The 230686-nt window shown below is 45.6% G+C and carries 180 protein-coding genes and 3 tRNA genes (2 of these 183 running past the window's edge); 85 read left to right on the top strand and 98 right to left on the bottom strand.

Translation table 11 applies throughout. From position 1 onward, the window contains the following. Positions 1-162: the 5' end (the start) of a hypothetical protein gene (locus tag BMZ72_RS04215; RefSeq protein WP_089805544.1), read on the bottom strand. 429 nt of this gene lie to the left of the window's left edge; only the first 162 of its 591 coding nucleotides appear in the window; its start codon is at positions 160-162; its stop codon lies beyond the left edge, outside the window. Positions 163-297: 135 nt separating this feature from the next. On the opposite strand from BMZ72_RS04215, the gene BMZ72_RS04210 reads away from it, so the two are divergent. The 3 genes from BMZ72_RS04210 (at position 298) to bla (ending at position 2558) form a co-directional block, all read left to right on the top strand. Continuing rightward, positions 298-618 (top strand): ArsR/SmtB family transcription factor, encoded by a 321-nt coding sequence (locus BMZ72_RS04210; RefSeq protein ID WP_012792180.1) that lies wholly within the window; start codon positions 298-300, stop codon positions 616-618. Further along, positions 615-1583: an SRPBCC domain-containing protein gene (locus tag BMZ72_RS04205; RefSeq protein ID WP_089805542.1), complete on the top strand. Its 969-nt coding sequence runs from the start codon at positions 615-617 to the stop codon at positions 1581-1583. Before BMZ72_RS04210 ends, BMZ72_RS04205 begins: the two co-directional genes overlap by 4 nt. 90 nt (positions 1584-1673) lie before the next feature. After that, on the top strand, positions 1674-2558 hold the full coding sequence (gene bla, locus BMZ72_RS04200) for a subclass B3 metallo-beta-lactamase (RefSeq protein ID WP_218155199.1): 885 nt from the start codon (positions 1674-1676) through the stop codon (positions 2556-2558). 44 nt (positions 2559-2602) lie between these two features. On the opposite strand, the gene BMZ72_RS04195 is transcribed toward bla, so the two are convergent. The 8 genes from BMZ72_RS04195 to BMZ72_RS04160 all read right to left on the bottom strand — a co-directional run bounded on the left by BMZ72_RS04195 (position 2603) and on the right by BMZ72_RS04160 (position 8422). Further along, on the bottom strand, positions 2603-3502 hold the full coding sequence (locus BMZ72_RS04195) for a DUF6892 domain-containing protein (protein ID WP_089805540.1): 900 nt from the start codon (positions 3500-3502) through the stop codon (positions 2603-2605). Between the two features lie 92 nt (positions 3503-3594). Further along, positions 3595-4437, bottom strand: a complete 843-nt coding sequence (locus tag BMZ72_RS04190; protein ID WP_089805538.1) for an SDR family NAD(P)-dependent oxidoreductase — start codon at positions 4435-4437, stop codon at positions 3595-3597. Positions 4438-4642: 205 nt separating this feature from the next. After that, positions 4643-5725 carry an NAD(P)H-dependent flavin oxidoreductase gene (locus BMZ72_RS04185; protein WP_089805536.1) on the bottom strand — a complete coding sequence of 361 codons (1083 nt, stop codon included), beginning with the start codon at positions 5723-5725 and terminating at the stop codon, positions 4643-4645. A gap of 12 nt (positions 5726-5737) precedes the next feature. Continuing rightward, a complete protein-coding gene (locus BMZ72_RS04180) occupies positions 5738-6190 on the bottom strand; it encodes a nuclear transport factor 2 family protein (RefSeq protein WP_089805534.1) in 453 nt (150 codons plus the stop codon). Between the two features lie 2 nt (positions 6191-6192). Next, entirely contained in the window at positions 6193-6927 is a 735-nt protein-coding gene (locus tag BMZ72_RS04175) for an SDR family NAD(P)-dependent oxidoreductase (protein WP_089805532.1), read from the bottom strand. Positions 6928-6964: 37 nt separating this feature from the next. After that, positions 6965-7183, bottom strand: coding sequence for a tautomerase family protein (locus BMZ72_RS04170; protein ID WP_012792187.1), 219 nt, complete (start codon positions 7181-7183; stop codon positions 6965-6967). A 26-nt stretch (positions 7184-7209) separates the two neighbouring features. After that, entirely contained in the window at positions 7210-7728 is a 519-nt protein-coding gene (locus tag BMZ72_RS04165; protein ID WP_089805530.1) for a YceI family protein, read from the bottom strand. A 106-nt stretch (positions 7729-7834) separates the two neighbouring features. Beyond that, positions 7835-8422 carry a Crp/Fnr family transcriptional regulator gene (locus BMZ72_RS04160; protein WP_089805528.1) on the bottom strand — a complete coding sequence of 196 codons (588 nt, stop codon included), beginning with the start codon at positions 8420-8422 and terminating at the stop codon, positions 7835-7837. 132 nt (positions 8423-8554) lie between these two features. Here BMZ72_RS04160 and BMZ72_RS04155 point away from each other — a divergent pair, with 132 nt between their 5' ends. Genes BMZ72_RS04155 through BMZ72_RS04145 form a run of 3 tightly spaced genes read left to right on the top strand, consistent with a single transcriptional unit; the run spans position 8555 to position 13492 of the window. Next, a complete protein-coding gene (locus BMZ72_RS04155) occupies positions 8555-12760 on the top strand; it encodes a DUF6531 domain-containing protein (protein ID WP_089805526.1) in 4206 nt (1401 codons plus the stop codon). Between the two features lies 1 nt (position 12761). Next, positions 12762-13151 (top strand): hypothetical protein, encoded by a 390-nt coding sequence (locus BMZ72_RS04150; protein ID WP_089805524.1) that lies wholly within the window; start codon positions 12762-12764, stop codon positions 13149-13151. A 26-nt stretch (positions 13152-13177) separates the two neighbouring features. Next, complete coding sequence (locus BMZ72_RS04145) at positions 13178-13492, top strand: MGMT family protein (protein WP_089805522.1); 315 nt, start codon at positions 13178-13180, stop codon at positions 13490-13492. An 81-nt stretch (positions 13493-13573) separates the two neighbouring features. Here BMZ72_RS04145 and BMZ72_RS04140 read toward each other — a convergent pair whose 3' ends face one another. Further along, the gene (locus BMZ72_RS04140) at positions 13574-14359 is read right to left on the bottom strand and encodes a M90 family metallopeptidase (RefSeq protein WP_255373100.1); all 786 of its coding nucleotides are present in this window, start codon (positions 14357-14359) and stop codon (positions 13574-13576) included. Between the two features lie 179 nt (positions 14360-14538). On the opposite strand from BMZ72_RS04140, the gene BMZ72_RS04135 reads away from it, so the two are divergent. Next, positions 14539-16161 (top strand): dihydroxyacetone kinase subunit DhaK, encoded by a 1623-nt coding sequence (locus BMZ72_RS04135; RefSeq protein ID WP_089805520.1) that lies wholly within the window; start codon positions 14539-14541, stop codon positions 16159-16161. A gap of 23 nt (positions 16162-16184) precedes the next feature. Continuing rightward, positions 16185-16505, top strand: coding sequence for an outer membrane protein assembly factor BamB family protein (locus tag BMZ72_RS04130; RefSeq protein WP_089805518.1), 321 nt, complete (start codon positions 16185-16187; stop codon positions 16503-16505). 55 nt (positions 16506-16560) lie between these two features. On the opposite strand, the gene BMZ72_RS04125 is transcribed toward BMZ72_RS04130, so the two are convergent. Beyond that, positions 16561-17271: a hypothetical protein gene (locus tag BMZ72_RS04125; protein ID WP_089805516.1), complete on the bottom strand. Its 711-nt coding sequence runs from the start codon at positions 17269-17271 to the stop codon at positions 16561-16563. A 57-nt stretch (positions 17272-17328) separates the two neighbouring features. Further along, positions 17329-18204 carry a helix-turn-helix domain-containing protein gene (locus BMZ72_RS04120; RefSeq protein ID WP_089805514.1) on the bottom strand — a complete coding sequence of 292 codons (876 nt, stop codon included), beginning with the start codon at positions 18202-18204 and terminating at the stop codon, positions 17329-17331. 276 nt (positions 18205-18480) lie between these two features. Between BMZ72_RS04120 and BMZ72_RS04115 the strand changes: the two genes are divergently transcribed. Further along, positions 18481-19524 (top strand): NAD(P)-dependent alcohol dehydrogenase, encoded by a 1044-nt coding sequence (locus BMZ72_RS04115; protein WP_089805512.1) that lies wholly within the window; start codon positions 18481-18483, stop codon positions 19522-19524. Between the two features lie 37 nt (positions 19525-19561). On the opposite strand, the gene rpiA is transcribed toward BMZ72_RS04115, so the two are convergent. Beyond that, positions 19562-20257 (bottom strand): ribose 5-phosphate isomerase A, encoded by a 696-nt coding sequence (gene rpiA / locus BMZ72_RS04110; RefSeq protein ID WP_143087592.1) that lies wholly within the window; start codon positions 20255-20257, stop codon positions 19562-19564. A gap of 182 nt (positions 20258-20439) precedes the next feature. Between rpiA and BMZ72_RS04105 the strand changes: the two genes are divergently transcribed. The 4 genes from BMZ72_RS04105 to BMZ72_RS04090 all read left to right on the top strand — a co-directional run bounded on the left by BMZ72_RS04105 (position 20440) and on the right by BMZ72_RS04090 (position 23409). Next, positions 20440-21921: an FAD-binding oxidoreductase gene (locus tag BMZ72_RS04105; protein WP_089805507.1), complete on the top strand. Its 1482-nt coding sequence runs from the start codon at positions 20440-20442 to the stop codon at positions 21919-21921. A gap of 15 nt (positions 21922-21936) precedes the next feature. Continuing rightward, on the top strand, positions 21937-22326 hold the full coding sequence (locus tag BMZ72_RS04100) for a DUF1801 domain-containing protein (protein ID WP_089805505.1): 390 nt from the start codon (positions 21937-21939) through the stop codon (positions 22324-22326). 112 nt (positions 22327-22438) lie between these two features. Further along, positions 22439-22942, top strand: a complete 504-nt coding sequence (locus BMZ72_RS04095) for a GNAT family N-acetyltransferase (RefSeq protein ID WP_089805503.1) — start codon at positions 22439-22441, stop codon at positions 22940-22942. Continuing rightward, entirely contained in the window at positions 22939-23409 is a 471-nt protein-coding gene (locus BMZ72_RS04090) for a MarR family winged helix-turn-helix transcriptional regulator (protein ID WP_089805501.1), read from the top strand. Before BMZ72_RS04095 ends, BMZ72_RS04090 begins: the two co-directional genes overlap by 4 nt. A gap of 23 nt (positions 23410-23432) precedes the next feature. Here BMZ72_RS04090 and BMZ72_RS04085 read toward each other — a convergent pair whose 3' ends face one another. Further along, complete coding sequence (locus tag BMZ72_RS04085) at positions 23433-23846, bottom strand: hypothetical protein (protein ID WP_089805500.1); 414 nt, start codon at positions 23844-23846, stop codon at positions 23433-23435. 148 nt (positions 23847-23994) lie between these two features. Between BMZ72_RS04085 and BMZ72_RS04080 the strand changes: the two genes are divergently transcribed. Then, positions 23995-26022: a serine hydrolase gene (locus BMZ72_RS04080; RefSeq protein ID WP_089805498.1), complete on the top strand. Its 2028-nt coding sequence runs from the start codon at positions 23995-23997 to the stop codon at positions 26020-26022. Positions 26023-26103: 81 nt separating this feature from the next. Continuing rightward, positions 26104-26778, top strand: a complete 675-nt coding sequence (locus BMZ72_RS04075; RefSeq protein WP_089805496.1) for a hypothetical protein — start codon at positions 26104-26106, stop codon at positions 26776-26778. On the opposite strand, the gene BMZ72_RS04070 is transcribed toward BMZ72_RS04075, so the two are convergent. The 3 genes from BMZ72_RS04070 to BMZ72_RS04060 form a co-directional block, all read right to left on the bottom strand. Next, positions 26741-26974 carry a GNAT family protein gene (locus BMZ72_RS04070; RefSeq protein ID WP_089805494.1) on the bottom strand — a complete coding sequence of 78 codons (234 nt, stop codon included), beginning with the start codon at positions 26972-26974 and terminating at the stop codon, positions 26741-26743. The two genes, BMZ72_RS04075 and BMZ72_RS04070, sit on opposite strands and share 38 nt — an antisense overlap. Before the next feature lie 10 nt (positions 26975-26984). After that, the gene (locus BMZ72_RS36920; RefSeq protein WP_255373098.1) at positions 26985-27119 is read right to left on the bottom strand and encodes a hypothetical protein; all 135 of its coding nucleotides are present in this window, start codon (positions 27117-27119) and stop codon (positions 26985-26987) included. A gap of 85 nt (positions 27120-27204) precedes the next feature. Beyond that, the gene (locus tag BMZ72_RS04060) at positions 27205-27546 is read right to left on the bottom strand and encodes a winged helix-turn-helix transcriptional regulator (RefSeq protein WP_089805490.1); all 342 of its coding nucleotides are present in this window, start codon (positions 27544-27546) and stop codon (positions 27205-27207) included. Between the two features lie 103 nt (positions 27547-27649). Here BMZ72_RS04060 and BMZ72_RS04055 point away from each other — a divergent pair, with 103 nt between their 5' ends. Both BMZ72_RS04055 and BMZ72_RS04050 read left to right on the top strand, forming a co-directional pair. Beyond that, on the top strand, positions 27650-28030 hold the full coding sequence (locus tag BMZ72_RS04055) for a DoxX family protein (protein ID WP_089805489.1): 381 nt from the start codon (positions 27650-27652) through the stop codon (positions 28028-28030). Positions 28031-28186: 156 nt separating this feature from the next. After that, a complete protein-coding gene (locus tag BMZ72_RS04050) occupies positions 28187-29398 on the top strand; it encodes a C45 family peptidase (RefSeq protein ID WP_143087591.1) in 1212 nt (403 codons plus the stop codon). A 25-nt stretch (positions 29399-29423) separates the two neighbouring features. On the opposite strand, the gene BMZ72_RS04045 is transcribed toward BMZ72_RS04050, so the two are convergent. Next, on the bottom strand, positions 29424-31676 hold the full coding sequence (locus BMZ72_RS04045; protein WP_089805485.1) for an ATP-binding cassette domain-containing protein: 2253 nt from the start codon (positions 31674-31676) through the stop codon (positions 29424-29426). Positions 31677-31865: 189 nt separating this feature from the next. Beyond that, positions 31866-33623 (bottom strand): sulfatase family protein, encoded by a 1758-nt coding sequence (locus BMZ72_RS04040; RefSeq protein ID WP_255373097.1) that lies wholly within the window; start codon positions 33621-33623, stop codon positions 31866-31868. 249 nt (positions 33624-33872) lie between these two features. On the opposite strand from BMZ72_RS04040, the gene BMZ72_RS04035 reads away from it, so the two are divergent. Further along, entirely contained in the window at positions 33873-34304 is a 432-nt protein-coding gene (locus tag BMZ72_RS04035; protein ID WP_089805481.1) for a VOC family protein, read from the top strand. Between the two features lie 26 nt (positions 34305-34330). Here BMZ72_RS04035 and BMZ72_RS04030 read toward each other — a convergent pair whose 3' ends face one another. Together BMZ72_RS04030 and BMZ72_RS04025 are read right to left on the bottom strand one after the other, a co-directional pair. Then, complete coding sequence (locus BMZ72_RS04030; protein ID WP_089805479.1) at positions 34331-34903, bottom strand: hypothetical protein; 573 nt, start codon at positions 34901-34903, stop codon at positions 34331-34333. 564 nt (positions 34904-35467) lie between these two features. Further along, entirely contained in the window at positions 35468-36307 is an 840-nt protein-coding gene (locus BMZ72_RS04025; protein WP_089805477.1) for an AraC family transcriptional regulator, read from the bottom strand. Positions 36308-36467: 160 nt separating this feature from the next. On the opposite strand from BMZ72_RS04025, the gene BMZ72_RS04020 reads away from it, so the two are divergent. Continuing rightward, positions 36468-37193, top strand: a complete 726-nt coding sequence (locus BMZ72_RS04020) for a metallophosphoesterase family protein (RefSeq protein WP_089805475.1) — start codon at positions 36468-36470, stop codon at positions 37191-37193. Positions 37194-37197: 4 nt separating this feature from the next. Here the strand turns inward: BMZ72_RS04020 and BMZ72_RS04015 are convergent, their stop codons facing one another. The 4 genes from BMZ72_RS04015 to BMZ72_RS04000 form a co-directional block, all read right to left on the bottom strand. Beyond that, entirely contained in the window at positions 37198-37524 is a 327-nt protein-coding gene (locus tag BMZ72_RS04015) for a helix-turn-helix domain-containing protein (protein WP_089805472.1), read from the bottom strand. 104 nt (positions 37525-37628) lie between these two features. Further along, complete coding sequence (locus tag BMZ72_RS04010) at positions 37629-38543, bottom strand: helix-turn-helix domain-containing protein (protein WP_089805470.1); 915 nt, start codon at positions 38541-38543, stop codon at positions 37629-37631. A gap of 19 nt (positions 38544-38562) precedes the next feature. Next, positions 38563-39378 carry an SDR family oxidoreductase gene (locus tag BMZ72_RS04005; protein ID WP_089805468.1) on the bottom strand — a complete coding sequence of 272 codons (816 nt, stop codon included), beginning with the start codon at positions 39376-39378 and terminating at the stop codon, positions 38563-38565. Positions 39379-39470: 92 nt separating this feature from the next. Continuing rightward, entirely contained in the window at positions 39471-41207 is a 1737-nt protein-coding gene (locus BMZ72_RS04000; RefSeq protein WP_089805466.1) for a tetratricopeptide repeat protein, read from the bottom strand. A gap of 223 nt (positions 41208-41430) precedes the next feature. On the opposite strand from BMZ72_RS04000, the gene BMZ72_RS03995 reads away from it, so the two are divergent. Next, positions 41431-41922, top strand: coding sequence for a hypothetical protein (locus tag BMZ72_RS03995; RefSeq protein ID WP_089805464.1), 492 nt, complete (start codon positions 41431-41433; stop codon positions 41920-41922). A gap of 9 nt (positions 41923-41931) precedes the next feature. Here BMZ72_RS03995 and BMZ72_RS03990 read toward each other — a convergent pair whose 3' ends face one another. The 3 genes from BMZ72_RS03990 to BMZ72_RS36780 form a co-directional block, all read right to left on the bottom strand. Further along, positions 41932-42516: a Crp/Fnr family transcriptional regulator gene (locus tag BMZ72_RS03990; protein WP_089805462.1), complete on the bottom strand. Its 585-nt coding sequence runs from the start codon at positions 42514-42516 to the stop codon at positions 41932-41934. Between the two features lie 149 nt (positions 42517-42665). Continuing rightward, on the bottom strand, positions 42666-43433 hold the full coding sequence (locus BMZ72_RS03985) for an SDR family NAD(P)-dependent oxidoreductase (protein WP_089805461.1): 768 nt from the start codon (positions 43431-43433) through the stop codon (positions 42666-42668). A gap of 84 nt (positions 43434-43517) precedes the next feature. Next, on the bottom strand, positions 43518-45509 hold the full coding sequence (locus BMZ72_RS36780; RefSeq protein WP_218155198.1) for a family 43 glycosylhydrolase: 1992 nt from the start codon (positions 45507-45509) through the stop codon (positions 43518-43520). A gap of 302 nt (positions 45510-45811) precedes the next feature. Here BMZ72_RS36780 and BMZ72_RS03970 point away from each other — a divergent pair, with 302 nt between their 5' ends. From BMZ72_RS03970 to BMZ72_RS03945, 6 genes are all read left to right on the top strand, one after another. Beyond that, complete coding sequence (locus BMZ72_RS03970) at positions 45812-46372, top strand: RNA polymerase sigma factor (RefSeq protein ID WP_089805459.1); 561 nt, start codon at positions 45812-45814, stop codon at positions 46370-46372. A gap of 113 nt (positions 46373-46485) precedes the next feature. Beyond that, positions 46486-47631 carry a FecR family protein gene (locus tag BMZ72_RS03965; protein ID WP_089805457.1) on the top strand — a complete coding sequence of 382 codons (1146 nt, stop codon included), beginning with the start codon at positions 46486-46488 and terminating at the stop codon, positions 47629-47631. 241 nt (positions 47632-47872) lie between these two features. Then, positions 47873-51142: a SusC/RagA family TonB-linked outer membrane protein gene (locus BMZ72_RS03960; RefSeq protein WP_177222670.1), complete on the top strand. Its 3270-nt coding sequence runs from the start codon at positions 47873-47875 to the stop codon at positions 51140-51142. 10 nt (positions 51143-51152) lie between these two features. Continuing rightward, on the top strand, positions 51153-52637 hold the full coding sequence (locus tag BMZ72_RS03955) for a RagB/SusD family nutrient uptake outer membrane protein (RefSeq protein WP_089805453.1): 1485 nt from the start codon (positions 51153-51155) through the stop codon (positions 52635-52637). A 68-nt stretch (positions 52638-52705) separates the two neighbouring features. After that, positions 52706-53626: a hypothetical protein gene (locus BMZ72_RS03950; RefSeq protein WP_089805451.1), complete on the top strand. Its 921-nt coding sequence runs from the start codon at positions 52706-52708 to the stop codon at positions 53624-53626. 82 nt (positions 53627-53708) lie between these two features. Then, positions 53709-56330 carry an alpha/beta hydrolase family protein gene (locus tag BMZ72_RS03945; protein WP_089805449.1) on the top strand — a complete coding sequence of 874 codons (2622 nt, stop codon included), beginning with the start codon at positions 53709-53711 and terminating at the stop codon, positions 56328-56330. A 42-nt stretch (positions 56331-56372) separates the two neighbouring features. Here the strand turns inward: BMZ72_RS03945 and BMZ72_RS03940 are convergent, their stop codons facing one another. The 3 genes from BMZ72_RS03940 to BMZ72_RS03930 all read right to left on the bottom strand — a co-directional run bounded on the left by BMZ72_RS03940 (position 56373) and on the right by BMZ72_RS03930 (position 58071). Further along, on the bottom strand, positions 56373-56612 hold the full coding sequence (locus tag BMZ72_RS03940; RefSeq protein WP_089805447.1) for a hypothetical protein: 240 nt from the start codon (positions 56610-56612) through the stop codon (positions 56373-56375). Positions 56613-56929: 317 nt separating this feature from the next. Next, a complete protein-coding gene (locus BMZ72_RS03935) occupies positions 56930-57307 on the bottom strand; it encodes a DoxX family protein (protein WP_089805445.1) in 378 nt (125 codons plus the stop codon). A gap of 20 nt (positions 57308-57327) precedes the next feature. Continuing rightward, positions 57328-58071 (bottom strand): SDR family oxidoreductase, encoded by a 744-nt coding sequence (locus BMZ72_RS03930; RefSeq protein ID WP_089805443.1) that lies wholly within the window; start codon positions 58069-58071, stop codon positions 57328-57330. A 96-nt stretch (positions 58072-58167) separates the two neighbouring features. Here BMZ72_RS03930 and BMZ72_RS03925 point away from each other — a divergent pair, with 96 nt between their 5' ends. From BMZ72_RS03925 to BMZ72_RS03910, 4 genes are all read left to right on the top strand, one after another. After that, entirely contained in the window at positions 58168-58512 is a 345-nt protein-coding gene (locus BMZ72_RS03925) for a winged helix-turn-helix transcriptional regulator (RefSeq protein WP_089805441.1), read from the top strand. Positions 58513-58849: 337 nt separating this feature from the next. Further along, positions 58850-66610 (top strand): SpvB/TcaC N-terminal domain-containing protein, encoded by a 7761-nt coding sequence (locus tag BMZ72_RS03920; RefSeq protein WP_089805439.1) that lies wholly within the window; start codon positions 58850-58852, stop codon positions 66608-66610. 29 nt (positions 66611-66639) lie between these two features. Then, positions 66640-75747, top strand: a complete 9108-nt coding sequence (locus tag BMZ72_RS03915; protein WP_089805438.1) for a Tc toxin subunit A-related protein — start codon at positions 66640-66642, stop codon at positions 75745-75747. 430 nt (positions 75748-76177) lie between these two features. Then, on the top strand, positions 76178-79246 hold the full coding sequence (locus BMZ72_RS03910) for a beta-L-arabinofuranosidase domain-containing protein (RefSeq protein ID WP_177222669.1): 3069 nt from the start codon (positions 76178-76180) through the stop codon (positions 79244-79246). A gap of 93 nt (positions 79247-79339) precedes the next feature. On the opposite strand, the gene BMZ72_RS03905 is transcribed toward BMZ72_RS03910, so the two are convergent. From BMZ72_RS03905 to bioB, 6 genes are all read right to left on the bottom strand, one after another. Further along, positions 79340-80077 (bottom strand): SDR family oxidoreductase, encoded by a 738-nt coding sequence (locus BMZ72_RS03905; protein WP_089805435.1) that lies wholly within the window; start codon positions 80075-80077, stop codon positions 79340-79342. Positions 80078-80143: 66 nt separating this feature from the next. Beyond that, positions 80144-81025, bottom strand: a complete 882-nt coding sequence (locus BMZ72_RS03900; RefSeq protein ID WP_089805434.1) for a helix-turn-helix domain-containing protein — start codon at positions 81023-81025, stop codon at positions 80144-80146. Positions 81026-81108: 83 nt separating this feature from the next. Then, entirely contained in the window at positions 81109-81990 is an 882-nt protein-coding gene (locus BMZ72_RS03895) for a helix-turn-helix domain-containing protein (protein ID WP_089805432.1), read from the bottom strand. A gap of 17 nt (positions 81991-82007) precedes the next feature. Next, positions 82008-82307, bottom strand: a complete 300-nt coding sequence (locus BMZ72_RS03890; RefSeq protein ID WP_089805430.1) for a 2Fe-2S iron-sulfur cluster-binding protein — start codon at positions 82305-82307, stop codon at positions 82008-82010. A 72-nt stretch (positions 82308-82379) separates the two neighbouring features. After that, on the bottom strand, positions 82380-83297 hold the full coding sequence (locus tag BMZ72_RS03885; protein WP_089805428.1) for a pyridoxamine 5'-phosphate oxidase family protein: 918 nt from the start codon (positions 83295-83297) through the stop codon (positions 82380-82382). Positions 83298-83569: 272 nt separating this feature from the next. Then, complete coding sequence (gene bioB, locus BMZ72_RS03880; protein ID WP_089805426.1) at positions 83570-84568, bottom strand: biotin synthase BioB; 999 nt, start codon at positions 84566-84568, stop codon at positions 83570-83572. A 95-nt stretch (positions 84569-84663) separates the two neighbouring features. On the opposite strand from bioB, the gene BMZ72_RS03875 reads away from it, so the two are divergent. Then, positions 84664-86133, top strand: coding sequence for a MocR-like pyridoxine biosynthesis transcription factor PdxR (locus tag BMZ72_RS03875; RefSeq protein WP_089805424.1), 1470 nt, complete (start codon positions 84664-84666; stop codon positions 86131-86133). A gap of 9 nt (positions 86134-86142) precedes the next feature. Here the strand turns inward: BMZ72_RS03875 and BMZ72_RS03870 are convergent, their stop codons facing one another. Then, the gene (locus BMZ72_RS03870; RefSeq protein WP_143087590.1) at positions 86143-86589 is read right to left on the bottom strand and encodes a hypothetical protein; all 447 of its coding nucleotides are present in this window, start codon (positions 86587-86589) and stop codon (positions 86143-86145) included. 4 nt (positions 86590-86593) lie between these two features. On the opposite strand from BMZ72_RS03870, the gene BMZ72_RS03865 reads away from it, so the two are divergent. Next, a complete protein-coding gene (locus tag BMZ72_RS03865) occupies positions 86594-86935 on the top strand; it encodes a hypothetical protein (protein ID WP_143087589.1) in 342 nt (113 codons plus the stop codon). Here the strand turns inward: BMZ72_RS03865 and BMZ72_RS03860 are convergent. The 3 genes from BMZ72_RS03860 to BMZ72_RS03850 form a co-directional block, all read right to left on the bottom strand. Next, a complete protein-coding gene (locus BMZ72_RS03860; protein ID WP_089805418.1) occupies positions 86921-88630 on the bottom strand; it encodes a leucine-rich repeat domain-containing protein in 1710 nt (569 codons plus the stop codon). The two genes, BMZ72_RS03865 and BMZ72_RS03860, sit on opposite strands and share 15 nt — an antisense overlap. Before the next feature lie 56 nt (positions 88631-88686). Beyond that, the gene (locus tag BMZ72_RS03855; RefSeq protein WP_089805416.1) at positions 88687-89034 is read right to left on the bottom strand and encodes a hypothetical protein; all 348 of its coding nucleotides are present in this window, start codon (positions 89032-89034) and stop codon (positions 88687-88689) included. A gap of 335 nt (positions 89035-89369) precedes the next feature. After that, positions 89370-89861 (bottom strand): SRPBCC family protein, encoded by a 492-nt coding sequence (locus BMZ72_RS03850; protein WP_218155197.1) that lies wholly within the window; start codon positions 89859-89861, stop codon positions 89370-89372. A gap of 226 nt (positions 89862-90087) precedes the next feature. On the opposite strand from BMZ72_RS03850, the gene BMZ72_RS03845 reads away from it, so the two are divergent. Further along, positions 90088-91911 carry a T9SS type A sorting domain-containing protein gene (locus tag BMZ72_RS03845; RefSeq protein ID WP_089805414.1) on the top strand — a complete coding sequence of 608 codons (1824 nt, stop codon included), beginning with the start codon at positions 90088-90090 and terminating at the stop codon, positions 91909-91911. A gap of 124 nt (positions 91912-92035) precedes the next feature. Here the strand turns inward: BMZ72_RS03845 and BMZ72_RS03840 are convergent, their stop codons facing one another. Then, positions 92036-92869: an alpha/beta hydrolase gene (locus tag BMZ72_RS03840; protein ID WP_177222668.1), complete on the bottom strand. Its 834-nt coding sequence runs from the start codon at positions 92867-92869 to the stop codon at positions 92036-92038. Positions 92870-92989: 120 nt separating this feature from the next. Between BMZ72_RS03840 and BMZ72_RS03835 the strand changes: the two genes are divergently transcribed. The 3 genes from BMZ72_RS03835 to BMZ72_RS03825 all read left to right on the top strand — a co-directional run bounded on the left by BMZ72_RS03835 (position 92990) and on the right by BMZ72_RS03825 (position 95214). Continuing rightward, a complete protein-coding gene (locus tag BMZ72_RS03835) occupies positions 92990-93589 on the top strand; it encodes a Crp/Fnr family transcriptional regulator (protein ID WP_089805410.1) in 600 nt (199 codons plus the stop codon). Between the two features lie 117 nt (positions 93590-93706). Further along, complete coding sequence (locus tag BMZ72_RS03830; protein WP_089805408.1) at positions 93707-94465, top strand: pirin family protein; 759 nt, start codon at positions 93707-93709, stop codon at positions 94463-94465. A gap of 137 nt (positions 94466-94602) precedes the next feature. Further along, positions 94603-95214: a Crp/Fnr family transcriptional regulator gene (locus BMZ72_RS03825; protein WP_089805406.1), complete on the top strand. Its 612-nt coding sequence runs from the start codon at positions 94603-94605 to the stop codon at positions 95212-95214. A 33-nt stretch (positions 95215-95247) separates the two neighbouring features. Here BMZ72_RS03825 and BMZ72_RS03820 read toward each other — a convergent pair whose 3' ends face one another. Continuing rightward, positions 95248-96324, bottom strand: coding sequence for a GlxA family transcriptional regulator (locus tag BMZ72_RS03820; protein ID WP_255373096.1), 1077 nt, complete (start codon positions 96322-96324; stop codon positions 95248-95250). Positions 96325-96813: 489 nt separating this feature from the next. Between BMZ72_RS03820 and BMZ72_RS03815 the strand changes: the two genes are divergently transcribed. The 11 genes from BMZ72_RS03815 to BMZ72_RS36265 all read left to right on the top strand — a co-directional run bounded on the left by BMZ72_RS03815 (position 96814) and on the right by BMZ72_RS36265 (position 116113). After that, on the top strand, positions 96814-97341 hold the full coding sequence (locus BMZ72_RS03815) for a DUF420 domain-containing protein (RefSeq protein ID WP_089805402.1): 528 nt from the start codon (positions 96814-96816) through the stop codon (positions 97339-97341). A 145-nt stretch (positions 97342-97486) separates the two neighbouring features. Then, positions 97487-98518 (top strand): efflux RND transporter periplasmic adaptor subunit, encoded by a 1032-nt coding sequence (locus BMZ72_RS03810; protein ID WP_255373095.1) that lies wholly within the window; start codon positions 97487-97489, stop codon positions 98516-98518. Positions 98519-98534: 16 nt separating this feature from the next. Continuing rightward, positions 98535-101711: an efflux RND transporter permease subunit gene (locus tag BMZ72_RS03805; RefSeq protein ID WP_089805398.1), complete on the top strand. Its 3177-nt coding sequence runs from the start codon at positions 98535-98537 to the stop codon at positions 101709-101711. An 18-nt stretch (positions 101712-101729) separates the two neighbouring features. Beyond that, positions 101730-103139 carry an efflux transporter outer membrane subunit gene (locus BMZ72_RS03800; RefSeq protein ID WP_089805396.1) on the top strand — a complete coding sequence of 470 codons (1410 nt, stop codon included), beginning with the start codon at positions 101730-101732 and terminating at the stop codon, positions 103137-103139. Between the two features lie 445 nt (positions 103140-103584). Further along, the gene (locus tag BMZ72_RS03790; RefSeq protein ID WP_255373094.1) at positions 103585-105024 is read left to right on the top strand and encodes a hypothetical protein; all 1440 of its coding nucleotides are present in this window, start codon (positions 103585-103587) and stop codon (positions 105022-105024) included. Positions 105025-105104: 80 nt separating this feature from the next. Beyond that, entirely contained in the window at positions 105105-106229 is a 1125-nt protein-coding gene (locus tag BMZ72_RS03785; RefSeq protein WP_143087588.1) for a hypothetical protein, read from the top strand. Between the two features lie 190 nt (positions 106230-106419). After that, a complete protein-coding gene (locus BMZ72_RS03780; RefSeq protein ID WP_255373093.1) occupies positions 106420-107364 on the top strand; it encodes a hypothetical protein in 945 nt (314 codons plus the stop codon). 99 nt (positions 107365-107463) lie between these two features. Then, positions 107464-110994, top strand: coding sequence for a hypothetical protein (locus BMZ72_RS03775; protein ID WP_143087587.1), 3531 nt, complete (start codon positions 107464-107466; stop codon positions 110992-110994). A 10-nt stretch (positions 110995-111004) separates the two neighbouring features. Then, positions 111005-115303, top strand: a complete 4299-nt coding sequence (locus BMZ72_RS03770; protein WP_255373092.1) for a DUF6443 domain-containing protein — start codon at positions 111005-111007, stop codon at positions 115301-115303. 1 nt (position 115304) lies between these two features. Then, positions 115305-115580, top strand: a complete 276-nt coding sequence (locus BMZ72_RS03765; RefSeq protein WP_089805384.1) for a DUF7710 domain-containing protein — start codon at positions 115305-115307, stop codon at positions 115578-115580. Positions 115581-115825: 245 nt separating this feature from the next. After that, on the top strand, positions 115826-116113 hold the full coding sequence (locus BMZ72_RS36265) for a hypothetical protein (protein WP_143087586.1): 288 nt from the start codon (positions 115826-115828) through the stop codon (positions 116111-116113). 791 nt (positions 116114-116904) lie between these two features. Here BMZ72_RS36265 and BMZ72_RS03760 read toward each other — a convergent pair. The 3 genes from BMZ72_RS03760 to BMZ72_RS03750 all read right to left on the bottom strand — a co-directional run bounded on the left by BMZ72_RS03760 (position 116905) and on the right by BMZ72_RS03750 (position 119382). Next, on the bottom strand, positions 116905-117963 hold the full coding sequence (locus BMZ72_RS03760) for a DUF262 domain-containing protein (RefSeq protein ID WP_089805382.1): 1059 nt from the start codon (positions 117961-117963) through the stop codon (positions 116905-116907). Between the two features lie 4 nt (positions 117964-117967). Further along, entirely contained in the window at positions 117968-118969 is a 1002-nt protein-coding gene (locus tag BMZ72_RS03755; protein WP_089805379.1) for a hypothetical protein, read from the bottom strand. Positions 118970-119309: 340 nt separating this feature from the next. Next, a tRNA-Lys gene (locus tag BMZ72_RS03750) sits at positions 119310-119382 on the bottom strand. Positions 119383-119541: 159 nt separating this feature from the next. Between BMZ72_RS03750 and BMZ72_RS03745 the strand changes: the two genes are divergently transcribed. The 3 genes from BMZ72_RS03745 to BMZ72_RS03735 all read left to right on the top strand — a co-directional run bounded on the left by BMZ72_RS03745 (position 119542) and on the right by BMZ72_RS03735 (position 124847). Next, positions 119542-120342, top strand: coding sequence for an SDR family oxidoreductase (locus BMZ72_RS03745; protein ID WP_089805377.1), 801 nt, complete (start codon positions 119542-119544; stop codon positions 120340-120342). A 266-nt stretch (positions 120343-120608) separates the two neighbouring features. Beyond that, positions 120609-121430, top strand: coding sequence for an SAM hydrolase/SAM-dependent halogenase family protein (locus BMZ72_RS03740; RefSeq protein ID WP_089807209.1), 822 nt, complete (start codon positions 120609-120611; stop codon positions 121428-121430). Positions 121431-121619: 189 nt separating this feature from the next. After that, on the top strand, positions 121620-124847 hold the full coding sequence (locus BMZ72_RS03735; protein ID WP_089805375.1) for a glycosyltransferase family 117 protein: 3228 nt from the start codon (positions 121620-121622) through the stop codon (positions 124845-124847). 215 nt (positions 124848-125062) lie between these two features. On the opposite strand, the gene BMZ72_RS03730 is transcribed toward BMZ72_RS03735, so the two are convergent. Then, a complete protein-coding gene (locus BMZ72_RS03730) occupies positions 125063-125812 on the bottom strand; it encodes a Zn-ribbon-containing protein (protein WP_089805373.1) in 750 nt (249 codons plus the stop codon). A 180-nt stretch (positions 125813-125992) separates the two neighbouring features. Then, positions 125993-126847, bottom strand: coding sequence for a sugar phosphate isomerase/epimerase family protein (locus tag BMZ72_RS03725; protein WP_089807207.1), 855 nt, complete (start codon positions 126845-126847; stop codon positions 125993-125995). 351 nt (positions 126848-127198) lie between these two features. Between BMZ72_RS03725 and BMZ72_RS03720 the strand changes: the two genes are divergently transcribed. The 3 genes from BMZ72_RS03720 to BMZ72_RS03710 all read left to right on the top strand — a co-directional run bounded on the left by BMZ72_RS03720 (position 127199) and on the right by BMZ72_RS03710 (position 131310). Next, positions 127199-128299 (top strand): vWA domain-containing protein, encoded by a 1101-nt coding sequence (locus BMZ72_RS03720; protein WP_012792275.1) that lies wholly within the window; start codon positions 127199-127201, stop codon positions 128297-128299. A 48-nt stretch (positions 128300-128347) separates the two neighbouring features. Then, positions 128348-129847 (top strand): MoxR family ATPase, encoded by a 1500-nt coding sequence (locus BMZ72_RS03715; protein WP_089805371.1) that lies wholly within the window; start codon positions 128348-128350, stop codon positions 129845-129847. A gap of 152 nt (positions 129848-129999) precedes the next feature. Then, complete coding sequence (locus tag BMZ72_RS03710; RefSeq protein ID WP_089805369.1) at positions 130000-131310, top strand: Gfo/Idh/MocA family protein; 1311 nt, start codon at positions 130000-130002, stop codon at positions 131308-131310. Positions 131311-131376: 66 nt separating this feature from the next. Here BMZ72_RS03710 and BMZ72_RS03705 read toward each other — a convergent pair whose 3' ends face one another. The 8 genes from BMZ72_RS03705 to BMZ72_RS03670 form a co-directional block, all read right to left on the bottom strand. Next, positions 131377-131865: an ankyrin repeat domain-containing protein gene (locus BMZ72_RS03705; protein WP_089805366.1), complete on the bottom strand. Its 489-nt coding sequence runs from the start codon at positions 131863-131865 to the stop codon at positions 131377-131379. A 401-nt stretch (positions 131866-132266) separates the two neighbouring features. Continuing rightward, complete coding sequence (locus BMZ72_RS03700; RefSeq protein ID WP_089805364.1) at positions 132267-133178, bottom strand: metallophosphoesterase family protein; 912 nt, start codon at positions 133176-133178, stop codon at positions 132267-132269. A 107-nt stretch (positions 133179-133285) separates the two neighbouring features. After that, positions 133286-133960, bottom strand: coding sequence for an ATP-binding cassette domain-containing protein (locus BMZ72_RS03695; RefSeq protein ID WP_089805362.1), 675 nt, complete (start codon positions 133958-133960; stop codon positions 133286-133288). After that, positions 133960-134295: a hypothetical protein gene (locus BMZ72_RS03690; RefSeq protein WP_089805360.1), complete on the bottom strand. Its 336-nt coding sequence runs from the start codon at positions 134293-134295 to the stop codon at positions 133960-133962. The genes BMZ72_RS03695 and BMZ72_RS03690 overlap by 1 nt, the downstream gene beginning before the upstream one ends. A 71-nt stretch (positions 134296-134366) precedes the next feature. Further along, the gene (locus tag BMZ72_RS03685; protein WP_089805357.1) at positions 134367-134873 is read right to left on the bottom strand and encodes a GNAT family N-acetyltransferase; all 507 of its coding nucleotides are present in this window, start codon (positions 134871-134873) and stop codon (positions 134367-134369) included. Positions 134874-135110: 237 nt separating this feature from the next. After that, positions 135111-135545, bottom strand: a complete 435-nt coding sequence (locus tag BMZ72_RS03680) for an ester cyclase (protein WP_255373091.1) — start codon at positions 135543-135545, stop codon at positions 135111-135113. A 69-nt stretch (positions 135546-135614) separates the two neighbouring features. Further along, complete coding sequence (locus tag BMZ72_RS03675; RefSeq protein ID WP_089805355.1) at positions 135615-136496, bottom strand: helix-turn-helix domain-containing protein; 882 nt, start codon at positions 136494-136496, stop codon at positions 135615-135617. 24 nt (positions 136497-136520) lie between these two features. Continuing rightward, entirely contained in the window at positions 136521-137579 is a 1059-nt protein-coding gene (locus BMZ72_RS03670) for an SDR family oxidoreductase (protein WP_089805354.1), read from the bottom strand. A gap of 85 nt (positions 137580-137664) precedes the next feature. On the opposite strand from BMZ72_RS03670, the gene BMZ72_RS03665 reads away from it, so the two are divergent. The 3 genes from BMZ72_RS03665 to BMZ72_RS03655 all read left to right on the top strand — a co-directional run bounded on the left by BMZ72_RS03665 (position 137665) and on the right by BMZ72_RS03655 (position 140039). Further along, positions 137665-138498 carry an AraC family transcriptional regulator gene (locus tag BMZ72_RS03665; protein ID WP_089805352.1) on the top strand — a complete coding sequence of 278 codons (834 nt, stop codon included), beginning with the start codon at positions 137665-137667 and terminating at the stop codon, positions 138496-138498. Positions 138499-138612: 114 nt separating this feature from the next. Next, on the top strand, positions 138613-139323 hold the full coding sequence (locus BMZ72_RS03660; RefSeq protein ID WP_089805350.1) for an enhanced serine sensitivity protein SseB C-terminal domain-containing protein: 711 nt from the start codon (positions 138613-138615) through the stop codon (positions 139321-139323). A gap of 110 nt (positions 139324-139433) precedes the next feature. Continuing rightward, entirely contained in the window at positions 139434-140039 is a 606-nt protein-coding gene (locus tag BMZ72_RS03655; RefSeq protein ID WP_089805348.1) for a DUF416 family protein, read from the top strand. 99 nt (positions 140040-140138) lie between these two features. Here the strand turns inward: BMZ72_RS03655 and BMZ72_RS03650 are convergent, their stop codons facing one another. Together BMZ72_RS03650 and BMZ72_RS03645 are read right to left on the bottom strand one after the other, a co-directional pair. Then, on the bottom strand, positions 140139-141014 hold the full coding sequence (locus tag BMZ72_RS03650; RefSeq protein ID WP_089805346.1) for an SDR family NAD(P)-dependent oxidoreductase: 876 nt from the start codon (positions 141012-141014) through the stop codon (positions 140139-140141). A gap of 86 nt (positions 141015-141100) precedes the next feature. Then, positions 141101-141715 carry a TetR/AcrR family transcriptional regulator gene (locus BMZ72_RS03645; protein WP_089805344.1) on the bottom strand — a complete coding sequence of 205 codons (615 nt, stop codon included), beginning with the start codon at positions 141713-141715 and terminating at the stop codon, positions 141101-141103. A 51-nt stretch (positions 141716-141766) separates the two neighbouring features. Between BMZ72_RS03645 and BMZ72_RS03640 the strand changes: the two genes are divergently transcribed. The 3 genes from BMZ72_RS03640 to BMZ72_RS03630 all read left to right on the top strand — a co-directional run bounded on the left by BMZ72_RS03640 (position 141767) and on the right by BMZ72_RS03630 (position 144500). Continuing rightward, the gene (locus BMZ72_RS03640) at positions 141767-142510 is read left to right on the top strand and encodes a DUF92 domain-containing protein (RefSeq protein ID WP_089805342.1); all 744 of its coding nucleotides are present in this window, start codon (positions 141767-141769) and stop codon (positions 142508-142510) included. 93 nt (positions 142511-142603) lie between these two features. Next, positions 142604-143179, top strand: coding sequence for a GNAT family N-acetyltransferase (locus tag BMZ72_RS03635; protein WP_089805340.1), 576 nt, complete (start codon positions 142604-142606; stop codon positions 143177-143179). A gap of 523 nt (positions 143180-143702) precedes the next feature. Further along, on the top strand, positions 143703-144500 hold the full coding sequence (locus tag BMZ72_RS03630; RefSeq protein ID WP_089805338.1) for a hypothetical protein: 798 nt from the start codon (positions 143703-143705) through the stop codon (positions 144498-144500). 84 nt (positions 144501-144584) lie between these two features. Here BMZ72_RS03630 and BMZ72_RS03625 read toward each other — a convergent pair whose 3' ends face one another. The 4 genes from BMZ72_RS03625 to BMZ72_RS03610 all read right to left on the bottom strand — a co-directional run bounded on the left by BMZ72_RS03625 (position 144585) and on the right by BMZ72_RS03610 (position 150044). Beyond that, entirely contained in the window at positions 144585-147152 is a 2568-nt protein-coding gene (locus BMZ72_RS03625) for a BamA/TamA family outer membrane protein (RefSeq protein ID WP_089805336.1), read from the bottom strand. 367 nt (positions 147153-147519) lie between these two features. Next, positions 147520-149070, bottom strand: coding sequence for an MFS transporter (locus tag BMZ72_RS03620; RefSeq protein WP_089805334.1), 1551 nt, complete (start codon positions 149068-149070; stop codon positions 147520-147522). A 201-nt stretch (positions 149071-149271) separates the two neighbouring features. Then, on the bottom strand, positions 149272-149586 hold the full coding sequence (locus BMZ72_RS03615) for a hypothetical protein (RefSeq protein ID WP_089805332.1): 315 nt from the start codon (positions 149584-149586) through the stop codon (positions 149272-149274). Further along, positions 149583-150044: a MauE/DoxX family redox-associated membrane protein gene (locus tag BMZ72_RS03610; protein ID WP_089805330.1), complete on the bottom strand. Its 462-nt coding sequence runs from the start codon at positions 150042-150044 to the stop codon at positions 149583-149585. The genes BMZ72_RS03615 and BMZ72_RS03610 overlap by 4 nt, the downstream gene beginning before the upstream one ends. Positions 150045-150079: 35 nt before the next feature. On the opposite strand from BMZ72_RS03610, the gene BMZ72_RS03605 reads away from it, so the two are divergent. After that, on the top strand, positions 150080-150706 hold the full coding sequence (locus BMZ72_RS03605; RefSeq protein WP_089805328.1) for a Crp/Fnr family transcriptional regulator: 627 nt from the start codon (positions 150080-150082) through the stop codon (positions 150704-150706). 245 nt (positions 150707-150951) lie between these two features. Here BMZ72_RS03605 and BMZ72_RS03600 read toward each other — a convergent pair. Together BMZ72_RS03600 and BMZ72_RS03595 are read right to left on the bottom strand one after the other, a co-directional pair. Then, positions 150952-151022, bottom strand: a tRNA-Cys gene (locus BMZ72_RS03600). Positions 151023-151266: 244 nt separating this feature from the next. Then, positions 151267-151337: transfer RNA gene (locus BMZ72_RS03595), tRNA-Cys, on the bottom strand. A gap of 88 nt (positions 151338-151425) precedes the next feature. Here BMZ72_RS03595 and BMZ72_RS03590 point away from each other — a divergent pair. The 4 genes from BMZ72_RS03590 to BMZ72_RS03575 all read left to right on the top strand — a co-directional run bounded on the left by BMZ72_RS03590 (position 151426) and on the right by BMZ72_RS03575 (position 154800). Next, positions 151426-152304, top strand: a complete 879-nt coding sequence (locus BMZ72_RS03590; protein WP_089805326.1) for a nucleoside phosphorylase — start codon at positions 151426-151428, stop codon at positions 152302-152304. Between the two features lie 272 nt (positions 152305-152576). Continuing rightward, complete coding sequence (gene dapF / locus BMZ72_RS03585) at positions 152577-153362, top strand: diaminopimelate epimerase (RefSeq protein WP_089805325.1); 786 nt, start codon at positions 152577-152579, stop codon at positions 153360-153362. 27 nt (positions 153363-153389) lie between these two features. Beyond that, a complete protein-coding gene (locus tag BMZ72_RS03580) occupies positions 153390-154328 on the top strand; it encodes a magnesium transporter CorA family protein (RefSeq protein ID WP_012792300.1) in 939 nt (312 codons plus the stop codon). Between the two features lie 22 nt (positions 154329-154350). Continuing rightward, positions 154351-154800: an NUDIX hydrolase gene (locus tag BMZ72_RS03575; RefSeq protein ID WP_089805323.1), complete on the top strand. Its 450-nt coding sequence runs from the start codon at positions 154351-154353 to the stop codon at positions 154798-154800. Here the strand turns inward: BMZ72_RS03575 and BMZ72_RS03570 are convergent, their stop codons facing one another. Next, entirely contained in the window at positions 154801-155598 is a 798-nt protein-coding gene (locus BMZ72_RS03570; RefSeq protein ID WP_089805321.1) for a queuosine precursor transporter, read from the bottom strand. A 356-nt stretch (positions 155599-155954) separates the two neighbouring features. On the opposite strand from BMZ72_RS03570, the gene BMZ72_RS03560 reads away from it, so the two are divergent. Continuing rightward, positions 155955-156881 (top strand): glycosyltransferase family 2 protein, encoded by a 927-nt coding sequence (locus BMZ72_RS03560; protein WP_089805317.1) that lies wholly within the window; start codon positions 155955-155957, stop codon positions 156879-156881. Positions 156882-157957: 1076 nt separating this feature from the next. On the opposite strand, the gene BMZ72_RS03555 is transcribed toward BMZ72_RS03560, so the two are convergent. The 4 genes from BMZ72_RS03555 to BMZ72_RS03540 all read right to left on the bottom strand — a co-directional run bounded on the left by BMZ72_RS03555 (position 157958) and on the right by BMZ72_RS03540 (position 161281). Then, on the bottom strand, positions 157958-158278 hold the full coding sequence (locus tag BMZ72_RS03555; RefSeq protein WP_089805314.1) for a hypothetical protein: 321 nt from the start codon (positions 158276-158278) through the stop codon (positions 157958-157960). 79 nt (positions 158279-158357) lie between these two features. Beyond that, on the bottom strand, positions 158358-159251 hold the full coding sequence (locus BMZ72_RS03550; RefSeq protein WP_089805313.1) for a helix-turn-helix domain-containing protein: 894 nt from the start codon (positions 159249-159251) through the stop codon (positions 158358-158360). Positions 159252-159338: 87 nt separating this feature from the next. Next, on the bottom strand, positions 159339-160157 hold the full coding sequence (locus tag BMZ72_RS03545) for an SDR family oxidoreductase (protein ID WP_089805311.1): 819 nt from the start codon (positions 160155-160157) through the stop codon (positions 159339-159341). Positions 160158-160276: 119 nt separating this feature from the next. Then, complete coding sequence (locus BMZ72_RS03540) at positions 160277-161281, bottom strand: glycosyltransferase family 2 protein (protein ID WP_089805310.1); 1005 nt, start codon at positions 161279-161281, stop codon at positions 160277-160279. Positions 161282-161400: 119 nt separating this feature from the next. Between BMZ72_RS03540 and BMZ72_RS03535 the strand changes: the two genes are divergently transcribed. Beyond that, positions 161401-162897, top strand: a complete 1497-nt coding sequence (locus tag BMZ72_RS03535) for a lipopolysaccharide biosynthesis protein (RefSeq protein WP_089805308.1) — start codon at positions 161401-161403, stop codon at positions 162895-162897. Between the two features lie 86 nt (positions 162898-162983). Here BMZ72_RS03535 and BMZ72_RS03530 read toward each other — a convergent pair whose 3' ends face one another. Genes BMZ72_RS03530 through BMZ72_RS03515 form a run of 4 tightly spaced genes read right to left on the bottom strand, consistent with a single transcriptional unit; the run spans position 162984 to position 166884 of the window. Continuing rightward, on the bottom strand, positions 162984-163919 hold the full coding sequence (locus BMZ72_RS03530) for a glycosyltransferase family 2 protein (RefSeq protein ID WP_177222667.1): 936 nt from the start codon (positions 163917-163919) through the stop codon (positions 162984-162986). 1 nt (position 163920) lies between these two features. Continuing rightward, positions 163921-165036 carry a non-hydrolyzing UDP-N-acetylglucosamine 2-epimerase gene (wecB, locus tag BMZ72_RS03525; RefSeq protein WP_089807203.1) on the bottom strand — a complete coding sequence of 372 codons (1116 nt, stop codon included), beginning with the start codon at positions 165034-165036 and terminating at the stop codon, positions 163921-163923. Positions 165037-165046: 10 nt separating this feature from the next. Next, complete coding sequence (locus BMZ72_RS03520; RefSeq protein ID WP_089805304.1) at positions 165047-166183, bottom strand: glycosyltransferase family 4 protein; 1137 nt, start codon at positions 166181-166183, stop codon at positions 165047-165049. 56 nt (positions 166184-166239) lie between these two features. Next, positions 166240-166884 carry a C40 family peptidase gene (locus tag BMZ72_RS03515; RefSeq protein WP_089805302.1) on the bottom strand — a complete coding sequence of 215 codons (645 nt, stop codon included), beginning with the start codon at positions 166882-166884 and terminating at the stop codon, positions 166240-166242. Positions 166885-167119: 235 nt separating this feature from the next. Here BMZ72_RS03515 and dnaE point away from each other — a divergent pair, with 235 nt between their 5' ends. Together dnaE and trxA are read left to right on the top strand one after the other, a co-directional pair. Beyond that, positions 167120-170764, top strand: coding sequence for a DNA polymerase III subunit alpha (gene dnaE, locus BMZ72_RS03510; RefSeq protein WP_089805300.1), 3645 nt, complete (start codon positions 167120-167122; stop codon positions 170762-170764). A gap of 170 nt (positions 170765-170934) precedes the next feature. Beyond that, positions 170935-171252, top strand: a complete 318-nt coding sequence (gene trxA / locus BMZ72_RS03505; RefSeq protein WP_012792315.1) for a thioredoxin — start codon at positions 170935-170937, stop codon at positions 171250-171252. 142 nt (positions 171253-171394) lie between these two features. Here the strand turns inward: trxA and BMZ72_RS03500 are convergent, their stop codons facing one another. Beyond that, positions 171395-174067: a T9SS type B sorting domain-containing protein gene (locus tag BMZ72_RS03500; protein ID WP_177222666.1), complete on the bottom strand. Its 2673-nt coding sequence runs from the start codon at positions 174065-174067 to the stop codon at positions 171395-171397. Positions 174068-174866: 799 nt separating this feature from the next. Here BMZ72_RS03500 and BMZ72_RS03490 point away from each other — a divergent pair. The 4 genes from BMZ72_RS03490 (at position 174867) to BMZ72_RS03475 (ending at position 180700) form a co-directional block, all read left to right on the top strand. Then, a complete protein-coding gene (locus BMZ72_RS03490; RefSeq protein WP_089805293.1) occupies positions 174867-177005 on the top strand; it encodes a M43 family zinc metalloprotease in 2139 nt (712 codons plus the stop codon). Positions 177006-177010: 5 nt separating this feature from the next. After that, positions 177011-178192, top strand: a complete 1182-nt coding sequence (gene mqnE / locus BMZ72_RS03485) for an aminofutalosine synthase MqnE (RefSeq protein WP_089805291.1) — start codon at positions 177011-177013, stop codon at positions 178190-178192. Between the two features lie 13 nt (positions 178193-178205). Further along, complete coding sequence (locus BMZ72_RS03480) at positions 178206-178742, top strand: DUF192 domain-containing protein (RefSeq protein ID WP_089805289.1); 537 nt, start codon at positions 178206-178208, stop codon at positions 178740-178742. Positions 178743-179299: 557 nt separating this feature from the next. Further along, entirely contained in the window at positions 179300-180700 is a 1401-nt protein-coding gene (locus tag BMZ72_RS03475) for a sigma-54-dependent transcriptional regulator (RefSeq protein WP_089805286.1), read from the top strand. A gap of 62 nt (positions 180701-180762) precedes the next feature. Here BMZ72_RS03475 and BMZ72_RS03470 read toward each other — a convergent pair whose 3' ends face one another. Further along, on the bottom strand, positions 180763-183042 hold the full coding sequence (locus tag BMZ72_RS03470) for a DUF7133 domain-containing protein (protein WP_089805284.1): 2280 nt from the start codon (positions 183040-183042) through the stop codon (positions 180763-180765). Positions 183043-183302: 260 nt separating this feature from the next. On the opposite strand from BMZ72_RS03470, the gene BMZ72_RS03465 reads away from it, so the two are divergent. Further along, positions 183303-184565, top strand: coding sequence for a NupC/NupG family nucleoside CNT transporter (locus BMZ72_RS03465; RefSeq protein ID WP_089805283.1), 1263 nt, complete (start codon positions 183303-183305; stop codon positions 184563-184565). Between the two features lie 260 nt (positions 184566-184825). Here BMZ72_RS03465 and BMZ72_RS03460 read toward each other — a convergent pair whose 3' ends face one another. After that, positions 184826-185224 (bottom strand): DUF4259 domain-containing protein, encoded by a 399-nt coding sequence (locus BMZ72_RS03460; RefSeq protein WP_089805281.1) that lies wholly within the window; start codon positions 185222-185224, stop codon positions 184826-184828. 35 nt (positions 185225-185259) lie between these two features. Further along, positions 185260-188790: a chromosome segregation protein SMC gene (gene smc, locus BMZ72_RS03455; protein WP_089805279.1), complete on the bottom strand. Its 3531-nt coding sequence runs from the start codon at positions 188788-188790 to the stop codon at positions 185260-185262. A 400-nt stretch (positions 188791-189190) separates the two neighbouring features. Between smc and BMZ72_RS03450 the strand changes: the two genes are divergently transcribed. Further along, entirely contained in the window at positions 189191-191431 is a 2241-nt protein-coding gene (locus tag BMZ72_RS03450; RefSeq protein WP_089805277.1) for an FUSC family protein, read from the top strand. Positions 191432-191668: 237 nt separating this feature from the next. Here BMZ72_RS03450 and bshC read toward each other — a convergent pair whose 3' ends face one another. From bshC to BMZ72_RS03435, 3 genes are all read right to left on the bottom strand, one after another. Beyond that, complete coding sequence (bshC, locus tag BMZ72_RS03445; RefSeq protein WP_089805275.1) at positions 191669-193264, bottom strand: bacillithiol biosynthesis cysteine-adding enzyme BshC; 1596 nt, start codon at positions 193262-193264, stop codon at positions 191669-191671. Positions 193265-193489: 225 nt separating this feature from the next. Continuing rightward, positions 193490-194761 (bottom strand): glucose-1-phosphate adenylyltransferase, encoded by a 1272-nt coding sequence (locus BMZ72_RS03440; protein WP_089805273.1) that lies wholly within the window; start codon positions 194759-194761, stop codon positions 193490-193492. Between the two features lie 31 nt (positions 194762-194792). Further along, complete coding sequence (locus tag BMZ72_RS03435) at positions 194793-196217, bottom strand: glycogen synthase (protein WP_089805270.1); 1425 nt, start codon at positions 196215-196217, stop codon at positions 194793-194795. Positions 196218-196526: 309 nt separating this feature from the next. Here BMZ72_RS03435 and BMZ72_RS03430 point away from each other — a divergent pair, with 309 nt between their 5' ends. Beyond that, positions 196527-197438 (top strand): DUF72 domain-containing protein, encoded by a 912-nt coding sequence (locus BMZ72_RS03430; protein ID WP_089805268.1) that lies wholly within the window; start codon positions 196527-196529, stop codon positions 197436-197438. Positions 197439-197877: 439 nt separating this feature from the next. Then, positions 197878-200808, top strand: coding sequence for an FAD-binding and (Fe-S)-binding domain-containing protein (locus BMZ72_RS03425; RefSeq protein ID WP_089805266.1), 2931 nt, complete (start codon positions 197878-197880; stop codon positions 200806-200808). Positions 200809-200889: 81 nt separating this feature from the next. Here BMZ72_RS03425 and BMZ72_RS03420 read toward each other — a convergent pair whose 3' ends face one another. After that, positions 200890-201774, bottom strand: coding sequence for an inositol oxygenase family protein (locus BMZ72_RS03420; RefSeq protein WP_089805264.1), 885 nt, complete (start codon positions 201772-201774; stop codon positions 200890-200892). A 188-nt stretch (positions 201775-201962) separates the two neighbouring features. On the opposite strand from BMZ72_RS03420, the gene BMZ72_RS03415 reads away from it, so the two are divergent. Together BMZ72_RS03415 and BMZ72_RS36915 are read left to right on the top strand one after the other, a co-directional pair. Then, positions 201963-202988: a S8 family peptidase gene (locus tag BMZ72_RS03415; protein ID WP_089805262.1), complete on the top strand. Its 1026-nt coding sequence runs from the start codon at positions 201963-201965 to the stop codon at positions 202986-202988. Then, the gene (locus BMZ72_RS36915; protein ID WP_255373090.1) at positions 202916-203110 is read left to right on the top strand and encodes a S8 family serine peptidase; all 195 of its coding nucleotides are present in this window, start codon (positions 202916-202918) and stop codon (positions 203108-203110) included. The genes BMZ72_RS03415 and BMZ72_RS36915 overlap by 73 nt, the downstream gene beginning before the upstream one ends. Before the next feature lie 165 nt (positions 203111-203275). On the opposite strand, the gene BMZ72_RS03410 is transcribed toward BMZ72_RS36915, so the two are convergent. Beyond that, positions 203276-204925: a sodium/sugar symporter gene (locus BMZ72_RS03410; protein WP_089805259.1), complete on the bottom strand. Its 1650-nt coding sequence runs from the start codon at positions 204923-204925 to the stop codon at positions 203276-203278. Positions 204926-205062: 137 nt separating this feature from the next. Here BMZ72_RS03410 and BMZ72_RS03405 point away from each other — a divergent pair, with 137 nt between their 5' ends. Beyond that, positions 205063-206103: a hypothetical protein gene (locus BMZ72_RS03405; protein ID WP_089805257.1), complete on the top strand. Its 1041-nt coding sequence runs from the start codon at positions 205063-205065 to the stop codon at positions 206101-206103. 246 nt (positions 206104-206349) lie between these two features. Here the strand turns inward: BMZ72_RS03405 and BMZ72_RS03400 are convergent, their stop codons facing one another. Both BMZ72_RS03400 and idi read right to left on the bottom strand, forming a co-directional pair. Continuing rightward, complete coding sequence (locus BMZ72_RS03400) at positions 206350-207315, bottom strand: (-)-gamma-cadinene synthase (RefSeq protein WP_089805255.1); 966 nt, start codon at positions 207313-207315, stop codon at positions 206350-206352. Positions 207316-207353: 38 nt separating this feature from the next. Further along, positions 207354-207869 carry an isopentenyl-diphosphate Delta-isomerase gene (gene idi, locus BMZ72_RS03395; protein WP_012792335.1) on the bottom strand — a complete coding sequence of 172 codons (516 nt, stop codon included), beginning with the start codon at positions 207867-207869 and terminating at the stop codon, positions 207354-207356. A gap of 309 nt (positions 207870-208178) precedes the next feature. Here idi and BMZ72_RS03390 point away from each other — a divergent pair, with 309 nt between their 5' ends. The 4 genes from BMZ72_RS03390 (at position 208179) to BMZ72_RS03375 (ending at position 212611) form a co-directional block, all read left to right on the top strand. After that, positions 208179-208658 (top strand): GAF domain-containing protein, encoded by a 480-nt coding sequence (locus BMZ72_RS03390; protein ID WP_012792336.1) that lies wholly within the window; start codon positions 208179-208181, stop codon positions 208656-208658. Positions 208659-208687: 29 nt separating this feature from the next. Then, positions 208688-209455 (top strand): tyrosine-protein phosphatase, encoded by a 768-nt coding sequence (locus BMZ72_RS03385; RefSeq protein WP_089805253.1) that lies wholly within the window; start codon positions 208688-208690, stop codon positions 209453-209455. Positions 209456-209465: 10 nt separating this feature from the next. Continuing rightward, positions 209466-210746 carry a nucleotide sugar dehydrogenase gene (locus BMZ72_RS03380; protein WP_089805251.1) on the top strand — a complete coding sequence of 427 codons (1281 nt, stop codon included), beginning with the start codon at positions 209466-209468 and terminating at the stop codon, positions 210744-210746. 1175 nt (positions 210747-211921) lie between these two features. Further along, positions 211922-212611, top strand: coding sequence for a response regulator transcription factor (locus tag BMZ72_RS03375; protein ID WP_089805249.1), 690 nt, complete (start codon positions 211922-211924; stop codon positions 212609-212611). A 384-nt stretch (positions 212612-212995) separates the two neighbouring features. Here the strand turns inward: BMZ72_RS03375 and BMZ72_RS03370 are convergent, their stop codons facing one another. Next, on the bottom strand, positions 212996-214543 hold the full coding sequence (locus BMZ72_RS03370) for a sigma-54-dependent Fis family transcriptional regulator (RefSeq protein ID WP_089805247.1): 1548 nt from the start codon (positions 214541-214543) through the stop codon (positions 212996-212998). 539 nt (positions 214544-215082) lie between these two features. On the opposite strand from BMZ72_RS03370, the gene BMZ72_RS03365 reads away from it, so the two are divergent. Beyond that, a complete protein-coding gene (locus tag BMZ72_RS03365; RefSeq protein ID WP_089805245.1) occupies positions 215083-216018 on the top strand; it encodes a hypothetical protein in 936 nt (311 codons plus the stop codon). A 501-nt stretch (positions 216019-216519) separates the two neighbouring features. On the opposite strand, the gene BMZ72_RS03360 is transcribed toward BMZ72_RS03365, so the two are convergent. Both BMZ72_RS03360 and BMZ72_RS03355 read right to left on the bottom strand, forming a co-directional pair. Beyond that, positions 216520-217287, bottom strand: a complete 768-nt coding sequence (locus BMZ72_RS03360) for a ThuA domain-containing protein (RefSeq protein ID WP_089805243.1) — start codon at positions 217285-217287, stop codon at positions 216520-216522. A 50-nt stretch (positions 217288-217337) separates the two neighbouring features. Continuing rightward, positions 217338-217856 (bottom strand): hypothetical protein, encoded by a 519-nt coding sequence (locus BMZ72_RS03355; protein ID WP_089805241.1) that lies wholly within the window; start codon positions 217854-217856, stop codon positions 217338-217340. Positions 217857-217999: 143 nt separating this feature from the next. On the opposite strand from BMZ72_RS03355, the gene BMZ72_RS03350 reads away from it, so the two are divergent. Further along, positions 218000-218320, top strand: coding sequence for an SWIB/MDM2 domain-containing protein (locus BMZ72_RS03350; protein ID WP_089805239.1), 321 nt, complete (start codon positions 218000-218002; stop codon positions 218318-218320). A gap of 68 nt (positions 218321-218388) precedes the next feature. Here the strand turns inward: BMZ72_RS03350 and BMZ72_RS03345 are convergent, their stop codons facing one another. The 11 genes from BMZ72_RS03345 to BMZ72_RS03290 form a co-directional block, all read right to left on the bottom strand. Next, a complete protein-coding gene (locus BMZ72_RS03345) occupies positions 218389-219837 on the bottom strand; it encodes a T9SS type B sorting domain-containing protein (protein ID WP_177222665.1) in 1449 nt (482 codons plus the stop codon). Positions 219838-220934: 1097 nt separating this feature from the next. Next, complete coding sequence (locus tag BMZ72_RS03335; RefSeq protein ID WP_089805234.1) at positions 220935-222131, bottom strand: acyltransferase family protein; 1197 nt, start codon at positions 222129-222131, stop codon at positions 220935-220937. A gap of 43 nt (positions 222132-222174) precedes the next feature. Continuing rightward, positions 222175-222720, bottom strand: coding sequence for an acetyltransferase (locus BMZ72_RS03330; protein WP_089805232.1), 546 nt, complete (start codon positions 222718-222720; stop codon positions 222175-222177). Further along, positions 222717-223682 carry an MraY family glycosyltransferase gene (locus BMZ72_RS03325; RefSeq protein WP_089805229.1) on the bottom strand — a complete coding sequence of 322 codons (966 nt, stop codon included), beginning with the start codon at positions 223680-223682 and terminating at the stop codon, positions 222717-222719. The genes BMZ72_RS03330 and BMZ72_RS03325 overlap by 4 nt, the downstream gene beginning before the upstream one ends. Next, positions 223679-224602: an NAD-dependent epimerase/dehydratase family protein gene (locus BMZ72_RS03320; protein WP_089805227.1), complete on the bottom strand. Its 924-nt coding sequence runs from the start codon at positions 224600-224602 to the stop codon at positions 223679-223681. Before BMZ72_RS03320 ends, BMZ72_RS03325 begins: the two co-directional genes overlap by 4 nt. Next, positions 224599-225822 carry a glycosyltransferase family 4 protein gene (locus BMZ72_RS03315; RefSeq protein ID WP_089805225.1) on the bottom strand — a complete coding sequence of 408 codons (1224 nt, stop codon included), beginning with the start codon at positions 225820-225822 and terminating at the stop codon, positions 224599-224601. Before BMZ72_RS03315 ends, BMZ72_RS03320 begins: the two co-directional genes overlap by 4 nt. A 1-nt stretch (position 225823) precedes the next feature. Beyond that, positions 225824-226975 carry a non-hydrolyzing UDP-N-acetylglucosamine 2-epimerase gene (gene wecB / locus BMZ72_RS03310; protein WP_255373089.1) on the bottom strand — a complete coding sequence of 384 codons (1152 nt, stop codon included), beginning with the start codon at positions 226973-226975 and terminating at the stop codon, positions 225824-225826. A gap of 23 nt (positions 226976-226998) precedes the next feature. After that, positions 226999-228117 carry a polysaccharide biosynthesis C-terminal domain-containing protein gene (locus BMZ72_RS03305; RefSeq protein WP_089805221.1) on the bottom strand — a complete coding sequence of 373 codons (1119 nt, stop codon included), beginning with the start codon at positions 228115-228117 and terminating at the stop codon, positions 226999-227001. Next, positions 228114-228572: a WxcM-like domain-containing protein gene (locus tag BMZ72_RS03300; RefSeq protein WP_089805218.1), complete on the bottom strand. Its 459-nt coding sequence runs from the start codon at positions 228570-228572 to the stop codon at positions 228114-228116. The genes BMZ72_RS03305 and BMZ72_RS03300 overlap by 4 nt, the downstream gene beginning before the upstream one ends. Continuing rightward, the gene (locus BMZ72_RS03295) at positions 228541-229578 is read right to left on the bottom strand and encodes a polysaccharide biosynthesis protein (protein ID WP_089805216.1); all 1038 of its coding nucleotides are present in this window, start codon (positions 229576-229578) and stop codon (positions 228541-228543) included. The genes BMZ72_RS03300 and BMZ72_RS03295 overlap by 32 nt, the downstream gene beginning before the upstream one ends. A gap of 6 nt (positions 229579-229584) precedes the next feature. Then, positions 229585-230686: the 3' portion of a glycosyltransferase gene (locus tag BMZ72_RS03290; RefSeq protein WP_089805214.1), read on the bottom strand. The gene runs 35 nt beyond the window's last position; 1102 of the gene's 1137 nt are visible here — the last part of the coding sequence; its start codon lies beyond the right edge, outside the window — the gene reads right to left on this strand; its stop codon occupies positions 229585-229587.

The raw sequence follows: 230686 nt of genomic DNA, 5'->3' as shown, positions 1-230686 counted from the left end.
CAGGAGCGCCCATAGTCCGTATTCACTCTTGAAAGCACTGATGCTTGCACGGGTGTAGTGCCGCATGAGCGCTGGTATCACAAACTGTGAAATCACCAGCAAAAAGCAGATGAATAATATGTTAAAACTGTGTTTCCTGAAAAAGAGGATGATTTTTCGCATGAGGCATAGTTTGGAGGATATCCGAAAATAGCAACTTCATCCATCACCAGGATAACTTTTAACAAAATATATTTGAGAAAACAGTTGGTTGCGCATATATTTGCAACCAACTGGTTTCTTAAAATCTAAGGTGAAATGAGACGCGATATATTCCAGGCCATTGCAGACCCGACGAGACGGGCCATTATAGCGCTACTGGCGTTGCAGGCCATGACGCCGAACGGCATTGCAGAACACTTTGATTCGACCCGGCAGGCCATATCAAAGCATCTGCGTATTCTGACAGAATGTGAACTTGTTAAACAGGAACACCAGGGTAGAGAGATTTACTATCACCTTGAAATTCAGAAGATGAAAGAGATAGACAAATGGCTCGAGCAATTCCGTAAGCTCTGGGAGATACGGTTTGACCAACTTGATAATGTATTATCCAACCTCAAAAAAAATAAGAAATGAGTAAAGCAATCCTTTTTGATTTTGTGGTAGACAAGCCAAACAACAGGATCAGAGTAGACCGGTCATTTGATGCCCCGCTGGACCTGGTGTGGACTGCCTGGACGGATGCTGAGATCCTTGACCAGTGGTGGGCGCCCAAACCCTACCGGGCTGAAACAAAATCGATGGATTTCCGGGAAGGTGGCAGATGGCATTATGCCATGGTAGGGCCAGAGGGAGATAAACAATGGTGTTTGTTCGACTACGAGACAATTCACCCCGAGCAAAGTTATGCCGGTATCGATGCCTTCTGCGACGAGAATGGCGTGCCCAATCCGGCGCAGCCCCGTATGCGCTGGAATAACAGCTTTAACGAAAGGCCGGATAATACAACCGTCGTGAATATCGAGATAAAGTTCAACCAGTTATCTGACCTGGAAAGCATCCTTCAGATGGGCTTTAAGGAAGGCTTCAGCATGGGACTCGAAAACCTGGATGCCTATATCAGTGCCCAGTTTTACCTGAGAAAACAAAAGAAACCAGGTAATAAAGCCAGGGTATCGTTCTACCTCAATTTCCCGGGTAATACAGAAGAAGCGCTTCATTTCTATAAATCCGTCTTCAAAACAGACTTTGTGAACGGCATACAGCGCTTTGACGATATACCGGCCGACGCAGGCAATCCGCCGATAGCAGAAGCAATAAAGAAAATGGTCTTACATGCGGAACTGCCTTTATTAGGCGGCGCTATTCTGATGGCAACGGATGCACCAAAAGAAATGGGCTTTACCCTCACACAGGGCAACAATATGCATATTAACCTGGAACCAGAAAGCAGAGAGGAAGCCACACGCATCTTTGATGCACTCTCCGCAGGTGGCGAAATCACCATGCCATTACAAGATATGTTCTGGGGTGCTTACTACGGTAGTTTTAAGGATAAATACGGCATCAACTGGATGGTAAACTATCAACCGGCCAACTAATTTATTCAACCATATATCACGCCATTCTAAAGCCACTGTTCTCAGTGGCTTTCTTTTTTGCTACATTCGCAGTCTTCAAACGCCAGACGCATGACATTGTATAAAAAATTGTTGCCCATCGCCTTCATAGCGGCCCTGATCGGAGGAATCTCCACTCGGAGCCACGCACAAAAACTGATAAAAGACCTGTATGTCGATAAAGAATGGTCGGCGGATTACCAGCCGTTCCGCATTGCAGGAAACCTCTACTATGTTGGTACCTATGATCTGGGGATGTTCCTGATCACAACGCCAAAGGGACATATCCTGATCAATACAGGGGTAGCCGGTTCCGATACGCTGATCAAAGCACATATGAAGACCCTGGGCTTCAATTTTAAAGATATCCGTATCCTGCTGACCACACACGCGCATTACGACCATGTAGGTGCAATGGCGGCCGTTAAACAGCAGACACATGCCAAAATGATGATCAATGAGAAAGATGCGGCTCTGCTGGCTGATGGTGGCAGCTCAGATTATGTCATGGGCGGCAAAGGCAGTATGTTCTTACCTGTAAAAGCAGACCGGATCCTGCATGATGGGGATAGCATACAACTGGGAGGAATGAATATCGTCATGCGGCATCATCCCGGCCATACCCCTGGTGCGAACAGCTTCCTGTTTGACGTAAAGGATTCCGCGCGTACCTACAAAGTATTGATCGCCAATATTCCTTCTATCCTGAACGATACAAAACTAAGTGGAATGCCGCTTTACCCGGAGGTAGGCAAAGACTATGCGTATACGCTGAAGGCTATGAAAGCACTGAAATTTGATCTGTGGCTGGCAGCTCATGCCGGTCAGTATGAACTGCATAAAAAGCATCAACCCGGCGATGCTTATAATCCGGCAGCTTTCAGCGACCGTGCCGGATATGACGAAGTGCTGGATGAATGGCAGGGGATATACGATAAAAGAATAAAGGGAGAATAGATATAAAAACGCCTGACAGGATTGCTGTCAGGCGTTTTACATTTTTATATAGGTTCAGCAGTGATATTTTTGGCAGCGAGTTCTTTCGTTATCTCTTCAAAATTGTCCGCATAAAACAGCTTCATTTTGCGCAGGTTTGGGAAATGCCTGGTATCCTCAAAACTTTTGATGTTAAAGGTATCATCTTCCCCATCCCAGAAACGTAACATACTTCCGTACACCTCATCTCCCCCATCCTGGGATATCTCAGTGATCTCAGCAGCATACTTACGATCTATTTCCAGCGCTTCAAAATAAGCAGTTACTTCAGGAATGAAGGCGTACCCTTCCTCTTCCACGTCAATCTCTCTTGCGGAGTGATCTCTAATGAATTCATACAGATCAAAAACAGGCGCTATAAACTTCTTTTCATACATCAGTTGCTGTATTACCGCCAGCTTGAAATTGAAGTCCGTAAACTGGATCTTCTCCCCGTCTACCTTACGATAACTATATTTATCGGAATGGACCTCCGGAGCCGGTGGCATGTATTGACTGATCGTGATAGCCTGTACGTTGTCCTCTTCTGCATCAAAATAAACGGTCATATCCCCTACTGTCAATGAACCACCATCATCCAATCTGGAGACCTTTTTCAGTCGTTTCCTTGTTTTCACGAACACTACCCTGCAGTCTTCTGCATTAATGTCAAATGGTGCCTTAAAAAGGTTTTTAGGCGAGAAGTCAAACTTATTACGGAACATTTCCAGATGAATAGCCTCTACCAGTTCTCCATTATTGGAGTAGGCCAGTATACCTTCTTCGTCCCAGGTGTAAATATGATTATACTGTTTTTTTACATGGCGGGCATTCCCCAATAAAGCCTGTAGTTCCCGGATATTTGCCGGAAATGAGATTTCCTTTTTGTTGATGATCAGTTTGTCGTTAACAATTGCTATCTGCATAGGACCTTTTTGGATGAATACATCTTTAAATGAAGGACCAAAGATATAGCCGTCGTCCGAAAAAAGCTAATCCCTGAGAAGCAGTCAAATGCCTATTTATCAAAATCCGCACTGATGGAAATATCTTTCTGCTGTTCCAGTTCTTCCTTCATCGTAGCCAGTTTTCTGGCCGCCCTGACATACGCATCCCTTCCCAGGAAAAGATGTACCGGCGGATCCGGCTGTTCTGCCAGTGCAATCAGTATCGCGGCAGCACGATCAGGATCACCGGCCTGTTGTCCATCCATGGACAGGTACTGCTGTTGTGTTCTTCTCACCAGTTCATACCCATCAATATCAGCAGTGCTCTTAGCAAGAGAAGCCGGTGTCAGGAAACCTGTACGGAAACCGGAAGGCTCCACTACTGTTACCTTAATTCCATATTCATTGACTTCTTTGGCCAGTACTTCAGAGAATGCGGCGATGGCTGCTTTCGTCGCGGAATAAACAGCCCATCCCGGAGCACCCACGAAACCTGCCACAGAACCAATATTAATGATATGTCCTGATTGCTGGCGGCGCATTACCGGCAGTATCCGTTTGACTACAGCGATACCTGCCAATACATTCACCGCAAAGAGCTGACTGATATCTTCGGCACTTGTTTCCTCCACTGTACCGGTCATACCGTAACCGGCGTTATTCACCAGCACATCGATCCTGCCAAAGGCCGCCAATGTCCGTTCTACTGAATCGTCTATACAATCTGCATTATTCAGATCGACCACCAGTGGCAGAAATCTTTCATTATCTATGAGGCCTACGGCCTTACTCATTTTATGTGCGTCGCGGGAGGTGGCTGCCACCCTGTAACCATTGGCAAGCAATGCTTTTACAAGGGTCAGTCCCAGTCCCTGGGAAGCTCCCGTCACGTACCATACTTTTGAATTGTTCATCTTATTATGTTTTACAATTACACTCAACAATTATCCGACAACAACCCATCCATGCAGTATCTCCTGTCCGGGCATGCAGTAACCTGTCCGGGTATTCCCGGCTATACCTACTTTTCGTAAATATGACAGATGATCGTTGCATACCCGGCTCCCCGCTGAGATCCGTTTCCCGGGGTGCTAAGACTGTTGCAGCACTCCGCGGCTTTTATTGTATACCTCCGAAATACGCTGTTGTTTCCTCAATCAGCGATTGCATTAATCCGGCGGCTTTTCTATGTTTTAATATCGGGGCGATCTGACCTCCCCAGAAGTAGATCATATCCCACTGTTCCTTTTCAAGCGCCGCCTTCCGCAAAGACGACATGAACGTCGTCTGCAGGGGAAAGGGCAGTATATCCTTTGTATCCGGAATCAATGCTGAAGTGATTCTGTTGGCAATTCCCCTGCCCAATCTGCCGGTAAAGGCGCGGGTCAGTGTGGTTTGTCTGGCTGCATCAGAAAACAACATTTCCCGGTGTAAAGGCGTGGCATTTGACTCATCACAGGCCAGGAAGGCAGTACCTATCTGCACCGCAGCTGCGCCCAGTGTCAGTGCCGCAGCGATTCCTCTCCCATTGGCGATACCTCCTGCCGCAATCACCGGCGTCTTTACTCTCTCCCTGATCAGTTGCACCAGTACGAAAGTACCGGTTGTAGATGTTTCTGCGGATTGAAGGAACGATGGCCGGTGTCCACCGGACTCAAACCCGGAAGCGACAATCAGGTCCACGCCTGCTGCTTCCAGCGCGATTGCCTCATCCAGTGTGGTAGCAGCCCCTATTGTTACAATACCAGACCGGCGACATTGTTCCAGTATATCTGCGGATGGGATACCAAACATAAAGCTGAATACCGGCGGTTTCCGGTCCAGGATCACGGCTACCTGGTCTTCAAACCTCGAGCGGAAAGTTCCTGGTTTTTCAGGCAGCGCAATACCCAGTTGATCGAAGTAAGGCCGGAAGAGCTCCTGTGTGTGTTTAAACTGTTCGTCTGAAACAGTACCGTCAACGGCGTCTGTATCATTCACCCACAGGTTGATATTATATGGCTTATTAGTGGCCTTTCTGATCTGTTCATCCACGGCTACGATCTCCTGCGGACTCATAGAATAGGCTCCAAAGCCGCCTAATCCGCCTGCATTTGATACGGTAGCCACCAACTCCACCGAGGACAGATTCCCCCCAAAAGGCCCCTGCAAAACAGGATATGCAATACCTAATAATTCCGATGCTTTTGTCTGATACCACATGATGTTTAACCTTTATTTACTGATGTCGCTGATCATCTTGTTAACGATCACCCAACGACCCTCAATTTTATGAAAAGAAAGGAATTCATCGTACAAAAAATCATACATTTTCACCATGACCCGGGCTACCGCGATCGAGTTGATAATATCGATAGATATGATCTTTCCTTCGAAAGGTTTACCGGAATCCTTTGGGCTCTGACGGTTCTGAACCCCAGCCAGATATTCTTCCCTGTTTTTGGCGTAAGGTTGTCCCTTTACGTCTCCGAAGAGCAGGGTGCCAGGATACAGTATGTTGCCCAGTCTGCCGGTATCACCTGCATAAATAGCTTTAAAATAATCATTCTCCAGTACCTCCGCAATAGCGAGGGAGTCCTGCTGCTTATTTTCCATCTTTCCAGATTTTTGTGCTTTCAGTGCGGGGATCAATCCGACCAGCAAAGCGGTCAATAGAAGCTTTTTCATGATCAGTTCAGATTATGACCAGCACCCATACCACCATCTACATTAATAATGGTACCGCTTATGAAATCATTTTTTGCTACTGCATATACCATCTGTGCCACATGTTCTACTTCTCCCACCCTGTTCAGCAGATGGATACCTGCGCTCTGGTCAGCATCTTCTCCATGCATGGGTGTGCGGATCACACCCGGAGCGATGGTATTAACACGGATGTTCTGTTTCCCAAATTCAGCGGCCAGTTGCAGCGTCAGTGAATGGATCGCTCCCTTGGAGGATATCGGTGCCGTGGATGGTGCGCCGCCCAATGCATGATATACCAGTGGTGTACCAATATTAATGATCGTACCGTCTTTTTGTTTAAGCATCTGCGGCAGGATCGCCTGGGTGGTAAAGAACGTGCCTTTCAGATTGGTATTCAGGAAGCGGTCAAGATAAGCTTCGTCTACTTCCAGGAAAGGTTTTGTTTCGTAAATACCGGCATTGTTTACCAGTACATCCACGCTGCCGAATCTTTCCAGTGCAACCGCCAGGAGACGTTCACCGGTACTTTTATCTTTTACGTTACCTGCTACCATTGCCAGGTTAGCACCTGCACCCAGTTCCTGATATACCTGTTCCAGCTTTTCGGCTGTTGCGGAGTTGATCACTACATTGTCGCCTTTATCTAAAAAGTAACGTGCCACTTCTTTACCTATACCTTGTGAAGCACCTGTTACTATAACTGTTTGCTTTTTCATCTGAATATTTTTTATAAATGATGTAATGTTTATCTGTCTACTTCTTATCTGCTGTAATTCCTTTTTCTCTCAGTACCGATACCTGTTCTCCGGCAAAACCCCAGTCATCCAGTTCTATTTCCTGGATCACCACATGTGTCAGCTGCGGATCTTTATTCAGGACATCAGTGATCAGGTCTGTCACCCCTTTGATCAGGGCCTGTTTCTGTTCTCTGGTAACACCTTCACGGGTTACTTCGATCTTTACGTAAGGCATGATGATAAGTTTTGAGCTAAAGCTGCTTAAGCAGCTTTAGCGGTTAAGGTGATGGATAATTCGAAGTCGTTGTAGATCAGGGTATCGCCCAGGTCTTTGAAGAAATTACCGGAACGGAAGCGCATCTCGTATTTGGTACGGTCGATCACGATCTTACCGCTGGCGGTCAGCTGTGCACCATTTACGGTTACATCCGCATCAAAGCTCACCGGGTGTGTGATACCTTTGATCGTGAGGTCTCCGTTAATATGTTTACCTGACACTGATCTGATCACCAGCGTAGCTTCCGGATACTGTTGTGTAGAGAAGAAGTCGTCAGATACCAGGTGGCCCAGAAACTGTGCGTTGGTGGCCAGATCTGCGATATCCAGTATTTTAATAGAGGTAGTGTCTACCACGAAGGTACCGCCGGTCAGCTGGTTACCGTTGACTGTCAACTGGCCTTCTTTAATGGCAATTGTACCATTGTGAGCGCCGGTTACTTTCTTACCAACCCAGTCAATATTGCTTTGAGCATTAACGATTTGAAATGTTTGATTTTCCATTTTATTGCGTGTTTTTGTGTTTGCGTTTTGATTACAACACAAATGTCCGTCGGAAAATCGGGGCCATCACGTGATCTACATCACATCTGGAATTAAGTGATCCAGATCACTTTTCAGGGGTATACAGGCGGCTGAGGGTTTCCCGGGATACACCCAGGTAGGCCGCAATAAGGTTTTTGGGAACAATGTTATACAACTCCGGATAAAGTGCTAACAGCTCCTCGTAGCGGTATTTAACATTGTTGTTCATAAAGGATAACAGCCTTTTCTGGCTGGCGACATAGCCCTTGTTGGTTCTCCAGCGAAAGAAGTATTCTACATTATGTATTTCCCGGCATATTTTCTCCCTGTCTTCATTACTGAGACAAAGCACTTCAGCGTCCGTGATACAGTCTACATTGATGGTCGCTTTGTGCTGGCTGTACAAAGCGTTATAGTCAGAAGTCCACCAGGTCGGCATCGCAAACTGGAGGATGAACATTTTCAGTTCGTCGTTGATAAAGAAAGACTTCAGGCAACCGGACAACACGAAGTATTCACAGTTTACCGGCCTGCCCTCCGTAACGATGGTTTGTCCCTTCTTATATTGCTGGTATTGGAAATGAGAGAAGATATAGTCAAATTGCTCATCTGTGAGTGTCGTTACCTTGCTGATGTGTGTCTTAAGGAGTGCTTTTGCATCTGTGGTATTCATATGCCGGCTGTCGCTTTACGAGGCTAAAGGTAGGAATTAAAAGCAAAAAACATTATCTTACAACCATTGATTAACTCATTCAGTCATTTAACCCGCTGAATACGCCATAGTGACCCAAAAATCAGTTCGTGTATGCTCGTCAGTAACAAACACTTTACGCCTGTTATAGGACTCGATATTCATATTGTAATACTGCTCGGTTTCCCCATTCCATTGCCACATCCTTATATTGGTCTGGTCATTGATCCCATGGATTATATCCCCTTTATCGGGGCTACAACAAAGGTGAATCATGTGCTCCGTGGCAAAAGCGATACCTCCGGTCTTATCATCATATTATTTCATATTCCAATGGGTGGTCCTTTTCTGCTGGCCCCTATGATCGGACATGATTCTGTCAACTTCTTCGGCAGCAAGACAGTGAAAGTAGAAGGTAATCTCATGAGTCCGTCCGGACACATGCTGATGACCTGTAATGATATCGGCATCCCGCTTTCCTTACAGCCCGGCAAGAAGCTGAAACCTATCCCAAGCATGTATCTGCCTACCTCCTTCTCTATTCCGCTGTCTTTTGGCAAGCCGGTGATGGTCGGAGGTCCATATATCCCTGACTGGGCAGGCGCATTGCTGAATCTGGTCATGTCTTTTGGTTTTGGCGCCCTGATGAAAGGTTTAGGAAAAGGCTTAAAGAAACTGGGGAAAGCAGCTAAAAAGGCGAAGAGAAAGATCACTGATTTCAATCTCGCCCGGCAGAAAAGTCTGGGCAGTAACAAACTCAGCGGAATGCTTTGTAAAATGGGTTTTGAACCGGTAGATCTTGTACAGGGCATCGTGGTATACGAGGGTACAGACTTTGAACTGCCCGGCCCTGTTCCCCTGAGCTGGGAGCGGTGCTGGAACAGCGACAGTACCTACGAAGGACCATTAGGTCATGGTACTCATTTAAGCTATGATATGCGGGTATTGGATTTTGCAGAAGAAGAAGCTACCTGCTTATTATTAGGGGATGGCCGACGCGTCATTTTCGACAGACTACCCTATCCCGGCGACAGTGAGTTTGACCGTTCAGAAAGGATGACCCTTACCCGGACTGATCTGGATGAATACCTGCTGTTCAATCACCAGGAACGCTTATTCTATCACTTCCGGTCGCTACAGTCAGGTGAGCATACATACCGGCTCTATTCCATCACGGATGAAGCAGGATTTATGATCAGCTTTCACTACAATAACAGGGGTCTGCTGATCCGCATCATTGATAGTGCAGGACGACACCTGCATATAGAAAATGACCACGAAGGACGTATTACCAGCGTCCGTGCACACCACCGTGGACAACAGCAACAACTGATCCGGTATGAATACAATACAGCAGGTGATATGACCGCCATCGTCGACGCACTGGAACAGGCTACCCGGATACAATATCATCAGCACCTGATGACGAAAAAAACAGACCGCAACGGACAAAGCTTTTATTGGGAATATGATAGTCAGGGACGTTGTGTGCATACCTGGGGAGACGAAGGCGTACTGGAAGGATGGATTGAATACAACCCCAAAGAAGGTTATAACCTGGTAACAAATGCCCTCGGACAAACCACTACTTACTACTATACACCAGACTATCTGGTGACACAGATAAAAGACCCGCTGGGTAACTCGCGGTTTACAGCATATACAGAAGACGCCGAGATCTATCGGGAGATAGATGAGGAGGCCAATGTAACCGGTTATGCCTATGACGAAAAAGGCAACCGCACCCGTATCATACACCCGGATGGCAGTACGGTGTCCTTCAACTATGATGAGGAAGACCGGCTCCTGCTCAGCGTAGATGCACAGGGTGGCAGCCGCTCCTATGTGTATTATGAGGAAGGTCCGTTAAAGGGACTCCTGCACAGTTTTACAGAAGCGGATGGCAGAATGAGTATCTTCAGTTACAATGCACAAAAGCTGCTGGTGAAGGTAGAAGACAGACAGCGCAACAGCACCCTGCTGGAATATGACGAAGACCACAACATTACGGCGCTCGTCCTGCAGAATGGAGGACGCTCCACCTGGCAATACGATGCCTGGGGACAATGTATCCATGCCGTCAATCCCCTGCAACAGGAGCAGCACTTCCGTTATGATCTGCTGGGTCGTGCTACGGAGATCTTATACTCCGATGGAAACCAGTTGCAGCTGCAATACAATGCTTATAACGAAGTATTGGAAGCCAGAGACAGGAACCGGCACCTGCGCTTTGCATATACGCCGTTGGGCAGTGTAAGGATGCGGGAAGAGAATGGCGCTAAGATCCATTTCCTGTATAACAATGCAGAACAGCTGACCAGTCTGATCAACGAAAAAGGAGAAATATATCGTCTGGGACGAAACGGCCGTGGAGACATTATCCATGAAACCGGCTTCGATGGCATACAAAGGCATTACCACCGCGATGCAGCTGGCAAAGTGATCAGAACCGAACGTCCCAACCGGCGCTGGACAGAATATGAATACGATTTCAACGGCCGCGTCACCCGGGCAGAACATAGTGATGGCAGCTGGGCCACCTATAGCTACGACCGGAATGGTCAGCTGACAGAAGCGATGAATGAACATAGCACGGTCAGGTTGCAACGCGACGCGATGGGACGTATTGTACAGGAATACCAGAATGAGTTTACGGTCAGCAGTACCTATGACAAACACAATCGCCGTCAGCAGGTACAAAGCAGCCTGGGAGCCGATATTCTTATAGCACGTAATCCATTGGGAGAAGTCACCGGTATGCAGGCAAACGTGGAAGGATCGATTCATCCATGGCATACAACGATCCTGCGGAATATCCAGGGACTGGAAATCGAACGTATACTGCCCGGTGGATTAGAAAGTAAACGAACATACAACCATCTGGGACTGCCAGAAAGCCATGTTGCGACTGTTGGTGGCAACAGCACACGACGCAGACACTATAACTGGGATGCTGCTCAGCAGCTGAAACAGATCGTCAATGGCATCACCCATGGAGTCGTTAAATACAGCCATGACGATACAGGTAATCTCACCTGGGCTCAATACGAAGACGGTCAGTATGACTATCGTCTGCCTGATAAAACAGGGAATATTTATCGTACACAAGCCCGGAATGATCGTCAATACGGTCCTGGCGGTAAACTGGCAGAAAGCACAACTGCCCGTTTTATCTATGACGAGGAAGGCTTCCTGGTAAAAAAGATAGATCTGAACGCTACTAACGCTATATGGCAATACGAGTGGTATGGTAATGGCATGCTAAAGAAAGTAACCCGTCCGGACAACAAAGTCGTGGAGTTCCGTTATGATGCACTGGGACGACGCATAGAAAAGCAATATAAAGGCCAGATTACGCGCTTTGTATGGGATGGCAATGTCACACTCCATCAATGGCATTATCCTGCCAGCGAGCGGCCTGTGATTGAAATTGACGAACTGGGAGATGTACGGCAACAGCATCCCGAACCCGTACCTCCCGAAAATATGATTACCTGGATATTTGAAGAAGGTACGCTGATACCAGTCGCCCGGCTGACAAAAGACTCCCACTATTCCATTCTTTCCGATTACCTGGGTACACCTGCGGAAGCATACGATGCAGCTGGTGAAAAGGTATGGGAAGCTGAATTGGATATTTATGGAAAGGTACGTAAGTTAGCCGGCGCCAGTGACTTCATTCCATTCCGCCAGCAGGGACAGTATGAAGACGCCGAAACGGGTTTATACTATAACCGTTTCCGGTATTTTAGTCCGCTGGAAGGACTCTATATCAGTCAGGACCCGATCAGACTCGAAGGCGGCAGCCGCTTCTATGAATATTCCAGATGCCCGACCCTCATACTGGACCCATTTGGCCTGGTAGACTTCTATCACGCTACTTCCAGTCCGGGGGCAACAAAAGGAGTATTAGGCGGGGTTGATCCCTCAACAGGAAGACCTAACCTCGATTTCAACCCTTCTGGTCAGGGTGGTTTCTACGTCACCAATGACCTGGACCAGGCACGTAGCTGGGTAAGAAACGGTGGTTCTGTGATCCATTATGATATACCGGAAAGCGAACTGGCTAAGCTGAATATTAAAACGTTTGACAGTGCTTCAGATGAATGGGCCGACTATGTTAAACAGGGAAGAGCCGGTACACTGGCACATGACTTTGACGGTGTAGAAGGACCCATGATAGCCCTCAAGGCCAGTAAAAAAGCAGGTAAGTCGAAACCTGTAAAATTACAGCCGGACGGCAGACTCGGACATCAGCTGGCCATCTTCACAGACAAGGCGGCAAAACTCTTTGATCAATTCTTAAAAGGTTGCGTATAAAATGAGTAATATAACATACAGTAGTGAATCAGGTGATATCATCATCTTCGACCCGGAAACCTATCTGGTGATCCTGAAAGCATGTTTGCAGCAATTCTTCGGTAAGTCTGATACCGCTGCCAGTGATATCATTGGGAAAAGCGGGCATCTCAATATGGAAAATTTCCCGCCGAAAGACTTCAACCAAATGGCATTACTGGATCATCTGACCATCTTTGACTTTGCCTACAATATGCTGAGAGATCTGGAAGATCCTGCGCTGGGTAGCTATGAGATCCTTCCCATGGATACTTATCTTGACTGGGAAGATGATTTCATTCAAAAGCATGATTTAAACCCTGATTACATACTGTATGAAGGCGACGATGAAGATGAGGAAGAAGAAGATTAACTTTAGGGCCTTAAAACTGCCCGTTTATGACAGACCCGGACTTCAATAAGCTCGTCTACGAAATCGCCAGCCTGGTTCCCAAAGGACGTGTCACCTCTTATGGCGCCATCGCCAAAGCGTTAGGGATGGCCAACTACTCCCGCATGGTCGGTCATGCGATGGGCGTATGCGGTAAGAAAGTACCTGCACAACGGGTAGTGAACAGTCAGGGACAACTGACAGGAGAACCCGGCGGTATTGCAACCCGTAGAAAGCTACTGGAGAAAGAAGGCGTTGAGGTAAAAAATGATAAAGTAGTTAACTTCAGAAAGTTATTCTGGGATCCATCCAGTGAACTATAAACAGCCTTACTGCTGATCCTCCATATACAGCTACAAGACCTGGGAAAACAAACTTTCCCAGGTCTTTATTTTTGTGAAATATCAGTTGCCAGTTTCTGGTGGCGTCTGACCAAAGATCCGGCTCATCTGTGCATACATTTCGGGATGATGCTGCTTGAAGCGTTCTGGTTTCTGAAAGAAATATTCCGAAGCCACTGCCAGAAATTCCGCTTCATTTGTCAATGCATAAGGATTGATATCCGATCTTCCCTGTTCTATACGCCGCATTTCCTCATGCATCATTTTCAGCCAGGGAACAGTATATTCATGCCGCATCAGATTTTCAGGTATGCCATCCGTCGCACCATCTGACATATCCAGCAGATGTACAAATTCATGGATAGCCGTATGTTCTGTACCGGGTGAATCAGAAAACGCTTTTGTCAAAGCTGCTCTGGACAATAACATTTGTCCGTTCATATAACCGGAACCTACCATTCCCAATATATTCCGCTCATCTCCTTCAAACTGAAAATTGTGATCGAAAGTATCCGGGTAAAGGATCACGTTGGTGAGATTACGATATTTCCAGTCAGGAAAACCAAAGATGGGTACTACTGCACTCGCAGCGACATATACTTTATCCAGATCAGTGACTTCCGTACCTACTCCTTCAATACGCACGTATTGAAGGAACTCGTTGACCAGTGTTTCAAACCGTACCTTTTCCTTATCCTCCAGGAGCTGATAATAACGGATATGGTCATTCAGTAAAGTCCTGTAAATACCTGCCAGGGTCTGCTCTTTTGCCTGTTTTTCCTTCTTGCGGCGCATATAAAGAACAATGACCAGGCTGAATAGCATTAAACCGATTGTATAGAACATCATGGATTAAATGTAAGTAAAATACCCCATCAGCTACCACTCTTTCCAGCCGTCCGGAACAGGGTATGGCATATGTCAAAGAGAATCCATAATTATTACAATAGCTTAACTCATTGTTATCGGTAATTTTATTCTTATTTTAAGATAAGATTACAGGACATAACCCTCTGAAAAGAAAGATTATGAAGTTTTTTATAAATGAAGTTGACCAGATCGTAAATGAATCAATTGATGGCCTGTTAACCAATCCCAGGTTGGCCAAACTGGATAGTTTTCCGCAGGTACGCGTGGTCGTACGAAAAGACTGGGATAAGTCGAAAGTAGCCGTTATTTCAGGTGGTGGTTCCGGACATGAACCCGCGCATGCGGGGTTTGTGGGCAAGGGTATGCTGACTGCTGCTATCTGTGGCGATATCTTCGCTTCTCCTTCTGTGGATGCAGTGTTATCTGCGATTCTGGCGGTTACCGGACCAGCAGGATGTTTGCTTATTATAAAGAATTATACCGGCGACAGACTGAATTTCGGTCTGGCAGCAGAACAGGCCCGTGCCTTAGGCTATAATGTCGAAACACTGATCGTGGGAGATGACATTGCGCTTGGTAAAGAAGTACACAGAAGAGGACTGGCGGGAACACTGTTTGTTCATAAAATAGCCGGGCAACTGGCAGAAGAAGGCGGTTCACTGGAAGCAGTAACCCGTATTGCACATACCGTTGCCGGACAGATCGCTTCTATCGGTTTGTCATTGTCAGAATACAGGCAGTTGGGACAGGAATTCCATTCCCGTTTACAGGACGATCAGGTAGAACTGGGCTTAGGCATCCATGGTGAACCAGGTATCGATGTCATTCCATATGAGCAAGCGGATAAACTGATGGAGATCGTGGTGAAAAAGCTGCAGGAAAGTTTACCTGTACCCGACAGCCGTTATGCACTGCTCTTTAATAATATGGGCGGTGTCAGTCCGGTGGAAATGGGCCTGCTCGTCAATTCCTTCCGGAAGAGTACCTTTGCCTCCCAGGTGGATTATCTCATCGGTCCCTCCCCTATGATGTCTTCCATCAACATGAATGGTTTCTCCATATCGGTATTGCAGTTATCTGACGAACTGGAACGCCTGCTGGTATCTTATGCAGAACCATCAGCATGGCAGCTGCACCGCTTTAAAATAACACCACTGACGGTGGAAAGTCCGGCATTGCCGCCTACCATTCAATACCCTGTCTCCTCCAATGCAGCTGTGCGATCGCTGATACAGGGTATTGGCAGTCTGCTGGTGAGTATCGAAACAGAGATCAACACGCTGGATGCGAAAGTCGGAGACGGAGACGCCGGTTCTACCTTTGCACTGGCAGGGAAACTGATACTTACCCATCTTGACCAGCTACCGCTGAATGAAACGGATAAACTCCTCACAACTATCGGCCGGCTGATGGCAAGACAAGCCGGTGGTTCCAGTGGTGTACTATTATCCATTCTTTTCACAGCAGCAGGCAGTGCATATGCGGAAGAAGCAGATCTTGGGAAGGCATTATCCGCAGGACTACAAAGCGTAAAACATTTTGGTGGCGCGAAAGTCGGGGACAGAACAATGATAGATGCACTGGAACCTGCTTTTGCCGCTTTAGATATATCTGTAACACAAGCCGCTTTACAGGCACGTGAAGGGACTGAAAGCACCAAAAGAATCCTCAATACAAAATTCGGCCGTTCTTCTTATCTGGCGGAAAATACATTGAGAGATATCCCTGATCCGGGAGCTGAGGTGATTGCCAGGGTTTTCGAGTATGTTGCTGCACAATAACACTCATTTCCTAATTTATATCTATGCAACAAGACACACTGATCATCGGCTGCAACGGCTCCGTGGCAGCTATCCGGACCAATGACGGTCAGGAAGTATGGCGTACCAAATTACGTCAGGGAATACTTGGAGGTTCTTATGGTTCAGACGTAAGCGTACTGATCGAAGGAGATAAGATCTTCGCTGGTTGCTCCGGCCGCATTTATGCACTGGATGCTACTGATGGAAGGATTATCTGGTCTAATGACCTGAGTGGACTGGGCTTTAATGAGGTCGCACTGGCCAGACCCGGCACCAGCGTACAGTTTATTACAAGGGAAGAAACAAGGACACAAAACACATAGGCTTTTATAATAACCGGGGCTGTTTTTTCGTAAAACATCCCCGGTCTTATGATCTTTAGAAATGTACCTGTGTCAAGGCAAATATACCGTATATCAACAGCCCTACTGGCAGGGTAATGCCCATGGACAATAAAGGGAATATCGCAAATGCCAGGGCCGTTACCCCTGTGATCAATATATACTTTCCATGTTTACGCGCACCTTCCCCGAATGCATAAACCCTGGTACCATCGGGTAAGGTCTTTTGGGTACGTAACATAAATACGCCAATAAACATACCCAGCGCACCACCAAATGCGGCAGAAAAGTAACCTATAAAGATCCAGAACCGATTGCCTTCTTCTGGTTTTGACAATATTGAAACCCGGCGCTTGTCAATCTGTTGCAGATCGTTCTCCGTCAATACAACTCCTTTATCCTTCAGCAGGTGCAACGCCAGCGCATAATCGTAATTACCCCACTCATCCTTCTTCTCAACAACTTCCAGCAATTCCTCCCTGGTAAAAGAAAGCAGATAATAATCAGGTTCCACGCCCTCCAAATTGATAGCCACTGAATTACGTACCAATGCCTCTGCTTTGGTAAACATGTCTGCCGGTATCTTCACACGGTAAGGCGGGTCAAATTGCTGACCAATAAAGGTGGTATCCAGTAAGGCTTTGTTGATTTCCAGTTCACTGGGAATATCGTGCGCTGTCAGTAGCTGCCGGATAGCCTGGGCTTCTTCTTCGGACTCCAGTTTACGGAAAGTAAGGTATTGGGACATAGGGATAAATTATTAGCAAATTTAATATTTTATCCCTATTAAAGTGAGGTATATAGTCTATATCAACTGTTTACTCGCAGAAGGCGACTGACCAAAATGCGCCTTAAACAATCGGGAAAAGTGCGCGCTGCTCTCAAATCCAAGGGAATAACACACATCCTTCACACTCATACCCGTCGCCAGCATTTCCCTGGCTTTTGTGAGGCGTTTCTGACGGATCCAGGCTGCAGGTGTCGTATGGTAAATAGCATGAAAATCGCGCTTAAAACTACTCAGACTTCGGCCGCACAGGTAAGCCAGGTCATTAAGTGAGATCGGATTGGCATAATTCTCCTCCACCACAGTAGGAATATCTGCATAAACCTGCTGTTTCAGCTGTAACAATTGCTGCAACAGATTCCTGTCGGTACTGGTCAGGTCATATAACAGCTCCAGCATCTTCAGGCGGATCAATCCACCATCGATCTGTTCCTGATCATGAAAGTAAGGCTTTACTGACTCAAAGAATTTCAATAGGCGGTCATTCACAGGCTTCGGACAGATCCTGGCAGCTTCTGCGGTTTCCACAGACTCAATCCTGGCCATTTTTATAAAATCGATAATGAACTCTTCTTTCAGGAAAAACATCATACTTTCATACAGATAGCCCATCTCCGGATTACCGATCTTGTCGTAGTTGATCTGAGAGGCCTTCTTCATCAGGATCATCTCGTTCTTCTTTATCACATATTCCATCTTCCCGTGTGTGATCACGTTTGTCCCTTCCAATACCACCAGCAGCATCGCTTCTTCCAGGTACTGACTCCCCTTTTTACTGGTCGCATTGGTATGCGAGCAGGACTCTACGATAGACAATCCGTCCAGTTTCAATGCGTTATGATAATGCGGAGCAGAGATCAATCCAAACGGGATCTTCAATACCTTTGTGTTCAATCCTATAAAAATTTGATAGCAACGAAGTTACGATACAAGTAACTCATTTTATGACTAATTAGTCCATATTTATTTGCAAAAACGTCCAGACATCGCTTGTGGCCTTTTTTGTCAAGCCATTTGCCCCGCATAAAAAAGCTCATTGGACGTAAAAGTCAAAAAACATGGACCGTAAAGTGCTATGATAATTCTTTTAATAACTGAATTTTGCCTCCGTAAACAGAACACGTAAACATTTAATTGCCAGGTGCAGTTATACTAAAAAACATTACTACCATGATTCAAGCGAAAGCGTTTGCAGCACAGACCCCGGAGTCCGATTTAGCGCCCTGGAACTTCGAAAGAAGGGATGTTGGCAATCACGACGTACAATTTGATATACAATACTGCGGCGTTTGTCACTCTGACCTGCATCAGATAAGAAATGAATGGTTCCCCGGCATTTTCCCAATGGTGCCTGGCCACGAGATCGTGGGTAAGGTATCTAAAGTGGGCGCTCATGTTAAGAAATATAAAGTAGGTGACCTGGTAGGTGTAGGTTGCCTGGTAGACAGCTGCCGTACCTGCGACAACTGTAAAGACGGACTGGAACAATACTGTACCAATGGTCATTCACAGACCTACAACGGTACCGAACAGGACCACAAAACACCTACCTACGGTGGTTATTCAAATACCATTGTGGTACATGAAGATTTCGTACTCAAGATCAGCGAAAAACTCAACCTGGCAGCTGTAGCACCATTACTGTGTGCAGGTATCACTACCTACTCTCCGCTGAAATACTGGAAAGTTGGTAAAGGTCACAAACTGGCTGTAGTTGGTCTGGGTGGTCTGGGACACATGGCCGTTAAGTTCGGTGTTTCCTTCGGCGCTGAAGTAACCGTATTGAGTACTTCCGCATCTAAAGAAGCAGACGCTAAAGCACTGGGCGCGCATCACTTTGTGGTTACAAAAGATGAAGCACAGTTCAAGGCGCAGATGGGTACTTTTGATTTCATCCTGGATACCGTATCTGCCAAACACGACATCAATGACTACCTGGGTCTGCTGAAGACAAACGGTGTGATGATCTGTGTAGGTGTGCCTTCTGAACCATCTCCGATTGCTGCATTCAGCATCATCGGCGGACGTAAGAGCCTGGCGGGTTCCTCTATCGGCGGACTTCCGGAAACACAGGAAATGCTTGACTATTGTGCCGAACACAATATCGTGTCAGACATCGAGATCATCGATATGAAAGATATCATGCCTTCATATGAAAGAATGATAAAAGGCGATGTAAAATATCGTTTTGTGATCGATATGGCTACATTATAAGCTTTCAACCTACTTCTGTCCTGCTGTTGATCATTTTCTAATGGTTAACAGCAGGATATATATACTTCACGCCTGCTGAACCGGCTATCACGGCCTGCTGTGCCATCTGATAAAACAAGGAATGTCCCACTACTCCCGGCAGCATTTTCACCTGTATATCCAGCTGTTCCAGATCAGGGAATGCATCAAAATAAATATCCGCCAGCAGATTCCCGTTATCAGAGATCAAAGCCCCTATCTTACCCGTGCTCATACGTTGTACAAACCTTGTTTGCGGATACAGTGCCTTTATTTTCTGTTTTACAATCTCCAGTGCCTGTGGCAGCAACTCTATCACCAGCGGATATTTTGTATCCAGCACCTGCTGTGCCTTACTTTCATCACCCAGTAACACAAACTTATCTGCTGCTGAAGCCAGCAATTTCTCCATCACATGAATGCCTCCACCGCTCTTTAGTGCATGCAGATCTGCATCAAACACATCACAACCATCAAAGTAAAGATCCAGTCTGCCAATAAACGCAGGCGCTACCAGTTTAAATCCTTTTTCATGCAGTAATGTAGTCGTATCAAACGAGGAGGATGTAACAGTCAACGATGCCAGTAATGCCGGCTGAGCCGCCAGCTGCTCTACCAGATATGCAATTGTTTTACCACCTCCGAGACCGATCGTTTGTCCGGCGCTGATCATTAATGCAGCCGCTTTAGCTGCTTCCAGTTTATAGTCTGTCATCAGTACTGAATGTTTTAATAATATTAATGATTTTCCCGCAGGGCGTTTATCCTGTTCATTATTTTCAGATAAAACAGGTAACTTACTACCCACGAAACCTACGCTATGCTTACAAGATAAGATAGCTCCCTCACTTTATAGCATCAGAAAAAATAAATCATCATTTTATAAAAATTACGCCAGTGGAAAAGATCACGCCTGCCGATATACGCTATGCTGACCTTGTGGGAAAACGTTTCAACAAACGCTTTGAAGGAAAGCCGGAATATATCCGTATCCCCTCTTCTACAGAAGACGTGATTGCAGCAGTGCAGGATGCGGTTGACAGCAAACGCCGCGTTGTGGTACGGAGTGGCGGCCATTGTCTGGAAGGTTTTGTATCTGATCCAACGGCGCAGGTACTTGTTGATCTGTCACTGATGACCGGCGTAGCTTACGATGCAGATAAGGCAGCTTTTATTGTAGAATCGGGAGTAACGGTCGGGGAAATGTACCGCAGACTATTCCTTGGCTGGGGCCTTGTACTACCCGCGGGGGAGCATCCCGGTATCGGAACAGGCGGACACATACTGGGTGGCGCTTTCGGTTTTCTTTGCCGGGAATATGGCCTCGCGGCTGATTATCTGTATGGTGTGGAGCTGGTCACTGTCGATGCCGGTGGCATAGCGAAAAGTATCATTGCAACCAGAGAGACGGCCGATCCTCACCATGATCTCTGGTGGGCCCACACGGGCGCTGGCGGCGGTAACTTTGGTATTGTGACCCGTTACTGGTTACGTGCGCCGGAAGCGACTGGAAACGACCCTTTTACAGCATTGCCGAAAGCACCGGATAAGATCACTACTTTCCGGATATCATGGGACTGGCAGGCTTTTAATGAAACATCATTTGCGCATCTTGTACGTAATTTTGGTACCTGGTGTCAGCAGCATAGTCAGCCGGATACACCTGGCAGCCGTTTATTCAGCATCCTCTTCCTGAATCACCGGAACATCGGCAAACTGGAAATGAAAGGATTGGCGACCGGTCCGGGTGCCATGCTGCTCATCAATGAGCACCTGACTGCTATTGCGGGCCCGATAGGAATAGCCTATGAGCAACAGACAGAAGAAAGTTCCTGGTTGCGCTTTGCGCTCAATCCATTCCCGGAACTCTTTCAACCAGGTTTTGACAATGTACAGGCCAAAATAAAGGACGCTTTCTTCCGTCAGCCATTCACGGATAGACAGATCGCTACAGCTTACCAGTATCTGACTGTCCAGGCACCTATTGGCGGGATGCTGGGTATGGCAACTTACGGCGGTAAAGTCAACAGTATCTCCCCGGATGCCACGGCTTCGGCACAAAGGGACTGTATCATGGATGTGGCCTGTAATACAGGATGGATCACACCTGAAGGCGCTGCTCCCAGTCTGGAATGGGTACGTAATTTTTACAGGGACCTCTTTCCTGATACAGGCGGCGTTCCTGTGCCGAATGCACAAACAGACGGTGCCATGATCAACCATCCTGATACCGATCTTGCAAGCCCCGAATGGAACAGGTCCGGTATCCCCTGGCATACCCTTTATTACAAAGACAACTATCCACGTCTGCAAAAAATAAAAGCAAAGTGGGATCCATTAAATATCTTTCATCATGCCCTGTCCATCCAGGCAGGATGATATAAAACCATATATATGGACAACGAAATACAGGCATATAACGATTCAATGTCCCCGGCCGACAAAGCTATCTGTCAGCAGCTATACAAAGAGATCAATAAACACCTGAAGGGAGCAGAAAGTAAGATCTGGCACCGTCACCCCGTATGGTTCCTGGAAGGGAATCCCATAGTTGGTTATAGTAAACTAAAAGACAGCGTCCGTCTGCTGTTCTGGAGCGGACAGTCCTTCGACGAACCCGACCTCCTACCTGAAGGTACTTTTAAGGCTGCAGAAGCCCGTTATACAGATGTAAAACAGGTCGATACCACACTACTACAGTGTTGGCTGGATAAAGCCGCTAAAATTCAATGGGATTATAAGAACCTGGTCAAACGTAAGGGTGTGCTGGAACGTCTGCTATAACCTTCTAAAACCCTCATTTTCAGACACATTCTCACCTTCTCCGCTTCCTTTTTTAATTTTCAGTTGCTATATATGTAGAAAACTACGTAGTTTTGTACATATATTATGACTTATGACAACAGATACACTTTTTACCGTTGAATCCCTGTCTAACGGGCATTCTCAACAGATCATCGATCTCATCCTGCCGATACAGCAGATCGAATTTAACGTCCCTGTTACTCTGAAAGACCAGCCGGACCTGATGGACATCGAGGGATTTTACATCCGTCCGGGCGGCAACTTCTGGGGCGCCTTAAAGGATGAAGAACTGATCGGCACGATTGCCCTGATCGATACTGGCCATGCTGCCGCTGCCATCCGTAAGATGTTCGTGAAAAAGGAATACCGTGGGAAGGAATTTGGTATCGCACAACGTCTCCTGGAGACCCTTATCGCCTATTGCCGGGAAAAAGGGATAAAAGATGTTTATCTTGGTACTGTGAACGTATTAAAAGCAGCACAACGCTTTTATGAGCGGAACGGGTTTACGCAGATCGCCATGCATGATCTACCTGTCTATTTTCTCCGTATGGCCGCGGATGAAATCTTTTACCATCTAAGCATTCAGTCATGAATATTATCGACGAATCAGGGATACTGGCTATTTCTACCAGATTACAACGGTTAAGTGACCAGCTCCGTAAAGACGGTACACTAATCTATAAAGCCTTCAATATCGATTTTGAGCCGAAATGGTTCCCTGTCATCTATACATTACACCATAAGCCGGAGATCAGCGTTGTTGAACTGGCAGCAGAAATAGGCTATGCGCACCCCTCTACTATCAGTTTGCTAAAAGAGCTGGAAAAAGAGAAACTGATAGAGAGTAAAAAGGATGCAAATGATGAACGTAAACGCCTGTTAAAGTTAAGCAGTAAAGGCAGGGCGCTTGTTACACGTATGCAGCCTGTCTGGCTGGCCATGACCGATGCCCTGAAAGAGCTGACCGACACACAGAATAATCTCATGAAAGCCATTGACGAAGTGGAGGAGCAATTTGCTATGAAAGGCTTTTACGAGCGTGTAAAACGGAAGATCTGATCCCACTTGCGCTATCATGGACCTTACCTGTAATTTTCAAAATTCAGCATTATCGGTAAGTCCCAGCTTCCTCTGCAACTTCTGCCAGGTCCGGAACTGCTATCGAAATGAACAGTGCCAGTAGTGGTGTAAACATACCCTGCACTTTTGTTCCCTTTCATCCTGATATCAAGCATAACATGCTGTGGTTTTACCGTCAGACCGCCTACTTCCCTGGCTTGTTTTAAATATCCCTTTAAAACCACCAACTCCTTTTGAGTTAGTGTGTGCTTCCCTGCATAATTAGTCACCGTGATTGAAACAATATTATCCACCTGCAAAACTGAACCCAGCAATTTCGCATTGTCTTTTTTACTGCGCTCATAGCGGGAATTAACCTTTTGTGAAAATGCTGGCACAACATTCAGAAAGAGCAAAATGGCTAACAGATATTTCATTATCAGGGAGTTGTTATTTTATTGGTACCGGAATACAAAAAGCGAAGTTATATCAAATAAAAACCATGCATGCAACCTTTTTCTTCCTCATCCGTCTTTACACAAGACACCTGACGCTGCCCCGGATTAAACCAATAAATTATCAATCATGTTATTCACCTCTGTTAAAGCAAGGTTTATCTGCATGTTATGCCTGCTTTTCAACGTACAGCTGTACGCGCACAATGGTAGTATTGCATATGCCTATCCCCTTGGCAGGATCACAGTAGATGGCGACTTTTCCGACTGGCCGAAAAATATAGAAAAGTATCCTATCGCTATGCACCTCTCGGATACCAAACCAAAAGATGATGCCGATTTCTCCGGTTTCTTTCAGATCGGCTACAGCCTGGATAATCAATCGCTCTATCTCGCATTTACCATTACAGACGACGCCTTTATGGAAGACACCAGCGAAAATGTACGCTGGAATACACAGGACGGTCTGGAAGTCAGTATCGATGGCCGTCACCTCTTCTCCGGTTCGGGTGTAGCCTCCTTCATGTATAGCAGGAAACTGCGCAATACCAATAACGCCTTTTATGATCCTTTTGCCAGTGCGCTTAACTGGGATAAAGTGCAGGTGGCCATGGTCAGGAAAGGAAATATCCGTTACTACGAATGGCGTATCCAGTTGGGTAATGAACTGGCGGCAGATAAAACCGTAGGTTTTGATTTCCATGTATTCGACAGAGATCCGGATGGTACTTTTACCTGGTCTGCCTGGGGAAAGGGAGCCGCCAAATATATGGAACCTAACAGTCTGGGGGATATCGTCTTCCTGCCTGCAGGTGCAAAGCTATCAACGATTAACGGCAAAATCCAGTGGGATACGCCTGGTAAAGTAAAACTCCCTTCCGTCATCCGTCTGGAAGCTGCCAATGACCCTAAATTATGGGTAACAGCGGAGGTAGACAGTCTGGGGAATTATTCCGCCAGTGTCCCTCCGGGAAAATATAAAGTATTACTGGGAGACGACCACCTCCAGCAGGATGATAAATTGTATGTAGCAGCACAGAAAACACCTGTGAGCGTAACTACCCAGGCCGGCAATCATAAAAAAGCGCCGGACCTGACATTGTCCATCAAGCCGATGCCGGACATACTCCCCGAAAAAGGTGTTTTACTGGCTGATTTCACGCCCTCCACCGCCGCACAGATAGACCGGTTTATTGAGACCTATCAGGAATATTACCGCATTCCCGGTGTCTCCCTTGCCCTGATAAAAGATGGGAAAGTGGTCTATCACAAAACCTATGGCGTACGCAATGCAATGACAGGTGAGAAGGTCACTGACAGCACCTTATTTGAAGCCGCATCTGTCACCAAACCTGTTTTCGCTTTTGCGGTAGAACGGCTGGCAGAACGTGGTGTCATCGATCTTGACAAACCCCTGTATGAGTACCTGCCTTATCCGGATATCGCATATGATGACCGGTATAAGCTGATCACTGCCCGGCATGTACTCACACACCGGACAGGTTTTCCTAACTGGCGTTCTATGAACAGCGACGGTAAACTGGATATAAAATTCACGCCTGGTACCGCATTTGGTTATTCCGGAGAAGGGTTCGAATATCTTAAAATGGTGGTAGAAAAGATCACCGGGAAGAAAGTAGAACAGGTCTTACAGGAAGAGGTGATCACACCCATCGGATTATATCATACCTTTTTCTCTAAGAATGATTCATTGCAACGTGTAGTCGCCAATGGCCATTACAATCTGCGTCCAAGCAGTCCGGACCTGCCGGAGAGTCCGGGCATGGCCTATTCCATGCATACAGAAGCGCTGATCTTTACCCGCTTTATGCTGTACCTGATGGAACAGAAAGGATTAAAGCCGGAAACATACAACACCATCCTTTCCAAACACTCAGAATTTAACTTTGATGGTCCGAAAGATCAGCCCCGTTTCCCTACCTATATGGGCATGAGCCTGGCAATAAGAGAAACCCCCTGGGGCAGGTCTTTTGGCCATGGCGGTAATAACGGTGATTTTAAATGTCTGTTTGAAGTCTACAAAGACCTCAAAGCAGGCTATGTATTTTTCACTAATTCCAATACTTCTGATGCGCTGATCGATGATATGCGTAAGTTCCTGATAGAGGGTAAAGACCCTGAGACTCCTGCTAAATAAGCAGGAGCCTCAGGCTTATATGACATTTAAGAGGGCCGTTTGTGACTTCTGACGTATATTGCTACCTGTAAATACCCACTTATGCGTCCCCCTATCCCAACGATCTACGTCCTTTGTATTATAGTGTCCACCCTGGGTTTCTCCGCCTGTAATACCAAACCCGTTAAGAAAGAACAGGCTATTTTAAGCCCCTCTGGTGTCATTACAGATACGCTATATAAGCTGCTTGACAGCGCCCGTACAGAAGACACGCTTATGCAGGAACAAAGCATGCCCTTTCTGTTTTTCCAGTCCGGTCATTTATTCAATCATACTGAAAAGCATGCGGTGGCTGTTAGTTCGCCGACAGACAGCACCGCTCAGATAAAGCTTTATCATCTGCAGGACCATACCTGGCAACTCATGGACAGTCTGGACGGACTACCCGCCAACACCATTGCTTTCCATACCATTTACGCTGATTATAACTTCGATGCACAAACTGACATTTACATACAGCAATCCGCCTCCAATGGCTATGTCATGTCACGTGGCTATCTGCTTTTGATAAATCCGCTTACGGGGAGAATAAGTCTGCATATGGAAACGGAAGATTTGGCGAATATGCGCCCGGACGCAAAGACTTCGACGGTATTTTCTGAGGATTGGCAGGGCGCGGATGGTAACAAAAGCCCGGTTTGCACACTGCACAATAAATGGGTTAGTGGTGTATTAAAAACTATTGATGTTCCTGCTCATAAAGATAAAGTTCCCTGATCCCCCTGTCGGGAATATGTAAGCCCGGATTCACCAGCTGCATATTCAGTTTGCGCAGCACTGCCTTAGACGCAGTATTCTCCGGATGGACAGTCGCATATACCTGCGGATAATTACTGCGAATTGCAGCCTGAATCTGCCCTTCCTCTATCTCCTTCGCATAACGTTGGATAACTGTGTATGTGTCATATTGCAATGATAGTCTTTCAGGGTGCACCCACGATACAGCTGGCAGCGGCACTTTGTCCGGCGGATGTAAACTCCAGTAAAGCGGCTATTAAAAGCGCGGCAAGCAATACCACGACGATTGCTATTCTCCCGTATTCTTTTATCTTTTCCATACCCGCAATTTACCTTCTGAAAAAAGGAATAAGAATACCGGATCCGGGGAAGTGGACAGATATGGTGCTGAAGTAGTCATATCGCCTATTTACCAATCACTTCTTTGCGGTGTGACAGTCCCCAGTAATGTAGTTCATCCAGCACTTTTTCCAGGGATAAGCCATGAGGGGTAATTGTATATTCTACAGCAGGCGGAAAGGTATCATATACTTCTCTTTTGACCAGCTTATTCGCTTCCAGACTTTTTAACTCCTTAGAGAGGGTTTTATCGGTAATACCATGCACGATCCTGGCGATCTCTTTGAAGCGTTTGGGTCCGCCGTCAGATAAAGCAAACAGGATCAACAACTTCCATTTACCCTCCAATGCCTGCAGGGCATCGCTGATAGATAACATTGTCTTCGGACAACCACCTTTTGCTAACATAATCTTCGCTTTACTTTCCATTAGGATAGCGCTATCCAATAGGATAGTAATATCCGTTGGATAGTAAAGCTAGGGTAATTTCGTCATTCGTTATTAAAACAATATGACAAGCAAACAATCTCCATCGAAAACCCTGCACATCCTGTTATGGGTCGCACAGGGACTTCTATCCGCCACCCTGTTGTGGGCTTCGGTCACGAAATTATTAAAGCCTGCCGCAGAACTGGCAGCCATGTGGCCATGGACAGCTGAACACCGCGGACTGGTCTTCTTTACAGCGGTACTAGATCTGGCAGGCGCACTGGGCCTGATATTACCCGGTATACTGCGAATATGGCCCCAGCTGACCAGGTATGCCGCCTATGGAATTCTCTTACTGATGATCGTTGCCAGTGTTTTTCATATCAGCAGAGGAGAAGCAAACCTGATCGGTATCAATATCGTGTTTGCGGCAATAGCTGCTTTTATTGCCTGGAGGAGATAACCTGTGATGGTTTCATGAAGAGCGACAGGACTGATTTTATATGTAAAGTGAAATAAATCTGCCAGATTTACGTTAAGCGGATATATGATACGTTCCCTGTCCGTTCTTCTTACCATCATTATAACGCTTTCTTATTTTCCAGCTACCTCCTGCAGCATGTTTAAGATCACACTGCATGGGAAAACCATGGCTGGCAATAATGAGGATGCCTGGAAAATAAATTCGAAGATCTGGTTTGAAAAGGGCGTAATTGGTCAGTATGGAGCTGCTTACGTTGGTCACAGCGATCTGTTCCCACAGGGCGGAATAAATGAAGCAGGCCTTACCTTCGACGGCTTCACGGTCTACCCAAGACCACTCCGTTCAGCAGCGGGGAAAAAGAAAATTGACGACAAGACCGCTTTTATGAAAATGCTTCTCCAACGATGTGGTAAGGTGGAGGAGGTACAACAACTGGCTTATCAGTATGACAGAAGTGTATTCAATACAGGCGTATTTCTCTTTGTAGATAGCACGGGTAAATACCTGGTGATGGAGGCGGATACCCTGATCGTGGGTAATGATGAAAAATATGTGATCTCCAATTTCTGTCCCTCTACAATAAAGGATCCGGCGGAAGTAAAGATCGGCCGGTATCAGAGAGGACAGCAATTCCTGTCCCTGCATTCAGATACAACATTGGCTTTTTGCAAGGCCGTCATGGACACCATGCATGAGTGCAGGAACAAGATGGGCGATGGCACTACCTACACGGTGATATATGATCTGAAAGCACGTATGATCAACCTTTATTTCTATCACGATTTCACGCACACGGTGGGCTTTAGTCTGATGGACGAACTAAAAAAAGGTAATCATCTGCTCAATATTCCTGATCTGTTTCCACCCAACCATGAGTACCTTAATTTTGTCCATTTCAAGACACCTTTCAATAGTTCTTTTATCAAACTGTTCCTGTATGTATTGGAACTGTTACTGGTCCTGCTGACGGTGTTCTGGGCAATCTATCTCACCGGTCTGCTATTCAGTGGAAAGATCAATATAAAAACCCATTATGGCATGTGTTTATTGCTGATCATGAATATCGGTCTTGGTGTTTACCTGTTTATCCTGCAAAACAACCAACCCCTCTTCTACTATGACGCCCCTTATTATGTATCAGGCAAAACGGTACTGGACCTCACTGCTTATCTTCCAGTCGTACTACTGGGATTGATCATTCCCGTTGGTCTGGCGAATATCAGGGCAGTGAACCGTCCTTCGGTTACAAAATTCACCCGCAGGATCTTTACGCTCAATACCGTCATTTATCTCATTTCACTGCTCCTGTTTGCGTATTGGGGCCTGCTTTTCATTGTACGTGGCTAGTCCACCTACATGCTGACAAATACCCTTATTTCAACGCCTTTTTTAAATAATAACCGGTATGCGAGTCTGCCTGTTTACATAACTCCTGGGGTGTTCCCTGAAACATGATCTGTCCGCCTTTATGACCGCCTTCTGGCCCCATGTCAATGATCCAGTCTGCCTGCTTAATCACATCCAGGTTGTGTTCAATCACAATCATCGTATTTCCACCATCTACCAAGCGATCCATCAGTGCGATCAATCTCCCGGTATCGGACATATGTAATCCGGTAGTCGGTTCGTCCATCACATAAATACTGCCTTTCTTATGCAATTCACTGGCCAGTTTGATACGCTGACATTCTCCACCGGAAAGCGTGCTCAATGGTTGTCCCAGGGTAAGATATTCCAGTCCGACTTCCATCAGCGTCTGTAGCTTTTTCGAAATCTCTTTTATGGTAAAGAATTCACTGGCTTCTTTGATCGTCATCTCCAGAATATCTGCAATATTCTTTCCGTTTAACTGATAAGCAAGCACCTCTTCTTTGTACCGCTTTCCCATACATACTTCACAGGCTGTCTTTACCCCTTCCAGGAAAGCCAGATCGGTATAGATCACGCCTGAACCCTGACAATTTTCACAAGCCCCTTTTGAATTGAATGAGAACAATGCAGCACTTACATCATTGGCACTGGCGAATGCTTTCCTGACAAGATCCATCACACCTGTGTAAGTAGCCGGGTTGGACCTGGTGGAGGTCCCTACAGCCGACTGATCCACCACCACGGCCTGCGGATATTTAGAAAGGAATGCGTGGTGTATCAGGGAACTCTTGCCCGATCCCGCTACTCCTGTAACGACCGTCATGATGCCTGCAGGAATCTGAACGGATACATTATGCAGATTATTAACCGATGCATGGCTGACGGAGAAATGCCCTGTTGCCTTCCGGTATGTTTCCTTCAGCGCAAAAGAATGATTCATGTATTTTCCGGTCAGCGTATCCGATTCAAGTAAGCCAGCCAGACTACCCTGATACATGATATTGCCTCCTTTCGCACCTGCCAGCGGTCCTACATCCACAATATAATCTGCAATACGGATCACATCTGGATCATGTTCTACCACGATGACGGTATTACCTTTATCTCTTAGTTTGGTCAGCAGGGAATTCAATCGGTAAACATCCCTCGGATGTAAGCCTACACTTGGCTCATCAAAAATATACAGTACGTCTATCAGACTGCTACCAAGATGTTTGACCATCTTCACTCTTTGAGATTCCCCACCTGACAGCGTATCTGTGGCCCTGTCCAGGCTCAGGTATCCCAGTCCCATGTCCACCAGATGTTGTAAACGTTCTGTCAGCGTATCGATCATCGGTTGTGCCACCGGCTCATCTATCTGTTGCAGAAAAGGGATCAGTTCCTCTACCTCCGTTGCAGACAAGGCAGCTATATTTTTCCCACCTATTTTACATCGCAGCACTTCCTGGTTCAGCCGTGCTCCCTTACACAAGGGACAGGGACCGTAATGCAGATAATCCGCCACCATCTTCTGCGTACGTTCAGACAATGTTTTAATATCTCTTTTGATGTAAGAGCGGTTGAACTTTTCTATAATACCCATAAACGTAGCATTCATGGTACCATCTCCGATACGCAGTTTGAACTTCGTCGGTGGACTGTATAACAACAGATTCATTTCTTCCTCCGTATAATCACGCAGCTTCTTGTCTACATCGAAATAGCCGGTATTCGCATACATCTCCTTTTCCCAACCCGCGAAACCCGGTACCTGCAGCGCCCCTTCTTTCAGTGACTTATCCGGATCATAAAACTTCGATCCGTCAAATCCCAGTTTCTGCCCCAACCCATTACATTCCGGACACATCCCCTGTGCATCATTAAAAGAAAATACATTAGACGCACCTACATAAGGTTTTCCTATCCGGGAGAACAACAAGCGTAATACAGGAGAGATATCAGTAACAGTACCCATCGTAGAATGAGAACCGCCTCCCAGCCGCTTCTGATCTACCACGATTGCCATACTCAGCTTCTCTATGGCATCTGCATTCGGCTGCGGATAACGTGGCAACAGATTCCGGATAAACATACTGAAGTTCTCATACAATTGCCGTTGCGCTTCATTGGCAATGGTATCAAATACAATAGAAGACTTTCCTGAGCCTGATACGCCGGTAAAGATGTTGATCTTTCTTTTGGGTAAACGGACATCTACATTTTTTAGATTATTCTCCCTTGCACCGCGGATTTCGATGTATTCCTGACTCATAAGCGTTGAATTGGGTTTGCACGTAAAGTGGAATGAACGAGGTAAAATTATTGCTTAAAGTCTGATAAACGGATGAACGATACAAAAGGTTACCCGATTTTTTTCACATGATAATATTGATACTCCCAGGAGAGCATACGTCTATGGAGACATCCTGTAAACCCGGTTCTATATCAGATAACAAACACTTTAAGGCTCTCTTGATAATTCATTCATCGTAAACCGCAGATCAGTGATCCTCCCATCATAACTTTGCAGATTCCCTTTCATTTCCTCTCCCTGAATGATCCCACAACTTACATAACCGCCTTTTATTTTAGTAAGATCTTTCTCTACGTTTTGTGTGATGATGGTCTGCTGGTTGAACTTAACAACCAAATCTCCCTTCTCTGACAAGGTCATGCACAATTGTCCTTTATCAACAGATAACTTATCACTATTGATCGTCTTACCATTTGCTAACACCAGTCCTATCTGATCATGATAAGCATAGAGTTTGAAGTTATTGAAGTAGTCACAGATCACACCCCCTTTATCTATCTGATCCAGATAAGCTGTTACCAGCAGTACATGCGGGTTCCATAACTTTTTATTGAACGACAGATCGGCTGCACTACCATTTTGCCGGATGGTATAGCTTTGATCAAAGAATTTAGGTAAAGGCCCTTCCTGGATCATTTCAGCCGTTTCTCCCTGTCGGTCTAATTCCTTATCAAGTAACTTTTTCAATTCGTTAACACGGCTGTAATAAGCAGGATTAGTAATAAGGTTACTGAATTCACTACGATCGTTATTCAGATCGAACAGTTCCTCTGGTGGGTGGTAACTATAACGGTCAAGGAGAAACTTTGTTTTGGGATTGGTCGCCGCCCCGGCTATCCAGCTGTCAAAATAGAATTCATTTTGTTCCACCTTATCTATGTGTGTAATAAAACGCACGCCGGGGTGATAATTCCTGATATAGTGAAAACCGTCTTTCGTAATAACTGTACGGGAAGGCGTATAATTATACCAGAAATGCGGTTCCATGGACGTTTCCGCAAAGATATAGGGATGATGTTCTTTTTTCTTATTAAGCAGTACATCCTTAAACGAGGCACCGTCTAAACCATCGATTGCTTTACCTCCTGCCAGATCTACCAATGTCGGTGTTAAATCAACCAGAGATACCAGCGCATCTGACACCGTACCCGGATTGACTTTCCCTGGCCATCTGACGATCATTGGAATCCGTAGTCCCTGATCATATACTGACCATTTAGCAGAAGGAAATTGCGCACCCTGATCGGATATAAACATCGTAACCGTATTATTTTTTGCTCCGGCTCCTTCTATTGCCTGCATGACCTCACCCAGCATCCTGTCTGCCACACCAATACTTTGATAATAGGCAGTCAGCGCCTTACGCGTTTCTTTGGTATCAGCAAGATATTCGGGGAGTTTTATTTTCTGCGGATCGAAGTCTGTATTCGGGAACCAGGGTACATGCGGTATCCATGGCGCCACGATCAGACAGATCGGCTGTTCCGGATGCTCCCTGAAATGCGTACTGATCATGTTAACCGTTTCCTTTTTACGATCTGTCCTGTTCTCAATAGGGGCATATTTGCCGAATTCCTCTCCTATACGTTCAAAGGGGAAATTATGTAGTGGAAAGATATCAGTCTTACCGGAGATCACCACCCGGTACCCCAGCTTTTGCAGAAACTGCGGCAGGTTCCTGGTATTAGGCCTCACCGTAAAATGATTCATCTGTGAACCATTACGAAAGGGATACAATCCGGTAAACATCACACTCCTGGAAGGCGCGCACATCGGAGAAGCCGCATAGGCGCTTTTAAAGCGCATCCCTTCTGCTGCAAGCTGGTCCATATTAGGCGTCTTCACGTCTTTATTACCATAACAACCAACATCATGCTGGTTCAGGTCATCCGCAATAAATATCACGATATTGGGTTGTCGCTGGGCGCAGGCTGACGATATGATATACAATGAACAGAAAACACAGCTAATGATGGCAAAGACGATTCTCAAACGGCGGAATTTTAGTTGGGTTAATAAGATATCGGAATAAATATACAAAAATGTCCCATTCTCCCCTTTACTTTGCCGCTTCCACCCCTCTCCGGCTAAACACCCTGCACCTACTTTTGTATTGTCATCATTCCAGACGGTTTCAACAAAAAACTACAATAAATGGCACACGTTAGTCCTTACCTCAATTTTGATGGCACCTGCGAAGCTGCCTTTAATTTCTACAGATCCGTTTTTAACGGTGAGTTTATGAATGGCATCATGCGGTTCAGCAGTATGCCGGAGCATTGTAAGCCAGGAGATGAAGATCTGGTCATGCATGTGGCACTGACCATTCCCGGCGGCAATACGATCATGGGTAGTGATTTCCCCGACTCCATGGGTGAATTTAAGAAAGGGAATGACTTTTCACTGGCTATCTCTGCTGAATCTGAAGAAGAGGCCCGCAGATTATTTGATGCGCTTGGTACAGGCGGCGCTGTTGACATGCCGCTGGACAAAGCCCCCTGGGGTGCTTTATTTGGTCAGTTGAAGGATCAGTATGGCATTACCTGGGCGGTAAATTACCAGTATGAACCGATCCCTCAACATTAGTATTATTTCCTGGTGTATGTAGCGGATTATTCCACTACATACATCAGGTCTTCAAAATCATGCGCGGCTACGAAAACCGGAACATCTGCCCAGGCAGCCTTGCCTTTCTGGGCTTTTACGGTACTTTTTACCAGTTCCTGAAAACGGAGGATCACGATATACTCATGCAGTTCACAAGCCTGTCTGCGCTCATTATCCCTGTATCCTTCCGATTGCATATACTCCTTATTAGCGGCCTGTAATGCCTCATAACCCGTAATTGTCAGATTCTTTTCCGACTCCCCTGTAAACTCCTTCAACCAATCCGGATTACCTATATTAGGGACTGTATCATAGCTTAAGAGGTGAATGAACCAACGCTCATACTGAACGGAGAAACTGTTCATTTCAACGTAAATCGCCTTAATATCAGATTCCTCCTCTTCCATTGTCTCGTAGAAGTTACTGAGGAATTTCCCCATGATCGGTTGCAGGTGTAAGAGGTCCTTTCCTATCACCTGATGAAAATCCGTCGGGGGCAGCTGACCCAATGCTGTTTCCGCCTCTTTAATGGCTTCTGCTATCTTTCCTGCCTGTATGAGGCTTTCTATTTGTTCCATGATCTTTACGCGTTAATGCTGCAAAGAAAGGGAATTTTCGGGAGTCCCCGGCTATAAGACCGGTCTGCGTACGGATAGATCCGACATAAAGCAAAGATTTGCCTTCGGTGATTTAATTTAAAAAATCGAAAATGTGTATGTCAAAGAACTACGCAGCGACGCAAGCTTCCATCTCTCTTTCTCTTGTACGTCTCTGTGTAATAAGTCAATAGAAAAGCCATTAAGCTGATCAATGCCAAATGATGATCTGTGCTACTAAAGTCTGTTATTGCTGCTGCTGATACAATATTAGGAAGAGTGCTGGTCAATATCCGGACAATGTGCACAGGACGCAAAAACATGTGCACAGGACGCAAAAACGTGTACATGTGATGCAAAATGTAGTGTTGGAATTTGTAAAAAAGTGCCGGTTTTAAGTAAAGGGAGGATAACAGGTATCCTTCCCTGTCTGATATTAGTTATCATTCCTTAATCCTTCATTCATAAACGAAAGAGTCAACGAAGCGTAAGTAATATCAGGACAATATCTGACCAGGATCAGGAGCGGGTGGACAGATGGCAAATTTAGTTATTCCGCTTGCGATAGCCCAGCGGTGCCATACCCATCATTTTTTTAAAGAAACTATTAAAATGGCTGGAGTCAACAAAACCAAATTCGTGCGCAATCTCTGTTAAGGTGGCTTTGCTGCTTATCATTCTTTCTTTGATCATTTCCAGTTTCAGAGAACTTATATATTGCCCCAGAGACATGCCCATACTATCTCTGAAAAGACTCTTTAAACCGGATTCTGAGGTGTTGAACGCAGCACTCAGTTGTTTCATCGTTAGTTTTTCCGGATGCCTGATATGCGCGTGGATATAATTCTGTATCCGTTCTATTTTGCTGATGGCATAATCTCCCTTATAATGATCATCTGTATCATTCATGCCCTTATCCAGTGTAAGTAATAAGGCCCGCAGCAAATGCGTATGTACTTCTGTTACCTTCTTGTCATTATCCAGCCATGCTGAGATCATCAGACCGATCATCGTTCTCGCACTGTTTATATGACCGGCTTCCGGCAGTATATCCGTAATAGCCTGCTGTTTTCTGACCAGGTTCCTGATGAGATGATCCCAGTAATCTGTTGCAGAGGAATTGGTACCTCCTTTCAGGATCGCCGGCAGAAATTTGATGACATTAAACTGTGTCTCCTCCTCTATCTGGAAGTCATGGCTGTCTTCGGGTGACAAAAAGAAAAACATACCTCCCGCATACGAACTCCTGACACCATTCAGCTCATGCATGCCCTTTCCATACCCTATATACATCAACTCATAATGATTATGACTGTGCAAGGGGAATGGCCACGTCGTCGTGCTGAAATGCCTGATAAACAGCGGTTCAAACTGTACAAGTTTCATGTCTCAATTTGCCTGAAAATACAAAATAATTGACCGGATATACAAATTTAGGCTTTTTCAAACAGCTAGGTTTGCATCATGAAAACAACCCTTATGTACAGGCAGCTAAGGTGCGGAGCATAAGATGGACGGGGTTTTTAAAAAAGATAAATAATAACAGATGACACAGTTGGCAATAATAAGCGATATCCATGCAAATATAACAGCATTAAAGGCGGTTTTGACGGACATTGACAACAGAGGGATCTCTCAGGTCTATTGCCTTGGCGACCTCGTAGACTTCGCTCCCTGGGGCAATGAAGTCATCTCTCTGATCAGGTCAAGGAACATTCCCTGTTTATTGGGCAATCATGATGAACGGATCGCCTTTGATCAAGCTATTGTTCCCCTGGCACACCAGGACGAAATTGAGTCGGCCAACAGAAAACAAGCCATTGAATGGAGTAAACGGACCATTACGCGCGAAAACAAACAATGGCTGGCACAATGTCCCTACCAGTTAGAACTGTCCTTCAAAACAAAGAGTGGTTTGAAACAGGTACTGCTGGTACATGCCAGCCCGCGGAGCAATGATGAGTACATTTTCGAATCACATGCCGAAGCGGCTCTCCTGGATATGCTGGGCACGAGAAAGACTGACGCATTATTCATGGGACATACGCATTGCTCATACGTGAAGCGCGCTTCAGATATGCTGATCGTCAATTGTGGTTCCGTAGGACGGAGTAAAGAAAAGGATAAACAGGCCACTTATGCGGTGCTGCATATTGATGATGAGGCATTACATGCTGAAATAGTTAAAGTCGGATATCCTGTCCGGCAGGTAGCGGAAGCTATTTATGACAGTGATATACCGGATTTTTACGGAGATTTTTTGTTACGGTAGATGCTCACTGCTTATGTGACTCAGGCGGCGTATTATGTACTTTTTTAAATGCCCGGGAGAAATTACCGATATGCCGGTAACCAAATTGAAGCGCAGTTTCCTTTACCTGCTGACCTGCCTCCAGATGCTGCCGGGCTTTCTGCATGCTTACCTGCAAATGATACTGATGAATGGTTACGCCAAATTCAGCTTTGAATGCGGCCTTTAATGCGGTTGACCTGACATGAAAGTGCAGGCTCAGTTCGACAATGGTGAAACGGCGTTCGGGGTGTGCGGCGATGTATGCTCCTATTGACCTGATTGTGTCGGGGCTGGTTTTCTTTACTGGCATCAGATAAGGTTAACAGTAATAGTATTTAGTCTACAAATTTAATAGAGTAATAAAATACTGTACTTTGGAGGTCTTCCTTATACTTTGGATATAGCGTCTTGTGATTATTCATTTGATGCCCGGAATGCCCTGGGAGACATACCTACTTTCGCTTTGAAGATCTTATTGAAATGGGTAGCATGTTCGAATCCGAGGTCATACGCGATACCACTAACGGGTTTGTCTGTACTCCAGAGCATCGCTTTAGCCTTATCGATCAGTTGCAGGTGAATATGCTCCTGGGTTGTTTTCCCGGTGTTTCTCTTCAGCAGATCGGAGAGATAGTTAGGAGACAAACAAAGTTCCGCCGCAAAATACTTAACATCCGGAAGACCTTTCTCTGACAGCTCCTCCTGCTGAAAATACGTCTGTAGTAAGCGTTCAAAACGTTGTACGGTATCGTTACTGCTTTTGGCCCTTGTGATAAACTGCCGGCCATAGAAACGTTCGCAGTAATTGAGGAACAATTCAATATTGGATTGAATCAGTGTATGCGAATGGGTATCCAGATTTTGTGCATATTCCCGTTCTATATTCTTCAGACACTGATTAAGTATCTCTTTTTCTTCGTCAGAAATATGCAGGGCCTCATTCACATCATAATAGAAAAAGGTAAAGTCATGGATCCTGCTGCCGAGCGGAGAGGTATTTATTAAATCGGGGTGAAAGAAGAACGCCCATCCTGATTCATGATCTGCTTCAGTGATGGGCGTAACTATCTGATGGGGCGCAATGAACATCAATGATCCTTCATTGAAATCATAATACGATTGCCCGTATTTCAATGTGCCGTTATATTTTTTACAGAACACAGCATAGAATGCCATCCGGTAGGAAGTACCAAATATATTCTCCGGCAATCTGGCTCTGTCAATATTGTTCAGATCGATAATTGAAATTAACGGATGCTTTGGTGTAGCATGACCGTAGAACGCATGCAATTCACTGATCGAATGTATATCAACAATATGTTGCTGCATAAGTAAAGGTAAACCTTATTTAACCAATAAAATAGTGACGCATCTGATCTGTAAATGCCTGTGCGCTCATGGCGTATCTCTTATCGATAAAGAAGTGTGCATCGGCGCCAACGATATAGCGCAAATGATTTGTTTCATCTGTGGCGGCCTGATAAATAGTCTTCGCTACATCTTCCTCTGATGATTTTTCCAGGTGCTCCGTCAGCTGATGATAACGGGGGAAAGAAGATGCCATAATGGGATCATATACCGGGATCTTATTATCGATCATCCGGGCATTTTCCCTGAAATTAGTGGCGATACTACCGGGTTCAATTATTTTCACGCGGATGTTCAGGCTGGCCAGTTCATGAGAAAGTGCTTCTGAAAAACCTTCTACGGCAAACTTAGAACTGATATACAGACTCCCGAATGGCATACCGACTGCTCCACCCATAGAGGATAGATTGATAATTGTAGCACTTCCAACTGCTCTCAGATAAGGTAGTACCTGTCTGGTCACTTCCATCAATCCAAAAACATTCACGTCAAAAAGGCTTTTGATCTGTTCACTACGGGCAGATTCAAAAACACCCATTAGTCCGTAACCGGCGCTATTGATCAATACATCGATCGTCTGAAATCTTTCTATACCGGCGTTGATCGCGTTTTGAATGGATGTAGCGTCCTGCACATCCAGTCTGGTAACAAGTACATTTTCCAGTTGCCGGAGCGCTGTTTCCTTTTCAGGAGAACGCATCGTTGCGATGACGTTCCAGCCATGCTGATGAAATAGTTTTGCCGATGCCTTACCAAAACCGGAAGATGCCCCTGTGATGAATACTGTCTTTGCCATTACTGTTTGATTTTATATAGCAAAGATCAGCTGGTAACGCTGCTGGAGCTAATACATTTCAACTAAAGACTTATACATTTAACGGAACCCTGTCAGTCGATGACATTGGAAGAGGATGTAATCCTTATATCTGCATATTGCCAGGCTTCTTCAAATGCGGACCTGATCTCCTGCGCTTCTTCTTTTCTCTGTTGCGCAATTAATGAGCGATACAGTCCGATCAATGCCCAACCGTTTTTCTTCCAGGTTTGCAGGTCTTCCCGGTAGACCTGTTCTGCCTCATTATATTTTGCAGCTTTGAGTAATACGGCTCCCAGTTGGTGTCTGACGGAGAAAAACCAGTCCGGGGGTTCATTATAGTTGAGATTATCTTCGCGGGCAACAGCGGCCTTCAATAAGGAAATTGCTTTATCGTGTTGCTGTTGTCTGGCGGCTATTCCTGCGGATAATACTTTGGCGGCAATCTGTACCAGGTCTGCCGTCGTATTAATGTTCCAGATCGTCAGCTGTCGCAGCGTGGTGTCTGTTGCCAGCGTGTCCAGCAGCGCTGCTTCTTTCTGTGCATCCTGTACATTATTTCTCCCCAGAAAAGCCATTCCCCTGGCATAGTGCCAGATAGCCCGTGGATATACGAGGTCTTTTGCCGGCGCGGGGATCGATAGAATGGTGTCCCACATGCCGAACTTCACGGCGATGTAATAAGGTATGGTATAATAATGCTGTAAAGTACCCCAACCTGGCAGTCGCATGATATCAGCGGCTGTATGTTGTTGCAACTTGCTGGCGGCCATCCACGCCAATTTTGAATGGCCTTCCAGTGTAGCCGTTGCAGCCAGGAAATGATAATTATGCGGATAATAAGCCAGTGGATACGCTCCCTGTGCATGACAGGCAGTAGTATAAGTGCTATCTGCTCCCACCGCATTTATATTTGATATTGAACCCAGGTGATAGTCACCGGTATTAATGTAAATATGTGAGGACATATGCAGCAGGTGCCCTGCACCTGGCACTAAGGTATCCAGTAAGCGGGCGCTTGCCATTGCTTTCTCAGGTATGGCAGACGCTTCCAGTGCATGAATGTAAAAGTGATGTGCCCCGGGATGAAGAGGATTGACTTTCATCAGGCGTTCCAGTACAGACACTAACTCCTGCGTCCAGGAATGAGGCTTTTTTGTTTTCTTATCATATAGGTCCCAGGGATGGATATCCATCAATGATTCGGCATACAACGCTCCTATATCCGGATCTGTCGGGTATTGCGCATATACTTTTTTCATTGCTGCCGCATAGGCGATATCCAGGGGCTTGCGGTCGGCAGGCGCTTGTTGTACGTACCGGGATGTGAGCGCATTAATGAGTGCGATTTCCTTTTGTGTACATTTTGCAGCAAGCGACTGCGCTTTTACCGTTGCGGCATAGGCACGTGTAAAATTATCTTCTTCCATGCCCGCATTGTAGTTAGGACCCAATACATAGGCATATCCCCAGTAAGCCATGGCACAGGAGGAATCCAGGCGGGTCGCTTCATAAAACGAACGGGCGGCTTCCGCATGATTGAACCCATAAGCCAGCATCATGCCCTGGTTGAAATAGGCCTGTGCTTCTTTACTGGTCGTAGATATCACAAAATCAATCCCCTTAAGGCCCTTAAAGACCGGCGCTTTAGTGCCGGCAGTATACCAATCCTTATCTGTTATCCTGGAGGTATAACAGGCAATAGCAGCTGCATCCCTACCTGGGGTAGTGGGTGTCTTTGTCCTGACGTTATTTTTGCATGCAAAGCAGCATAGAAGAGAAATGAGTGCTACAAAGTGGTGGTGTTTCATCAGCAGCCTATTTAATTACTGAATGATATCCTAAGCTCCAGGCAACGTGGTAAATACCGGGGTATAAGTATTTACTTTCTTTAGTAACACTAATTTACAAAATGTATGGGTAATGGAGAAATAGGCATTGTAATTTTATTATATTTGTAGATATATACCAATTTGTCATTTACCTATACCCATGAAACATTTGCATTTCTTATCCTGGCCAACCAGGATCCTCATGATTACTACAGCAGTATTTTTAATCTACGGCTATTCCTGCCGGTTTCTGGGAGTATACTTCTTTTGGGAAAGCAAATCCATTGGCTGGGTACTTTTCTTTGTAACACTTATATTATTTCTCCTGGATAGGATAAAACTGGAGAAAACCAGAAATGGCAAGACAATAGGAGAAAAGATTGGTATAGCTGTTCAGTCATTAGTGCTTGTAACTAAAGCGGTTCTTTTTTTCGTTATACCCCATACTGAATTCTATGAAAATGCGAAAAGCTATATCATGACGAATCCTGGTATAGAACAGCAAACAGGCCCTGTAAATGATATTTTCCTGTTACCATATGGCGCTATCTCTTCGCGAAGTAATTCGGCAGGCACTACGGGGCAGGCAGACCTTCACTTTGTTGTCAAAGGGAGAGATAAATATATTGATCTAAACTTATTAATGGGGAAAGAAACTGGTTCTGACTGGCAGATAGTCGTTAGAGAACAATAAACAGTCATACTACTTCTCTGTTTTGGTATACTGGCTCCTGATACGGCTTAAAGTTTCCCTTGTCAGGCCGAGATAAGAAGCTACCATATGCAATGGTACGCGGTTATAAATATCAGGATAGGTTTTAATGAAATTCTCATAGCGCTTTTCAGCTGTATCACTGATGTTGCTCAGTATACGTGCCTGACTTGCGTTATAACTTTTGGCTTCCAGTTTGTCCTTTAAAATTCTGAAGTTGGCCACTGTTTCTACCAGTGCATCAAAATCTTTCTTATCAATCAATAATAACTCACTGTCTTCCAGGGCATCGATATTATTCTTTGACTGGCTACCGCAATTGTAACTCTCATAATCGCTCATCCACCAGGTCTCTATGGCAAACCGCAGGATGTGTTCGAAGCCATTGTCTCCCACATGGTACAGACGCAGGCATCCTTTTACAACGAAGGCATTATAATGAGATATATCGCCTTCCTGTAACAGGTATTGTTTCTTACGAAGCCGCTTCGGTATTGTAACGGCACGTATCAGTTCTATTTCCTTATCTGTAAGCGCAGACCTTTCTTTTAAATATCGTTCGAAGACCTCAAACATTTACCAGCATATTTATCGCAAAATAACTGAATAATCACGTTAAAATGCAATACCGGCAATTTCCCGGCGCTGGAAAATATGCTTCAAATGATGCGTACAATAAAGAAACCCCGCTGTTAACGGGGCTTCTATACCTATGTTATTTTGTATTATTTGAGGATGGTCATACTCAATGCACCGCCATCGGATATGATCTCAGTGCCTACTACAAAAGAGGACTCATCTGAGGCCAGGAATACGGCCGCGTTTCCGATATCGGAAGGTTGTCCGATCCTGCCAGCCGGGATGATATCCACCCATAGGTTTTTGACATGGTCAATATGTTCAGGGGCCAGGAATTTACCAAACACAGGTGTATCTATCGTGCCAGGAGACAATACATTGACCCTGATCTTTCTGTCCAGCAGATCAAGCGAAAAGCCACGGGCGAAAGAAATGACCGCTGCCTTGGCAGCTGCATATACCGACTGACCAGGGAACGCCCTGTGTCCAGCTATTGAACCGATCAATACAATAGAAGCGCCGTCCTTCAGATAAGGCAATGCCTTCTGGATAGTGAAATAAACGCTCTTTAAATTCAGGTTCATATAATGGTCATAGTCCGACTCCGTCGTAACAGCGATAGATGCCATTTGCGCACCATCTACAGCACCGCCGGCATTTACTACGATAGTATCTATCAGACCAAACTTTTCGGCCGTATTTTTAAATATACGTTCCAGATCTTCAAACTTTGTAACGTCCGCATTGATACCAATGAAATTGTCACCTAACGCTGTTACCGAACGATCGAGGGTTTCCTGGTTTCTACCCACGATAGCGCCCAATGCGCCTTCGTTCCTGAATGCTTCCGCAATGCCAAATCCTATACCACTATTTCCTCCCGTGATGACTGCTACCTTATTCTTTAGTTTCATGATTATTTGTTTTTGTATAGCAAAATTAAGTCGGTGGCATGCCTGGCCCCAATGACATTTATCAAATAAGGAATGTGATAAATATCACGGTTGGGATGGTGAGGGAGCGGCTATCCCAAATGCCTCAATCAATGCCTTCGCTTCATCCGGCTTTATAACCGACACGCAACCATGACGTGCTGCATCCGGGAATGCTACATCCTGTTCTACCGTCCAGTGATAGAGATCAGGGGAATAAGAAGCGCCAAAGCGGTCTGTCATACAGTAATCATATAACAACAACCAGCCTTTCTGATGCGGGTCTTTTATTGCTGTAGGTCCTTCTGTAATAACCGGCACGATCTGACCTTTATTTAAATCGCCTTCAATGATCTTATAGGGACCGTATACATTTGAAGCGACGGCCACCCGGATCGCTCTTCTTTCACCGGTTTTAGCACCAAATTCTTCTTCTTTATGAAACAGATAATACTTCCCCTGATGTTCCAGTAAAGTGCCATCTATTACTGAATAAGGTGGTTCGAAAAACACTTTGGCGGGCGAGAAAGTCTTCCAGTCACGGGTTGTACAATACCACAGACGGCTGTTCTTCCAGCCTGCATCTTCATATGAGGATGACCAGATCAGGATATATGTTCTGGCCTTTTTATCATAAAACCATTCAGGCGCCCATATATTCCGTGCCAGTATAGCACCGGAATCACTACGCACGTCTTTCATCAAAGGTAATGTGCCTTCTACTTTCCAGTGAATCAGATCCGGTGAAGTAAGGTAAAGACAACTGGGTCCTACCTTCTGGCGGTCCTTACCACCGCCGCCTGTCGATAAGATCCGCCATAAACCATCTGGTCCGCGGCGCACATAAGGGTCACGCACATGCTGATCCCAGACAGGCTTATTATCATTTAAAGGCGTCCAGTGACGGCCATCATTGGACAAAGCCATATGCATTTTCTCCAGTAACATCGGGTTGGGCAATGGCACTTCTATCGTCTTTCCCTGTGCATCGATTTCTATGCGGGTGGGGTAACGCTGGCGGAAGTAGGTTAGCAACCATACGTCTTTCCCTTTTTCAATCTTAAACGACTGTGCAGCATTACCCTGCGCAGCGATGACAGGTAATCCCTGACGCCAGTTCAGTTCCAGGTTGGACAGATACCAGGATTGTCCATCACCGGTATTATTACCCTGAAAAAACAGGTAGTATTTTCCGTCTTTTGTTTTGAAAATGTCCGGGTGACCAGACTCGCTATGATTCCACTCACCAGCGGCACCATTTGCCAGAAAGGGAACGGATGCAGTGCGCGTCCAGTGGATACCATCTGTACTTTCTGCCAGTCCGATCTGCTGCGGTACGTTATTATAACTCCCCGCATAAAACATATATAACTTACCTTCTTTTTCAATCACAGAAGCGGCTTCAATACATTTACCTTCCCATGGTAATTCGGGCTTTAATATGGAAGCATCACTGGCCTGTGTCCAGTGTTCCCGTGAGAAATCCGTACCGCCAGGGGCAGTTGCCACACCCTGCATCTGTACTTCTCCTTTCGGATCACGCGTAGCAAAATAGAGAAAATACTGTCCTTTATAAAAGGCGACTTCCGCGTCTATCGCACGACCATTATTCCAGTCACCAGAAGGGTGGAATATAGGGTTACTGGCATCTTTCTGAAAATGGATCCCGTCAGTGGAGTAAGCGTGACAGATAGCATCTTTAGGACCATTGCCGTAGGTCTGATAAAAAAGATGTACGGTGTCATTACGGACCAACGCACCCGGCGCACACAGCCCATTTTTCTCATATGCCTCCGTACCGTTCAGCTCACCGGCCTTTTGCCAGTCCGTGAGATTGGTACTCCGGGCGATACCAATATGCCAACCGGCGCCAGCTTTTCCGGGAATCGAATAGTACATCCAGTAGGCATCTTTGAAATGTATCACCTTCGGATCTTTGGCAATAGGTTTACCTGAGGATGTATCAGTGAAATACATACGTGGAATATGCTGTGCGGATAGACCTTTTACCGCAAGCAGCAGAACGGCAATGACCGTCGTGAAATAACGAAACTGCATTTTTATGGGTTTGTTCGGGTCACTAAACATAGTGACTATTTAAATAATTTTTTCAGATTTTATTGGATCGGTAAAAATGGAGGATCTGTGAAAATAGATTTCATTAACCTGCCATTAACAAAAAACGATCTCAGATAAATTACATTTACCGCAAATATTCCCTTCGTTTTACTAATCATATGAATAAAACGGTACATCAGATACTGCATTAATATGCTCATTATAGTAGTGTTTCCACCTGACATTATTGTAATCAATTAATTTATCCCTATGGTAATTATTAAACTGGCTAATAGTAAACTATGGGTATTGTAGCGTCTCTTACAGATGCAGAACTTGCTGACCGACTGCCAAATGCAGACAAGGCTGCCGTAAAGGAGGTCTATATACGGTACAGAGAATTACTGCTCAACTATGCAAAAAAGATGTTGGGAGATGATGATCTGGCTGAAGACACTGTATCTGATGTATTTGCTAATTTACTCACTAACCGCGAAGCAATAAAGATCAATACATCCCTTCAATCCTATCTCTATAAATCAGTAAAAAATAGTATCCTCAATCAGTTTGACAAAGACCAGCATCGGCAGAAGTATATCAATTCTATCAGAGAGTTCTACGAGAAAGGCGAGTATGCTACCGATGAACTGGTGCTTGAACGCGATTTGAAACGCCGCATAGAAGATGCTGTAGCCTGCTTTCCACCGAAGATGAAGGAAATATTCGACTTAAGCAGAAAAGCCAATCTCTCCCGCAGACAAATAGCCCAGGCTACCCGGGTAACAGAAGGGACCGTTAACACCCAGATCAACAGAGCACTGAAGATCCTCCGCTCAAAACTCACACTATTCTTCATCTGGTAGCATTTTAAAAAATATTTTTCATCGTTGTATACATATCTCTTTATCCGGCTGTCTTAATCACTTGTAAGGGTATTCATAAAAACCTGTGATAAAGACTTTAGCGTGAAATCATCATGACGGAAAAGGAAGTAGCTGAATTACTAAGGAAGTATAGATCCGGCGAATGCAGTCCGGAAGAACTGGCATTCATGGAACGCTGGTATGCTGATCTGGAACAGAACGCCCCGGATCTGGAATATCCGCATTCTGCTGAAGCGCATGAAAGAGTTTGGCAGGAGGCATTGGCGAGACACGCGTTAGTACGACGCCCCAACAAGCATACTGCCCATATATGGGCCGCGGCCGTTACCATTGCTATGCTAATGGCAACAGGCATTGTGTACTTCAATACAATAAGATCCGGGCATTCTCGGCAAAGCACTGAAGAGCTCTATTCCTATAATAAAGCGCACGACCGGCAGCCCGGGTCCAATAAGGCTATCCTTACCTTAGCCAATGGCGAGGAAATACTCCTGAATGATAGCAGTAATGGTACTATTGCACAGCAAAGTGGCACGATCATCACGAAGAATGGTAAGGGACAACTAACTTATATAACAAACTATGCTGCCGATACCGCTGTACGCGCGGATAACAACTACAACACTGTAACCACACCTAACGGAGGCCGGTATCAGATCAATCTGCCTGATGGAAGTCTGGTTATATTAAATGCTGCCAGTAGTCTTCGGTATCCTGTCAGATTCGGCAGCCATAACCGTACAGTCGAACTCAGCGGTGAGGCCTATTTTGAGATCAGTCAGGATGTGACTCGTCCATTCCTGGTAGTCTCCAGTACACAAACAGTAAAGGTGCTGGGTACCCATTTCAATATCAGCTGTTATCCCGAAGAAACCGTTAAAACAACACTTGCCGAAGGCAGTATCCTGCTTACCGGTCCGCGCCTTCCCTCAAAAACATTAAAACCCGGACAACAGGCTATTCAGACAGCCCAGGGCCTTCAGGTTGTCACGATAGATGCCGACGAGGCGAGCTCCTGGAAAGATGGACTCTTCGTTTTCCGGAAGACACCGGTTCAAACCGTACTCAGGCAATTATGTCGCTGGTACGATGTGGAAACAGCAGATATCGCATTACCGGAGATCACTTTCGATGGAGAGATTCCCAGCGACCAGCCATTATCAGAATTATTGAATGTAATTGCCGAAAACAGTCATGTGAAATTTAAAATAGCGGGAAGAAAGATCATCAGACAATAAACGGATAAAACCAACCAAACAGCTAAAGCATCTAAAGGAGTAAAAGTAACCAGTTCCCGATTGCAGCGGGAACTGGAGAAGTATAGCGCTTACTAAGGATCAACTACACCAACGTAATTAAACATTAGTTCACCACTAACAATGCAAAACTATGAATTATTGCTACCAATGCAATGAGGACAGGCCGTATTATCCCATCCGGCAAAATGTCCAAACAACCAAACTAATTAAGTATTTACTTATGATGAAGCTCATTGTACTGTGTACCATCATTAGTCTGCAAATAACAGCTGCCACCTTTGCACAGCAAATTACACTGAACTATAAGAATGCCCCCCTGCGGGAAGTCTTGCAGAGCATCCGCAAACAAACCGGGTATTACTTCTTTTTTTCTTCTGAATACCTGGAGAAAGCATCTCCTGTATCGGTATCGGTTACTGATGCGACCTTAGAGAATACATTGGCGGTCGTTTTTAAGGGGCAGCCGTTTGAATATGTGATTAAAGGTAAAATGATCACGATAAAGCCGGTGGAGAAGCTGGCCGCAGATAAAGCGGGTGGGATTGTTTCGGTGATCACGGTGAGAGGGAAAGTGACGGATGAAGAGGGGAATCCGTTGCCGGGGGTGTCGGTGATATTGAAGGAAAAGAATAGTAAGATGGATATTACAGACCAACAAGGAAATTTTTCCTTCGAAGACATTCCAGATAAAGGAACCTTATTATTCAGAATGATTGGTCGTGAAACAAAAGAAGTGACTTATGAGAATACCACTTCTCTAACTATCGTACTCAAAGAGACTGACGCCGATCTAAAGGAGATACAAATAGTGGCATATGGAAAAGTAGCTAAAGAATACGCAACGAGTAATATTAATGGTATCAGTGCTGCGGAAATTGCGACTCAGCCGGTGAATGATCCCATCCTTGCCTTGTCAGGAAGAGTCCCCGGTTTGATAGTACAACAAACAGGTGGTGCACCTGGAAGTGCGTTAAATGTAGTTATACAGGGATATAACAGTATTTCAAACGGCAATGGACCCTTTTATGTTGTTGACGGGATGCCCTATCCGGTAAATAACCTGGGCACAATATCAGGAACTGCTTACGGATATGGTGGGGGCAACAATTTCAGTTATATCAACCCCGCCGACATTGAAAGTATTGAAATATTAAAGGATGCGGATGCAACCGCTATTTATGGATCAAGAGCTGCAAATGGGGCAATCCTGATTACTACTAAAAAAGGAAAGTCCGGAAAAACAGTTATCGATATCAGATCACAAACCGGATGGGGCAAGATCACACGTAAACTGGACCTCCTCAATACAACACAATATATAGCACTTCGTAAAGAAGCTTATAAAAATGGGGGAAACGCACCTGGCCCCGGCGACTACGATATTAACGGAGTATGGGACCAGAACCGTTATACAAACTGGCAAAATGTCCTTGTTGGCGGAACCGCTCAGTTTTCAGACATACAAGCTTCCATTTCGGGAGGGAATACCAATACTCAATTTAGAACCGCAATAGGATTTAACCGGCAAACTACTGTATATCCCGGTGATCTCAATGATAAGAAAGTCAATCTGACGTTCAATATCAATCATTTGTCAACCAATCAGCAACTAAAGTTTAATCTCTCTGGTACCTATTTGCATGACAATAACCGCCTGTATGCAATGGATCTGATGACAGCAGCAGTAACACTGGCGCCGAACGCCCCAAAACTCTATAACGACGATGGCACCTTGAATTGGGAGAAAGTACCTAATAATCCAACCGCCTATAGCTTCGACAATCCACTGGCAGCGATGAATATGAAGTATAATGCTAAAACCTACAATTTATTGGGTAACGCCATGATTGGCTATGAAATAATACCAGGGCTTGAAATAAAATCAACATTCGGATATAACAGAATTACCAACGATGAAACAAATGTTAGTCCTCAGAGTTCTTTCAGACCAGACAAAACCTTTCTTAAGAGAAGCGTAACCTATGGAAGCGGCGCTATCTCCTCATATATTATTGAACCACAGCTGACATATGTCGGAAAGTTATTCCAAGGGCATTTTGATGCACTACTTGGCGGCACATTTCAGGACAATAACAATGCCCGTACAACATACAATGCCACAGGATTCAGCACGGATGAACAACTGAAAAATGTACAGTCGGCTACCAGTATTACACTTACCGGAAATACCACATTCAGATACCGGTACTCTGCTATTTTCGGCAGATTGAACTATCGTTACAACGACAGGTATGTCATCAATTTGACGGCCCGTCGGGATGGCAGCAGCCGTTTCGGACCTGAGAGTCTATTTAATAGCTTCTACTCTGTCGGCGGGGCATGGCTGTTCAATAAAGAACACTTTATAAACAAGATCCTTCCCTGGCTTAGCACCGGTAAATTAAGAATTAGCTATGGTACAACCGGAAATGATCAGATCGGTGAATACGGTTTTCTAAATTTGTATGACGTATATTATACAGACATTCCCTACCAAAACACCAGTGGCCTGATCGTAAATGGATTCTCTAATCCCTATTTGCAATGGGAAGAGACTAGAAAATTAAACTTTGGTCTGGACCTGGGTATTCTCGACGACGCCATTACTTTAACATCAAATTTCTTCAGGAACCGGTCTTCCAATCAGTTACTGAATGATAATGTACCTGCTTATACCGGCTTTCCGATATTCCGAAGGAATTTACCAGCAACGGTACAAAACTCAGGATGGGAATTTTTATTAGCCGCCTCTCCTTTCAAAGCAAAAAAGGTACAGTGGAGCACCTCACTTAATCTAACGATCCCCAGAAATAAGCTTGTCGATTACCCCAATTTACAGGGAAGCAATAATTTCAATCAATTCATCATCGGACAACCGACAAACATTATCAGAACCTTTCACCTCATTGGTGTAAACCCGGAAACCGGTCTGTTTGAATACCTGGGTAGCGATGGTAAGCCGACATCCAGTCCGGCTGATCCAACTGACAAGACCGCGTTAGTGAATGTGAATCCAAAGTTTTATGGAGGTTTTTATAATTCAGTCACCTATAAAGGTTTAAATATCAATTTCCTCTTCCAGTTTGTAAAACAGACCGGCGTTAACTACAAGTTTGGAAGAGCCCCCGGCGTTCAAATGCTCAATCAGCCCTCAAGTTTGCTAGACAGATGGCAGCATACCGGGGACCACGCTTTGTTCCAAAAGATCTCGACCAACTTCGGGGAGATACTCGATCCTTTACTCGCCATTGGATCTAGTGATGCGGCTTATTCCGACGCCTCTTATATCCGTCTTAAAAATGTGTCTTTGTCATACAATCTGCCAGAACACTGGATGAAGAAGGCTCGTTTATCACAGGCTCGCATATTCGTTCAGGGACAAAACCTACTGACATTTACGAATTATTTCGGTTCAGATCCGGAATCGCAGCTGAGCGCTACGCTGCCACCGCTTAAACTTTTCACAACAGGCGTACAACTCACCTTATAATCTTCCACCGATGAGCATTCAAATACATAATAAGACATTCTCTTACAGAAATCCGGCTCTCTATTTTTGTTGCATCTGTATAGTTCTTTCTCTATACAGTTGCAGAAAATATCTGGAGTTACCCGCCCCAGTAACCAGCGTCAATGCTTCAAATGTATATAATGACAATTCAACAGCTATAGCAGTAGTGACTGCCATTTATGCCAGGATGAGTAACACTTTTTATGATCAGGGGCCAACAGCCATTTCCCTTTATCCTGAACTTTCGGCTGACAACCTGAGATTGTTTAGTGTAAATGCAAACCTCAATTATACCAGACATTATCAAAATGAACTTGACCAGAGATATATCAGCGTTCCTTTCTGGAACACATTATATTCAATCATATATTCAATTAACACCGCAATAGAGGGGCTTAGCGCATCGGTGAATCTGAATATCATGATTCGCGACAGATTACTGGGAGAGCTATATTTCCTTCGTGCCTATCATTATTTCTACCTGGTCAATCTTTATGGAGATGTACCACTTTTAACTACCAGCATCTATCAGGAAAGTATTAAAGTACCCAGGACAGCAACAGATGAAATATACACACAAATGCTTGCTGACCTGGATATCGCGGGGAAGCAACTCGACAATATTTATGTAGACGAAACCCTGCTCAATGCAAGCAGCGAACGAATACGTCCCAATATGGCCGCTGTAAATGCATTGACAGCAAGGGTCAACTTATATATGAAACGCTACCCCGCAGCAGAGGCTGCCGCCACTAAAGTGATTGAGAAAACTGCGATGTATACTTCAAACATTCCGCTCTCTGAAATATTTAAAAAGAACAGCAAGGAAACTATATGGTCATTACAACCCGTAAAAAAACAGTTTAATACCGATGAGGGAGAATTATTCGTACTACCTGATGGCGGGCCGAATGACGTGAATCCACTTTATATCTCAGATGCACTGCTTAATAGTTTTGAACCCGGGGATCAACGCAAAACAGCGTGGATTGGCCATGTAAGCGTTGGCAATCAGGATTATTCCTACCCGGCCAAATATAAAGTCAAATTTGGCGACGCCGAAGTAAGCGAATATACGATTCTGCTACGCCTCGCCGAACAATATCTTATCCGCGCGGAAGCACGGAATGAGCAAAATAATACTTCCGGTGCTATTGCGGATTTAAATGTACTGCGCTCGAGATCACGTAGAGACATATCTCAGCAAGTCCCAAATCCACTACCCGATCTCCCGGCAGGGCTTACACAAACTGAGCTTAGAACCCTTATCCTCAACGAACGCCGCGTCGAACTATTTATGGAAGGAGGTCATCGATGGTTTGACCTTCGGAGGACAGGACAGATTGATAAAATAATGAGTAAAGCTGCGGTCACAAAAAACGGTAGCTGGCAATCCTTTAAAGCACTTTATCCCATCCCCATTTCAGATATACTATTAAGTCCGCTTCTCAGGCAAAATCCAGGATATAACTAAGAAAGTATAGTTAAACAAAAATTTGCTTCTTCAGTAATATCACACAAAGCTAAAATATATACTTAGACATGAAAAAAACACTTACCAGGTTTCTACTGCTTTTGCCTTTATCAGGTTTTGCGCAGTCAACGATTAATGAGGCCGAATACCAATCTATGCAACAGGAATACAGGAAGGGTACTATTGGGAAAGAGGCGCTCCTATCTTTAGTGCTTACAGAAAACGAGTTAAGAAAAGATAGTTCGGCACTCAATCTTGCCAAAGCATATAAATCCCGCTATATAGACCGGACAGCACCTAAAGATGCACTCTCCCCCGGATTGAGGCTATACCTGGCTTTTTTTAATAAAATATTCACTACAAAAGATCCTTTATTTAGCTATATGGAAACGAAGTCAGTACAATCTGATAGCCTGATTGGTGACCCTGGCTTTTCGAGATGGTTTACGGGAAGGGTGATTTTTTATGATCTGATCCGTCCCCAGGCCTTTATGAATAGTAAACCTTTGCAGCATCCGGCTGATTGGAGTGTCCTGGAAAAGCAATTATCTGACAGGTACGGGGCTGACAGAATTCCAAAACTTGTTTTCGAAGCAAAATCGAACTGGTACAAAGAAACCGGTGACTGGACAAATTACATTAATAGTCATATGGACAGACTAGAAAGAGAGGGAGTAGAAACTACCGGAAACGGCGCTGCCTTTTTGAACGATTTCATTTATGGAACCGTATTTTATCATTCAAGTGATAAAAATGTCCTGAATAAATGTGCGGGCTATATGGAGAAAGTTGTGGACGCTGATCCCAACCGTTATACCAGGATAGATACATATTCCTGTATTCTGTATAAGCTGGGAAAAAAGGATAAGGCAATTGCAATTGAAGAAAAAGCAGTCATTCTTGCCAAGGATAAAAATGATTGGGCCAGCGTTAAAGAATATGAAGAAAAAATTAAAAAAATGAAGAATGATCAACCAACCTGGTTGTAACTATATAACTGCTTTAACACTGCAGGATTCTTATTTAAATTCAGTGATTATCAAACACCCGGTATCAAGCTCGTTTAAATAAATGAAGACACTTTTTTTTACACATTGCTTACTCTATTTAGTCTTTACTTCCTACGCTCAAAAGCCTCCACTTAGGATAGATACTTTTAAATCATGGCCATCCATAGGCTATGGAAACATAAGTAATGATGGACGCTATGTCTGCTACAACATGCAAACAGGGCATGAGGGAGAAACAAAGACGGTGGTAAGGGCAACGCAGACCGGCTGGCAAATACAATTTGATGAATTAACAGATCCTGTATTTGACAATCGAAGTAATATGCTGTTTGCAATATCCAGGGACACGTTATTAAAACTGGATTTAACTACCAAAAAAGTGAGCTTTGTACCTGATGTCAGCAGTTTCAAATTACTCGAAGCAGGTCAAGATCTCTGGCTACTCCAACGCCCGGCACAAAACAACACGCTTTCTATCATCAGATTTCGCGACAACAAAAAGATTTCCCTGGACAGCATATCAGATTTTGTAGTCAGTCATAATCAACAATATTTGCTGCTCCGGCAACTTAATAACAAGCACATAGAAAGGTTAGTACTTGTGAGTTTAATAGATGCCGCTTACACAACAGTATTCAACGGCTTTGGAATAAATAATATCATCTTCGATAACATTGACCAGCAATTTGCATTCTGGACTGATAGCAGCCAGCTTACGCAGCTATGGATCGGAAAAACAAATATTGGTATTCCCAGCTGTCTATATTCCGAACGGCAGAAAGATCGTACTAATAATAATGCCCATGCGTGTGCGGGAAGTTCTTTCAAATTTAGCAGTAATAATCATTATTTGTTCTTAACGCTACAGCAGTCAATAAAGCCGGCAGCTAAAAATCCAAATCTTGTCATCTCCAGTTACCATGATGCTATTCTTAAAACAGCTGATTTCAAAGGAACAAATATAAATGACACCATCACTGATTTACTGGCGAGAATTAGCCTGAACAATAAAGAAATTATAACACTTACACAAGCTAATGACGAGACTATACTTGAAACGCCCAGGGAACAAACGCCAGATGATTATATTATCATCAGACACCAGGCAAAAGACAGCACAGATCAAACGTATACGGACGCTTATAACTACTTTCTCTGCTCAGTTGCATCAGGGAAACGTTTCCCTGTTAAATTGAACAGTCCTGTAGCACTAAAAAGTATGCAAATTTCGCCGGGAGGAAAATATCTGGTTTACTACGATCCTTCATTCAGTGCTTATTATAGTATTTCCCTTTCAGATATGCAGTGCAGGAAGATATTAAGCAACGAAACGGAAAGTTTGCTTGATTTCAGACTTAAAGATTATCCAAAGTCGCAATATCCGGTTGGCATCGCCGGCTGGCTCTCTGATGACAAGCACTTACTGATCAATGGAACCTACAATATTTATCTTGTTGATCCGGCAGCCAGACAACAGTCTGTAAACCTGACCGCAGATTTGCAGCAACACGGACATATCATCTATCACTTACCACTTACCAGGTACAGACTTCTAAGGGAAAAAGATGACACTTTTTTATTATCCGCCCTAAATCTGGATAATAAAATGGTAGCCTTTCAAAGATGGAAACCTGGATCTGTATTAAATCCCCGGGACATACACTTCATACCTGCTTATATAGGAAATCTGAAGCTTTTCTATCCTCAGCTTGACCGGGAAATTCGCAAGGCAGGAGATAAAAGCAGGTACCTGCTACGAATGGAAAGCGCCGGAGAAGCGCCCAATCTGTATCTTACGGCAGACTTTAAGAATTTCAAACCACTATCAAACATCAATCCACAAAGGAAATATAACTGGCTCACTTCAGAACTGCATAAGTATCATGACTCCAGGGGTTATGATTTAGAAGGCATCTTATACAAACCTGAAAACTTTGATTCGACAAAAGTATATCCGCTGATAATAAATATTTATGAACAGAAAAGTATTGAACTTAACAAATATGAAGCACCAGGCAATGGTTCAGGAGGAGATATAGACTTAAGCAGATTAGTCAGCAACGGATATATTGTGTTTAAGGCCAACATTATGACCGAACATAAGAAACCTGGCGAAGGTTCGCTAACTTCCGTATTAGCGGCTGTCAATCATTTGAAAAAATACAAGTGGATTGACACTTCAAAGATGGCGATAACAGGCCATAGTTTTGGCGGCTATGAGGTAAACTATATCATTACTCATTCCAATATTTTTGCTGCTGCGGTATCTGCAGCCGGTGTAGCAAGTATTATTGAATCTTACAGTACGCCTGTTGGAACAGCAGGTACCATGTGGGATGGCTATATCAAGGACGGTCCTCCAAAAGTGGTCAGTTCGTTAAGCGACAGCACGGACCTGTATGTTCAAAATTCCCCGATATTCTATGCCAGGAATATTACTACGCCTTTGCTGATGATGCATAATACCGAGGACGGAAATGTATTATTTTCTCAGGGATTATCTTTCTTTGCTGAACTAAAAAGACTTAGAAAAAAAGTTTGGATGTTGACCTATCGAGGCGACCGGCATGTAGTCAGCGAGGTGAATCAAATTGACTATTATACACGTTTATCAGAATTTTTAGACTATTATCTTAAAAACAAAAAGATGCCATCCTGGATGGACGGCACAAATAGATATTGATATAAGAAAGGCATGGTTGTTACCATACCTTTCTTATATTTATCAGTTACCAACGTAGTAAGTGGTGGTTGGAATAGTAGTTGCAGTAGTAGAAATAGTTGTAGCTCTACCTGTAACTGTTGTCTGACCAGGAGCAAAAGTGTAACCATACAGTTTGCTGGTAAACTGACCGTTAGCGCCAGCTACATATACGAAATCAAGTGCTCTTGATTTGAATGCCAATGTTCCACCAGCAACGGCGAAAATTGCGATAGCAGCAAGTGCGATTCTAGCCTTTTTCATAAAATAGTTTTTTGGTTTTTAATTTGTACTTCCCTACTCTGTTCTTAGGGTTTTCGGGTACGCCCTTATTTTTTGGCCAAAGAAATATCCTGAGTTTTTCCACCTGTCCGGCAGTTGCCGGGTTATCCCCGCCATGCCAGATAAATGAAAAAAGCAAATAGAACCTCGATTAAACTTTGGTGGATTTTTGGGTTAAACTATTTCCTCACTATTACCCTACTAAGTTAGTATACTATTTGGATTGAATCCAAATAAATCACATATCAAAAAAGTCGGCTTCTGTAAAATGATAAGCACTCACTGCCCATCTATTTCAGTTACATTATTGTCTTATTTGTTATTCTGCGCGTCAATTCCGGAAAACGTATCACAGCAGCAACCCATATCAACACTTCAAAAAATGCCGGAAACAAGACATCCTGGTGATGTTGTAAATGGGTAGCAATGGCTCCTCCCAGATATGAAGACAATAGTAATGTCCCCAGAATGCCTGTTTGCGTATAAAGAAACAAGGCCACTGATAAAATTTCAATTACGCCTAACAGTGAATATATCCCTGCTGATAATCCAAAGGACGCACCCATTTCCAGTGCATGTCCGCTTTGTATAATTTTATCGATCGCGGAAGCGCCCAGCATCAGCCCCGCTATACCACTCAATACCCATCCTGTAATATTGCTCCATTTCGTTGTCATGTCAAACCGTTTTAATGTTACTATAAAGCCATCCCACCATCAATAAAGAACTCCGCTCCTGTGATAAATGAGGAGAGGCTATGATCAGCCAGATAAAGAACCATCCGGGCTACATCTTCCGGTCTACCCATCTTTGCCAATGGCACCTGCGTGAGTATATGTCCCTTCATGGCTTCGAGTGTCGCGTCATCAAATCCAAATTTGTGTTGCATCGCTGTTTCTGTCGGACCAGGATTAACGGTATTGACCCTTATCTTTCTGGGTGCCAGTTCCTTGGCCGCTATTTTTGCCAGATGACCGACCGCTGATTTGCTGGCCGAATAAACAGCACTGTTTTCCATGGCAAGCGCCGTATTTCCTGAGGTTAAAAAGATGACAGCTGCACCGTCATTCAGTATAGGAATGAATTTTTGTAATGTAAAAAAACTTCCTTTAAAGTTGACATTGACCATCGTATCAAATTGTTCTTCCGACGTATGTTCGACAGGGGCAAAAAACGCTACACCTGCATTGATAAACAGTACATCTACTTTACCGGAAGCATGCTTTACCTCTGTCACAAGCTGATCAATATCCTGTAAACTAGCCTGATCTGTTAACTTGCCTGTTACACTCAGTTCGGCTGCTGCTTTTTTCAGGGGTTCCTCCCTTTTTCCTGTTATAGTGACGGATGCACCCTGCTCCCTGAACGCCTTTGCAGTTGCGTATCCTATACCGCTATTACCACCAGTAATAACGACTACTTTACCTTCAAATGTTCCCATTTTCCATTGTTTTAAATGATCCACAAAGGTTATCCATTAAAGCAGTAGATTTGTAGCCAGTTACAGAGATGTAAGTAGTTACAAAAAGGATAGTATATGAAAGACAATCAGGATGTCGCATGCGAAAATGTACATTCCGCTATTCAGGATACACTGTATGTAGTGAATGGAAAATGGAAGCTGTTTATCCTTTCAATATTGGTTAATCAGGGAACAAAGCGCTTCGGGGAATTATCACGGGAGTCGGGAATTTCTCCAAGAATATTGACAAAGGAGCTACACGAACTGGAGATGAATCAATTGATAAGCCGGACTGTCTGCAATACAAAACCGGTTACTGTTGAATATTCTTCAACACCATATGCCGAAACACTGAAAGAGGTCATTAATGCGATGATACGTTGGGGGCAAAGCCATCGGAAGACCATTACGGGACAATAATAACCTGATATTGCCGATTTAACGCAGTAAAATAAAATCGGTTCTTCGATAATGTAACTATTATCAGTTTACCCACAAAGCATAAATTACTAACTGGTCGTATTTAGCCCATAGCTGGTCAACATCCGGTGATGGATTGTACTCGCTATCATTTACAGCCTATAATCCTATGTATCTCAGCCGCTAAGCACAATCATACCTTCACCTGATTTATTTGGCAGATTAAACTACTCATCGTAATTTTAAATATCATTGATAGGTAACTAGCCATAAAAGATCGAGTTACACCCCAACATTTAACAGCCATATTTACTTACCCCAAAACAACACGCCTTTTATGTTCGAGGACATAAATAAAAGGAATGCACGTGTCCCATCGTCTCAAGATACCAATAATGAACCTGTAAACACTGCTTTGGAAAAACCGCAGCCATCCGGCGCGTCACAGAGTATACAACTACAAATTCCACAGGTAAATCTTCCCAAAGGAGGCGGGGCACTTAAATCCATCGATGAAAAATTTGAAGTGAACGGCGCCAACGGCACTGCTTCATTCAGCATACCCATTCCACTCTCTCCTGCCAGGAATGGATTCGTTCCTACCATGGGATTGTCCTACAATTCCGGTGGCGGTAATACCGTCTTTGGTCTTGGATGGAGTTGTGAGGTCCCTGCTATACAACGCAGGACGGACAAACAATTGCCCACCTACACAGAAGAAGACATCTTCATCTTCTCCGGCATGGAAGACCTGGTACCTGTACTCGAATTCAATACAGATAAATGGGAACCTAAGATCACCATTACCGGCGACTACACCATCAGGACCTACCGGCCGCGCACGGAGGGCAGCTTCTCCCGCATCGAACAGATCTCCCATCCGGATAAAGGCGTCTACTGGAAAGTCACCACACGCAATAACATCACCACCATATTTGGCCGCAACAACGCCAGCAGGGTGACAGATCCCGATCATCCGGAAAAGATCTTCAAATGGCTGGCGGAGTTCAGCTTCGATTGCATGGGCAACTGGATCAGATATGAATATGAGGCGGAGAACAGAGATAACGTGCCTTCGGCCACGCATGAAAAAAACAGGCTTGCTCCCGTTATACAACCTTTCACCAACCGTTATCTCAAAAGGGTGAAATACGCCAACAGAGTGCCTTACTACATGAACCCGGCTGATGTATATGATCCATCCTCTCCGGAAGATGAACGCTACTTCTTTGAACTGGTTTTCGACTTCGGTGACCACGATCTGAATATTCCCCGGCCCGCACCTGACAACACATGGCCCTGCCGGGAAGATCCTTTCTCTGACCACCGGGCAGGCTTTGAGATACGTACCTACCGGCTTTGCCGCAGGATCCTGCTTTTCCACTACTTTGAAGAACTGGGAAATGATGCCTGCCTGGTACGTTCGCTTGATCTGACACATAAAGGATCTTCCATCAACAACAGCGGACAGCATGAACTCACCTACCTCATTGCCGTTGCGCAGTCCGGCTACATCCGCAATAACAACACCTACTCAAAAAGAGCATTCCCGCCGCTGGAATTCGAATACCAGGAATTACAGTGGAACAAAAATATCCGCAACGTCTCTCCGGAAAGCACCCTGCATATGCCCGCAGGTATCAGCAGCGCCTATCAGTGGGTAGACCTCTACAACGAAGGGATCTCAGGCATCCTCTCAGAACAGGGAAACGGATGGTACTATAAAAGCAACCTGGGCGATGTGGAGGAAACACATGAAGTAAGGTTTACGCATGCCAGTCCGGTCATCCCTAAACCCTCCTTTCTCGGTATCCAGGCAGGCACCCTCACCATACAGGACCTCGATGGCAATGGCAACAAACAGGTTGTTGTCAATTCTGAGGGATTACAGGGCTATTTCCCGCTGTCTGACGATCTGGAGTGGCAAAGGTTCCGCCCATTTGAAGAAAGAGCGAATATAAGGCCGAAAGACCCCAATATTCGTCTCTTTGATGTTGATGGGGATGGCTTACCTGATATTGTGATGAGTGAAGACAACGTTTTCTCCTGGTTTCCCTCCAAAGGGACCAAAGGATATGCTGCCCGCAGAAACACCCTGAAACCAATCGATGAAGAGCAGGGTGCTGCTATTGTCTTCTCTGATCCACTACAAAGCATTTTCCTGGCCGATATGACCGGAGACGGCCTTACCGATATCGTCAGGATCCGCAACGGGGAGGTCTGCTACTGGCCTAACACCGGCTACGGCAACTTCGGGGCGAAGGTGACAATGAGCAACGCTCCTGTATTTGATCATCCTGATAACTTTAATCCGGCTTTCCTCCAACTGGCAGATATCAGCGGTACAGGTGTCAGCGATCTCATTTACCTGGGTAAAAACAAGTTTCTCTCCTTCCTCAACCTGAGTGGCAATGCCTGGAGTGAAGCACATGACATCGATCCTTTCTTCCGCATCAGCAAACCCGGACAACTCGCCGTCGTTGACCTCCTTGGTACGGGCACCGCCTGTATCGTATGGTCATCTGATCTTCCCGGAGACAGTCAGGCTCCTATGCGGTATATCGATCTGATGGACAGCAAAAAGCCACACCTGCTCACGAAATACAGGAATAACCTGGGTAAGGAAACAACTGTCGCCTACAAAACATCCACCTGGTTCTACCTGAAAGACAAACAGGCAGGAACACCCTGGATCACACGGCTCCCCTTCCCGGTGCATGTCGTACAGAAAACGCTGTTGGAAGACAAGATCAGTAACGCAAAGTTCAGCGCCGAATACCGCTATCACCATGGTTACTATGATCATGCTGAACGCGAGTTCCGGGGTTTCGGTATGGTGGAACAGATCGACACGGATCTATACGACACCTGGCAGAAAAACAATGCCGGCACACAAATGGATAGCTCAGAGACACTGTTCCAGCCCCCCGTACTGACAAAAACATGGTACCATACCGGCGTCTTTATCAACCGGGAAAAGATCCTGTCACAATATGAACAGGAATACTGGTACAATGTCCTGGAGCAGAAAGGGTTTCCTGTCGCCACCACGGAACCGGTGCTACCGGATGCCGTTATTACTATTGCGGGTAATATTGCACCTCAGGTCACAGCGCTTAACACAGAAGAATACCGCGAAGCCCTGCGTATCTGCAAAGGCATGATGCTACGGCAGGAAGTATTCTCCCTGGATACACCACCTGTAAATCCTACGGATGACGAAATAAAAAGAGGCCTTACGCCTTTTTACACCGCCACACACAACTGTCACATCAAACTGCTGCAACCACGTGCGCAAAACAAAAATGCCGTCTTCACCGTCACCGAAAGTGAAGCCCTCACTATCCAGTATGAAAGGAATATAGCTGATCCCCGTATGTCGCACACGCTCAATACGGTCGTTGACGACTTCGGCCTCGTACTTGAAAAAGCGGCCATCGTCTATCCCCGACAGGAAGATGATGTCACTCTACCTGCCCAGGTCATCGCAGCGCAAAACCGGACTTTCATCTGTTATAACCAGTTCACGTTCACCAATGATATTGTAACACCACTCATCTATCGCCTACGCTTACCAGCCACTTCCCGCAGCTATGAACTGACGGGTATTCCGAAGACAGGCACACTGTACCAGTTAGCGGACTTCAACAATATCCTGAGTGCTGCCACCACAGAAATACTGTATGAGCAGACAGCCGGAATACCTCCCGCCAGAAGACTGATAGAAGACCAGTGTACCACTTACCTGGACGACACCCTGACAACCGAACTGGCGCTTGGTCAGCAGGGAGCCGTAGGTCTTAAATATCAGCAGTATCAGCTGGCATTTACGCCCTCTCTGCTGCAACATGTCTTTGCACCAAAGGTCACGCCCGCAGAAGCGGGTCCGCTGATGACCAGCGGACATTTCGTGCAAAGACCGGGACATCCGGGATGGTGGGTCCCTTCCGGGATCATTCACAATGTATTGTCCGGTGAGACGATCGCAGCTGCAAAAGTCCGTTTCTATGCGCCGCTGTTATATACAGATCCTACAGGAGCAGCCACAAAAGTCTCTTATTACAAAGACTACTTCCTGCTGATCAATGCCACGGAAGATGCGCTGCTGAACAGCACCCATGTAGACGCTTTCGACTTCCGTACGCTGCAACCTGCCATTGTCAGAGACAGCAACGATAACATTACACAATCCATTTATGACGAGTTAGGCCTGTTAAAAGCAGTGGCCTTCCTGGGTAAAGACCTCAACAACGATGGTATCGCTGAACTGGATATCGCAGACGATCTCTCAGGACTGACAGCACTCACCCTGCCTGCTGAACAAACAGCCATAACAAACTTCTTCAACACAGAAGACTCGGTCGCACTGATGACAGGCGCCGCAGGACTGCTGCAACATGCTACTATCCGTTATCTATACGACTACGACAAATACCGGCTCAATGGTGCGCCGGTATCTGTATGTACAATCACGCGCTCTACACATCATGCGGACGTATCACCTGACAATCCGCTGCAACTCTTCATGGCCTTTGAATATACCAGCGGTACCGGTCAGCCGGTCATGGCCAAAATGCAGGCTGCACCGGGTATTGCCACCAGGGTTATTGTGAATAATGACGGGACTTATACTGTTACACAGGTAGATACTGCTGCGCAGAATCCGCAAAGACTGAGATGGGTGGGTAATGGCCGTATCATCCTCAACAACAAAGGCAAACCGGTAAAACAGTTTGAGCCGTATTTCTCTGTCACTCCATTCTATGAATCACAGCCGGAACTTGTGGAAACAGGCATCTCCCCCATTGTCTACTATGATCCGCTGGGCAGAATAGTGCGTACCGTGATGCCGGAAGAAACATTTACAAGCACCTTCTTCACACCCTGGAAACGGGTCGTGTATGATGTAAATGACAACGTCATACTATCGAACTGGTACCTGAAACGTATCAACAATGAAATAGATGTGGAACTGATCGCGGCAGGCAAAGACCCCGCGAGAGAAAAAGAAGCGGCACAACAAACGGCCCCGCATAATAACACGCCATTTACCATGCACCTGGATCCTTTAAACCGGGACATCTTCGGTGTTGAGCATAATGTGGTCAATGGTACAGATGAGTTTTACAATACCTTCACCACCATGGATATTGAAGGCAATATCCTTTCCATCACCGATCCACGGAATAATGTGGTGATGCGATACCGCTATAACCTGCTCGGACAGGCAGGTTACCAGCAAAGTATGGATGCAGGTGAACGCTGGGCATTCAGCAATGTAACCGGCAAACCGATCAGGACATGGGACAGCCGTAATCATACCTTCCTCTTCACCTACGACGCGCTGCAACGTCCGCTGGACTCGCGTGTTACCGGTGGTGATGGTCCTGCACCCCTGAACAATGTATTCAGCCGGACCAGTTATGGAGAAGCGGCAGCAGATAATAAACAACATAACCTCCGGGGAAGGGTGCATATTACCTATGACTCCGCCGGAAAACTGGAATCGGTGGACTATGACGCCAAGGGTAACCTCGTATTGTACAACCGGCGTTTGACCACGGATTATAAGCAACTGGTGGACTGGTCTCTGCCTAATCCGGACACAAAACTGGAAGCAGCTACCTATCCGACAGCCGCAGCATATGACGCCATTGCCCGCATCACCCGTCACACCTTCCCGGATGGTAGTATACTGGAACCCCGGTATAATGAAATGAGTCTGCTGAGAGAGATCCGGGTAAACGGGAACTTCTTCGTGAAGAGCATTGACTATAATGAAAAAGGACAACGTAAAAGGATCGTGTATGGCAATGATGTGAACACCAGATATAGCTATGACCAGTTCACATTCCGGCTCAATCGCCTGGAAACAAAACGTAACAACAACGATCCGCTGCAGGATAACTATTACACATACGATCCCAGTGGTAATATCACCCATATAACAGACAAGAACATTCCCGTAGTGTTCTTCAATAATCAGAAAATAGAAGGTATTGCCCGTTATCGCTATGATGCTATTTACCGGCTGATCGGTACTAACGGCAGGGAACATGCGGCAACAACAGGTTTTGATCCGTCAGATAACTTCAACGACTTTCCTTTCCTCCAGGAATATAGTCAGGGGAATGCCCTCGGCTGGCGGAATTATACGCAGGAGTATGCGTATGACGCAGCGGGCAATCTGAAGCAGATGAAGCATACAGCAGCGGGAGGCGACTGGACACGTGATTATACCACAGATGCAGCCAGTAACCGCCTGCTTTCTACGACAACGGGTATTACGACTTTTAATTATCCGCATCATCCTGCCCATGGCTATATCACCGGCATGCCACATCTCACATTCATGCAATGGAACTTCAAAGACCAGTTGCAGGCCGTGTCCAGACAAGCCGTAAATGCCGGTACACCCGAAACCACCTGGTACGTGTATGATGGCGCCGGTCAACGGATCAGAAAGATCACCGAGCGACAGGCAGGAGAAGGCGTCACACCCGTGAAGAAATCACAACGTATCTATCTGGGTGCAGTTGAATTGTTTGAAGAATATGACAACGCCAATACGCCCGTCCTTCAGCGGAATACCCTGCATGTACTGGATGATGCGCGTCGCATTGCGCTGATAGAAACACGTATCTCCGGTAATGATGCGGGTCCGCAACAACTGGTACGTTACCAGTTCGATAACCATCAGGGATCCGCCTGTATTGAAACAGATCAGGATGCACGTGTGATCAGTTATGAGGAATACCATCCTTTCGGTACAACCTCCTATCAGGCCATTGACAAAGATATCAAAGCAGCCTATAAACGCTACCGGTATACCGGCATGGAAAGGGATGAAGAAAGCGGGTTCCAGTATCACAGCGCCCGCTACTACCTGCCCTGGTTAGGCAGATGGCTCAGCGCCGATCCTATAGGGATAGGTGATGGCCTCAATGTATACCGATATGCCAAAAACAATCCGCTCATGTACGCAGATACCAGTGGTACCTGTTGCTCGGATGCGGTTACCATAGAAACCAACGAAAAGAAGAACAAAGAAAAGAGGGAAAAAGAAGAACTGACAGAGGCAGCTGCCTTAACTGCACTCACAGGAAGTGGCGCGGGCGGCGGGAAAGGCGGTAATGACAGTTCCAAAGGTGGAGAAGGTCCTGCCGCCAAATCCGGCGATGCAGGTGGTTCTATAGGTGACAGTATCCTGAACGGGCTGAAAGGCCTGGGCAGATGGATAGGCGAAGCGCTGGGCAAATTGTGGGACTGGATCAAGGGCGCCGCCACCACTGTATGGAACTGGATCAAAGGTGCGCTCTCTTCTGCCTGGGACTGGATCAAGGGTGCAGCCAGTACCATCTGGGAAGGTATTAAAGGAGCAGCCAGCGCCGCGTGGGATTGGATCAAAGGGGCTGCTACCACTGCCTGGAACTGGATCAAAGAAACAGCCAGCGCCATCTGGGAATGGACCAAACAGAAGGCAACTGAATTCTGGAACTGGTTTGCAGGAGACGATGGTTTCCTGGAAGACTTCCTCGAGGTCGTTGGTCACCTCACCTGGGGACTACCCGCCACCGTAGCAGGTTTCCTTTTCAGTCTGTTCAACTTCACCATAGGCAATCTCATTGTAGCCATCCATAATGATTCCGCAGCAGCAGGTGATAAATGGGAGTACGCCAGTATTTCAATTGGTGGTCCCAATAACGAGAATGACATCATTGGCAACTATGGTGGTATCCTCAATCTCGGCGGACTCAGCGAAGCGGTCACCCTCGGGCCTTTTGTGTTCTTCCAGGGATCAGGCGCAGCAGCCAAGGCATCAGGTAATACAAGTATACAGGACTACTACGCACATGAATCAGCACAACAGATCTACCTGTCCCAGTCAAATCTCCGTACTGCAGATCATGAAGAAGGACACGAAGATCAGAACCTGTTGTATGGTCCGCTTACCTTACTCTTTGGCCTCATCTTCAGTTTGCTGCCCAATGCCTTTGGTTCTCCGCATAACAGCGGATGGTACTGGTACGACAGACAGGCCAATAAGTGGTCAGGCGGCAACAGTATCGCCAATCCAAATACAACCGTACATCCATAACATATACGTTCATACTTAAACCGAAAAAAATGATAGATACTCCTAACCTGGTTTACAGAGTATATGGCACCGTAACCGACGTACAGGGTACTCCCCTTCCCAATATACTCGTCAGAGCCTTCGACCGCGATCTGCGCGCCGAAGAGCCACTGGGAGATATGCTGACAGACAATGCAGGCAAATACCAGATCTTCTATAAACCCGATGCCTTTAAAAGGGCAGAAAAACAATACGCAGACCTCTCCCTCAAAGCATACGATAGCAACGGAAAACAATTGCTGTTTGAACAGACGATCGACCAGATCACCTTTAATGCCCCTCCCGAACAAAGGGTGGATATCACAGTACGTGTTGCTGCCAGACCACTGGAGAACGAATTCGATACCATGCTGCGTACACTACCGCCGCTGATTGAAAACGTTCCGCTTACTGCACTACAGGAAGACGTCAAAACCCGCGATATCACTTTCCTTACAAAAGAAACCGGCATCCCGGCGCAAAGGCTGCAATATATCGTGCTGGCACACCGGCTGCTGGAAATCTCAAAGATAGACGCTGCCTTTTTCTACGGACTGCTACGCAAGGATACCCTGCTGAAACTGGACCTCGCAAAAGCATTTAACGCCCGTGTACAGATAGATATCAATGCAGATACCAAGGCAATCCTCTACGATGCCGCACTCGCAGATGAAAAACAGATCGATGCCGATATCAAAAGCGCCATTAAAGAACTGATCATTCCTGAACGCGTAGCTGCACAGCTGCGTGAAAGTATGGCGATCCTTAGCCAATACCGGGAGGAAGCCCGCAAATTTGATCAGGAAGAGAAAAAGAAACGGATCACCGATACGTTGACAAACTTCCTGATGAAAGACAAACTGGGAGAAATACAGCAGCTTTTTGATGCAAACAGGGAGGATTATAGTAAAGTCCTGGATGCCATTTCTTCTGCCAGTTTTTTCGCTACCGCGGATGATAAAAAACGTACACAGGTAACTGTCGCCCTGGGCAATGTACTCGGCTTCAATGATAAGATCATCAATACCGTAGCTGCTACGCAGAAGATAGACAAACCACAGGACATCAGTAAACTCGCAAAGCTGAACAGTGCCGGCTGGCGGGATGTATTGACACAATCTTCCGGTGAGCTGAATGTAGATCCTGAGCTGATCAAAGTACACGCCTCTGCGCTTGCCCGGAAAATGGAAACGGCTTATCCTACACAGGCATTCACTGCACAACTGGAAAGGGCTAAAGAGAAGACAGTACCACAACATGATGCCATATTGAAACTGTTGACGGAAAATGAGGATTTCGATCTGCAGCATTCCAATATAGATACCTTCTTCCGGGACAAAGGCACACGTGATGTTGCTACGACAGCCCCTGCATTAAAAGAGCTGAAATCAGTACAACGTGTTTTTAAACTGGTGCCCAATTATTCAAAGACCACTGCCCTGCTTTCTCAAAAAGTACATTCCGCACAAAGCATTGTCGCTACCGGCAGATCACGCTTTGTAAAAGAAGTAGGACCTGCCGCTGGTATTTCTGAGAAAGAAGCAACCGCTATTTACAATAAAGCCAGTAACGTACAGGCAGCTTCTATGCTTATTGCCGGTGAACTACAGGATACCATCAGCAGTATGGGTATCGCGGCGCTGAATGTAAATACACTGTCCGCCAAACTAAAGGCCATCAGTAAAGATTTCCCGAATCTCAATACCCTGTTCCAGTTATCCGACGCCTGCGCATGTGAACATTGCCGGTCGGTGTACAGTCCGGCCGCCTATCTCGTAGAACTCCTCCAGTATCTTGACAAACGTACTGTCAGGAACCTGGACGTTGATCCCAATGCACCCGTGCGTATTGCGAAAGACGTACTCTTCGAAAGAAGACCAGACCTGGGTGAGATCGACCTGGGATGTGAAAATGCCAATACACCATTACCGTACATAGACCTGGTCTGCGAACTCCTGGAAGAAGCCATTGCCCCTGATGCAGGTCTTACCTACAACGGTGCGCTGGCCAACGGAAAGATCCCCGCTCCCCTGCAAACGCTGCTGAATACAAACAAGATCGCTGTTACAGACAAAGCCCTTGTATACGAACCGCTTGATCCTGTGATCAATCCGGCGTACTATCTACGGGATGAAGGGTTTGTTTTGAAGCTTTCTCCTATTGCAGCTAATCAGTGGCAGGTAAAACGCCTGCATCAGACATTTGGATCCGCTGAAGAACTGGCGGCTGCACCGGAATACGTGAACGAGAATGCCTATACCATCTTAGGCACACAACAATTTGCTTTCACCCTACCTTTTAATCTGCCACATACAGAAGCGGCGGCTTATTTCTCCCGCTTTGGTATCAGCAGGGCTACCCTTATGCAGGACTTACAGGTTGGCGCCGCTCCACCTGTTGAAGCGATTGCAGCTGAAATCCTGGGCCTCACAGAACAGGAACGTAAGCTCATTGTAAATGCAGATGCTGCCAATCAGGAGCTCTATTGGAACACGGGAACACCCAGCGCGGTCAACTATATGAAAGTGGTCGATAATATGCTCCGGAAAACGGAGCTGACCTATACGGCTTTGAATAATCTGCTATCACTTACTTTCATTAATCCGGACGACAAACTGTTCATCCAACACCTGGATACCGGTTGTGATACGACGCAAAAAGAGATCGCCAACCTCGACGATGCAGCGCTTGACCGTATACATCGCTTCCTGCGATTGACAAAATTAACAGGATGGAAACAGGAGACCTTGAATGAGGTGATCATGCAGACAAAACTGGGTAACAAAAAACTGGATGATCCTTGTCTGGTTACATTATCCAAACTGCAAACCATCAACCAAAGTACCGGCATCAAAAGAGAAGAACTTATCGGTTGCTATGGAGAAATGCCGCATACCATTATTCCCAACGCAACTATCAAACCGCTCTACCAGCAAGTATTTCTCAATAAGGCCACTACCGGTTTCCTGGATGAAACACTACTGCCTGCATTGGTGAATGGCAGTACCACGCTGGATAATCATGCGGTGAGTCTGGCTGCCGCGCTGCAACTCTCTGCGGTGGACTTCAGCCGTATCACCGGTGCAATGAGCAATACTGATCTTACTTTTGAAAATATCAGTCATCTCTTTGCCGTCGCCAGACTTTGCAGGAAACTGAAGCTCTCCATAAGCGACTACCTCCTGTATGTTACACTTACCGGACTCGATGTATTCAGCACACCTGCTGTCACCGTTGATTTTATCAATCATGTGAACATTGGTAAGAGTGCACCCTTAAAACCAGCAGATGTCAGGTTTATGCTGCGACATGAAGCAGATAACCTGGCAGAACTGGAAATAGCAGACGAGAAAGTAACCACCTTCCTCATCGCTTTGCAAACAGGCTATCAGCAGGCTTTTAATACGAACAAATCTCCTTATGACGTATTGCTGACAGCCGATGAATTGCAGGAGCCACTGAAAAACGGACTGGCGAAGCTGCCCGGGTTCACAGAAGAGATTACCAACAACATCCTGAGGATGGCAAACGACACCTGGGTATCGCCTCCGGATCCGGTTGCCGCCACCTATCTTAATGACCAGTTCCAGGCCTTCTTTACACCAGCTGTCATTACCAATATCCAGACCTTACAGGCGGCCATCGTTGCGGCGCCTCCGGCCAGTCTGGAAGCAGCACGCAAGGCATTTCTGGAAGCGCTTTTCGCTGCATTATCTGCCTATTTCTTTGTAGCAGAAAAGACAGATCTGCTGGTCACTTCCCTGGCCAGTACCTTTAAGGCGGAAAACGAGCTTGTGACAGCTTTGCTCAGTGCCGCCAGACTGAAACAACCTGCACCTGGTACCGCCTTCCTGCGGGATATCCTGTTGTCAGATACGCTGATCGACAAAGTAAATGAACCACCGGCGCCACCCGCTATTACACCGGCAGCATTTACACAACAATACAATGCCATCCGGTTGCTGCATAAACTCTTCCCCCTTGTGAAAGCGTTGAAACAGGACCCCGATACCGTTGCATGGCTGCTTAACAACAGTGCTGCTTTGGGCTGGCTGGAAGCAGACCGGATTCCATATGCCGGTGCGCAGACGCCGATCCCATATACCACATGGGAAAGTTTCGTACAACTCCTTTCTTTATTGAATACCCTCACACCGGTACCTAATCCGGGAGACGCGGAGCATCCGCTGACCTTCTTTTCCCTCATCTCCCTTCTCCTGAATGGCGCTACCACACGCCAGCAATGGCTGGATGCCTTTGCCCTGCTGAATGGTTATGACCGTGATGTATTAGATGATGCGGACCTCTATTTTGGATTCTCGAATCCGGACCTGACACAATACCGTAAAGTGGAGACCTGGACCAGACTGGCCACTGCTATGCAGGATTTACGTATCCTGGGAACCAGCGCTTCTATAGCAAAAGAATTTATCAACCCAGTACTCACCAGCACCGATACGAGTCAGTTACGCATGACGCTCAAAGCACGGTATGAAGAAGATCTCTGGTTAGATACGCTGAAAGAGATCATGAATACGGTGCGTCCACAGAAAAGAAATGCCCTGGTTGCCTACCTGCTGGCTACTACCCCCGACGTATCTACGCCCAATGACCTGTTTGACTATTACCTCGTTGATACGCAGATGGAGGCAATCATGCCTTCCTCCCGTATCGTACAGGCGCATGGCACGATCCAGCTGTTTGTACAACGTTGTCTGATGGGACTGGAACCTACCGCCGCGGCCGACAGGAACAGTGATTCCGGCTGGGATCAGTGGAAATGGATGAAAAACTATCGTGTATGGGAAGCCAACAGAAAAGTGTTCCTCTATCCGGAGAACTGGATCGAACCAGAACTGCTGGATGATAAATCCTTCCTTTTTTCCGAAATGGAAGAACAACTGTTACAGGATGAAGTAAATGAGTTTACTACGGAAGATGCGCTGATCCGGTATCTCGAAAAACTGGATGAAATTGCCTTCCTGGAAGTAGTGGCAGAATATTATCAGGCAGATATCTATACGCTTCACGTCTTCGCCCGTACTAAAACAGGCGATCCAGCCACTTACTATTACCGTCGCCTGGAACAGGAACGATACTGGAGTGCATGGGAAAAAGTAGACCTCGATATCACCAGTAACCAGCTCCTCGCCTTTGTACATAACAACCGGCTTTGTCTGGCCTGGCCGATCTTCACAGAAATACCCAATCCGACACACGAGGTGACGATCCCCGGCGTATCCGCCAGTGAAAGCACCCCCAGAGAAATGAAAAAGGTGGAACGTAAACTGAAGATCCAGCTGGCCATCAGTCAGTTTGCCAATAAACAGTGGCAACCGAAAAGAGTGTCCAGGAGCGGCATCATGACACCTGACGACTATACTACCGACAAGTTTGACCAGGACATGTATAACCTGCTGTACTTTGAGTTTTCACAGCAGATCATGGTCTTTCATACTTCGGTGGAATACATTCAGGAAACCCATACAATAGACGGTATATTTAATCTGACGGGTTGTAAAGGCTATCCGGAACTCGCCAGTACCAAGCCCGCTTATTTTCCTGATTTCTTCCCCGACTTCAAAGACACACTACTGGGGTCTGACAGATATGTAGAGCAAAACCTGGATGCAAGCAATGCTTTCTCGGTACGGAACGCGTTTCTGTTCTTTAATTTCTTCGACCTGCTGACACAGACACCCGGCAGCAACTTCCGGCTCAGTTACCCGCACCAGTTCACCTGGGTGGACATGCTCGCCCTGCTCTACGAGGTCATCATGAAAAAGCTGCTGGCCAATATATCAGATGCTGCCGGCAGAGGGATCAAAGTACCACTGGGTACCTTACTGCCTTATTTCTTCGAAGACAGTAAACACAACTATGTGATCGTTCCTGGCTTTTATGGCGTGGATAAAGATCCGCAGACAGGTCAGCCTATCACTATCAGAAGAACGTATACGGATGTATTGAAGCTACTGGAAGCAGTGATAGCCCTCTACAATAAATACGTACAGATCATCAAGGAGAATCCGGGCATGCCTGCGGCTGACCTTGTGGCCAAACTGGTAGCCGATCCTGATTTCCAGGCCATCGTTGCCGAATGGAAGGTATATACCCAGCTGAAATATGGCGAACAATTCAGGAATTTCTATCATCCCCTGTTATGTATGATGCGTAAGACACTGTATAAGGATGGCATTCCTGCATTGATGAAGCGAGAGACACAACTAACCGTTACTAATTTCAATTTTGCTACCTATTACCAACCCGGTACACTGGTGCCTGGTCCGCTGCCGATAGAAGACATAGACTTCGACAGTGATGGTAGTTACAGCAGTTATAACTGGGAACTTTTCTATCACACGCCGATGATGCTGGCTACACGCCTGAGCAGAGACCAGCGTTTTGAAGAAGCCCTGGTATGGTTCCATTATATCTTCAATCCTACAGGTGCGCTTGAAGGGAATCCTCCGCAGAAATACTGGGTAACCAAACCGTTCTATCAACGTCTGTCACCAGAATACCTGGAACAGCGCATAGACAACCTGCTGACTAAAATAGCAACTCCCGGCACTCCTGAAATCAAGGAACTGGAGTTTGCCATTGATCAGTGGCGTACAAAACCGTTTATGCCGCATGTCGTAGCGCGTTTCAGACCGGTAGCTTATCAGAAGGCGACGCTGATGAAATACATCGATAACCTGGTGCAATGGGGAGATAACCTCTTCCGGCAGGATACAATGGAAGCCATCACCCAGGCGACACAGATGTACATCCTGGCGGATAAATTACTGGGACCTAAACCACGTATCATTCCACCAGCGGTGAAGGTACCTTACGAAACCTACAATCAGCTGGAACCAAAACTGGATGCCTTCGGCAATGCATTACTGGAATTTGAGAATCTGTTGCCGGACCTTTCCGTACTACCACATGGCGGCGATGAACTACCGCCACCACCGATCACGATGTCCAGTCTTTATTTCTGTGTGCCTCCGAATGATCAGATGCTGGCCTGGTGGGATGTGATCGAAGACCGGCTTTTCAAGATCCGTAACTCCCAGAATATAGACGGTGTCGAAAGAGTGCTGGCACTCTTTGCTCCTCCTATTGATCCGGGGATGCTGGTACGTGCAGCTGCGGCCGGTCTTGATCTATCGAGTATCATAGCGGGACTGAATGCTCCTTTACCCAACTATCGCTTTAATATCATGTCGCAGAAAGCGACGGAACTGATCCAGGAAGTCCGCGGATTAGGCAACGCACTCTTACAGGCACTGGAGAAAAAAGATGCCGAAGCACTGGCATTACTGCGGAATGACCTGGAGGCGAAACTGCTTAAGAGTATGCTGGACATGAAAAAGGTACAGCTGAAAGAAGCCAGACAACAGATAGAAGTACTTAACCGTACCAAAGCCATTACGGAGGAACGGGATGCTTACTTCACAGCCATCGAGCGGATCTCTGCCAGTGAACAGCTGAACCTTGATAAGCTGTCTGAAGCCCACGACTTCCAGATGACGGCGCAGATCGTACAGGCCACAGGCGCTGTATTGGGACTGATACCTGACTTTAGTCTGGGCGGACATGGATTTGGTGGCTCACCGGCAGTAGATGTGACCTTTGGTGGTACCTTCCTGGCTGCGGCAGCCAATGCGGCGACAGGCGTATTGAATATCCTGAGCGGTGTGGCCTGTTATGAGGCCAACAGAGCTTCTATCCTGGGTGGATTTGACAGACGTTTCGATGACTGGAAACTACAGGAAAGACTGGCTAAACTGGAAATAAAGCAGATCGACCAACAAATCACCGCTGCAGAACTCAGGGTAGAGATCACTGAAGCAGACATTAAAACACAGGAACAGCAGATCGACAACAACCAGAAGACCGATGAATTCATGCAGGATAAGTTCACCAATAAAGACCTTTACCAATGGATGATCGGCAAGATCAGCGCTGTTTACTTCAAAGCCTACAAACTGGCATATGATGTATCCAAAAAGACAGAGCGCTGCTATCAGCATGAACTGGGCAGTACAGATACCTTCCTGCAATTCGGCTACTGGGATAATCTCAAGAAAGGTTTGCAGACAGCCGACCAGCTGTTCTACGACCTGAAACGGATGGAAGCCAGTTACCTGGACACTAACAAACGGGAATACGAGGTGACTAAACACATCTCGCTCTCTATGCTTGATCCGCTGGCCCTTGTCAGATTACGTGCCACCGGCGTCTGTGACTTCCAGGTACCGGAAGCCCTCTTTGATATGGATCATCCCGGCCACTACTTCCGCCGTATAAAAACGGTCAGTATTACGCTCCCATGTATTGCAGGTCCATACACATCGGTTAGTGCGAAACTATCATTGATCAACAACCGGTATCGTAAGAATACCGCCAAGGCAGTTGGTTTTACAGATGATAAGACAGCGTACGAAGAAGTACCTGGAAATGATGACCGTTTTGTGTATAATATCGGTACGATTCAATCCATCGCTACCAGTAACGCCCAGAATGACAGCGGCCTCTTTGAACTGAACTTCCGTGATGAACGCTATCTGCCATTCGAATATACCGGTGCTATCAGTACCTGGCGGCTGGAGCTGCCAACGGGCGTACGGCTCTTCGATTACAACACTATTGCAGATGTGATCATCCATCTCAAATACACTGCCCGTGAAGGCGGCAGTACATTAAAAACGCTGGCATCGAATACCTTGAAAGACAAGCTGGCGGAGATCGGTCAGCAGCTGAGTGAAACAGGTCTTCACCTGGCGCTTAATCTCCGCTATGACATGCCGGACGAATGGAACCTGTTGAAGAAAAACGGTACGGTCAGTATGCAGATCGCGAAGACCAGACTTCCTTATTTCTTGCAGGCATTCGCTGCCGAAATTGATAAGGTGATCCTGCTGGCAAGGTTTAAAAACACTCCTGCCCTTGTGAGTGTTACGATCGATGGCGCCGCACTGACCCTGAATCCAAAACCTGAATGGTCGGTATTCCTGAATGAGACAATGGCCATTGAACTCGATACCGCATTTACGCTCGCAGCAACGCCGGCTTTGATGAATGACATGGAAGAACTGATGATGATCGTAAAATACCAGTTCCCATAATAACAGCTTTCAGAGATAACAGTTAAACAGTAAGAACGCTTCAGGGCGAAGTCTCTGAAGCGTTTTTTTATGCGCCGGCATGCGGAAACAGGAAACCTGTACCAGCATAGTCAGTATTTACCGGATACTTGTTAAAATCGTTTAATTATCAGCTAAAATATACATATAGGAACGCGGCTATTCTTTATAGCTTCATAGCGAATTACAAAATGGTGAATAAAGGATAATATCGTCCGGACATAAGCCGGATGTTCGCTGTATACCGTTATTACACCAGTATTATACCGCTGGTTGTACGCTCACAAGCGTACAACCAGCGGCCTAATCACGGTATAATGCCGGTGTAATGGGACATTCCGTACTTGTCTAAGGTAGAGACTTGTCTGACCAATAGATAAACATACTGTTATTGATGGAAATTTATGATTATATGAAATTGTACAAAAGACTCGTACATGTCATCTTTTTTATGGCCGTCTGGACCCAGGGTATTCATACCGCTCAGGCGCAAAATGGAGATCAGATACTGGATGGAATCGGTGAGACGGGTATGATAGCACGTTATGTTTTTAACGGAGATCTCAGGGACTGGTCGCGCAATAACCTGCATGCCAAATCTCCCGCTAATGAAATAACTTTTGTTAATGACGACCGGTTTGGAAAGGTCTTATCACTTTCCGGTAATAACAATGCTTTCCTTACACTTCCCGGTGAAGCATTATCAGATATAGAATCACTCAGCATATCAGGATGGATATACCTGCGCTCCGGCCAGGCTGGTCAGCGTTTCTTTGATTTCGGAAAGGATGCCGGTCAGCATTTTTTTGCAGCACCTACAGGAACAGGTACGCAGGAAGGTTATCAGGCAGTTATAACAGCGGATAAAAGCAGTCAGACCACCGTGGCGGCTCCCGCCATCGCCACGAATAAATGGGTGCATCTGGTCATTGTAATAGATATCCCTTCAAAAGCGATGATCGCCTATGTGGATAGTAAGCAGGTGGGTGAGGCAAACGATATCCCTTCAGAGGTAATGACCTTATTCAGTCAGCAGACAGGCGGGAAAAAGCAGCTTTATATCGGGAAGTCGCTGCTAACCGGCGATCCGAATCTGAACGCCCTGATCCATGATTTTCGTATATATCGTGTCGCATTGACTAATAGACAGGTGGCGGGTATTTATAACAATTCACGCCGGGGTATTAATGAGGGCGTTGTCAATACTACGGGCAAACAGGAGGATGATCTTCCTCATTTTCCGGCAACGGCAGCACAATTATATAATGCTTATCTGGTGCGTGTAGCTGATGTAAAAGTGGAAACCGCTGTAGGAAATTTACCCCGCCTGCCTGCTTATGTAGCGGGTACTTATCAGCATAACAGGAAAGGGCCGCAGGTACGTGTGATCTGGCCTTCGCCTGTTGACAACAGTGCCGTGTTACAACCCGGCCAATATACGCTTACGGGACGTGTACCGGGAACTAATTTTCAGCCAAAGGCAGTTATTACCGTAAAAAAGGATACGCAATCCCCTACCGCCACTTTAAAACTGGCGCCGTTTAAACTGGGACAGGTTTCCCTGGAAAATGATGCGGATGGTCATGAGACCCGGTTTGTCGAAAACCGCGATAAGTTTATCCGAACTTTAGCCATTACTGATCCGAATTCATTTCTTTATATGTTTCGCCATGCTTTTGGTCAAAAGCAGCCTGAAGGCGCCAGGCCGCTGGATGTATGGGACAGTCAGGATACCAAGTTAAGAGGGCATGCAACAGGACACTATCTGACTGCTATTGCGCAAGCCTATGCCAGTACCGGATATGACAAAACCCTGCAGGCGAATTTCGCGCAGAAAATGGAATATATGGTCAACACCCTCTATGATCTATCCCAATTATCCGGCAATCCTGCAACAACAGGTGGTGCAGCCGTATCCGATCCTGTTGCGGTACCTTATGGTCCGGGGAAATCGGGGTATGATTCAGATCTGAGCAATGAAGGCATCCGCAATGATTACTGGAACTGGGGTAAAGGATTCATCAGTGCTTATCCTCCGGATCAGTTTATTATGCTGGAGAAAGGCGCTAAGTATGGCGGACAAAAGAACCAGATCTGGGCGCCCTATTACACGTTGCATAAGATCCTGGCTGGCCTGATGGATGTGTATGAAGTGAGCGGTAATAAAAAAGCGCTGGCCATCGCCAGTGGTATGGGCGACTGGGTATACGCGCGTTTAAGTCATGTACCACAGGATACGCTGATAAAGATGTGGAATACTTATATCGCAGGTGAGTTTGGTGGGATGAATGAAGCGATGGCGCGTCTTTACCTGATTACCGGCAAGCAGCAATATCTGCAGACGGCACAGTTGTTTGACAATATCAGGGTGTTCTTTGGAGATACTGCACATTCGCATGGACTTGCCAGAAATGTAGATATTTTCCGTGGATTACATGCCAATCAGCATATCCCACAGATCGTAGGAAGCATCGAAATGTACCGCGCATCAAATAATCCGGAATACTATAAGATAGCAGATAACTTCTGGTACAAGGCAGTCAATGATTATATGTACAGCATCGGAGGTGTTGCAGGTGCACGTAATCCCGCTAACGCGGAATGCTTTATCAGTCAGCCGGCTACCCTGTATGAAAACGGCTTCTCTTCCGGCGGACAAAACGAAACCTGTGCAACTTACAATATGCTGAAGCTGACCAGTGACCTGTTCCTCTTTGATCAACGGGCTGAATTCATGGACTATTACGAGCGGGCATTGTACAACCATATTCTTGCTTCTGTTGCAAAAGATAATCCTGCCAATACTTACCATGTGCCGCTCCGGCCGGGTGCGATCAAACAGTTTGGCAATCCGGATATGACAGGTTTTACTTGTTGTAACGGTACTGCTATCGAGAGCAATACCAAATTGCAGAACACCATCTATTTCAAAAGCAGAGATGACCAGGCACTTTATGTGAATCTCTATATTCCTTCCACCTTACAATGGACAGAGCGGAATGTAACAATAGAACAGACAACAGACTTCCCTAAGGAAGACTATACCCGTCTTACCATCAGCGGCAATGGAAGATTTGATATCAATGTAAGGGTGCCAGGTTGGGCGACAAAAGGATTCTTTGTAAAGATCAACGGTAAAGAGCAGGCGCTTTCTGCTAAACCGGGCACATACCTGACCATAAGCCGTAACTGGAAAGATGGCGACGTACTGGAGCTAAAAATGCCTTTCCAGTTCCACCTCGACCCTGTTATGGATCAGCAGAATATTGCAAGTCTGTTTTACGGGCCGATCCTGCTGGCGGCACAGGAACCGGAGGCAAGAAAGGACTGGCGCAAAATAACCCTTAATGCCGATGATATCAGCAAGTCTATTAAAGGTGATCCGCAGCAATTACAATTTATGATTGACGACATCGTGTTTAAACCGTTTTATGAGACATATGGACGTCATTCTGTTTACCTGGATGTGCAGTTAAAATAGTATTCCGATATATTATTTCCACTCAAAAGGCTTCAGCTATAAATAGTTGAAGCCTTTTGAATAAGTTAGTAAGCGATTCTTTCTGCCAAAGCTTTACCACGGACAATTCGCCGGTTCCGGGAAATATTCTTCACTGATATATTTCGCGGTCGGACCATCTGCACCGATCAGTGCATATTTAGCAATACGTGCACCCGCTTCTTCCGGCGTACTGGTACCCTGTTGCATGGTAAAATCAGTTTTCGTCCATCCCGGACAAACGGCATTCACCTTAAACGCTGTATCGCGCAATTCATAGGCTAACTGCACGGTGTACATATTCAGTGCGGCTTTGGAAGACTGGTAAATGACATAGCGTTTCGGGTAGTTGCTATTATGAATATCTGCTGCCATCGACAGGGATGCCATAGCGGTACTTACATTCACGATCCTTGGTTCCGGTGATTTTTTCAGCAGGTCAATAAATGCCTGCGTCGTTCTCACAACACCGAACAAATTGGTATCATACACTGCCTGGTATTGGTCCGCGGCCGATGTAAGCGCAGATTGCTCAAATCCACCGGCAATACCTGCATTATTGACCAGCACATCCAGTACATCGGTTTTCTCACCGATCTCTTTCCGTGCCGCATCAACAGATGCCTGACTGGTCACATCCAATTGTATTGCTGCTATATTATTTATTCCTGCAGCGCGTAGTTTTTCAACTGCGGACAATCCATTTTCCAGTGTGCGGCTACCTAAGTAAACGAAAAAACCTTTCTGTGCGAGTATCCTGGCCACTTCAAGGCCAATACCTTTGTTGGCGCCTGTGACTAATGCTGACTTCATTTTATTTTCATTTGTTGATGCAACGAAGGTAGTCAGCAGAAAAAAGGACGATAGGGACAAATCATTTTAATCGTGGGACAAATCCTTCAAGTCAGCCAGATAGCGACTGACACTCTTACCTGTACTCTTTTTAAAAAGACGGGAGAAGTAACCGGGGTCATTGAATCCCAGTTCATAAGCCAGTTCTTTCACTGACAAGGTGGAGTATTGTAATTTCCGTTGTGCTTCCAGCATCAGGCGGTTGGTGATCCACTCTTTCGGAGAAACACCACCAAATTCTTTCACGATCCCATAGAGGGTATTAGACGTCAGCGCTAATTGCTCTGCAATGCTTTGTACATCATGCTGCTCGGTCAGATTTTCTTCGACTGCCAGTTTAAAAGCGATATACTTTGACAGCTTGGCACCTGGCACCACTTCCGGAACTTTGTATTGCTCAAAATAAGCGGTATTAAACTCGGTCAGTACGGTATGTAAATGTGCCAGTATGACCTCTACCTTTCGCTGTCTGCCGGGAGCGTGCAGCAGCTGAAACAAGCCGGAAAGCAGATTTTTCACCCGTTGCTGTGTGGCAGGGTCGAAGGAAATAGAATTAACATTAAAAGGATTGACCAGGAACTGATAGGTACCAGGTAGCAGTCTCAGCGTATCCTCGTCAAAAGAAAGCGCATACTGCCGCTGGTTTTTATCATAAGGCAGCTTGGTGATAATCTGGTTGGGCAGGCCAAAGGCCAGTTCACCGTCGCCCACCTCGAATTGCTGCAGGTCAGCAATAAAGGTGGCCGCTCCGCTTTCAATGTATTGAAAATAATAAAAAGAAAGACGATGCGGTTTGAGTAGTATCTGCATTACGTCATCAGGCAATGGTATCGCACAATTCTCATTCAGCGCGATCGACAATTTATCGTGATGCCTTATCTTGTCCAGTAATCCTATTGTTTCTTCCATGTAGAATCCCTTCCTGTTTCTGCAAAGCTATCACTTAAAGTAATGCAAAAATGGTATCTGCGGATTTCAGCGGCATCTACGGCTCAACCCGTCAGCCGGTTGAAACCTACGGTTTCCCTGTAAGACTGTGGGGAGATATCTGTTTTGCTCTTGAAAAATCTGCTAAAATAATATTCGTCTTCGTAGCCGAGCTCATACGCGATTTCTTTGATCGTCTTAGGCGTCAGGTATAGTTCTCTTTTAGCTTCTATAATGATACGCTCAGAGATCAGTTCTGAAAGCGGTTTCCTGAAATGGGTCTTGGCAATCCTGGACAATACAGGTGGGGTCAGGTGTAATAGATCTGCATAATCACTTGGTGCATGTTTCTCTCTGAAATTGTCTTCGATGGCATTTCTTAAATTTTGCACGATCAGCAACTGTTTGGCATTAACGGCCTCCGTTTCCTGCACGGATTGCTGTTCCAGTTTTATACGGGTGGCGATCACCAGGAATATTTTCAGATAAGAAACAATGACTTCATCCCTTCTCAGTGCATCAATTTTCAGTTCACCGATAATCTCTCTGATGAAGTTGAGCATGGTTGCTTTCGAATTTTCATCCAGTGAGATAAACGGTTGCTGGTAGATGTTATTAAACAGAATACCATTGGTGGCAATCTCTTTGTGATGTCTGTAGATGCAGAAAAAATCGTGGTGAAACTGGATACAATAACCCACCAGATCACCTTTTGACTGCAACAGGAAAGGCTGGTAAGGATAAAAAGCGAACAGGCTGTTTTCCTGAAAAGTATATTCGCAGAAATCTACTTTTGCGACACCTTCTCCGCCCGTGACGATGATGATGGTAAAGTAGTTATTACGCTGAATGTGATCAAAATAACTGTTATTATCAAATTCGAATACCTTAAACGAAAGGTTTCCGTTCTGTTGATTAAGAAGCGTGTAAACAGTCTGATTTGACATTCGCCTGTATGTTTTATTTATAGTTCAATCTCCATATCTGATGCCGGAATCGCACAACAGATCAGTATATTACCTTCCTCCGGTTCCATAAAAGGCTCCGGATCATATGTGAAAGCGCCACTAATCAATTTTGACTCACAGGTGGAACAGGTGCCCATTCTGCAATTATAATCCGGACTCAGCCCCGCTGATTCGCAGAGTTCCAGTATTGTACCTTTACTTTGAGTCCAAAGTACCTGCTTATTGGATTTAGACAAGGTGATTGTATAGCTTTTCTTCCCGCTATTATTGGTGCTTGCTGTATTTTGTTCCATCATATTGTTACTAAATTACTAAAACCGCCGGACTATCATGCCCGCTTAATTCCATAAAGGGTGACACTACCACTATCAGGGATTAAACGGAGAGTATCCTAAAAACTGCCATTCCACACGATGATGTTCAAGTGTATGGATCCAGCGTGTGGGATGAAAACACCAAAAACGGCCTGTCCCTCTTGTCTTTAGCAGATCGCTTTCTGATGTCTGATCAAAAAGCAGGCTGGCTGTTCCCGTCAACTGTAAGGTTTGCCGGTTCTCAAAATCTACAAATAACAGTCCAGCCCTGGGATTTTGAAGGACGTTTCCAAAAGTGTTGAATATGCTGTTGCCTGGATAATCCGGAATCTTCAGGGTACCGTCTTCCGTTATTTCTATAAAACCCGGGTTCCCTCCTTTATGGGACACATCAAGGCGGCCATCCTGACCAGCGCTTGCCACAAAAAAGGTATCCGCGCTTTGCATCCAGTTGATCATGGCATTGGTCAACGTAACCCCTTCGGTAGACCTGGACTGCGTTTTTTCAAAATATTCGGGCATCTCCATTACCCTGCGCTGTATATATTTCGGACAGTTTGGATACGCCTCCTGCACACTCAATACGATCTTTGAATTTTCCAGCCTGGCGGTACCATTCACCCGCAGGCGTTTACGGGAATCCAGTTCAATGAACAGGCCGCCGATCTCACTGTCATGTGCAATATTTGAAAAGAAGATATCCGCCGGATTACTGACAAGCTTCCGGGTATCAAAAGTAATAGTCTCAGGGTCTGGTACCTTTACAAACCCAAAATTACCGATCAGTATCGATGCCCACAGTTCCTGTTCCTGATTCCGGCTACTCACGATAGCCATTGGCTGTTTCTCTACAAAATTGATCGCGCCCCTTGCAATCGACCCTGCGATCATCGCCTTATTATGATCGGCAATTTCCGCTTCCCCAACCATGGTTTGGATGTCCCTTTCCCCCTGATGAAATACGTCTGCCATATGCGAAATATTAAATTAGCCGCCGGGGTGCCTCTTCAGCACTTACCTTTGGAAAGAAAATATGATATAGCAAAGATCGCACGATATGCAGTACCGGGAAATGGAGAAATCGCATTATTTCATGGAGGAATTTGCCTGGGGTAGTCTGAAGACATGCTGCCATATATTAAAGGGACACCACCTGAAGGTAGTATCCCCTTAACATCTTTTCACGGCCCCTGCCTATTTAATTAATGGTGTTGTGTCTTTTATTGGGGGTGGGTTTCTCAATCTTATGCTTTTACAGCTTCAGCTGTTACTGGTTCTTTTACCAGCGGCTTTAAGCCTAAATTCTGTAACATCTGTAAATCGTCGGATACGCCGGGATTAGGCGTCACCAGCAGCGTTTCTCTCTCACCTGTAAAGATGGAGTTGGCGCCTGCCATGAAACACCAGGCCTGTTCTACTTCGGTCATTTCAATACGACCGGCACTCAGGCGCACCATAGAAGCCGGCATTGCGATACGTGCTGTCGCGATCATACGTACCATATCCCAGATATCTACTTTAGGATTATTTTCCAGCGGCGTTCCCTTCACTCTTGCCAGTGCGTTAATAGGCACTGATTCCGGGTGTTTTTCCATACTGGACAAAGTGAGTATCATAGAGATACGATCTTCATGGGACTCACCCAGACCGATAATACCACCTGAGCAAACGGTAATACCTGCTTTGCGGACGTTGTCGATCGTTTTGATACGGTTATCAAATTTTCTGGTAGAGATGATCTCGTTATAATAGTTTTCAGAAGTATCCAGGTTGTGGTTATAAGCATATAAACCAGCATCTTTTAAGCGTTCTGCCTGGCTTTCTGTCAACATACCCAGGGTACAGCACACTTCCAGGTCCATGTCATTGACACCCTTCACCATGTCAATAATGCGGTCAAAATCGCTGTTATCACGCACTTCTCTCCAGGCAGCAGCCATACAGAAGCGGGAGGCGCCATTTTCCTTTGCTTTACGTGCGTGCGCAAGCACTGTTTCCGTAGGCAGTAAGGCCTGTACCTTGATGCCGGTCTGATAACGGGCAGCCTGACCACAATACGAACAATCCTCAGGACAACCGCCGGTTTTCACCGATAATAACGTTGATATCTGCACCTCATCGGCTTTATGCCACTCCCTGTGTACGGATGCAGCTTCGTATATCAGCGTCAGTAATGGCTTGTTGTAAATAGCCAGCAGTTCCTCTTTTGTCCAATCGTGGCGTAATGCGGTTGTTTTACTCATTTTACATTTATTTTGGGTGATAGAGGCCCTATCATCCCGTTTCCATCCAAAAGTAATATCTTGCCGGTAGGTTCATAGGTGCCAGTTTTAATATTATGAATAGTCCGGTTGAGATTCCATTTAAAAGCTTTATCCAGATAGAACGTGCTTCTCATATTCCTATTTATATACAAATAGCGAATCATCTGACGCAGGCGATACAATCCGGTACGCTGTTGCCCGGTACCAAACTGCCCGGGGCCAGGACTTTAAGCGAGCTCCTGGACGTGCACCGGAATACGATCACCTCGGTATATGAGGAGTTATATGCCCAGGGCTGGATAGACGTAAAACCGAACCGGGGAGCAGTGGTGATGCCCCGTCTACCTAAAATAAAGGGACGGACGACGGAAAGCCGTGGTTACCCGGCCACGACCGGCTTTTCCTTCACAACGACCCCGCTTTTGGATAATCCGTTTGACCATGCCCCCTGCGACTATGTGTTTAACGACGGGGTACCTGATATCCGGCTCACACAGATCGACGATCTTTCCCGTTTGTATAGCGCCAATATGAAGCGCAAAAGCAATCAGAAGAAAATGAGTTATTATAATCAGGAAGGCAGCAGGTATTTTAAGGAACAGTTATCCCAGTATCTCCGGCTTTCGCGTGGGTTCAAAATATCTATCAATAACCTGCTGATCACGCGGAGTATTGAAATGAGCCTGTTTATTATCTCGGAGATCATTTTACAACAGGGTGATTATGTTGTAGTGGGCGCCCCCAGTTATTTTGCCGCTAATATGATCTTTCAGAAATCCAGTAACCGCGTACTGACAGTACCTACTGATGAGGAAGGACTGAATACCGATGCATTGGAGGAGCTATGCAGCAAACATATCATCAGACTGGTATACGTCACCCCCCAGCATCACTACCCTACTACCGTCAGTTTAAGTGCCCGGAGACGGATGGCCTTATTACAACTGTCAAAGAAATTTGGGTTTGTCATCGTGGAAGACGACCATGACTATGACTTTCACTATGATAAACAACCCCTGCTCCCACTGGCCACAGTAGATACCGAAGGTATGGTGATCTATGTTAGTTCGTTTGGGAAGTCTCTCGCTCCGGGGTTTCGTACCGGATTTGTCGTTGCGCCGGAAAATCTGATGGTGGAAATGCGCAAGTACCTGGGTATTATAGACCGGCAGGGAGATGTGATGATCGAGCAGGCTTTAGGAGAAATGATAGAAGAAGGCGCTATTCAGCGGCATATGAAGCGCTCCTTAAAGATCTATAAGGAACGGCGGGATTATATGTCTGCCTTACTGGAAGAACATCTCAGTGAATGGATACAATTTCAGCAACCCACCGGTGGACTCGCCTTCTGGTTGTCTTTTAAAAAACCGGTTAATCTGATGCGGCTCAAAAAGCTATGTGAGAAAAACAACCTCTTTATTCCCAGAACATTGCTTTATCAGAATAAAGAGGTGACCGCTTTGCGGGTTGGTTTTGGGCATCTGGATCAGGAGGAGATGGATAAAACGATTGGTATTTTGAAACAGGCAATCAGCGAATTGTAAATAGCACAATCAATGCTCCGGCATTCCTTCATGCATATTTCTAACAATAGAAACGCCTGCCATTATTTTCTTCAGGGCTTTATCCAGGTCCAGTTCCTCTTTCGTTATCACCTCATCAATGAAATGCGCATCCTGCAGGTTTGATTGTAATGGACCTCGTGGAGCATTGGCGTGCGTGGTATACATATATCCGGCATTTACTGTACCCTGTATATAAAAACTGTGGTGATATTCAATAATAAGACCTGCTTTCAGATTCCCGCCTACATGCAGACTATAATCATAGCTGGAATCGGCAATGATGGCATTGTGCACGGTCAGGTCTCCGGCAATACAGATCTGTGAAAACGTAAACAGGTTTTGTACGGTTACATGACCGAATACCATCATCAGTGAGATGTTTACTTCCATGGCGTCTTCCAGTATACCGGTCACCGTGAGATTTCCATTGACCATTACAATGTCATCCTTTAAAGTATTAGACCGTAAAGACAGCTCCCTGGAAAACCGTATCACCACCATGGGATTCCTGGCAAGGGCAAAATGTGTAACCGATATAGATGAAGCAATACGCCTTGAAAATGAGGCGATGCAGCTTTGCAGGCAATTGAATAAGCCAGCCACCACCTCTTACATCTGGTCGATCAGGGTGCTACCGGATTATTATCATCACAGAGAGCTGGCAGGAACTGTTTTAGATCTCCAAAAGTGCTATCGGTTTATTTTCTCTACCAGTTTCCTGAGTTTGACCGCATCATATGGCGCGCTATGGTGTAAGCATCATAAGCTACCAGGTTATTGAAATACCTGAAAACGTCGTGCTGATTTTTTGCTTCACTTCCTCCGGAAACTTATTATACTTCAGGTTCAGATGTTCCAGGTGCTTTAGCTCAAAGAATGTCTCAGGTAGCCAGGTCAGACCATTGGAAGAAAGATTGAGGTATTTTAACTGTTGCAGTTTATGAATGTCCTGCAAATCTTCCGGTTGCATACCAGGCGAAAGGATGTAGAAGAATCCGCCATTAGGTGCCGGTTGCATCACCTGTTTGATCCATTCCAGTTGCTGACGGAAATCCTCGTCTTCATCGGGCGCCATTTCTGCCATGAGATCAAGGGTATCCTGTGTAATGAACTCCTTCTTCTCTTCGTTTCGGTCTATTTCCAGATGTTCTAAGGTTGGAATGTCAAAGACCTCCGCTTTCCAGCCGAGGAACTTTTTGCTGATCACCAGTTTTTTAAGGTGCTTAAAGCCTGCGAAATTGGGGAAACTTTCCGACTGAGTACGGCTACCCGTCCAATGAAACTCTTGCAGCGTTTGCACATTCAGCAGACTTTCCGGTAACTCCCGGATGTTATTCTCCCGAAAATCGAATTGTTGCAGGTTTTTCAACCTGGTTATTACTTCCGGGAAAGGCGCCGGTGCATCCACATGGTTGTAACAACCATACATACTGAGTGTTTCGAGTTTATCCAAACGGGTCAGGCTATCCGGCAGCGGTATTGCCATGTAATCGATCTTCAGGACCTGTAAACTGCCTAATTCGCCCAGCGCATCCGGGAATGCGTTCAGGTCATAATTGGCGCCCAGGTTCAGTATCCGTAGCTTTTTTAGCTGACCGATGGCTTCGTGAATGGTCTTAACACCGCTATCGTACAGATACAACTCTTCCAGTTGCTGCAGTTCACCAATGACGGCTGGTATTTCACTGATCCTGTTCTTTGAGAGGGTGAGCTTTTTAAGGTTTTTTAATTTGGTAAGAGACGCCGGAAATACCTTCATCTTCTTATCTGACAAATCCAGCTCCACTATTTCATCGATATTGCCTGCAATGATCCTTTCCAGTTCCTCTTCATGTACCAGGCGGGTAGGTTTGGCGCCTTCCACAAAAGGCGATAGCCCTGCTTTCACCAGATCAATAAACTGCCATTCATCAAACTCATTATGTTGGTTAAATGTGGCCGGCACCATCACCTGCGGTAAAACCTCCTGTGTATAGTCATACTCAAAAAAATCATTCTGATCGCTATAGGTATTGATGAGGATAGCACCCTCCGGCTTTATATTGGAATCATGGTCTGAATTCAGTACATACGGCACATAAGTTGTGCCTTCAATTGTGATGCTACCATCGTTATAGTTTCCAAAAAAGGCATATCTGATATATGCGTCACCGGATATATGAATCGTATCATCACCACTTTTCAGCACGTCGCAGTGTACGTTACCTAATACCAGCAAAAGCGGATGATAATCACCAATATTAATATCACCTTCCACGGTCAGGTTACCATTGATCATAATCAGTACGTCACCCAGATCGGTATCCTCATTTAATGACTCCAATGTACCTGCGGCCCAGTCTGCAGTAAGACTCCCCTTAATAGTAGTATCTCCCTCGAAGTAAATGATCCTGTCATGATCCAATCTGTTGATGGGATCATACAATTTCATGTCAAATCGCTGATAAATTGCGTCTTTGGTAAGAAGCACCGGCATCGTCCTGTTGGTTTTTATAGGTTAAATCAGATTGTATAATACACTTTCAATTCTCGTTAAAAATCGATTGTTATCATGGCACTTCCGCGCCTTGCGCAGCCGTAATAGAACCGGATAACTTCGTCGACAGGACTGGCATCCGCCTGAACTTCCGAGTATGCAGGATCAATATTACAGCATATGAAAAAATGCTCCTTAAAACGTCCGGTGTCATTAACAGCGGCAAAATGAATGGCTAATATATAGTGCGCTTCTAAACGATAGGGATCATACCGGAATGCTTCTTCAAAAAACGCAGCTGCTTCAGCATAATCGTATTGCGCTAATGTGTCAAAGGCTTTTTGAAAAAGCTGGTTAATGGGTACTGTGGTTTTGTAATAACTGTTGATCAAAGGTGTTTCCACTTTATCGTATTTATATTCGCTCGTTGAAGTTCAAGCTTATTATGCTTCTTTATTATTGTTATTCTTCCAACCCTCCACACTGACGAAGGTCAAAAGTATAGTACTGCTGTGGGTTTAATAGCTATCACACTACTACAAATCATCTACATGATTACAAAACAAAAAACAAAAGCACTATACAAATATATATTATTTATCATAACAATACCTGTCTGCGTAAAAGAGCGCATTTTATATATAAACAGCAACCCGGCCTCCAATGGAAACCGGGTTGCTGTAAGCCTGGGTATGGGATCCCTATAGGCTATTGTCCTTTACAAGATAACTTAGGTTGATCAGAACTTCCGTTTCTGATATGGTGTGCCTGCACCGTCTTCGCAATAGCTTTTCAGACTTAACAGAAACATCGCCCAATTGTAATTACACCAACGGTAAAACTCTGTCAACTCGCGCCAGTTAAAATGTTTAAGCACTACTGCTGTAACGCCATCTTTCTCAGACAGTTCAAATGAAACACCCGTTCCGACCCATTCAGGATCGGATGCGATACATTCCCACTCGATCCGTTTATTCTCAGACAATTCAACAATCTTCATTTTAGTGCCATAGTCGTCGTCGAAATCAAATTCGTTTATAAAGCCAGGCTTTGGTTCTACGATCAGGGCCGTTGTCCAGAAAGCACCTAGTCCCTCCTGGGTGGTCAGCGCTTTATATACTTGTGCAACAGGCACTTTGATGTAGTTAATGTGTTCTATTTTTTCCATATGCGTTACGATGAATGTTGCCAGCCGCAATTTATCAAATGTCGGGTTCTCACAGGCGGTCATACGGGACAAGTATAAGGGTGAAACAGGACAATTATTTAGGGTTATATATGCATTTGAGTTATTATTCAATGCAGCATGCAGCAACGAAAATGTGGTGCCTACTGACGAATATATACGCAGAAACAGTCGTATCAAAGAGTCACTGCATGTCCGTTACAGCCCTGTCTGCCTATCTTTGCCTATAATCTGTCACACCTTTTACGATAACCCTTTTAAAATTCCCTAAATGAAAAAACACTTATACCTGTCTATTATTGCCTTCATTATTTGTTTGAGCGCTACCCAGGCACAAAATGCGGATCAGCAGTACTACAACACCTTCGCATTGAAATTCCACTACAAGGCAACAAGTTTCGTCGTAGACACGCCATTCCCAGGTGGTGCTTCACAAGCCTTTTTGTTATGGAGTGCCAACGTGTACCAGGATTCAACGAAAAGTTCTTTATCACTGGATCAGTTTGATGCCAGCGGTAACTTCATTTCCGAGCACATCGTACCACAGCCTGGTAAGCTGTTACCTTCTCTGCTGCCCAGGAAAATTATCCGCATGAAAAGCGGAAAAGGCTACTACCTCTTAGGTTACGTGATCCAGTCCCCTAACCTGATCAATGGTATTCCCGTGTATTCTACCCCGGTGATCATCCGCCTGGATCAGTTACTGAATCAGGTTTGGGTACAAAAACTGCACTTCTCTGCCGTTAGTACTGCCAATGCCAACGCGCTTATCGAGTACAATGATCTTATCGAGGCTGCTAACGGCGATGTGATCATTGCAGGTCGTTATAGTCCGGCGCCGGCAGGTCAGCAGATCAACATCCTGACAACCCGCCTGACCAGTGCAGGCGTTCTCGTGTGGAACTACCAGTACTCTACCAACTTTACCTGTAACGCCAATGCGCTGGCACTCACAGAAGCTACCGATAATAATATCATCCTGACTGGTTATGTGGAACTGTGTACCAGCGGCTTTGGCGGCCCACGCCAGGTATTGTTCCTGCGTCTCCAGCCCAGCGGTATCCCGGTTACCGGTTTCGCTTATCTCGGCGCTACCACGGAATCTGCAGGTACCAAGATCGTTAAACGTACCAATGTTTCCGGTAATGATGCCTTCTTTATTTCCGGTTTCACCGATGTCACGGCTCCTACAGGGGCAGTCAACAGACAGGTACTGATCATAGATGTAAGAGAAAATGGCGTCATAGCCGGCTCTTTCCATGTAGGTGACGCCGGTATAGAAGAGTCCAATGATCTCGTTATCCGCAACCTGGGCAACGAAAACTATCTCCTTTATCTCACCGGCTTTACTACCAGTTACTACACTGCGGTGAGTAAAGAAGTGTTTTTCCTGCAACTGCGTTACGTTCCTGGCTCTCTGGGGCTTGTGGAATTCAGCACCTTCCCTCAGACGGCCAGCTACACGGAAAGGTATGGCCTGGAAATAAAAGCCGCGGGTAAGGATAAGTTCGCGATACTGGCCAATGCCAACTATATCATCAGCAGCACCAGCAATACCAGTACGTTTACGAATGTGCTGCTTCGTGATCTTAGTACTACCAATCAGCAGTGTATCAAGTTACACCAGCCACCGGTGAGCATCATTAATTTAAGTCCCAAGCAGCTCTCCGTATCGCCGATCGCCCTTTCCTTCAAACCTTACGCGGAGAAATATACGCTGTTCCAGAAAGTATATCCAAAACTGCTCTGTGGTCAGTTCTTTATCAATCCATTCGATGCAGTCAACAGCGGTATAATTGAACAAAGGGTAGCTGCTCCGGGCACGCTTCCTAAAGTGACACCAGTTACCAGACCAGACATTGTGAGCGTTTATCCAAATCCGGCCAGCAATTACGTCTTCATCGAATACGGCAAACCTATTACAGCCAAAGTACAGGCGAAAGTATTTGGTGCCGATATGCGCCTGATAAAGACCGTTGAAATCAAGGATAACAACAGACAAACATTATCACTTGATGGTCTGCCGTCCGGCTTGTATTTCATCCAGGTGGGAGACAATAATAAAAACGAAACTTTTAAAATAATGAAGCATTAAGCTTCTCCTGAATATCAAAACAAGCGGGCGTCCACTAATAGTAGACGCCCGCTTATTTATTCCAGATACCATGTTGATCATCACAGTTCACCGCTGCTTCTCTCCCATCACAATAACGTTACATTCATAATGATTGACGATATTTAACACTAAAAGCAGCCATTTCGTTCAACGCCTTCTGCGAAGCTTCACTTGAAATATCTGTGAATGGCCATACATGTAATGCGCCTTCAAACAGCATTAATTCCGTCTCTACCTGACACTCCAGTAAACGTTTATACAAATTAGCAGCATCATCTTGCAGTATCTCATGGGTACCACACAATATCAGTACCGGTGCTAAGCCCTGGAAACTACCGTTGACAGGCGACAGATACGGATTTGATAAATCTTTACCCGCAGCATACATAGTGGCACATTGCCTGAGATAGGCCTGTGACAATATAGTGTCCAGTATTTTATTACGCTCATAGCTGGTATTGGTGCAGGTAAGGTCGACCCAGGGGGAAATGACAATCGTGTATCCTGCTGACGGACCTGCAGCTTCCCTGAGGAAAAGCTGTATAGACATAGCAATATTACCACCTGCACTATCACCAATAATACCGAAAGTAATCTGTGGATTTTCTGCCGTAAGCATGGTGATTACAGCAATACAATCTTCAATGCCTGCAGGAAAAGGATGCTCGGGAGCCAGGCGATAGTCAATCAGCAATACCCGCCGGTTTAATGTCCGGGCGATGTGACTTACCAGGGGTGCGTGTGATGTAAGCGAACCATAGATAAAAGCTCCGCCATGGATGTAAACCACAATATCGTTCTCTGGAGCGTTATCTGGCGAAAACCAGGCACAAGGAACACCTGCGATCGTCACCTTAGTCCTGTTGATCCCATCCGCAACAGCATAGGTATTACCTATTGCTTCAAAAGCTTCGCGTTCTTCCTTAAATTTGTTCATTGGCATCAAGATTTAATAACGCAAAAGTCTGAGGTCCGCTGTTGGGAAAAAATAAGATATCTTAATTTTTTCCATCAGCCAGCGGTTAATTTTGAGCGCCGGACTATAATCACGTCAAATATGCAGTACGACAACATCCTACGGAATATCAGCCGTTACGTTCTCCTGACACCAGCACAGGAAGCCGCTTTTTGTGATTTACTGAGCATAGAAACCGTTAAAAGGAAGGAGTTGTTACTACGGGAGGGCGATGTTTGTACAGATGAATATTTTGTTAACAAGGGCTGTCTCCGGCAATATTTTGTAGACAGGAAGGGCCTGGAACATAACCTGTATTTCGCAATAGAGGACTGGTGGATATCCGACCTGTACAGTCGTACCCAGATGGCTCCTTCCTATTGTAATATTGTTGCACTTGAGGACTCGGAGCTGGTGAAAATCAATCACCAGGCATTGGAAAAGTTCATGACGAAGGTGCCTGAGCTTGAGCGCTTCTTCCGGCTTTCCTATGAGCAATCTATGGTCAACCAACACCTGAAGAACCTCCAGATGTTATATATGACGGCGGAGGAGCGTTATAGCTATTTCCGGGAGCGCTTTCCGGCGCTCGCAAACCGTATTCCACAAAAACATATCGCTACCTTCCTGGGCTTAACTCCTCAGTTCTTTAATACTATTCACGCCAAAGTGCTACGCGCAAAAAAAGAAGCTTCAAAATAGGAAATAAGACCTGCGTTCCTGTAATACTAAAGATATCTTAAGATTCATCTTTGGATAAAGGCACACCTTTGTGGGCATGTGAGCAGCAATGCTATCGTCCACTTTAAAATTAGTATTATGTCTGTTGTTTTAATGTCCTTTCCTAAAAGGTCAAAAATTGTAGCGCTTGACCGTACGGGAAATGCGTCTTTCTCTGCCTATAGAGCTAACAGAAAAGAATATGATGGATTATTAAGTCCGGTGATTGGCTTTGATGATTTCAGACTTAGCAGTGACGTATTTGGTCCACATCAGCATCGCCATATCTCTGCGCTCAGTTATCTCTTCGAAGATTCTGCGTTCTATCACAACAGGGATTCTATGGGAACAGATCTGACGATCACAAGCGGTAGTCTGCTGTGGACATGGTCAGGTAATGGCGTGACACATCACGAATTTCCCGAAACCGCTGATACGAAGATCCACGGTTTGCAATTATTTCTTGAAATACCAGCAGAGACCCGCAATTTACCTCCTAAAAGCATACTCATTCCGGTTGAGAAAATGCCATTAAGAGATACGGATGGCGTAAAAGTGAAAGTAGTAGCAGGAGCTGCAGCAGACATGGTGAATGAGGTTGTCACTCCGGAGCGTATCACCTTCCTCGATCTCACCATCGCTGTGGGTAAAAGCTTTGAACACCTACTGCCTGCAGGATGGAATGGTGTGTTCTATGTATTATCAGGTGTGATACAAATAGAAGCGGCAGCTGAAAGCTTTACATTGAATCCCTATGAAACGGTAGCGTTGGGATCATCTATGGAAGACACAAAGATTACTTTTTTGGCGAAGGAGGATTGTCATTTATTATTCATTAGTGGTGTTCCTCTTGATTGATCATCTCTTTGACACATGCTTACTACCTTCTCATAAGAGGATATTGCTACCTTCCTAAGATAAAAAATTAAGGTACCTTAATTTTTTATCTTCCTCAAAATCCTGAGCTTTATGGCGTTCTTATAAAATGCCACCACATGGATTTTGAACGTTTACTTTCTACCATACGCCGTCATACGCAACTCACTGAACAGGAGGAAATGAAACTCTGTGCGATATTGCGCATTAAGAAGCTTAAGCGCAAAGAATTCCTTGTAAGAGTTGGTGACGATGCCCGCCACGAGTATTTTGTCAATAAGGGGTGTCTGCGCACATACTATATCGATGAGAAAGGAACGGAGCATAATACATATTTTGCCATAGAGGGTTATTGGTTATCAGATATATACAGCAGGACATTTAATACCCCGGCGCTTTGCAGCATCGTAGCCCTGGAAGACAGCGAATTAGTACATATTCCTAATATCGCACTGGAAGAACTGCTGATCGATGTGCCTGCCCTTGAACGTTTCTTCCGTATCTCCTATCAGAAATCGCTTGCCACAATACATCTTAAACAGATACAGCTGTTATCTATGAATGGCTGTGAGCGATATAATTATTTTCGGGAGAAATATCCGGAAATAGATAAACGTGTTCCGCAGAAACATATAGCGAGTTATCTGGGGTTTACGCCGGAATTTTTTAATACGGTACGGTCGAAGGCGATACGGGAGAAGGTGTTGTCATCAGCGAAAGTTGGCTGGTAATTGAGCATTATTGCGCCAGCAACTGACAAATTATCAATCTGTCTCACTATGGTGAATAATATTCAACGGATAGTGCTCTCCCAAACCGGCATCTCTCAACGCTTTCCTGAATACCCGACGGTAGTCAGAAGGGGTAGTCATCAACAACCTTAAAAACGTCCGACGCAAAGAGCTAAGACCACCAAACCCGCACATCTCTGCGATATTTTCCAGCGAATTATCTGTGTCTTCCAGTAATTTCCGGGCCTGCTCAACACGTACTTTCTCTACAAATTTCGCGGGAGAGGAACCTGTCTGCTTATGGAATACCCTGGTAAAATTGCGGGGGCTCATGTTCATATGTTCTGCTATGCGGCGGACATCCAGTGTTTCCTGCATATGTGCCATTACCCAGATACGTAACTTCTGGCTAAGACCCGAACTTTCAGGAGACGGGAGCAAACTTGCAAACTGGCTTTGATAGCCGGGTCTGTATAAATAGACGACCAGTTCCCGTGCTACCTGAATAGCTACTTCCTTACCAAAATCTTCCTCTACCATTGCCAATGCCAGATCGATGCCTGAAGATACTCCGCCTGAGGTGTAAATATGCCCATCTTTCACGAAGAAAGGATTCGTATCAACGCTGAGCTGCGGATAGCTTTTTTGCAGTTTCTCATTCAGTCCCCAATGGGTTGTTACCTTACGATTGTTGATAAGGCCTGCTTTAGCTAAAGCAAATGCACCTGCACAAACAGAAGCAATTCTACGTGTATTTTTTTCATTCCTTCCCGAAAGCCAACTGTAAAAAGGATCGAACAATTCCGCAGAAGATTCATGCGATTCGTAATTGGATATAATAAGCGTATCTATACGCGATCTGATATTGATCGCGCTTATCTGGCATAAAATATCTGCACCTGCACCTGTAGTAACTTTCTTTTCGGCTGTTGGAGATGCGATCTGAACATCATACCCCTCACTTATGTCTAAGTGCCTTAGAAATATATTGGCAGTAGTAAATACGTCTGCCGGGCCAACGAAGTCCATTAGCATACGGCCAGTCATAGCCACGATAACGATCTTTTTTCTCTCTGATCTTTTTCTGCTTCCGGGAACCACTTCTTTCATAACAACAAAATTAGGCGAGTAATATGTTGTCTCAAAGGACATAAATGACGCATTTTAGGCCATTTTTTTATACTGGAGAGAAATTTACATGCTTTAAATATCTCCATTTCAAAACATTCAAAATCAAACCATTAATCACTAATGGGATCTTAATTTCTAACACAGAAATACATCATTCAGATAATTTTTCGACATGCCTGATAGTCTGGCGGAATTGCGAATACCAGCTGAAGGTAAATAACTTTGCGTCAGACTAATGGGATGGAAATGATAAAAACGACACTAAACGGAACAGAGATATTAAGAAAGGAATCAGAACTAAAATATGAAAAAAGATATCAGGTAAACAGCACCCTGGAACATACGCGGTAGTATGTTCCAGGATTTTCTCCGAACACTTTATCCTGGTGTCATCTGACATTTATTCCGAGCGGGCTGCTGCCCCGGCATGTCATTAAATCCAACCATCACTATAATTTTTTAAACCTTATGAAACAAAAAAACTATACCCCTTTAATCGGGGGATTGACTATTGCTATCAATGGTCTGATAGCGACTGCCTACTTCTTACCGAAATTCGATTGTTTGAAGGGCTATGATTTTTCCGTGCTGCCGTTGATCAATGCCATATCAAACGGAGCCACATTTATTGCTTTGCTTGCAGCCCTGATCGCAATAAAGAAAAAAAATGTGCTGCTGCATAGAAGTTTCATATTTCTGGCATTTGCGTTTACTGCCTTATTTCTTTTCTCCTATTTGCTTTACCATTTCTCAACGCCTTCCGCCAAATTCGGAGGTACCGGTATCGTCAGGGGAATTTACTTCTTCATATTACCCACGCATATTTTTCTGGCTGTGTTGATCGTACCGCTGGCATTGATCACTATGGGGATGGGATTGAATGGCAATATTGTAAAGCATCGTAAAATGGCAGCATGGACCATGCCTATATGGTTATATGTCAGCTCCACCGGAGTCATTGTTTATCTGATGATATCACCTTATTATCCTCATTAATATTTTCAGCAATTTTTTTATCACGCTATATATAAATTTTATGAAAAGAAATCTGATATACGGCATGTTAGCCAATGCCATCATACTTTCGGGCTGTTCGTCCGGCGGTACACAATCGCAAACGGCTACTACACCAACTGTACCAGTGGCTACCGTCAATTCGGGGGATGCCATTGTCTATACGGAATATCCGGCAAAACTAGAGGGTCAAACCGATGTTGAGATCAGAACCCAGGTGCCGGGGATACTGGAAAAAATATATGTTTCTGAAGGCGCTTATGTAGAAAAAGGGGCTCCCTTATTTCAAATAGACGAGCGACCTTATCGTGAGGAATACAACAATGCGGAGGGAGAATTACTTGCTGCAAAAGCGGGCGTGGCTGCAGCAAAACTGGAAATCGATAAGTTGACGCCATTGGTTCAGAATAAAGTGGTATCTGCTTATCAGCTAAAAACTGCGCAAGCGGCCTATGAAGCCGCACTTGCTAAGGAAAAGCAAGCAAGTGCAAAAGCGGGAAATGCGAAGATCACATTGGGATTCTCTACTATCACAGCGCCAGTTAGCGGTTATATCGGCAGGCTTTTCAAGAAAGCAGGGAGTCTACTTGCACCTTCAGATACCCAGCCACTATCCTATCTTTCTGACAACCGGGAAGTGCATGCTTATTTTTCCATTGGAGAAGCTGATTTTGTCACTTTCAAGGATGGTTTAAAGGGTACTTCGATCGCTGAGAAATTGAAAAATGCGCCTGCTGTAAGTATGTTACTCTCCGGAGGAAAAGAATATTCACAGACAGGTTCACTGGATATGGTTGATGCAGCTTTTGATAAAAATACCGGGGCAATTACTTTACGCGCAACATTCCCAAATAAAGAAGGTTTACTACGTTCCGGCAACTCAGGCCGGATAAAACTGGCACTTAAACAATCCGGAGTGATCAGTGTACCACAGTCTGCCACATTCGAAATGCAGGATAAAACATTTGCATTTATAGTTGACCCTAATAATAAAGCACGTCAGGTGGCATTAACAATATCCGGATCGACCGGAAGCACTTATTATATCTCTAATGGGATAAAACATGGTGACCGGCTTGTTTTAAAGGGGCTGGAATCTCTCAGGGATGGCGTAACCGTAAAGCCTGAAATATCGAACGAAAAATTGGCGAGCAATTAATCATAATTACAACATCATGTTAAAAGTTTTTATTGACAAGCCAGTTATCGCGACGGTGGTTTCCATCATGCTGGTAATTCTTGGCGCGGTGGGTCTGAAGGATCTGCCTATACAACAATTCCCCGATATCGCACCACCGGTTGTACAGGTTGCAGCCAATTATCCTGGTGCAAATGCTGAAACGATGGTGCGTGCCGTAGCACCACCGCTGGAAGAGGCTATAAATGGGGTGGAGAATATGACTTATATGAGTTCTACTTCTGCCAACGACGGAACCCTGATTATTTCAGTTTACTTTAAATTGGGTACTGATCCCGATCAGGCAGCGGTGAATGTGCAGAACCGTGTATCATCTGCCACCGGACTTCTACCTCCTGAGGTAGTTCAGGCGGGTATAACCACCCAAAAGGTGCAGAATTCACTGATTATGGCGATCAACCTGATGAGCGAAAAGCCTGCGTTGTATGATGCCACTTATCTGACCAACTATGCGCAAATCAACATCATACCAGAGCTTAAGCGTATACAGGGCGTCGGACAGGTAACATTCTACGGTAGTAACAGGGATTATTCCATGCGGATCTGGCTCAATCCTGCACAAATGGCTACTTACAATATCACGCCAACTGAGGTGATGGCAGCTGTCAAAAGCAAAAATCAGGAAGCCGCTCCCGGAAGATTTGGAGAATCGAGCAACAGATCTTTCGAATACGTGCTAAAATATGCCGGTAAGTATACTAAACCGGAGGATTATGGAAATATGATCATCCGGGCGAACACCGACGGTAGTATGCTCAAATTGAAGGATGTAGCAAAAGTTGAATTAGGCAGCTATACTTATAATTCATTAAACACGGTCAACGACAAGCAAAGTGTTTTATTTCAGGTCATACAACTGCCGGGGTCTAATTCGAGAGAAATACAGACCAAAGTTGCGGAGTTTCTGAAAAAAGCGGAGAAGGATTTCCCACCGGGGATCAAACAACAGATACTTTACAATACCAAAGATATGCTGGATCAATCCATCGATCAGGTCGAGCATACTTTGCTGGAAGCTTTCATCCTCGTTTTTATTGTGGTGTATATATTTCTACAGGACTTCCGGTCCACACTGATCCCTGCCATAGCAGTGCCCGTAGCTGTCATTGGTACCTTCTTCTTTATGTCTGTCTTTGGATTCTCCATCAATCTGCTGACCTTATTTGCGCTTGTCCTTGCGATCGGTATTGTTGTGGATGACGCGATCGTGGTCGTAGAGGCGGTGCATTCCAAACTGGAGCATAGAAACATTTCTCCAAGGAAAGCCACTATGTCCGCCATGCATGAGATCACCGGTGCGATCATTTCAATTACCCTTGTTATGGCAGCTGTATTTCTTCCTGTCGGCTTTATGCAAGGTTCAGCAGGTGTGTTCTACAGGCAGTTCGCCTTTACGCTGGCGATCGCTATTGCTATATCTGCGTTAAATGCCTTAACCCTTAGTCCGGCGCTATGTGCCTTACTATTGAAAGACGTAAATCATGATCACCATGGAAAACCGGCCAACTTTAAACAGCGATTTTTCTTTGCTTTCAACAAAGGATTTGAAAACGTTACCGGAAAATACGTTGGAGCGGTTAAGCGCATGATCAAATACAAATGGGCCAGTCTTGGGGGACTGGTGCTGATCGTGCTGATAACTGGCTGGCTAATACGGAGAACACCTACGGGCTTTATTCCATCAGAAGATCTGGGTTTTATTGCGATTTCGGTAAACCTTCCGCCGGGTTCTTCGATGAACAGAACACAAGCTATTCTCGATGAAGCGGCTAACAAAGTAAGAGATATGAAAGCAAAATTTGCTTTCAATGAAGTGGCCGGTTTTAATGTGTTGACCAATTCAACAAGCCCCTCATCCGGCGTAGCTTTTTTCAGGATGAAAAAAGACGGCGAACGTGGTGAAATGAATGATGTCTCAGCAAATATTGCTGAACTGCAAAAGCGTCTTAATACGATAAAAGGTGCGCAATGCTTTGTCTTTTCTTTCCCAACCGTACCGGGATTCAGCAATGTTGATGCACTGGATCTGGTCCTGGAGGATAAAGCAGGTGGCAGATTGGATAAGTTTGGCGGTATTGCCAACCGGTTTATTGCTGAATTAATGAAACGTAAGGAAATCGCTGTTGCTTTTACTACATTCCGTGCAGATTACCCGCAATATGAGATGATCCTTGATCACGAAAAGATCGAACAACTCGGGGTGGATGAAAAGGATGTGTTAAGCACCATGCAATCCTATTTTGGTAGTGCCCAGGTTTCCGATTTTAACCGGTTTGGTAAATATTATCGGGTAATGGTACAGGCAGAGAAAGAGGAACGAGCGGATCCTGCTTCCATGAATGAGATCTATGTGAAGAACAGCACCGGCAACATGGTGCCAATAAATACGATGGTAACGCTAAAAAGGGTGTTTGGTCCCGAAGCGATCACCCGTTATAACCTTTTCAACTCAATAGGCGTAAATGCCGTACCAAAACCAGGTTATAGTACAGGAAATGCGATACAGGCTGTCCGGGAAGTAGCGGCGAATGTGTTACCTGCAGGTTATTCATTCGAGTTTTCCGGAATGACAAGAGAAGAGATCTCCTCTGGCGGACAATCTTTGCTCATATTTACGCTCTCTCTGTTATTCGTCTACTTTTTATTGTGTGCCCAGTATAACAGCTATATACTGCCTCTGGCGGTCGTGTTGTCTGTTCCTACTGGTATCATTGGCGTCTTTCTGGCGATCGGCATGGCCGGTATCGACAATAATATTTATATCCAGGTAGCACTCATTATGCTGATCGGATTACTGGCAAAAAATGCCATTCTGATCGTTGAGTTTGCCGTTCAACGCAGACATGCCGGACACACACTCTTAGAATCGGCATTGGAAGCTGCCAAACTTCGCATTCGCCCGATCATTATGACATCGATCGCATTTGTAGCGGGTATTTCGCCCATGATGCGGGCGACGGGACCGTCTGCTATGGGTAACCATTCAATTAGTATCGGTGCAGCTGGCGGCATGCTGGGCGGGGTCGTACTGGGTCTCTTTATCATCCCTGTATTATTTGTCGTGTTCCAGGCGCTTCACGAAAAAGTTGCCGGAAAAAAGAAGCTGGTTGAAGATGGGCAGGTTCTTAAAACTGAACCAGCACCTGTTCTTTAATTACCTTATATACAAGCCATGAACAATCATATAAAAATATATCAGGTCCTTTTCTCGCTGACCCTGGCTGGCGCCTGCAAGGTATCCAGGGATCTGCCAACACCACCATCGGATTTGCCTCCTGCTTACCGTAACGTCAGGGATGCTGACAGTGTCAGCATTGCAAATATTCCCTGGAAATCCTTTTTTACAGACAAGACGCTGCAGGATTTGATCGATAGTGCATTAACAAGAAACTTCGACATGTTACTCGCACTTGAGAACCTGAAGCAGACACAGTTACTCCTAAAGCAATCTAGATGGAATAATGTACCGACTGTTGGACTGAATGTCACAGCCTCCACCACGAATCCATCAAACAACAGTTTAAACGGTTTGACACTTGGCCAGTTTTTGGGAACAGATCACCTGGAAGATTACTCCGCCAATCTTGCGCTGAGCTGGGAAGCTGATATATGGGGCAAGATCAGGAATACCAACAGACTTGCCCTGGCTGTATATCTGCAATCCCAGGAAGCACGTAAAGCAGTGCAGACAAGCCTGATTGCAGCTGTATCGCAAGGGTATTTTAATTTACTGATGCTGGATGCTCAACTGCATGTTGTAAAAAAGAATCTTATACTCAACGACAGCACAGTGCGTATCGTCCAGCTACAGTACGACGCCGGACAGGTCACATTGCTGGGTGTGCAGCAAGCGCTTGCTCAACGTCAGGTATCAGCTGGACTGGTACCACAACTGCAGCAGGAAATTACTATTCAGGAAAATGCGCTTCGGGTCTTAACAGGGCAACTTCCGGATAAGATTGACCGGAATAGCCTGCTCAATGACATTATTTTTCCTTCCATCTTATCTACGGGTATCCCATCTGAAATGGTCAACCGGAGACCCGATGTTAAAAGCAGGGAATTGGATCTGATGGCCGCAAATGCGCGGGTTGGTATTGCGAAAGCGCAACTATATCCTGCATTACGTATAACGGCCTCCGGTGGTCTGAACGCACTCAAGGCAAGTGACTGGTTCAATATACCAGGATCAATTTTCGGCATCGTCGGGGCTGGTATAGCGCAACCATTCATTCAGCATAAAGAATTAAGCACACAATATCAGGTGGCACAGATCGAACGGGAGAAAACCGCTCTGCTTTTCAGGCAGACGGTATTGAAAGCGGTAAGTGAGGTCTCGGATGCTTTGGTTAATATCGAAAAACTAAAGGAAAGGGAGACCATTGTAACTGAACGTGTCAAAACCCTGCAGGAAGCTACTGTGAATGCAAATGCACTTTTCCAAAACGGAATGGCGAACTACCTGGAGGTAATTACAGCACAAAGTAATGTCCTGCAATGTGAACTGGACCTTGCGGGTATTAAGCGTTCGCAGTTGACCGCAATAGCTGATTTGTATAGGAGTCTTGGTGGTGGTATTTAGTGACGGTAAAGGATGTTGGGTGTATAAAGGTAAGGCTGTTGGGGATGTGTGTGGCTGCGGTTTGTGGGCTGACAGTTTACCTGATGACGGAGCGGGCGGAGCAGATGCTTCGCCTTCCGTTTTTTTATATATCTTGCCAGATATCCTGAGACATGAAATTAACACTGTTAAAAATCTGATTGGCCTAATGGTCTATCATTTGTTCCGAAGAATAAACACTAAATTTCTTCACGCATATAGAATGCGTATGCTGTTGCTTTCTTTGTTTAAAATGGAGGGAGGCAATGGGATAACTGCCATACAACGAAGATGTTATGTGTTTTTTCAGCTTGTTTTGCAATCTTTGAGCCCGGTAAAAGTTTTGTGTTCCCAATAACCGTTGTGGTTACCTATACTTTGTTCGTAGAATGTCAGCATTTTCAATTTAGATATTAACCTTATACTTATGAGTAGTTGGATTATTGTAAGTCTTCTTATGATAAATCTGCACGTTTCTGTTGACTCACAGCGTAAAGATTCGAGTTCGCCGGTCCAGGATAGCAGTATTATAAAATCATCTCAGTTGCCTGCCAGATATCTTTCGCAGGTAAAACAGAAGTCAGCCCGTATGGAGCACCAGGTAAGCACACATACCGACAAGGTTTTGAGCCGCCTGATGAAGCAGGAGAAAAAGATGAAAGTCCGCCTATGGAAGGTTGACTCTGTAGCGGCAATGAATATTTTCTCCAGGTCTATTGATAGTTTGGGGAATTTGAGGGCGGGACTTAAAAGTAAGCTGCCAGGCAAGCTGCCCTTAGGGAGCGCAAACGGGTATCTCGATACTTTAAGCAATTCCCTAAACTTTCTCGAAGGCAAAGGTGATCTCCTGGGCTTTCCTAAGGGGAAACTAAATGATGCGACGAAGAGCGTGGCCTCTCTTCAGGACAAACTGCAGCAGGCGGACCAGATCAAGGCTTATATCCGCCAACATAAGAAAGAGCTGAAGGAACAGCTGTCGAAGTATACGGGCTTTTCTAAAGACCTGATGAAGATCAATAAGGAGGCTTATTACTATGGTCAGCAGGTTAGCGAGTACAAGGCTGTACTCAAAGACAAAAAGAAGGCAGAGGCGAAGGCTATGGAGGTACTAAAGAAGATGCCTGAGTACAATGATTTCCTCCGTAAGCATTCTCAGATAGCAAGCCTGTTCAACTTGGGTAATGCCGGTAGCAATGTGCCTCAGCGCCTGGAAGGTTTGCAAACCCGTTCACAGGTGGAACAGCTGATCCAGCAGCGGCTGGGCAGTGATCCTGTGGCCCGTCAGGCTGTTGGCCAGCAGATGGAGCAGGCCAGAGCTCAGTTGAATGATTTGAAGGAAAAATTTCCCGATCTGGATAATGCTGGTGAAATGCCCGATTTCAAACCCAATCCGATGAAGACTAAAAGCTTCCTGCAACGATTAGAGTTTGGCGGAAATATTCAGTTCCAAAAGTCTAACCGTTATTTTCCAACTACCTCTGACATTGCGGGCCAGGTGGGCTATAAGTTTCATAAGAATGGCTCTGCTGGTATAGGTGCGTCTTATAAATTAGGACTGGGTTCAGGCTGGAATCACATAGCTGTGAGCCACCAGGGTGTAGGCCTGCGCTCTTTTGCAGACTGGAAGCTAAAGGGCACGTTTTTCGTAAATGGAGGCTTTGAGCAGAACCATGTTTCAACGATATCTCGTGCAGGCCAGCTGAAGGATTGGAGCGGCTGGCAAGGGAGTGCCTTGTTGGGCGTCTCGAAGAAATACAAAGCCGGTCCGAAACTGAAAGGCAATATCATGTTGTTGTATGATTTTCTGGCCCAACGGAACACCCCTGCCACAAGTCCTGTTAAACTCCGCTTAGGATATATCTGGTAATTGATTTAATCCAGAACGCTATAAAAATCAGATAAACCTTATCATCTAATTTATACGCTTAAATATTTAATACATCTTTTATGAAACAAGTATTTCATTGTCTTTTTGTATGGGCATTAGTCATGCTGAATATAGTTTCCCCTGCCAGTGCGCAGACCAGCTGGACAAGGGCTGGTGCTATTCAGAATGCATCCAACAACTTAAATTATTTCAAATTATTGCAGGTGAATGCATCGAATCATCGATATTCTACTATTGTCGAAGTGAGTGTTCAGGCAGATGCCAACTATTTTAACCAGCAAGGAACTTACTCCATACGGGTGGACAAATATGAAAATACTCCAGACCGGTTTGATGGACTGGAAATCGTGTGTACCTCGGGTAATCCTGCAGCGGCAACATTTTATATCTATAACAATGCGTTATGGGTACGTTCAAACTTTCTTTGGGGATTTGTCTACTATCGTACGGAAAGTAATTTTGAGTTTGATAACCCATTGAATACGGCGCCATTTGGAGTGACCACAACAGCGCCAACGGGATTTGCTACTTCAGTAGCGGGTCCGATTAAATGTGACTTCGATAATAACGTGTTTACACGACTGCCTTTGACCGATCCATCAGGTGCGCAGACTTTTTATAACAGTGTATCCATTTTTGGGAATAAACCATTTGGCGTATCACTGACAGATAATTTCACCTACGATGGTAAGCCACAACCTCATTATGGGTTCCAGTGGACATCGGACAGTTGGAATACAGGAGCTTATTCATTCTGGCTTAGTGGAGCAGGTGGTATAAAGTTGTTTACGAATGGGCTTCCCAGAATGGTGATCAACCGTACCGGGAATGTTGGTATAGGAACTACTAATCCTTCATCTGAAGCGATGCTAACTGTAAATGGAGCTATTTTTTCTCAGCGGGTTAAAGTTGAGCAGAAAAACTGGGCAGATTTTGTCTTTGAGCCGGAGTATAAACTGCCTTCATTAGCCGAGCTGGAAACTTATATTAAAGCTAACAAGCACCTGCCGAACGTGCCCTCTGCGAAAGATGTGGTGAAAGAAGGGATTGATGTTGGAGAGATGAATAAGATCCTGTTGCAGAAGATTGAAGAGTTGACTTTGCATTTGATTGAAGAAAGCAAAAGGAACAGAGATCTGGAAGAAAAGGTGCGACTAATTACAGAAGAATTAAAATCGAAATAGCATTAGCTATTGGCTCAATCGACTTTCTCGTGATAGTAAAGCCAATCAATTTACTTTTTCAAATTGACAACATATTGACTCGTCTATTGGGGTTTCCCGGCTTTGCCAGACATCTGTTAGGTTATACCTGATGGTTGGCGTTACCCACATTTCAGCATAAAAATTAACCAATCATTAAATATATACAATTGTGAAAAGAAGTAAAATCATAATAACAGCAGTATTGGGCATGCTGTCCCTTTTAACTGTTGGCGCTCTAAAGGCTCAGGTAAGAACGGATACAATCAGAGTAAAGGGTGACATCGATAAGTATTATCCTGTTAGCTTTTTTGATGGTGGATGGCTTTCGAATGTAGCTACGGATCTGGAATTGGGTCGGTCTTCAACGAATAACGACGGAAGTAACAGCGGATCTATGATTGCAAAGTTTCGTTTTCACGTTCGAAATGCCGGTCATGGAGCCGGATTTATAGATGGAGACGTGAAGCAGGCTAACCTTGCAGTTCCCACCAAGGGATTATTTGTTGCCGGCTGGAAGGATGTGTCCAGTGATAATAATGCAGCTACTATTGTTATCTGGTTGCGTGGCAACACTACATACTTCTATAAATCGAGTTTTCCGGTCGCGCCACAGGTTTACGACGGCACGGTTCTTCCAATCACCTATAAACCTGGTGGCATTACGTATACGGTAAAAACAGCTGTAGACCCGGATATTAATACCTATGGCTATACTTCATCAAGTACTGCTTATTATGCAGGGCAGGGTAATAACTATTTTTTGGGAAATATTGCGGTCGGCACTACTGATCCGGGAGAATTTAAACTGGCAGTAAGTGGGGCAATTAGAGGAAAAAGAGTGAAGGTAGAGCAGAATAACTGGGCGGATTTTGTATTCGAACCGGAGTATAAACTGCCTTCACTATGTGAGCTGGAGAATTATATCAAGGCTAACAAGCACCTTCCGGATGTGCCGTCTGCTAAAGAGGTGACAAAAGAGGGAATTGATCTTGGAGAGATGAACAAGATTTTATTGCAGAAGATTGAGGAGCTGACGTTGCATTTGATTGAGCAGGAAAAGCGCATCCGCGAACTTGAAAGGCAATCTGATCAAAGCATGAATAAAACGAAGTAGGGTTCCAGACAAAAAATCCTAGAAAAGGATAAGTGATATTTCCAGATTGCATATAAACATGCTGCTGGCTATTATAACATTAAAATATTAAAAGTAGCTGTGACTAAACGATTATTTAAGTTCTGCCTGTTGAACTGCTTTTTTTTCTTTTTGCTTTTCAATACACGAGCGCAGACAAATGGGAATTATATAAAAAGTTTAAATAGTTTACTCCCGGTATCGCCTAATGCCAATTCCATTATGAAGTATGGTGATGTTCCTGTGACATTGAGTAGCGGAATACCGGGTATCAATATACCTATTCATACTGTGGATGAAAATGGTCTTCAGCTGCCAATATCTTTATCTTATCACGCCGGAGGGATAAAGGTTGACGAACCAGCAAGCTGGGTTGGACTTGCATGGTCCTTATCTGCTGGGGGAGCAATTACCAGAGAGGTACGTGGATTGCCAGATGATAATGAAGCAGAGATTGGTTTTTTTTCATTCGTACAGACCAACGATTATTATGTAAATCACGCGTCTGCGAAGCTACATGACAGCATCATTAAAGAGGCAAGTATTGGTAGGCTGGACCTGGAGCCAGACGTATTTTATTTTAACGCAGCGGGCATCAGTGGTAAGTTTGCATTTGACCAGGAGACAAGGACCTTTACGTGTCTGCCGCAACAGTCGGTTAAAATTATTCGCAATGCGGTGAATAACACGTGGAAAGTTGTGGCACAGGATGGTACGAGCTATTATTTTGAAAACAAAGAAATGACTACCAGTACGGTAAGGTGTGATGTTGAAACGAACAATTTCAACAATGTTATTTCCGCATGGTATCTGTCAAAGGTTGTCAATGCAAACCAGACGGATTCAATTATACTAGCCTATACGCAGCTCGATTATGACTTTTATTCCCAGGGTTCCAGTACTACATATACTTTATTGACAGGAGAAAGGAATATGAACAGACCTAATCTGAATTGTCTGTCTCACAACTACATATCTGGCATTTCGAGATTGTCGTCTATACAGTCGAGGAAGTACAAAATTGAATTTATACCGGCCACGACTGTCAGACAAGATATGAAAGACGATTACGCTTTGGCACGGATCAATGTAAAAAATGCAACTGGTCAATTAATAAAGTCTTTCACATTTAACTATGACTACTATCTCAGTGCCGGATGCACTGGCAATATACCAGATCCGACGCGAAACCAGAAACGATTGAGGCTGTTGTCCGTGGATGAACGAGGTAAAATCGATACAGACAGTCCGCTGAGCCATAAATTCACTTATAACAGTGGAGTGCTGCCCTGCCGCTTATCCTATTCACAGGACTTCTGGGGATATGCCAATGGTGCTACTAATACAAATCCCAATACGCTGGTGCCAAAGGAAACTTTTTATACAACATTGCCCAACGGAAATATATCTATGACCGTTATTCCAGGGGCAGACAGGAAGTCTAACGAGGCTGCTATGTTGACAGGGGTTCTATCAAAGATTGAATATCCAACTGGCGGTACAACCAGTTTCGATTTTGAAGCCAATAAGATTGGCTACCAGCCATCGAAATATATAGAGCCAAAATCCAAAAATAAAGCTATAACGCTTTCTGATATTAAATATAACGGCGAGTTCCTTGACAACGTGTATGAACTACAGTTTGTCATTAATGAACCACCATCTCCTTTTAATGGCAATAGAGGGGGCGCACTTGCCAGTGCCTTGGCAGAGCCGATGTGTGATGCTGCAAACCCTACCGCCTGTGGAGATTATATACTTACCGGTCCCCAAACACTGACTTTTACTAATAAGTTTGATGATGTATATCTCCCTAATGGCACATATACTTTAACAGCATCGGTTGCACGTATCAATGATATCGAGCCCCCATCTGGTTTTAGGTATTTTTCGGCATCTATTTTTTATCCTGTTCCTGATACCCCGGCGACGACCAATGTCATCAATTATACCGTTGGTGGGCTCCGTATCAAGCGTATTATCAATGTTGACAGTATTGGTGGAAAACCAGCTACTATTCGCGATTTTTCCTATAGCAGTCCCGAGAAAGATTCGTCTTATGGTACGTTACTTAGTATCCCGATGTTTAACCATGTAGAGTCAATACATGTGACAGAATCAATCCCTCAGGGCGGTGGATTTATTTACGACGTATCCCATTTTGTACGTTCCGGCAACTCTGTGGTACCAGCTGTTACATCGCAGGGAGGATATGTATTCTATCCCAAGGTAAGGGAGTATGCCAAGGGAGACGCTGGTAATCAGCGTACGGATTATGAGTTCACGTATGTGCCAGCTGAAACAGATCCAGGCTATCCGATTACGCCTACATATGATCCTGACTGGCTAAGAGGAAATAGTCTGAAAACTATCGTCTATAAAACGGTAGATACTACTTATATCCCGATACAGACCACAACAAACGATTACAATTTTTATCCTTTATCTTCTTCAGGGCAATCTTTTAGCAAAGACCTTTTGGGAATATTGGCTGCTAATGTGGATTGGGTTGTGAATAAAAGTGCTGATGAAGAATTTAGCACAGGAATGCTGGAGCCAGATGTGTTGCCTACACAAAATCTGTACTTTCTACCAACAGGACGTTTTTATAAACGTTCGGATACCACAGTTACCATAGACAATTCAGGAAACCGGCTTTCTTCGGTTAATTCATATAAGTATGGTGACAAAGCTCAACAACTGATAGAACAGAGTTTTACGGATAGCAAAGGGCAGTTGAAATCTGTTAAATATTCCTATCCTACTGATGGTACCTTGTCTAATGCGCATATCAACAGCACTGTACTTAACAGGTTAATTTCAGAGAACAGAATGACTACGCCATTGTCTGTTAGTACGAATAGCAATAGTACAGAGTTGAAGAAAGAGCTGTTATATTATTCTTACAAGGCTAATGTGCTTGCTACAGATAGCTTGAAAACGTCTATTTTGACAAACGCCCCTGATCTGGATGCTGCGATACTTCAATATGATAGCTATGGAAATCCGCTCACAATTAAGCAACGGGATGGACTTTTCCGTAAGTACACATGGTCAAAAGTAAATGGACTTGCACAGGCGTCCTCCATTACACCAACAAATTCGAACATCGCTTTTACATCATTTGAGTATCCAAATGAATTAACATGGGTGGAGACTGGCCGGACGACTACAAAAGCCTTATCAGGTAAATCGGCTTATCAATTATCTGCAGGTAGCATAACTGTGAGCAGTCTGGATGCATCTGCCAAATATGTTGTTTATATCTGGATTGAGAATGGAGCCAATTGTACTTTAGATGGTACAGGTATGGAATACAGTGGCAGAACAGCGAACGGATGGCGGCTAATGAGAGCGTCATTAACAGGAAAAACCCAGTGTATTATTTCCGGGTCTGGCATTGCAGATAATTTGATGGTCATTCCTGAGAGCGCTTCGTTTGAAGGCAATGTATATGATGATTCATATCAAATAACAAGCCGCATGGACGCCAGGGCAATGATCATTTTTTACGAGTATGACAATATGGGAAGGCTGAAAGTAATCAGAGATCAGGATAGAAATATCTTGAAACAGATGGATTATCAGTACAAGGCTCCACTCACCAAATAAACTGAAACCTATGAATTTTAAATACTTTTTATTTAGTGGAGTATTGATGGTAGGTTGGCTATCTACTAGTGCTGTCTTTGCTCAAAATAATCCAGCAAGTACAGCACGGCCAACCGCAACTCCGGCAACCTTGCCGGTACCCTATACGACTAACTCCATCAATTACGTACGTACATGGGAGCCGGACAGACCTTTGACAGATACGGCCACTGTCCTGTCCCCTTCCAGAACCGTAAGGGAAGTAAAGCAGACCACTCAGTATGTGGATGGTTTGGGTAGGCCTTTGCAAACTGTTTCGAAAGCAACAAGTCCCAATGGCAGGGATGTGGTGATACCGGTAGTGTATGATCAATATGGCAGGGAGGAGTTTAAATACCTCCCTTATGTGCAGCAGACGGCTAGCGATGGAAAGTTTAAAACGGCTCCATTTTCTGCTCAACGCGATTTTTACAAGAATGGGGTACTCAATCCTGGGGTTGCAGGTGACAGTGTTTTTTACAGCCGTACTCAATTTGAATCATCGCCACTGAACCGTCCACTAAAGGGTTATGCTCCTGGTAACAGTTGGGCGACCAGGGCGGTTGAGACTCAATATTTGGTGAATACAGTAAATGACTCTGTTCGGATATGGAACATGGGTACTACTTTGCCTGCAAGTGCTTCCAATTATGGTGCAGGACAACTGCAGAAAAATGTAAGCATTGATGAACATGGCAGCCAGGTAATTGAATACAAGGGTAAGGATGGATTGACCTTATTGAAAAAAGTTCAGATCGCCAATAGCCCTGGTATCGGACATATGGGTTGGTTGTGTACCTATTATGTTTATGATGATCTAGGGAACCTTCGTTTTGTGATCCCGCCACTGGCAGTAGATGCCATTAAGGGCAGCTGGACGATTAGTGCGGCCATAGCCAATGAGTTGTGTTTTCAATATGAGTATGATATAAAGCAACGGATGGCGGTTAAAAGGATGCCAGGAGCTGGACGGGTTTTTATGGTGTATGATGTGCGGGACAGGCTGGTGTTTACACAGGACTCTGTACAACGGGCTAAATCTCCAATGGAATGGCTCGTTACCTTTTATGATGATTTGAACCGGCCAACGATGACGGCCATTTATAAGGGAACATCAACCAGAGAGGCTTTACAAGCAAGCATGAATACGGCCACTGCGTCTCAGTCGATATCATATACTGCTCCGGCAAAAGCTGATCTGGCTTTATACAGTCATGATGGCAGTCCTTTGTATGTTGCTACAAACAGCATCAGTTTCCTGGATGGTTTTGATACCAATTCATCAGGTGATACGGATACCAAAATTGACAATACGGCCAAAGGAGATACCACGATCATTACTGCAAGTAATCCGCTGCCCAATATTCCGGCATCGGCTTTAACACCGTTGACTTACACGTTTTATGACAATTACAATTATTCCGGTAAGCTGGCTTTTTCAGGAATCGACACGGGAAAATTGCTGGCAGCAGATACGTTATATCCCGAACGGCTTCCGGTTACCAATGTAACTACCGGGCTTATTACGGGACTCAAGGTAAGGGTACTTGGCACAGACAAATGGTTGACCACTACGACTTATTATAACGATAAGGGCAGAGCCATACAGGTTGTGAGCGAAAATAATCTTGGCGGAAAGGATGTGCTGAGCACACTGTATAGCTTTAAGGGACTGGTTTTGAGTACTTATTTACGCCATCAGAACCCTAAGAGCGGCATCCCACAAAGCACCATGCTAACCTCCATGACCTATGATCATGGCGGGCGGTTGCTAACCATCAGGAAGCGATTAAATGATGATCTGAGCCAGGAAAAACTGATCGCCTCCAATAGCTATGATGAACTTGGGCAGCTGCGATTGAAGCGTTTGGGGGTAAGCTCCTCCGGAGCAGTCCTGGATAGCCTGAACTATACTTACAACGTCCGTGGATGGTTGCAGGGTATCAACAAAAACTTTGTAAACAGTAGCAACAGTACTTCGAATTGGTTTGGTCAGGAGCTGAGCTATGATTATGGATTTGATTCGGCACAGTATAATGGCAATATAGCGGGTGTAAAATGGAAGACGCGTGCGGATAGCGCCTGGGCATATGGTTATAATTATGATCGGGCTAACCGTCTGACTGGCGCGTATTTCACCCAGAAAAACGGAGGTAGCTGGGCACAGGACAAAAAGAACTTTTCTGTTAGCAATCTGAGTTATGACGCCAATGGCAATATCAAAACCATGTTACAGAAGGGAATGGTGGGTACTACTAGCAAAACGATAGATAGCCTTATTTATTCTTATGCAGCAAATAGCAACAAGTTAGCCGGAGTTCGTGACATCGATTCCTCAATAACTAAAGCTGCGATGCTGGGCGATTTTATAGATGGCAATACAGGCGCAACTGACTATACCTATGATGCGAATGGGAATTTGATTGCGGATTTAAATAAGCGGATTGGATCCATTAGCTATAACCATTTGAACCTGCCTACTACGATTGCGATTACCGGTAAGGGTACAATTACCTATCAGTATGACGCTACTGGCAATAAATTGAGCAAAACGGTTGTAGACAATACGGGTAGTACGCCTAAGACGACGGTAACTGATTATGCAGGAATGTTTGTGTACAGGCAGGATAGTATGGAATTGATCAGCCATGAGGAAGGACGCATCCGCCCGGTTTACAAGACTGGTCAGCCAGTTCAGTATGCTTATGACTATTTTGAGAAGGATCATTTGGGTAATGTAAGAACGGTGCTGACAGATCAGACTGATCTTACCATGTACGCGGCCACTATGGAGACAGAAAATGCGCCTGAAGAAGTAGCTTTGTTTAGCAATATTGAGGAAAGCCGTGTGGAAAAGCCATCAGGCTATCCGGAAGACCAGACTACAGAGGAAAATCAATTTGTGGCACGCCTGAACGGGAAAAGTGGAGGAAAGAAGATTGGACCTTCTTTAGTATTGCGTGTAATGGCTGGAGATACCGTGCAGATCAATGCACGGGCTTTCTACAAATCGCAAGGGCCGACAGACAATAATGCAAAGGCCCTTGTGAAGGATATGCTGGCCAATTTAGTGCAGGCATTTGGGGGTAGTAGTGCTGAGGGGGACATGCATGCATCGGAAGTTGTGGCTAATAATACGCCTTTTAATACCGATTTCTATAACAATGATTATCAACGCCTAAAGGAGAAGAATCAGGAAAATGGGCAATCTGATCGCCCAAAAGCCTATTTAAACTTTGTTTTGTTCGATGATGATTTTAAATTAGTGGAGGATAATAGTGGCGTTAGACAGGTGAAAGCTGATCCGGATGAGCTACAGGAGCTTGGTGTGGATAAGATGGCGGTCGCTAAAAGTGGATTTCTATATGTGTACACGAGCAATGAAAGCCAGCAGGATGTGTTCTTTGATAATGTAATTTTGGGAGTAGCTAGCGGACCATTATTGGAGGAAACGCATTATTATCCGTTTGGATTGACGATGACGGGGATTAGTACTAATGCGTTGAAGGGAGTGAATTATGCTAAGAACAGAAAGGAGTTCAATGGAATTGAACATACTGTTGATCTGGATCTTAATCAGTACGATGCTTTTTACCGAACGTTAGATCCACAGATAGGAAGATGGTCGCAGGTTGATCCTAAAACGGAATCGATGGAAATGTGGTCAACTTATGCATCTATGTATAACAATCCTATCCGATATTCGGATTTGCTTGGGGACTCTAGTATTACTCCTAGTAATATTTGGGTAGAGAAAAAGCTAAATAAAGATGGTGATCAGACCGGGCTTATTATTAATGCTACGGAAGACGATTGGAAACAAGATCCGGTTGGTGCTGCAGAAATGGATTTTTCTCATTTTGTGTTTAACTTTTTTGGTTTTAATGCAATTGACAACTTCATTGCAAACAGATTTAATTCGAAGAACAACAGTCCCGGTCAAATTCTCCAGGAAGCTATAGTTGTCGGAATAGCCACTACGAGAGGAGAAGGATCAATGCCAAATACCAAACTTGGCGGTAAGATCACAGAACCAACATTGCCACCGAAAACGATAGCTCAAGAGGGTAAAATTGAAGCAGTACATTATACTCGAAGTGGCGATCATGGTCCGCCACACGTACATATTGTTGGCGGCGGTAAAGAAGCAAAAGTCGGTCAAAATGGCAAACCTGTGCCTGGCAGTCCCAAGCTAACACCAGAACAGCAGGCTTTTGTCAACAATTTTAAAACTGACATAAGAAAAGCAATCAAGCAAATTGGTAAATGGTTTAACTATAATAGACAATAATATGAAGACTGACTCAATTTGGATATTTCATGGAATAAATGGTAAATTCTCTAGTGGTGTGTTTACAGAAGTGAAATTAGCGGAGGAATGGATTTTCTTGCATAAGTTGACTGGCGTGCTAACAGAGTATCCTATTGACATTGGATGTTATGATTGGGCCATTAAGAATGAATTATTCCAACCTAAGAAGGACGAACATCAAAGTCCAGAATTCATTGGAAAATTTACGACTGCGGGGCAGGAACATTTCCATTATGAAGATGGAGTTCGCGGGTAATCTTTGTAACCAGCAGGCGAAGCTTCTACTTCGCCTCTGTTCACTCAATTTTCACTCCGCTCGGACAAGATTTTTATAAACATTAAAAGAGAAGGAGCGGTAAATTCCCTACCTCTCTTATTAAACGTAGGCTAAAATCAGTTTTGCCTTTGCTCTTAAAGGCATACACAAATCAATCCAAGTCAGAGATATTGTAAAATATTTATATAAATGTTATGTACTTTTTAGCTAAATGATATACTTATATGAAGAAATTCTCTTTTTATATTTCGATGTTTTTACTGTTTTGTGGATGTGAAGGGGTTGACCGTTATAGCAAAAAGGACTTCAAAGGTAGCAGAATAGTTTGTGACCATATTTATATGGAATACTATAGAGTTTTTGGTAGTGGGGCGTTTGGAGGAGATTTGCTGTCTGCGTACGTTACCGATTCAACGCATTTTAAGAGGTATTTAGGTAAATATGACTATGCTGTCGGTGGATGTTCGTCTGATTGTAAAGGCGATTCACTTGTTGTAAATGGATTAGTTTGAGTGGCAGAAGTAACGAAAAAAAAAATTGAATTTTTGAGTCTTGCCGACCTTAAGCGGAATGGCAAGTTTGAGTAATCACAATATGAAAAGGCGCAGCAAGAGCTGCGCTTTTTTTATGCCGTTTTTTTGATACAATCGTCATTCTGAGTTCATCTCAGGCTCTCCCTTGTATTTTGTATGATGGCTTTGCATGTCCAATATCTTGTCCCAGGTCAGGATGATGTGGCGTGTTAGCATAAAGGGGTAATCAAATCGAAGCGGCGATAATGTTACTTTAAGTGGTAGTCATGGCCCCTTCGCCGGGATGCTAGGCTTGACCCGGTATCTTGGAATAAAACAACCGCCCGTCAGTCAAATCATCGATCTACCATCATGCATTCACTATATAGCATTGTATGATTTACCTTTTGCTGGTAAAAACAAAAAAGCCGCTTAAATACTGCGATTTAAGCGGCTTTAATATTCTTTGATTGTTATGTTGTGATTCCAGGGGTCGGAAACTCGAACCAGATTACGCAGGAATTCACAAATTTATCAACGTATCATCACAACGGCGTTAAAATAATATAATAAAGTTCGAGGCTTCACCCTTGCTATGCAAAAAAATGTTACTAAAATTTCTAATCGGAAAATTAACTCAGTCGTCATCCGCCAGGGGATTATAGTTTTATTTACACAGTTTATTTTCACGCCTGCTACCATTCATTATATATCCCTTTTGCTTCTTCTATATGCGAATGGATTATAATAAGGTGCTTCAGTCAATTTCGAGGAAGATGTTCCGTTTAGTTTTAAAATTCTAGATTAACTGCCAAATATTTTAAGAGCGAATTAATTCTTCTACTTCTACTAGACTTTGATTTCGTATTTGACGACATAGATGCCTTATACTGTTTCATTTCTTCCGTAGCATTAACTTGTCGATAATGCGAGTAAAATCTCTCTAACTTCGGCTTAAGATCTGGAACTGTAATTTTCTGTTCATGAAAAATATAAGATAGATACCAAAGAGCATAAAGATGGCTTAATCCGTCAATTTTCAATCTTTCGTAATCCAATCCTATCTCATTAAGATAGTTTGACACATGTTTAAATGTATCAGTATATGAACCAATGTGACTCTGGAATTCGGGTGACCTGTCGCAAGACTCATACTCTTCATCTATCGTATCTTGATTATCTCCGGCTAACACAGAATTTCTAAACAAGGCTAAAAAAAGTTCTGAGACAATCTCATGATGTTCGAGCCGATTTAATTGAATCTTCTTGAAAAACGGATCAAATGCACTAAGTTTTACCAGCTCTTTAATTAGTTTATAAAATTCAGTACTATGATATCTTGCATTTCGTAGCTCCTGTCTTGTTAGAGGTTCGCCATTTCGGTTTAATCGGTCAAATATATTGTTAACAATTTGAATTTGATCTGTATCAATGTATTCTATAGTCAATTCGTAACGCCAAAAAATCTTCTTCCATTCGGCAATATCTTTTGATTCCAAATCACGAAAAAATATTCCATCTAGCCGATCATCTCCGAAATTGTCTGAGTTAAAATTTTCGGGGATAGCAATTTCATTCTTGATAAAAGCGAGAATAGCACCTAATCTTTGTTTTCCATCAATTATGTCATACATCGTTTTCCCTGTTGATGCATCTATATGTTGATGTAGAAATATTGGAGGCATCGGGAAGTTTTTCAAAATAGTATCAATCAAAAAAGATTGCTTAGATTGACTCCATACTTCACTGGGCCTCTGATATGGAGGCTCAAAGTTGTATTTTGCAAGCTGGAAATTCTCCCAAAATGTAGCAATATTAATAGTTGTACTATTCCTATTTAATATATTCATATTATTATGTTAATGGAGTTGAATCATTGAAGAAAATCACCTTATCAAACAGCGTTGTAATAATTGCATTAAATACCTTCGGCGGATAGGGATTAATAATCTTTATGTCTTCCAACTTAGAATTGACGCTTGTTAAAAGCGAATCAATTTCCAGCCTGTCCACATGCCAGTATGATATTCCGCATACTATTAACTCGTCTGTTTCATTCAGATTTCTTGCCACATCTCTCGCTGCATCTCGTATTTCCTTCGCCCATTTAAAATCAAGTCTGCTTGAATCCCCCGCAGGCGGAATTATAGCATTAATTGTGTTACGAGCCGAAAGATTTTCATAAGTCAATTCAAATTCCTTTACCTCACCATCATTTGAATCAGAGGTGTAGTTTATCTCGAAAGCTTCGGGGACCCGAGATGTTTTATAAGAAAAGCTTATTGAGCCATGAGGTTTGTATATAATTATTTTTTTGTTGGCAGACTCAAAGTTTGAAACGGAAAACTCAAGGCTCAACTTTTTCAATATACGTTCCAGCCAAATGTCATAATTGAATGTAACAATATGAATTTTATCTACTTCTGAATTTTGATAAAGATCTTTAATAAATTTAGCCCATCCCCACTTTGCAACATCAGTATTGGGGACATCGATTAATTTGTCGTAGTATATAAAAAGAGCCTTGAGGTAAGTAACTAATTCTTTATACGCCTTAATGTATATGTTATCCGAACTTCTGGCATTCTTATTTAGAATATTTGCGCATGTAATAACATCTTCAATCAACTCAATACAATCTTTTTTGTCCATATTGGGCCTTGCTCCAAGAGTCCACAAATTAGGGCAATGTCTATAGGACAAAAACCCGGGCCTATTATTGCCGGGCCATGGGACTAGTTCGCCATTCTTGAATAAATTAGAAACATCAATATTTCCTTTTATTGAATTTTGGGGGATACTTGAAAGAAAATCAAGGGTAAAACCATTCCCTAAAATGAGATAATAATTTTTCATTAATGTAGATGTCCTTATAATTCTCGATAATTGTCTCTTACAAGACTTAAGGTAAACATATTCATAATTATCGCCAAAAAGAAGAATGATATGAACGTGACATTTTTTAGGACAGTACGTTAGCATACACACTAACTAGTTTGGGTATGGGAATTCTATAGTTAATCCTCTATCATATCTAAGAGGGAATCTGCAACTTATATTTAATGCCTTTTCAAGAAAGCTATTAATACAAAAAAACACTTGGTACTCGAACTCCCTGATGATTGATAGTAAATGTCTTCCATAATTGCCCCAAAAACAAAAATGCTCCAAGTTTTTCAACTTGAAGCGTTTCCAGTGATCCCGCTGGGACTCGAACCCAGGACCCATACATTAAAAGTGTATTGCTCTACCAACTGAGCTACGGAATCATTCCCTTTTTTGTGATTGGGATTGCAAAGGTATACAAAAAAACATTCCTTCCAACTTTTTAGCAACTTTTTTTCAAACATTTTTACAAAACCCGCTACAGACAAAAAGAAACAACATATATCATTTACCCCTATTTTTGCATCTGAAAAAAATTTCTAATGCAAAATAAGGTCGTAGTCATCACCGGGGGTACATCCGGTATTGGAAAGGCACTGGCAGTTGCTGCTCTCCGGTCCGGAGCAAAAGTAGCCGTGTGTGGCAGAAAGGCAGATACCCTCGAAGCGCTTGAAAAAGAACTCGCTGCCGATAACCTGTACACCTATACCGCTGACGTCAGTAAGGAAGATGACTGTAAACGCTTCATCGACCAGGTAATTGCCCGACTCGGAAAAATAGATGTACTGATCAATAACGCTGGTATTTCCATGCGCGCATTGTTCAAAGACGCTGATCTGACAGTACTTAAGCAATTGATGGATATCAACTTCTGGGGAACTGTATATTGCACAAAATATGCTTTACCTTCATTGCTGGCGAACAAAGGTACTGTCGTAGGTGTATCTTCTATAGCAGGTTACAGAGGCCTTCCCGGTCGTACCGGTTATTCCGCCTCCAAATTTGCAATGCAGGGTTTCCTCGAAGCACTACGCACCGAAAATCTGCATACAGGCATTAACGTAATGTGGGTAAGTCCAGGCTTCACCTCATCGAATATCCGAAATACTGCCCTCAATGAACAGGGTCGTGCACAGGCAGAAACACCGCTGGATGAAGGAAAATTAATGAGCGCTGAAACCGTGGCAGATGAGATACTCAAAGCTGTCACAAAACGGAAACGCACATTGGTGCTCACGGGTCAGGGCAAACTGACAGTTTTCCTCAGTAAACTTTTCCCCGGACTACTCGATGGACTGGTGTATAACCATTTTAAGAAAGAACCAGGTTCACCACTTAAATAATTAACGGTAAGCCGTTCATCGTCAATGATTGATTACAAAGGTATTAGCATGAACGGCTTAACGTTTATTTTTCAGGTTTTGTCACCTTTCTTACGGATGTTATACGCCCCAAAGCCCCTACCCCGGCCTATTTATAGTTATGCACATCTGAACAAGTTATTGACAAATTCAATACAGCAACATATATATTTTATATTTCTTTGCAGACAAAATGCCGTCAATAGCTCAATGGCATTCTTTTTGGGAAAGTGGTATTCATTGATAACATGTCCATAATTACACTGACATCCGACATCGGCTTGCAGGACTACCTGGTAGGCGCCATCAAAGGGCAGCTGTGGCAACACTGTCCTGGTGCCCCCGTCATGGATATCACTCACCAGATCTCCCCCTTCAATCTCCCACAGGCTACATATATATGTAAGAGCGCTTTCTCTTACTACCCGCCACGTACATTCCATATTGTACTGATCAACCTTTTCGACAGAAAAGCAAATCATGTACTGCTGGCAGAACATAACGGACAATATATCGCCTGTGCTGATAACGGACTGGTAACAATGATAGCGAACGGTACACCCGATAAAGTCGTAAGATTACAATTATATAAAGATCAACCCCAGGATACCTTTACCATCCTGAGGCGATTCGCAGAAGCTTATAAAGATCTTCAGAGTGGGAAAACACTCGAAGAGATCGGCGAACCAGCCCGTGACTTCGTCATCAAAAATAACCTGCAGCCAATGACCGGTCAGGATTATATTGATGGTCAGATCATTCATATCGATAACTTCGAGAACGTAGTCGTGAATATCACCCGCCAGCAGTTTGAAGAACACAGACAAGGCAGACCCTTCTCTATCTTCTTCCGCCGCGATGAGGTGATTACACAACTTTGTGAAACCTACGCCGATGTTCCGGAAGGCCATAAACTGGCCCTCTTTAACGCCGCCGGCTATCTCGAAATCGCTATTAATAAAGGTAACGCCGCCGGCCTCTTTGGTCTTCAGGGCTTTAGTCGCGATCAACTGGTCTCTGGCTTCCAGAAACTGGCCTTTTATCAGACAATACGTATCATCTTCGGCTAATTCCGCCGGAACCAGGCTCCCCATGCCTAACCCCAACATATTTGTTTGTTAATCAATCCCTTTCCTATAGCGACTTTTCACCCTGGCATCTTCAGAATTTTTCTCTTATTAAAGAAAAAGTTAAAACTGTTATCGCTAATTAGCATAATTTGCCACTTTTTCTATTTTTGTCGGACCTAAAACATCCTTATGAATTTTAAAAGGACCAACAATATCGTCGGTTGGGTTGTCTGTATCATTGCCTGCACTGTCTACATTATGACTATGGAGGCCACCGGAAGTCTATGGGACTGCGGCGAGTTTATTTCTAGTGCCTACAAGGTACAGGTTCCGCACCCTCCGGGAGCTCCTTTATTTGTGCTGTTGGGTAGATTGTTTACCATTCCGTTTCCGCCCTCTCAGGCAGCTATCGGCGTAAACCTGATGTCTGCACTGTCAAGCGGATTCACTATCCTGTTCCTCTTCTGGACCATCACACACTTCGCACGCCGCCTGATGGTGAAAGCCGGAGAAGTTATTTCCAGTGAAAAAATGATCGCTATCATGGGCGCCGGCGTCGTAGGTGCATTAGCTTACACCTTCTCTGACTCCTTCTGGTTCTCCGCTGTGGAAGGCGAAGTGTACGCAATGTCATCCCTCTTCACCGCCATCGTATTCTGGGCGATCCTGAAATGGGAACACGAATCAGATGAAGCATATGCTGACCGCTGGATCGTTTTCATCGCCTTCACAATGGGCCTCTCTATCGGTGTCCATCTGCTGAACCTCCTCACCATCCCGGCTATCGTAATGGTGTACTACTTCAAACGCTCTCCTAAAGTAACCCCTATCGGTACTTTCTGGGCGTTTATCATTGGTTGTGCTATCACCGGTCTCGTGCAGAAGTTCGTTATCCAGGATACCGTTAAGGCTTCCGGTCTGATGGACGTATTCTTCGTAAATAGCCTGGGCCTGCCTTTCTACAGTGGCTTCGCCTTCTATTTCATCGCACTGGCTGCTGTCCTGTTATATGGATTGAAAAATCCTAAATTCGGTCTCTATGCACCACTGATCCTGATCGCTTCCGTTATCGTCATCCCTGCCTTTAATGACGCTTCAGGTGCTGGTATCAAAATATTAAAGCTGATCATCTCAGCTGCAATCGTATTTATACCTTATTTAGTAAAGCTGTTCGATGTAAAAATCGGATCCGCCAGCTTTACACACGCTATCAAAGTAACCATCTACTCTATCATCTTCCTCCTGCTCGGTTACTCCACTTATATTACTACAATGATCCGCTCTACCGCGAATCCTTCTGTGGATATGTACAACGTGGACAACCCGATCTCCCTGGTAGGTTACCTGGGTCGTGAGCAGTATGGTGATTTCCCGCTGATCTATGGTCAGGTATTCACTGCCCGTCCTTCTTCTTATGAAGACGCCGGAAACATCTACGCGCGTGGTAAAGACAAATATGAGATCGCTGGTAAAAAACAGGTGCCTGTCTACGCTGCTGAAGATAAAATGCTGTTCCCCCGTGTCTGGGACGCCAGCAACGATCAGGGACATGCGGATTACTACCGCGACTGGCTGGGTCTTGATGCAAATGCACGCCCTAGCTTCAGAGATAACGTTAGCTTCTTCGTGACATACCAGGTTTACTTCATGTACTTCCGCTACTTTATGTGGAACTTCTCCGGTAAACAGAACGATACACAAGGTTACGGTAACAAACGTGACGGTAACTGGATCACTGGTATCTCCTTTATAGATAATATCATATACGGCGACCAATCCATGATGCCGGACAGCTTAAAGAACAATAAAGGGCACAATACCCTGTTCCTCCTGCCGTTCGTATTAGGCGTAATTGGTTTCTTCTATCAGTATAATAATCACCGTAAAGATACACTGGTCGCTTCCCTCCTGTTCTTCTTCACCGGTTTTGCCATCGTGCTCTACCTCAACCAGGCAGGTAACCAGCCACGTGAACGTGACTATGCATACGTAGGTTCCTTCTATGCATTCGCCATCTGGATCGGTCTGGGCGTACTGTCTGTGGCAGAATTCCTGAAGAAAAAGACCAAATCAGCAATCTCCGCTCCGGCTGCAGCACTCGTTTGTCTGCTGGCGGTACCGGTACTGATGGGCTTCCAGGAATGGGATGATCACGACCGTTCTACCAAAACCATCGCCCGTGACGTTGCCGCTGACTACCTGAACTCCTGCGCTGAAAATGCCATCCTGTTCACTGTGGGTGATAACGATACTTACCCGCTGTGGTACGCACAGGAAGTAGAAGGTATCCGTCCTGATGTTCGTGTGATCAACCTTAGTCTCCTCGGTGTAGACTGGTATATCGATCAGCAACGTCATATGGTTAACAAGAGCGCAGGCGTTCCGATGTCCTGGACTCCTGATAAATACCAGGGCGAAAACCGCAACTACATCCAGTACTATGATGGTGGTAGCTTCCCGCAGGATAAATTCTATAACCTGAAAGAAGTAATGGCATTCATGGGTTCTGATGATCCTCGTGCAAAACTGTCCACTACTGACGGTTCACAGATCAACTACCTGCCTGCTAAAAAACTCTTCGTACCGGTAAATGTAGCAGAAGTGCTGAAAAACGGTACTGTTGATATCCACGACAGCGCACGTGTAATGCCGCAGCTGCCATTCCAGATCAGCAAATCTTACCTGCTGAAGAATGACCTGGCAGTATACGATATCATCGCTGCAAACGACTGGAAACGTCCGATCTACTTCACCAGCCCAACCGACCTCGGTCTGAACGACTACCTCCGTCCGGATGGTCTGACCTACCGCCTCGTGCCGCTGCCGAAAACAGAAAGCAACGACCCAATGGGTGCTGACAACAACGTGAATATTCCGGTGATGTACAAAAACCTGATGGAGAAATTCGCTTTCGGTGGTGCTAACGTTCCAGGTACTTACTTCGACGAACCTAACCGTAAACTGCTGCAATACCTGCGTAACTCCTACACCAAACTGGGTACCGCTATGGCCCTGACCGGTGAAAAGGATTCCGCACTCGCAGTACTGAATAAGAGTGATAAAAATCTCCTGCAGGGTAACTTCCCTTACGCGATGACCACTCCGGGACAGATGCACAACTACAGCTCTATGCAGACTGTATACGCTTACTACCTGGCTGGCGATCCGAAGAAAGCAGACGAGATCTCTCAGCTGATCATCAAAGATTGTACACAACAGTTACAATACTATCGCAGCCTGCCAGCCTCTAAAATGAATGGCTTACAGCGTGATATGCAGATGGCTGAACAGTTTATCACCCTGCTGCAACGTATGAAGGAAGACTTCACACATCCTGAACGCCGCCAGCAACTGGAACAACCAGGAACTATCCAGGTTGACACTCCGGAACAGGCAACTGATGGCGCTGAAAACTAATCACCGCTAACCGGTATAAATAAAGAAGGGCGATCACTGTTCAGTGATCGCCCTTCTTTATTAGTTATGCATCAGGAATTAATAGAAAAAGCGCTACGATCGTTCAACAAAGCGCTTTTATTAGTCAAATATGCTTCATCTTACGCTAATGCTCCGCTAAAAGACGTAGCGCTTTAACGTAAGATGAAGCATATATGTGTATCAATAAGACTAAACTATATGCTCCCTGACACCAATCTGCAATGATCACACTTCAGGTCAAATTTCGCCAGTAACTTACGCTCCAGCTGCCATTCCCCTCCACAAGACGGACAATGATGCGCTGACGCCTTATTATCCGCATTAAACAGGTAATAATAACTCGGTTTACCCGTCAACTGTTCCAATCGGTTACAGATGCTACGGCCCTGCGTCGTCAGCGGACTATTAATATCTGACAAAAACTGATGAAAGTGCGTTTCACCCATCGATCCACGGAACCATAATCCGTCAATCTCAGCATAACTATGCGACCAGGAATTGATATCCTCATAGTTCCGCTGCCATACACTCGTATATGGCAGGTGATACAGTGGTATCTGGTCAAAGGTATCCCCGGATCTCACAGGAGAAGGTCCTCCCCAATAAAGGATAAATGAACTGGAAGCATCCACCTCCGCCGTCGGTACCGGCACCAGGTGCTCGCCCATATACTGATAGGATACCGTCACACCATATCGTTCCATCAGCACAGAGATCCACTGATTGACATAATCGCTGTTATAACGCTCTTCCAGCGAGTCCTTTTTAAGACACTGGACATGCAGAGACACTGCGTTTTCCTGGAAGAGAAACACGTCATTTCGGGATACTAACTGTCCATTGGAACGAAGGGAACGGATAAAGAAGTCGGCGTCACGGAGAAATGGCTCCTTTTCCGCCTGAGGCCATACAGCCTTTTCAAACAGGATCTGATAGATGAACATAGGATCAGGATATAGTATTCATAATAGGATATATTAAATATACCTAAATACTTTCACTTAAAAAAGTGTCTCTTTCTCAATCTTGCACCCTGATTATGAATGATATAACGCCGCAGTCATCCCTATAAACGAAAAAACTCCTGCAAATGCAGGAGTTTCTTATCAAACATTGAAACACTATTATAATTTCCCTACCTGATCCCACCAGAACTTTACGCTTGCTGTCACGTCAGGTACGCTGTTATCCCAGTTATACTCATATTCTACAGAGAACATGCCTTTAAAGCCCTGTGACTTCAGTTCTGCCAGTACAGCAGGCATATTACATACACCGTTACCCCAGATCACATCATGCGCATCCCGGGATTTCTCATTCAGGTCTTTGAAATGCAGGTGCAGTACATGCCCTTTCAGCTGTTTGATACAGTCAACCGGCTCCATACCTGAACGTACCCAGTGACCAATATCCGCACAGGCGCCCATATACTTGCTGCGTCCCTGGATTGCTACCAGTACGCTGTCAGGATGCCAGTAATGACTTGGTTTCGGATGATCATGGATAGCCACCTTGATCTTGTATTTATCACACAGTGAAGATACTGCATCCCAATGTTCACGTTTAGGCTCAGCAGTGATCACCTGAATGCCCATAGATTTCGCGAATTTAAACACCTGCTCCCATTCCAGTTCACTGGCCGGCGATACCACGCCATAAGCCACCAGCTTCTTCTTTTTTGCCTTAAACATGGCTTTTACTTCTGCCTGTTTGGCGGCATCCATTCTCCAGTCGAATTTACCATCAATGCCGTTCCCGATCGTCTGACCGTTATAACACTCCACATACTCAATACCTGCACTATCCATCTTTTCCAGGGCTTGTCCCAGCGTAAAACGGTTAAAGGTATAGGCTTGTGCACCTAATTTCCAGCCCAGCTTATCGGCGGCTTTTCCCTGCGCAAAACTTAACGTGGATGTCATCGTCGCTCCAGCCAGTACACCAGCCAGGAACAGCACGCTGCTCAATTTTTTAATCATCTGCAATAGTTTTAATTTGGTAATCAGTAAAGACCTGTGTGAAAAATAATCCGTTTCTACGAACAATGCAAACAATCAGGGTTGACCGGTCACATCCGACTGTCAAATGGACCCACCTTCAGGCTCACCATATCCGCACGCTTCACCCAATTTTCCGGCATCTACACTCCCTGATAATAGTAGTAAGATATTATAACACTGTTAAAAAATAACCCTGCTTTCTTATATTAAAATATACCACATGCATAATCAGCTATCTCATATCGATATTCTTCGTTACATTTTTATGAAATTACCGGCCATAGAGTATGTATATACATCATACCACTAAATTGCCTAATTTTAAATATTATGAGAGGCATACATTTTTCCAAATTTGAACCCGATGAGCAGCAGGGAAAATCGCCCTTTGAGAAGTTACTGGATGTATTCACTCAACTGCTGACTTACACCAGCGGAGATGTCAGTGAAGCATTACAATGGCTGACCGAACTGGACAAAGAGTACCAACTTACCAATGAAGATTACGGCATCGGAGATTTTATACAGGAACTGAGAGAAAAAGGATATATCCGCGAAAACGAAGAGAACGGAAACATCCAGATAACCGGCAAAACAGAACAGAGTATCCGCAAAAGAGCACTCGAAGAGATCTTCGGAAAACTGAAGAAATCAAATAATGTCGGTAATCACAATACCCGCAAATCAGGTCAGGGAGACGAACTGAATGCTGACAGCCGTCCTTATCAGTTCGGTGACGCACTGGAACAGATCGATATGACTGCTTCCATCCGCAACGCCCAGATCAATCACGGTATAGACAGCTTCTCCATACACCAGGACGACCTGGAAATTCAGGAGACGGACTTCAAAACCCAGACGTCCACCGCCCTGATGATCGATATCTCCCACTCCATGATCCTCTACGGTGAAGACCGTATCACACCGGCCAAAAAAGTAGCGATGGCCCTCAGTGAACTGATCACTACCCGCTACCCGAAAGACACGCTCGACATTATTGTATTTGGTAACGACGCCTGGCAGATCGAGATCAAAGATCTCCCTTACCTGCAGGTCGGTCCTTTCCATACCAATACCGTTGCCGGTCTGGAACTGGCCATGGATATTCTCAGACGCAGACGCAATCCGAACAAACAGATCTTTATGATCACCGACGGTAAGCCTACCTGCCTCAAGAACGGGAAAGAGTACTACAAAAACAGCTTCGGCCTGGACCGCAAGATCCTCAACCGTACGCTCAATCTTGCTGCTCAATGCAAGAAACTTAAAATTCCGATCACCACCTTTATGGTAGCTACCGACCCGTGGTTGCAAAAATTCGTAACAGAGTTTACCGAAACCAACAACGGGAAAGCCTTCTTCTCTGGTCTGGACAAACTGGGACAATTCCTTTTCTTCGACTTCGAGAACGGAAAAAGAAAAATGCTGTAACCGGCATCCGCAATCATATCATTGATAGAATAATCCATTAATACAAACATGAATATCAACATAAGTACGTTAGGTGAATTAAAGAAGAGTGGATATAAACCTAAATCCGTTAAAGAAGAGATCAGACAAAACCTGATCCGTAAACTCCAGCAGAAAGAAAACGCATTCCCCGGTATCATCGGCTACGAAGACACCGTTATTCCCGATACGGAAAGAGCCCTGCTCTCCCGTCATAATATCCTGTTTCTCGGTCTCCGCGGACAGGCAAAAACACGTATGGCCCGGCAGATGGTTTCCCTGCTGGACGAATACATTCCCATCGTGGAAGGTTCTGAAGTGAACGACAGTCCCTTCGATCCACTCTCCCGTCACGCACGTGATATCGTTGCAGAACTGGGAGACGCCACACCTATTTCATGGGTACACCGTGACCAGCGCTATAGCGAAAAACTCGCTACACCTGATGTATCAGTAGCTGACCTCGTTGGTGATATCGATCCGATCAAGGCGGCTAACATGAAACTGAACTACGCAGACGAACGCGTGATCCACTTCGGCATCATCCCTCGCTCTAACAGAGGTATCTTCGTCATCAACGAATTGCCCGACCTCCAGGCCCGTATACAGGTATCCCTGTTCAACATCCTTCAGGAAGGCGATATCCAGATCCGTGGTTTTAAAGTGCGTATGCCGCTGGATATTCTCTTTGTATTCACTGCGAATCCGGAAGACTATACCAATCGTGGTTCTATCGTAACACCACTGAAAGACCGTATAGAAAGTCAGATCATCACGCACTATCCGAAGAATATCGAGAACTCCCTGCTCATTACCGAACAGGAGGCCAATGTACATGAAGAACAACGCCATGTACATATCAGCGATATGATCAAGCGCCTCATCGAACAGGTTGCTTTTGAAGCGCGTAACAGTGAGTATGTCGATAAAAAGAGCGGTGTATCTGCCCGTCTGACCATCGCTGCTTATGAAAATGCAGTCAGTGCCGGCGAACGCAGAGCCATCATCAACAAGGAAAAAGAAACTTACGTACGTATAGCCGATCTACAGGGCATCATTCCGGCCATCACTGGTAAAATAGAACTGGTATATGAAGGCGAACAGGAAGGTCCGTTACAGGTAGCGGTCAACCTCCTCGACAAAGCCATCCGCAGCGTCTTCTCCCAGTACTTCCCGAACCCTGATTCTTTCAAAAAGCGTAAACAAAGCGCTGCTGCAGAGAATCCTTACCGGGCGGTGATCCAGTGGTTTGATAAAGGCAATGCCGTACAGTTATTGCAGGATGTAAATGATAAGCAATATGAGACGTCCCTCCAGAAAGTGGACGGCCTGAAAGAGCTGATCAAGGGCAAATTCCCGCACGCCAATAACAAAGAACAGTTACTGCTCATGGAATTCGTATTACACGGTCTGGCTTCCTACTCCCTTATCAGTAAAAAGGTAGTGGAAAACGAGACCCGTTTCAGTGATCTCCTGGGTACCATGATGAACTTCGGTACCGGTACAGAAGAAGAAAGCGACGAGTTCTAAACCATACTTCCTCCGTTAACGGAAACGCGGAATATTGGACGATATATACCAGATTGCTGTTGCATCTTACAGCCGAAGTATCTATCTTTCAGTATTCCGCGTTTTGCATTAGTATATGCCGCGTTTATTGAAAACAACTATCAACTACAGTTATGAACAACTCAAGAAGACACTTTATCCGCTCTGCCTCTACCCTTGTGGCAGGAGCAGGATTGGTCGGTGCGTTGCCCTCCGCTCTCCGCGCAGTTGCCCCCAGCGATAAGATCAATGTTGCTGCTATCGGTATCAACGGAATGGGCTGGTCGGACCTCACCGCTATTCTCAAAAACCCTTACGCACAATGCGTTGCCCTCTGTGATGTTGACAAAAACGTACTCGATAAACGGGCCGCAGAACTGGACAAAAAAGGCCAGAAAGTAAAGACCTATGGCGACTACCGTAAATTGCTGGAAGACAAATCCATCGATGCCGTGATCATCGGTACACCTGATCACTGGCACTGCCTGCAGATGACAGACGCCGTATCCGCCGGAAAAGACGTGTACGTCGAAAAGCCCATCGGTAATTCCATCGCAGAAATTAAAGCCATGTTGTATGCCCAGGAAAACACTAAACGTGTCGTACAGGTAGGCCAGTGGCAACGTAGTCAGCAACACTTTAAAGACGCGATCGCCTTCGTACATTCTGGTAAACTCGGACAGGTACGTCTCGTGAAAGCCTGGGCCTATATGGGCTGGATGCACTCCATCCCTAAACAACCAGATGGTAATCCACCTGCAGGTGTAGATTACGCTGCCTGGTTAGGCCCTGCACAAAAGCGCCCTTTCAATCCTAACCGCTTCCATTTCAATTTCCGCTGGTATTGGGATTATGCGGGTGGATTGATGACCGACTGGGGTGTACATTTGCTGGACTATGCTCTCCTGGGTATGAAAGCACAGCATCCACAGTCTGTGATGGCTGCGGGTGGTAAATTCGCTTATCCGGATGATGCAGCCGAAACACCGGATACACTAACCACAGTTTATCAGTTCGATGGCTTCAATATACAATGGGAACACGCGATCGGTATAGATGGCGGTCCTTACGGCCGTGATCATGGTATCGCCTTCATCGGTAACAACGGCACACTGGTGCTGGACCGTGGCGGATGGGAAGTGATCCCTGAGAAAGATAAAATGGAAGCTGTACCACGTCAGAAGTCCGTTGACAATGGCCTGGATAAACACGCAACCAACTTCCTGGAAGTGATTAAATCACGGAAACTGGAAGATCTGAACACCCCGCTGGCAGCTGGCGCACATGTCGCCACTATTGCCCAGTTAGGGAATATCGCCTACAAAACAAGCCAGAAGCTACACTGGAACGGCGCTACCGGTGGATTCGCGGAAAAGGATGCTAACAAATACCTCACGCCTGAATACCACAACGGCTATAAACTACCTAAGTCAACGATGAAATAATACAGTAAAGGCGTCCCGCTATAGACGGGACGCCTTTATCATTTATCAACCAATCACTATAGCTTCCTATTTCTCTATCCCGGCCGTTTCCAGCATTTCCACACCTTCTGCATTCCCCTGCTGTGCTGCCAGGTCGGCGGCAGTCAATCCCCGATTCTCACGGATATTGATATCTGCTCCAAAATCAAGTAATAACTTTATCATATCATTTCGTCCGAACATTGCTGCAAACATCAACGCAGTACCACCATTGCCATGTTGCAGATTCAGATCAGCACCATAACCGATCAGCAACGTTGCTATCTCCGGATAGCCCTTGAAACTTACGCCCATCAGAGAAGTGTTGCCACCATAATCTGCAGCGTTTACGTCTGCACCAGCTTCAAGCAATAATGCAGCTGCTTCAATCTGATTATTATAGGTAGCGATGATCAATGGCGTATAACCACGACTGTCGCGAACATTAAGGTCCTCTATTTTACTAATATTTTCCTGCAAAAAAGAAATGTCGCCGGTCCTTGCTGCGTTAAAAAATTCATTGACAATTGCGCTCATGGTAATAAGATTAACTAGGTTTACTGCTTATGAATGATAAAGCATACCGCACTGCCTGCCAGGCATACAACGCTATGCTTCAATTTAGCTGTTCAATATCAGTGCCGCTTTATCGGACTTCAGGCAAGTGCCTGCGTTCATTGCTGTCACTTTGCACTTTCCCTACCCATGCCAGGGCACGAATTAATCATATCAACTTGATAATCAATCAATAAATCTGCTTCTGATAACTGTCTGATAACTTCTTCTCTCCAATAGCGACTATTTCATTAGCTACAGCGATTTCTTCCGTTTTGGTTCTTTCCATCTACCTAATGTGGAATATCAACGTATGGTAAACAGAAAGCCTGGAAATTAAATTTCCAGGCCTTCTATTTACGATGTATGACTGTATCTTATGCTTATTGATAATGCACGTACTTTTCTGTAAAACTACCATCTGCAAATAGTTCCAGCATGCCGTAACCAGGCGCAGTCTCTCTGTTGTTCCCTTTCCACCAGGCGCCACTCACAGCACCATCACACAGATAGGTCACATTGTTATAGACCACCTTATCCTTCAGGTGTATGTGTCCGCTCAGGCATAATTTCACATTTGGATGCTGATAAAACAGACGGATAATATCCGCCGTATCTGTATGCATATCACCTCCCAGCATTTCCCATCTGTTCACAATATTATCCTGCACCATCAGCGTCGCCGTCAGGATCGGAATATGCGACAACATACATACCGGTGTCTGCGCATCTGTTGCCTTCAGTTCATCTGCCAGCCATTGCATCTGCGCTTCCCCCAGTTTACCGATATACCAGGTATCATCTACATCCAGGTGCACGCTGTCCAGTACGATGAATTTCCAGCCACCTTTCGTAAAACTGTAATAAGGTGATTTCAGCTGTAACTGATCCAGCGAATATTGCTTACCGTACACTGCTTGTCCTTTGTTATTTTCACTCCACCAGATATCATGGTTCCCCAAAGTGTAATACACCGGCAGACTACACTCCTCCTTCATGATCGTATGGAGTAATTTCCATTGTGCATCAATGGTTGAAAGATTCTCCTTGTTCATATCAAACACAATATCGCCGCCGTTCAGGATCATATCCACCTTCGGTTGCTGCGACTGAATATGATGCAGACATTTCCGGAAGAAATCGGGCGCGCCTGCTTTATCATACAGGTGGACGTCCGTAATATGTGCTACACGCAATACAGGCTTTTTCTCTGCATCAGCCGCGAAAGCTGGTAATGATATAGCCGGCGCCAGTAATAAACTGCCAAATCGTTTGAACAATGATCTTCTTTGCATAAAACACGCTTTAATGCCACAACGGACAAACCGCGAAATTTGCATATCCGGGGCGCATTTCCATCACGTCCGGCAGATTTAACAATATGTTATTCCTGTTCCGGATTTCATCCCTGCTCCCATTTCATTCGCAGAAAATAATCCTTCTCCAACAATTCTTCCCGGGTCATCGTAATCGTCACACCCCATTCCATATAATAATACGCATCTGCCAGATCCAGCACATGATCGTACATATGATCCGTGATCAGGAAGCCTTTCCCTTTCGCAGCTTCTTCGCGTATCAGGTCTTTAATGGTATTAATATGCAAGGGCATGATATGGGTAAAAGGCTCATCCAGTATAACAAATTTCACCGGAGAACAGATCAGCACAATCGTGGTAAGCATGCGTATCTGTCCGCCGGAAAGCGATTTCACGGATACCTTTTCTTTCCCTTCAAATTCCGGAAAACAGGCCGTCACCCGTTCCCAGGGCACATCATAAGACCGTGCAAAGGCGCCTGCTGTAAGCGGAGCAGGTACAAAAGGAAACTGTGGCAGATACCTGACGAGTCCCGGTACTTTGTACGCCGGTTTGCTCAGCTTCTTACCGTTGTATTGTACAAAACTGAACTCTGCAGGCTGCGCACCAAACAGAACCCTCATCAGACTGGACTTACCCGATCCGTTACGACCTACCAGTATGTGAATACGGCCACTGATCATTTTCATATAGCCGCCACTGATAACCGTTTTTGTTCCATAGGAAAGCGTAACGCTATCCGTTTCCAGTATATCCATTAACTATAAAATGAGGTAAGCGTAAGGGCAGTAAAAAGCAACAGGAAATCGATCACAAAGGCAGTCCCTGTCAGCAGGTAAGGGCCGAGACCAAGATTAAAGAAATAATATCTTTCCTTCCGCTGATGGGCAACATAGGCCGTCATGCCAAAAGCAATGACTTTCAGACTGAGGATCGCAGGGAGTATACCAATGTGTTTCGTAGCATTACTACGATATACCCAGCAGGCACAAAGGATCAGCAGTATTCCGGGAACCAGGAAAAACGAACGGTAATAGAGTAACAAACCGCGTATTCTTACCATAAATTGTACACAGGATGATTTGCCATCCATCGGTACAATTTATCAATATTTATTGCTGGTCATCACCAGCCGCACTGCCAAAAAATTGTTAAAGTCAGTGCTTAGATCGCCGAACCGGCATTTTCACTTTCCTTTTCAAACATCATTGAAAGGTATACAGCGTCGCTGATAGGGTTGTCGTAATACGCAGCAATCGGCTGGAAACCCAGGCTGGTATACAATTCAATAGCAGGGCGCATATGTGCCAGCGTATCCAGCAGCATACGTTTATAACCCAGTTTCTTTCCGGCTTCAATGGCTTTGATGGCCAGTGCGCGGCCTACGCCATGTCCTTTGAAAGCATCGCGTACAAAGAGCCGTTTCATTTCGCAGGTAACGTTTTCAAACGGTCTTATACCAACGCAACCCGCAGGGTGTCCATCTACCAGGGCAATAAACAATGCTCCCGCGGGCGCTACGTAGTTGGGTTCAGGTAAATTGCTCAGTTCTTCTTCGAAGCCCTGAAAACTAAGATCTACACTCAACCAGTTGGCATACTCACGGAAAAGGGATTTCACCTGCTCCAGCGTTTTAACATCGTCTTTTTTTACTTCTACAATTTCCAACATACCTCGTTTATTTTTGTTTATAGAAAACACAAAAGCCTCCTGAGCATCAGAAGGCTTTTAATTCTGAGTTCCGGAGAACTCCTACTGTAAACGATATAATTAATAAATTAACTCATTGTCAGCATTCTCAACATCACCAGGTCAGCCTTCTGCTCACCACCCTCTTCAGTTAGGGGGGGTAACAAATATAACAAAATTTAGTCAAAAAAAGCAGGGCTGAAAGAAATACTTTAGATACTATTTTTCTGCGCTATTTATTGCCTTTAATTCCGTCACCAGCGCTGCCATTGTGTTTACACCCCAGTGTTCATAGTACTTTCCGTCACGTACCGTTACCATATCCATCACCCTGATGCTTACAGACTGATGCGTAGCCGGTATACCCATAAAAGTCCCCTTGTGTGTACCTGAAATGACCTTGAAAGTGGTCACCTTATCTCCTTCTGCCACCTGCTCATAGATCGTTACCCTGAGGTCGGGAAATGCAGGACGCAGTATATTATTGAAGGTATGTAAAATGCCTGCCGCTCCTTTATCCATACCTGCCATCGCGGTATGATTGATAAACGCAGGATCCATGATCTCTTTAAAGCTCTCCAGGTTATTCTCCTCAATGATCTCCTTGTTAAAACGCCTTACCAGGGCCTTGTTCTGTTCTGTCATTGCTGTCATATACTTTGATTTTATACAGCAAAATTAGTCCGTGGCACCCCCCTCCTGTTAGTCCTCACCGTCCAGAGTTTATGCCTGGACGTTCATATTTTGTTCCTGGTAAGCCGAAGGCGTCATACCAAATACCTGCCGGAATGCTTTCGTAAAACTGGAATGACTTTCATACCCCACCTGGTCATACACATCGCCGGGTTTGACCTGCTGGTCCAGGAGTAAACGGGCTGCTACCTGCATCTTTTGTTCCAGTAACCAGCGCTGCGGAGAGGTGCCGTAGATCTTCATGAACCGCCGCTTAAAAGTAGACAGCGACATACTACACAAAAAGGCCAGCTCCTCTACCGTCACTGGCCGGGTGATATTCCCTTCCACCGCTTTCCTGATCTCAAAGTCCTGCATACTACCGGTCGCATTTGCCTTTAATTGCAATAGTGTTTCCGGTGCTGTCTGCAACAGGTACAACAACAGCTCCTCAAACTTCAGGATGCAGATCTCCTGGGGCAATGGCTGATCCAGTTGTAATAAATGTCTCAGTGAATCTATATAGTTCCGGAGAAAAACATCTTTTTCAAAAGTAATAAATGAAGCAGCCGGTAGTTGTTTATCCCGTTGTTGCGCCTGTACCAGTCGAGCGTATTTCATGTAAAAATCCAGCAGGGCGTCATCGCTGAAATACAGGAGTACGGACTGGAAATTCCCATTGTCTGATTTTACGTTTGTCGTCAGACAACTACCGGCTGCCAGGAATAAGATCGCATTGTCATTGACGGTGGTTGTTTGTCCGCCGTAAATAACCGTCTTACGTCCTTCTATCAGTAAATTGATCATGTTCCTGTGCAGGATCACACGATTCTTTTTTGTATTGCAGGGAGAAGTATATGGCCGGATCAGTATCCGGTCTTCCGCGCGGTATTGCGCCGGATTGAGATCCTGAGGAAGATTGATGACATTCATTCCTGCAAAGATCACAAAAAAGGATCAGGGAATGATGCGACGCTGTCTGAAATCGTCAAAGATGCGGAAAAACATCTCCTTCGTTTCGATGTATTCATGAAACCCGGCCCTGCGTGCTTTACTGCCATCTGCGAACATGTCATAATCCCAGGAGAACACAAAATCGGCAAAGCCCCAGGAAGATAAGTGCTTATAGGGAATAGCGGCCAGCTGGTATTGCTCCTGCATCTGTTGCCACAAAGCAGCCTTATCTGCCATGATCACATTGAGCGACATCGGTAAGGGTGGCGCCACCTCCAGCTCAAAATAACGGGCTATTTCAGGCCACATTTCATTCCAGCGGAATAAGTCCCCGTTGTTGATATTAAAGGCCTCATTCGCCCCTTCCGGGGCCTCTGCTGCCCAGGTAGTGGCCTTTGCCAGCAGACCGGCATCGGTCATTTCTATCAGTTTATCATAAGCACCTGGTTTACCCGGAAAGCGTAAAGGCAGTCCCAGTTGCTTTGAAATGGAGGCGTATACCGCAATGGCCAGCGCCAGGTTCATAGGGTTTCCCAGAGCAAATCCGCCCACTACTGAAGGCCGGATAGCGGACCAGCTCCATGACTTACCCACCTGTTTCTTTTCCAGGAATACCTGCTGATCTACATTGAACTCAGGTGGCATATGCCCCGCGTCAGACTCCCTGGCCGGTGTTTTAAAAGGCCCCAGATGTGCGCCGTACACTTTGTATCCCTGCATCAGACTGATATGCTGTAATCCCTTCGCAATGGGCGCTACGACGTTTACCAGATTCTCCAGCATCGCCATATTAGGTGGAACCAGGGCTTCCCAGGTCGGCGCATCTACATAAGCAGCATAAAAAATATGCGTCACCGCCGTCAGACCGCCCAGTTTATCAACCGTGTCTTTCTGATCCTGTAAGTCTACCGCTATATGCCTTACATTCCCTTTGGCTTCGCCGCCCCTACGGGAAAGTCCGATAATATCCCAGTCGCCCGATGCATCCAGATGATCTGCCAGATTCCTGCCTATTACGCCCTGTGCACCCGCTATCAGCGCAACTTTACGTTGTCCGTTCATATGTGTTGATTTATACCTCAAAATTACCCGTAGTGGCAGGTCCGGCATTTGTATATTGGCAGGGATTATTTGTATTTTGTGTCGTATGCAGCGGTATGTTCAACACGAATTTCTAAAAGTATCTCATTTTACAACTACGGAATGGCAGCATCCATTGCATAACCACAACCATTTCGAACTGATCTTCATACACGAAGGAAATGGCTTTCATTGTCTGTCCGGTATCCGTCACCCCTATACGGGAAAGTCCATTTTCCTGCTGGCGCCGGCCGATTACCACAGCTTTGAAATCACCACGCCGACCACCTTTACCTTTATCAAGTTCACCAATGTCTATATCACACAGGTAGGACATTTACCGGAAGAACACCGCTGGAACCGGCATATCGACGAACTCCTGATCTGTAGCCGCAGACAGCAGTTCCCCGTATTGAAATCAGCCGCCGATGCAGATAAAACAGATACCCTTATCCGTCTCCTGGTAGCAGAGTGGCAGGAAACAGGGAATGAGACCAGCGAAACCATCTTCTTCCTTTTACAGACGGTCATGTCTATCCTTCGCAGGAATGTGCACGAACCATTGGAAACGGTCTTGAAACAGGACGAGAAGCTCATTGCCATGCTGCATTATATTCACCAGCATATCTACGAAACGGAACTGGTCCGCCAGGAACACCTGTCTGCCTTATTCGGTCTTTCCAAAAGACACCTGGGCGCTTTCTTTCGCGAACATACCGGTGTGGCCCTGCGGGACTATATCAACCGCTATAAACTGCACATTATTGAGAACCGGCTGAAATACAGCTCCTTATCACTCAAAGAGATCAGCCAGGAATTAGGCTTTACCGACCTGAGTCACTTCAATAAATTCTTCAGAAGCTATCACCAGATCAACCCCTCCGCTTACCGAAATAAATAAAGCGTGCTTTTATTCGGATATATATCTATAAATATTATATTTGTATACGATATGTTCGCGCCTATGACTATTGGCATTGGTAAATGCCGGCGACTATTCTAAATCCCTATCCGTATGAAATTATTTGACCGTTTCAGGAAAAAACCTACTGTATCCGAAACAACTGTACCAGTAACAAGCGCGACCACGCCTACACCACTATCAGCGGACAGGAATTTCGTAGATGACCTGGTCAGCTACTTCAGTACTGAAACAGCTGTGACAGCCGCTTATTTCGGCTTTGCTTACAACAATGCATCGAAGGCACACATACTGGTACTGGCTATCGACCATCAGGGAAACGAGGATTCCATACAGGAGATTACCTGGATGATCAAGTCCCAGTTTATGAGTGATACTGAGATCTATTATACCTCCAGCGTGACCAATCCGGAACTGACAGATTATATCCGTCAGCATAATCTTCCCTTCTATCACAAAGGCAATTCCGCCATACTGCAGCAGAAAGTCATGAAACAATGGTTTGATGAAAAGCGGTTCCGGCAGGAGTTGATCGAGACGATGAAAGATTGTGAGGTCTTTACCCTTGCACACAAAATGGAGGATAGCAAGGACCTGATGCTGGCTACATATGTACGGGAGCAGGGTGAGTTCATTCCGCTTTTCGCGGATGCAGAAATGATTGCCAGAAGTGGTATGGTGAATATACCGGATGACAGGATGATCGTAAAGATGACCTTTCAGCGTATCCTGAGTGGGATCAATCCCGGACAGTTATTTATCCTGAACCCCGCAACGCCGTTTGAAGCGGAGATGCGGGTATAAGGCTTCAAAACGCGGACTGAACACTACACAAGTAATAAAATACTATCTTGCAGCTGCTATAAAGGCTTCCGTATTCCATTATTGCGGCTTTAAAATAGTAGCAACGACACATGACAGAACAACTGGAGGAGCAACTCGAATCACTTTCTCCCAATGATATTTCCCGCTTCAGCCTTGCAGCAGCAGAGACCTTATGGCTGACCTTTAAAAAGATCTACGAAAAAGAATTTGGCGGTAATGTCGCACAGACAGACGTTATCTTTGATAAGGCCTGGTTACTGGTAGCCGGTCAGCTGAAAGACACAACCGCTGAAGAGTTGGATACCATGGCGCAGGACCAGATCCCGAATCTCGACAATCACATGGAGATCTTTGAATCAGTATGGCGCTCTACCCTGGCCTCTTCTGCACAAAACGCCGCTACTGCCGTATGGATGGCTGTCAGCGGACTCGCAGAAGATCCGATCGATACTTCTCTGGAAGTAATAGATATTATCCGCAATACGCTCGATATCCTGATCAGCACACAATTAAGTGAAGAGAAAGGAAATGACTATATGGCCGAAGAAGAAGAGATCGAATCACATGCCCTCTACCAGGATGAACTGCAAAGACAGATTGAAGCCGTGAGGGCCCTGAAGAGCGGTAAGATCGCTACATTCAGACAGGAGTATGTGCAGCTGATGCAGCTGAATGAATTAGGAATTGACACTTGAAAAAATTAAGAATTAAAAATTAAGAGTTAAGAATTTTGGCTTTTTCAACAGTCCCAATTCTTAACTCTTAATTTTTAATTCTTAATTGCTAACTCCCTCCTACGCCGGGAATACTGTCGGCAGGAACGCCACCATTCCTTCTACGATCTGCCTCATCGTTTCATTCATCTCCTCTATCTTGCCGGTATTGGCGCCGCCACCTACAACACTGGTCACTGGTCGCTGCCCCTGTGGCAATTCTACCAGTTTCAGCATCACATCAGCAACTTCTTTCGGATCCGGACTTCCCGGTGTTGGTTCGAAGAACCTGAATAACGCGCGCTGGAAATCAAGTACATCTTTACCATATTCACCATCTACGCCGGCATTCTTAGCAACGATACCTTTAGTCACGATATCAGTGGACTGATACGCTCCTGGCTGTATACTTACGACGTCAATACCAGATGATTTCAATTCGTAGTGATACCCCATCGTCACGGCGTCAAGCGCTGCTTTAGTACCGTTATAGGTACTCAGGATAGGAATATACTGACGGCTCTGTACACTGGTCACGTTGATGATCAGCCCGTCCTTTTGTTTGTGCATGTATGGCAATACTGCCTTCATGGTACGTTCCGGTCCGATGGTGTTCACCTGGTACAGCATTTCTGTCTGTTCGATAGATAATGACTCTCCCAGTCCCATGAAAGAAACACCGGCATTGTTGATCAGCACATCGATCCTTCCCCCCGACTGTTTCGTGATCTCCGCTATGGCGTTATTAACGGAGGTAGTATTGGTCACGTCCAGTTCTACGACGATCACTTTTACCTGTTGTGTCTTTGCCCAATCTGTCAGTTCCTTTGCAACAGCAGCGTTGACGCCGTTGACATTACGCATGGTAGCGTATACGGTATGCCCCTTCAGGGCAAGTGTCTTCACGGCAGACAGCCCGAAACCGCTGCTGCTTCCTGTAAGAATGATCTGTTTCATTGTTTGTTTACTATTTAATGTGAGTGTCCTCTCTATTAACAACCTACCTACATACAGGTAGGTAATATGGTCTAAAAAAAATCCTCTTATGAGGATTGTATTGCTTTTTTGAGTGACTGGAGTGCCATGTCAAAGTACTCCTTCCCCCGGCTTCGCCCGACCAGCAATGCACCTGGCAGGGTCGCCATCCAGTGATTGGTCATTTCTTCAATCGATATAGAGAAGTGAAGATCGCCGCTATCCAGGCCTTCTTTTAATACTGCCGCCAGCCAGGAGGAGACGATCTCCGAATATTGCCGGACGGCCAGCTGCATCCGCTCTGTTAATTCGTTAAAGGAAGCGCTGAAGGTACTGATCACACAGAGCTTCTGACCGCCTTTAAAATACTCCTGATAGGCACAGATGAGGGCATCCAGCTTGTCCATCGGAGCGGCCTTCTTCGTGCGCTGGATAAAATCCAGGAAATCGTGCCTGTCCTTTTCAATCACCGCCATACCCAGATCTTCCTTCGAGGGATAATAGTGATGAATAGAAGCGTTTTTGATATTCAGCTCCAGCGCGATCTGTTTATAATTAAAGGAATGGTAGCCAATCCTTTGCATATGGCCCCTTCCCAGTTCCACGATCCGTTCTTTCGTATTCAACGCTGTGCTCATGATAATATCATCTCTGTTTGACAATGCAAACATACCTACTTGCATGTAGGTAGCCAAATTTTTCTTTAAAAATTATTTCAATAGATTTGTCGCCCTATGGATTTATTAACTCCTCACTTTGGCATCTTCTTCTTTATCCTGTTTTTTTACGTCCCTATCGCTGGTGTGATCATTTATTGTGTACGTATCGGCAAATTGACATTTCCTGCGGCTATCACAGCCCTTTTGATAGGTATGTCGATAGCAGTGGGGGATGGCGCCAAAGGAGTCCTTTTACTGTTCACTTTCTTTGTCCTGGGTGTATGGGCCACCTCTCACCGGAAAGACCTGAAAGCAAAAATAGGCGCCGAAGGCGATCATCCTCAGGCAAGGACCGCCGGACAGGTATTCGCCAACGGCGGTGTAGCTGCGATCATGGCATTACTGAACCTGTTCGTTTCCGGCCCGGCTGATTTATATCAGTTGATGCTGGCAGCCAGTCTGGCGTCTGCCCTCGCCGATACCGCCTCTTCTGAACTGGGCATGGTATACGGAAAGAACTTCTTTAATGTCCTCAGCTTTAAAAAGGAGCCCAAAGGACTCGATGGTGTCATCAGTCTGGAAGGTACGGTCATAGGCGCCGCAGGCGCTGCTATTATCTCTCTTATCTATGCCGGGTTTAGTCAGCTGAGTCTGATCGTACTGATAGCCGGCATTCTGGGTAATCTTGCCGACTCTCTGCTGGGTGCTGCATTCGAACGCAGGCACCTGATCGGTAATAATGCAGTGAATTTTCTGAACACTTTATTTGCCGCATTAGTGGCCGCACTCCTGTATTTCTGTATGATTCACGCCGGATAAGCCCTGATCACCCCAATAAGCTGCTGGTTTTTGTCCGTGATTTTCTTTATATTCATTACCGGCAAGTCACTTTACATCAAACAGCTTATTATCATGTCCCGCGTTATTGAAAACAGAGACCTCGTATTTGACAAATTTCCTACGATACGAACACCGCATCTGGAACTCGTTCAGATCACAGAGGCGCATGCGGATGATCTATATAAACTATTCGGCGATAGTAATGTCACCCGCTTCTATAATCTTACGCCACTGGAGAGCCCCGGTGATTCTCACCGGCTGATCGATCATTTCCGGAAGCGTTTCGAATCCAAAGCAGCTATCCGCTGGGGGATCCGCCTGAACGAACGTAAAGACATCATCGGTACTGTAGGCTTTAATAACTTCACGCCAAAACACCGCGCCAATATTGGCTATGACCTGCAATACGCTTACTGGAACAGAGGTATCTGTACAGAAGCATTGCATGCGATTATTAGTTTTGGCTTTCATGCCCTTAATATCAATCGTATCGAATCAGAAGTCATGGAAGGGAATGCGTCATCCATCCATCTGATGCATAAAATAGGATTTAAACACGAAGGCACCTTACGGGATTGGATGTACTGGAATAACAGACATTATGATATGCTGATGTTTTCCCTGCTGCGTTCCGATGCGCATAGGTGATCATTTTCACTGCAATCTCCCGGCATCGTTGGGGGATTTTCTCTATCCATATAAGAAGCCCTATCCCTGAAAAGCCCCTCTCTGTCTCTTATAAAAAATATCTCCCTATTCTATTGATCAACATCGGTCATGCTGCCTTCACTCCGTCTGCTTCATACTCAGCTATGCGAACAAACCAATACCCTGTAAATACAAAAAACTGATTATCAATAATAATAACGGTAACAGCACTGTGCTGAGCCGCTAGTATTAACCCTTATTGCGATCACGCTTTAGTTTCGCTTGCATCTTTTCGATAATTCCCAGATAAGCCGTAGATATTCCGTAGATAACCCGTATATGACCCGTTCTTATAGATACGGATTATCTACGGGTTATCTACGGAATATCTATAAATACCCTATGGTTTATGTTACCTTTTTAAGTATATTCATGATAGTATATCCTGTGGGAATCACCACAATCTGTTAACCTGTTTTAGTATTCCTGTTAACCTATTTTATTATTTGTTAATTCCGTTTTAATGGCAAAATTTGATAACAAAACCTTTGAGATCACCGGGACCTTCGGAAAGATCTCTGTCTACAAAATGCGGGGCATTGAAAGGCCCATCGTGCGCACCAAGGGTGGCGCTTCACGCGAAAAGATCAACAAATCGCCCAGATTCGCGCTCACCCGTATGAACAACCAGGAATTTGGAGACGCTTCCAGTGCAGCCTCCGCTATACGTCTTGCGTTATTACACGTCAGACATCTGAGTGACTATAATTTCTCACCCAGACTAAGCGGCATGTGCAGAAAAATCATGAAGCTGGATGAGTCGCATCCGCTTGGATACAGGGAGGTGATATTTTCAAAACACCGGCATTTACTGGATGGATTCTCTTTGAATAAGACAACCCTATTCGACAGTGTGATGCGCCATCCACTGGCATGTAACATCGATCGTGAGAACTGTGCCGTTACGGTTAATATCCCACCCCTTGCTCCGGATTTCAACCTTTTTCTGCCGTGGAAATTATCTATGTACAGAATTGTCGTCGGTCTTGGAATACTGTCGGATGGTATAGGATATGGAGGCGTATCAACTCAGGGGGGAAAAGACCCTATCTACGCTCAACCTGTATATACGCCCTGGCTGATAAATATCCAACCGCAGGAGAATTTCACTTTGACAACGCAGGCGGGCAAACCAAAAAAACTGGCAGCATCTCAAACCCTGCTTGTCTCTGTAGGCGTAGAAATTGGTGTTCCTGGCATAGGCGGGGAAATAGTACCCGCCAAACACATGGGATGCGCCAAAATCCTTATGACTGGTTGATACATTCACTTGTCAGCAATAAGGAAAGGGGTTGTCTACCATCGGTAAACAGCCCCTTTCCTATTACGTATAATTTCTACTGATTTAAAATCTGAATCCGGCCGTTATATAAGGCAGTGCTCCTTCCTCTGAGAAACCCACTGCCGCCTGTATCAGGAACAAGTCCACTGGCATTATATACAATCCGCCGCCATAACCATCATGCCACCTGTGCGATGTCTCTCCCGGCATCCATACCCTGCCCAGGTCATTGAAACCGATGAGTCCCACCGTACCCGGTATCAGATAAGATGTGAAATCAAATAGTTTCAGGCGTAATTCAAAGTTATGATACACGGCAGTCTTACCGATAAAACGGTTGGTATGAAATCCGCGTAATACCTGTGTACCTCCGATCGACATCATCTGAAAATATGCAGGATCTCCGAAGGTAGTACCTGCCGCAATACGGTTCGCCATCACTAAGGTAGAGTCCCCGATCAGCGGTACATAGAAGCTGAAGTCCGTCGTCAGCTTACCATATCGCTTATGCTCCCGGTTCGTCTGCTGCATGCCTGTTAATTCTGCATGCCAGTTGATCCCTCTGCGCGGCATCAGGATGCCGTTACGGGTATCTGCTTCTATTGCAGTCACCAGCCCTGCATACAGTCTGTCGTCAAACACACGTGCATCCGGGAAAGCACTGTTGTATGCTCCCAGGAACTTACGGCTGTTATTAGCTTCTCTGCTGGTGTAGTATTGTCCGGCGATACCCGCACTCACAGTCAGATTACGGGCGATGCTCCGATACAATCTCACATCACCATTGATCAGATCATACCGGTTACGATAGTACGTAATCTCCTTTTCATCATTATTGACAAAGACAGACTGATTACCTAATCCGAAGAAATTACTCAGGTTATGCGGACCGCGGGAGAGGATATTGATCCGCAGGTCATTCTTGCCGATCAGTTGCTTATAGTCTGCCAGGTATTGCAGCAGAAAAGCCTGTCTGCCGGTCACATAACTGACGATCAGCTGATGTTGCTGTGCATAAGGCACCTTGCGGAATCCCTGCTTTTCATACATGGTATTGACGCGCAACATAAAGCCCTGGTCAGGGTTGTATTGTATAGAGGGTAACGGACCGAAACGGTCGAACAGAAAGCTGCGTCTGTTATAACTGTTAACCAAAGTATCCTTGTCTGTACGAATTCTCGCATCTCCCCACGGAGGCAGCTGATTGACTTCGTCAGAACGGTCATAAACATACAGTCTGCCTTTACGGGGCACATTATCTGCGACAGCAAAACTATCCACCCCATCCCCACCGATCATACGGATACGGATAGGAGAAGATTCCTTTCCGGTAACTGAAAAAATATCATGGCCATCCATCCCATACAACCTGATTTCTTTGGTAACTGCCGGATCAAAATCACGTTGATAGATCACACCATCGAGTGTGCCTTCTTTCTTCATTTTGTTGATGGTCACCAGCACATGTCCGTTTGGTTGTCGCTGGATATCAAAAAACTCGTGCTTATCTGAAGCGGGAACATCGGCATAGATAGACAGGAATTTATAGTAACTGATCGCCTCTTTCTCTAATGCATTGCGGCGGGCAATGAAAGCCCTGATGATCTTTTCTCCGGATAATGCAAAGATCGTGTCCGGCATTAGTCGCACCGATTGGCGGATTAAGCTGTCAGTCAGTGTTGCCTGTATATAATGGATCTGTTCCTGCCAATCCGCTTCACTGAGGCCATTCAGGAAGTAACGGTCAAAGTAGCGGGCGTTAAAGTTAAAACCTTTAATATCCCTGATATGATCGTGATAGCCCTGGAACTTGGATTTCAGCCATTGGTGAGAAATGATCCAGGGAAAGAGACCCGTGGTATTGTAGTATACCTGATCTCTGTCGCGGGGCACCGGTGTATAGTCCACGCGTTTATCTTCCTTCACCCTTTCCCAGCGCCACTGGTCTTCATGGCGGTCCCAGTCGCCCAGCAGCATGTCCAGCAGACGGGCCCTTAACACGACCTTCTGGTAGACATGTACGTCATTATCTTCTTCCAGCTTTCGCTGTGTTTTATCGGTATTGTCAGTGCGTGCGGCATCTACGGGTTCTCTTTCTTCAAAGAGAAAAACTGCATTGGCAAAGTCTTTCCGGTATTCACCCAATGCCGGATCATCAGGCACATATACAATCTGTGGATTCGCATGCGGGATGCCCAGGGCAGCTGCCAATGGAGGTACTGTTACCGAGGAATAGGGATGTGCGGTGACTACCTGATCCTGGAGGATGTCTTTGGTGATGGTCGCCCGCAGATTGGCAGGCAGGCCTCTTTCCGGATATTTCTGAATCGTGCGGAGCACCCATTCGTGGCCTTCCTTATCCTTTAAACGGAGTGATTTGGTTTGCAGACCGCCACCTTTCTGTTCGATGATCAGACCACCCTTTTCTTTCTCCAGGTAAAAGATCTTCATCTTTACCGGCGCGGCCCATAATTTACGATAGCTCTCACCAAACAGGGTCCGGTGCAAGCCACTCACACTGTCGTAGGCAGGGGATATAGCGACGGTTATACTGTCGCCTGCAGGACTTTGCGCCTGCACCGTGGAAATTGCCAGAACAGCCAGCGTGGTAAAAATTCTATATAGGCTCATGCAGTTGTTTTGTAATATTTTTGCTGTACTTCCTTATTTAGCACGGAAGAAACGAAAAAAAACGGATAGTTAGCCATTTTCACACCCAGGGGCATTTACTTATCCAAAACAGGAAGAGCAGAAACATTGTTCTCGCCCTCCGCATGCTTTTTATGGCACCGGCTGTATTTGCATAGCAAAACAAGCGGGCAACCATTGATTCTCTGATACAAAGGGCGTACCGGCTTCGTGTTTTTAAACGGTCATGTGAACGGAGCATAGCAGTCCCCTCTTTTTAATGCGGGTAAAAAGACCAGCGACGAGCAGTCTGCATTCGGCGCTGCATTTACGCTCAACCGTGCAGGTTATTATGCTGATGGGAGAAAGATTAGTCTGGCTTTGTTGTGGTGACAGCGCTATTCCTGACAAACAACACGGCCATCAGTGCACCGAGAAAGCCCAGTACACCAGAGATGCGCATGATCTTACCATAGGCGTCAATAAAACTATCGTGATACAGTTGCCCTACCTTTTTACTATCTGCTTCATGCAATACTGCCGGTGGCCGGGCATTTCCCAGTTCAGCCGCCTGTTGCATCACTTCCTTTTGGTCCTGTTCTTTGAGTGATAAAGCGGGCAATTCCCGTTGCAGAAAACCGGAAAAGAACAACACGGCCATAGCGCCGAAAATAGCATTGGCAAAGACGCCTGCTATACGCGACAAGGCATTGTTGATCCCTGATGCCGTTCCTGAATAATGATCGCTGACTGCGCCCATCACGGTTGCCGTCAGTGGCGCTACAGTAAAAGACATGCCTAAGCCAAAGACAACTATCCCGGGAAAGAATGTCCTGAAATAAGCGTCCGGTCCGGGTGTTTGTTTAATAAAGGATAAGAGTAGTAATCCGGTACCGGCAATAGCGGGGCCGATGGTCAGCAATAAACGCGGACCATATCTGTCTGCCAGCGTACCTGCAAAACGGGCTACCAGCACCATCAGAATGGTAAAGGGCAGAAAGGTGAGTCCGGATTGCAACTGATCATAGCCCTGTACCTGTACCAGGTTCAGTGACAGGAACAACATGCCTGCGCTTAATCCGGCATATAAGAAGAAGGTCAGCAGGTTAGCCCCGGAGAAGGTCATATTCTTAAAAAGTGATAAAGGCATCATGGGGTGCGGACTCCGGCGTTCGATGATAAGGAAGACGATCAGTAGTAATACGCCGAGACCCAGTGATAAATAGACCTGCCAGTGATTGAAGCCGGTATCCGGAATCCGCAGAAAACCGAAGGTCACGGCTGCCAGTCCGCCGGCAATTGAAAACGCACCTGCAAAGTCAAGTGTCTTATCCTGTGTATCATCGATACGCTCTTTTACTTTTCGCCATAAGATCAGTACCGCGACGATACCGATAGGAACATTGATAAAAAAGATATAGCGCCAGTAACCGGCATCGGCGAGTGCACCACCCAGTACGGGACCGCCAATCGTAACAACCGTGGTAAAAGCGGACCAGGTACCGATCGCCTTGCCCCGCTCCTTTTCATGGATGGAAGAAGATATCAGCGACAGACTACCAGGTATCATGAGGGCGCCTCCAATCCCCTGTAACATGCGGAACAATATTAACAGGGTCACATCACTGGCAATACCACAGGCAGCAGAACCAGCGATGAAGATCAGGATACCGGCAATAAAGACCCTTTTCCGGCCCAGTCTGTCACCCAGTGAACCGCCGATCAGCATCAATGCTGCCAGCATCAATAAATAAGCATTGAGTATCCAGAAGAGGTCTGTACCGGAGGCATGCATACTTTTCTGAATGGAGGGTAAGACGACATTGAGCGCGGTGCCATCAATAAAGGCCATAGCGGAAGCCATAATTGCGGAGATCATGATCCATCTGCCGGCGGCACTGGAAAGGGGGACTGTTGCCATTACAGCAATTTAGGTAAAATTCGGTTCGCCGGAGGCAGCATCAGCAGTCAAACGTGGATTTCGGCATGTCTTCCGATGATTCCGGCAGCGGATTAACAATCATAGAAAAGCTACAGTCGTTAGTTGACTGTAGCTTTTGTTAGTCTGCTATTACTGTCCTGCAATATGACGCGGGGGTGAAGTAACAGGATGTTGTAAAAACTAATTATAAAATTTGATCCTGCCCGTCTTATTGGATACCGGATTGGTACCATTCTGAATGGCTATCAGGTCCGGCATGGCCCAAATGAGATCTGGCGTACCTTCTAAATCGGGCACCTTCACTCCACAGAAGCTTGTACCAAAACCTTTGCAATAACCCGCAGCGACATATACATAATTGGCGGGGTCTGTGATATCGCCACCTATATGAACAAAATAGCGTTCTACTACCGGGGGATTACCTGCTTTGGTAACAATAGCGCCGGTACAGGCGATGATCAGGGCTACGAGGGAAAAGGAAATCTTCTTTTTCATTTGAGATATTGTTTTTTATGTTTAAAAATGGATGAGCGATCAGTGGGAAATTGTATATGCAGAAAGAGCGCTGCTTCTCCGAGCATGGTAAAAATTATATTGAATACCAGGTGCCATTCCCAGTCCATGAAAGGCAGTACACCACTACAGTTGCAGGGTAGTTGCTTGCCTGATAATAAAAACACGGCGATGTAAGTAGTAAAGGCCAGCATCAGTATAAAGGACAACCACAATCCGCGTATCCGTGTACGGGGGATGATGAGCAATGTAACTATGGATAATTCCAGCAGGGGGAGTATCCAGGCCAGATAAGCAGCTGTACGTGACAATAATGGCCAGGGTGAGAGGATCAGATGGTTTCTGAACGACGTATGATCCAGTAATGCAGATACACCCGTATAAGCAAACAAGGAGACCAGCAAGGCTATAATACCTTCCTTTAACTGTTTTTCTGACATAATTTTTTAAATTTATTCATCCATTGTAATTCCCTATGAACAAACAAGATCTAGCATACGGTAAAATATGCCGGTATTTACAGGTCCGGAGCATCTTTATCAACGAGGCAGAACTTGATACTGTCCGCTTGATAACCAGACACAGGGTTATTCCGAAGCATACTGTTATTATGGAACAGGGTAAGCCGGTTGAAAGCCTTTATTTTCTGAATAGCGGAATTGTCCGCTTATACAGAACCCATAATGATACAGACCACACACTGGGACTTATATCAAGTAATGATTTTATATCAACACCTTTGTACCTGGCAAATGGGGTCCCGTCTACCTGTGCACTTGAAACACTTAGCGAGGTGGAGGTCCTTCAATGGGGCAAACATGATATCCAGACGCTCAGGCAAACATTCCATCATGGTTACGCACTGGAACTGGCTATTATGGACCGTTTACTCAGCTGGCTGCAGAACCTGCAGATCGACGCCATTTGTCTTAGCGCAGAAGAGCGTTATCTGAAACTTGTGGAAGAACAGCCTGAAGTGATCAGAGCAGTGCCACTGAAATACATTGCGTCCTTTCTTTGCATCCATCAGGATAGTCTGAGCCGTATCAGAAAGACTGTTGGGCGAAGAGGACCGTACAAAAATAGTGGCCGGGATAGTTGAAAAATCTGACGTATGTCAGGTTGTGGGAATTAGGAATTAGGAATGCAGCGGAGATTTGTGAGGATGTGAAAACTGCTTCAAAAAAGGGACCTGTCCCGGAGCGAAATTACCGGATAGCAGTCAGCGTGAGCGGATGAGCAACTGGAAATGATGAAACAGTCGCAGTTGGAATATATGGGCTTGAAAGCGATTACAGATCATTCAGCACCAAATAAAAAAGGATTACATCGCTGTAATCCTTTCTGAGGTTTCGAGCGGATTCGAACCGCTGTAGGAGCTTTTGCAGAGCTCAGCCTAGCCACTCGGCCACGAAACCCTTTTATGTGCTCATCTGACTGATGAGATCGCAAATGTAATAAATTTTAGATATTCACAAAAAGAGAAATAAAATAAATTTAACAAAGCGCTGTTTTTCTGATATGCGTATATGTATATACGTTAGTAACATTACTATTACCGGAAATGACTACTAAAAGTACCTGCAGTCACTCAGCTGATAAAAGTATCCTTACAGACCGGCTATAAAACAAAAAAGGATTACATTGCTGTAATCCTTTTCGAGGTTTCGAGCGGATTCGAACCGCTGTAGGAGCTTTTGCAGAGCTCAGCCTAGCCACTCGGCCACGAAACCTTTTTGTTCGTCCCATTGTTTGATGGGATTGCAAAAGTAGGAAATTTTAGATATTTGCCAAATATATTTTAAAAAAATATCAAAAAAGATGAATACACGCATTGCAGAATCAGAACTGATATTAAATAGCCGGGGCGCCGTATACCACCTGGATCTCACACCTGATGAGCTCTCCGGTACGATTATCACTGTGGGAGATCCAGACCGTGTGCCGGAAGTCAGCAAACATTTTGACAAAGTGGAAGTGAAACGCCAGCACAGGGAGTTTGTAAGTCACACCGGTTATATCGGACAAAAACGACTGACCGTTGTATCGACGGGCATCGGTACCGACAATATAGATATCGTGTTGAATGAACTGGATGCACTGGTGAATATTGATTTCGCCAGTCGTACGGTAAAACCTGCTCTTACCCGCTTACAGATCGTTCGCCTGGGGACCTCTGGTGCCTTACAGGGGAATGTGCCGGTGGATAGTTTTGTGGTATCATCTCATGGCGTCGGACTGGACAACCTCCTGCCCTGGTATGCATTTGAAAATACACCGGAAGAAAAGTCCCTGCTGGAGGCATTTCATCAGCAGGTAGCACTGCGTCCCGGTAGTGCCAATCCATATCTGATCAGCGCAGCACCTGCCCTGGCAGCAAGATTCACGGAAGGATACATCAGCGGTATCACTGTCACCTGTCCGGGTTTCTATGCACCACAGGGCCGTGCGTTGAGAGGTCCTCTCTCCCATCCTCAGCTATTAGAGCATCTTACTGCATTCAGACACGGCGATCATTACATCTCCAATTTTGAGATGGAAACGGCGGGTATCTACGGACTGGGCCGTGTACTGGGCCATGATTGTCTGTCCATTAGTGCGATTGTTGCGAACAGGATCGGTCAGCAGTTTACAAAGGATGGCGCAGCAGCAGTGGCCAATCTGATAAAGAAATCTGTAGAAATCATTGCGGAGAATTAGGAATTTAAAAATCAGGAATACCTGATACAAGCGGCGGTTCAGTAACTGAATCGCCTTTTTCTTTTTATGGATGAACTTATCAGGTTTTGTCCACCATGTTGATACAGTGTTATCCACAGCATTGAATTTTATACATTTGCATACCCTCTCCGCACTTAATACCGTTCGCCCGATAGCTGCTGCCAGCCGCTCTTTGATACAAAATTCCTATTTCCTGATTCCTAATTCCTGATTGATAAAATCCTAGGTGAAATTTCTTAAATTCGCTCCTTATGTCAGCAATACATTTCTACAAATACCAGGGTACAGGCAATGATTTCGTGATCATGGATAACCGGAATGGCGAATACAATTTTCTTACAGAAGAACAGGTGCACTTCCTTTGCGACAGACGTTTCGGTATCGGAGCGGATGGTTTAATGCTATTGAATAAGCAGGAAGGATATGACTTCGGTATGAAGTATTACAATGCCGATGGCCGTGAAAGTAGTATGTGTGGTAATGGTGGCCGTTGCCTGGTGGCTTTTGCCCGTAAAATGGGGCTGACAGGCGAGAAACTGAGCTTCCTGGCAGTGGATGGTCCGCATGAAGCTACCTTAAAAGGCGATGACTGGGTGAACCTGAAAATGCAGGACGTACGCGGTGTTGAGATCAACGCGCTCCATTCCTATCTGAATACCGGTTCTCCGCATTATGTAATGTTCGTGGAAGATGTAAAAGCGGTAGATGTACATAGCGAGGGTAAACGGATCCGCTATAATGACCGCTTTGCCAAAGAAGGCACTAACGTAAACTTTGTGCAGTCGCTCGATAAAGGCATCTTCGTACGTACCTACGAACGGGGTGTGGAAGACGAAACCTATTCCTGTGGTACCGGCGTAACCGCTGCAGCACTGATGACTGCAGGTTCGGAAACAAAAGAATACATCGTACCTGTAAAGACACTGGGTGGCAAACTGGAAGTACGCTTCACCCGTACCGGCGAAAAAGCCTACAACAATATCTGGCTTTGCGGACCCGCCACCCTTGTATTCGAGGGAAATATCACATTGCCATAACTTTAATTGTTCTACCTTTGCGGCCGGATGATTCAATATTTCAAAAATATAGACTCGCGCACGGTAGAAATTTCGGGACCTGAGAACGGGGCCTGGGTAAACATTACCCCTCCCCTGAAACAGGCAGAATTCGCCCAGCTCTCCGAAGAGCTGGACATTCCCCTGGACTTCCTCACCGACTCGCTCGATATAGACGAGAAGTCCCGCTATGAGCTGGAGGATAATGTGAAACTGATCGTCATCAAGACTCCGACGGAAAACAATTCCATCAACGAGAGTGACGCGTATTATATCACGATCCCGATCGTAATCATCCTGACGCATAATCAGATCCTGACGGTTAATTCATTCGATAACGCGGCTATTAACCGCTTCCTGAATACCTTCCATAACCGTCATCCCGAGAAAAGAAATATGATGGTGCTGAAGATCTTCGAAAAGGTGACCATGAACTTCCTGGATTACCTGAAAGAGATCAACCAGCGCAGAAATATACTGGAACAAAAGCTGTATGACAGTAACCGTAACGAGGAACTGCTGTACATCATGCGTATCCAGAAAAGCCTGGTGTACTTCCTGACCGCCCTCCGCAGCAATGAACTATTGCTCATGAAACTGGAACGTACTAACTTCCTGGGCCTGAACGAAGACGAAAAGGAATTCCTGCATGACCTGATCGTAGACACTTCACAGGCGCTTGAAATGGCGAACGTGTACACCAACATCCTTAGCAGTTCAATGGATGCCTTTGCCAGCATCATTTCCAATAACCTGAACCTGGTAATGAAACGCCTCACGTCCATTACCATCGTACTCACCTTTCCGGTGCTTGTAGCCAGTATCTATGGTATGAACGTGGAAATACCCTTTGCGCATTCAACGCATGCGTTTTACATTCCCGTCATACTCTCGATCGTGATCTCCGTGATCATGAGCTGGTACTTTATGAAGAAGAAATGGTTCTGATACCACTAAACCCGTTTTCCCGATGCAAGGTTTCAATGTACGCGTATATGGTATAATGTTCAACGAGCAGAAGCAAGTGCTCGTGACAGACGAATTCATCAAAGGAGGCTACTTTACGAAGTTTCCCGGCGGTGGACTGGAATTCGGGGAGGGCACCTTACAGTGTGTGGTAAGGGAGTTTCAGGAAGAACTGGGACTGGATGTGGAAGTGGTGGAGCATATCTATACAACAGATTTCTTTCAGATCTCCGCCTTTGGCGATGGCTCACAGATCATTTCTATCTATTACCTGGTAAAACCACTCGCTCCGTTCAATTTCCCCCTGCTGGACAAACCCTTCGGGTTTGAAGTACCAGCCGGCGCACAGGAAGTAGAAGGCGCCAGATGGATCAACTGGGAAGAGTTCTCCGCCGAAGCAGTCACCCTTCCCATTGATAAAGTAGTGGCAGATCTGGTGAAAGTCCGTTACTGATTATTCATTTACCAGCACAGGCTCTTCCTTACCCATCGCAACCGCCTTCATTTGAGCGGCAGTCTTATGCCCCAGATATCTTTCAATGAATCTTTCTGCATAATAGATCACCGGCGTCAGCAGGATGGCCACTGTAAACTTATAGATGTAGTTTACCACGCATACTGCCAGTACCAGCTGCCAGCTCCAACCCTTACCCAGTTTAAAAGCAATAAACAATACGATAAAGCTGTCCACCAGCTGGGACACCAGCGTTGAACCGGTAGCCCTCAGCCACATGTGCTTATCCCCTGTCGCCTTTTTAATACGGTGGAATACGGTCACGTCCACGATCTGGCTGACCAGAAACGCGGCGATACTACCCATAATGATCCACATGCCCTGACCAAAGATACCGTTGAAGGCTTTCGTCATATCAGGAATACCATCATCTACACCGGAACCTATCCAGAAATCAGCCGGCGGTACACCCATGGCTACATAGAACATCACGAATGCATACGCGATCAGCGATACCGCGATGTAAGAAATACGTCTTACTGCCTTCGGACCGTAATACTCGTTAACGATATCCGTCATTACAAATTCCAGTGGCCAGAGTATAACGCCACAGGTGAGATTGAAGGATAGCTTGTCCTGACCAAACAGCGTGAAGGTATGTACGGGAATCCCGAACAGTTTCTCCAGCGAAAAGATCTTACCCCCGATACACTCCGCGATCAATGCATTGGCCACGAAAAATGAGCAGAAGAAGATGAAAAGTTTAGTTGGTCTGTCTTTTAGAATGTTGTTGATCATCTGAAGAGGAAATAAAATTGCACCAGTAAAATTATGATATTCATTATAAAAACATATGGAGGAAGTTCCGCCCAGGCAATCCTGCGACGCCACAGGGCTAAACAAGCGAACAATAATACCAGCAGATTCAAGGGGAATGCAAACATAATCCCCATTGGCAGAATAAATTTCAGTAATTCCGGCGCCCCGCCCTTGAAGTCAATATAATAAGATGCTTCCGCTGCCAGGAAGCAAATGTTACAGATAAATGCCAGCTTTAAAAAGAATCGTAAGCGCCCCATTATTGAAATTTCGGATAAATTACAGTTATTTTGCTTTCCCTGGTCAGAATTTTAAACAAAAGGATTGTATAACTCATGGAAATAGCGATATCAGTTGTCATTTGTTCATATAACAGAGAAGCCTATATTATCGAGGCCATCGATAGTCTGTATAAACAGGATATTGATAAACAACGCTATGAAGTGATCGTCGTGGATAATAACAGCAAGGATAATACAGCCGCCAAGGTAGCAGAATATATCCAGTCACATCCTGACATGCAGATCTCCTATTACCTGGAAACCCGCCAGGGTGCTTCCTATGCACGTAATACGGGTGCTGAAAAGTCACATGGTAAACTGATCTGTTGTATGGACGACGATGCGGTCGCCATGCCGGGTTATCTGCAGAACATCATTACTTTCTTTGACCAGCATCCGGATGCGACCGGTCTGGGTGGACGTATCATCCCCCGGTACATCCCCTCAGAACCCAAATGGATGTCACACTATGTATCTTCTCTCGTAGGCAACTTCGATTATAGTCCGGAGGCTAAACCATTTGAAAACGGCCGTTATCCGCTGGAATCCAATATGATCGTACGCCGTGATGACTTCTTTGCGGTAGGTGGTTTTAATACCAGTCTGCCGGGTGTAAAAGGTACGCTCCGCGTTGGTGGTGAAGGCAAGGAATTCTTCTATAAACTGATTGAAAGAGGTGGTATCATTTACTATGATCCTGCGGTGATCGTACACCATGTGGTGGAAGTCAAGAAACTGACTTCCGAATATATGTACCGCGTAGCTTCCGGTATCGGCCGTGGAGAAAAGGTACGTATGACCACCAAAGGCAGTGGCGCTGTACGTAAGAAAAGCCTGGAATACCTGTTTAAACTGGGTGCTTCTTTTGTAATAGGTGGGTATTACTTATTACAGGGAAAGCCGGCTAAAACATGGCCGGTGATACAGTTCAGAATTGATGTGCTGAAGGGGTACTGGGAACCGGTACACAAGGACAATTAAGTATTATAGCACTTCCCTGAAAACAAATATTTAATGGCCTGGATGGTTTTAATACTGTCCAGGCTTTTTTTTAAGTGGCTGCTGTTATAAATGAGTAGGGCTACAGTCGGCAAAGGCAGTATGGGCTGGCAGGCTGTCGTGCTTTGAAGTTGCTTGCTATGGAGCGGTGGGTTGGAGATTTTGGCAGTGGGAGTAGATTAAACCCCTGGCTGCTGTTATAAATGAGTAGGGCTACAGTCGGCAAAGGCAGTATGGGCTGGCAGGCTGTCGTGCTTTGAAGTTGCTTGCTATGGAGCGGTGGGTTGGAGATTTTGGCAGTGGGAGTAGATTAAACCCCTGGTTGCAAGGGCTCAGCAGACTTCAAAGCACTAAGGCCAGCCAGCTCCATCTGCCATTGCCTGTCTTGGCGGCAACCACTTAGGATATTGAGAGCTGTTGGGAAATGTTCTCCCTTTTACGTCATAGTCATATGGAAATGGTGTCACTAAGGAACGCAGGAACAAAGCGAAGGCTTTCAGATGGTAAAGCGGACCTTAGCCCGTCCCCTGCATAAAGCTAACGCACAACCAAAGATCCAACCCCTAGCCCATCACCGACTGCTACATCATGTGCTTAACGGGCGTCAGTCCGCGATACCATCTGAAAACGCAGTGTGTGCCCAAGCCAATAACTCTCTTCACATTTTTCAATTTCAATATAATCAATCACCTAAGCTCCCATCACCGACTGCTACATCATGTACTTAACGGGCGTCAGTCCGCGGCACCATCTGAAAACGCAGCGTGTGCCCAAGCCAATAACTCTCTTCACATTTTTCAATTTCAATATAATCAGTCACCTAAGCTCCCATCACCGACTGCTACATCATGTACTTAACGGGCGTCAGTCCGCGGCACTATCTGAAAACGCAGCGTGTACCCCAGCCTATAACTCTCTTCACATTTTTCAATTTCAATATAATCAATCACCTAAGCTCCAATCACCAACTGCTACATCATGTGCTTAACGGGCGTCAGTCCGCGGTACCATCTGAAAACGCAGCGTGGACATCTGCTTATAATTGGCTCCACGTTTTTTCAACTTCCATATGGCCCTTTACTCTTAAGTAACAGGTGCATTAACTCGATCAGATAGGTACGTTGTAGTTCTTTCGCATACGGATAATCTGAATGGTCTTCCGCATCCAGCTTTTTGAAAATAGCGCTGGCTGTGGCATCTTCCCGCGCATTGAGGATATAGGAACGCTGTTCACTACTGGCGGACGGGAAGAGTCCAGTATAGCGGAACATCCCTGCCGGTAAAAAGTCGTTCCGGAATGTAAAGACACATTCCGCTCCTCCACGCACAGGCGCATACAACAGTACATAGTACTGATTAAAAAAACTGATCCGGAGCATATCATGCTGTTTTTACTGGTGGCTGCCAGGGGCCCTTATCGGGACAGGTGAGAAATGTATGGTGATTACAAATGGCCGCTTAACTTCTATACGCAGTAGGCGTCTGACTGGTATGTTTCTTAAAGAAATGTGTAAAGTGCGCTGCATCTTCAAATCCCAGCGTATAGCTGATCTCAGAGATACTCCAGTCAGTATGTTTGAGTAGTACCATGGCTTCACTGGCCAGGCGGTTGAGGATGTGTTCTGTAGTTGTCTTACCTGTTGTATGTTTCAATGCATAGTTCAGGTGATTGACATGTACGGCGAGACGATCTGCAAAGTCGCGCGCGGAGCGCAGCTCAAAGCGTTGCGCCAGAGACTCTATGGGAAACTGACGGTCCAGCAATTCATTGAAGACCGCCGTAATACGGGTATTGGCGTCCATCTGCTGATACACGGTATCAACAGGTTTCAGCTTCAGGGCAAAATGGATCAGTTCAACAATATAGTTTCGGATAAGGTCGTGCTTAAACTCATAATCTGTTGCCAGTTCCTGTTTCATTTTCTTAAAAATACCCCTTGCGGTCTTCTCCTGTGTCTTATTCAACAGGAATACCGGCCGTGCACCGGCTGCAAATACAGGCAGGTCGCGGATACTGTTGCGGTATTGCGCATTGAAATAGGCTTCTGTAAAGATGAAATAGTCGCCCATCATCATGCCGTCCGGCAGATCGATGGTATAGGGCACATCCGGACTGAAAAAAGCAAGTGCCGGACCATTGACTTCCAGACTGGTATCCCCGTAGTGCAGGATATTCCGGCCCCATGAGAGCGTCACCTTATAGAAATCACGACGACGGTATTTGATGGTCGCGGTTCCCTCGCAATCATCGAAACTGAAGAGATTGAAGTGTATGTTGTCCTGCTTCAATCCGTCAGGCGGACGATTGAATTTATCCTGGTAAAAACCCTCCAGTGATTCCATCTTTTCCATGCTGTAAAGGTATTGATTTCCATGTATCCGGCATGATATACCGGGGCCGGCGGTATCTGGCGGTCCCGGTATGCTGCCGGCTTTGCATTAAGACTGAGGAACGTGTCTGTCTTTCATCAGCTGAAGATATTCTTCCTCTGTTTTAGTATTACGTGCATTGATCAGCAATTGCGCATCAGGCGTAGCGATATAGCGTAACTGGTCTTTGCCATCAGTAGCCGCGGTATAGATCACGTCTACCACGTCTTCGCTGGTAGCAGGGTTGGCATTGAGGACCATCCAGTGTCCCAGGAAAGCATTGACATATGCATTGTAGTCAGTAATGTCATTACTGGAAGTAAAATTGGCGGCATTATCGAAGTTGGTGGCAGTCACACCTGGTTCTATGAGCTTTACATGGATGTTGAAGTCCGCCAGTTCATAGCGCAGGGATTCTGTAAATCCTTCCACGGCAAATTTTGTGGCATTATACAGGCTGATAATGGGAAAAGAGACCCTTCCGCCCATAGAGGAGATATTGATGATAGTACCCGCTTTATTAGCGCGGAAGTGTGGCAGAATGGCTTTGGTGGCGGCCATCAGTCCGAAGACGTTCACATCAAATTGTGCGCGGATCTGCTCTTCGCTAGCCAGTTCGAATGGTCCGAACAGGCCATAACCCGCATTATTGATAAAGGTATCTATCTGACCGTATTTTGCGATAGTAGTGGCAATACCCGCTTCAATGCTGGCTTTGTCCTGTACATCCACTTTGAGAACCAGCACATTATCCAGTAATGTCAGTTCATTTTCTTTTTCCGGAGAACGCATGGTCGCGATCACATTCCAGCCTGCTGTGGCAAATCTCTTAGCGGCGGTCTTTCCCAAACCCTGTGAAGCACCGGTAATAAAAACTGTTTTTTTCATGGCTTTAACTTTTGAATACTGTCATTGTTTTGACGATTCAAAAGTACCATGGCTGCGCTCCGCGGATTTGGGAGCAACAAATAATTACTTGTATAATTCAAAGAATGGGGTACCGGCGATTACAGTACCTTATAAAAATGTGGTTTGTTCCGCAGGATCGTGGGCGTCAGCCACCATAAGCGGAAGACATTTTTGGTCAGTCCCCAGACCTGTGGCATAAACCGGAAGGGATTACGACCTTTGAAGAGATTTTCGAAGATGCTGCCGATAAAGAATAAGGGTATGGCGAAGCTATAATTAAGGAGGAGGATGAAATACCACAGAACGCCGAACTGCTTCCGCACCCGCACGTGATTGGAGAGCATGAGTTGCAGGCCTTTACGGTCGTAAAGTCCGTAATAACCTTTTTCATCAGAATCAAACGCGTCACCGGTTGTTTCTCCCTGTAAATGAATGATATTGATATCACCGTAGATAGCTAATTCGCCCTGCCGGCGCAAACGGCTGCACCATTCTACTTCTTCTGCATAGAGGAAGAAGTCTTCGTCCATATAGCCTGCTTTCTCAATGGAGCTGCGTTTTACCATCAGGTAGGCGCCGCTGATCCAGTCCACATGATGTTCCGTACTGGCTTCCTGTACATTAGGTACCTTGGTTTTGAGCTGATAGCCCAGCCAGCGGATCACTTTTCCCCAGTATGGCAAAGGCAGCAGGTGGTTCAGACCGCCCTTCATGAAATAGTTGCCCGATATTTGCAGGGTACGGTCAGCGTTGAGCTGTTGTACGCCGCAGGCGATCAGATTACTCTGGGAAAAGCGTTGTACACAGCGGTCCAGCGCCTTATCAAGTATGAGTGTATCAGGATTCAATAATAAAAGCTGTTCCCCCCGGGCTACACGGAGACCGGCGTTATTAGCGCGGGAAAAGCCCGCATTGTATCCCATCTGAAAAAACTGAACAAATGGATAAGCCGTTTTGAGCTGTTGTTCACTGTCATCCCCGGATGCATTGTCCACCACGATCACCTCGTAACTGATGTTTGTTGTTTCCGCCACAATAGTGCTGATACAATCCAGAATGAGGCGGCTGCTCTTATAATTTACAATGATGATCGATAAATCCATGCCTGATTTTATGCAATAATTCTGCCGGGGCAGATGATGAAAAAATGGTAAAGTACCATCAGAAATCGCAAATTAATAAATACCTTTAGCTTTACAACAACTGTTATTTTTAAAGAAATATGAGCGAACTGCGGAAAAAGAGTATAGTTTCTATCGTATGGACATATGTTGGTTTTATTTTCGGTGCTGTAAACGTATTCTTATCTGCAAGATATCTCCTGCCGGACTATAATGGTTTAACCAGGGTACTGCTCGAAATGGGCGTACTTTTTTCTGCGATTGCCACATTTGGTGTACCTACGCTATTCACAAAATTCTATCCTTACTATAAGGAGCGCATGGACCGCAAAAGTTCCGACCTGCTGACATTAGGACTGGTCGTTACTACTGCCGGATTCCTGATACTGGTAGCAGGTATGTATTTTCTCAAGCCGCTTATCAGTAAAAAATTCTCCGGCAAATCGCCGCTGCTGGTAGACTACTACTATCTCGCGATACCAGTCACTTTCTTTATGACCTACTTTACTGTACTGGAAGTACAGGCATGGAACCTCTTCCAGACAGTTGTTTCTAACTTCTTCAAGGAAGTAGCGTTCCGGGTGGCGAATCTGATACTGATGATTGTCTATATAGCAGGATGGATAGAGTTAAAAACTTTCTTCATCGGATTCAGTCTGCTATATGGTGTATCCTTCTTCGGACTGCTGATCTATCTTATTTCCATCGGCGAGTTTAATATCACATTCAAAATCAGCACACTAACCAGGCGGCTGTGGTCGAAAATGCTACCCTATGTGGTTTTCATGGTAGTTGGGAATGTTGTACTGGTGTTCAAAGACAGTTTCGACGGACTAGCCATCTCCAGTATGCACGGTTTGGGATTTGCAGCTGTATTTTCCCTGGTCAACTATATGGTTACCTCCATCGGGGTGCCACAACGTAGTGTGGTGAGTATTGCATTTCCGGTAATTGCCAGGGCATGGAAAGAAAAGAACATGCAGAAACTGACAGATGTCTATTCAAAAACATCTATTACTTTACTGCTGATGTCCTCTTTTCTTTTTGGCTTAGTATGGATCAATTTTGATGATGCAATGACTTTTCTGCAACTCCCGGATATCTATAAAACCGGTAAGTCGGCCCTCCTCTTACTGGCATTGGCCAAGATCGTGGAACTTGGAACCGGCGCCAGTGGACAGATCCTCATCTCATCACGTAAATGGAAATTTGAGTTCTACTGCAACATTTTATTACTGGCATCAGCGATCCCTGTCAGCTACCTGATGATCCAGCGATTTAATATTTTGGGAGCAGGTATTGCCAATCTGCTGCTGGTCATTGTGTTCAATGGTATCCGGTATGTTTATCTCTGGCATTATTACAAATTACAGCCCTTCACTATAAAAACTGTCTATGGTATTGTGCTGCCAACTGCACTGATACTGCTCACGACCACTACCATCAATTTTTCTATGCCGCTGGTGAATATCATTGTCCGCAGTATCATCTTCATAATAGGATTTATCTCAGCTACGCTCCTGTTTGAAATTTCTGAAGATGCTGTAGGTGTGTTCCGCACTGTGAAAAAGCGACTGGGCATCGGCAAACCTGAATAAAATAAGGTCCTAAAATATTACACCCACCTCTTATAGTTATATAGCTACACGAGGTGGGTGTTGAATTATATGGTAGTTCCGATCTGCTAGTCTTTGCTACCGGAAAATATGATCTTCAGTAATGCAAACGCAAAAGAGAAAGGAATGACAACCGCGCCTTTCACCTTTCTGAAGGTAATATAAGCCAATGCGATGAATGCCTGTTTAGGCGACATTTTATACAGCTTCTGCAGATAGAATTTCATCTTCGGCTGATTCTCCTTGAAGACGGCATAAAACACTGCAAACTTTCTGTAGTATAACATTTCATCCCGCTTGCTGATATGCTGTACAAGTGTGGGTAATTGTTTTTCCACGACTATCTTCTGCAGGTCCTGTACGGCGGTAGACATAGTGCCGGTCAATGAAGCCGCATGTACACGATAGTAATAAACATTGTGTTCCGGCAGGTAGTGGAACTTACTATGCATATAAGCACGAAGGAAGAAATCATAGTCTTCGATCATAAAGGCTGACACGTTATAGCCTTTATTACGGAGGTGTACTTCCTTTTTGTATAAGAAGCAGGCGCCACAACCTTCCCAGGTGATGATGCTCTGATTGATATCATTGAATCGCATGATACCAACTTCCTTATTATCATCATCGATCTGGATGTAATCGCAGTACACCAGGTCAATTTCCGGTTTCTCTGTTAATATTTTCACCATGCGTTCCAGTGCATCGGGCGCATAGTAATTATCATCTGAAGTCCAGGTGAAATAAGTGCCTTTTGCTTCATCGAAGCCCGTGTTCAGTGAAGCGGGCAGGCGTTTGTTGACAGCATTATTGATCAGTCGTACACGCGCATCTTTTGCTGCATATTCCGCAGCAATTTCAGCGGTATTGTCAGTCGAACAGTCATTCACGATGAGCAGTTCAAAGTTGGTATAGGTCTGTATGAGACAGCTATCGAGCGACTGTCTCAGATAACGGGATCCGTTGTAAGTAGGTAAAACAATCGTGACCAGTGGTCCGTTCATATTATAATACTTTGTGTAAAATATCGATGATCTGTGCTGAGCTGGTGCCGTCTCCATAAGGATTTACGGCCTGTGCCATCTGCTGGTACAGTTGCTCATCATCCATCAGTGCGAAGCAGCTTTCAACAATTGCATTGCGACTGGTACCTACCAATCGGGCCGTACCGGCGTCAATACCTTCCGTACGCTCTGTGACATCACGCATTACCAGTACCGGTTTACCCAATGCAGGCGCTTCTTCCTGTATACCACCCGAGTCAGTTAATACGAGATAACTCTGTTTCATGAGCCATACCAGGTATGGATAGTCCAGCGGTTCGATGAGATGTACACCCGGCACGCCGGTCAGCAAACGCTGTACAGGCTCCTGTACCTGTGGATTCAGGTGTACAGGATAAACGATCTGCACTTTTCCTTCGTAGCGCAGGGCGATATCGCGGATGGCCATACAGATCTCTTCGAATGGTTGTCCGAAGCTCTCCCGACGGTGACCAGTGACCAGTATCGTTCTTTTGGAAGGATCGAGGAAGCTGAAATATTCCTTATAGACAGCTGCATCTTTGATGATATCGGCGGTCATGAGTAATGCATCGATCACGGTGTTGCCGGTCACGTATACATGTTCATGTATATTTTCTGCGTACAGATTTTGCTGTGAATTAACCGTAGGCGCAAAGTGAAAATCCGCCAGGTTACCTGTCATCTTACGGTTCATTTCTTCCGGGAAGGGAGAATATTTGTTACCGCTGCGCAGGCCTGCTTCAATATGCGCTATTTTGATCTTTTTATAGAAGGCGGCTAATGCGCCGGTGAAAGCGGAAGTTGTATCCCCCTGTACCACGAGCACGTCTGGTTTTTCTCTTTCCAGCACTTCATCCAGTCGTTTCAGACCATCCGCAGTGATATCAAAAAGCGTTTGTCCGGGTTTCATCAGGGCCAGGTCCTCATGCGGAGTGACACCAAAGAAGTCCAGTACCTGTGCCAGCATCTGTCTATGCTGACCGGTCACACATACATATGGTTGCCATTTGTCGGGTTGCTGTTCACACGCTTTGATCAGCGGTATCATTTTAATGGCTTCAGGTCTGGTACCAAAGAGGAAAAATATCTTCTTCAAGTGTCGCTCTTTATGCATTTAATAATAGGTTCAATATCGTTTTACCAGGTGCGGGATTATACCGTTCCATGGCAGCAGTATTGGCAGCAATCCCCATCTTTTCCCAGTCAGCGCGTTTTTCCCAGGCACGTTCCATGGCATCTGCCATAGAGCGGACGGTAGCGCCGGGGCTGATAAAGCCCTGCTGTCCTTCTGTTACCCATTCCCGGTGCCCGCCAACATCCGTCAGTACGGAGGGGCGTCCACACACCATGGCCTCCACTACAGCAAGCGGCATGCCTTCCTGCCTGGATGGCATCAATAACAGGCTGTTTTTTTTCCACACTTCCCTGATATCGTTCACTTTACCATGGAAAGTAACCCGGTCGTTCAGTCCGTAGAAGGCGGTTAATTGTTTGAGATATCCTTCATCCAGACCGGCGCCATAGATATTAAGGTGCCATTTGCGGTCACGCCATTGTTCCTGGTGCAGAGCGCCCAGTACCAGGTCCTGTCCTTTATGATCGGTCACCAGTAGGCCCACCATGGCAAAATGCACAGTTTCTTCCTTCGGGAAAGGTAAAATACCAATATTGGAGAGGTTCACCGGATTCCGGATCACCATAGCATTGTCAATGTTGGAGCAGAGGTGTCTGCGGGCTATTTCCAGGTTACCTTCGGATACGAAGAGCACTTTCTTTGCACGCTGGTAAGCGGCATTGATCAGGTCATAGCGTGTACTCCCAAAACCGCGTACGTCGTGGTTCAGATTACAGTTGATATAAAGGGCAGCGTGCGTTTTGTCCAGTGCTTTCAGCAGGAGAATGTCATCTCCTATGGAGTAAGAAGTACCCACATAAAAGATCACGTCAGGCCGCTCTTTAAAGAGGCGATGAAAAGGATTCTGTAATTTATTGGCGAGAATGATCAGGCCTTTGCGGAAGATGCGTTGCAGGAATGGGATTCCTGGTTTTACAAATCCACGGCGATAGAAAAGTTTTGCTCCATGTTGCAGCAGATTGACGGTTTTGGGATGCGGGGGACCGCATTTCAGGGCGGAGACAAACACCTCATGCCCTTCCTTCAGCGCTTCTGCAGCCATATCGGCCCAGAGCTCCTCGCTCCCGCCCCATGGCTCTTTAATAATGGATACAATACCTATCTTCATGGATAATCACCGGATTTTTCTATCGCAAAAATAATTCCGGGCGAAGATATAGTTATTTATTCTACCCTGCCGCCGCCTACATAATACTTTTTCCAGTAACTTTCATTGAGGTCGCTGATCATAACCCCTGAACTGGTGGAGGCGTGTACAAATTTATCATTCACAAGATAAACACCTACGTGCGATACAGAAGTACCATTGGTCTTAAAGAATACCAGATCGCCTTCACGCATCTGACCGTTGTTTACCTTTTTGGATTTATCATATAACTGAGCGGAACTACCACCGGAAGAAACCTTGAACACAGTATTCAGCAGGCTGTTGGCAAAACCGGAGCAATCTACCCCATTCTTGTTTTTGCCACCATATACGTAAGGCGTACCCCACCAGTCTTCAACAAAGCGGAAAAGTTCTGTATTCAGTACGGTTTCAACGCGTACATCCAGCAATTGCGCATATTTAAACTGCCAGAGTGCGGCATTTTCGACATTGGAGCTGGCTGGCGTAAAATTCTTAATCTTCATAGATCCGGTATTGGCAACATTACTTGACAGCGCAGCCCTGGAGATAACCATGCCTTCAATAAACCTTGAATCGCTGCTGCTTTTCTTTGTGGCAGATTTCTTAGTAGAATTACAGGATACTGCCCCCAAAGCACACATTACAACAGTTACCCAAAGGACCTCCTTTCTTACTTTCATAAGCCTCTCAGATTAAATAATTTTTAGCTAAGTTACTAATAATAATTGTTTTTAAAGTGTTTTCGCTTTAATTGACGGAAGCCGCACGCGCAGGGACTTACCTGAAAATTGTCGTATAGTCCAACGTTAGCCCCGCTTTCCGCATTTGTCTGCTATATGTCTTAAACGCAGCCCTTGTGGATAAATTTCACCTCCACATGTTCCAAAATTGGGCGAAGAGTCGGATTTTTGTAGAATGATCTTTTCCCACTTACACGTTCATACACAATATTCTCTGCTGGATGGTGCGGCAGACATCAAATCATTGTACAAGAAAGCCATGGCCAGCAATCAGCCGGCGCTGGCCATCACGGACCATGGTAATATGTTCGGCGCTTTCCAGTTTGTGGCAGAAGCTTATAACAACAGACTGAATCCCGAAGATCCAAAGGATAAAAGGCTGAAGGTAAAGCCTATTGTTGGTTGCGAGTTCTATGTAGTAGAAAACCGCTTCAAACGCGCTTTTACCCGTGAAGAGAAAGATATCCGTAATCACCAGGTATTACTGGCGAAAAACGACGAAGGTTACCGTAACCTGATCAAGCTGTGCTCTCTTGGTTATATCGAGGGACTGTACGGTAAATACCCGCGTATTGACAAGGAGCTCATCCTTCAGTATCATAAAGGACTGATCGCCACGACGTGTTGTCTAGGCGCCTCTGTACCGAGAGCCATTCTCAAAAAAGGAGAAGAAGCCGGCGAAGAGGAATTCAAATGGTGGCTGGACATCTTCGGGGAGGACTATTATGTTGAATTACAACGACATGGTATCCCTGAACAGGAGAAAGTGAATGAGTCCCTGATCAAATTTGCAAGCAAACACAACGTAAAGATCATCGCATCGAATGACTCCCACTATGTAGATAAGGAAGATGCGAACGCACACGACATCCTCCTTTGTATCAACACCGGCGAGAAGAAAAGCACGCCGACCATGAAGGATTTCTCTGATGATGATGTGTCCATGAAGAACAAGCGTTTCGCTTTCTATAACGACGAGTTCTATTTCAAGACAACAGAAGAGATGACAGCACTCTTCCACGATCTGCCACAGGCCATTGATAATACCAATGAGATCGTGGACAAAGTAGAGCTGCTGGATCTGAAGCGCGATATCCTCCTGCCCAACTTCCCTATTCCGCCGCCTTTCCTGACACAGGACCAGTATCTGCGCCATATTACAATGGAAGGTGCGCATAAGAAATATTCGGAAGTGACCGCTGAGGTTGAGGAGCGAATCAACTTTGAGCTGAGCGTAATTGAGAACATGGGATTTGCGGGATACTTCCTGATCGTATCTGACTTTATCAAGGCAGGCCGCGATCTGGGGGTATTTATCGGTCCGGGCCGTGGTTCTGCGGCAGGGTCTGCGGTAGCGTACTGTATAGGTATTACCAATATTGACCCGATCAAGTATAACCTGCTGTTTGAGCGTTTCCTGAATCCGGAACGTAAGAGCATGCCCGATATTGATACGGACTTCGATGATGAAGGCCGTCAGAAGGTAATTGACTACGTTGTAAATAAATATGGTAAAAACCAGGTAGCACAGATCATTACCTACGGTACCATGGCCGCCAAGATGAGTATCAAGGACGTGGCCCGTGTGATGGACCTCCCGCTGGTTGAATCCAACATGCTGGCCAAAATGGTACCTGATAAACCGGGTATCCAGCTGGACCGTATCTTCAACGCTCCTATCGATGAAGGTGAAAAGAGCCTGGCCGAGAAAGAAGGCCTGGGCCCTGAAGACCTGGAAAACGTGAAACGACTGCGTGAACTCATCAAAGGACAGGACCTCCAGGGTGAAGTGTTGCGGGAAGCCTGCGTACTGGAAGGATCCGTACGTAACACCGGTATCCACGCGGCAGGTATCATCATTGCACCGAAAGATCTTTACGACCTGATCCCTGTATCTACTGCGAAGGACTCTGACCTGCTGGTAACACAGTTTGAAGGTAGTATCATTGAGAGTGCCGGTGTAATCAAAATGGACTTCCTGGGTCTGAAGACCCTCACTATTATCAAGGGCGCCCTTGAACTGATCAAAACCAACCATGGTATAGATATCAGCATCGACGATATTCCACTCGATGATGCGAAAACATACGAGCTTTATCAGAAAGGGGAAACGAACGCCACGTTCCAGTTCGAGTCCGCGGGTATGCAGAAATACCTCCGCGAACTGAAACCTGACCGATTCGATGACCTTATTGCGATGAACGCCCTGTATCGTCCTGGACCACTGGAGTACATTCCGTTGTTCATCCGTCGTAAACACGGATTGGAAGAAACGGTGTATGACCTGGCGGAAATGGAAGAATACCTGAATGATACCTATGGTATTACTGTGTATCAGGAGCAGGTAATGCTTTTGAGCCAGAAACTGGCGAACTTCTCCAAAGGTGATGCGGACGTACTCCGTAAAGCGATGGGTAAGAAACAAAAGGCGGTACTGGACAAGATGAAGAAACAGTTCATGGAGGGTTGCGCCGCTAACGGGCATGACCTGAAAGTCTGTGATAAAGTATGGACGGACTGGGAGGCATTCGCATCCTACGCGTTCAACAAATCCCACTCCACCTGTTACGCCTTCGTGGCTTATCAGACGGCTTACTTGAAAGCACACTATCCGGCAGAATATATGGCGGCTGTACTGAACAACGCCAGCAATATTGAAAAGATCACCTTCTTCATGGAAGAAGCGAAACGCATGGGTATCGACGTATTGCCGCCTGATGTGAACGAGTCTTTCAAAGGTTTTGCGGTGAACAAGCAGGGTCAGATCCGTTTTGGTCTGGCTGGTCTGAAAGGTGTGGGTGAAGCTGCGGTAGAAAACATCCTGGAAGAAAGACAGAAGGGAAGTAACTACAAGAACATCTTTGAGATGATCAAACGTGTGAACCAGCGTGCAGTGAATAAGAAATCACTGGAAGCCCTGGCCATGTCCGGCGCCTTCGACTGCTTCCCTGAATTACACCGTGCACAATATTTCCATAAACCAGATAATGACAATACCACCGGTCTTGATAAGATCGTGAAGTTTGGTCAGCAGGTATCAGCCGGCGCTGCCACAACGATGAGCAGCCTGTTCGGCGCCGAGGACATGCCAGAGGTAGAACCACCAAAGATCCCACCTTGTGATCCATGGCCGCTGATCCTCAAGCTCAATAATGAACGTGAGGTGACGGGTATCTATATTTCTGGTCACCCGCTGGATGACTACCGTTTTGAAGGACGCTATTACAACATGAACACGGTGCAGGAGCTGATTGAATACCAGGCAGATCTGCAAGCGCCGGGTAATGCAAAATCCGGCCGTGAGCGTAACTTCCGCCTGGCTGTCTATGTGACGGGGGCGCAGGAGCGTATTTCGCGTAATAACCGCCAGTTTGGCATAATGACGATAGAGGACTATTCCGGTAAGTTTGAGTTCGCTTTGTGGAGTGAGGACTTCATCCGCTTTGCTCCTTACCTTAAAACGGGGCTTTGTCTGTTCATTAATGGTGGTTTCAAGGCCAAGCGTTTCAATGATGCAGAATATGAGTTCAAGGTGAACGGTATACAGTTGTTACAGGAAGTGAAGAAGACGCATACGAAGAAGGTAACACTGGTAACCATGCCTAAGTTCATTACACGGGAACTGGTAGACTTCCTTGTTGACAACATCAACAAATATCCGGGAGCCAGTGAGCTGTTTTTACAACTCATTGATCGTGATGATGCCATGCAGGTAAAATTGCATACATTTAATAAACATATTGAGATGAACGATGAATTGGCACACTTCCTGTCGAAGCAACCAGACATCGATACCTATATAGATACAATCAATAAGTAGCGGTCTTAAATTGCTCTAATTTGCATGGTCAAACGGCGCCTTTTAACAAACAAATACCGGCTGTCAAAAAAGCAGTAATTTGCATCCGGTTCGAAAATTGAATGAATATATTTGCATTTATAAATTTATTACAGAACTTTGATTTACTATAATTCATAAATTTTAATATCATGGCATTAGAATTCACAGATTCAAACTTCCAGACAGAAGTGTTGGACTCCGATAAATTGAGTGTGATAGATTTCTGGGCAGAATGGTGTGGTCCTTGTCGCGCTATCGGTCCGGTTATCGAAGACCTGTCTAAAGACTATGCGGGTAAGGTTAACGTGGGTAAAGTAAACGTGGATCAGAACCCTCAGTTGTCTATCAACTACGGTATCACCAGCATCCCTGCTATCCTTTTCATTAAAAATGGTCAGGTAGTTGACAAACAGGTAGGTGCAGCTCCAAGAGCAATTCTGGAAAAGAAAATTCAGACTAACCTCTAGTAGGTAGTATGTAATGCATAAAGAAGCCGGTACGCTTATCGCGTACCGGCTTTATCATTTATACCGGTCATCAAATAACTGCCAGGTTTGTTGCAGAAGAGAACCGGATTAATTAATATACGCACGCGTGTGCTGCTGACAACTATCTTACCAGTGTTACCGTTCCCTGTTGACGATATATTTTCCCTACATCATCATAGAAAGCATATTCAATCATGTACACATAAGCGCCGCCAGGTTGTAGTTGTTCCATGTAAGTTCCATCCCATCCTTTGCTGACATCACCTGATCTGAATATTACTTCTCCCCAACGATTGTAGATCATCATATTAAAGACAGCGACTGCTTTTGCTTTTACCCTGAACACATCATTCACACCATCTTTGTTAGGTGTAAAAGCCGTGGGTATAAAAAGAGAGTGCCTCGTATCTACATAGATCGTTACTGAATCGCTGACAGCGCAATTTCTGCCGGAAGGCGTAATGACAATATATGTGGTGGTCTGCAACGGCTGCACTGTCGTTGTCGCACAATCCGCACAACTAACACCAGTTACAGGAGTCCAGCTGTAATCCACCGCATTGACTGCATGCAATTCCACTTTATCACCGATAGAAATGGTGGTATCACTGTTCGTGATCGTAACAGGTGCAATATCCAGGTTGTTCAGTGTCACATCTGCGGTAGCTTCACAACCATTCGCATCGATGATCTTTATGTTATAGTCACCCGCAACGATATTTTCAATATCCGGTGTGTTGATAGGGACACCGTTCAATTCATAGGTATAAGGCAGGGTGCCGCCACTGCCATTAATTTCCAGTGCACCATCTTCCCTGCTACAGGTTTCATCTGTTGGCGTTACAGAAAGGTCAATCACCGGCGGTGCAATAATTGCCACAATCGCACTATCGAGACAGGCGCCGGCCCGACCATATACTTTATAGTTACCTACACCCAGATTATCGAAAGAAGTAGCACGCTGATAAGGTTGATCATCCAGCGCAAATTCGAAAGGTGGTTGTCCGCTGTTGACCGTTATATTAATCGCACCATCCGTCAGACCATTACAGGTTGGCGCTACCGGTGTGGCGGTAATAGAGAAGGATGCATTGGGTGCTACTGTAACGTCTACGCTTCTGGTAATCGCACAACCTATCGCATCTGTGATCTCTATATTATAAGTACCTGCTGCCAGGTTAGTATAGCTATTCCCGGTACCCATGTCTGTATTATTCAAACGATAGGTAAATGGCGTCAATCCGCCGGATGGCGTTACCGTAATCGCTCCCACGGGATTGGCACAATCAATATTTGTCACATCGATCGTTGCGTCTATCGCAGGACTCATCATTACCTCCACCTGATCACTGGCCGTACATGCGCCACCATTACTCACCACGACACTATAGGTGCCACCTGAACGAACGAGCAATGTATTGGCGGTACTATTATCTGACCATAAATAATGTGTATTGCCGGTACCGGCATTCAACGTAACAGGCGTACTGTTACAACTCGTAATCTGATCCGTACCAAGATCCACGGTAGGTGGCGGCATCACTACGATATTCCGGCAGGTGGATTGCTGGGTGGGCAAACCTTCATCCATAATCATATTGACGGTATACGTGCCCGGTTGTGAATAGGTAAAAGATGGAGGAACGACTAACGTTGAAGATGGTACCGAGCTATTGGTACAGGCGCTGAACTTTACACGGGTTAATGAATTGTTGAATGCATTGGCAACAAAGGTATACAGATCGTCCTGTACCCTGAAAACCGCTGAAAGCGAATGCGGATAGCGGAAACTGCCAATATTACCATAAGAAGAAGCCGTAATATTCCCTGTGATAACACCGCCATCAAAATCCAGTCTTACCAGATCATCTCCATCACCATTTGCAACAAGGGCAAACACACCACCACAATCATTAAAGACGTAGATATCACGGGGATGGTTCAGAATACCGCCCGGATTACCGAGATTAACCGCCGTAGGTGTATTCAGCATGGAATTACCAAAGTCCAGCCGGGTGATGGTCTGACCTTCCCCATTTGTCACAAACATAAACCAGTTACCGCTGACGTTGATCAGGAACATCCCTGTAGGATAATCCAGGTTACCCAGATTACCCATGTTGACGCCGGAAGGCGGTGTAGCAAAGGAGGTTCCGAAATTGAAGCGGGTCAGCGTATTGTTATCTGCGTTAATGGTAAATCCATACCAGATCCCCCCTTCCTGAAATGTAAACAGATCAATAGGATAAGCCAGATTGCCTATATTACCCCAGTTGGTACAGGTAGGCGTATTGGATAAACTTGCCCCGAAATCAACAATGGCGATACTGGGAACAGTTGCATTCCCTCCACCCACAATCAGTACATGCCAGCCATTTGCATCCTGCACTATTCTCAGGCCTTCCGTCTGACGGGGGATCTGTCCGCCGAAATTGCCCAGGTTTTCAGCTGTTGGCGTATTTAGCAAACTATTTCCAAAAGAAAGCCTTACCAGGCTTTCAGCATTATTGGTCACAAAGGCATAATAGTTACCTCCCTCCTGGGCCATCTCCAGGAATACCGGCGTCTGAAAGGCGCCGTTTATATTACCGAAATTGACAGCCGTTGGCGGCTGGTAGAGGTTCCCTGCACAGAAATTCCAATAGAACGACGATCCTCCCGTTGATGTATTGGTGAGCGTGATAGCCTCATTGACACATACTGTGTCCGGAGCAGTAAAACTGGCTTGCTGTGCCCAGGCTGAATAGCCCGTAAATAATATGACTAAACAGGTCGACAGAATGAATGATCTCATAGATATCATGTGTAAGGGATATACACGTTGCTGATTGTCCCGGTTCAGGCGCTAAATTACCGAATGAAGCTAATATAATGATATCTAATTTGATAGATAGCCGTCGACGTGATTTTTTACCTCACCAGCATAATGAGGCCCTTTTGCGGATACGCCCCTTCGGTGAACCCCGTAAATGGTGTACTAATCCTGTAAACAGAACTACCTGCGGGCAGTAACTTGTCTATGCAGGTGCCATCCCAGCCCTTACGGCAATCATCTGAACGAAAGATCAATTCCCCTCAGCGGTTATAGTTACATAAGCCACCGGACCGCCATGAATAAATATAACGGGGGTTTCTTTTTTGATGACACCTGCTTGCGTATTGAACTCATATGCATATTAAAAGAGGCATCCCTGACCGGCATATCTCATGGGTTCATTAACACAAACAGTATCAGAGCCTGCAAACCTGCTTGTTGTGCCAGTGCAGACAAACAGGATAATAGGGTAAACAATACACAGGCCAGCTGTAAAGTTGATCGCATAGAAAGTTGGGAAAAACCTGTAAAAGAAAATAAACCTGATAGAGGGGTTTGGGTCTAACGGTTAATAAGAAATTTCTTTAAACTGCGTTTACTGATAGAAAAGTTGATAAAATGATCTAAAGAAGATCCTAAAAGCAATCCATATAAAAGAATCTAATTTAATAGCGAACTTCGTCTTTGAAAGATTGATAACATGTAAATAACGATATCGTCGTAACTTTTTAATAAAAATAGGCTGACAAGCTGTATTTTAACTACTCAAACTTGAACCTTGCGCAATTTTACCCTTCTTATCCTCGCCGTCCTCTATGTCATACCAGCGCTTGCACAGCGTAAATGTGGTACCGAAGAAGCAATGCAACAACTCATTGCCTCTAACCCAGCTTTACAGAAAGTGCGTGAACGAAAAGAAGCACGTTTGCAGGAAATGACCCGCTCAGTGAAACAATCCCGGGCATTGATGAGAACCATCTACCCAACCGTCACGATTCCCGTTGTTGTACACATCGTCATGAGAAACCCTAACCAGGTGACCGATGAACAGGTACAATCCCAGATTGATGCGCTCAACCGTGATTACGCAGCAGCAGCACCAGATATCTCCAATGTACCGGCAGCATGGCAATCGCGGATAGGTCAGGCGAATATACAGTTCTGTCTGGCGCAACGTACCCCTGATAATAATCCAACGAATGGTATTAATAGGGTGACAACCACCCGCACTTCCTTCTCTTCAGCCAATTCCGCATCAGGTGTAAAACACGTGGCTACCGGTGGCGCTGATGTATGGAACAGTGATAACTATCTGAATATATGGGTTTGTAACCTCGCTGATAATTATCTGGGTATCGCCACCTTTCCTCAGGGTTATCCTGCGGATGAACAGGGTGTGGTGATCACCTACACTGCTTTTGGTACAACAGGTACTGCTGTTTCACCTTATAATGCGGGCCGCACGACCGTGCATGAAGTGGGCCACTTCTTCTCCCTGCGTCACATCTGGGGCGATGAATCAGGTTGCGCTGCGGATGATGGTATTGACGATACACCTTTGCAGGGTAACTATACGTATAATTGTCCGCCGTTCCCGCTGACTGACAGATGTACGGTAGATTCTCCGGGTATCATGTTCAACAACTTCATGGACTATTCAGATGATGCCTGCATGCTGCTGTTCACCTCTGATCAGGCAGACAGGATGCGTATTACCCTGGAAAATGACAGGGCCTCCCTGATGGTTTCAGAAGCATGTCTGCCATTAAACCTCCAGGAGAATGATGCCTCCATCCTGAACATCCTTTCTCCCTATAACCAGATCTGTGAAAACAATATCCTGCCACGCGTCATCCTGAAGAACCAGGGTAAAAACGCCCTGACCTCCGTGAAGATCAACTATGTAGTAGACGAAGGCACAACGATCAGTTACAACTGGACGGGCAACCTGGCAGCGCTGAAGAGTGATACGGTGGATCTGGACAGCAGTATTCCGGGAGAAGGTCTGCACCTGTTGAAAGTGTATACCGCTTTACCTAATAATAATCCGACAGATGGCGATGGATCTAATGATACCGCCTGGTCTCCTTTCCAATATTATGCGAATGCGACCTTCCCGTTACTGGAAGGCTTTGAAGGCAATACCTTCCCGCCGGATGGTTGGGAGATCAGGAACTATGATAACAGCTTTAGCTGGGAAATGAGTTCGGATGCTGCCAAATCGGGCACTAAATCAATCGTGATCCATAACCTGGCATATAATACCAACGATGCGGTGGATGATATCCTGACACCGGTATTCGATCCGACAGGGAAAGATTCCGTGTTCCTCTTCTTTGATGTGGCGGCGGCGGCGTACTCCAGTCTGAATGGTACGAATACCACCTGGGATAGTTTACAGGTACTGACAACTTCTGACTGTGGAGACACATTCGATAGCCTGTATAAGAAAGGAGGTTCTTCCCTCCTCACCCGCAGGGTGCCGGTAACGACCGAATTTGTACCTACCGCTTCAGAATGGCGCAGGGATTCTATCAACCTGACCCCGATCATTAAGAAAGGGCCATTCAGAGTGGTATTCAGGAACATCAGCAACGCGGAGAACAATATCTACCTGGATAATATCAATATCGTCACGAAGAATACCCTGCCCTATCTGAAGGAGAAAGGGTTGGTGATCGGACCTGTTCCAACGTCCAACCAATTGTTTATCACCTTCCTGGAAGTACCGAATGATCTGGAATGGATCGGCATCTATAATACTTTAGGACAACTGGTCGCTAAGCAGCCAGGCTCGTCAATCAACAATAGCAACCGTTTTATCTTTGATTTGGTAAATGAGCCAAATGGTATTTATTTTGTAAAATTAATATACAGGAATAACGTCAAGACTATTAAGATAACTAAAGTGAATTAAGCGAGATGACGACCAGAAATGACCATCCGGCAGTAGAATTGTTACTGCAGGATACAAGATTGGACAAAGGGTTGAAAACCATTGGAGAAAAGGTAATGTCAGCAGAAAGGCTGACGCCGGAAGACGGTCTTCTTTTATTTGAGAAAGGAGAACTTGGTTTCCTGGGCGCCCTTGCCAATGCTGTCAGAGTGCGTCTGCACGGTGACAAAACCTATTTCAATCGTAACTTTCACATTGAGCCAACCAACGTCTGCATCTTTACCTGCAGATTCTGCTCCTACTCCAAGCTGTATAAGAACCGTGAGGAAGGTTGGGAACTGAGCATCGATCAGATGCTGGATATTGTGAAAAAATATGACGGTCAACCTGTTACAGAAGTACACATCGTGGGTGGCGTACATCCAAAGATGAACCTCGACTTCTTCGTTGAACTGCTGCAGAAAATAAGAGCACACCGTCCAGACCTGCATCTTAAAGGCTTTACCGCGGTGGAACTGGACTACATGTTCCGCAAGGCGAAAGTAAGTGTAGAGGAAGGGATGCGTATCCTGCATGATGCTGGTCTCCAGTCCATGCCGGGCGGCGGCGCCGAGATATTCCATCCGGATATCCGTGCAAAGATCTGCCATGATAAGGTAGACGCTGAAGGCTGGTTACACATTCACAAAACCGCGCACCTGCTGGGCATGCATACCAATGCAACCATGCTGTACGGCCACGTAGAGGAATTCTGGCACCGTGTAGACCACATGGAGCAGCTGCGTAAGCTCCAGGATCAGACCAAAGGTTTCAATACCTTTATTCCGCTGAAATTCCGCAATAAGGACAATGAAATGGCCCATGTTGCAGAAACATCTGTAGTGGAAGATCTGAGACTGTACGCAATTGCCCGTCTGTATATGGACAACTTCCCCCACCTGAAAGCCTACTGGCCGATGCTGGGTAGAAATACCGCTCAACTGACCCTCTCCTTTGGCGTAAATGATCTGGATGGTACCATTGATGATACTACGAAGATCTACTCCATGGCAGGTGCGGAAGAACAGAATCCATCTATGAATACCGCTCAACTGGCCATGCTGATCAAACAGGCTGGCAGAAGACCGGTAGAAAGAGATACCGTTTATAACGAGATCAAGGACTACACCGATGTAGTGTTCTTAGAAGAGGAATTGATGGCACGTTAAAAAACACCGCTTTATGTCAGCTTCCCGATGGCTGCTATTCAATGCAGGACTTCTTATCTATATCGCCTCCTGTCAGAACAGAAATGGCAATCAGGCTTTTAATAATAACGTATCCTCAGGGGATGCCACCATTAGTACGAAGACAGACAGCGGACCGCCATTCAAAAAAGAAGGTGTCCTTTATTTTCTCAGTAAGGTCAATAACGATACCCTTCGTCAGATCGATATCGAATTAGCGACCAACGACCAGGAAAGAGCACAGGGATTAATGTACCGTAAGTCGATGCTGGATACCCAGGGAATGCTGTTCATTTTCCCGCATGCGGAAGAACAGTCCTTCTGGATGAAAGACACTTATATCTCCCTCGATATCGTCTATCTGGATGAGAAAAAAGAGATCGTATCAGTACAAAAGTATACGACACCACTTTCAGAAGAGAGTCTTCCGTCCTTCAAAAAAGCACAATATGTGCTCGAAGTGAATGCCGGATTTTGCGATAAGTATCACATCGCGTATGGTGATAAGATCGCTTACAAAGAGATCAGATAAGCACTTTTTACTTTCAGAATAAAGAAGCCGTTCACCTTGGGTGAACGGCTTCTTTTTGTGATGATAAAAATCTTAAGCAAGTATTATATGAATCTCATTATCAATATATTGCAACTAGTTGTTTATAATATCAGTTTAACTGATATAGGCTTAAAACCAGTCAGAAAAGCTGCTATTTTCATTGCTCGAAACACCCTTGCCCCTATATGCTGATTTTCAGCTCATTTGGGACCAATGCCTTCATCTTTACATTACTAAGATCGTGCCGTAGCTTACCGGAACCTTTACTTTTACATTAAGCTTTAACATCAGGAATTTCCCATCCGATACCTATCCGATGTTGTTATTATCAGGCAATAAATACGCCTGGCCGACCGATCTTTATTTTTGGTTAATACAATATTTCGATACCTTTATACCAGCCATAACATTTGAAACCTCAGCAATCAATACCATCTTCTATTTATCCCCTGGCCAACAATCACTATTTAAGTCAAGTAATAATGTTCGTGTTTCTCTAGTGAAACGTTATATTATTCACCTCTTAATTTTAACATGTGAAAACCATCCTGATCGTTGATGATGAGATCCAGATCTGCACCTTGCTGACTAAGATCCTGACTAAAGAAGGATATGACGTTTCCCACAGCGTATCCGGTTCCTCCGCATTGAAAATGGTGAAAGAGAAACACTACGATGTGATCTTCTGCGATTACCGTTTAAAAGATAAAGAAATCGACGGCAGTGTGCTTTCCCTGAAGATCAGGGAACTCAGTCCTGCTACCGGCATCATTGTGATGACAGGATACCCCGATGTTCGGGTAGCCATTCAGCTGATCAAAGGCGGCATCTATGACTATGTGGTCAAACCGCTGAATGCCGAACAGGCCATCCTGCTGGTACAGAAAGTACTGCTCCATCAGTCCTTACATTCCAAAGAAGCGTTGCCGGTGGCAGGCATTGCTTCGGAAACGCCTGTTTCTACCCTGGTCTCTCCTAAAGGAAGGCTTAGTCAGTTTGTATACGGTAATGGTAATTCCTCCAAAGAACTCCATGTACAGATCAAACTGATTGCCCCCACCAGCTATAGTGTGGTCATCCTGGGGGAAACAGGTACCGGCAAAGAATCTGTTGCACACCTCATCCATAGTCAGAGTAAGCGGAAGGATCAGCCGTTTGTCGCAATAGATTGTGGTAGTTTGTCGCCCGAACTCGCCTGCAGCGAACTATTCGGACACGAAAAAGGCGCCTTTACGGGGGCTATACAGGCAAAAACCGGGGCTTTCCAGGAAGCACATGGTGGCACCCTGTTCCTGGATGAAATAGGTAACCTGTCTTATGAAGTGCAGACGGCCCTGCTCCGGGTGATACAGGAACGGGTGGTCAGACCAGTAGGCAGCACCCGGGAAACAAAGGTGGATATCCGGCTGATCGTCGCCTCTAATGAAGACCTCCAACAGGCTGTTTTGAATGGGCGTTTCCGGGATGACCTCTATTACCGCCTGAATGAATTTACGGTGAATGTGCCGTCCTTAAGGGCCCGTAAAGATGATTTACCCCTGTTCATTGCCACTTTCAAACAGACTATCGAAGCGGAACTCGGCAGGGAATGTGGAGAGATCACAGAAGAGGTTTATCATGCTTTTTATAATTACTCCTGGCCCGGTAACATCCGGGAACTCAAGAATGTCATGAGGAGGATCTTTCTGTTAGCAACAGACAACTCACCTATCACTTCCGCCAATCTACCGGAAGAATTCCTCCCCATAGCCGTTGAATCTGATCACCCTCCGGGTAGTGATGAGAACCTGAAAAATGTATCCCGGCAGGCCGAATACAAAAAGATCCTGGATGTGCTGCAACAGGTCCGGTTCAATAAATCAGAGGCGGCCCGCCTGATGAACATCGACCGGAAAACACTTTATAATAAATTACATACACTGAATATTGTCCTGTGAATTAAATAAAAAAGAGCGCCGGACCGGCGCTCTTTTTATGATATACGTTTTTACTGAAAGGTCTATTTCAGTTCGCTGATCGTAAATGACTTCTGTCTGCCCTTATACTGTTTCCTTACTTCCTGGATATCTTTCTCTGTCACCTTCGCCGCCCGGTTGCTCCAGGCGCCACGAATATAACTCAGCACCTCTGCAATATCTTTATCTGAGAATTCATCATTACTACCAATGCCCGGCATATCACCACTGATCTCAGGCGCTTTATACTGTTTACCGGCTACTGTTACAGGTCCGGTCAGACCAAACAACACGATCGCTGCCAGCCTGTGTTTATCGCCGGTGACGATCTCTGACTGATTCAACGGTGGTGCAAGCGACTGAATACCATCACCATCTGCGCCGTGGCAGGTCTGACAAACGGTTTTAAACAGGACGGCGCCTCTCGGATAAGCCTTTTGTAAGCTCTCATCCATACTTGCCTTCCGGTGGTTCTCAATATCCTTTAGCACCCTTTTCAGGCGTTTAGCCAGTACCAGTGTTGTATCAGGGTTCCAGTTTTTCAGTTGTTGCTGTAACTCAGCTTCCTTTCCTGCCATACAACTGATCACTGCATCAGCCACATACTGGTCGTTGGCATATGCTTCTACCAGCTGCATCTTCAGTAGCTCCACGTCTGCATGTAACTGAGCCGGCAGCGCCGGAAGTAACAAAGCCACATAAGGGGCCAGGAACACATTCTTCTGCATCATCGCCAGTTCACTCAGCACGGCTTTACCATTCGCCGCATTGATCACAGCAGGCAATGCTGCCAGTCCCTGTGCCTGCGCATATGGATTGGCCTGATGTAGCAGGACCATTACGTCGGTCAGTTGTAATGCGCCCAGACCTTCCAGTGTCCAGAGGGCATGTACCTGTGTATACAGACTGTCCTTCTGCTGTAACAAGGCTCTCAAGCCTGGTACCAGGGTCGTATAATGATGGTCGATGATCAGCTGTTGTGCCTTATCCCTTAACCAGCCATTCGGGTTGCTCAATAATACCAGCAGACGGGCAGGATCATTTTCTATAACAGCGCCCTTTGGATGTGTACCTGCCGGAACTATCCGGTAGATACGTCCGCAGTTCAGCGGATTGGTCAGGTTACGGCTTTTAATCTCGTTCTTTAAATAAGGTGTGAGATAGGTCTTATGCTGGATGATCCCCCTGTACATATCCAGTATATATAATGATCCGTCCGGACCGTCATACAGGCTTACCGGTCTGAAACGTTCGTCCGTGCTGGTCAGAAATTCTTTGTGTGCGTAGGCCTGCTGCCCTTTTACGATATAACCGCTGTCTCTGATAATGTTTCGCTTGATCAGATTACCGGAAGGTTCGGCCACGAATATATTATTATCGTATGCTTTGCCGAGTAAAGCGCCTCTGTATACCAGCGGACTACAAGCTGCGGTCATATTTACCAGACGCAGACTATCATCCAGCGTACCTTTCATATAACCGCGGTTGACACCTGTAGTAGGACGGGCCGGATAAACGTGGTTGTCAGCTACGATCTTCTCATCATATCCGGATACATTCTTCTGTTGCGGATTATGAGCGCCTAAACCGGCAGGGAAATAATCGCCCAGTACATTCTCCGAGTTATTATTATAGAACAGGCGGCCGTAATTGTCCTGGGAAATACCCCACTGACCACGGAAATGCGTCAGTTCCTTTACCCATTTGTTCCCCACCTTACGGTAGCGCTTATCCGATTTCGCGTTATAGATCCAATTGTCCATGGCACGCAATAGTCCGTTGGGCTGATGCTCCACATTTCCCCCTTCTGTATATTTATCATCGACCAGGGTTCGTTTACCCGGTTTGTCATTATTGATTTCGATAAATGACAATTTAGGTGGTTCTGCGATCAGTATACCATTTTCTACCAGACAGATCGCCCTTGGCAGTACGAGGGAATCTATAAATACCGTACGTTTATCAGCCACCCCATCCTGATTGGTATCTTCCAGGATCACTACCTTGCCGTTAGGTATATCTTCACCGGTACCTACTGTATCCGGCATATATCCCGTCATCTCTACTACCCACATACGTCCTTTTTCGTCGAAAGTCATGGCAACAGGTACAGTTACCAGCGGCTCTGCTGCCACGAGCTGTACCTCCAGCCCTTTTTCGACAACCATTTGTGAGATGGCAGTTTTTGCATCCAATACGGGGGATGCTGCATATTTTTCTCTGATAGCCAGTGAGTCGGAGGAAGTGCCGGTCTTTTTGTCGCCGCCGTTATTACACGCTGCTAACCATAGACTTAGTCCAATAAGATAAAACCTGTAACGCATTATTGTAATCGATTGTAAAGACCAAAATAGGAAATTAAATTACGAATTAGGAATTACGAAGTAAGGATGTATAGTATAAACGGCTTCAATGTATGTAAAAATGGTTGTCCACCCGACACATGAAACCAGGAATTATATGTGCTGATTTGATCTCTCAATTGCAAAATGCCGGTCTCCGCTGCATTTCAATTCGCAATTCGTAATTCCTAATTCGTAATTAATCGCTATTTTCGCTCAATACAACCACTTTTATCGCGCTTATGGGACGTTTCCAAGGACTTATCGGGATAATCCTTATCCTCGGACTGGCTTACTTAGTTTCGAACAACAAAAAGAAGATCAATTTCCGGCTGGTGCTCAGCGGAATCGGCTTGCAGGTATTGATCGCCCTGCTCATTTTTAAAGTAGGATTCGTTTTTCGTTTCTTTCAGGGCGTGGGTAAAGCCATGGGTAAACTGGAAGATTTTGCACGTCAGGGTGCTGCCTTCGTATATGGCGGTATTGCTGTAGAATCCAAACCCGGTACTATTGTCAACTACCTGAATGGAGGTTTCGTATTTGCCTTTAATATCACTGCCGCTATTATATTGGTATGTTGCCTGGTGGCTATCCTGTATCACTTTGGCATTATGCAGCGGATCGTTGCTGTCATCGCAAGAGCGATGAACGTGATCATGCGTGTGAGTGGCGCAGAGGCCCTCAGTAATGTGGCGAGTGCGTTTGTGGGACAGATCGAGGCGCAGGTAATGATCAGACCTTATCTTCCCTATATGACCCGCAGTGAACTGCTGGCATCTATGAGTGGTAGTCTGGCCTGTATTGCCGGCGGGATCCTGGTGGTCTACTCCAACATGGGTGCAGCTGCCGGTCTGGACCTCGCTCCTATGCTGATCACTGCGAGTCTGATGGCCGCACCTGGTGCGCTGGTGATCTCCAAGATCGTTTTTCCGGAAACGGAAGAATCGCAGACGATGGGTAAAGTAAAACTGGAGGTAAAAAGTCAGTATGTGAACGTGATCGATGCCATTACGCATGGTGCGGGCGACGGCTTTAAAATAGCCATGAACGTGATCGCGATGATCATCGGTTTCATTGCCCTGATCGCCTTCCTTGACTGGGGTTTGCTGAAAGTAGGTCAGCTGTTTCACCTGCCGTTCGAGCTAAGCCTGAACTGGATCTTTGGGAAGATCTTCTACCCGGTTGCCTGGGCAATGGGCGTTCCTACCCAGGACGTGAACAGTGTAGCGACCCTTCTGGGACAGAAACTGACCATCAATGAATTTATCGCATTCAAGAACCTGACCGATAAAACCATTCCTGTTGTATCAGAGAGAGGTTTGCTGATCGTTAGTATAGCGGTTTGTGGGTTTGCCAACTTCAGCAGTGTGGGCATGCAGATCGGTGGTATTGGCGTGCTTGCACCGGAAAGACGTGCTGACCTTGCATCATTGGGTCTGAAAGCGCTTTTCTGCGGAACACTGGCATCTTATCTGTCGGCGACTATTGCAGGCATCCTTATTTAATTAGGAATTAGGAATTAACAATTAAGAATTATAAGAAAGAGCGTCCCGCCAATGGTTGGGCGCTCTTCTATTTATGGTACAATGTAATTCGTAATTCTTTCCTTCAAATTCTCTCAACCCCCAATTATCTAATTGCCTGCCCATTCCTCCTTAATTTTTAATTCTTAATTCCTAATTGACACAAAAATCCGCCTTATCTTCTACCGGACGCCGGTAAGATGATAAGGCGGAGCTCTTTTATCGTTTTGGTCAGTTGTAACTTAGAAGTTCAGTCTCTTCAGCAGGTCAGCGATCACCGCATCCCAGCTTTCGTATTGTCCTTCTTCAGTTCTAACTTCTTTCATTTCGGATGTAGTCCTGATCTTTTCTACTACAGAAATTGCCAGTTTACGGAGTGCCGGAGTGGCCAGCAGGTTCAATGAATCCAGATGATCCAGTGGATCTTCAGGGAAGTCATCGCTCGCTCTGCCGGAAAGTGCTGCTACAACTTCCGCAGCTGCCAGTGCGTCTTCACATTCTGATGTATCCAGTACACCATCTTTGCTCAGAGAGAACTGCAAAGTGTCGGCTACCATGCCGCCATCTTTGTTGTCCATCATTTCAAATACCCAGTCTTGAGAGCCATCATTTTCGAAGTTTCTGGTACCCCATGTGCCCATGATATGTAATTTTTTGGTTTGCTTTATTGATTAACTTAGTTAAGACTTCTGAAATCCACAGGTACCAGTTTGCTTACGCCTGGTTCCTGCATGGTTACCCCGTAGATCACATCCACAGCTGCCATTGTCTGCTTATTATGCGTTACAATGATGAACTGGGAATTGTCAGAGAACTTACGGATCATGTTTGTGAATTTACCTACGTTGGCATCGTCCAGCGGAGCATCCACCTCATCGAGGATACAGAATGGCGCCGGTTTGATCAGGTAAATAGCAAACAGCAGTGCTGTAGCTGTCAGTGTCTTTTCTCCTCCACTCAGCTGTGTAATGGCAGCCGGACGTTTACCCTTAGGTTTGGCGATGATCTCGATACCGGTATCTGCCAGGTTCTCAGGATCATTCAATATCATATCACACTGGTCTTCTTCGGTGAACAATGCCTTGAATACACGTACGAAGTTTTCCTTTACCTGGTTGAACGTATCGAGGAATTTCTGGTTAGCCGTAGCCTCCACTTCCTGGATCGTTGCCATCAGGGACTCTTTCGCGGTTACCAGATCCGTTTTCTGTTCCAGTATGAACTCGTAACGTTTCTTCATTTCCTGGTAAGCCTCGATCGCAGTCGGGTTGATCTCACCCATATTTTCCAGTCGCTTCTTGAGTCTTTCTGCACTACCCTGCAATTCGTCTACCGGTAAGGCGGAACTGCGTTGTTCATCAATGATCTCATCCAGGTTTATTTTGAACTCTACGCTCAGTCTTTCCTTCATGGATGCCAGTTGCAATTTAAGCTCATTCACCTTATCCTTGATCACTGTCAGCGACTGCTCCAGCTGTTCTTTTGCACGCTGGCGTGCACGGAGCGTCGTTTCTTTTTCCTGCAACTGGTTACGGAAGTTGTAATACTCCTGGTCTTTCTCGTTCAGCTCTTTCTCTTCTTCCTCCTTTTTGCGGAACAGGTCGATCAGACCATCTTCCGCTGTTCCCAGCTTTTCTTCCGCAGCAAAAATATTAGCTACGGCGTCTTCCAGCTGGGATTTATTACTGGTGATCTGGGTATGCAGATCAGACAATTGCTTGCGTTTAAAATCCAGTTCCTGTCTCAGGGCCTGAACTTTACTCTGCTGGCGGGTATGTTGCAGGTTCTGGTTATTGAACTGCACATTGGCCTGGTTGAACTGTTGCTCTGCATCTGCCGCTGCTTTTTCAGCTGCCGCGATACTATCCTGCAAAGCGTATACCTTTTCGTTCAGTTCTTCCAGTTCTTCCCTTACGCCTTTAATACTATCCTGGTTTGCCTCAAGGGAATCCTGCATTTCCAGCAGTCGCTTATCCCCTGATTCAACAAGCTGACGGAAGTTCTCAATACGGTTCTGCAATCCGAACACCTGGTTATTCAACTGGTTGATCTTCTCGCGGGCACTATTGATCTTATTCTCGTTTAACTGTGTGTTATATCCCAGTACCTGGTTGTGTTTCTCCTGGATCTGCTGACGCAGGGAAGCAACTACTTCTTCCAGCGCTTTGATCTCTTCGTCCAGTTTCTCCAGGTTTTTGGCACGGCCCAGTTTCTTTCCTTCGAATAATCCGACAGATCCACCACTAAAACTGTACCGACCACGATTCATTCTGCCACTCTTTTCAATGACGAGTACATCCTGGTCTGCCAGCTGGTCGAACTGTAAGGTGCTGATATCATCTGCAATGAATACTTTCCCCAGCAGATAATTACCCAGTCCTTTATAACGCTCTTCCAGTTCAACTACTTCAAGCGCCGGCATAGAACCCGGAGGTGTAGCGGGATGACCGTTCTGCTGATGGAACTGATCGAGAATAAAGAAGTTGGCTTTACCCTTTTTGTTGGCATCGAGCAGACGGATTGCCTGAATAGCTTCTGCCGCATTATTTACAACATAGTAGTTGAGATAAGGTTCAAGCAGGTTTTCTACGCAGGTACGATATTCTTCCTTACAGAAAAAGATATCACTGAGGATGGGAGCAGCGTTGTTCCACTCCGTATTCTTTTTCAGGAATTTGATACTCTCGGGATAACCTTCCAGGCTGTCCACGAGAGATTTTAACAGGTCATATTCGTTCTTCTTCTGGTCCAGGGTACGGTTCTCGTCCACGAGTCTGTCACGCAGTCCTTCTATCTCTCCCTGGGTGGCCAGTATTTTTCCTTTGGTTTCTTCCTGGAAAGCGATCATATCTTCCAGATCGGCTTTCTGGTCCTGCAGGGTTTCCTGCAGTATTACCTTCTCCTCTTCCAGTTGGGTGATCTGATGCAGACGTCCGGTCTTTTCTTCCTGCAACTGCTGAATGCTGCGCTGGAGGTTCTGCACGGAGGTATCGGCTACCGCTACCTTCTTTTCTGCTTCAAACTGCTGGCGTTGCCATTGCTGCTGATCGCGGCGCTGGTTTTCCAGGGACAGTTTTTTCTGGTTGAAGACCTCTTTCTTTTCTTCCACCATGTCCTGCAAACCTTCCAGCTGATCCTGCAAAGTCTCAAAGGCTTCCTGTTCTTCTTCTACCTGTGTGCTGGTAAAGGAGATGGAGTCAGTGAGGCCCTGTAACTGTCCTTCTGCGTTGGCGAGGAACTGGCTGATATTGCGCTCTCTTTCCTTCAGGTAAGTGAGCTGCTGGCTGGCCAGGTTCTTATCATTCTCCTTGGTACGGATGGTAGAAACGAGTTCGTTGAAAGATTTCTGCAAGACCTGCAGCTCTCTTTCTTTTGCTACGAAATGCAGCTTATCTTCTTCCACACTGGCTTCGGCAGCGGTGATCTCCGTTTCCAGTGCGAGTTTTTTATCGCTTTCCGCCTGTTGTTCATCTGTCAGTTCTTTAAAAGTGACATTGAATCCTTCCAGGGCGGCTTTTGCCAGCTCGATGCTGACCTCGCGGTATTCTTTCTTTACCTCATAGAAGCGTTCTGCCTTACGGGCCTGGGCTTCCAGGGTTTTTAAGTTATTGTTGATCTCAAAGAGCAGGTCCTCAATACGGTTCAGGTCTCCCTCCGTCGCCTCCAGCTTGGATTTGGCTTCCTTTTTACGTGTTTTGTAAATGGAGATCCCTGCGGCCTGTTCCAGCATACGCCGGCGGCTGTTCTCTTTGTCTTTAATAATATCATCCACCATACCCAGTTCGATGATGGCATACGAGTCCGTGCTGACACCGGTATCCATAAACAGGTTATGGATATCCTTGAGGCGGCAGGCCACATCGTTCAGGCGATATTCACTATCGCCATTCTTGTAAAACTTACGGGTAATGGTAACGGTGGTAAACTCGGTTGGCAGCACATTGCGGGTGTTCTCAAACGTCAGGCTCACTTCAGCCATACCACTTGCCGAGCGTGTTTTGGAGCCATTAAACACAAGACCAGACTGGTTCTCCGAACGGAGATTACTGATCTTATGCTCCCCGATCACCCAGCGGATGGAGTCGATAATATTACTTTTGCCGCAGCCGTTGGGGCCTATAACCCCTGTTACCCCTTCGTCGAAGTGTAATACGGTTTTGTCAGCAAAGCTTTTGAAGCCTTTGATTTCTAATGTTTTTAAACGCACAATTGCTTCGCTTTGTTTTTTTAAGCCGTCAAAGATAACTATGATTTCTCTTAATTCTAGCCAGGATTTACCTGATCATACTATAATAATGCATTTTTACCAGATTATTTATCTCCTTTTTCTGATTATCAGGATTTTATTCCGGCAAGGTTATCTTTAATTTTCCAAAGAAAACAGTAATTTATCAGACAACCATGTCCCGGTAAAAATTTAATTATACACAGTTGTGCATAAATTGCTGCTCTAAAGATGGGCATCATCGCTTACAACTGGCTACCAGCGTCGCTATAGGCGCATATTTTACCGGAATAGCGTAAACAGCATTGTGCCGTAGAGGAGTTATAGCATTCTTTTTGCGTATCAGCGATTTAAATAACTTTGCATATATTAAAATTTCCAGATGCGGCATTGGATTCAGGAAGTCAGGAATTTCATCTATAGTTATCATTTCAGTACCGGTTTACGTACGACCATTAGTGTGGTAGTGCCTTCCATCGTATTTTCCATGATGGGTGACCTGCCAATGGGTATTGTCGCCTCGCTGGGTGCGCTGGCCACTGCCCTCTCAGACGTACCCGGTACCGCGTTGCATAAACGCAATGGCATCCTGACTGCCATCGCATTTATCTTCTTTACCGCCCTGGGCACCTCCCTGATCGCGCCCTATCCTTTACTGATGACGGGTTGGATACTGGCCTGCTGTTTTGCCAATGGCATGCTGCTCGTCTATGGTAACCGTGGCGGTAACATCGGCATCGCCTGTATGCTGGTGATGGTCTCAATTCTGGGTGAAACCCCAGTCGGACCCAAAGAAGCCCTCCTACACTGCCTGGTGATCCTGGGTGGTAGCATCTGGTACGGCTTCCTCGCACTCCTGCTCTGGCAGATACGCCCTTACCTCAGTGTACAGCAGACACTTGCAGAATGTATAATGGAAACGGCTCACTATCTGGAAGAAAGGGCCGGTTTTTATGCCAAAGACGCCGATAAGAACTTTGACGAGATCTATAAATCAGTACTGGCTCAGCAGGTGATCGTCAGCGAAAAACAGGAGGCCGTCCGCGAATTACTGCTCAAACGCCGTTCTGCCCAGCAAGGATCTACCAGTATCAATAAAAGTATGGTACTGATCTTTATGGATATCGTGGACCTTCAGGAACAGATCATGGCTTCCCAGACCGATTATCTGGCCCTGCACAATGATTTTGGCGGCATGGATATCCTGGAGAAATTCCATACGCTGATACAGGAGTTTACCGGCGAACTGGAGCTGATCGCCACGGCGGTCGCGGCCGGACAAAGATCCCTTCCCCGCGCTAACCTCCGTCACGAGATAGATAAGGTACAACATGCCATCGCTGATATCCGTAAGACGATGCCGACCCTGAAAGAACGTACCAAACTGCTCACGCTGACCAATATCCTGCATAACCTGCAGGACATGACACAGCGTATATACAACCTGCACCGTCTCACCAGACTGGAAAGGGTGAAAGACGAAGTGATCGATCCCCGTTTACAACTGGCCAGCTTTACCACGCGGAACCGCTATGATGTGGAACCACTGGTGAATAACCTGACCTTTGAATCACACATCTTCCGTCACGCCTTACGTGTCAGCATTGCTGCCGTAACCGGCTATCTGCTCGGACAGGTATTCCACCTGGACAGGGTATACTGGATCCTGCTGACCATCGTCGTCATCCTGAAACCGGGTTTCGGTATCAGTAAGGCCCGCAGCTATCAGCGTATCATCGGTACGATCACCGGTGCGTTGTTTGCCGCCGCGGTATTATATCTTACCACTAATAATACCGTCATCTTCATTCTGATGCTGATCTGTATCCTGGGGGCCTATAGTTTTATGACCCAGCAGTATACGCTCAGTGTCTTCTTTGTGACGCCATTTGTAATATTCCTCCTGCATTTCCTGCATCCTGCGCATTTACAGAATGCAGAACTGCGTGTACTGGACACCTTCATCGGCGTAAGTATTGCTTTCCTGGCCAGTCTGCTGTTGTGGCCCAGCTGGGAGCATAACTATCTGCCCAGTCACATGAGCAAAATGGTAAAAGACAATGCCCGTTACCTGGATCATGTGATGCGCCTGTACACTGACAGAGAGTTTGTGATGAACGATTATAAACTGGCCAGAAAGGACACCAACGTCAGCGCTGCCAACCTTATGTCTGCCTTCCAGCGTATGCTGTCAGAACCTAAAAGCAAACAGGTACATGGCTCTGAAGTCTATCATTTTGTGGTACTCAACCACTCGCTGATGTCGCATATTGCAGCCATGGCTAACTATGGGATGCTGCATGGGGTACATTATCCAAAACCAGAGTATAAACTGCTCAATAATTATCTGCAGCAGCATTTCAGCTGTATCGTCGAACTGATAGATGATCCGGCAGCGAAACCTACCCTACCACCGACCAACATGGAGGCCCTGGAAACGCTGGATATTGAACTGGAAAAGCTTTATCAGCTCAGACAACAGGAAATCAATGATGGCAAAGGAGAAACCCCTGTCAGGGAGGATATGCTGGAAACGAAGATGGTCCGCGATCAGTTGAATGCGATGTTTTCGCTGTTGAAAGACATGAAGAAGACGATTGATAAAACAATCAGGCATTCATAGAGAAAGCGCTTTACAGTATCTATACTATAGTTCTTCTACGTTAATCCTTCATCTTTAAAGCCAGCATTAACGGAGAAGAACTATACTAAAACAAAGGAGAAACACTGGTATCATACAAGACAATTAATGAAGAAAAACAATTATAACTCATTCATTCACAAAAAAGCGGCGGTGGATAATCCATCGCCGCTTTTACTATATATAATTACCGCATTTACAATGCTGGTCTATTTATGATTAATCCTGATAAATAATCCCAAACTGGTCTGACAGTGGGTCCATATTCTCCAGTATCAGATCAAAGAACGCAGGCCCCATCGTTACATACCATGGCATAAAGTTCTCCTTTCTTTCCTGTAAGGAATTGGCCGGGAAAAGCCTTGATTTCAGGGTACGGATCTGCTCTGACTGCCAGGTGAACTTCTTCTTCTCGGCCCGCAGGAACTTATGTTCAAGTTTACCGATCGACTTCACGGCTCTTGTACGTTCTGCACCCACACTTGCCTCCAATGTTACATCGATACTTCTTGCCTTCAGAACCAGGTCATCAAACAGTTTTTCGATGGCCGTATATTCATCTTTCAACACCAGTGCCGCATTGGTATGTTCCTGTACGAAACGGGTGATCAGTTCCTCCGGATCTTCAAACAGATCGGTAATGGTCAGTCCCAGTTTCTGTAAACGTTGCTGAGAATTGGCATCTGTCAACAGGAAAGAGTTACGCAGCAGCAATATTGGATAAGGTACTTTGTAATGCTCAAACAATTGCTGTAGTTCCAGCCAGTAGGCAATCTCACCACCACCACCTATAAAGGCGATATTTGGGAGGATGGTCTCCTGAAGCATACCACGCAGGATGACATTCGGACTAAAACGCTCCGGATGGTCTTCCAGTTCCTTTTCCAGCTGGGCCGCTGTAAATTCTACCGGCAGGTGTAATACTTTCCAGATATCTCCCACCCTCACGATACGTTCGCGGGAGGTTTCGGTCAGATAGAACAGGTTGATCTCACGGGGATTTGCCTGTACTTTATGATGCTGAGAGAGCTTTGCAATGGTTTCATTGACGATATCAAAGGAACGCTGGTGAAACAACTCGTCCCGCATTACCGGTACATACAATTGTTTCAGTTTCGGCGAATCCGGCACCAGTATGACCAGTCCATATCTGCCAAACAGTTCATTTACCAGGTAAAGCGTTGCTTCCTGGATATTTTTATGCCCCAGGTAGGATTTTTCCAGGAGGGCGATCAGTTCATCGGCATAAGGTCCGTATCCCAGCGCATTTTTCACCGCTGCGATCAGGTCCTCAAATCCTTCCGGTTGCATACGGCCTACTGCACCCTGTTGAGCCGTTGGCCAATTGATCGTCTTACCATCAATATAAACGTGTCCCAGTTCATCCAGATCGGCATCTTCACTACCCATATAGTAAACAGGCACAAAGTTATACTTTGGATATTGCGACCTGAGCTGATCAGCTAACTTTATGGTTTGCAGGATCTTATAAGCAAAGTATAAATAACCGGTGAAGATATTGGGCTGGTGTGCGGTGGTGATGGTGAAGGTTTGCTGGTCCAGCAGACTCTCGATATTATGACGAACCTTATCGTTGATTTCCAGTTCTTTATATTGTTCCTGCAGGGCTGCTACCAGTACTTCCCTTTGCTGTGGGAAAGCTTTCTTAGCTTGTATAGCGGCCTCAAAATCAGGCTGTACAGGCGAGTATTTGTAAAAGGGACGAAGATTAGGATGCCCGGCCAGAAAATCTGATACCAATTGATTGAAATACCCCGTTTTACAATACGGGATTCGACTTACAGGTTGCTCCATACGCTACGCTCGGATTCTTTTAGATGCACGAAGGTATGGAATGAATCGAGAATCGTCAATTAGTAATTACGAATGGCAATAATCCGTTATAATTTGAAATTAAGCGTTAACTATAACAACGATGAGTGATTTGAATTGAGCTGTTATTATAAAAAGAAGAGGTGCTCCAAATAATGGAGCACCTCTTCTTTTTATCTTTCAGGTATAACCTGTCGTGTTTTAATATCAGATCACAAAGCCATCCGGCAATACCATACCATTCTTAATCACTACTATTCCGTCTTTCACTGCATACTTTTCGTGGTCGCCATCTGGCAGCGGATCGCCCACATTGATACGCACGTCATTTCCGATGCTACAGTTCTTATCAATGATCGCATTATTGATCACACAGTTATCACCAATACCCATTGGCGGATGGCCTTTGGCTTTGGCCCTTTCCAGGTCCTCCAAAGTCTGGTAGTAATCTGCTCCCATCACATAGCTATTGGTAATAACAGAGTTTCTGCCGATACGGGTTCTGATACCTACTACACAACGCTCCAGCTGACTATCCAGGATGATACTACCATCTGAGATGAGGGTATTTTTCAGTGTACCTGCGATTTTAGCTGGTGGCAGCATACGTGCGCGGGAGTATATAATATGTGATTCATCGAAGAGATTGAATTTAGGGATCTCGTCGGTCAGTTCCAGATTCGCTTCCCAGAAAGAGCTGATATTTCCGATATCTGTCCAGTAACCGGTGTATTGGTAGCTGACAACTTTCATATCAGCATTGATCGCATAAGGGATCAGTTCCTTCCCGAAGTCGGTAGAAGTTTCCTGACCATTCAGCAGATCATACAGCGTTTTCCGGCTAAAGATATAGATACCCATACTAGCCAGGTAGACTCTGCCTTCAGACTGCATTTCATCACTTACCGGAGAAGCCCATGGCGCCAGTACGTCCTGTTTAGGCTTTTCGGTGAATGAAGTGATCAGACCAGTATTGTCAGTTTTAAGGATACCAAAGTCAGACGCATCTTTCGCATTGACCGGAATGGTCGCGATGGATACTTCTGCCTGACTTTCGATATGGTGTTGCAGCATTTCACGGAAATCCATCTGATACAGCTGGTCACCGGAAAGGATCAACACATATTCAAATTCATAATTGTCTATATGATGCAGACACTGGCGTACGGCATCCGCTGTGCCCTGGTACCAGGTTGGGTTGTCTGGTGTCTGTTCGGCAGCCAGGATGTCCACGAACGCTTTACTGAAATGGCTGAAATGATAAGTATTTTTGATATGCTTGTTTAACGACGCGGAGTTAAACTGTGTCAGCACAAAAATGCGGTTCATGTCGGCATTCAGGCAATTAGAAATGGGAATATCCACGAGACGGTATTTACCGGCAACGGGTACGGCTGGCTTAGAACGCTTACGCGTAAGGGGGTACAGGCGGGTACCTGATCCGCCACCTAAGATAAGGGAGATAACTGCGTTAGACATATATTACGATTCTTTGTTTCAGTTTTCGGGTTTAGTCAGCGACTACGATTGAGCTGTATAATTCCAGATATTCAGCAGCTGCACTGTCCCATGAATGATCAAGCTGCATCATGGTTTTAATGATATCCTGCAATTTTGCAGTATCACTATATAGTTCAACAGCACGGCCAACTGCGTTACAGGCATCCCATGCTGCTGCATGGACAAAACGGATACCAAAACCACCAGGGTCGCCGAAGTCTGTAACTGTATCTTTTAATCCACCGACACTACGTACAATGGGCACTGTACCATAGCGCAGCGCATACATCTGGTTCAATCCGCAGGGCTCTACCCGGCTTGGCATCAGCAGAAAATCACTACCTGCATAAATTCTGTGTGACAGCGCCTCATCATATCCGAACTGCACGTTAAAGTTTGCTGCCGTCAGTAATTTTGTTTGTTGCAATGACCATTCCACATGTGGATCGCCACTTCCCAGCAATAGAAAATTCAGCTGCTGTTTTTGTTCAAAGATAGACCTGCCAATGATTTCAGGCAGCAGGTCCGCTCCTTTCTCCCCCACCAGGCGGCCGATGAAAGATATCAACGGGAGTGAAGGATCGAGGTTATATTGCTCACAAAGTTGTTGCTTTATGTCACGTTTTGCTTTTACAAACGTCTTTTCATCATAGTTGACTGGTAACATAGGGTCCGTCGCCGGGTCCCATACCTTTGTATCGATACCATTCAATATACCGATCGCCTTGCCTTTCTCATAGTTCATCAGGGCCTCCAGTCCGGCCGCTCCGGTAAACATTTCTTCCAGGTAACTCGGTGATACGGTGGTGAATCTCCATGCACATTTAATCCCGGCAGCCAATGGATTGACTGCGCCTTCCCAGCCCAGCAGGCCGGCTTTCCAGAGATCAAAGCCAGGGAGCTGATATAGCCTGTCCCATCCAAACTGACCCTGATATTGCGCATTATGGATCGTTAAAACGGTAGCAATATTTCTCAGACGCTCATACTTGTACGAATGTGTCATCATGAATGGAATGAGAGCCGTGTGATGATCGTGTACATGTACGACATCCGGATGGTCCTGCCATTCATTTAACCAGTCCAGCACTGCGATCTGGAAGGTGAGGAAACGGTCTGTATCATTGTAGTAACCGTATACTCTCTCCGTATCCAGTAAACCTGGAATATCAACCATATAAAGGTCAAAACCCAACAGGTTCTTTACCTCTCTCCATACGTTGAAATGCCGCCAGGTATGTCCCAGCCAGCAGCCTCCCTGGTGTACCAGTTCGAATTCCTGCGAGTGAAAAAAACGGGTATTGTAAGCGGGCATCACGACCTTGGCTATATGCCCTGCCTGGAACTGGTACCTGGGCAATGCCCCTACCACATCTGCCAGACCGCCCACTTTTGCTATAGGGTAACATTCCGCGCTAACGTGTAAAATCTCCATGCTAAAGAATTAAAAACTGTTTCTTTTAAATTACCTTGGAAAAAGCATATTACAAAGGATTGTCCAAACTTTATTTGAGGCTCCTGTCGTATAACAAGCTATTCTTTCTAGTCCCTAAGTCCAGCGTAATTTAAACCAATCCCCTTATATATCAGCAAATAATCCTATTCCTTTTTTTATTTGCCCGTTACTGTTAGGTTTTCACCTCCTTGTCCCATTATACCCCCAACTGGGGCAGAGAAACCCCGGAACGCGGAATACGCGATATAACTGCATAATACATTACCTTCGGAGAAAGCTTCTATTCACATGGATTTTGGTCGTGTTGATCCGGCGCTGCTGGACGAAATAGATTTCAAACTGCCTGCTGAACCGGCGTTTAATAAAACGGTCCTCAAAGCGAAAGCACTTAAAAAGCCGAAGATCTACCTGGGCTGCGCCAAATGGGGGCGGAAGGAATGGATCGGTAAGATCTACCCGAAAGGCACCAAAGAAGCCAACTTCCTCGACGAATACGTCCATCATTACAATAGTATCGAGCTCAATGCTACCCATTACAAGATCTATGGGCCGGAGGCGATCGCAAAATGGGATGCACGTGCAACAGGCAGGCACTTTAAGTTCTGCCCCAAGGTACCACAATCCATCAGCCACTTCAGCAACCTCGTGGATGCTGGTCCGCAAACCACTTCCTTCCTGGAAGGCGTACTGGCCTTCGGTGAACACCTCGGTCCGATCTTCCTGCAGGTAAGCGATAAATATTCTCCTAAACGGAAAGATAATCTCTTTAAATACCTGGAGAGCCTGCCGACGGACCTTCAATTTTTCCTGGAAGTACGACACCCCGAATGGTTCAGTGACGATAAGATCAGGGAGGAACTGTTCAGCACTTTAAAGCAACTCAACGTAGGGGCTGTTATTACTGATACTGCCGGCAGAAGAGATTGCGCGCATATGTACATGCCCATCCGCAAGGCATTCATCCGTTATGTGGGCAATAGCCTCCATCCTACCGACTATGTGCGTATCGATGACTGGATCAACCGTATTCATGACTGGTTACAGCACGGCTTGCAGGAGCTGTATTTCTTTATGCATATGCACGATGAAGCCTATTCACCGGAGCTGACCGTCTATATGGTGGACAAGTTCAAAGAGGTCTGTGATATCGAATTGCAGAAGCCCATCTTTGTCGAACAACCCAAGGGACTGTTCAGTTAAATGATCGGGAATTAACCGTCTCGTATTAAGCATTGGAACATAACATCGCTGCCCGCAGGCTGGGGCCGCGCTCAGCATGTAAAGATGTCCCCCCGGACACCAAACTGCGCTATGCATCATGCATTTGCATATAGTGTGATGCAGGGCGGGCGCTATCCTCGTAGTAGAATCCGGTCGCGATATATGTGAAGGGATCACCGGGATATCCAGTCAACCGATCGCCGGATCACAGGCTGCCGGACTGGAAAAGTTGCAATAATGTCCAATTGATAAAAGAACGTTAGTGTGACGGCGACGATCTTCCGACTAATTGTTAATTCTTAATTTTTAATTCTTAATTACCATCCTCTTTCGTCAATTTCTAATTTCCCGGCCCCTGCTTGTATTTAGGTTATCTAAATGTTACTTTTACTGTCTGAAAAGGGAAGTTTAAATAATTATGCGAGATAAGCTCAGGGGTTTGGCCCGTGACCTGACGGGTACTCTATACGATGATGATACTATGCGTACGCTGTACGCGACCGATGCATCTGCTTACAGGGAAATGCCACTGGCAGTAGCCATCCCGGCAAATGAACAGGACATCAAGACATTGATCGCCTTTGCGCGCGCCAATAAAACCTCACTCATCCCACGCACGGCCGGCACCTCTCTCGCCGGACAGGTAGTCGGTAACGGGATTATAGTAGATGTTTCGAGAACTTTCACGAAAATACTGGAAATCAATACAGAAGAACACTGGGTAAGAGTACAGCCAGGGGTGATCAGGGATGAACTGAATATGTTCCTGAAACCTTATGGCTTTTACTTCGGACCAGAAACTTCTACTGCCAACCGTGCCATGATCGGTGGTATGGTCGGTAATAACTCCTGCGGGTCTAACTCCGTTGTATACGGTAGTACCCGCGAGCACCTGCTGGAAGTAAAAGCGATCCTCAGCGATGGTTCGGACGTTGTTTTCAATACCATTTCTGCCGACGAGTTTCATGCCCGTTGCGAAAAAAATGATAACAGTCTGGAGACGACCGTCTATCGTCAGGTACGTACATTGCTGGGCAATCATAGCAACCAGGAAGAGATCCGCCGCGAGTTTCCCAAACCAAGCATCACCCGTCGTAACACCGGTTATGCGATCGATCTGCTCCTGGAAACGGCGCCCTTCACTGCCGGTAAGGAAGATTTCAACTTCTGTAAGCTGATCGCAGGTTCCGAAGGCACCCTGGCTTTCCTGACAGAGATCAAACTGAACGTTTCTCCACTGCCGCCCAAAGAAACCGGGCTGGTATGTATTCACTTCAATACCGTTGATGAATCCCTGCGCGCGAATATTATCGCCATGAAATATAAGCCAAGCGCCAGCGAACTCATTGACCATTTCATCCTGGAATGTACCAAGGATAATATTGAACAAAGCAAAAACCGCTTCTTTGTACAGGGCGATCCGGGCGCTATCCTCGTAGTGGAATTCTGCCGCGATACGCGTGAGGGCATCACCGAAATATCCAATCAGCTGATCGCTGAATTACAGGCTGCCGGACTGGGTTACCACTTCCCACTCCTGTTTGGAGATGACACTAAAAAGATCTGGACGCTGCGTAAAGCAGGTCTTGGTCTGCTCAGTAATCTCCCTGGTGATGAAAAGGCCGTACCGGTAATTGAAGACACTGCGATCGATATCGATGACCTGCCGGCATATATCCGCGACTTCAACGATATCCTGAAACAATATGATCTCCATGCCGTACACTATGCACATGCTGGTAGCGGTGAGATCCACCTCCGTCCGATCATCAACCTGAAAACGGAAGAAGGTAACCTGCTCTTCAGAAAGATCGCTGAAGAGATAGCAACACTCGTAAAGAAATACAACGGTTCCCTCAGTGGTGAGCATGGTGATGGCCGCTTACGCGGAGAATTCATCCGCCAGATGATCGGTGATAAGAACTACACCCTGCTGCGTGACCTGAAATATACCTGGGATCCGGAGAATATCTTCAACCCGAATAAGATCGTAGATACGCCAAGCATGAACAGCATGCTGCGTTATACCCCCGGACAAAAAGCACCGGAACTGAAAACGATCTTCCATTTTCCTGAACAGACCATCCTGCAGCATGCGGAGCAATGTAATGGTTCAGGCGATTGTCGTAAAACAGAAAAGAGTGGCGGTACCATGTGTCCGAGTTACATGGCGACCCGCAATGAAAAGGACACAACCCGCGCAAGGGCCAACATCCTGCGTGAGTTCCTGACCAATTCTACTAAAGAGAACCGTTTCGACCATAAAGAGATCTATGAGGTACTGGACCTCTGTCTGGCTTGTAAAGGCTGTAAATCAGAATGTCCATCCAACGTAGATATGGCCAAGCTGAAAATGGAATTCCTGCAACATTATCATGATGCCAACGGCGTTCCTTTCAGGGCAAAACTGATCAGTAATTTTACCCGTCTGAATGGTCTGGCAACGATCGCACCGGGTATTTACAACTGGATGGTGAATACACCACTGACCAGTAATCTGATCAAAAAGACCTCTGGATTTGCGATCAAACGTTCGCTGCCCGAACTGCAATCCACCACGCTGAGAAGCTGGTTTAAAAAGCAGTGGCCGAAGGAGAAAAGCACCGGGCCTGCCACAAAGAAACAGGTCTACCTGTTCTGCGATGAGTTCACCAACTTTAACGATACGCATATCGGTATCAAAGCCGTAAAGCTGCTGCACTGTCTTGGCTATGATGTGAAGATGATCGAGCACCCTGAAAGTGCACGTGCCTGGATGTCCAAAGGCCTGCTACGTAAAGCGCGCAACTTTGCAGAAGAGAACGTACGTATCTTCAGTGATGTGATCAATGACCAGGTGCCTTTATTGGGAGTAGAACCTTCTGCGATCCTTAGTTTCCGGGATGAATATCCGGATCTGGTGAGAGAAGAACTGAGGGCAAAGGCAAAACAGCTGGCACCGAATGTATTCCTGATCGATGAATTCCTGAGCCGTGAGGCTGCTGCCGGCAATATTCCGGCTACACTTTTCACGACAGAGAAAAGACAGATCAAACTACATGGTCATTGTCAGCAGAAAGCTTTGTCTACACCGCTGCACAGTAAGAATATCCTGTCGCTGCCGGCTAATTATTCTGTTGAGATCATCCCTTCAGGATGTTGCGGTATGGCGGGTTCTTTCGGATATGAGAAAGAGCACTACGACCTTTCTATGGAGATTGGCGAAATGGTATTATTCCCGGCTGTAAGAAATGCTGCGGAAGAAACGATCATCGCGGCTCCGGGCACCAGTTGCAGGCACCAGGTAAAAGATGGTACCGGCCGTAAATCACAGCACCCGGTAGAGATCCTGTACGAGGCGCTGATTTAAACTAATGCAATACGAACAATAAAAAAGGCTATCCTCCATACGGTGGATAGCCTTTTAAGTTTAAACACAGGCCAACAGCAATTACAGCCTGATGGTGTCAGGAAGGTATTTTGCTATCAGACTTTCATAGTATGGTTTTAATTCGCTGATTACAGGAGGTTTCGGGCTCTTTGAGTAGAGATCGTAAGGGTTGAATTTCCTTACCCACTCAAACATCTCGCGGTCATGATCATTCATCAGGTGATCATATGCTTCTTCCCTATGCTGTGCATAGAAAGAGTGATAACGGATCATGTAGAGCGCCGGTTCAGGCAGATAGTCTTTCATCATCTGGTACAGATATTCATCATGTCCCCATGAAAGGTCCACCTGATTCAGTCCGCAGTTCGGACTATAGATACCGTATTTGGTATTATATCTTTCATCCTTTGCATCCGGATTGTCAGCAAAGAACTCCGGGTAAACAATTTTATCGGAGAACTGACAGCCAACGGGGAAGGTATCTCCCACTACAGCCCATTGTGGCTCTCCAAACAGACAGAGCACTTTTCCCATGTCATGGATAAAGCCTGTAAGTACAAACCAGTCCGGATGACCATCCGCCCTGATCGCTTCCGCCGTCTGCAGGAGGTGCTGTAACTGGTCCAGTTCGATATCCGGATCGGAGTCATCCACCAGGGTGTTCAGAAACTCCATTGCACCCCACACAGGTGTTTCTTTACGACTGAAGCTCAGGAATTCCTTTTTCTTCTGCTGAACGAAGTCATACGTCTGATGGTGATGATTCAGGCGATAGAACTCTCTTACCGTATCCCGGCCTGGATTGTCGTAGTTTCTGTATTCTTCTTTGGATTTTGCCGTTTCAGGCACTGCTGGCTCAGGATAGCGCAGAAGCACATCGTCTTCCCATTGCTCTATACTTTGCAAAGGTTTTAATTCTTCGTTGGAAAAGGTGTTTGCGCTCATAATTCGTGGAAATTGAAATGGAGAAATAAAGATCGTCTGCTATTCTAATTTACAAATTTCAATCGATTTCCACAAATTCCATTTTTATGGGTATGCAGGAGCAGGGAATCAGGTGAGGATCTTTACTGATACAAATCTGACCTCCATAAAACCATTCTTAACTCCTAATTCCTCTAATTGTCATCACCATGAAGAAAATGCAACTATTGCTGTGGCTTCCTCTCCTGCTGTCTGTACTGTTTATCAGTTCCTGCCGGAAAGACGAAAAAGCGATCGTCCGGGAAGATCAGTCCACCGTCCGGCAGCAGGACCGGACCTTTATTGTAATTGCCGAAGAAGGCAAAAAACTGGACCCGATCACGGAAAGTCTGGCGGGATTACATGTCACCAAATACCATCTGAAAAAGACGATCCCGGAACTGGGTCTCATTCAGGTACAAACGCCCGACCCCAACTTTCCTGCAAAAGCCAGGCAGATTGCCGGTGTGCAATCTGTGGTAATCGATGTGCCGACCAACTGGGAAGTGCCTGTTAAGGCAGTCCACGCCAGTAAACAGCCCGTCTTCAGTAACAGCAACCCGGCAGCCAAAGCGGTTCCTGTTTATTCCGGCGATCCCTACGGCGTCTTACAGTGGGATATGCAGTCTATTAAAGCACCAGCTGCCTGGGCAAAGGGTTTTAAAGGGAATGATGTAAAAGTAGCGATCCTGGATGCCGGTTTTAAAACACGCGATCCGGAAATCATCGGCAAGATCATCAACACACAATCCTTTATTCCTGATGAACCGGTAGAAGCTTTTGAGCCTATCGGACAACGAGAATACTTCAGTCAGGGTACCTGTGCTGCGGGTATCATTGCTGCTTCGCATGACGGACGTGGTGTGGTCGGTATTGCGCCCGGCGCGCAACTGATACTGATAAAGGTGATCTCTGATTATACCCATGAAGCACCCTGGAGCAGTCTGATTGACGGGATCTTTTACGCGGTAAATCATGGTGCAAAAGTGATTGAGATGAACGTAGCCGGTAAACTTCCCCGTAAGACCTACATTGATAATAATGGCACTCCCAACTATTCAACTGGGTCTACAATATCGGATTCTGGATTCCGGATGAAGGCGGCTATTACCCATCATGGGCGGTGGGATCTGCGCTTGCAGCGGCACATGCAGCCGGTAGCATTGCATTGTTATACGAAAACCATCCCTGGATGAATTCCGTGCTGGTAGATGCGGTATTGCGTAAATCAGCGGATGATTACGGTACACCTGGTAAGGACCCTTACTTTGGGTTTGGTCAGATCAATGCCGGGAAGGCTGTTAATCTGGTGAAATAGTGCACCGGATCAAGTCCACCTCAAATCCGTATAACCTACTGCATAACAACCAATTATACACCCCGGTATCTCAGGGATATTTCGGGTATATCACGCGCATAAATAGTAAGAGGGCCTCTGCCAATGGCGGAGGCCCTCTTACTATTTATGCTGTAAATGATCTGCTTACCAGAATACGGTGTACAATACGATGAGGATCGCCGTAATGATCACGCTACCAGCAATAAACACCGGTGTAGTACGGAACAGTGCCGGATCGATCACGATAATACGTTTCTGATCTTTACTACGCCTATCCATCAGGGTAACGATGATCATCAATGCTACCAGGAACACAAATACGATGGACATACGATCCAGGAAAGGATATTCCGGGAACGCGCCGTTGGTCCATGATGGCAGGAAGTTCAGAATTGCTGACAATGGAATGGTCAGTATCGCTGCCAGTAATGCCGCCAGAGAAGTGGTACGTCTCCAGAAGAAACCCAACAGGAATATCGCCAGGATACCCGGAGAAATATACCCTACGCAATCCTGGATGAACTGGTAAGCCTGGTCGAGCGTCGTCAGTGCCGGCGCCACGATACAAGCCACTACCATAGATACAATCACCGCCACACGACCTATTCTTACCAGGTGCTTTTCACTTGCCTGTTTGTTAAAATAACGGTGATAGATATCCAGGGAGAAAATTGTAGAGATACTGTTCAGTTTACCCGCCAGCGATGCCACGATAGCGGCCGTCAGTGCTGCAAAAGCCAGTCCTTTCAGACCAACCGGCAACAGGTTCATCAGGGTCGGGTATGCCAGATCCGGTTTTACTACGCCGGCAGCGTTTCTTAGTTCGTCGTTAAATACGCCTTCTTTGAAGAGCACGTAAGCGGTAATACCCGGAATCACCGCGATCAGTGGAATCAGCAGTTTCAGGAAAGCGGCGAACAGGATACCATTACGGGCTGTTTTCAGGTCAGCACCCAGGGCACGCTGAATAATATACTGGTTACATCCCCAGTAGTTGAGGTTGTTGATCCACATACCCCCAACGATCACGGAAAGACCTGGCAGGTCCTTATAATAAGGATGATCGGAAGAGAAGATCATATGGAAATGCGTATCTGCCCGCTCATGTACGATGGCCAGTCCTTTGAGGATATTATCTCCGTAACCGAAGTGATTGGACACCATTTGCAGCGCAAGATAGGTCGTAGCCAGACCGCCTACAATCAACACAAATACCTGGATCACGTCGGTATAGCCGATCACTTTCATACCTCCCAATGTCACCAGCAGGGCAAAAATAGCCAACCCGATAATACACCAGAAGAACGGTATCCCCGAAATTGCTGTAATTGCCAGGGCCCCCAGATACACGATGGATGTCAGGTTAACTAATACGTACACCACCAGCCAGAAAATAGCCATGATCGTACTCACCGTCTCGTTGTACCGTTCCCGCAGGAACTGGGGCATGGTGTAGATCTTATTTTTCAGATAGATCGGGATGAAGAAGATGGCTACAATGATGAGGGTCGCGGCGGCGATCCATTCATAGGAAGAGATAGCCAGCCCCAGGGCAAAACCGGAACCGGACTGGCCGATGAAGTGTTCTGCCGAGATATTGGAAGCAATCAGGGAGGCCCCGATCGCCCACCATGTCAGGGAGCCTTCTGCCAGGAAAAAGTCCTTCGTGCTAGCCGTTTTGGACCTTTTACGCTGGAAAATATAGTAGCCGAAGCCGGCGACAATAATAAAATAGATAAAAAACACGAGGTAGTCCAGGCTACCTAAGTGGTGTGTATCAGCTGATTGATTCATATCAGGGATTTAAAGGCCCGTTCACAAGCAGTTTTCAGACCCTAGCACTAAGTTTGATAATTGAAAAAGCGGGTCAAGATACTTAATAAAACATTATTTCAATAGTCCACATTGTTTTTACGTTATATTTACCCTGTATGTTAGAAGTTGATAAAAAGGAAGCCCACCTCCTGCAGAAGGCGGTACGCCAATGGGAATCCGAAAACCTTATTACCCCGGAACAGGCCACCCGTCTGAAGGAGACCTGGCGTATACGTGAGGGTGACTGGCAGGTGGTAACCCTTTATATTTTTATTGCCGCTATTTCCTGTGCGCTGATGGCATTTGGTTCGCTGGTGCTGGATGAAAAATGGATTGAGGTATTACGGCTGAAATTCTCCCTGACAGACGGCATTATTGCCACCCTTTTTGCGGCGCTGACGATATTTCTTTGTTACAATGGTTACCGGCGGCAGCAGCGTAATCCGGACTATTCCCTGAACCGGGAATTATTCTGGCTGCTTCCGATTTTAAGTGTCGGCGTCAGCGTGGTGTACCTGGGTAAGACCCTCCAGTACCTCAATGGCAATTATGGCGTTTTCTGGCTGCTGGCTACGGCAGCTTACGGGATACTGGGCATATTGCTGTCTTCCCGGCTGATGTGGACGGCTACGCTGTTATGTCTGATACCCGCTTACGTAAAGCTCACGTACTATATTTCAGATGGTAAGGCCTTTTTTCTTGGCATGAACCTCCCCTGCCGTATGATATTGCTGGCCATTATCATGGTGGGTATTCACTGGATCTTCCGGAATAATCGTTTATACAAACAGGTAAAACACATTACGTGGGTAGGTAGCTGGCTGTTATTGCTTTTATCCGGCTGGATGATCTCTATTTTTGGCAACAGTGCCTCCTGGGATGAATGGCAGCAGGTCAGGCAGGTTAGTCTGCTCTGGTGGGTAGGTGCATTTACGATTTTATGTGTGCTGGTGCTCATCTGGGGCATCAAAACACATGATACGATGGTCAGGGATATGGCGGTCCTGTTTCTGCTGCTCAACCTGTATACCCGGTATTTTGAATATTTATGGGACCGCACACATAAGGGCGTGTTCTTTACTATACTGGCGCTGTCTTTCTGGTGGATTGGAAAATTGCTGGAGAGAAGGCTGAAAGGGAAGCCGGGAAAGCAGTAAAGATAAAAGTAAGGGCGTCCGCTGTCAGCAGACGCCCTTACTTTTTGACAGATGAAATGCAGAGTGGTTGTCAATTATTAATGGCTGATCATTGCAAAAAAGCCGGTCATTATTTACCCTGATATTTATGGTCATCATTCCGGGAATTGTGAACTATTCCTGTTTATGGTTATCCGCAACTGATATCAGTGACAGAACAATTCCAGTTATTGTTTGCTGTGATCTTCGCTGCATTTCAACGCCGGATCAGGAATTGATCACTACTTCCACTTCTTTTACCTGGTACCTTCCGGTATCATGATAGCTCCAGTCATAATTAGCCGTGATCCAGGAACGAAGTACTGCTATAAACCGTTCCAGTTCCCTGTCCATTTCTGCACCAAAAGAAGGCAGCAGTTTTTCGAGGGCGGTAAACAGTTTCACTTCTTCATTGTGCATCCTGGCGGTTTCGTTGACAGCTTCCTGCAGGGTGATATTGCGCTCATGCTGCAATACCAGCACGAGATTATGTACATCTCCCTGTCTGGCTTCTTTGGCGCAGGAGAAGATATCATTGGCCCAGCATACGATGTTATTGCAGGCCAGTACCAGGCGCTGTACGATAAAGTGTTGCAGGATGTGGGCGGGCAGATACACTTTTTCTATGATCTCGATCGCTTCCACATCGGCGAACAATGCACCGGTGTAAGGACGCATGGTGACGTATTCAGCGACGGTTGGGACGATATCCGCCGCTCTGTTGCCGGCTTCCCAGTGGCAGGAAGTAAAATATTCCTCCATACTTCTGATGAAACGAGCCTGCCAGGCGGTATCGCCGAGGCCCTGCATACGTTCCCAGATGTCTGTGAAACTTCTTCCCAGCACGGTGTCAACAGGTGTATTATGTTTCAGTATGTTCATGAAGCCGTCGGTAACGTGTTCCAGGTATACGGCTTTCTTTCCCAGTTGTGCTTCATCGCACTGGTCATCCAGCATAAACAGCCAGGTGTTAAAGTTGGCGATGGTGCACAGTTCATGAAAACCTGCATGCGGAAACGCTCTTGCGGCCAGCCAGGCAAAACGGGATCTGTCAAAACGGGCCATGGCTTCTGGCGTCGTAATAAAGCCGAAATCGGCTACCCATTGACGGTTTTGCTCATGTGCTGCTGTTACAAATTGGTTAATAAGAGAGGGGAACGGATAAATTATCCGAGGCAAGGTGATCGTTGGCATAGTAAAAGTGGGTTAAGAGGGTTTGGGTTAAAGGGAGGTCATTCCCTTAATTTGTCTATAACTCTGGAAAAAGCCAGCCTGAACCAGCTGGTGAACTGCTGAGGGTTTGCTGTTAACTGCCGGTCAATTTCTTCTACCGGTAAATAATGAAACGCATGTACCTCCCCTGGGTCAGGGTTGATCGCTCCGTTATAGACACCCACCCATACATGGTCGTACTCATGCTCAATCAGACCATTGTCGAATTCTGTGCGGTAAGTAAACTGGAATAGTTCACGCAGGGGACAGTCAAATCCCATTTCTTCCGAAAGACGGCGATGGGTGGCCGCTTCCACTGTTTCACCCGGCAGGGGGTGACTACAGCAGGCGTTCGTCCATAAGCCGCCGGAATGATATTTATCGAGCGCCCGCTGCTGTAGCAGCATCTCGCCCTGATCATTCATAATAAACACGGAAAAAGCCCTGTGGAGTAAGCCTTTCTCGTGTGCTTCCATTTTTTCCATCAATCCTGTCTCCTCGTCGCGTTCATTCACCAATATTACCTGTGCTTTCATACAATGACAAATATATGGTTCATAATTTATGTAAACGAATTCCGGCAGGTATAAGCACCCTTATAGCAGCAACGAATCGTCGCCCGGAGGAGAGTGATTAGTCATCATAACAGGTGTCTTTTAATGTAACGTTTAAAAATTCTGGTTGATGGATTTTCAATAGGGATATTGCTGACGGCAGCGGTGGGTTAAAACTTACAGCATCAAATTACGCATTTATTTGTTCATTTTATCTTTTCAGTTTGTTCATTTTATCTCTCCCTGCGGCGGTTTTGCATAGCTCCCTTCAAGTTTCATATATTTGCAGTTATGGCAGAAGATCTGAGCATCGTTAAAGGAGACAAGACAGCAGAATATCAATCTATTATTCCGCAGATAAAAGCACTGGTGACCGGTGAACCCGACCTGATAGCCAACCTGGCCAACACCGTAGGAGCACTGAAAGAACAGTTCAACTGGTTCTGGGTTGGATTTTATCTTGTAAAAGGAGATGAACTGGTACTGGCCCCCTTCCAGGGTCCTGTAGCCTGCACCCGTATCAAAAAAGGACGTGGTGTTTGTGGCACCAGCTGGGCGGAAGCAAAAACGCTCATCGTCCCTGATGTAGAAGCTTTCCCGGGGCATATCGCCTGCAGCAGTCTGTCAAAATCAGAAATAGTAGTCCCTGTTATCCGTAATGGCGTGGTTATTGGTGTATTAGATGTCGACAGCGAACTACTCAATCATTTCGATGAAACAGATCAGCAGTTCCTCGAAGAGATAGTAGCGTCCCTCGATTTTGGAGCATAACTTCATTATACCAGACCCATAAACCAATTATGTTTTTTTTCCGCAAGAAGTCCGATACAACTAATGCGAACATCCCGTTCCTCGCCGGAATAGAAACCGATATCCATTCTCATCTGGTGCCGGGAGTAGACGATGGTGTACAGGATGTTGAAACCTCCGTCCGTTTCATTGAAACACTGCACGACCTGGGCATCCAGAAGGTGATCACCAGTCCGCATATTATTATCGACCGTTATCCGAATTCCGCTGAGACACTCAGCTCACCATTCCAGGCCGTAAAAGAAGCATTGCTGGCGAAAGGGTCTGCCGTTAGCTTCCACCATGCCGCTGAGTATTACATGGACGAATACTTTGAAGAACTGATGAAATCCTCCCGCCTGCTCACCCTTAACGGGGAACTGCTGCTGGTGGAGATTTCCTTCATGTGTGCGCCCCCACAACTGCACCAGTGGCTGTTCGAACTATCCGCTCAGGGCTACCGCCCCATTCTGGCGCATCCCGAGCGTTACAACTACTATCACCAGGAAACCGAAGAATACAGGACCTTCAAACAACGGGGGTGCTACCTCCAGGTCAATCTTCTCTCCCTCGCAGGCTATTACGGCCGGCATATCCAAAAAGCCGCCGAATGGCTGATCGAAGAGGAACTGGTTGATTTTATCGGTACAGACCTGCATCATGATAAACATCTGCAAGCCATTAAAGCTATTGCCAAAGACAAAAAGCTGGTAAAACTGCTTGAAAACTATCCTTTTAAAAATAAGACGCTGACGACCGCCGCACAGGTGATCAAGTAACCAATACGACATGATAGCAGTTATCGGCTTAGGCTATGTGGGCCTCCCCCTTGCAATTGAGTTTGCCAGAAAGTATAAAGTGCTGGGCTTTGATATTAACGCAACGCGCATCCATGAACTGTGCAACGAACAGGACAAAACCCGCGAAGCCGACATAGATGCCCTCCGCGAAGTACTTAAACTGGGAACCACCGCTGACGCCTCCAACGGACTACGCCTTTCTTCCGATAAAAACGACCTGAAAGCCTGTCAGATATACATCGTCACCGTCCCCACTCCTATAGACCAGTTCAAATCTCCCGATCTCACCTTCCTGCTCGGCGCCTCCGCTATGCTGGGTTCCGCACTGACACCAGGTGATATCGTTATTTATGAATCCACTGTCTATCCCGGATGTACGGAAGACGACTGCGTACCAGTGCTGGAAGCACATTCCGGTTTACGCTACAACCAGGACTTTTTTGTCGGTTATTCTCCCGAGAGGATCAATCCCGGCGATAAGGTCAATACCCTCACAAAAATCAAAAAAGTAACCAGCGGCTCCACACCGGAAATAGCGACCCGCATCGACGAACTGTACGCTTCCATCATCACTGCCGGTACGCATAAAGCGCCCAGCATCAAAGTAGCGGAAGCCTCCAAAGCCATCGAAAACGCACAACGCGACGTCAATATTTCCTTTGTGAATGAACTGGCCCTGATCTTTGACCGTATTGGTATCGACACCAACGACGTCATAGAAGCAGCTGCCACTAAATGGAACTTTTTAAAATATAAACCAGGTCTCGTTGGTGGTCATTGTATCGGCGTAGACCCCTATTACCTGGCCCATAAGGCAGAATCACTAGGGTATCATCCGCAGGTGATCCTATCCGGCAGACGCGTCAATGACCAAATGGGTTATTTCGTAGCCAGCAAGGTGGTCAAACTCATGATCGAAAAAGACCATAAGATCAAAGGTGCTCATGCCCTGATCATGGGCATCACATTCAAGGAGAATTGTCCTGATGTTCGTAATACGCGCGTCGTGGACATTTACCATGAATTAAAGCAGTATGGTCTGGATGTTACTGTTTACGATCCATGGGCGGATCCGGCAGAGGTGAAAAAAGAATATGGCGTGCCTACTGTTACCAAACTGGACGGAACGGAAGTCTTTGACGCCATGGTGATTGCTGTGGCTCACCGGGAGTTCCTGACTTTCGATTTCAAAAAATTTGGTAGTGGTAATGCGGTTATTTTCGATACCAAGGCTTGTATAGACAGGGACCTGGTGGATGGAAGGCTGTAAGTAAAAAATCATATAGGAAAAGCGTCTTGCCATTGGCAGGCGCTTTTTGCGTTATGGGAGTTGTTATTCTTCGTTGGGTATTACTATTAACAGGAGTTTTGTCGGGGATTATTTGGTGTTTATGGCTTCTATTTAACGAAGTTAGACTTGGCGGGTTATAGGTTTGGTACTGGACGGCTTGCTGCGGGTTGAGGTGGGACGCCGGGCTGACGCCCTTTTTCGAGGCGGGCGATTGGGCGGTGGGTGGTCGTGTTGGGCGGTGGGATAGTTGATTGAACCCCTGTCAGGCGGGCGGGCTCGAAAGGGCTAAGGCCCTTTGTCTCCACCTCAACCCCTCCGCAGATCAGGTCTGTCGCTTAAGTAATAGTCGCTGGATATTAATACTCGTAACCTGTTGCTTGCCGGTATGTGTTGATTTGTACCAATATGTGCCCCATATGTGCCGGTTGCCATCGTGCAGCTATATGTATAGTTTCATTCCAGAAATTGCTACTCCTATTTTATGAAAAGCATTATCTCCTGGAACATTATTTAAAATAAACGGCTTCATCACAGCGAAGGATTTCAGATGGAGACCCTGGCCTTAGCTATTTGAAGTATGCCCATCCGCTTGATAGGAGTTTAATAGATATCCCCCATGCCAGACACAACCTACCAAAGCCCCATACATAGGAACTTCAAAGAGCGTCAGCCAGAGGTCCCATCTGAAACCGAAGCGTAAGCCCCACCCCTGAAAATAAAGAGGACTATTCCCTCCAGGCAAATCCTTCAAAAAAGCAACATCACCAACTCTAGTCAAACATTACCTCCCGACATATTATCAAACGTCCCCCTATCACAGCAGCATGTCCGATTTAAGAAGAGCTATCGCCAGTACTCCTAATCAATAATTATACTTTTCTCAAAACGATATTCTCTTTTTTATATACAAAATCAATTAGTTGTAATAATTTCCTTACCTTTACTTCAACACACTGCTTTTGCAATACAGAGAAAAAAATCCCATATCTTTCTTCCAAAGCCTCACTACTTGTTATTGTTCTATATAACCTTGTCATGTTCGGCCTAAAAGCCCGCCAATTTATTAACCATTAAAAGGCGAAGTATTAACCTAATAACCAAGATTCTCAAAAAACAGCTATACGTGGCTGATTTTAGGGGATAAACCATGTACCATGAATACACCTTATCCGGCTGCCTCCGCCCTACAGGAGGCCCCCCATTCAAGAATCCTGCTGGTAACAGGAGATGCTGCTATTTTACGGAAGTTCCGTCAGTTACTGCTGCCTACGTATGATGTCGTAGCGACCAATACGGTGGCCGAAGCGATTGATATTGCCAACCGGCAACTGCCTGACCTGATCCTGTGTGACGTATTAGTAGCCGATACTTCCGGCTACCAGTTTCTGATCTCTTTACGGGACGATCCATCCATGAAACACCTGCCCTTTATTCTGTTTAACCGGCTGCATGTCGTGTCGAATATCAGGAAAGGCATGAACCTCGGTGCGGATGATTTCCTTGTCTTTCCCTTCACTGGAGAAGAATTGATCAAGAGCATACAATCACGGCTCAACAGATATCAGCATATCCGCGAGACCATGCAACCACGCGAGACACTGATCCGTCAGCTGCACGTGGAAGGTAAAAATCCTATTAATGAGCGCCTGAGTAAGACAGAAGCAAAAATCCTGGATATGATTGCCAGAGGCATGAGCAGTAGGGATATTGCATCTTACAAATGCATTAGTGTGCGTACAGTCGATAATCACCGGCATAACATCACTAAAAAGCTCCAGCTTTCAGGGCCAAATGCATTGGTAAAATTTGCGATCGGTTACGGCGGTGTGTTGAGCAGACAATAGCCAGCATATGATCTTTACGATGGCCGGTTACTTTTCAGTATCCGGATGCCGGATGTATGGCTGGTTGTAAAACGTACTGCGCAAGGATTGATTAATGTATGACAGCCTCCCTGATGATGGCTGTTTGCATTATCTGTACTACCGGTATGGTCAATGTATAACTGGTCATAAGGACTCAATACATAGACATTAATTAATGCCTGACATGTTCCTTAACGATAGCTGTTTATATCATCTGTAATACTGGTATAAGCGATGTATAACAGGTCACGGAGACCCACTGCGTAGACAAAGGTTAACGCATGATATATACTCAGTAAAGACCTGTTTACACTATCCCTTAACACCGATATGGCTGATAAAGGTTTGCTGTGTGAATAATGTTTAACGCACGACGTGTTCCTTGACTATACCCAGTTTTTTCATCCGCGCCTCCAGTGTGGTTGGTTTGATATCCAGCAGGTCGGCAGCGCCCTGCGGACCTCTGATCCTGCCATTGGAATAACGGAGCGCCCTGATGATGGTCTGCCGTTCTGTTTCTGCCAGGGTAAGCAATGGCGACAGACTATTACCATCTGTTTCCAGCGCTTTATGGTTTCCGGGAACAGCGATCGTAATCTGTGGCTCGTCACTGGAAATCACCGCGCGTTCTACCATGTGTTCCATTTCCCGGATATTTCCCGGCCAGCTGTAATCGATCAGTGCCAGCACTGATCCGGATGCAATATGTCGTATGGGTTTTCCATACTTCATGGCTGCATTACGGGCAAAATGCTGTAGCAATAATGGGATATCTTCCCTACGCTCCCGCAATGCCGGCAGATGTATGGGAAATACGTACAAACGGTAGTAAAGATCCTGACGGAAACGTCCCTGTCTTACTTCTTCCTCCAATGTCCTGTTGGTAGCCGCAATGATGCGCACATTGACAGGAATGGTTTCAGTTCCTCCTATACGCTCTATTTCCTTCTCCTGGATCACACGCAGTAGTTTGGCCTGCATATCGAGCGGTAATTCGCCGATTTCGTCAAGGAAAAGTGTTCCGCCTTCCGCCATCTCAAATTTGCCGATACGGCGGTGAATAGCGCCTGTAAATGCCCCTTTCTCATGACCAAACAACTCCGATTCTATCAGCTGGGGAGGTAAGGCCGCACAATTGATCTTAACGAAGGCTTTATGCCTGCGCAGGGATGAGAGATGGATAGCCTCTGCAAACAACTCTTTGCCGGTGCCGGTCTCTCCGGTCAGCAGCACTGTTGCATCTGTTGGCGCGACCTGTCTGACCTGCTGTATCACAGGACGTAAAGCAATACCGCTGACCAGCTTTGCCGGCAGCAGATCATTGTACAATCGCAGTTCGCCGCTATTGTCCTCCATATCCTCTTCCTGTAACCATTGCGGCAATGCATCCAGCAACATGAGTTTCAGGGTGGCAGCAGAAAGCAGTCCGGCGTAACGCTTCACAGAGATCTGCAACGATTTGGGGAAGGTATTATGATGCTTGGCCAACAGACATAAAAAACCAAAGCTATTGGTATGATTGCGCAAAGGCAGTATCAGCATCTCGCGTACCCCGCTATTGAACAGGGTCGTCTGCAAAGCTGACCTTCTGTCAGGTGCGTACATCTCCAGCACACCTGAAATATTGTCCTGCATAAAATGCTCGCTCACCTTCTTCGGTAGCGGTAACAATGTTAATCCCTCTGTTTTGTGGCACCAGCGACTGATTGTCCCATTTTCGTCAGCAATGCCGATCAATACAGAGATCGTATGCAGGTAAGGCCGCAACACGGTATGAATAAACGCAAAAAGATCATCTTCATTCCTGATCGACCCGATTGCTCCTCTCCAGTCTACATGCCCATTCTCAGACTGTATTTCCGGCAATGTCCCTTCCGGTAATAACAGTTCTATCAACGCTAACAAATCCATAGTTCCATAACTATTACATGAATAGAATTCCCGGTGACATCACTGTCAACGGGGCAACAACTCCAGTATTTCGTGTATGCGGTTAGAGTTCTCCAATATATTGGAGCATGATTTCGCGGGAAAAATGCTCCATATGGTTGGTTTACAAATAATTACCCTACTGGCATAGTGGTTGAGTCTTTAAAGGCTAACTATGGGGGGACAGGAAAATGGGAGTTTACTCCGTTATCGTTGGCTTTTCATAGCATTTATATGATTGTCATGAATACCTACGGGCAGCTAACAAAAAGGATACCATAATAATGGTAAGTTAGGAGTCCTTGTTAACCGCGGTTAACTATATCGTTAAAAACCATATTGTAAATAGCATAAGAAACCTGATTAACCATCCGAATACCATTTTAAAAACCATCTGGACATTTTGCCGGTACGTTTTTAGATTCTTTATTGAAAAATCAATTTTTAGTTCGATGATGTCCTTTAATGTTGTGACCATTTATGATAACCGACGGTGGGATCGTTTTGTCAAAAACGCGCACATGTCCGACTTTAATCATACCTGGCACTATCACAGTACGGCCGCCGATGGCGAGCCGCTGCTGCTTGTCTATGAAGAAGAAACCGAATTCATTGCGTTGCCCGTTATCAGAAAACATGAAGGTGAAGCTGACGGTAAACGTCAGTATGCCCTTTACAGTTACGCAGGTCCCATCTGTAGTACCAATTTTGCATTGCTTAACAGCGGCATGCAGGAACGCTTCGAAAGTGTGTTGAAGGTTTTTCTTGAACAGCATACGATCATAAGTGTATCTGTTCAGCTACATCCTTTAATCCATAAAAATTTTAAACCGCTCGGACTCGGTGTGCTACGGAAAAATCCAGAGAGTATGCTGATCAATGTGAGCGATGGCCCTGACATGCGTCAGGAACACTATGGGGACAATTTCTCCAATGAGGTGACCCTCCTCAAACGGAAAGGATATACCGTCCGCCAGGCCGTCGCCATCCAGGATGTAGATTCCTTCGGGGAGATCTTCCGTCGCAACATGTCTCCCCTGAATAAGGGCGCAGCCGACCACTATGATAAGGCCTGGTTCAGACAAATGTTACGCCCCGGGGGTTTTGACAGCAGCCTGCTGCTGGCCGGTCAGGGTACACAAACAGCTGCCGGCGCCCTGCTCACGTTCTGTAATGACCTCATGCAGTTCCACCTGGCTGCTACGCACGAGAACTTCCTCTTCGATGCACCATTACGTGTGCTGCTACACGAAGCCGTCATGTTGGGAAGAACTTTGGGGATGCAGTATATGCAACTCGAAGGACTTGCGGGAAGACCGGAAGTTTTGTTTGCGTGTAAGGCCTTTAGTCCTGAGTTATATCCCGGTTTTAAAACCTGGCAGATCTCTTATGGCGAAGCAGACTGCCGTGATACACGATCCCGGAAACTGCGCCAGCCCTTATCTGTAGCTGTGTGAATGAAACTTACTTAAATTAAAAAGAGCGTTCTTGAAGAACGCTCTTTTTTTATGCAGAGGAGATTTATACAAAAGAAAACGGCCAACCATGAATGGAAAGCCGGTCTTTCATCCATTGTTTGTTAACCCCAGTTGTCGAATCCTATTTGGCAACTGGGGCTACCCTCACACGGATTGTTAATGCAATATTAAGACTTTGCTAATTAGAAAGTTGTTAATCCTTGGTTAACGAAAATTTATTGTTGATTCATATTTCCGTTACAGGGTGACACGTTTGTTGGATGTATAAACATACGGTATTTTATCTGCGCGAATATGCATTGTATTTTTTTACCAGATTTACAGGGAATTTGCACCTTTTTGGTATATGCAACCGTTTGGTGACAACTGGAGTCAATACATTATTAGTATGATTTTTACCCTCTGAGAAAAAGTCGCTATTCCGTATACATTTGCCCGAAAAACGTAAAATTCTGACAGTCGTATGACAGAATATTGGCCCTATTTTTTCTCTGCAGCCCAAAAAATCGCATTTCTGAAGAGGGTCTTGTAGGCGGTATTTTCAAAAAGATCGGGGGAATGACCCATGAAAATGTAAATATTCTTAGCCTTATAAGCCGGGTTAGTCCAGATGACCGGATGATCACCCATTGTTTTTGAAGATGCAGGTACATAAGAATGCTCGTCTACGTTCGCCAGTACATGCACATTCGGTCTGGGATTCCGGTCGTAGATATACCATTCCTCTGTTTTTATATTAAAAACAGCCGGAACACCCTTAAATACAGGATGGGCAGCATCTTCTACATGTACGTCGCCCGACGCAAAGTTTGCGATATAGTCTTTGAAACGGATCTGACCCATAAACTGGTAAAACCAGTTCCACAAACCATAACCATCAAATTCACCGAGTAAGGTCGCATGATGAAAACCGATCCATCCTCCCCTGCCCTCGTTCACATACTGCTCAAATGCCTTTACCGCCGGTTCCTTCCAGGCATACGGCGGATAATCCAGTTGTATGAACAACTGATAATTAGACAGATACGCGCTATCTATCTTGTCTGTGTTTTCAATGTAATCGATCGCGAAGTTGCTGTCAGCCGCCAGTTTGTCCAGCCAGACTTTCGCTGCTTTGGAATATGCAAGATGATGCCCACCGTTTTCCGCCAGTGCTAATACGCGGAAACGGGGTTTTGCAGGTTGTAATGCCAGTAAAGAACAAAGGATTACAATAACGGGAATGGAGAGAAAAGAACGCAGGTACATAATGATGAAAGATATATTCTTCCTAAAATAATACTTCCAGCTTAATAATACTAGCGCCAGTACTTGCCGGCAAACGGTTTTGCCGGAACATGCTGATTACCCGCTATAAACGCCAGGATCAGGCCATTGACATGCACCAGGATCTCCGTTTCACTATTAAAAGTACTCATTGGCCCGTTCAATTTTATCTTCTCTTCGCCTACAGCAAAATTAAACTTCTTTCCATCTTTGAAATTGATCAGAAAACGGTGAGCACCAGGTATGTGTGAGCGTCGCTGACTGAAAGTCACCTTGTCGAAGTCCTGTATAGGGAAACGTCTCCCTTTCATATTTAACAGGTTATACACGATTACTTCTCCGTTCTCAAAGTACACCGAATAAAACCTGCGGGTAAATTCTATATAAACGAAAGACAGCAAAACCCAGGCTGATATGGCAAACAGGCTCCAGGGCAGGTCTATATCGATAAATATGAAAACTGGCGCTCCTGCTAACAAAATAAGCACTAACAATTGATAAACAGGCGTGTCACCATTCAATATCAACTGGCGGTTAGCCGTATTATTCATCGTACAGGGATATGTATTTTTTTACTAATACTTCAAAGGTAGCGGAATTATTCTATCACTTTCTTTCTCAAAACCTTAGATCAGCCAATCGGGGCATAGTATTTGGTGTTGCGTGGGTATTACAATCATAAAAAAGGTTTACAATGCCTACTTCAAAACAAACGACAGCAAAACCAGCAGCAAAAACCACTACAAAAGCAACTCCTGCAAAAGAAGGCGGTGGCAAAGGATTGAAAGCCCCACTGACTCCAAGCGCAGATCTGGCAGCAGTAATCGGTAGTGATCCGCTGCCAAGAACAGAGATCACTAAAAAGATCTGGGATTACATTAAAGAACACAATCTGCAGGATGCACAGAATAAACGCCTGATCAACGCAGATGAAAAACTGAAGAAAGTATTCAATGGCAAAGACCAGATCTCTATGTTCGAACTGGCCAAAGAAATGAATCAGCACGTTAAATAAGTTAACCTCGTTACCTTACTCAGCAAAGTGATATTTTTAGATTGCCGCCGTAAAGCGGCAATCTTTTTTTATCTCACCAGCACCAATGTACCCTGCTGTTGCATGGCCTGTTGCTTACTATCCGTATAGGTCACCACCCACAAATAACTTCCCGCCGGTACACCTGATCCTTTCTGTGTACCATCCCATCCGCTATCCGGATTACGGCTTTCGAAGATCAGCTGTCCCCATCTGCCATATACCGCCATCCTGAAATCACTCACCGCATCATGTACCTTTGCACGGAAAATATCATTCATTCCATCACCATTCGGACTGAATGCACTTGGCATCAGTACCGCGCATTCCCGACTCTCTTTCGAGACATTCGTACTGCCTCTTATTTCACAATGATGCTGATCAGTGATGCGATAGGTATATTCCCCTGATTCCAGTGGCACAATGATACTATCCGGTCCTGCCGGCACACCTGATACCTCATACGTATACGGCCGCGTCCCTCCTGTTACCGTAAACTCCAGTTTCCCGTCTTTTACATTACTGCAACTGGCAGCGCCGGTTTTGACGGACTGCACCTCCATCCGCTCTATAGCCGGTATATTGAATTGCTTTATCTGCAACACACAACTAAACACATCTTTCACCGCAAGATCATAATTACCTGGTTGCAGATTTTCAAACACGGCGCTTTTCTGATAGGTAGCGCCACCATTCATACTGAACAGATAAGGATTCTCTCCACCTGCCATTGTAATAGTGATCCTGCCTTTATCGCCATAACAACGCAATTCATCTGACTGAATATCTGCTGTCATTTCATATTCACCAACCTGCACTTCTTCTGACGCCGTAGCCCCACTGGCGCTCGTAACAGTCACACGGTAATTACCTTTCTCCAGATGCGACACAACTGAATCGCTATATCCTCCCGGCTCCCAGAGATACTGATAAGGTCCTTTACCGGACATTACATCCACAGCGATGCTGCCCGTTTGTTGACCCTTACAGGTATTATGTGCTGTTGCCGTAATCTCCGGCACCTCACTGATATAAGGTGAGAAATTATCAACCAGCACTGCTGAATACATAAACTTACAGGTACTGTCCCGGTACGGACCAAAGACAAAATATTTATAGTCTTTCTCAGGTCTTAATGTCGCTTTATATGTGCGCCATTCTTTATGTGTGAAGATGCCGGATTGCCATAAAATATCCCCTTTTTCACCAGGGGAATTCGCGCCGTAAATAACCATACCACCATAACACATGGGAGCAGAAAAGTAGCGTTCTGGAAAAGCGAGTCCAAACGAAATAGTATACGATCTGTTGCCCCGCAATGGTGTCACCAACTCTTGTGCAAGTCGCTCAGACCAGGCCGCACTGGCAATCATCCCGATATATGTCCTGCCGTCCATAGGTGGTGTCGTTACTCCCACCCACCCTGGCTGCACATCAGGCGACTGCTCAAAACGCTTCCATGGCGCCGGCGGCAGCGGCGCTAATAAAGGAGATTCCATTGACGGATTTCCCAGCTCAATATCCTGGGCATGTACCTGATTAAGGCCAGAAAAGAATAAAATTAAACACAGTAATAGGCCACAGGCATGCCTAATGACTGCGGTACCCCGCAGACATAAACACTCCGGCTTGTTCATAGGATCGAAATAGTCAGGTGATTCAAATAGTATCAGCAACGGGTTTATCCAAGCGATAAACTAAACCCGGCAGCAATAAAGATATGTAAATAATTACTATTTGTAATAATATTTAATCTGATCAAAAAATTAAATATTACTACAACGCATAACACAGTATTATGCATCTGACAATCAATAAAATAAGGCTATTGGCTTTTCGGTTAATGTGTCATATAAGAATATGGTTTTATTGTTGAGTACGCATTAATGAATATTCGTATCCAACTGGAGAAATATGAAAGATATGGTAATGATGTTCGTTCAGTAGTGCTATGGTTCTTTCTGTATCAACAACAGCAATGTTTTCAAAAAAATGATGGAATTCGACCGGGAACTGCCCAATTTTTATGCCTGATTCTAAAATATCTTAACCACAGCATATTCAGCGTCTTTAATATTGATCCTGAATATATCGATATAACATGCCTGATTCTGCATGATCTTCTTTAAGGCCTGATAGGTTCTTTCACATATGCATGTTGCTTATTGATAGCTACAACAGAATGAGATATATGGTCCGGATTTGCCGGCATCTAAAATTTTATATACCCTTCGCTGTCACACAACGCTACTTCTCCGTATATGGATTGCTCCGGCAATGGCTGCTCCTCCAGCCAGTCATTTACCGCCAGTGTTAACCAAATGCATAAACACGAACGCCATACTTATCTGTCACAGACAGATCAAACGTGATACTGATATTTATAATTGTGGAGTATACAATACTGGCTACGTTGATAGCACCTGATCTAATAACCTACTATCAACACACCATGATTTTCATATGGAACTATTAAGTGTAAGACGCATCTGACGAATTGCCTGATGCGTCTTACACTTACGTTTACGATTTTCATAATCTTATTAAGTCATCAACCTCTATGTAATATATTGCTGTTATAGCCGCGTCTGTAAAATCATTTCCTCAGTCTGAGCAATGAAGGAATAGTTTTCCATGAAACCGTAGAGCGGCCTCTGAAAAATGCCAGCAGCTTCTGAGGCCAGTACTTGTCCATACAAGGCCGCTCAACCAATACAAAATAAATGCTCGATATAGCCATGATCAGACAAATCTGCAAAACATTGAACAAAGCAAGATTGAGATACAGCGAATCAAAAAAGAAACCGTTGATGAATTTACTTCCGAACGCAGAGATGATAACTGTATGCAACAAATAAATAGAATAACACATTCCCCCGATAGTATAGATAATCCTGTTCGTCAGGAATCCATTGATAAACCCATGAAACAAACATAAATAATTAAAAATGGCAATGACCACAAACAATCCCATATTCAATAATAAGTCAGGATCGTTATTGGGTAGTAACATTTTAAAAATAAACACAAGTAGCAATACCGGTATCCCTATTGCCAGCACCCATGGTTGTTTTATCTTCAGGAAGGTATTGGTCACCTTCAGATCCGCCAGCAAAAAGCCCGTCAGGAAATATTGAATAGCATCCAGAATTGAACGGCATGGCAACTGATAAATGCTTCTCCCCACGATCATCAACACACATATAAGTAATATAATACTTCTCCGTTTTACAGCAGGTAATAAAAACAACCTGGCCAGCAGCGGCGCCATAATATAAAACTGCACTTCCACTTCCAGACTCCAGGCAACTCCATTGACAAGTGGTAACGTGTATCTGTCCCAGAACAGGTTGTGCGTATATGTCAGTGATGCCATCAGGCTCGGTAGCAGGTCATTGAACGTGTATTTATGCAGAACAAATACCAGTACGAAGAAAAGGCCGATCATACACAGCATATATGGTGGCTCCAGACGTGTCAGTCTCCTGATAAAATATGAACGCAAAACCACCTTTTTCCCATCGCCAAGGTATTGATTGGCAAATGGCAGCCCAAGTATATAACCGCTGATGACAAAAAACAACGAAACACCGATCCCACCTCCCTGCAGCATATAATCAAAAAGTGATAACCATTTATCCTTCTGATGTAAAAGCTCCTCCACCTTGTCAACAAAAAAACCATCGATATGAGCAATCACAACGGCAAATATTGCGATAAAACGTAAGCCGTCTACTTCGGGAACAAACTTTCCATTGGAAGTGATCCGGTTAAAAATTGATGAGGGTTGCATGTTTATTTTGAGCTATTAGTTAAAGAGGAAACAAACTATTACATCAGGTGATAACACTCAAAGGCGGAATATTCGTCCAGTCAGCTATTTTAGCATTTCTCATAATAACCGATCCTGCGCCGATAGTGGCGCCTTCGCCGATGACGGCCCCGCCCCCGATGTAACATTTCGGACCAATATGTGCAAAATCGCCTATTGAAACTTCGTGATCTACGGCACAACCAATGTTGAGGATAACATGCCGTCCTATATCTGCGCCTGCCTGTACAATTGCGCCGGGCATTACTACTGTACCTTCTCCGATACGCACATCCTGGGTGATAAAAGCAGTGTTGTCAATAAATGTACAATATTTATGTGCTACGAATGAAACAATTTTTTTTCTGACTACATTGTTGCCGATCGCGATAAAAAGCGGATACTCCCTCATCAATGCAGTTTCATACCTCAATACCTCCCTGCCCCTGTACCTGTCATTCACATCTGCATTATCATCAAAAAACGCGACTATTTCATAATCACTTTTCCTTGCTAACGCTTCTATGGTCAATGCATGGCCTCCCTTGCCATAGATAAGACAAGCCTTCATTTATTGCCGTTTAAACGTGGCTGCATCAATCTTCCCTTAAAGCCAATATAAATCAATACCAGTGGCAGCAAGATCAACAGCCCCCTTAGCCAGTTCTGATGAATATCTCCGGATGTGTTCAGCAACATCACAATTATTAAAGTCTGTACCAGCGCATAAGCAGCCGACACTACCAAGTGCGGGATTTTTTGTTCGTTCACCAGTATCTGATAGAAATGCAGCCGGTGTGCTTTAAAAATATTTTGTTGTAAAATCAGTCTGTGTATGATCGTAAGAATGGAGTCAACGCCATATACACCGAGGAACAATATATACATCCAGTTGCCTGTAGTGAGGATCAGATCCAGCAACAATGCCACAATCCAGAAAGCGATCGTTACACTGCCCACGTCGCCTGCAAAACAAACCGCTTTCACACGGAAGTTAAAAAACAAAAACACCGCACAGGCGATCATCGGAATCCATATCATATCTGCTTCAATGAACGGCAGCTGATATACGTTTACATACTGCAGACCCGCCAATATCACCAGACTATACAGTCCTGTAATACCATTAATACCATCCATAAAATTGTAGGCATTGATAATACCGATCACCAGTATATACAAAGGAACGATCACCAGTATCGGTAAAGCCATCACATGCAGATACAGAAACAGCAACGTCACCGCCACCATATGAAACAATAGCCGCACCTTATTGGGCAACGTATAAATATCATCCAGGAAACTTATCAGTCCGATGACCAGAATGCCCGTTACCGGCAGCCAGAAAGCCGTAAAATGCGTGCACAGCACCACCAGTGCCGCCATAATAAATACAATCCCCCCGCCCCTGATGGTGACATTCTTATGCGAACTCCGTTCGTTGGGCTTGTCAATAATATTATACCTGTCCGCTATCCTGAAATAAACAGGTAATAACACAAAAAATAATATAGCAACTGCTAAATACATCATAATACAGACGATAACTTGTCAATAACCCGGGAAGGCTGCCAGTTGAATGCACGCCTTGCTTTCCCGTCGTCAAAGGTCAGTGTGGAAGTAATTTTACGTAGTTTATCACTGTTGACCGGCGCCCGCTTTCCAAGCAGATTACCCACGCCGGCAATCATCTTCGCAATCCCCATCGGTATCGCCGAAGGCGTCTTTTTCCTGAGCGCCGTCGCGATACAGGTTTCCAGCTCTCTGAAACTTGGATGATATCCATCTGTCAGATTATACACCCCTCCTTCCTTCATCGCTAAAGGTATTACCGCCGCCACATCTCCTGCCCATACCACGCTCTTGCGGGCAGCCGCTTCGCCAATGCTCAGGTACCTGCCGGAAGAAATGCCGCGTATCATGGCGCCCAGGTTACCTGGTGGCTCCGGACCAGCAATCAGCGGCAACCGTAATATCAGTAACTGCACATCCCGCTGGCCACACCATTCGGTCAGATAATGCTCTGCCTGGATCTTACTCCTCGCATAAGGCGTATCGCCATTCAGTGCATGCTGCTCATTGATCAATACGCCCTCATCCACCCCATACACCGCAACCGTACTGATAAACACAAAATAAACGGGAATGGCATCCGAGGCCTCTAATGACTCGCACAGATGCACTGTGCCATATAAATTCACTTTATAAAACTCGTCTGCCTCTTCCGGCGATGCAGGTACAACATGTGCCTTTCCGGCACAATGCACCACTACTTCACATGCCGGCAGTTCTTTTGATTTCTCTCTGGAAAGATCCATCTTCACATGACTCGTCTGACCGTATTCAGCGCCATTACGGCCTATCGTTGTTATATCGTATGCAGATCGTAGTGTATGCAGGATCTCCGTGCCCAGAAAACCGGATGCCCCGGTTAATAGCAAAGATGTTTTCATGATACCGTGAGTATTTGTGCATACTTGTCCAGGATACGCTCTTTGGAATATACATTTACCGCCAGACTCCGGGCACGTAAGCCTTTCGCTTCCAGCTCAGCCACAGATGCCATAGAAAAGCTATTAAAGAAGCGCAGCAACCCTTCATTGTCGGTCAACTGAAAACACCAGCCTACCCCATGCTCTTCCACCATCTGCCCTATTTCTCCGCTACGGTCGCCGATATAGAGTATCGGCTTACCTGCCGCCAGAATATTATAAGATTTGGAGGGTACACCCAGACCGACCATTCCATTCTGCAACGACACAATACCAATATCTGACGCATTCAGGAAATGTTGCTGTTTGCTCCTTGGAAAAGAATCCAGGATGCTTACATTCGTCAGCTGATGTGCTTCCACATAAACCTGTAATTCTTTCTTAGACGCACCTTCACCAATAAACATAAAATGCAGCAAAGGATTCCGCACTTCTTTTATAATAGCGAAAAGCTCCTGTAAGCCTTGTACACGCCCAAGATTACCGGCAAACTGAAAGATGATCTTCTCTCCGATGTGCAGGTCCTGTACGAGTCCGTTATCCGTTTTTGTCTCCGGACTGATAATCTCGATATCCGCCCAGTTCTCAATAATATGGATCAATGGCCTGCGCGCATATTTCGCCATCTTTTCTTCGAACAGGGCCTTCATATCCCTGCCCAACACCAATAACACCGTCATACGACTATATGCAGTGTTAAATATGCTTTTCAGGAACCGGTAAGGCAGACTCCCCGGCTTTACCAGTTTCGCTACTACCAGGTTCTCCGGAAACACATCATGTACAATGGTATAACAACGTAAGCCTTTCCAGCGACAGATACGTGCCGCCAGTAGCAACAGCGGCGCCGGATTCGTCACCAGCAATACGTCATCTCCCTTTTTTGCTTTACGGAATAAGGCTACTGCCAACCGCAGACTGATCAGCACCAGCCGCAAGGCTCTCTGCAATAGCTTATCTTTATTGAGGTTGCCCGCCTCTACCCGGGTGATCTCTATATTCTCCAGCCGATGGGCATCTGCCATTATCTTAGACTGCTGGTAAGCAGCTGGTCCGCAAAGCACATGTACCTTGCGTTTCCCCGCTACCTGCTCACTGATCTTGGTCATGATATAAGCAGTAGAAGTCTCTTCCGGAAAAAACAATTCCGTTACCACCCAAAATGTTTTTTCCCTGGTCATATCATTGATTTTTGCTCCATACAACCCTGTTTACATAATCAGTATAAGACAGTATAATTCTCACTACTTTATCCGATACATTTGGCATACTATAATCCCCTACTTCCCGCAATGTGCGTTCCTCCCCTCTTTTCTGTGATGCTAACTGTGCCAGTCCCTGCATGATACGCTCCGGATTCAGCCCTACCATCATTACAGAAGCCTCTTCCATTGCCTCAGGACGCTCATGCGCCTCTCTTATATTCAATGCCGGAAAGTTCAGGATAGACGACTCTTCGGATATCGTACCACTATCTGACAGCACCGCCTTTGCATGTAACTGCAAAGCGATATAATCACTCAGGCCCATCGGCTTCATCAGCTTCACCAGGGGATCAAATGTCACGCCTTTTGCGTCGATCATCTTCCTGGTACGCGGATGTGCAGAGACGATCACCGGGTACCCAAACTGCTTTGCAATACCATTTAACGTCGTCACAAGGTGATCGAAATTCCTGTCTGAATTAATATTCTCTTCCCTGTGTGCAGACACCACAAAGTATTGCTGTTCCTGCAACTCCAGGGTAGTCAGTATACCTGATTGTTTTACTTTAGGCAGATAGTAATGCAGTACCTCATACATCGGACTACCCGTTTTTATCACCCTGTCTGGTGGCAGTCCTTCCCTGAGCAGGTACTCTCTTGCGATGTCGGAATAAGTCAGGTTGATATCGCTGATATGATCTACGATCTTCCGGTTCGTCTCTTCAGGTACGCGTTGATCAAAGCAACGGTTGCCCGCTTCCATGTGAAAGATCGGTATCCTTCTTTTCTTGGCCGGAATGGCGCAAAGACAGCTATTGGTATCGCCCAGTACAAGAAAGGCGTCCGGCTGTTCTGCTTCCAGCACCGGGTCGATCTTAATAAGGATCTGCCCGATCGTCTCCGAGGCCGTCTTACCTGCCGCTTCCAGGAAGTGGTCAGGCTTACGCAATCCCAGGTCTTCAAAGAAGATCTGGTTCAGCTCATAATCATAATTTTGTCCCGTATGCACCAGCACATGTTCGATAGCTTCAGATTCATCCAGTTTCGCCAGTACTCTGGCCAAACGTATAATTTCCGGGCGGGTTCCTACAACAGTCAGTACTTTCAGTTTCTTCATTGTGTTACTCATAACTGGTTTATACGCGATGCTTTTTAAACGACTTCAAAATAGGTATCAGGGTCCTGCGGATCAAAAAACTCATTGATCCAGAATACGGTGTACAGCTCTTCCTCTCCCACATTTTTGATATTATGCGTATACCATACCGGCATGTCCACATAAGAAGGGGTATCCCCATCCAGCGCAAAACTCAGCACCTTATCCGTATTGTATTGCCGCAACTCTATCACTGCCTTTCCCCTGATGACCAGGAAACGCTCGATCTTACGGGTATGAAAATGATTGCCCCGGGTGATCTCCGGTACCGTCGTTGAAAACGATACCTGTCCGCCCTGCTGGAGTTTCACCATTTCCACGAATACCCCTCTGTTATCGGCATGTTGTTTCAGTTTATAAGGAAAATAGGATGCATGATCAATAAAGCTGCGGAAGGTATTAAACAGCTGTACACTGAATTTATCCGGTAATGCCGGGAAGATCCCCTCTTCCAGGTAAAGATCCCGGTAAGATTCCAGTTTCTCCAGTATCTCGCTGACATAACATTCCGTGGTATGCGGCACCAACCATAAAGGGTCATTTTTTGCCTCTCTGATGCCCGTGATGATATGATCGGCCAGTTCATCGACATAGATCAGTTTCAGCTGTCCGTCATTATCAATATGCGGCTGTTCTCCGTTACATAACTGGTGACAGAAGGTAGCAACCACCGAATTATAAAAAGGCTTCCCAAAAGGCCCGAATACGTTAGGAATAACCATCCCCGTAAACGGTGCATGGATTTCCGCCGCCCATTCGCGCAGCAACTCCCTGCCCTGTCTTTTCGATTGTCCGTAGGGATTCTCCCTTTCCTCCTGTGTGGAAGAAGAAAAGATCACCTGCGGCGCCGCCTGTGTCGATTTCAGGGCTTCCAGCAGTTTTATCGTCAGTTCTACATTCGTATCATGTACCACCTGCGGATCAGGGTGACGGTTCATAGCTGCCAGGTGAACGATCACGTCACACTGTGACACCCAGTTTGCCAGTTCACCGGCATTTTCGAAATATTCCCGCTTAAAAGGGACCAATGCAAATTCTTCTTTCCGCAAACTGATCCTGTTGAACAGATAGCTTCCGATAAATCCATACTGTCCTGTAATACCGATTCTTTTCATGCAATAGTGATATGAGCTGTTGCCTGCTGCCAGTCAAACCATAAGTGCTGATCAAATGACCAGCGGTCAGCAGCAGATGCTTCCAGGTTAAGATTTGAATAAACCATCAGCACAGATCCGGGCTCCAATGCTTTAATGCCATTGGCGTAACCAGCGGGGATATGTAATACCGCCGGCGTTCCTTCTTCGAGTATGACATGTTCTGCCGGCAGATCGGGTGATGGCTGTTCCCAGTCATCCACTTCTACCCAGGCGATCACAAATCGTCCTTTTACCACATAAAAGAACTTTTCTTCAACCTTGTGTCCCTGCCAGGCGCGGATCACACGCTCATCAGGATGAGTGATCTGATAAAAACGCCTTACATCAGGAAAGGTAAAGTCGTTCACGAATTGCAAGGTACCCCGGTGGTCGCTGAACTGGTTACCCTTTATATAATTCACCTTCTCCGACATGACTATTACTTAATTGTTCCTGTACATAATCCAGTTTCAGCAGCATGTTACGCAGCTCATCGTCTGAGAGACGGTAGGTGTTGTGCGAATGATAATCCTGTGCTTCTGCAATCCGCTCGTTACCTTCGGAGAAGTATTTCGCATAATTGAGGTCCCTGTCATCCGCCGCAATGCGATAAAACTCACCCATATCTTCTGCCTTACCAAATTCTTCGCGGGTCAGCAGTGTTTCATAGAGTTTCTCCCCGTGACGGGTACCAATAATATTGATCTCACTCCTGGATTCAAACATGTCTATCAGTACACTGGCCAGTTGCCCAATAGTAGCTGCTGGCGCCTTTTGTACAAAAATATCGCCGGGATTGGCGTTCTTATAGGCAAACAGTACCAGCTCCACCGCATTATCCAGCGACATCATAAAACGCGTCATTTTCGGATCGGTAATGGTCAGTGGCAAACCCGCCCTGATCTGCGAAATGAACAGCGGGATCACCGATCCTCTGCTCGCCATTACGTTGCCGTAACGGGTACAGGTGATCAATGGTTGGTTATGCAATCTCGCTTTGGAAATCGCCACCTTTTCCATCATCGCTTTGGAAATACCCATGGCATTGATGGGATATACTGCCTTGTCTGTACCCAGACAGATCAACTTTTCAATCTTATGTTTTATCGCTGCTTCTACCACATTTTCCGTCCCCAGTACGTTTGTACGCACGGCCTCCATGGGATAGAATTCGCAGGAAGGTACCTGTTTCAAAGCAGCGGCATGGAATACATAATCTACGCCGTCCATGGCGTTATCAATACTACGGTAGTCGCGTACGTCTCCCATAAAGAATTTCACCTTATCGCTACGCAGCAGGTTACGCATATCGTCCTGCTTTTTCTCATCACGGCTGAAGATTCTGATCTCCCGGATATCAGTAGGTAAAAACCTTTTAAGTACAGCGTTTCCAAAGGAACCCGTACCACCGGTAATAAGCAGGCATTTATCTTTAAACATGAGTAGTTATTTAGCTAAGTTCAAAAATTTATCATCGATGAATTTTCCGATATCATCCCAGGTCTTGGAACCTTCCAGGATCTCCTGTCCGCGGCATAGTTTATACTCCATTGTATTGGGGTCGCTGAATGCGTCCACGATCTTGTTTACAATATCTTCCGGATCATGTGGATCGAAGTAATAAGCGGAATCGAGACATACTTCGTGCGCAAAATCCATATCGCTGGTGAATATCAGTTTACGGAAGTGCATCGCTTCAATGTAAGATCCGGAGAAGGATTCCAGCAATGTAGGCAGGAACAGTCCATCCTGCGTAGCATACACTTTACCCAGTTCTTCCAGCGGAACATTACCATGATTGACGATAATATGGCTCAATCCCATTTTTTCTATCGTGTCCAGGAAGCGCCTGCTGCCTTCATTTTCTGCCCGGTCGATCGTCACCGTGATCTTAATCGGCAGCTTCCTTTCCGCGATCAGTTTCCCTGTTCCGTATAATATCTCGTAGTTCTTATGCGGATAATACTTGGCGATAAACAGCAGCCTGATCTCCTTTTCCGCCTCACTTCTTCTTGGCGGAGGCGCAATGCCACTGGTATAAGAGACCGCATTCGGGATCACCACAATACGCTCTTCCGGAATCTTGTACAAACGGCTCATACGTGAACGCATGGACTCAGTCTGTACACCCAGCATGGAAACGAAGCGCAGATTGGTCCTTATCAACCGGAGTGTATTCATGATATACCGGTAGAAAGGTTTGTCGTTCTTCCGGATTCTTTTCCATACAATACTTTCCGGATACGCCACATATGCCTGATGTATCAGGAGGAACTGCGTCTTTCTTGTCGGGATGGCAATATTGCCCAGACTCAGGATGAAGTCTGTCTTTGTAAATGCGATCCTCAAGGGCAGCAATACATAATTGTATATGATCTTTGATACAGCATGATTATATATCTTATCATATACCAGCAATTTTACCTTTTTGTTGGCTGCGAATCTTTCATAACCGCAGCCGGCAGGTACGGTTACGACCATCGATGATACTGCAGGGTGTAAAGAATAATAGTTGATAAGGTTGAATCCGACGGTCCTGCCACCGCCG

This window comes from Chitinophaga sp. YR627 (assembly GCF_900114995.1).
GTDB lineage: Bacteria > Bacteroidota > Bacteroidia > Chitinophagales > Chitinophagaceae > Chitinophaga.
Note: the sequence above shows the minus strand (reverse complement) of the source record. Positions and strands in the feature narration are given on the sequence as shown.

Bases quoted from the DNA above. Each gene is read 5' to 3' on its own strand.
- BMZ72_RS04210 (WP_012792180.1), top strand. From the start codon at position 298: ATGAGACGCGATATATTCCAGGCCATTGCAGACCCGACGAGACGGGCC.
- BMZ72_RS04205 (WP_089805542.1), top strand. From the start codon at position 615: ATGAGTAAAGCAATCCTTTTTGATTTTGTGGTAGACAAGCCAAACAAC.
- bla (WP_218155199.1), top strand. From the start codon at position 1,674: ATGACATTGTATAAAAAATTGTTGCCCATCGCCTTCATAGCGGCCCTG.
- BMZ72_RS04195 (WP_089805540.1), bottom strand. From the start codon at position 3,502: ATGCAGATAGCAATTGTTAACGACAAACTGATCATCAACAAAAAGGAA.
- BMZ72_RS04190 (WP_089805538.1), bottom strand. From the start codon at position 4,437: ATGAACAATTCAAAAGTATGGTACGTGACGGGAGCTTCCCAGGGACTG.
- BMZ72_RS04185 (WP_089805536.1), bottom strand. From the start codon at position 5,725: ATGTGGTATCAGACAAAAGCATCGGAATTATTAGGTATTGCATATCCT.
- BMZ72_RS04180 (WP_089805534.1), bottom strand. From the start codon at position 6,190: ATGAAAAAGCTTCTATTGACCGCTTTGCTGGTCGGATTGATCCCCGCA.
- BMZ72_RS04175 (WP_089805532.1), bottom strand. From the start codon at position 6,927: ATGAAAAAGCAAACAGTTATAGTAACAGGTGCTTCACAAGGTATAGGT.
- BMZ72_RS04170 (WP_012792187.1), bottom strand. From the start codon at position 7,183: ATGCCTTACGTAAAGATCGAAGTAACCCGTGAAGGTGTTACCAGAGAA.
- BMZ72_RS04165 (WP_089805530.1), bottom strand. From the start codon at position 7,728: ATGGAAAATCAAACATTTCAAATCGTTAATGCTCAAAGCAATATTGAC.
- BMZ72_RS04160 (WP_089805528.1), bottom strand. From the start codon at position 8,422: ATGAATACCACAGATGCAAAAGCACTCCTTAAGACACACATCAGCAAG.
- BMZ72_RS04155 (WP_089805526.1), top strand. From the start codon at position 8,555: ATGCTCGTCAGTAACAAACACTTTACGCCTGTTATAGGACTCGATATT.
- BMZ72_RS04150 (WP_089805524.1), top strand. From the start codon at position 12,762: ATGAGTAATATAACATACAGTAGTGAATCAGGTGATATCATCATCTTC.
- BMZ72_RS04145 (WP_089805522.1), top strand. From the start codon at position 13,178: ATGACAGACCCGGACTTCAATAAGCTCGTCTACGAAATCGCCAGCCTG.
- BMZ72_RS04140 (WP_255373100.1), bottom strand. From the start codon at position 14,359: ATGATGTTCTATACAATCGGTTTAATGCTATTCAGCCTGGTCATTGTT.
- BMZ72_RS04135 (WP_089805520.1), top strand. From the start codon at position 14,539: ATGAAGTTTTTTATAAATGAAGTTGACCAGATCGTAAATGAATCAATT.
- BMZ72_RS04130 (WP_089805518.1), top strand. From the start codon at position 16,185: ATGCAACAAGACACACTGATCATCGGCTGCAACGGCTCCGTGGCAGCT.
- BMZ72_RS04125 (WP_089805516.1), bottom strand. From the start codon at position 17,271: ATGTCCCAATACCTTACTTTCCGTAAACTGGAGTCCGAAGAAGAAGCC.
- BMZ72_RS04115 (WP_089805512.1), top strand. From the start codon at position 18,481: ATGATTCAAGCGAAAGCGTTTGCAGCACAGACCCCGGAGTCCGATTTA.
- rpiA (WP_143087592.1), bottom strand. From the start codon at position 20,257: ATGACAGACTATAAACTGGAAGCAGCTAAAGCGGCTGCATTAATGATC.
- BMZ72_RS04100 (WP_089805505.1), top strand. From the start codon at position 21,937: ATGGACAACGAAATACAGGCATATAACGATTCAATGTCCCCGGCCGAC.
- BMZ72_RS04095 (WP_089805503.1), top strand. From the start codon at position 22,439: ATGACAACAGATACACTTTTTACCGTTGAATCCCTGTCTAACGGGCAT.
- BMZ72_RS04090 (WP_089805501.1), top strand. From the start codon at position 22,939: ATGAATATTATCGACGAATCAGGGATACTGGCTATTTCTACCAGATTA.
- BMZ72_RS04085 (WP_089805500.1), bottom strand. From the start codon at position 23,846: ATGAAATATCTGTTAGCCATTTTGCTCTTTCTGAATGTTGTGCCAGCA.
- BMZ72_RS04080 (WP_089805498.1), top strand. From the start codon at position 23,995: ATGTTATTCACCTCTGTTAAAGCAAGGTTTATCTGCATGTTATGCCTG.
- BMZ72_RS04075 (WP_089805496.1), top strand. From the start codon at position 26,104: ATGCGTCCCCCTATCCCAACGATCTACGTCCTTTGTATTATAGTGTCC.
- BMZ72_RS36920 (WP_255373098.1), bottom strand. From the start codon at position 27,119: ATGGAAAAGATAAAAGAATACGGGAGAATAGCAATCGTCGTGGTATTG.
- BMZ72_RS04060 (WP_089805490.1), bottom strand. From the start codon at position 27,546: ATGTTAGCAAAAGGTGGTTGTCCGAAGACAATGTTATCTATCAGCGAT.
- BMZ72_RS04055 (WP_089805489.1), top strand. From the start codon at position 27,650: ATGACAAGCAAACAATCTCCATCGAAAACCCTGCACATCCTGTTATGG.
- BMZ72_RS04050 (WP_143087591.1), top strand. From the start codon at position 28,187: ATGTTTAAGATCACACTGCATGGGAAAACCATGGCTGGCAATAATGAG.
- BMZ72_RS04045 (WP_089805485.1), bottom strand. From the start codon at position 31,676: ATGAGTCAGGAATACATCGAAATCCGCGGTGCAAGGGAGAATAATCTA.
- BMZ72_RS04035 (WP_089805481.1), top strand. From the start codon at position 33,873: ATGGCACACGTTAGTCCTTACCTCAATTTTGATGGCACCTGCGAAGCT.
- BMZ72_RS04030 (WP_089805479.1), bottom strand. From the start codon at position 34,903: ATGGAACAAATAGAAAGCCTCATACAGGCAGGAAAGATAGCAGAAGCC.
- BMZ72_RS04025 (WP_089805477.1), bottom strand. From the start codon at position 36,307: ATGAAACTTGTACAGTTTGAACCGCTGTTTATCAGGCATTTCAGCACG.
- BMZ72_RS04020 (WP_089805475.1), top strand. From the start codon at position 36,468: ATGACACAGTTGGCAATAATAAGCGATATCCATGCAAATATAACAGCA.
- BMZ72_RS04015 (WP_089805472.1), bottom strand. From the start codon at position 37,524: ATGCCAGTAAAGAAAACCAGCCCCGACACAATCAGGTCAATAGGAGCA.
- BMZ72_RS04010 (WP_089805470.1), bottom strand. From the start codon at position 38,543: ATGCAGCAACATATTGTTGATATACATTCGATCAGTGAATTGCATGCG.
- BMZ72_RS04005 (WP_089805468.1), bottom strand. From the start codon at position 39,378: ATGGCAAAGACAGTATTCATCACAGGGGCATCTTCCGGTTTTGGTAAG.
- BMZ72_RS04000 (WP_089805466.1), bottom strand. From the start codon at position 41,207: ATGAAACACCACCACTTTGTAGCACTCATTTCTCTTCTATGCTGCTTT.
- BMZ72_RS03995 (WP_089805464.1), top strand. From the start codon at position 41,431: ATGATTACTACAGCAGTATTTTTAATCTACGGCTATTCCTGCCGGTTT.
- BMZ72_RS03990 (WP_089805462.1), bottom strand. From the start codon at position 42,516: ATGTTTGAGGTCTTCGAACGATATTTAAAAGAAAGGTCTGCGCTTACA.
- BMZ72_RS03985 (WP_089805461.1), bottom strand. From the start codon at position 43,433: ATGAAACTAAAGAATAAGGTAGCAGTCATCACGGGAGGAAATAGTGGT.
- BMZ72_RS36780 (WP_218155198.1), bottom strand. From the start codon at position 45,509: ATGCAGTTTCGTTATTTCACGACGGTCATTGCCGTTCTGCTGCTTGCG.
- BMZ72_RS03970 (WP_089805459.1), top strand. From the start codon at position 45,812: ATGGGTATTGTAGCGTCTCTTACAGATGCAGAACTTGCTGACCGACTG.
- BMZ72_RS03965 (WP_089805457.1), top strand. From the start codon at position 46,486: ATGACGGAAAAGGAAGTAGCTGAATTACTAAGGAAGTATAGATCCGGC.
- BMZ72_RS03960 (WP_177222670.1), top strand. From the start codon at position 47,873: ATGATGAAGCTCATTGTACTGTGTACCATCATTAGTCTGCAAATAACA.
- BMZ72_RS03955 (WP_089805453.1), top strand. From the start codon at position 51,153: ATGAGCATTCAAATACATAATAAGACATTCTCTTACAGAAATCCGGCT.
- BMZ72_RS03950 (WP_089805451.1), top strand. From the start codon at position 52,706: ATGAAAAAAACACTTACCAGGTTTCTACTGCTTTTGCCTTTATCAGGT.
- BMZ72_RS03945 (WP_089805449.1), top strand. From the start codon at position 53,709: ATGAAGACACTTTTTTTTACACATTGCTTACTCTATTTAGTCTTTACT.
- BMZ72_RS03940 (WP_089805447.1), bottom strand. From the start codon at position 56,612: ATGAAAAAGGCTAGAATCGCACTTGCTGCTATCGCAATTTTCGCCGTT.
- BMZ72_RS03935 (WP_089805445.1), bottom strand. From the start codon at position 57,307: ATGACAACGAAATGGAGCAATATTACAGGATGGGTATTGAGTGGTATA.
- BMZ72_RS03930 (WP_089805443.1), bottom strand. From the start codon at position 58,071: ATGGGAACATTTGAAGGTAAAGTAGTCGTTATTACTGGTGGTAATAGC.
- BMZ72_RS03925 (WP_089805441.1), top strand. From the start codon at position 58,168: ATGAAAGACAATCAGGATGTCGCATGCGAAAATGTACATTCCGCTATT.
- BMZ72_RS03920 (WP_089805439.1), top strand. From the start codon at position 58,850: ATGTTCGAGGACATAAATAAAAGGAATGCACGTGTCCCATCGTCTCAA.
- BMZ72_RS03915 (WP_089805438.1), top strand. From the start codon at position 66,640: ATGATAGATACTCCTAACCTGGTTTACAGAGTATATGGCACCGTAACC.
- BMZ72_RS03910 (WP_177222669.1), top strand. From the start codon at position 76,178: ATGAAATTGTACAAAAGACTCGTACATGTCATCTTTTTTATGGCCGTC.
- BMZ72_RS03905 (WP_089805435.1), bottom strand. From the start codon at position 80,077: ATGAAGTCAGCATTAGTCACAGGCGCCAACAAAGGTATTGGCCTTGAA.
- BMZ72_RS03900 (WP_089805434.1), bottom strand. From the start codon at position 81,025: ATGGAAGAAACAATAGGATTACTGGACAAGATAAGGCATCACGATAAA.
- BMZ72_RS03895 (WP_089805432.1), bottom strand. From the start codon at position 81,990: ATGTCAAATCAGACTGTTTACACGCTTCTTAATCAACAGAACGGAAAC.
- BMZ72_RS03890 (WP_089805430.1), bottom strand. From the start codon at position 82,307: ATGATGGAACAAAATACAGCAAGCACCAATAATAGCGGGAAGAAAAGC.
- BMZ72_RS03885 (WP_089805428.1), bottom strand. From the start codon at position 83,297: ATGGCAGACGTATTTCATCAGGGGGAAAGGGACATCCAAACCATGGTT.
- bioB (WP_089805426.1), bottom strand. From the start codon at position 84,568: ATGAGTAAAACAACCGCATTACGCCACGATTGGACAAAAGAGGAACTG.
- BMZ72_RS03875 (WP_089805424.1), top strand. From the start codon at position 84,664: ATGAATAGTCCGGTTGAGATTCCATTTAAAAGCTTTATCCAGATAGAA.
- BMZ72_RS03870 (WP_143087590.1), bottom strand. From the start codon at position 86,589: ATGGTCAATGGAAATCTCACGGTGACCGGTATACTGGAAGACGCCATG.
- BMZ72_RS03865 (WP_143087589.1), top strand. From the start codon at position 86,594: ATGTCATCCTTTAAAGTATTAGACCGTAAAGACAGCTCCCTGGAAAAC.
- BMZ72_RS03860 (WP_089805418.1), bottom strand. From the start codon at position 88,630: ATGCCGGTGCTTCTTACCAAAGACGCAATTTATCAGCGATTTGACATG.
- BMZ72_RS03850 (WP_218155197.1), bottom strand. From the start codon at position 89,861: ATGACCGCCTGTGAGAACCCGACATTTGATAAATTGCGGCTGGCAACA.
- BMZ72_RS03845 (WP_089805414.1), top strand. From the start codon at position 90,088: ATGAAAAAACACTTATACCTGTCTATTATTGCCTTCATTATTTGTTTG.
- BMZ72_RS03840 (WP_177222668.1), bottom strand. From the start codon at position 92,869: ATGAACAAATTTAAGGAAGAACGCGAAGCTTTTGAAGCAATAGGTAAT.
- BMZ72_RS03835 (WP_089805410.1), top strand. From the start codon at position 92,990: ATGCAGTACGACAACATCCTACGGAATATCAGCCGTTACGTTCTCCTG.
- BMZ72_RS03830 (WP_089805408.1), top strand. From the start codon at position 93,707: ATGTCTGTTGTTTTAATGTCCTTTCCTAAAAGGTCAAAAATTGTAGCG.
- BMZ72_RS03825 (WP_089805406.1), top strand. From the start codon at position 94,603: ATGGATTTTGAACGTTTACTTTCTACCATACGCCGTCATACGCAACTC.
- BMZ72_RS03820 (WP_255373096.1), bottom strand. From the start codon at position 96,324: ATGAAAGAAGTGGTTCCCGGAAGCAGAAAAAGATCAGAGAGAAAAAAG.
- BMZ72_RS03815 (WP_089805402.1), top strand. From the start codon at position 96,814: ATGAAACAAAAAAACTATACCCCTTTAATCGGGGGATTGACTATTGCT.
- BMZ72_RS03805 (WP_089805398.1), top strand. From the start codon at position 98,535: ATGTTAAAAGTTTTTATTGACAAGCCAGTTATCGCGACGGTGGTTTCC.
- BMZ72_RS03800 (WP_089805396.1), top strand. From the start codon at position 101,730: ATGAACAATCATATAAAAATATATCAGGTCCTTTTCTCGCTGACCCTG.
- BMZ72_RS03790 (WP_255373094.1), top strand. From the start codon at position 103,585: ATGAGTAGTTGGATTATTGTAAGTCTTCTTATGATAAATCTGCACGTT.
- BMZ72_RS03785 (WP_143087588.1), top strand. From the start codon at position 105,105: ATGAAACAAGTATTTCATTGTCTTTTTGTATGGGCATTAGTCATGCTG.
- BMZ72_RS03770 (WP_255373092.1), top strand. From the start codon at position 111,005: ATGAATTTTAAATACTTTTTATTTAGTGGAGTATTGATGGTAGGTTGG.
- BMZ72_RS03765 (WP_089805384.1), top strand. From the start codon at position 115,305: ATGAAGACTGACTCAATTTGGATATTTCATGGAATAAATGGTAAATTC.
- BMZ72_RS36265 (WP_143087586.1), top strand. From the start codon at position 115,826: ATGAAGAAATTCTCTTTTTATATTTCGATGTTTTTACTGTTTTGTGGA.
- BMZ72_RS03760 (WP_089805382.1), bottom strand. From the start codon at position 117,963: ATGAATATATTAAATAGGAATAGTACAACTATTAATATTGCTACATTT.
- BMZ72_RS03755 (WP_089805379.1), bottom strand. From the start codon at position 118,969: ATGAAAAATTATTATCTCATTTTAGGGAATGGTTTTACCCTTGATTTT.
- BMZ72_RS03745 (WP_089805377.1), top strand. From the start codon at position 119,542: ATGCAAAATAAGGTCGTAGTCATCACCGGGGGTACATCCGGTATTGGA.
- BMZ72_RS03740 (WP_089807209.1), top strand. From the start codon at position 120,609: ATGTCCATAATTACACTGACATCCGACATCGGCTTGCAGGACTACCTG.
- BMZ72_RS03735 (WP_089805375.1), top strand. From the start codon at position 121,620: ATGAATTTTAAAAGGACCAACAATATCGTCGGTTGGGTTGTCTGTATC.
- BMZ72_RS03730 (WP_089805373.1), bottom strand. From the start codon at position 125,812: ATGTTCATCTATCAGATCCTGTTTGAAAAGGCTGTATGGCCTCAGGCG.
- BMZ72_RS03725 (WP_089807207.1), bottom strand. From the start codon at position 126,847: ATGATTAAAAAATTGAGCAGCGTGCTGTTCCTGGCTGGTGTACTGGCT.
- BMZ72_RS03720 (WP_012792275.1), top strand. From the start codon at position 127,199: ATGAGAGGCATACATTTTTCCAAATTTGAACCCGATGAGCAGCAGGGA.
- BMZ72_RS03715 (WP_089805371.1), top strand. From the start codon at position 128,348: ATGAATATCAACATAAGTACGTTAGGTGAATTAAAGAAGAGTGGATAT.
- BMZ72_RS03710 (WP_089805369.1), top strand. From the start codon at position 130,000: ATGAACAACTCAAGAAGACACTTTATCCGCTCTGCCTCTACCCTTGTG.
- BMZ72_RS03705 (WP_089805366.1), bottom strand. From the start codon at position 131,865: ATGAGCGCAATTGTCAATGAATTTTTTAACGCAGCAAGGACCGGCGAC.
- BMZ72_RS03700 (WP_089805364.1), bottom strand. From the start codon at position 133,178: ATGCAAAGAAGATCATTGTTCAAACGATTTGGCAGTTTATTACTGGCG.
- BMZ72_RS03695 (WP_089805362.1), bottom strand. From the start codon at position 133,960: ATGGATATACTGGAAACGGATAGCGTTACGCTTTCCTATGGAACAAAA.
- BMZ72_RS03690 (WP_089805360.1), bottom strand. From the start codon at position 134,295: ATGGATGGCAAATCATCCTGTGTACAATTTATGGTAAGAATACGCGGT.
- BMZ72_RS03685 (WP_089805357.1), bottom strand. From the start codon at position 134,873: ATGTTGGAAATTGTAGAAGTAAAAAAAGACGATGTTAAAACGCTGGAG.
- BMZ72_RS03680 (WP_255373091.1), bottom strand. From the start codon at position 135,545: ATGACAGCAATGACAGAACAGAACAAGGCCCTGGTAAGGCGTTTTAAC.
- BMZ72_RS03675 (WP_089805355.1), bottom strand. From the start codon at position 136,496: ATGAATGTCATCAATCTTCCTCAGGATCTCAATCCGGCGCAATACCGC.
- BMZ72_RS03670 (WP_089805354.1), bottom strand. From the start codon at position 137,579: ATGAACGGACAACGTAAAGTTGCGCTGATAGCGGGTGCACAGGGCGTA.
- BMZ72_RS03665 (WP_089805352.1), top strand. From the start codon at position 137,665: ATGCAGCGGTATGTTCAACACGAATTTCTAAAAGTATCTCATTTTACA.
- BMZ72_RS03660 (WP_089805350.1), top strand. From the start codon at position 138,613: ATGAAATTATTTGACCGTTTCAGGAAAAAACCTACTGTATCCGAAACA.
- BMZ72_RS03655 (WP_089805348.1), top strand. From the start codon at position 139,434: ATGACAGAACAACTGGAGGAGCAACTCGAATCACTTTCTCCCAATGAT.
- BMZ72_RS03650 (WP_089805346.1), bottom strand. From the start codon at position 141,014: ATGAAACAGATCATTCTTACAGGAAGCAGCAGCGGTTTCGGGCTGTCT.
- BMZ72_RS03645 (WP_089805344.1), bottom strand. From the start codon at position 141,715: ATGCAAGTAGGTATGTTTGCATTGTCAAACAGAGATGATATTATCATG.
- BMZ72_RS03640 (WP_089805342.1), top strand. From the start codon at position 141,767: ATGGATTTATTAACTCCTCACTTTGGCATCTTCTTCTTTATCCTGTTT.
- BMZ72_RS03635 (WP_089805340.1), top strand. From the start codon at position 142,604: ATGTCCCGCGTTATTGAAAACAGAGACCTCGTATTTGACAAATTTCCT.
- BMZ72_RS03630 (WP_089805338.1), top strand. From the start codon at position 143,703: ATGGCAAAATTTGATAACAAAACCTTTGAGATCACCGGGACCTTCGGA.
- BMZ72_RS03625 (WP_089805336.1), bottom strand. From the start codon at position 147,152: ATGAGCCTATATAGAATTTTTACCACGCTGGCTGTTCTGGCAATTTCC.
- BMZ72_RS03620 (WP_089805334.1), bottom strand. From the start codon at position 149,070: ATGGCAACAGTCCCCCTTTCCAGTGCCGCCGGCAGATGGATCATGATC.
- BMZ72_RS03615 (WP_089805332.1), bottom strand. From the start codon at position 149,586: ATGAAAAAGAAGATTTCCTTTTCCCTCGTAGCCCTGATCATCGCCTGT.
- BMZ72_RS03610 (WP_089805330.1), bottom strand. From the start codon at position 150,044: ATGTCAGAAAAACAGTTAAAGGAAGGTATTATAGCCTTGCTGGTCTCC.
- BMZ72_RS03605 (WP_089805328.1), top strand. From the start codon at position 150,080: ATGAACAAACAAGATCTAGCATACGGTAAAATATGCCGGTATTTACAG.
- BMZ72_RS03590 (WP_089805326.1), top strand. From the start codon at position 151,426: ATGAATACACGCATTGCAGAATCAGAACTGATATTAAATAGCCGGGGC.
- dapF (WP_089805325.1), top strand. From the start codon at position 152,577: ATGTCAGCAATACATTTCTACAAATACCAGGGTACAGGCAATGATTTC.
- BMZ72_RS03580 (WP_012792300.1), top strand. From the start codon at position 153,390: ATGATTCAATATTTCAAAAATATAGACTCGCGCACGGTAGAAATTTCG.
- BMZ72_RS03575 (WP_089805323.1), top strand. From the start codon at position 154,351: ATGCAAGGTTTCAATGTACGCGTATATGGTATAATGTTCAACGAGCAG.
- BMZ72_RS03570 (WP_089805321.1), bottom strand. From the start codon at position 155,598: ATGATCAACAACATTCTAAAAGACAGACCAACTAAACTTTTCATCTTC.
- BMZ72_RS03560 (WP_089805317.1), top strand. From the start codon at position 155,955: ATGGAAATAGCGATATCAGTTGTCATTTGTTCATATAACAGAGAAGCC.
- BMZ72_RS03555 (WP_089805314.1), bottom strand. From the start codon at position 158,278: ATGCTCCGGATCAGTTTTTTTAATCAGTACTATGTACTGTTGTATGCG.
- BMZ72_RS03550 (WP_089805313.1), bottom strand. From the start codon at position 159,251: ATGGAAAAGATGGAATCACTGGAGGGTTTTTACCAGGATAAATTCAAT.
- BMZ72_RS03545 (WP_089805311.1), bottom strand. From the start codon at position 160,157: ATGAAAAAAACAGTTTTTATTACCGGTGCTTCACAGGGTTTGGGAAAG.
- BMZ72_RS03540 (WP_089805310.1), bottom strand. From the start codon at position 161,281: ATGGATTTATCGATCATCATTGTAAATTATAAGAGCAGCCGCCTCATT.
- BMZ72_RS03535 (WP_089805308.1), top strand. From the start codon at position 161,401: ATGAGCGAACTGCGGAAAAAGAGTATAGTTTCTATCGTATGGACATAT.
- BMZ72_RS03530 (WP_177222667.1), bottom strand. From the start codon at position 163,919: ATGAACGGACCACTGGTCACGATTGTTTTACCTACTTACAACGGATCC.
- BMZ72_RS03520 (WP_089805304.1), bottom strand. From the start codon at position 166,183: ATGAAGATAGGTATTGTATCCATTATTAAAGAGCCATGGGGCGGGAGC.
- BMZ72_RS03515 (WP_089805302.1), bottom strand. From the start codon at position 166,884: ATGAAAGTAAGAAAGGAGGTCCTTTGGGTAACTGTTGTAATGTGTGCT.
- dnaE (WP_089805300.1), top strand. From the start codon at position 167,120: ATGATCTTTTCCCACTTACACGTTCATACACAATATTCTCTGCTGGAT.
- trxA (WP_012792315.1), top strand. From the start codon at position 170,935: ATGGCATTAGAATTCACAGATTCAAACTTCCAGACAGAAGTGTTGGAC.
- BMZ72_RS03500 (WP_177222666.1), bottom strand. From the start codon at position 174,067: ATGAGATCATTCATTCTGTCGACCTGTTTAGTCATATTATTTACGGGC.
- mqnE (WP_089805291.1), top strand. From the start codon at position 177,011: ATGACGACCAGAAATGACCATCCGGCAGTAGAATTGTTACTGCAGGAT.
- BMZ72_RS03480 (WP_089805289.1), top strand. From the start codon at position 178,206: ATGTCAGCTTCCCGATGGCTGCTATTCAATGCAGGACTTCTTATCTAT.
- BMZ72_RS03470 (WP_089805284.1), bottom strand. From the start codon at position 183,042: ATGCGTTACAGGTTTTATCTTATTGGACTAAGTCTATGGTTAGCAGCG.
- BMZ72_RS03465 (WP_089805283.1), top strand. From the start codon at position 183,303: ATGGGACGTTTCCAAGGACTTATCGGGATAATCCTTATCCTCGGACTG.
- BMZ72_RS03460 (WP_089805281.1), bottom strand. From the start codon at position 185,224: ATGGGCACATGGGGTACCAGAAACTTCGAAAATGATGGCTCTCAAGAC.
- BMZ72_RS03450 (WP_089805277.1), top strand. From the start codon at position 189,191: ATGCGGCATTGGATTCAGGAAGTCAGGAATTTCATCTATAGTTATCAT.
- bshC (WP_089805275.1), bottom strand. From the start codon at position 193,264: ATGGAGCAACCTGTAAGTCGAATCCCGTATTGTAAAACGGGGTATTTC.
- BMZ72_RS03440 (WP_089805273.1), bottom strand. From the start codon at position 194,761: ATGTCTAACGCAGTTATCTCCCTTATCTTAGGTGGCGGATCAGGTACC.
- BMZ72_RS03435 (WP_089805270.1), bottom strand. From the start codon at position 196,217: ATGGAGATTTTACACGTTAGCGCGGAATGTTACCCTATAGCAAAAGTG.
- BMZ72_RS03430 (WP_089805268.1), top strand. From the start codon at position 196,527: ATGGATTTTGGTCGTGTTGATCCGGCGCTGCTGGACGAAATAGATTTC.
- BMZ72_RS03425 (WP_089805266.1), top strand. From the start codon at position 197,878: ATGCGAGATAAGCTCAGGGGTTTGGCCCGTGACCTGACGGGTACTCTA.
- BMZ72_RS03420 (WP_089805264.1), bottom strand. From the start codon at position 201,774: ATGAGCGCAAACACCTTTTCCAACGAAGAATTAAAACCTTTGCAAAGT.
- BMZ72_RS03415 (WP_089805262.1), top strand. From the start codon at position 201,963: ATGAAGAAAATGCAACTATTGCTGTGGCTTCCTCTCCTGCTGTCTGTA.
- BMZ72_RS03410 (WP_089805259.1), bottom strand. From the start codon at position 204,925: ATGAATCAATCAGCTGATACACACCACTTAGGTAGCCTGGACTACCTC.
- BMZ72_RS03405 (WP_089805257.1), top strand. From the start codon at position 205,063: ATGTTAGAAGTTGATAAAAAGGAAGCCCACCTCCTGCAGAAGGCGGTA.
- BMZ72_RS03400 (WP_089805255.1), bottom strand. From the start codon at position 207,315: ATGCCAACGATCACCTTGCCTCGGATAATTTATCCGTTCCCCTCTCTT.
- idi (WP_012792335.1), bottom strand. From the start codon at position 207,869: ATGAAAGCACAGGTAATATTGGTGAATGAACGCGACGAGGAGACAGGA.
- BMZ72_RS03390 (WP_012792336.1), top strand. From the start codon at position 208,179: ATGGCAGAAGATCTGAGCATCGTTAAAGGAGACAAGACAGCAGAATAT.
- BMZ72_RS03385 (WP_089805253.1), top strand. From the start codon at position 208,688: ATGTTTTTTTTCCGCAAGAAGTCCGATACAACTAATGCGAACATCCCG.
- BMZ72_RS03380 (WP_089805251.1), top strand. From the start codon at position 209,466: ATGATAGCAGTTATCGGCTTAGGCTATGTGGGCCTCCCCCTTGCAATT.
- BMZ72_RS03375 (WP_089805249.1), top strand. From the start codon at position 211,922: ATGAATACACCTTATCCGGCTGCCTCCGCCCTACAGGAGGCCCCCCAT.
- BMZ72_RS03370 (WP_089805247.1), bottom strand. From the start codon at position 214,543: ATGGATTTGTTAGCGTTGATAGAACTGTTATTACCGGAAGGGACATTG.
- BMZ72_RS03365 (WP_089805245.1), top strand. From the start codon at position 215,083: ATGTCCGACTTTAATCATACCTGGCACTATCACAGTACGGCCGCCGAT.
- BMZ72_RS03360 (WP_089805243.1), bottom strand. From the start codon at position 217,287: ATGTACCTGCGTTCTTTTCTCTCCATTCCCGTTATTGTAATCCTTTGT.
- BMZ72_RS03355 (WP_089805241.1), bottom strand. From the start codon at position 217,856: ATGAATAATACGGCTAACCGCCAGTTGATATTGAATGGTGACACGCCT.
- BMZ72_RS03350 (WP_089805239.1), top strand. From the start codon at position 218,000: ATGCCTACTTCAAAACAAACGACAGCAAAACCAGCAGCAAAAACCACT.
- BMZ72_RS03345 (WP_177222665.1), bottom strand. From the start codon at position 219,837: ATGGAATCTCCTTTATTAGCGCCGCTGCCGCCGGCGCCATGGAAGCGT.
- BMZ72_RS03335 (WP_089805234.1), bottom strand. From the start codon at position 222,131: ATGCAACCCTCATCAATTTTTAACCGGATCACTTCCAATGGAAAGTTT.
- BMZ72_RS03330 (WP_089805232.1), bottom strand. From the start codon at position 222,720: ATGAAGGCTTGTCTTATCTATGGCAAGGGAGGCCATGCATTGACCATA.
- BMZ72_RS03325 (WP_089805229.1), bottom strand. From the start codon at position 223,682: ATGATGTATTTAGCAGTTGCTATATTATTTTTTGTGTTATTACCTGTT.
- BMZ72_RS03320 (WP_089805227.1), bottom strand. From the start codon at position 224,602: ATGAAAACATCTTTGCTATTAACCGGGGCATCCGGTTTTCTGGGCACG.
- BMZ72_RS03315 (WP_089805225.1), bottom strand. From the start codon at position 225,822: ATGACCAGGGAAAAAACATTTTGGGTGGTAACGGAATTGTTTTTTCCG.
- wecB (WP_255373089.1), bottom strand. From the start codon at position 226,975: ATGAGTAACACAATGAAGAAACTGAAAGTACTGACTGTTGTAGGAACC.
- BMZ72_RS03305 (WP_089805221.1), bottom strand. From the start codon at position 228,117: ATGAAAAGAATCGGTATTACAGGACAGTATGGATTTATCGGAAGCTAT.
- BMZ72_RS03300 (WP_089805218.1), bottom strand. From the start codon at position 228,572: ATGTCGGAGAAGGTGAATTATATAAAGGGTAACCAGTTCAGCGACCAC.
- BMZ72_RS03295 (WP_089805216.1), bottom strand. From the start codon at position 229,578: ATGTTTAAAGATAAATGCCTGCTTATTACCGGTGGTACGGGTTCCTTT.